The following is a 230686-nucleotide window of genomic DNA, read 5'->3' as shown; positions in this document are numbered from 1 at the left end:
TCTTTTGGCAGTATCGTCCATGCGGAGGGTGAGAAGAAAACGGTGATTCTCGGCACGAGTGCCGATTATGCACCTTATGAGTTCCATAAAACGATAGATGGCGTGGATACCATCGTCGGATTTGATATCGATATTGCGAAGGAAATCGCCAAGGATCTTGGTGCCGAGCTCATAATTAAGGACACCTCCTTTGATGCGCTCTTGCCGGAGCTGACGAGCGGCCGCGTGGATTTCGTTATATCGGGCATGAATCCGACGGAAGAGCGCCGAAAAAGCATTGATTTCTCCGAGCCATATTATGCTGCGGAACAATCGGTTGTCGTTCGTAAGGAAGATGCACTCAAGTTCAACACGCTTGAAAGCCTGGAGGGAGCCCGGATCGGGGTTCAGAAGAGCTCCATTCAGGAGTCCATTGCAAAGACCATCCCGAAAGCCAATGTAGTATCACTGGATAAAATCCCGGACTTGCTGCTGCAGCTGGAATCCGAGCGCGTGGATGTTGTTCTCGCCGAGTATCCGATCGCGAAGACCAATATGAATGAAGCGACCATGGTGATCACGGACGCCAAACCAACGGCTGAGAACGATGCCTATGCCATCGGGGTTCGCAAAGGGAACGAAGAGCTGCTCAAGAGCATTAATGCTACACTCGAGCGCTTGAAGGAAAATGACCAGATCCAGAAGTTTGTCGACGAGGCCAGTGACCTGGCTGCCGGTCGTAAGGCAGAGAATCTGAACACATTTGAATTTTTCTGGAAATATCGCGATTATTATGCGAAGGGAATCCAGTTTACGCTGCTTATTTCGGCCCTTGGTGTGTTTTTCGGCTTCATTCTCGGATTGATTATCGCTTTAATGCGGATGTCGGGTGTTAAAATCCTTAAGTTTTTGGCTACCGCTTATATTGAGATCATCCGTGGTACCCCGATGCTGGTCCAGTTGTTTATTATCCATTACAGCTTGGCGGCGTTTGATATTAAATTCTCACCGATCCAGTCGGGTATTTTGACGCTTTCTATCAACAGCGCTGCCTATCTGGCTGAAATATTCCGTGCCGGCATTCAAGGCGTGGACCGCGGTCAATTGGAGGCTGCACGCTCTCTCGGAATGACCAAAGGCAAAGCGATGCGCCACATTATTTTGCCGCAAGCGTTAAAAGGCGTTTTGCCTGCCATCGGCAATGAGTTTGTTGTCATCATCAAGGAATCCTCCATCGTCTCCTTCATCGGTGTGGTGGACATTATGTATCAAGCTCAGATTTTGCGCGGCATGACGTTTGCGGCATTGAATCCGCTGCTTGTGGCTGCCCTGATCTACTTTATACTGACATTCGTTCTTTCGAAGCTTCTGGGTGTCTGGGAAAGGAAGTTGAGTGCAAGTGATAACCGTTAAGGATCTTCATAAATCGTTTGGCAAGCTGGACATATTGAAAGGCATTAACATCGAGATTGCAAAAGGAGAAGTGGTGGTTGTCATCGGACCGAGCGGCTCCGGTAAAAGTACCTTCTTACGATGTCTCAATTTGCTTGAAGTGCCGACCAGCGGCGAAATTTCGTTCGAGGGTGAGCTGATCACCGCCAAGAATCACAATATCAATGCTACCCGTGAGAAAATGGGCATGGTATTTCAGCAGTTTAACCTGTTTCCTCACAAGAAGGTCATTGATAATATTACGCTCGCTCCCATTCAGGTGAAGGGCGTCTCGGCGAAGGAAGCCGAGGCGACTGCAGACGAGCTGCTGAAGTCAGTTGGCCTGCAGGACAAGAAGGAGGCGTATCCTTCCCAGCTGTCCGGAGGACAGAAGCAGAGAATTGCCATAGCGAGAGCGCTCGCGATGCAGCCGCATGTCATGCTGTTTGACGAACCGACCTCCGCACTGGACCCGGAGATGGTTGGTGAGGTATTGGAAGTGATGAAGAAGCTTGCCGAGGGCGGTATGACGATGGTCATCGTCACCCATGAGATGGGCTTTGCTCGGGAAGTGGGAGATCGGATCCTGTTCATGGATGGCGGTAAAATCGTTGAGGAAGGCAAGCCGGACCAGCTGTTTGGCCATCCGACTCATCCTCGTACGCAAGAGTTTTTAAGTAAGGTTTTGTAACTTTTATATCTGCATTGTAACAAACCAAAACAGCGCCATACCTGATTGTTTCAGGAATTGGCGCTGTTTTTGTCTGTTTATTGGTAACAATTGCTTGCAGTATAGGTTACAAAATTGTGATATATTCATGTTCGTTGACATACTACATCCGAATGACCAAGTTACATATAAGGAGGCATCTTTAGATGTTACAACAAATGAAATCATGGACTAAAAATCGTGGACTTAACCATAAGATCGCTGGAAAAACTGCAAAATGGTTTACCATTACAGCCGTTGCCCTTGGCTTGACTTTTGCCGGAGGGGGACTGCAGGCGCATGCAAGCGCAGTGCATGTGGCCAAGAACGGCGATACCTTTTATTTCTTGTCCAAACAGTACGGCGTTAACATGGACAAGCTGATGAAGGCTAATCCGACGATTAAAGCAACAAATATATACCAGGGTCTGAAAATCACCATCCCCGGTTCGGTATCGATGAACTCGACGGCGTCTGCTGCACCCATCGCTCCAGCCTCCGGGTTTACGCCTACCTTGAGTGTTTCCCCTGAGAAGAACGTGGTGGAGGCATGGGGCAAGACGTTTAATTACAGCAAAACATTGTCGGTCAAGGCGACTGCTTATTCTGCTGCCGCAAGTGAGAACGGGAAATGGGGCGCCGTTGATTACTTCGGAAATTCCCTTGAGCTCGGTACCATTGCGGTGGATCCCAAGATCATTCCGCTCGGCACCAAGGTGCTTGTAACAGGACATGAGCATCCAGGACTGCCGAAAAAGGCATTTGTAGCAGAAGCTCGTGATATCGGCGGGGCTATTAAAGGGAATCGGATTGATATCTTCATTCCGGGTTCACAATCGGCCGTGAAGCAATTCGGCATTCAGGACATCAAATTGTTCATTATCGAATAATTCAATTCATCCTCATGAAATAACAATTCTAATACGGAAGACGGCTAGTCTGGAGCAAAACTCCAGTCAGCCGTCTTTTTATGTCATGCAGATTTATCTCGACTCTGATACTCCTAACATCTCCGGGAGTGTCACGAAGCTATATCCCTTACTCCGCAATTCGGCAATAATATCCGGGAGCGCTTCGATCGTTCCGGTTAGGTCCGACCCCACGCCACCTCCGGCATGTTGGAGTACGATCGAGCCTGGCCCGACCGCTGATAAAATGTTGCGCTTTACCTCTTCCTTAGGCAGTCCTTTCCAATCGAGAGAGTCGACATTCCAATTCACGACTTTGTATCCGTTTTTGCGTGCCCACTGAAGCTGCTCTTCGTTAATATCGCCATAAGGCGGACGGATTAGCCGAGGATCCACTCCGGTTAGGGATTTCAAGATCGTGTTGGTACGTTCGATTTGGCTTTTGAATTTGTCCAGGCTCAGCTTGTTCAGCTGTGCGTGATTATAAGAGTGATTGCCAATGGCATGACCTTCTTCATGGATTCGTTTCGCGAGATCGGGGTGTTTTTTGGCGCGTTCCCCCACTGCAAAGAATGTGGCTTTTACCTGATACTCTTTGAGGACGTCCAGTACTTTTCCGGTAAAACGGGGATCCGGAACATCATCAAAGGTCAGAGCGATCTGTTTGATCCGGGGTCCGCTGGAGCGAAAGGTATCCGGGTATTTTCTCAGCAATTGGCTTAAAGACGGCGCATCGTCTGAATTTTGGGTCTTATTGCGGTTGGCATGATCCATGATTTGACCGGACTCCGACATGACGGAAGTGTCCTGGGGGTGAAGTGACAAACTATGTACAGCGGACGCGTTTGCCGGGATGTCCGGCACCATAAAAAAGAATAACATGATCCACAACAGGCAGCTTCCTGCGCAGTATCGTTTGAACATCTCGATCGGCCCCCTTCGCTTTTTAATATGGTATGCCCAGTTGATCGGGCGATTATCCTCAATATGGAATGCGATGTTTTTTAGTTTTCCCGCAGAAAGGTGTATAATAACCGGTATCAGATTTTATTACATCTTGATCATTTGGATATGGAAGGAGATAATCGCTTGGCAGACTTGTTTACACCTTACAATTTCAAGAATTTGACCCTCAAGAATCGCATTGTTATGCCACCGATGTGTCAATATTCCGTTCAAGCTGAGGACGGGATTCCGAATGATTGGCATTTTGTTCATTACGTCAGCCGTGCCGTAGGAGGTACTGGCTTAATTATTGTGGAAATGACAGGTGTCCATCCTGATGGACGCATTACGAATCAGGATACGGGGATCTGGGACGACAATCAGATTCCAGCCTATCGCCGTATTGTGGAGAACGTGCATTCTTATGGAACCAAGATCGGTATCCAGCTTGGGCATGCCGGAAGAAAAGCGCAGGATGCTGAACCGTCGGTAGCCCCTTCTGCGATTCCGTTCAGCTCTCATTACAAAATGCCAAAGGTGCTTTCCGGGGCGGAAGTGGAAGAGCTCATTCAAGCCTTTAAGGAAGGCGCGCGTCGAGCTGTTGAAGCCGGGTTTGATACCGTTGAGATTCATGGCGCGCATGGTTATCTCATTCATCAGTTTCACTCGCCGCTGACGAATCAGCGCAGTGATGAATATGGTCAAGACCTTCCTCTGTTCGGCGAGCGGGTTGTTCAAGCCGTTAAGGAAGTGCTGCCTGAAGGCATGCCGATCATGATGAGGGTATCTGCAAAAGAATATGTGGACGGCGGTTACGATGTGCAATATTGTGCGGAGATCTGCAAACGTTACCGGGATGCCGGTGTCGATATCTTTCATATCTCCTCGGGGGGAGAAGGCCAGGTCGGTGCCAATGGCGGCCCGGAAGCGAAGCCCGGTTATCAGGTGGATCTGGCAGCAGAGTTCAAGCAGCTGTTAAAGGTGCCTGTTATTGCGGTAGGATTGCTGGATGATTACAATGCCGCGCAAGAGGTGATTTTGTCAGGCAAAGCGGATCTGGTGGCGATTGGCCGGGGGATGCTCCGCGATCCCTACTGGGCTGTTCATGCAGCCAAGGCGCTTGATGGCGGACAGAAAGTTCCCAAGCAATATGAACGAGGGTATTAAAATGAACAACTTCTAAAAAAATTTTGAAACGTTTTGGGATCATGGAACGTAAACAATAATCATATACCAGTATTTAAAAGTGAAAGCGAGAGGAAGAGAACGATGTCCATATTTAAAAGATTGCGCGATTTGACCATGTCCAATATTAACGCCATTATCGACAAGGCGGAAGACCCGATTAAAATGACGGACCAGTACATTCGGGATATGACGGAAGATCTTGAGGATGCCGAGAAAGCGGTAGCTTCGCAAATTGCCATCGAGAAACGCTTTAAAGCACTTTATGAAGAGCAAGCTGCGCTTGTCGAAAAACGCACACAGCAGGCTCATACCGCAGCACAAGCTCAAAACGTTGATCTTGCCCGCCGCGCGCTGGAAGAGAAGAAGGCCGCCGAGGCCAAACGTGATGAGTACAAAGCAAGCTACGATCAGAACAAACTGGCAGCCGACAATCTGCGCGGCAAGCTGGAAGAAATGCGTAAGCAGCTTACAGCGATGAAGAACAAACGTGAAACTTTGGTCGCCCGTTATAATGCAGCTAAAGCGCAAACGGAGATTAACAAAGCGATGAACGGATTCGGGTCTGACACAGCGTCTGCCGGTTTGAAACGAATGGAAGAAAAGATGCTCGCTATGGAAGCTCGTGCGGAAGCAAGCAATGAAATGTCGACACGTGAAAAATCCCTTGATGATGAGTTTGAGAACCTTGGCAAGGACAAAGTCGTTGAGGATGAGCTGGCAGCTTTGATGAAACAATACGAGAACAAGTAAAAACGGATTCAACGGTCTAACAGGTATATAGTTTAGGGGGCGAGGGAGAAACAGCAGGGCTGAATGCAGCTGTGCTTCTCCTTCGCTTTTGTTTGATAGTAGATATACATGGGGAACATCCCTTTGGACGATTGTCTTTAATTGATGCAGTCCGGGGCTTAAGGAGTTTTTCGTATGTTGAATGTGGAGGCTTAGCGATGGATTTTGATATGATCTTGCGTGTATTGCTTTGGACAGCTGTCGGTGGACTGCTGTTGTTTGTTTTGATGTTTGTGGATTCCCTGTTCACGAAATATAACGATCTTGAAGAAGTGAAAGCGGGTAATATGGCGGTAACCACAAGACTGATACTGAAGCTGTTCGCACAAGGATATATTTTATCCGTGTCGATCGGAACATCATATCATCTGCTTGAGGCGATTGTGGTATCGATCATTTCGTTTATCATATTGTTGGTTCTCGAATCGTTGACAGAGCTCATGCTGCGTAATTTCGGCAAGCTGAACCTTGATAAAGGCACCCGCGAGGGTAAGACGGGATACGGCTTGTTTGCAGGATCGCTGCATGTGGTTGGAGCGTTAATTATTACCGCTTGCCTATAGAACGCATAATGGAGATAGGGGACAGGAAAGATGAGTATGTGGAAAAGAATCAGCAACTTATTTAGTAAGCCGGAGCCGCCCAAGGTAGAGAAAAGCATGCTGCAGCTGGCTCCCGGCGATATTTGCGAAGTGTCTCTGGTCACTTATGAAGTCACGGGTCGCGTGCACAATCGCGGTCGCAATGCAGTCGTCTTAACGCTGCAGGATGGCAGCACCATTGCTTATCTTCATATCGAAGAGCGCGAGACGGTTCAGTATGCCTTGTATTCGCCGATTGATGGACGGCTGGATTCTCCGGATGAGGTACCCTCCATCATCGATTTGGACGATCATGTATTTCATTTGGAAGAGGAATACGGGGGACATGTTTCGATTACCGGTCGCACTGCGTTTACTCAAAGTGGGGAGCAGCATGTATGGCAATACCAATCGGATGATTACAAACTGCTGCGAATTGAATGGCAGAACGGACGGTTTATGTTGTATGAAGGCGAGAAAGTGATACCGGGGGACGTTCGAGTTATCCGGGCGACTTAGGAGTGGTGGCATGAAGGAACGCTCTTTTATATCTATAAAAATCATATTGGTGCTGAGTTTGTTCGTATCATTATTGAGTGGATGCGGAGCGCCGAATATCAAAGATACCTATCCGCTGGAATCCGTCAATCGAGACGGAAATGCAACTTCTTATGTGTACCGGGCAGCTGATAAAAGCGTTCCCGATGTTGCAGGCGAGCTCATGGCGGCAAACACGCCGGATCAATCGTCTCCTGAGGATAGCGAGCGGATGTTTCTGGTGTATGGGGATGAGTATTACCATTTGCAGCAGGATCCCCAGAAGCCGACCGATACGCTGATTGAAATCGATTCCAAAGAGTACGTTCAGCGCAACTATGATTCAAGTTTCCTGCAAGGCTACTTAACGGCCGTTCTGATCGGGAACTTATTTGATTCGATGGGCGGCGGAGGTTACCGCGGTTATACAAGTAAAGATGTGTATAAACCGGCACAAGGTAACTATAAGAAGCCGACAAGCCAGGATAAGAAGATCGCTCCGCCGCTGACGGTGGACCGGAGCGGTAAAATTACCCGGCGCGGTCAGGATTCTGCCGGTACCGGCGGAAGCCTGTTCCGACGAAATCCGGATACAAGCGGAGACCGCGGCACGATCAAGCGCGGCGAAAGCGGCGGAGGTTTGTTCGATTCGCCGAAGAAATCGTACAAGAAGCCGAAGACCCGAATCGGCTCCGGCAAAATCTCCCGAAGGGGACGAAGGTAATGCAAGAAGTTTCAAGCGCATGGTCTGGTGACCATGCGTTTTTTTTGTCCAGATAAAAATTGTACACCCGATTGGTGTCTTCCTATATTGCTTATAGAGCCGGAGGCATTGAGGGGACCTGGTGCTCGGTTTGAAGATTGTTCAGAATGTAGTACAGTAAGAATGTCAGTTTTCTTTGAGTCAGAAAGTGAGGGATGCGTTGTGAAGGATAATCATTCGATATCGCCTAAGAAACAAAATCATAAATTTGATCGGCGCGCATTACAGGTAGCGGACGCGCAAGCGCTTGCCGCTTCTTATGCGGGGCTTGGTCAGGAGGAGCTCATTCGGCTGCAGGACAGTGATGGACGTGTGCTTGCTTCCGATGTCATCGCCCCCCACCCATTTCCGGCTTTTGCCCGTTCGGGCATGGACGGTTATGCCGTTCGATCAGCGGATTTGGCGGCATGCGATCTAGGGGAAAAGGTGTGGCTTGAGGTTGTCGACCAGATCCCGTGCGGATATGTATCTGCAATCCCGATCGAGCAAGGCAAGGCTTCCCGCATCATGACAGGCGCTCAAGTCCCTGAAGGGGCAGACGCTGTCGTTATGCTTGAAGCGACGGAGCTTCGAGTGGAAGATGATGGCCTGACCCATGTAGGCTTCAAGCGGTCCATCGAGAAGGGAAAGAATATCACTCCCCTCGGATTCGAGCTGCAGGAAGGTGATTTGATCCTCCGCTGGGGAACTCTCATCGGGCCTGGAGAAATTTCGGTTCTGGCTACCTTCGGCATACATCAGGTAGAAGTGTATCGACAGCCGGTAGTAGGGATTTTCTCAACGGGCACCGAACTATTGGACATCACCGAGCCGCTTGAACCCGGTAAAATCCGAAACAGCAATACCTATATGCTTGCATCGCAAATTCGGGAAGCCGGTGGTGTGCCGGTGATTATGGAGGCGATCCCGGACGATATCGAGCTTGCCCGCCAGAAGGTGGAGGAAGCGCTCCAGGTGTATGACATCGTGGTTACGACAGGCGGCGTTTCTGTAGGCGACTACGATATTATGGGCGAGCTGGTGACATCCGGCGGTCTGGACATGCTGTTTAATAAAGTCACAATGCGTCCCGGAAGTGTGACAACCGCGGCTGTGAAGGAGGGTAAGCTGCTCTTTGCGCTATCGGGTAATCCGGGGGCATGTTATGTGGGCTTTCTGTTGTTTGTCAGACCTGCGATCCGAAAGATGCTTGGCATGGAGCAGTTGTTTTTAACCGAATGGACGGCAGAGTTGGGTTCGGATTACTCGAAAGTGAATAACTTTACCCGTTTCGTCCGGGGGAGCCTTGAGGTATCAAATGGAAAGCTTATAGCGACACCTGCATCCCTTGATGAATCGAGCGTTATGATCACGATCAAAGACAGTGACTGCTTAATTGTAATTCCGCCAGAGCTTCGAGGTGCAGTTAAAGGCCAAACCGTACAAGTTCTCGTTCTGCCGGGAGCCTGGACATGAAGGTTTTCCAGATCTGCGGTTATAAGAACAGCGGCAAAACAACGTTGATTGCCAGCTTGATTCCACAGTTGAAACGGCACGGCATTCGGACAGCCGTCATCAAGCATGATGGCCACGGATTTGAAATGGACCACGAAGGGACCGACACGTACAAATTCCGTGAGGCGGGAGCCGAGGGGATCGCCATCGCTTCACCGGGGCGTACGGCGATGCTGATGGAAACGGAGCTGGAACTTGCGTCGTTGATCCATTTGTACAGCGATTTTGATCTGGTGCTTGTCGAAGGTTATAAGATGCAGCCTTATCCGAAGCTCGTACTGCTGCGGGGAACGGAGGACATTGGGCTGCTGGATCAAGTTGAGGAGATCAGGGGTATCGTGGTGCGTCCTGAAATGCTAAAGGAACCGACGGCCCTGCATGAGATACAGCAGCGGCTAGCGGTTCCCCTGTTTACTTGGAATGACACGGAGCGGGTCACGTCGCTGCTGCTGTCATTATAAACAAGCTGTGGTTAATCTTCAGAGCGGCGTTCAATCGCCTCGGACATGGTTTTGTCCGTTAAGTGGGCGTACACTTCGGTTGTCTCGGTAGAAGCGTGTCCCAGTTGTTCTTTGGTTTTGTAGATATCATTTTGAAGATAATAGTCGGTTGCAAACGAATGCCGCAGCTTATGCACGGTCAGGGATGGCTTGCCAAAACGCTTGGCGTATTTGATGATCATCGCCTGAATCGCCCGTTTGGTCATGCGCTGCCCTTCGTTCTGGCCGTTACGCAGTGCAACGAACAGAGCTTTTTCTTTTTTTGGCACCTTGTAGCGAGCCTGCCGAAGCTGCAGGTAATACTCAAGATCGTCTTTGGCTTGAGCACGGAAGTAGACCGGGGTTTTAAAGGTTTCGTCATTATTCCCTTTACGATAGACATGCAGCATTTTATTGTTCAGGTCGATGTCTGCAAGATTCAAATTGACCACTTCGGATACACGAAGACCGGAATTTAATATGAGGCTGGCGATACAGGCATCTCTGACTTTATTTTGTTCATGCGCATAGAGCGCCTGCTTGTTCTGCTCCACATCCAGCCCATAACCTTCGTGAATGTAAGTAATGAAATCCTGAAGCTCTTCTTCTTCCAATATTTTTCCTTTTAACTTGGCAGCCGTATCTTTGGGTTTATGAATTCGCTTAATTTCCACTTTAGCCATGATGTTACGCTTGAGAAGCGGATAAAAATCCTCATCCTCTGCAATCTGGCTTAAATAATGAAACAGGGAGCGCAGCGATGAGAGCTTGCGGGAAACCGTAATTCTGGAGTTGGTCCCTTCTCGGCGCGTAGTCAGATATAATCGATAACTGGTGATGCTGTCCATGCGCAGCGTCTCCAGCTCAAGCAGCGTCACCTCTCGGTTAGAGGTTGCTTGGGACAGCCCCTCCGACCGGAGCCAGTTAAAAAACGTTTCATAATCCCTTACATATTCGAGCAGGGTGGAGGGGGAGAGATCCGGGAGCTTGTAGTCGATAAATTGCTGTACGAACCAAGGCATGTCCGGCGATTTCTCATCGAGTCTTGCACGGTCGATATCTTTTTGTATATTCATGTTCCACCTCGAATGATTGTCTTTATAGCGATGACCTTTGTCATTAATTACTAGTGTAACATATGGAAAGTCTATCGTGCTTGAAGGTGTCAGATCACCGTGCTCACGGATCGATATTGCGCTTGTGTTTCACTATGAGCGGATACTATGATGAAGATATGAAGCATGAAAATGATAGATGATATGCCCAGGGAGGCGGCAGCATGATTTCAGAACGATCGGAACGCATGGGAATTGAGCTGGTTCCCAAGCGAAAACAAGCCGTTATCGTAAACTTGATGCAATTGTACTTATATGATTTTACCAAGTATCTGGATATTTCGGTGAATGATCAAGGGCTGTTTTTGCCCTATCCGGATCTGGATGAATTCTGGAAAAAAAGGGAACGGAAATACCCGTATCTGATTACGTTTGATCAACGGCCAGCCGGGTTTGCCTTGATCGAGCGGATGGATGACGCCGACGAAGCGGACTATTACATGACGGAATTTTTTGTTATGCAAAAATATCGGCGTACGGGATTGGGGACTTGGGCGGCAACGCGGCTGTTTGATCAGTTCCAGGGACGCTGGAAGGTGACGCAAGTCAGCAGCAATTTGCCAGCGCAGGCTTTTTGGCGAAAGGTCATTGAATCTTATACGGGCGGACGATATGAGGAATATATTGATCCGGTTCGTCATAATCCTTCGCAATATTTCAATTCCTAGCATGTTTACACGGATCGAATGAACGCTCAACATGGATTATTGAATCTGGTTACAAAAAGATGATTAGGAGGGATTCGGATGTACTTACCGAGCTTTAATCTGGAAGGAAAAAAAGCTTTTGTAACAGGGGCGGGACGTGGAATCGGACGCGCTATTGCCGTAGGTTTGGCAGAGGCCGGATGTGATGTCGGCTTGATGTCCCGAACGAGAAGCGATTTGGAGGAGACCGCAAATCTGATCCATGGCTTGAATCAGGGTCAAGCATTTGTGCTGCCGGGTGATCTGACCATAAGGGAAGAGATCGAGGGAGCGATTCGCGAATTTGTAGATCAGACAGGACGGATCGATATACTGGTGAATAACGCCGGCATGAACATTCGTACGCCTGCGCTGGAAGTGACGGATTCGGAATGGGACTTGATTGTACAAACCAACCTGAAGTCGGCTTTTGTAGCTTCTCAAGCAGCTGCTCGATTTATGAAAGATCAGGGAAATGGCAGAATTATCAATATCTCCTCCGTAGGCGGACATACGGCCCTTCGCACAGGCGTTGTCTATGGATCAACGAAGGCGGCTCTCATCCATATGACCAAGGTGCTTGCGATGGAGTGGGCGCAGTACGGAATTCAGGTCAACTCGGTCGGACCTTGGTATTTCCGGACTCCGCTGACGGAGAAGCTCCTTAGTGATGAAGCTTATATGCAGTCCATATTGGACCGTACACCGCTTAAGCGCGTGGGAAGTCTGGAAGAAGTGGTGGGACCTGTCGTTTTCCTGGCATCCGAGGCTGCCAATTACATGACCGGGCAAACGCTGCTGGTGGATGGCGGACTTAGCATATATGGATTTTAGCAGGGGAGTATTCTTTCAAACTTAAGAAAATCGTGAAATCGGAATGATATGAAAAAAAGGCTTTCAGGTTTATTCGGATCGGGTAATGATGAATGGGATTAACAGGGAGGAGAGTGAAGAAAAATGGAACGAAGAGCATTTGGACGTACGGACATGCAGGTTAGTGTGCTGGGATTTGGCGGCGCCGAAATCGGCCAGTCGGATCAGAAGACGGTGGACCGGCTGCTGCACAGCGCTATTGATGCGGGTCTTAACATGATTGATACCGCGGAATGTTATGGCCACAGCGAGGAATTGATCGGCAAGGCATTGTCAGGTCGAAGAGATGATTATTACCTGTTTACGAAATGCGGCCATGCTGCCGGTTTGGACTATCCGGATTGGGATCCCGTGATGCTTGCGCAGAGCATTGACCGCAGCTTGAAGCGACTGCAGGTGGATCACGTCGATGTCATCCATCTTCACAGCTGCTCTGAAGAGATCCTGCGGCGGGGCGAAGTGATCGAGGTGTTACGAAGAGCTAAGGAGCAGGGCAAAACGCGGTACATCGGCTATAGCGGCGATTCAACCGATGCGCTCTATGCCCTTCAAACCGGCGTATTCGACAGCTTTGAAACTTCGTTGAACATTGCCGACCAAGAGGCAATCGATCTCACGCTTCCGCTTGCCATGCAGCAGGAAATAGGGATTATTGCTAAACGTCCGGTAGCCAATGTTGCCTGGAAGAACGAATCGCTGAGCGAACAGGATTATGCTTACCCTTATTGGGTCCGGTTAGGCGAATTGAATTACGATTTTCTCGCGGATGTTCAGCAGGGCGTTGAAACGGCATTAAAATTCACGCTGAGCACGCCGGGTGTAGCAACTGCCATCGTTGGCACGGCAAATCCGGACCGGTGGGGACAAAATGCCGCAATGCTGGAAAAAGGGCTATTGCCGGAGGAGATTTACGAGTCGATCCGCAACCGCTGGCGAGAGGTTGCCGGTAAGGATTGGGTGGGCAAGGTATAGAAATGGTCTAAGGTGAGCTTGTCGAGATCTCTCGGCAGGCTCTTTTTCGCGGAACGGAGCGGGGTGTCGATATGTATTGGACCAGGTAAGATACAGCTCTAACGGAAGGGCAGTCCTTTGTATCTTTGATATGGACACGAACCACCAGTTCATATAAGGGATTCCTCAATAGCTGCATTCCGAAAAAGTCATCAGCGGAACAGGACAAGTCATGAACGTAACCTAACAACTTTGCGCAAGTGTCCCTATAATTTAGATCAACAACAAAAATGATACCGCTTACATCACGGGAAGCCATTTTTGTTCAAATCAAAGTAGGGACAGGAGGAATGAAGAAGAATGCGAAGACATTGGATTTCTGTCATGCTTGTATGTTTGCTTATGTTGGGAGGAATGGATCGTGTAGGTTTAACCGCCGCAGCGGATGGCGTACCGCCAAAAGAATGGAACTTTATCACGCGCAGCGGGGATCGATTGATGGATGGCGAGAAGGAGTTCCGGTTCATATCCCTGAACGGCTCAAATCTCACGTATATGCCAGCTCCCGTATGGCATCGCCCTGATCCATGGGAACAGGAGGATGTATTTAGATCCTTGCAGCAAATAGGTGGCACTGTAGTCAGACTTTATACGTTCACGATCAAAGGGGGAACCGCCAATGGGGATCAGCCAAGTCATGTAACCGGCTTAAGGCAGTATAATGAAGACTATTTTCGGGACCTGGACCATGTGCTGAGACTGGCAAATGAGTATCATATCCGCGTCATTATTCCTTTTATCGATACATGGGAGCATGTCGGAGGAATAAAACAGTTTGCAGGTTTTCGGGGGAAGACCGCCGAGGAGTTCTACACTGATCCCGAATTGAAGGAAGATTATAAACACCTGGTTAGCTATGTGCTGAACAGGACGAATACTTATACCGGCATCAAATATAAAGACGACAAAGCCATCCTTGCTTGGGAAACCGGCAATGAGTTATACCCGACGGATGCTTGGACACAGGAGATGAGTGCTTATATAAAAAGTATGGACTCTAATCACATCGTAATGGATGGACGGTACGGTATCAGTCAGGCTTCCCTTGAGGATCCCAATGTGGATATCGTATCCAATCATTATTATGAGAGCGGAGGAGCTGATTATGCGCTGCGTGCTGCTGCGGACCGAAACTTGAGTTTGGGTAAAAAGGCGTTTGTCATCGGGGAGTTTGGACAGTCGAACAGGACAAATCTGACCCGAACGGCTGATGAGGCGATCGCTAATGGTACATCCGGAGCCTTGTTATGGACGTTGAAGTCTCACAACAAGGACGGCGGCTTTTACAACAAGGAAGGTGATTTCCGTTGGCCAGGCTTTCCATCGGGTGAAACCTATGACGAAAAGGCGATTATGTTCATGATTCGCGAAAAAGCCCATGAAATCCGCGGACTGCCGGTCCCGCCGATGCCATTACCTGACGCACCTCAGGTTCTGCCGATCGAATCGGTGCTTGGCATCGCCTGGAGAGGATCTGCGGGGGCGGAATCCTATCAATTCGAAAGAGCAGAACACCTGGATGGGCCATGGACCATCATAGGCACTCAGGTACTGGATAGTGATATTCCTTTTCGGCCTTTCCAAGATACGACGGCTGCGGAAGGAATGAATTATTATTATCGGGTAAAAGGGATGAACGGAGCCGGAATCTCGGAGCCTTCGAATGTCGTTGGCCCAATTACCGCCTCTTCCGTCCCACCAGTACCGGATCAGCCGATGTGGATACCTTTTACCTCAGTTGCTTCCATGACCTGGTACCCGGTAGAATGGGCTGAATCGTATGATATCGAACGGGCTGAAGCGCCAAATGGACCTTGGTCGGTGGTTGGGGCGGATCTCGAGGAAGCAGATCAACCGTTCAAGGATGCGTCCGCAAGCAGCGGCATACCGTACTATTACCGAATTACGGCCAAAAACACGGGCGGTGCTTCGGAGCCGTCTGAAATATTCGGACCGATAACCGTTCGCAACATAGCCCAGCTCGCAGCTTTGACTGTGGATTCAACGAACGGATCTAACGTTAAGGAATATGCCGTTGATGGAAATCTATCCACCCGCTGGTTGTCTCAAGGGCAGGAAGAGAGCCATTTTATTGAAATGGAATGGACGGTTCCGCAAAAACTCAACTACTTAAAAATTTGGAGTGGAGCCGCGAGCGGTGAACAATGGCATATCCGTGATTTTAGCGTAGATTACTGGGACGGAACCGTATGGGTGCCGGTGGCATCCGTTGTCGATAATGACAAGGACGGCTTTTATGGCGAGTATAATGATATGCACTTCGAAGCACTTCAAACGACAGCCTTGCGCATAAATATTACGAAGCCTTCATGGCAAGGGATACCGGTGAATCCGAATGATAAAATCGCCAGGGTTATGGACATGGAGACAGGCTACAACGACGACACGGCACCGAAGGAAGTGAATGACGCGGCGGTAGTGGAAGAAGACGGCCAGCTGACCTTATACTGGACGGATCCGGAGGATGACGATTTCGCCCAAGTCGTCGTTTTGGAAGAAGGTGCAGCAAAAACCGAAGCTGAAGCGGTTCATGTAGGCAAAGGCGTACAAACCGTTACAATAAACGGGCTCGTGAATGGGACGGACTACGCGTATCGAATCCGAACGGTGGATGAGGCAGGGAATAAGTCTCCTGGCGTCACGGTTTCCGGTACGCCGGAAGTCGATCGTCCGGGTAACAGCTGCCCAGGCGGCGAGAAGCCTGATAGAGGCAAGCCGAGTAACCAACAAACTAACCACGGAAGCAAACTCAAGGATAAACCGTGCAAAGATAAACCCGGGAGCGTTCATTCATAAAAGGAAAATAAGGTTCTAACGAATTTGGATGAGTGTGTTCGTTAAAGAGCTGTTTTCGCAGGTTCCTGCCTGTGAATCAGCTCTTTTTATTTTAAGCCCATGAAAAGGTCATGATCCGAACAGTGAATGTCATCAGCGTGTGCTAATCATGACCGCCATGGGGATCTAAAATGTAGGTATACCCGAATGGATCGGGACATTTCGAGTTTACCAACTGGAGGGTCTAAACATGACAACGAAAAGAACATGGACGCTGCCGCCGGAAGAACTGCCTATTATGAACCAGGTTGATGTCGTCGTCGTCGGAGGAGGGCCGACCGGCATTGCCGCTGCCATCGCTGCCGCCAATAATGGAGCAAATACGTTGCTGATTGAGCAAAGGGGATTTCTAGGAGGTATGGGCACGACGGCACTGGTTCCTGCCTTTTGTCCTTTTACCGACCATGAGAAGCCTGTCATTCGCGGTATCGGGCTCGAGCTGATGGAGCGAATGAAAGCGAATTGTAAACCTTCTTATGTCACGGAATATAAAGAACAGCTGGATTGGGTTCCGATTGACGTTGAGGTATTGAAGTGGGTGTACGATGAAGCGCTGCTTGAGAGCGGAGCCAAGGTTCTGTTCCATACATTTGTTGGACAGCTGGTCATGAATTCTGGGGGGCATGGTGTGAACGGTCTGGTGCTTCTGAATAAGTCCGGAAGATCGATCGTCGAGGCCAAGTACGTCATAGATGCCACAGGTGACGCCGATATTGCGGCGCTGGCCGGCGCTCCGTTCCAGAAAGGCGGGGATGGCGGCGAACTGCAGCCGGGGACGATGTGCTACCTGTTAACCAACGTGAACCGGGAGCGCTTCAGGCAATATATGAGGGATAGCGGTGACACCGGACAAATTCCGCAAGCGGTTCAGTTAGCGCAGAGCAACGGCGATCTGCCTCCCGGCCGGAAAGAAGTCTCCGGCTTTGCCTGGGTGTCCGATTACTTGGTTGGGGTCAACTTCGGGCATGTGTTCGGCGTGGACGGAACGAAGGCGGAAGATCTCACGAAGGCTGCGGTAGAAGGCAGAAAGCTGGTCAAAATACAGGTCGAATTTCTGCGGAAGTATGTACCCGGATTTGAAGACGCCCATTTGGTCAGCACAGGCGAACAAATCGGTATACGTGAAACCCGCCGCATCGTCGGTGACTACATGCTGGTTCAGGATGACTTTATATCCATGCGAAGCTTTGAAGACGACATTGCAAGAAATGCTTATTTTATTGATATCCATATGGCAACCAGCAAAGAAAACATGGAAATTCGCCATCTTCCCCCCGGTCGGTCGCATGGGGTTCCATACCGTTCCCTTCTTCCTCAAGGTTTGGCAAATGTGTGGGTTGCGGGACGGGCCGCCTCCGCTGACCGAGTCGTACAGGGCTCGCTTCGGGTAATGCCGAACTGCTTTGCAATGGGGCAGGCAGCGGGAACAGCCGCGGCCATCTGTGCAAAGACGGGCGGTACATCCCGGGATGTCGATATCAAACAATTGCAGCGCCTTCTCATCGAGCAAGGGGCCTGGCTGGGCGAGCTTGCTGAAGTTTAGGCGGAAGCGAATCCATTCTTTTATCATAGCGACAAGACAACAAAAGAGAGGTGAATGCCGTGGCACAACATAAGGCTGTCACCGTGCCCAGACCGTCCGGCACCAGCACCGATACGGTCTTAAACAAAAAACGTTTCGCAAACCTCAGGCAATATTGGGATTTGTACTTGATCATGGTTCCTGGTATCGTGTATTTTCTCGTTTTTAAGTACCTTCCGATGTGGGGGATTGTGATCGCCTTTAAGGATTACAGCATATTTGCTGGATTTAATGCCAGCGAATGGGTAGGACTCGACCACTTTGTACGGCTGTTTCATGATCCCCAATTCTATCAGGTGTTCTGGAACACGGTCATTATCAGTTTATATAAGCTGTTCTGGGGTTTCCCGGGTCCCATCATCCTAGCACTTCTGCTCAATGAGATCCGCAGCATGTTTTACAAGCGGACGATCCAAACGCTTGCTTACTTGCCGCACTTTCTGTCTTGGATCATTTTAGGCGGTATATTGGTAAACGTCCTGTCTCCCGCAACGGGAGCTGTCAATGAAATCATGAAATGGCTTGGATTCGAACCCGTGTTTTTCTTAGCGGATCCGGCTTGGTTTCGATCGGTGCTGGTCATCAGCGATATTTGGAAGGAGGTCGGTTGGGGGGCCATCATCTATCTTGCTGCTCTCGCGGGCATCGACCAGCAGCAGTATGAGGCAGCCGTCATGGACGGTGCAGGGAAGTGGAAGCAGCTGTGGCATGTAACCCTTCCTTCCATTAAAGGAACGATCATCGTGCTGTTCCTGCTTAGACTTGGCAGCATCCTCGATGTGGGGTTTGAACAAATATTCGTTCTGTATAACTCGCTCGTATATGATGTTGCCGACGTCATTGAGACCTATGTGTACCGGATTGGTATCGGTCAGTCCGAGTTCAGTTATTCGACTGCGGTTGGATTGCTTAAATCCGTCATCAGTCTGGTGCTGGTCGTTATCGTCAACAAAGCCGTTAAAAGAACGGGTCAAGAAGGGATCTACTGATTATGAAAATGTCAAAGGGAGAAAAATGGTTCAGCGGCATCAATCACTTTGCGCTTGCCTGTTTTGGGCTTCTGGCTTTGGCGCCCTTCATTCACATTCTGGCCCAGTCGTTCAGCAGCTACCGTGCAATTGTATCCGGCGAAGTCTCCTTCCTGCCGGTAGAATGGACGACGGAAGCTTACGTGAAGGTGTTCAATGACCCCGGGTTCGTTCAATCTTTTCTCGTCAGCGTGCAGCGGACGGTTGTGGGAACCCTCATCAGCGTAGTCATGACCATGCTGCTTGCGTACCCTCTATCAAGATATTACATTAAAGGCCGCGGTCCTATCATGTTCCTCATTGTCTTTACCATGTTGTTCAGCGGCGGGATGATCCCGACATACCTGGTAATCAAGGAGCTGCATCTGATGAACATCTTCTGGACCTACGTCATTCCGGGTGCTGTTAACGCATTTCATGTGGTCATCATGAAAAATTTCTTTCAGTCCATCCCGAATGAACTGGAGGAATCCGCAAGAATCGACGGTTCGTCCAATCTCGGGATTTTATTTCGCATCGTAGTACCGCTGTCCATGCCGGTGATTGCCACAATCGCCTTGTTTAATGCGGTCGGACAATGGAATTCCTTCTTCGATGCGGTTATGTACGTTACCGATTCTTCTTTAAAGCCGCTGCAAATCTATTTGCGGGAGCTTGTGATGTCGGGGCAATCGAACATTAATACGACGGATAGCCTGGAACGTCAGCTCCTGGCGGTGGAGTCGCTGAAAGCCGCAGCATTGATAGCGAGTACATTGCCAATATTGCTCGTGTATCCGTTCCTTCAGAAATATTTTGTGAAGGGAATTATGATCGGCTCGGTCAAGGGGTAATAGGACATATTGTGCTTGTATCCGTTTACATTTCGTAATATTTTTATATAAAGGGGCTGAAAGTATGAAATTGCGAAACATGTTGTCAGGATTGGTGATCTCCGCTATAGCGGCCGGTTTGCTCAGTGGATGCGGAGGCGGGAAGGAGGCTTCTGGCAGTCCCGATTCAGGAGAAGTCGGCAAAAGGCAGACCATCAATATTGTGCAGCCTAACTTTGGTCGTAAATTTTTGGACGGTATGAACGAGAACAACAACCCCTATCAAAAATACGTCAATGATAGCGTCAATATCGACGTGCATGTGGTATACCCGCCCTCCGACGGCTATCAGGACAAGCTGAATGTGATGATGTCATCCGGCGACGATATCGACATGGTATTTACACAGGATGCTTCCTGGTTCATTAACATGGTAAACCAAAAGGCGCTGCAGCCGCTGAATGATGCTATCGAGGCGTCAGGTCCCGATCTGAAGAAGTCGGTTCCACAGGAAGCGTGGGACTCCGTTACGGTGGACGGTAACATCTACGCGGTGCCAGCGGTCAATTATATTCTAGGTAACGATTTGATGTATGTGCGTAAAGATTGGCTTGACAATCTGGGATTGCAGCCTCCGAAGACGCTGAATGAATATGTGAATGTGATGCGTCAATTTGCTCAGAATGATCCGGACGGTAACGGCAAGGATGACACGGTCGGCTTGTTGATGGGGGAAAATCTCATCCGATCGGCGCCATTCTTCGGCTCTTTCGGTGTACCGTTCAATGGTGCGTCTGCGGTCAATCAATGGGTGATGAGAGACGGCAAGCTGGTGAATGCCACCATTCTGCCAGAAACGAAGGAAGCTCTCCAGTTTCTGGCGGACCTCTATAAAGAACAGCTGATCGATCCGGAATGGGCACTGAACAAGAACAACAATATCGAAGAGAAAGTAGCCAGCGGCAAAGCCGGCCTGTTCTCGGCAACCTGGTTTGATACGCGGGGGCCGATCTTGACGAATAAGACAAACGATCCAAAGGCGGAATGGATCCCTCTTGAATATCCGGTGGGCCAGGAGGGAAAGTCAGGCGTCCTTGCCTCCAGCATGGTGATGGGCTACAGCATCGTGCCTGCAAAGAGCAAGAAGGCGAATGACGTCATCAAAATGTTCAATTTTGCCAATGGCGAAGGCCATGAGCCAATCAAACTCGGCTTGCCTGAGCACAACATATCGAAGAGGGAAAACGGCAAGCTGGTCATGGACTTTGAGGAGCACAACAAGCACGTCTACCGCAACAACATTTTGGACTATGCCGCTCCATGGGATCAGGAGCTTGACTATCAGCGGCTTGATGCGCTCGGTCCTGAATTCAAGCTAAAGGATAACGTGACACGGATCAGCAGCAACCTGATCCAGAACGAATACAATGGACCCCCGACGCCAAGCATGGGCAAGAACGGGGTGCAATTGACCAAGCTGATGCAGGAGACATTTACGAAGATCATCATGGGGACTGTGCCGGTCGAAGCATTCGATCAATACGTGCTGCAGTGGCAGAGCCAGGGCGGTGAATCCATCACCGCTGAGGTGAACGAGAATTATGCAAAGATGAACAAATAAGCTGAATAACAAAGTGAAGGGGCTTCCTCTAGAGGCACCTTCACTTTGATTTATGTAGACAAGGATGATGCTAAAATGATCAGAACATGGAAAAACCGTTTCAGGCAATCGATTCAGCTGCGGCTTACCGGTTATTTTATTCTGATCCTTATCCCCCTCGTTGTGATATCCACCTTTTCCAATCATCGCTCGCGCACGATTCTAAAAAATCAGATTGGCGATCGTACGCAAAGCGCCATGCAATCCGTTGTCCATTATGTGGACCTTACGATGCAGGGGGTGTATGAGCTGACAACGGTCCTTGCGAACAATTATGACATTAACCGCAGATTCGAATACGCCGGCAAAGTGCTCACGCCGCAGTCGATTTTGGATTTCCAGTGGATTGATCAGCAAATCGCCGCCATCTCCTCGGTTAACCGGATGGCTCCGAAGGCGTCCCTATTTCATTATGATTCCGGCATATTATTGTCAACCACCGGGTATCAAAAAGAACAGAATCCGGAGCAACTGGAATGGGTCAAGCAGGCCATCGAAGCCGATGGGAAAATCACGATATTCTTCCCGGAAGAGAACCGGTACAATGCGAACCATATGATAGACCCGATCTATAACGAGAACGTCATGGTGGTTATGAGGCGGATGAGTTTACTCAATCCTGAACGGAACAAAAATATCGTTATACTGCCGCTAAGCAAGGATTATTTTGTGAGCCAATTGAGGCGTTTGCTTCCAAGCAGTCGTGCAGAGGCTTTTCTGTTTACTCAGGATGGGAAATTAATTGCTACGACGACAAGCAGCACTGCGACTCCTCCCTCCTGGCCGGACGAAGGCAAGGATTTGATTGCAGCCCATCTCCCGGGTTACCCTGAGCGTATGCTTATGGTTCGGGTAACGTCACAGGACTCGGGCTGGAAACTCGTCATGGTACAGCCCGAGAAGGATATTTTGCAGGAATCGCATACGTTGCAAGGGTGGACGTACTTGATCATCGCCGTAAGCGTGTTGATATCGTTATGGATATCGTGGATCGTTTACAGCGGCATATCCAAACCGATGAAGAAGATGGTTGCCGCGATGAAGGAAATGAGGAGGGGGCAGCTCGATACCCAGATCATCCATCGAAGGGAGGATGAGTTCGGGTATGTCATGGATACGTTCAATCATCTGGCCAGTGCGCAGCGGCACCTGATCGAAGATGTGTATGAGAAGCAGATTTTGCTGACGAAGACGGAATTTAAATTGCTGCAGTCGCAGATCAATCCTCATTTTCTGTACAATACGCTGGATTCGATCTATTCGGCAGCGGTATTAAGCGACGCCGACGATGTGGGAGAGATGGTCATCAATTTGTCCAAGTTTTTGAGATACAGCCTGGGTAAGGGAAAGGAACACTACACGGTCTCGGAGACATTCAACCATCTGACCTATTATATTAAAGTGCAGCAGAGACGATTTGACTTTGAAGTCACTTATCGGATGGGAGAAGGTACGGAAGATATCCTGCTGCTTAAATTGCTGCTCCAGCCGTTAGTGGAGAATGCGATTTTGCATGGGCTTGAGCGCAAACATGGCGGCCGGGCACTCGAAATTTCTGCAGTGAACGACGGGGAATGGTTCGTTGCCGAAGTAAAGGATAATGGTGTTGGAATGGCGCCGGATCGTCTGCAGTATATTCAACAGCAACTGGATGGAATCTCCATGATGAATTTGGATCTCTCAGCGGGAAGGGACCGGATGGACGCGGAACTATACGGTTTGAGGAACGTGAAATCCAGGCTGAAACTGCACTACGGGGAAAAGGCAGATCTAGTGATTGATAGTGATGAACTGGAAGGAACGCGTATTCGATTGTATATACCGCGGGTTGAATGCGGAAGTATCCGGTACATGGAGGGGGACGGGGCATGAATTTAATGATCGTGGAAGATGAGATCGGTATCCGGGCAAGAATGGCGGGAACCATCCCCTGGGAAGAGAACGGCATCGACGTGGTTGCTCTTGCGGAGAATGGGAGTGAAGCGCTTCAAATGATGGAACGGACCCGCCCGGATATCATTGTGCTGGACATTCGGATGCCGGAAATGGATGGACTCACATTGGCGAAGCGGATTCACGAGTCCAACGAAATGGTGAAAATGATCATCCTCAGCGGTTATGAACATTTTGAATATGCGCGTTCTGCCATGGAGTCCGGCGTACTCAAATACCTGATTAAGCCTGCAAGCAATGAGGAGATCCTGCAGGCCGTTCTGGAAGCGGCAGCTATCCTGAAAAGCGAGTTGGAGAAGCGGCATAACTATGAGATGCTGTTCTCGAAATGGAGGAATCATCTGCCGAGACTGCAGGAAAATTTTTATAATCATTGCATTTCCGGTTCCTTTGCCGATTGGGAATATGAAAGCCGAAGCAAGGAATTGTTGATCCCGTTTGAAGCGGAACGACGATTATCCGTTGTTGTCTTGGAGCCGGATCCATTGATTGACGGGGGGAGATTTCGGGCAGAGGACACACCGCTGCTTCAATTTTCACTGCGAAGCATTGCGTTTGACGTGATATCAGGCATGGATTCCGAATTGTTTCAGGATGCGAAGGGCTCTACGGTCATTATTTTTCATAGCAGGCCGGAGGAGGTCCCAGGTGAATTCCAGCTTCGTGTCAGCTTTACCACAACCAAAGTGTTGTCCACGTTAAAAGAGTGTCTGAAAGTGACAGCTAGTGCGGGAATCAGCAGTATCGCGACTGGACTGCAGCATCTGCCCATGTTATATGCCCAGGCGCAGAATGCACTTCGGAAAAGGGTCGTATACGGACATGACCTTGCGATCCCTTATGCGGATGAACTCGGGGAAGATGGTTCGGCGAATTTAACGATTGCCTCTGATGAAAGAGCACTTGAAACAGGAATCGAGCTTGGAGATATTCAAATAGCGGAAGCGGCGCTTGATCGATTGTTGGAGAAGGTGTTCGGGCATGCTTCTGCGGTAGAGGAGGTACAGGAGAAGCTGCTTTATCTCATGCATGGTTTGCTTCGCGTCATTCGCGAACAACAGTGGAACCTGCGCCAGATGGTGGGGGAGGATGCCGTATATTTTTACAGTGTGCTGAACCTTCATTCAAGGGAACAAATTCAGCAAACCCTGCACCGGATCGTACGTAAGATTACGACCCATTCGCAAAAGCGCCCTCAGCCAAGCGGACATAAATTGATTCAGCGTCTGCTTGTCCTTGTCGACGAGGAAATCGGTCAGGATCTAAGCCTGAATTTGATCGCGGATCGGTTATATGTGAACAAGTCCTATTTAAGCCGATTATTCAAACATGAAGTTGGTGAGTCGTTCTCCCAATATGTGCTTAAACGCAAGATGACGCTGGCCAAGCAGTTCATCCAGGAGGGAGGACAGGTTGGACAGGCTGCGAGACAAGTTGGGTACATCAATAGCGGTTTCTTTTCGAAGGTATTTCAGAAGTATTGGGGGGTTCTGCCGAGTGAGATTAAGCAGGGTTAGAGATTAGATTCGCTCATCCGAGAATAGATGAATGAATATGAGGGGATTCAGGGGTAGGGCCAACCGTTTAGAAGGGGTTGGTCTTTTTTTGCTGTGCTTTGAAAGAAGTCAATATGGAAGTCATGAGATCATAATATTTCAATACATGAAAAATTCACAATAGAAAAAATCTATCACCAATCCTTATCTAACCACTCTTAGTTTTAGCCTAACTTCTCCGTACCTAGCGCATTTTCCTACTCTAAAAAGGGAGCTAGGAAGCGGATAAAAATCAATATGGAAAAATTTCCCCCTATCAAAGATGAATGTCCCCCTTTGAAACCAGTAGGGCTTGGAATAAAATTCTGGTAGACAGCAAGTATTTACATAAGGTTCTGAAAAAATACTTAGGGGGATTAGAAATGAAAAGGACTTCCATGTTACTCATGAGTGTGATGTTGTTGCTCTCCATGTTCCTCGCAGCATGCGGTAACAGCAGTGGCACCAACACTCCTGCTGCTGAAGGAGATACTCCGAAGACGGAAACGACTCCGCCGGCAGATGAGAAGAAGGATGAAGCCGCTCCGGTTTCACTCCGCGTGTTCTCGACTTTCGGAGGAACTGACGCGGCTCGCGAAGCCTTCCAGGCAGCGTTGGATGAATTCACGAAGGAGCATCCGAACGTGAAGATAGACAACGACACCATGTCAGCAAATGATGACGGTTTCAGAACGAAAGTGAACACCGACATGAACAGCGGCAACGAGCCTGACTTGCTGTTCTACTTCATCGGGGCTGATGCAGAAGGTTTCGTCAATGCCGGTAAGGTTGTCCCGCTGAACGAAATTCTCGACGCGGACGCTGAGTGGAAGAACGGCTTCATTCCTGATGCGCTTGAGCTTGCCAAGCAAAAAGACGGTAACATTTACGCTGCACCATTGACCGGTTTCTATGAAGGCTTGTTCGTTAACAAAAAAATCTTCGAAGAAAACGGTCTGGAGCTTCCAACAGACTGGGCGAAATTGACCACAGCTGTGAAAACGTTATCTGGCAAAGGCATCATTCCTTTGTCCGTACCATTTGACCAATCCCACTACCTGATCGAGCACACGATTTTGTCTGCGGCAGGTCCTGAAGGACAAAACAAAGGTCTGCTTGACGGCATCGATCCAAACTGGGAAAAAGCGTATGCGGCTATGAAAGAATTGTATGACCTTGGCGCATTCCCTAAAGATGCGGCAACGATCGACCTGAGCATGTCCGGCAACTATTACAGTGAAGGACTGGCTGCTATGACCATCGAAGGATCTTGGGCAGTTGGCGGCTGGAGCGATGATACTCGTGACAACTCTACAGTTCTGCCATTCCCTACGGTTCCTGGCGGCGTTGGCAGCGGTAACGATATCGTAGGCGGTTTCGGTTCCGGTTTCTACCTCTCCAAGGCCACTTATGATGACGCAGCCAAAAAAGAAGCGGCAATCGCTTTGCTGAAGCACCTGACTTCCCCGGCCTCCATTCAAAAAATCGCATCAGCTAACGGCGGTACACCTGCTGCTGACGTTGAAGTGACTGGATTGCCGCAAGTAGCTCTTGACGGTTTTGCTATGACAGCTAAAGCAGCTTCCATCAGCGCTCCGGTTGACAGCAAAGTTTCGCAAGAAACGTTTGGTAACCTTCGCGCTAGCGTTCAGCCTGTAGTGGAAGGCAAGAAAACTCCTACTCAAGCGATCGAAGAAGCGAAGAAAACCGAGGATGCCAACAAAAAATAGTTTTCATAAGAAACGGTAGAAATAAAAGTGACGTTACGCCGCCCCTCTGCTTCATTTGGGCGGCGTAGTCATTTGAGGCATGGACGATGAAGAAAAATAAACATCAAGGGTGATTAATATGAAGGGTGATCGCAAGTACATTGTGCTGTTTTTGTTACCCGCAGCGGCCATCATGACAATCTTTCTATATTATCCGTTCTTCAAGAGTTTGTATCTCAGCTTTTATCGCACAAGCGGCTTTTTTGACAAAAAGTTTGTGGGATGGGCTAACTATGAGAGACTTGTTACGGATAAACTGCTTGGCGCTGCAACATTGCACACACTGGAAATCATGCTGTATGTTATCGTGTTTCAGGTTGGGATTGCACTTGTGTTGGCCGTCCTGGTAGATAACATTTCCAAGCTCAAAGGGTTTTATCGGACTGTCTTTTTCTTCCCGGTAGTCATCTCCGGTACTGCCATTTCCTTATTATTTGTATTGTTCTACAATTACAATTTCGGTTTGCTGAACAATTTGCTGGCCAATTTCAACATTGAGAAGATTTTATGGCTGGATGCGAAGAATGCGCTTAAGGCGGTATCGATTCCAACGGTATGGCATTATGTGGGCTTTTATTTCGTTCTGTTCTTGACCGCCATGTCCAAAATCCCCGCGGATTATTATGAGGCTGCAAAGTTGGAAGGAATCACGGGGCTCAAGAAAACAACGATGCTTACCATTCCGCTCATCATGAGTGATATCAAGGTTGTTATCACCCTTGCCATTACAGGTACGTTGAAGGTGTTCGAATTCATCTGGGTCATTACAAGCGGCCAGAATGGAACGGAAGTGCTGGGAACGTACATGTACAAAAAGGCCATGGTTGATCAGAACTTTGGATACGGATCAGCGGTTGCGATATACATGGTGGTCTTTGGCGTACTACTTGCGTTAATTGCCAACCGTTTGTTGAAAAGAGACGAGATTACATACTAAGCATTATAGGGGTGTACTGTTATGGAGCCAACCATCGTCGTTGAACACAAAACTCAGCGCGTTAGGAAAAGTCGGTTTAGTTTAGGCACCACGTTGATGTACGTGATTTTGACAGCGTGGTCCTTAACAACCATCTATCCGTTATTCTGGATCGTGAACAACTCGTTTAAGGTTTCGCGCGATGTGATGAATAATTCCTTTGGTATCGCATGGGAACCGGTGTTTGTTAACTATCAGAACGCTTTTGACCGCATCAATATCGGAAGAAGTTATATCAATAGTTTGGTGATGTCCTTCAGCACCGTATTTTTGGTGTTACTGCTTGGGGGATTAGCCGCTTATGTGTTGTCGAGATTCAACTTCAGAGGTAAGCGCACCATTTATTCCATTCTGTATGCGACTTTGCTGATCCCGGCGTTTGCCACCGTCGTTCCGGTATACGAGCTGCTGATCAAAACCAGTCTGGTCAATACCTATTGGGGCTTGATCTTCCCTCAAACGGCAGGCAATCTGACGTTTGCGACCTTGGTTATTGCCGGTTATATGGCAACCATACCGAAGGAGCTTGAAGAAGCGGCTTTCATGGATGGATGTAACCGATGGCAGATGTTTGTTAAGATCTTCGTGCCGATCTCGCAGCCCGTATTTGCATCGGCAAGCATATTTGTATTTATGTGGGCTTACAATGACTTGTTCTCAGCGTTGATCTTCGTTAACAAAGAGAATGTCCGTCCGATCGTTGCGTTGCTCAATGAGATCAGCTCCCAATACGGAACAGACTTTGGTCTGATGGCTACGGCAGTATCGTTGACCGTTATTCCGGTGCTGATTGTATACCTGTTTATCTCGAAGTATATTCAGAAAGGTTTGACCGAAGGAGCTGTCAAAGGTTAAGGAGACAGCGAACTCAACGAATAGGCAAGTCAAGAGGGGACGCTTTCGTCACCTGTTTGACTTGCCTATTCGTTGTTATATTTCATCTAGACTTTTAATCAACAGAATAGTCGGATCCGTATTTTAAGCAGTTGGGCGATTAAATTCGACTAAGCGTGAGAAGCCATCTCCTCCATGACCGGCTTGGATCGCTCTTTGGGCAATAGCTTTTGCAGCGTTTAAGACACTGCTATCGATGCCGTGTTGTTCAGCCACGTGGATGATATGCTCCATACTTGTCATATTGGAGATGAGATTCGAGCCCTCACCAGGGTATACGCCTTGATCCACATCTTGTGCGATATAGGTCATGATATCCGGCATAATGTTAATGATATTGTGCGCATAGGGAGCGATGTCTTTTGCGGGAATATTCTCAGCGCGTGCTATAGCCAGAGCGTGCACATAGCCGCTCATGGCTGTCCAGAACACATCAAGTAATGCGACATCATATGCCGCGGCACGACCAGGATCCTCGCCTAGGAACGAAGCGGTCCCTCCCAGGCTGGAAAGGGTTTCTCGATGGTTGCGATACGCGTCTTCTTGCCCGCTGTACAGAACAACCGCCGAAGGCTGCCCTATGGTCGTTATCGGCGTCATGATCGCTCCATCAATATAGTCAATGCCGTTCTCGGTTGCCCAATCCGCCATGTCGCGTGCACGTTCAGGGGAGTCGGCTGTCAGGTTAATGAGGGTTTTCCCTTTCAACGCGCTAGTCGCAGGAGAGAGAATGGAGCGGACTGCATCATAATTGAGTACACAGATGATAATAAGCTGGCCGGTAAGTACGGCTTCCGTAACAGTCGGAGCAAGCACTGCACCTTGTGTTGTAAGTGGGTCGGCCTTTGCAGCCGTCCGGTTCCACACCGTTGTAGCGTGGCCGTTCTTGATAAAAGCTCCTGCAAGCGCTTGGCCCATAGGGCCGAGCCCGAGCACGGTCACATGCTCCTTGTTGGTGTTGTGCTGAGTTTCACGAACTTTAGGTTCGATCATTTGGCCTTGATTTTGTTTGGATGGTTCCATCTTTGTTTCCTCCTTAGGTGTTAGCTTCGAATATAGTGTAGACCTTGACACTAATGTCAAGGTCAATCGTTTTTTTTATCTTAAAAATAAGGTGAGTATTTCATTATATGAAAAATTCATAATAATGAAGAAAAGCGCTCCCTATCTCACAAGCAAGCTATATACGATTGCATCCGTACCTAATAACGACGAAAAGGATAAAATGAATCAACAAACTAACCAAAAGAAAGCTATTGACAAAATATTAGCAGCATGTTAATTTGTATATACAAATGAGAGGTGACTGGTTATGAACATCGATGATTCCATACTAAGCTCATGCTTGTTTTTTACTTCGAATCGCTTTGCTCGTTCGATGACCAAGATGGCGGAGGATGCTTTTGCCAAAGCGGGCTTATCGCCAACGTATTCCTATGTGCTGGTGGTAATCCATCAATATCCCGGCATTACGCAGAAGGAGCTAAGCGATAAGTTATCGATTGCTCCATCCACAAGCACCCGGTTCATTGATAAGCTGGAGAAGAAGCGGTTGGTACAGCGCAAATCCGAATGGAAAGAAACGCATATTTTCTTAACGGATGAAGGGAAGCTGTTGTATCAGGAGCTAAACCAATATTTTGAACAGCTGTATGGACAGTATGTTTCCCTCTTGGGGAAGGAACATAGCGAACAATTAACTAAACTTCTCCATGAATCCAGTGAAATATTGAAAAAGGGAATATAAAGCCTCTTTTTCCTCCCTCATTTGCATATACAATTGATAAAGGAGAGGTTCACAATGCAGATTGGTATTATCGGTGCAACAGGGAAAGCGGGAAGTCTGATTCTCAAGGAAGCACAAGCACGTGGTCATGAAGTAACGGCTATTGTACGTGATGCATCCAAGATCTCCGATTCCAGTGTTAACATTTTGGTGAAGAACGTGCTGGAATTGACGAATGCCGATCTTCAGGGCTTCGATGTCGTCGTGAATGCCTTTGCGGCGGCGCCCGGGCAGGAAACTCAATATGTGGAAGTAGGCCGGGTATTGATAGAAGCCCTGAAAGGGACGAGTACCAGACTGTTTGTGATGGGCGGTGCCGGAAGCTTGTTTGTAGATGAAGCCAAAACCTTGCGGCTCATGGAAACTCCTGATTTTCCTAAGGAATATTATCCGACGGCATTTCATGCTGGTGAGAACTTGAAAGACCTGGAGCAGGCTTCCGATGTGAAATGGACGTATCTTAGTCCGGCTGCATTCTTTAATCCGAAAGGTCAACGGACCGGCAGCTATCAAGAAGGCAAGGACCATGTTATTGTCAATTCGAGCGGCCAAAGCTATGTCAGCTACGCGGATTACGCGATCGCGGTATTGGATGAACTTGAACAGCCGAAGCATATCAATGAGCGTTATACGGTAGTATCCGAGGCTTAATAGGCCCGGCCACAACCTTCACATAGATCCTTGAATAAGCTGATTTCATCATGAAATCAGCTTATTTTAATGCGGAAAATTCGTATTCATAAATGAATAATGCATCATATGAAAAATTCACAACAAGAGAACCACTTCAATATATCTAGCTACTTTTATCTAATTCCACCCCAACCTCCTGTATAGACCCTAGCCTAATAGTGAAAATGGTGGGGAAAGGGCCAGATCATAAGAAACGAATATTGACATCATGAAATCGGCCAGTTGACATTTTTGGCATCTTAATTTGTAGTGTGGGCTGTTTGTAGGTCGCAATGCTTTGCGCAGGAAGAATGGGGACCGGTAAGATGATGGTCTGGCTTTGATCTTTGGGTAGACCATGGATTATGATCTGTGTTCGATTTAGCTTGATCCCTAAATTTTCCGGATGGACACGTTTGGGTACATAACATTTGACAACCAGAAAGTTATGCGTATCAAACGTTTCGTATCGAAGTGTGGAAGGGTTAGGCAGCATTTCATTTCCAGCGGTTGCTTGTCTTATCGTATCCTTCACATAATCCTCAATCACGGTTGGATCCAGCTGAAAATCCTCATTGAGGTCATTAAGATCTTTGAATGGAAAAGATTTGTTGTTGAAAAAAGAGTCCTTCGTTAACCAGTCGGGTCGTTTGGATCTTGAGTTCACTAGATATCCCTCCTTCGTTCTGTAATTTCATTATATGGGCGAAGGAATGTTATAGTGACATCTAGGCATCCAACCACATAGAATAAACCCAAGCGTATGATTTTGAATGAAGAGGTGGAATTGTGGTTTCGATTATCGGCAATATGAAAATTGTTAACGTGGGCCCCAGTTCTACGGTCTTGGTTGGAAATACAGGCGTCATTGATTTAAACAGCACCACAAAAGCGTATTCCGGCGCCAACTCGTTCACCACCGGTGACAGTATTGGCACAAATATAACAAACAACCAGGCCAACAGTACGAATACATTTGATCCGGACCTGATTGATTCGCCTAATGCTTAATTAAGGTTGTGATCCACTGTGAATCTAACAGTACATCAATGTATTAATATACAGCAGCTTCGGGTTGAAGCGGTAACAAACTCTTCGGTGCTGCAGATTGGAACCGCAGGAGAGATCCGGGCATTATCCAATATATATAACACAGGCGGTTTTACAGGTCCTGCGCCTGAGTTTGAGCCTCAGAATAATAACAATCCCTTGGTTCCATTGCCTGCGCCGACTGAAGGACTGTACCAACAAGAATGAGGTGAATTGACTGCGCATAGATTGTATAAGGAGCAGGGAGGCGGTTCCATGTACGATTCCTATTATATACAGCAATTGTTCTGTCTTCTTCGTACTCAGTCAGACCAGCTGAGTAGAATGGAACAAATGCTGAAGGAAATGCGCAGTGAAATAGATCGATTAAGACAGGGAAGCGAGAAAACGATAGATCGGGTGGAATATAATTTTGATTTATTGAAAATTGAAAAATTGGAAGGCACCTTAAATATTGGACTGATGCCTAAAGAGGGGCAGTCCCTGGACGATATTACCGTGAATGGTCAGCCGTTAGCACAGTCCTCGTCGGGATATGCCGACGGTGAGCAGTACTCGAACATATATCAGAATGTATCACGTTATCTAGAAGACATCGTACCCGAGCAGATCGAACGCGTGATTTCCGAAGCCAATCTTGTACCTGGTGATGAATATGCTGCGGTTATGATAGAAGATATTCGTAAACAACTCGGAGACCGTATTACGGTGTATCTGAAGCAATATCAAACGAACAGGGAAGGCATGAACCCGCTAGACGTAGAGCAATCGATCATCAAACAAGTGAAGAGTGAGATCGTTACGGCAGTTGAACAGCATCTTCTTAATTTGCAACGAGGGAAGTGGAATTCAAATGAAAATGACAGTCGTCAATAAAGAGCTCCAGGTTGGTTCGATTCGCATTACGGCGATCTCAAGTTCGTCCGTACTGTTGATTGGAGATACCCATGTCATTAATAGCTCCTCCATGTACGATACGCCTTCCGAATCACTGCAAATCAGCCCGCTTGTTCCGTTATCCCCGGGCTCGGCACCATGAAACGTCATTCACATGTTGATCATATGTATATTATCAATATATCAAATAGTTCAGCATGTATATGCGGTGAATCGGGACATATCGATGCCAATACGCGTGCATTGGCGGTTCAGCGGCAGGTCCCGGTGTTTTTTGAAGATGAGGGTAATTATGAGGATTACTCGATATTTTCCAGATCCATACCGACATGGCCGTCACAGTCAGACGTAGAGCTCAACATTATACAAGACCATAAGAAGATTCATGTGGGATGCCTCGAAATTATAGCGGCTGCATCTGCATCGGTTGTACAGGTGGGTCCGAACGATACCATGGATTTGGAATCCAGAGTGAAGGCGATTAGACACTTTATTACGGGTGCGCCCGAGTATTTAAAGGATTATAAGGGAGTCATTGTCAAAAAGAATTTCGTGGAGAAGGAATAATCTCAAGTAGGCGATATGTACAAAACAGGAGGAGCACATGATGCTCCTCCTGTTTTTATGTGATCTACGGATTATTCTCCTTGCTGATGGGCAGCTTCGTCTTTGATCTCTTCCCGGAAGCCGGAAATACTCTTTTCACGACGAGCATTGCGATCTTGAATCTGTTCTTTCTCGCTTGCCGGAATCTCATCCCCAAACTCCTCGAGATAATCTTCGGCTTCACGGTAGTTCTCAATCGTGTTCTGGACTGCCTGCTGCAAATGTTCTACATTGTCTTCGCGATTATCGGGTTTAGCCATGAGTGTTCACCTCCTTAAATTCAACTGCCTTGCTAAAATTACACACCCCAAAAGTCTTCCATAATAAAAACATCCTTATACATATGAGACTGACACTATCAAAAAAGCTACAGTATTGTAAATTTTGCAAGTCAGTTCTTTACATTTCCGTTGGACGTAATATGTTATAATGTCGAAAAAGCAGACTTGCAGCATGACATCGAAATAAGAGGAGGAAGAATTCTTGAGATCAAGTCGTTTTATATTCTGGCTCAGTATGCTAATGATAATGACATTGATGTTAGCAGCCTGTACCTCAGAACCGATAAAACAACAGCAAACTTCTACAGTAGAAGGCCCTCCTGAATCGGTTGAAGATGAAGAAGAAGGTCAGACCATTACACTAGTAACGCCGGATACGGCGATGAAAGCATCTGAGGAAAAAAGTAAATATCAGATACATACACGGTTGACGGATTTCCAGCTCTTAAATGAGTCAACGGGGATTGCATGGGGAATAACGAACACGGAACTGCGCCTTTACCAGACCCAAGATTATGGCGAAACGTGGGTTGATATCTCTCCTTCATCCAACGTTCAATTCGTTGACAAGCTGGAGTATGGGAAAGACATCGTGTTTACGGATAAGAAACATGGCTGGATTATACGTAACAAGCAGAGATCAGCCGAAACGATCCTGCTCAATACGACGGACGGGGGAGACACCTGGAAGCTTTCCTCGCTGCCGGAGACAGGCGTCGTCACGGCCATGTCCTTCGTTTCATCTCAGCAGGGATGGATTATGGCGAAAGGCGACCTTTCGCGGGGCTCCGAGGAGAAGTCGCTATTTCGAACCAACAACAATGGCGGATTATGGGAAGAGGTCATGCAGAATACGGAGTATCCTACATCCCGAGTTCCCGGCAGCGTGATTCCACGAACAGGGTCCATCATCGGCTTAACATTCACGGATTCGCTTGTCGGATTTGCAACCATTCGTGAAATGCAATCCTCCAAATTGTATATTACCCGTGATGGAGGTCAGAAATGGAAGTCCTCCGGTCAGATATTCAAGAGCAAGCTGCTGGATTCGTGCGGTTCGATCTTTGCCGGCACCCCCAAGTTTCTGGGCAGAGGCAGTAGCGGAAGCGAGGTTTATATACCGGTTACCTGCGTGAAGGATGATCAGGCGAGCTATTTGGGTTACTTTACTGCCGACAGTGGGAAATCATGGAATCTGGTGTCATTCCCCATGCCGGGTGATACCGGCAAGGGTTCCATTCAGCCTGTTTTCCGCCGCCTTCATGACGGGTGGAGAATGGTGAATGGTATTGTTTATCATACGAACGATATGGGCAAAACCTGGAAGCCATTTCCGAGGAGCAAGCTGTTGAACGATAATCTCGCCAAATATCCGAACGTGGTAAAACTGCAGTTTACATCTTCTGATGTCGGTTGGATGCTGATTGAAACAACGGACAAGAATCGATCGCGTCTGATGAAAAGCAGTGACGGCGGAGAAACCTGGCAGGGTCTATAATGTAGGGTGAGAATACCTGAATTGAATTCGCCAAGACCAGATCAAAAGCTTTATCGACTGTGACCAGCAGTTCTGATAAAGCTTTTTTTTAATATATATTGTGAAATAAATTACAAACATTAACCTTTATGTATGCTACGATAAAGGTGTAATCAGATACTCCAAATTGTTTGGAAGGGGACGATCCATATGCATACCGATCAAATGACGATAAATTTCCTCCGCCTTTGCTACCATTGTGATGATGCATGTTTATGCGACACCGAGGAGCAGTGTCTGGCTTGCTGGAATGAGCAGGAAATGACACCGCAGGAGCATGAAATGACAGGACAAGAAGAAACGATGAAATGGATGAGATTGGCTTACGATTGAATGGAAATGAAGACAATGAAGAGAAGGAATGGAACAGGACGTTCTAGTCCCACGAAGAAGCTGATGACTGGCAAAGTGCAGACATCGGCTTTTTTGGTGCTTCCAGAAAGGGACAAGTTCTTTAAAATTTCAATCAAACTTTCCATGAGGTATGAGTTAAATTGTCCGAAATAAAGCATATACATATTTCAAGACAAGGTGGAGGGGGGAGCCGTATGGGATCGGGGTCAGTTTGGATGTTCGATTTTTTCGGCAGCGTAATGCCCGTGTTTTTCATCGTCGTCATCGGGATCATTTTGCTGTCGGCCGGTAAGGGAATCTTGCAATGGAGTCAGAATAACCGACAGCCTTTGCTATCGGTCGATTCCAAGATTGTGAGCAAGCGAACGGAAGTGAAACATACGCAGCAGACAGATGATACGATGTCGAGCCGTACTCGTACCACCTATTATCTGACATTTGAAGTAGAGAGCGGGGACCGCATGGAGTTTGTTGTAAATGGGGAGGAATTCGGCATGTGCGCGGAAGGAGACGAGGGACTGCTGCGTTTTCAGGGAACCCGTTATTACGGGTTCGTTAGGCACCCGAGGGCGCATCTTAGCGTGGTCCGGGGTTATGACCAACCTAAATAAGTGTCGGATTTGATTTTTATATCCGCCTTCTCTTGTGGTATATAATGAAGGAGAAGGAGGGGCAGCATATGAAATTCCAGGATAAAACGGTCGTGATAACGGGCTCTGCCAATGGGATTGGCCGCGGGTTGGCTGAGGCTTATGCTCTAAGCGGAGCTCGAGTGATAATAAGCGATGTTCATGAAGAACAGGGCAACCTGGCAGCAAGCATCTTGAAGGAACAAGGATTGAACGCGGTTTTCGTCCCTTGCGATGTAAGGAAGGAAGAAGATATTAAACGTCTGATGAACCAAGCCGTTCAATATGCCGGCACCATCGATATTTTGATTAACAATGCCGGGGTCTCCCGGTGGAAATCACCATATGAGCTTACGGTTGAAGACTGGGACGATGTGATCAACACGAATGCCCGAAGCTGCTTTTTGGCTACGCGTGAAGCGGCGGTACATATGAAAAAGGCTGGGAATGGAGGGGCTGTCGTCAATATGTCCTCCACGCGTTCGATCATGTCCGAGCCGAATTCGGAGGCTTATGCAGCTTCCAAGGGAGCCATTGTCGCGTTGAGCCATGCCATGGCCGTTAGCCTGGGACCCGATGGGATTCGGGTGAATTGTATAAGTCCAGGCTGGATTGAAACCGGAAACTATGATGAGCTTCGTTCAGTGGACCATAAACAGCACCCTGCCGGACGGGTAGGGATCCCGGCCGATATCGCCAAAGCCTGCTTCTATTTTACCGATCCGGACAATGATTTCGTGACGGGGGCCCATCTGGTTGTGGATGGCGGCATGACCCGCAAAATGATATATGAGCCTTAGTTCATCTGAATAAGAAGAGCGTCTTCCCATGGAAGGCGCTCTTCTTCTTGATGGTCATGGGGTCGATCGTCTCGTATATGATACAAATTCGTGATGCATTAACATTTTTGAAGAAAACCTGTTCATGATAAATAAAAACAGTATGATGTAATTAATGTAAGTACGAAAAAGTCACATCTAAAGAATGGGAAGGAATGAGGGTATGGGGAAATTGACGACAACCAGCGCAAAAAATGAACGTTCCAATCGAGTGTCCGTGTTCGTTACACTGCTCATGTCCTATCTTGTGATACTGCTGATCCCGGTCATCGTGTTCTGGGGACTGTATACGCAAATCGAGCGGATTATGATCGAGAATGCCAACAACTCCAATATGGCACTGATCGAACAGGCGAAGCAGGTCGTGGATAGCCGACTGGATGAAATGCATCTGATTTCCCGGAACATCACTTCGCATCCGCGACTGGATGCGCTGCTAAAGGCAAGTTCCCCTCAAAATGGAACCGAGAACTACAATTACTACACTTTTATGCAGGAAATGCAGCGATACCGTAACAGCAGCAGTTTCATCACCGATTTTTATGTATATCTACGGGAGAGTGATACGGTTCTCAGCCCATCCTTAAAGACAACGTCCAGTGTCTTGTTTTCCGATATTTACGGATACGAAAAATTAACCTTTCAACAGTATCAAACAGATGTTCTTCACGGTGTCCACTTTAATCGGTATTTGCCCGTGACCGAAGTTGGCAAGGGGTTAAATCAGAAACGCATGCTCACATATATGCAAACGCTTCCATTTGGTGAGAAGGCTAATCCCAAAGGCGCGCTTGTTATGCTGATTGAGGAGAGGCAGATCGCGGGATTGCTTGAGGAGATTGTGAAAACAAACCACGGAACCATTTACATCAAGGATGCCAGCGGCCAAGTGATTCTGAGTGCTGGTGAATCCGAGGTTCGCATGGGTAAAACCACGGATCATCCGCGTGTGATGACAGTATCGACTAGATCTACGCGGAGTGGGTGGGAGTACGTATCGGCCGTGCCGGAAAAAGTGTTTATGGAAAAGGTCAATATGGTCAAACGAATGGCCGTTGGCGTTCTGGTCATCTGTCTTGTCGCCGGGATTGCCGCCTGTGCGTTCATGACCTACCGCGCGTATTTCCCTTTGCGCGACATTATCCGCTTCATCCGCCAATCCCATCCGGTTAAAGAGGGAAAGGTACGTAACGAATATGATTATATCAAATCGACCATGGCGGATTCCTTTGGCAAGCAAACGGAGATGAAAGAGCAATTGTCCAGGCAGACACCGGTGATCCGGTCGAACTTTTTGCAGCGTTTACTGAAGGGGAACGTGGATACGGCGGATATGTCCGATCATGCTCTGGATTTCATGGGGATCTCATTCCCGCATTCGAGTTTTGTTGTTGCCTTGATCGAGCTGAGGGATGCCAGCGGGTTCATACATAATGAGCGGGAAAGCGAATGGGCCCTGATCCGTTTTGTCACCGGGAAGGTGGCGGAAGAAATTCATCCCTTTACCGCATATTCCGTAGAGCTGGAGAAGAACGTGGTTGCCATTATTCTAAACATGCCAGAACCGCTGCATGACAAGGCAGCCCAGCTGTACGATTGGGCAGAGGAAGTGAAGCTGGTGATTGAACAGCGCTTTAAATCCGAGATAACAATCGGGATCAGCGACATCCGCACAGGTCTTGGATGTTTGGCGAGCGGTTACACCGAAAGCTTGAAGGCGTTGGAATATTCCATTTTTACTGCGTATAAACCGATTTTATTGTACGAAGAAATGAAGCAGAAAACGGGGGTGTATTATGATTTTCCCATTGAGACGGAAATCCAGCTCATTAACGCCATGAAAAGCGGGGATACGGGTAAGGCGCAGGATATCATCCAGTGTCTGTACCACAATAACTTCAATGGACAATCCATCTCACCTGAACTCGGCAGACTCATGTTCGCTAACCTGCTCAGCACCATGTTCAAGCTGCTGAATGCATTGAATTTGAAGTACGAGGATATATTCGGCGAGTCGGGGAAATCGCTTGAGGAAATTACGGAAGGAAGTACGGTAGAGGAGCTCTACCGGGAAGTGAAATGGATGCTCGGCAAGGTCTGTCTCTACGTAAGAGATCAAAGGGGAGATTCCTCTTCGCTGCTGCTTGAGAAGATCAAGAGCTACATTGCGGATCACCACGACGATGCCATGATCAGTCTGTCTTCCATTGCCGAGCAGTTCGATATTACGCCGCCCTATCTGTCGGCTTTCTTCAAGAAAAACAGCGGCACCAATCTCACGGATTACCTGGCCAAGATTCGGATCGAGCGCTCCAAGGAAATGATGCGGGATGCCAAAAATACAATATCGCACATTGCCCGTTCCGTCGGGTATACCAGTGACGTCGGTTTTATCCGGGTATTCAAGAAATACGAAGGCATCACCCCGGGAAAATACAAGGAAACCCTGCATTCCCTATCATCGACCTTAAGAAATGATCATCTCAATTCTTAATCCCTGTTTATGAATGTTGAAACTGTACGGTATACGTTGTAAGCGCTTCAGCATTAATATTTGTGGCAGGGCTGGTTGGAATAACTTGGGCCTAGTCTTATCAGATGATCATTCATTAGGAAAAAAGGGAGGCGTCGTGATTTGAAAACAAACCGGAAACGTGTTGCGAGACTTGCGATCTTTATGCTGATTGTGGCTATGATTGCCGGATGCAGCGGAAAAAGCTCGGGGGCCGAGGAGCCTGCCGGCGAAAAAGGTAAGGAAGGAACAGGCGTGGCCGCTGGAGGTGACCCGGGATATCCTGAACAGTTGACCTATTGGGTATCGCTGAATGCAAATGCATCAGCAACAATGCAGGATATGAACGGAATCGCTGCATATCAGGAATTGGAGAAAACGACAGGCACCAAAGTGAAGTTCCAGCATCCGCCGGCGGGCCAGGAGGCAGACGCCTTTAACATCATGGTTTCGTCAGGCAATTTGCCGGATGTTGTGGAGCATGGATGGGCCAACGTATCAGGAGGCCCGGATAAAGCCATTTCGGACGGGTCGATCATTCGCCTGAATGAGTTGATTGAAGAGCATGCGCCGAATTTATCGAAAGTGTTGAACGAGCATCCGGAATACAAAAAATTGATCACGACAGACGGAGGGAACATTTACGTATTTCCATTTATCCGCGGGGACGAATATTTGCTGACCTTTAACGGCCTTATCATTCGCAAGGACTGGCTTGACCAGCTTCAGCTGTCCGTTCCGGAAACGATCGATGAGTGGTATGAAGTATTGAAGGCGATCAAGACCAAGGATCCGAACGGAAATGGGCAAGCGGATGAAATCCCGCTCCTGCTTGATATGGATATGACGGGCATCAACCATGCCTTTGTCGGCGCGTGGGGAATTACGACCGGATTTTATCAGGTGGACGGGAAGGTGCAGTATGGACCCATCCAACCCGAATTCAAATCGTATTTGGAGACGATGAGCAAATGGTATGCCGAAGGCCTGATCGATCAGGATTATGCGGCAACGGACGGGACACTCAAAGATGCCAAAGTGACCAACAATCAAGTGGGTGCCTTCTCCGGTTACATGGGCAGCAGCCTCGGCCGCTATTCCGAGCTCATGCTAAAAAGCAATCCTGACGTCGAACTGGTGGGCGCTCCGAACGTTGTGCTGAAGAAGGGGGACACGCCGCTCCTTGGACAGAAGGATTCGCCGTTCAACGGATTTGGGGCGGCTGTTACAAAAGCGAACAAGTTCCCGGCGGAAACGGTGAAATGGCTCGATTACAAGTATGGGGAAGAAGGGCATATGCTGTTTAATTTCGGGGTCGAGGGAGTCAGCTACGAGATGAAGGACGGGTACCCGACCTATACCGACGAAGTAATGAAAAATCCAGATGGGCTGTCGATCACCCAGGCGTTGTCGAAATACAATCTGGCCAGTTATTCGGGACCTTTCGTCCAGGATCGCCGTTACATCGAGCAGTATTCCGCGCTTCCTCAGCAGAAAGCGGCCATTGAGACATGGATGAAGGCGGAGAATGACCGTTTGATGCCGATTATTTCGCCAACGGCTGAAGAAAGCACACGTTATGCCTCGATCATGAACGATATTAATACGTACTACGAAGAGATGGTTAACAAATTCATTATGGGCGTGGAGCCGATCAGCGGGTTTGATCAATTTGTCCAAACGGTTCAAGGTATGGGCATTGAGGAAGCGCTCCAGATTCAGCAAGCCGCGCTGGACCGGTTCAACAGCCGTTAAGTTGTAGGCGCATGAAGAGGGAGAATACCTCGGGATTCTCCCTCTAACTGTAAATGATCTTTTTGTCAGAGGAGGGCATACGGTGCAGCTTAAGAAAGAGACAAACCGCGTTACGATACAGAGCAAGCCAGAGAGCTTCAGCGCAAGAGCTGCGAAGGACTTTCGCCGGAACTCCACGATTTACCTGATGCTGCTGCCGGTTGTGGCTTTTTATGCCGTGTTTCACTATGGACCGTTATATGGCCTGCAGATTGCGTTCAAAAACTTCTCGGCAGGGCTCGGCATATGGAATAGCCCGTGGGTCGGATTTCAGCACTTCAGCGATTTCTTTAACGGATTTTTCTTTGAACGAGTGGTTACCAATACCATTATCCTGGGCGCGTACGATCTCATATTTGTTTTTCCCGCATCCATCGTGCTCGCGTTAATGCTGAATGAGGTACGACATCGCATATTTAAGCGGACGGTACAATCCATTACGTATATTCCCCATTTCATATCTGTAGTTGTGGTTGTCGGGATGCTGGTCGATTTTTTGTCGGTAGACGGGCTGATTAATCATATCATCACCTACTTCGGCGGCAAACCGATATCATTCATGCGGCTGCCGGAATGGTTCCGCACCATTTATACCTCATCCGCCATCTGGCAGGGAATCGGTTGGGGCTCCATTATATATCTCGCAGCTATTTCCAATATCGATCCGTCCCTTTATGAAGCGGCTAAAGTGGACGGTGCCGGCCGCTGGAAGCAGATGCTTCAAATTACGCTGCCCGGCATTCTGCCAACGGTCATCATTCTGCTCATCTTGCGGATTGGTTCCTTTATGGCGCTGCAGGATGAGAAGATCCTGATTATGTACAATCCGGTTACCTATGAGACGGCCGACGTGATCGGTACCTACGTCTACCGTAAGGGGATTCTGGAAGCAAGCTACAGCTTTAGTGCCGCCGTCGGCATGTTTAATTCCATGATTAACTTTATGCTGCTTATTGGAGCCAATTATCTCAGCAAGCGGTTTACGGATACGAAGCTGTGGTAGAAAGGGGGGCATCTATGCGTACTTCAAAATCTGTCAGTGAAGTCCTGTTTGATTCTGCGAATGTCATTCTCTTGTGCTTGCTATCGATTGTCACGTTATACCCGTTTCTCTACGTATTGTTTGCTTCAATCAGCACGCCGGCTGATTTCGTTCAGCACCGGGGAATCCTGCTGTGGCCCAAGGGCTTCTCGCTGGATTCCTATCGTATGGTATTTGAGAACCCCAATATTATCCGAAGCTACCTGAACACAATATTTTATGTGGTGGTCGGCACGACGCTGAACATTCTGATGACGGCTCTCGGAGCCTATGGCTTATCCAGGAAAAACGTGATGTGGAAGGGCACCATCATGATGCTGATCGTAATGACGATGTTTTTTGACGGCGGGCTCATCCCGAAATACCTGCTCGTGAAAAATATGGGTCTGCTTGATACGTACTGGGCATTGATTATTCCAAGCGCCATGACGACATGGAACTTGATTATTATGCGAACGGCATTCCAAGGGATACCGGATGCGCTTGAGGAATCCGCACGGATCGACGGAGCCAGCGACTGGACCATTCTGTTCCGGATCATCATCCCGCTATCGCTGCCGGTCATTGCCGTCATGGTACTCTTTTACGGGGTATGGCACTGGAATAAATGGTTTGATGCCCTCATCTATTTAAGGGATCGAAACTTGTTTCCGCTGCAGCTGATCCTGCGCGAAATTCTGATTCAAAACGATACCAGCAGCATGATGACCTCGGTAGGCGGGGGAGATCGGATGCCGGTTGGCGAAACGATTAAGTATGCAACGATTATGGTGGCTACGCTGCCGATTTTGTTTCTGTATCCATTTTTGCAGAAATATTTCGTGAAGGGCGTCATGATCGGAGCTATCAAAGAATAAGGAGGTAGTTGACTCATGTGGGAGCAAGCCATTAGGGATGCGGTAGAAAAAACAAAGCGGAATATCGGACAATTCCCGATGAAGTTTCCTCATATCACGGAAGAGAAGCGTTACGAGTGGGGAGAAAGCAATGACTGGATTGAAGGATTCTACACCGGGATGATCTGGCTGTGTTATGAATATACGAAGGACCCACTGTTTAAGGAAACGGCAATAGCCCAATTGGAGGATTACAAGCTGCGCCTGCAGGAAAAGCGGCATCTGGACCATCACGATATCGGATTTCTGTATTTGCCCTCTGCATTGGCCGCGTGGATCGTGGATGAACATGTCGAAGGCAAACAGCTCGCATTGAAAGCAGCGGATCATCTGATGCTGCGCTGGCGGGAAGAAGGTCAGTATATTCAGGCCTGGGGCCGGAAAGGCGACGAGAAGAACGGCGGCCGCATTATCATCGATTGCATGATGAACATTCCGCTGCTGTATTGGGCATATGATCAGACGGGTGATGAGCGATACAAGCGCGTGGCCGTAGCGCACGCGGACAAGAGCCGGCGTTACTTAATGCGCGGGGATGATTCGTCGTATCATACCTTTTACTTCAATCCGGAGGATGGAACCCCCATCCGAGGAGGAACGCATCAAGGATATCATGACGGCTCTACATGGACGCGCGGCCAGGCATGGGCCATCTACGGATTTGCGCTCTCCTACCGCTATACCCGTGATCCGAAATATTTGGATACGGCTTTACGTGCCGCCCGTTTCTTTATCGAATATCTGCCGGAGGATCATGTTGCGTATTGGGATTTTGACGTTCCGATTGAAGAGGGAACACCTCGCGACAGCTCCGCTTCCGCCATTGCGGCGTGCGGCATGCTGGAGATATTGGAGCATCTGGACGGAGAAGATGACAATAAAGGGCTATTGACAGAAGCCGTCGATAAGTCGATGATATCTCTCGTAAACCGATATTCTACCATCGGTGAGGCGGGTGAGGAAGGATTGATCAAGCATGGTTCCTATTACGTCAGAGGGGGCGTCGGACCGGATGATTATATGGTCTGGGGCGATTACTATTATCTCGAAGCCTTGCTGCGACTGACCAAAGGGATACCTGGCTATTGGTATGAGAGAGGTCAAGATAATTGAATCTATGAATCATTCCGGGGATGTCGCGTTCTATGCGGCATTCCCTTTTTTATGTAAAAAATCATAGGATCATTGTTCACAATATACACATTAGCATTGTCAGGATGTCTTTGTTATGATGAGGAAGATTCAAATTTAAGATAAATGGTTTGGAGGAGATATGCGTGTTGAAACATGTGAAAACTTCAGTCTTGCTGACCTTGGGTCTGCTGCTAATACTGGTGTTCCCGACAGCAACGTGGGCCCATTCCAAGCTGGAAACCAGTACGCCCGCGGCGGATGCCAAGCTGACGGAAAGCGTTCAGGAAGTAAGCCTGTCATTTAATGAAAATATCGATGAAAACTTGAGCACGCTCAAGGTTAAAAATGCGCAAGGCGAATCGGTTGAAGTAGCCGAGGTCAAGGTCAACCAGAATACCATGCTGGGAACGCTAGCAGCACCGCTTCCATCCGGCTCCTACACGGTCGAATGGAAAATCGTCGGCGGCGATGGACATCCCGTGGATGGGACATACGCTTTCGAGATAGATGCCCCGGAAGCGGAAGCTCCCCCCGAGACACCAGCCGATACCGAAGAAACGCCTGCGGATACAGGAAATACACAGGATGAAACAGCGCCTGCAGACGATACCTCCGCAGACAACGCGGATCAAACGGCTGGCCAGGATCAGCAAGCGGACAATTCAGCTCCCGAACAATCGGGAGGCAGCGGGTCAACCGTGTGGATCGTGGTCATCGTGATTGTCGCACTTGTTGCAGGTTACTTTGGAATTCGAGCATCACGGAAGAAAAAATAAATGTCTTACTATTGGTTAAGTGAGCCGTTTCTATATTTAGCCTACGCCATTCTGGCAGGCATCACGGTACTCTCCCTGGTACCGAAAGCATATAAACCGGACATTTCGGTTCCGGCCTGGCTTGGTCCGTTGGCGGCAGCGGCCATCCTCGTATTCGGATTTGTGCCGCTGCTGCAGATCATGATGTTCTTCAAGGATGATATCGGGTTTTGGAAGTCTTTTAACAGCATCATGTTCAAGTTCAGCGAGGGTGAGCGTTACGCCTGGATTCTGGTTCTTTCGATCCTATTGGGGATTCTGACCATGATCGTCCGCCGGAAACCGGGTTCCGCATTACGCTGGCTTATGCCCGTTGCCTTGCTGGGCATTGCGGTGGCGATGTCTTCGTTTAACCACGCCGCCTCCCTGTTTGAAAGCACAGGACAGCTTGCATTCTTCGGCCATTTCACAGCGATGGCGATCTGGACGGGAACATTGCTGATAACAGGATGGTTCACTACGGATCAGAGCCGCTGGAGTGCGTTTCTCGGATGGTTCCATCCATTAGCGATCGTCTGTGTCATCATGGTCATCGGATCGGGTCTGTTCCTGATGACAGCCGTGACGCCGGAGCCCATAAACAGCTGGACGTTGTCTTATGGACAGGCTCTGCTGGTTAAGCATATTCTCATTCTGCCGCTGTTGGCATTCGCGTTTGTAAACGGTCATCTCGTAAAGCGCAAGCTGCGCCGGGATTCCGGTTACCATCCGGTGGCATGGGCACGAAGTGAAGGAGTTCTGATCTGGTTGATTTATATCGTTACCGGATACATGAACCAGCAGCCGGCTCCGCATGAGGTGATGGATACATTGGCCTCATATGGTCCTGCTGCAACCTTTGTTTGGTTCCATCCCGGGTTTGCGATTGGTGAACTGGCATTTACGTGGAGTTGGATAGGCATTCTTAGTCTGTGTCTCGGGCTTGTTCTACTGTGGAATGTCGTGAATGTATTTCGCAGAAACCGGGCCGCAGCAGGCGCGCTGTTAAGCGCTTTAGGCGCAGTTGTGTTCATCTATTGCGGCCTGATGTTCTCGGTTACCGCAGTATAATATCATTTGAGTTTATAAGGTCCTTGCTGTTTACGCGGCAGGATCTTTTTTTTATGATAGGAGATGGAAGTTAAGGCTGGATAAAGATGGTATACTGGCGAGTAAAAGGACGCCTGCACCTACTCTTCAAATGGAGGATAATCACCAAGCCATCGGAGCATATGAGAAATCAGGTTATACGCGGGAGGATGAAGTGCTTCTGGAGAAAGAGCTGGGGTAATAGGTTGCGTGAGTGTATAATCTAACCCATAATATTTCACTTTTCGGAATGGGATGGAGGTGAGCCTGATGTTATGTGATAAAGACCAATACGTTGAAGAATTGCTCATTCTGAAGACGATTGCGGAAAATTTGAATCAGAGCAACGATATGAAGCAAATGCTGCAGACGACACTCGAAAAACTGTTGGATTTAACCCATCTTGAGACAGGGTGGCTTTTTCTGGTCGAGGATAAACCTGACTATACCAAGATGGCTGATTTCAACCTTCCTCCTGCTTTATCATGGGATAATCAAAAACCGATGCGATGCGGAGATTGCCTATGCCTTCGCATGTATTGGGAAGGAACTTTAAATGAACCGGTTACGATTATTGAATGTGAACGTCTGCATAATGCCAAAGAGCAGTCCTGGGGAGAAACTCGCAATCTGACCCATCATGCTACGATTCCGCTTACGGTTCAAGGTAAACGACTGGGGCTGCTGAATGTGGGTTCGCCGGGCAAAGCGCATTTTAGCGAGGGAGAACTTGCGTTGTTACAATCCGTTGCCTATCAAATTGGAACTGCGGTCGAGCGAACAAAACTGTCCGAGCAAAAGGAGAAACAGGCGGTGGACAGCATCGCCCGTTTTATCGTCGACTATTATGCCAAGGCAAGCAAAGTAACAAGATATCTATGGAAAATTAACGATATGAAGAGAATGCTTGTGGCGATCGTGGAGCAGCTTGCTTATTCATTTGACTGGCCGTGCGTGGCCATGATTACGTCTGACGATGACAACTTGTATCTTCGTACAGTCCATCAGAATGGGCAGACGCAGAGCGGCAAGGAGCTGGTGCGTAAGGATGCCAAAAAGTCCACGCGAAAGTCAGGAATCGTACAACGTGCATATGAGGAACAAAGCGTGGTGGTTCAGGAAGGCCTTCTCCGGGTGCTTCCCGGCATTCAGCCCCATTCGTATACGGCAGCGATACCATTAAAGCATCTTGAGCGCATTTTTCAAACCTATGAGACGATGGGGGTGCTCCTCATTGGACGGGAGAGTGGTCCCTTCAGTGAACTGGAGGTTGAAATCTTAGAGGTGCTGGCGGAGCATATTTCACTAGCGGTTGAAAAAATTTGTTTATATTACGAGTGGCAGGATTTATTGCTGGTGGAAGAGAGGAACCGTTTGGCACGGGATCTTCATGATTCCGTCAATCAAAAGCTGTTCTCTCTTTCATTGCTTGCTCAAGGCGTTCGCGAGACGACCTTACATGAGAACACGCATACGGCTGAGGCTATACATGACATTGGGCAGCTGGCTCAAGAAACGCTCACCGAAATGCGGACGTTAATTTGGCAGCTCAGACCTTCGGGAGAGGCCAAAGGGATACTGGCATCGCTGAAGGACTATGCCGAGAAACTTGGCATACAGCTGACGTTTCTCATGAAGGAAATCCCTGTTTTGACGAACCGGGTGGAAGAGACCCTTTATCGAATTGGGCAGGAGGCATTAAACAATATCAGCAAACACGCGGGAACGAATCGGGCATGGATCCGAATGGAAAAAGACGGCTCCTATCTCTATATGAAAATATCGGATCAAGGCCGAGGATTCAACCCCGGATCGCCCGAACTGTGTCCCCGCTCGTTTGGGCTTACCAGCATGAAGGAAAGGGCTTCTGAGCTACAAGGAACATTAAGCATTAGCAGTGAGGAAGGTACGGGGACGATGCTGACGATCATGATACCGTTGTGGACAAAGGAAGAGGTTATAGATCAATGAAGAAGATTAAAGTTCTCATCGTTGATGATCATCTTGTCGTATTAAGGGGGTTGCGTTATTTCCTGCAGACACAGCCCATGATAGAAATCGTAGATCAAGCCCTGAACGGGCTGGAGGCTCTGGAGAAGGTAGAAAAGCTGCTGCCTGATGTGATACTGATGGATCTGAAAATGCCGGAGATGGACGGAGTTGAAGCCACAAAGCGAATCACAAGCAAGTTTCCTCATATGAAAGTCATCATTCTCACCAGTTTTGCCGACCGGGATTCGGTTCTGCCGGCGATAAAAGCGGGAGCGATTGGATATCAACTGAAGGATATCGAGCCTAAAGTGCTGGTCGAAACCATCATTGCCGCTGTAAACGGAAACCGCATGCTTCATCCTCAGGTAACAAACCAATTAATTGCCCATGTGGCGACAGATCCCGAGGTTGTCAAAGGAATCGACATTCTGACGATCCGTGAGCAGCATGTTCTTGAACAGATTACATTGGGCAGGAGCAACAAAGAAATCGCCGCAGAACTACATATTGCCGAGAAAACGGTAAAGACGCATATCACGCATATTCTGGGAAAAATGGAGGTACAGGATCGTACCCAGGCAGCGCTGTACGCGATAAGGAACCATTGGTTCAACACATAAACATCAGACTATAGTCGTAGTGACAGGTCTTATCTTCGGATAAGGCCTTTTTTGTATGGCTGATGTAGACCAGAGCTGGACGTAACCGGTCTGGAATTACGTTTAAATGGAACTACAAGGAAGTACCGCTGCTGTAGGCTTGTTATTGAGATAAAGGAGGAATAAACCATGACAATACTAGTTACAGGTGCGACAGGCAAAGTAGGTCGTCATGTTGTGCATGAGCTGCTAAGGGCTGGACATAGCGTCAGGGCACTCAGCCGTTATCCTGCTTCTGCCAAATTACCTGCTGGCGTAGAAGTGGTTGCCGGTGATCTGAGTAACCCCGACACGCTGATTCCAGCATTAGAGGGTGTGACCGGGCTTCATTTAATCACGACTGGAGCAGGTTACGTCCCGCTTACGACAGGGGAGGAGATTATACGGATCGCCGAGGCTGCGGGAGTAAGGCGTGTAAGCATATTATGGGACGGAAAGAAAGGGACGGTGGAGGAAGCAGTAGAATCGAGTCATCTGGAATGGACACAGCTGCAGCCGGTCGATTACATGTCCAATGTTATGAATTGGAGAGAATCGATACGAACAGAGGGTGTAGTACGCGATCTGTTTGGTGCTTCGTTAAATGCTTCGATACATGAGCAGGATATCGGACGGGTGGCTGCAGCGGTCCTGTCGGAGGACGTCCATGCGGGCCAAATGTATACCTTAACCGGTCCCGAGGCGCTAACGGTTCCTGACAAGGTGCAGGTTCTTAGCCGCTTTATCGGTAAAGATATAAAGTTTATCCAGTTAACCGAAGAACAGGAGCGTAAACGAATGGCCGAACTTGGAGTCGATGAGGGTGTCATCGATTACGTCATCAACTGGTACAAGAATCCACCGATCGAAGCATATACCGTCAATCAAAAGGTTGAACAGATCACAGGACGTCCTGCAAGAACGTTTGCCGAGTGGGCGGAAGAGCACGCAAGATACTTCAAATAAGAAATGGAAAAGAAGGAGCATATTCCTAAGCATGATGACCTTGGATACCTTGAGGATCATCATGCTTTGTTTATTTGCAGGAGAGTCAGGTCGTTGATGAATGATGCTGAATATCGCTCCGGTATTGACCAGGCGTGAGCCCTGTATTTCGCTTAAACACCGAGTGGAAAGAATGCATGTCCTTATAACCGACCTTCTCGGCAATCGTACTGATTTTGTCTGTGGTGGTGCGCAGCAGCTCGCGGCTTATTCGAATCCGCACGGTCTGCAGATAATGATGCCAGCTCTGGCCTGTATACCGGCGGAACAATCGCTGCAAATGGCGCTCGCTGAATCCGCTGATTTGGGCAAGGTGTGTCAAAGTGAGCTCATGCATGTACTGCCCTTCCACGTATTGAAGGACATCCTGGAAGGAATGGTGCTGCGGCACCGAAGGTATAGTATGGGAATGCTCAATGACACGACAGAATTCAATGATCAGCTGTAACAGCAGCGTGTGCAGATAAACGGCAGAACCGCTGCCTGGCATGGCATTTTGTTCATAGAGGGAGCCGAAGAGCCTCTCGAAGCGATCATGTCGGTCCATAATCGCGTGGTATCCAAGGGACCCATCCTCCATGCGTTTCAAAAAGGCTGCAGTCTCCGAATCTGTTGCAAAAGCTATCAATTTGGGCAGCAGCTGTACAGAGAATATGCAATTGTTCACAATGAGCGGTTTCCCGTTTGCAGAAGTGGGCCGGAATACATGAGATATTCCGAGTGGTATATAGAACATTTGACCTTTGCGTACGCGCTGAACCGAGTTCTCCAGGTGATGAAAGCCCTCACCCTCCGCAATATAAGCAATCTCCAGAAAATCATGGTTATGATAAGAGCCTGTAAAATTCTCGGCGTTTCGATTCACATACATCAAGGTGTCATTCTGGAAAAAGGTATCTCCATAATAGGTTTCCATCGGTCGCTTCATCATCATACTCCTCATCGTTAATAGGGGAAGAATGTCCGTTATGCCTCATATTATTGTCCGATATCCCCATAATTCCACGTTCAGGTTCACTTATAATAATAGTTGAAATAGGCACGGTTAGGAAGCGAACATCCCGGATTGCGGCCTATAGAACTTGATTGTTGTGATAACTTTTTTTATGAAAGGGAACGGAGGAATGATCTATGTTCAGCGTAACGGATTTACGATGTGAGTATCAGCATAATCCGATAGGAATCGGGGAGAAACACCCGCGTTTAAGCTGGAAGTTGGTCTCGGACGAAAGAGCGGTTAGTCAAACGGCCTATGAGATTGAGGTTTCAAATGATAATAACTTTGCCAATCCCCTTTGGACCTCAGGGAAAGTGGCGTCATCACAATCCGTTCATGTGGAATTAAGCGAATGGCGTGCATCGTCTTGTAAGCGCTATACTTATCGAGTCCGCGTCTGGAATCAAGTCGGGGACGTATCGGAATGGTCGGATACAGCCTATTGGGAGACGGGTAAACTGCAAGGGGAGAAATGGGTGGGGAAATGGATATCGGCACCACATTCTTTGCTGCCTGCGGACTCTGCTCATCTACCGCTGCTTCGCAAGAGCTTCAGCTTGAAGTCGCCCATTTCGAAGGCAAGAATATACGCCTCGGCCTTAGGCCTTTATGAACTGGAACTGAACGGACATCGGGTGGGAGATTGTTATTTCACACCCGGTTGGACGAGTTACGAACATACGATACAGACGCAAAGTTATGACGTGACGGACATGCTGAACACTGGCCTAAACGCAATCGGAGCTTGGCTCGGAAATGGATGGTACAGGGGTCAATTGGGATGGGAGGAACGGAGTTCAATCTATGGGGATCGATTAGCCCTTTTGCTGGAGCTGCATATTACGTATGCAGACGGGAGCGAAGAAGTGATGGCAACCGATTCAAGCTGGCAGTCGGCCATAGGCCCGATCAGAATGTCGGAACTCTATCATGGTGAAACCTACGATGCCCGGTTGGAGCTGGAAGGCTTCAGTTCAGGAAATTATAACTCAAATGATTGGCAGGGTGTCGAATTGCTCGATCACGGGTTTGACATGTTGAAGCCTCAGATTAACGAGCCTGTAAGAGCCATCCAAACGGTGGAGCCCGTTGAATGGCTGACCACGCCTAAAGGTGAAACCGTCATCGACTTCGGACAGAATTTGGTGGGATGGGTCCGATTTAGCGTGTCCGGTGACAAGGGAACTATCTTGACGCTGCAGCATGCGGAGATACTGGATTCCAAGGGTAACTTTTATACGGAGAACCTTCGAACCGCTAAACAAACGATTCAGTACACGTTAAAAGGTGGCGGGAAAGAAACCTACGAACCCCATTTTACGTTCCAAGGCTTCCGGTATGTCCGCTTAGACGGTTTTACGGAGGAGCAGCTGGACCGGGGGGCTTTCGAAGCGGTTGTGCTTCATTCGGATTTTGAAGAGACCGGGACTTTCCAATGCTCGGAACCTATGGTGAATCAATTGCAGAGCAACATTCGATGGGGGCTTAAGGGAAATTTCCTGGATGTGCCCACGGATTGTCCGCAGCGTGACGAGCGGCTTGGCTGGACGGGAGATGCGCAGATGTTTATAGGTACAGCTGCTTATCTTGCCAACGTGGCTCCTTTCTTCACCAAGTGGTTATCCGATCTGGCTGCAGAGCAGCGCGATGACGGAGCCGTTCCGTTCGTTGTCCCTCATGTACTCGGAGATGGTCAATATGCTTCGGCCGCATGGGGAGATGCAGCGGTCATATGCCCGTGGACCCTATATGTCTGTTATGGCGACCGACGGATATTGGAGCGTCAATATAAGAGTATGAAGAACTGGGTTTCCTACATCCAAGCACAAGGGGAGAATGAATATTTGTGGAATACCGGCTTCCATTTCGGTGATTGGCTGGGGCTTGATGCGAAATCCGGTGACTATGTGGGTGCTACAGAGCGGGATTTTATCGCATCGGCGTTTTATGCTTATTCGGTAGAACTGCTTAGGAAGACGGCCGTGGTATTGGGACAAGAAAAAGATGCGGCAGCGTATGCCACGCTTAAGGAAAGGGTTGTCGCTGCATTTCGTAACGAATTCGTGACCCCGTCCGGAAGGCTCGCGGCTTCGACTCAGACCGCGCATGTGCTTGCGCTCATGTTTGGGTTGCTGGATGAAGAGGCCGAAAAACGGGCAGCGAAACGTCTCTGTTCACTGCTGGAGGAGAGCAGGCATCATCTTACGACAGGCTTTGTGGGCACACCTTATATTAACCATGTATTAAGTCAGCATGGGATGCATGACGCGGCGTATAAGCTGCTGCTGCAGCGGGACTATCCTTCATGGCTGTATCCGATTACGAAAGGCGCTACCACGATATGGGAGCATTGGGACGGAATAAAGGAGGACGGCAGCTTCTGGAGCCGCGATATGAATTCATTTAATCATTATGCATACGGAGCCATCGGGGAGTGGTTGTATCGTACGGTTGCCGGCATACAAACCGTGGAGGAGGCGCCGGGTTATAAGCATATCGTGATTGCGCCCGTGCCCGGCGAAGGATTGACATGGGCTGAAGGCAAGATCGATACGCTGTATGGAACCGTCCGGTCAAGCTGGAGAATGGAAAGTGGAGAGTTTCAACTGGAGGTAACCATCCCGCCAAATGCAACGGCGGAAATCCGTCTGCCAGGCGCTTTTGATGCATCCAGCGTTACAGAAGGAGAGGCGATACCTCTAGACCAAGCGAACGGGATCCAATCTGCATGTGATGGGGAAGCGGGCGTTGTGATTCAAGCGGGCTCAGGAGAGTATACGTTCAGATATGTTTATTCCGATCATGCTGTGAAGTGATGAATAGATGCAGGGAGCTAAAGTTCCTTACCGTGGTGAGTTGCGGTAAGGAACTTTTTTTCTCTTCACTTAGTCACATTTATGGGCGAATGCACATACAAATACAAAGTGATCTTAAGGAAGCGAGGGGAACTCTGTGGCAGTCATCAAAACGAATTCGAATGATGTGGATCTTCTGGCAAGATTGATCCGCGCAGAGGCAGAAGGTGAAGGCGAGCAGGGCATGCTCATGGTCGGGAATGTCGGCGTGAATCGGATACTGGGCAACTGCCTGGATTTTCAAAACGTCCGCAATATGAATGATATGGTGTTCCAGAGCCCAGGAGGGTTTGAAGCAACACAAAAGGGCTATTTTTATCAACGGGCCAGGGAGCGGGATCGTCAGCTTGCCCGAAGAGTGATCAATGGGGAACGTATATGGCCAGCGAGCAACGCGCTTTGGTTTTTCCGCCCGGCAGGGGATTGCCCGGCTACCTGGTACAATCAGCAGAACACAGGTCGTTTTAAATCACACTGCTTCTTCACCCCGACATATGCCGATTGCCCGACTGTTTTTTGATTCATGTTATACAACCGCTTAGGCGGGAGTTATAAATTAAAGGAGGAAATTACTTATGTACAATCAAGGTGTGCCACCTGTGAACTTCATGAATGGAGTCCGCTATCCGGGAGTGCCGAGCCGCGGGACGGCTGGTTATATGGCGAACGTTCCACCGCAGGTACCTAGCGGAAGCCCAATGACTCCAGGAGGCACCGTTGTTCCGGCCCCGCAATTCGAGCAATCTTACGTTGAGAATATTCTTCGACTGAATCTGGGTAAACAGGGAACCTTCTACATGACATATGAAAACAATTCACAATGGAATGCCAAGGTGTTCACAGGCGTGGTGGAAGCCGCTGGGCGCGATCATATCATAATTAGCGAACGGTCGACAGGACGCCGTATCATCCTGCTGATGGTAAATCTGGATTATGTCGTGTTCGACGAGCCGCTTCAATATCAATATCCAGGCGTTATCGGCAACCCGCCTCCGACAGGAAGATAACTTCTAGCAGCATCAGCATAATAACCTTCGTTTACTTAAGCGTAGACGGGGGTTATTTCATTATGTTTCAAATGGCAAATATTCAATGTCATGCGAATTTTTTCCGCCCGGATGTCTGAATACATAGTATTCTATTAACATTTTGAATGTTTATTCATAGAATATATCAATTCATCGAAAAACGAGTGCTAACGGCTGAGAATCAAATTAAAGCTTATAACAACGCTGATTAATGTCATAAGACAACGTTTGACTGTGTATCGTAGTACTATATAATTACTTATATAGCTTGCCTAAGTCGGAATAAGATAAGGAGATGAGACCATTGGGAAGTTGATGCGTAGTCCGAACACGTTGTTATGCTTGATGGCACCACACATTTTTAATAACCGAAGGAGGTGTTCCTATTCGTCATAGCATGCTGTATGGCGGGTAGGAGATCGATTGAGTGACCCCTTACCGAGTTTGATAAGTTTAACCTTGGTATTGATTCTCGTCCTGTTAAATGGATTTTTTGTATCGGCTGAATTAGCTTTCGTTAAAGTCAAAAGCAGCCGTATTGACGCTCTGGTCGAAGAAGGACATAGACGTGCAAAATTTGCGCAGAACATACTGCAAAATCTGGACGGATATATATCCGCATGCCAGTTTGGTATTACCATCGTGTCCATTGGACTCGGATGGATCGGCGAAAGAACGATATCCGCTATGATTACGCCTTGGTTTCATGGCATAGGCTGGAGTAATACAGCCGTTCATGCCGTGTCTTTGGTATTAGCCTTCATCCTGATTGCACTCATGCACATTGTATTTGGTGCATTGGCGCCCAAGACGGTGGCTGTTCGTAAAGCGGAACAAATTACGCTGCTGTCAGCAGGCCCACTGCGGGTATTTTACACCATCATGTTCCCGTTTATCTGGTTTGCGAATGGGCTCTCCAATAACGTTCTCCGCCTATTCCGGATGCAACCGGTGGTTGAACGGAATGTTCATACCGAGGAAGAACTGCGGGATATGATGAAAGAGAGCAGTGAGAGCGGCCTGATGGATAGCACGGATATGGTATTGGTAGACAACATTTTTGAATTTGCCGATACGACGGCAAGGGAGATCATGATCCCCCGAACAGAAATGATCTGTTTATACAACAATCTTTCATTGGAAGAAAATCTGAAGATCGCAAGCGAGGGGATGCGAACCCGTTATCCGATCTGTGACGAAGACAAGGATCATATCATTGGCTTTATTCACATTAAAGATCTGATGCGCGGATTCGTTCGTGACCAGCTTTCCTTGATTCGCCCGATCATTGCTGTTCCTGAGTCGATCAAGATCAGTGATTTGCTGCGAAGAATGCAGCGGAGCAAGACACAAATTGCCATTCTTATTGATGAATACGGCGGGACTTCAGGACTCGTAACCCTGGAAGACATTATGGAAGAAATCGTCGGTGAAATTCAAGATGAGTTTGACGAAGAGCGTCCGGGCATTGAAAAGGTGGGGGAGGATGAATACTCCATTGATGGATTGATGCTGATCGATGAAATTAATGACCAATTTGGTCTGAATGTGGATACAGAGGATTATGATACTATCGGTGGATGGCTGTCCTCACGTCTTGAGGTGCTGCTCCCGCACAAAGGTCAATCTGTCATGTATGAGGATTATCGCTTTGTGATTGAGGAAACCGAGAATAAACGGATCTCGCGGATTCGTCTGATCAGGCAGCAGCAGCAGCTGATTCAGGAAGAAGCAGGCGCGTAAACTGGATATTAGAAGAAGTAGCGACATATTATGCCGCTACTTCTTTTTGCTTGCAGAAAAGTTTCAAAAAATATATCAAACCATGAAGAATTAGATACTTTTGTTCTGTTACTGCGTGTTAAAATATGGATGTTCCTATTATATTGAAAGAAAGGTGATGTTATGTCGAAAGTACGCAGTCCTAAACGTATAGCTTCAGCACTTGCAGTCAGTGTTCTATTAAGTTTGTCTCTGGCAGGAGGGGCTTACGCGGATTCCGCACCAGACATTGCACCCGGCGCCTTAACGACACCGCCTCCGGTTGAAATGAATCTGAATTCTTCTCTCAACATTTTAGCCAATAAATATTTGATGAATTATTTTTCTTCGATAGGGAAAGTAAGCAGCACTCAAGTAGGGATAAACGGTACTACCAGTGCTTCCCAAGCTGTAGATTCTCTGGGAATCAATTATGTTATTCAACGCTGGACGGGCTCCGCTTGGGTTGATGCGGGAGCTGCATACGATAACGGAACGAATAAGACCTCTCTGAGCGGAAGCAAAACGTTCAACGTACAGGCAGGTTATTATTATCGGGCCAAGACAGTTCACTGGGTCAATGAGAGCGGTACATATGAAGAAGGGACTTATTACACGAGCTCGGTATTGGTGGAATTATAATACGAATATGGATTTATGAAGGGGGTGTCCCGAAAGATCGTAGATCTTGCGGGGCACTTCCTTTTTTTGCGCTGAAAGACGCTCCATGTAGGACGTGTCCCACCCATCGCTGGCCCGCTAACTGTTGATGTGGGCAACCATGGAGCAAAAAGGTCGAAGACCCAGCACTCAACTTGAGCCTGTCTTCGACCTTTTACGGTGCATGAATGAAAATCCGGTCTGTTCTTTTTAAGATCATCTCAAAATCATTGTATGCTGTTTGCAATTTTTATGAATTCTTCTTCTGTGAAGAATCCGCTGATGGATACAACCACTTGATCATTATCATATAAGAAGCGAAGATTATTCTCGGTTAGATAGGCTTTCGCTCCGGAATCAAGAACAACAGTCTTATTGATATCTCCATTGAGATTGATCATTTTGCCAAGTTGCATCCCGATAAGATCAATATGGAAAAACTTTTCGTCCGAATTTTTATAATGAAGATGGAGCTCGTCAAAAACGGCAGTTTCATCGGTTGTTAATGCGGTAGCCTCATGGAATTTGTAGTCCTCCGGAAGATAATTGACTTTTGGTATTTTAAATACGGCACGTTTTTGCGACTCTGTCAAAGATTCATCGGTATCTGTGAAAGGAATATATTCGGTGTCCACTAATTCAGCCGGCGGTACATACTCTTCTTCCGGCTCTACTGTTTGTTCCGGTGGGGGAGCAGTTAATGCCTTGCTCTTATCGACAGGCTCTCGCATGCCGAAAATTTGAGTCACCACACCATTTCCCCAATCCTTGATTTCCTGATAAACCGGTGTTACCGCTTGAGTTACAGAGGATGGAGAGAATATCAACGCACCAAAGAGCATGGAAGCTGCGATGACGCCGGCTAACTGAAATCTGCGTTTGCGCTGTTTCCGAGTGTTTATCTTCTCGACTTGCAGCTTGACCTGCTGCCAGGATTGACGTTTGGATTCGTTGTCAGTAGGGAGTGAGGAACGTGAGGCTGCACGATCAAAGGCTTCGTCAAAGGCCTCATCAAACCAATCATCGTATTTTTCGTTGCTCATCCAATTCACCCCACTCTCTATACAGCATTTTTTTTACGGATTCTCTGGCTCGGAACAAGCGCTGCTTCACGATCTCTTCGCGAGTATTCAGCAGCTCTGCGATTTCCCTGTACGTTAGACTATGCTTCCAACGGTACTCAATCAATAGCTTGTATTCAGGCTTCAATTGGTCGAGGTAATGCTCGATGGATTCCTCCAGCATATTCGACTCCACCTGATGTTCTACGTTCGTGGAAGAAACTACCACGTCCTCTTCATTAATAAAAACACTCTCGACATCCACTTGGTTACGGTATTTTTTATTTTTTCTTAAATAATTCATGGTTGAGTTTTTGGCAACGACACGGAGCCATCCCCGCATCTTGCTTTCGGTTTCAAAATTCGGCTTACTTGTAATCACTTTTATAAAGGACTCCTGAATGATATCCTCAACAGCAGCATGATCCCGTACGACATACAGTATCTGCCCATAAACGAGATCATAAAATTCATAATAGATTTCTTCCTGAATAGGTTCGCTCAGATCAGCGAAATCTGCTGCAAGGAGGAGCTGTAATCGGTTGGACACGCGATAATCCCCTCTCTGGTGTAACCATCCTATTTCTCTCATCATTTTACAACATATCGGGTGAAAAAGCCCTATTAATTCTAATAACAGCCGGCTCTGAAGACGGTTTGCGGGAAAAGGGTTTAACTGTAGGAAGTTATGTGTTTGAAGCGCTTTAGCTTATGAGTTAAAAAGGCAATTCTTAGACATGCGTCCATCTCTTCATCCTATGCTCGGCAATCTATTGGTATTAATCGAAAAAAAAACAGAGCAGCCTCTGATTAAAAGACTGCTCTGTTGTATAGTTTCGATCACATTGCGATGTGTTTGTCACGCACATAACGGAATGGCAGCGGTTTACGCCCAATTCCCGTTGATGAATACGGGTTCCTCCGTGCCATCATGCGTGATTCCGGTAATATTAAGCTCCTTGGAGCCCATCATGAAATCGACGTGGGTAATGCTGGTGTTCAGACCGCTTGCTTGAAGCTGTTCGGACGTCATGGTCTTGCCGCCTTCAAGGTTAAAAGCATACGCGCTGCCGATAGCCAGGTGACAGGAGGCATTTTCGTCAAACAGCGTGTTGTAATACAAGATGCCGCTTTCCGATATCGGGGAGCGATATGGCACAAGAGCAACCTCGCCCAGATAATGCGAGCCTTCATCCATGGAAATGAGGCGTGTTAAGGTATCTTCGCCTTGTTCCGCGGAGAAATCGACGATGCGGCCATTCTCGAACGTGATCGAGAAATTGTCGATGATGTTACCGCCGTAGCTTAAAGGCTTCGTGCTGCGTACCGTGCCGTTCACGCCGGTTTTGAGAGGAGCGGTGAATACTTCTTCCGTCGGAATGTTGGCAACGAAACGCTCGCCTTTCTCGTTGTGGCTGCCCGCCTGGGCCCAAATATGCCCCTCCGGAAGCTCGATCGTAAGATCCGTTCCCGGTGATGTGAAGCGGAGCTTATGATATTTCTTGGCATTGAGCTCATCCGATTTGTGCTGAAGGGTCGTAATATGCTCTTCCCATGCACCAATGGGATCTTCGAGATCCGCGCGAACCGCGTGAAAAATTGCGTCCCACATGTTGTTCACCTGCTGCTCGGCCGGAACGTCAGGGAACACCTTGGCAGCCCAATCAGGAGAAGGGTAGGCAATGCCGGTCCAGCTCATTTTATCGGCTTGCTGATATTGCCGGTATTTCGCCATGGCTGCGCCATATGTACGTTGATAATTGGATATACGCTCCGGATCAACGCCTTTAAGCAGGTCAGGGTTCGAGGAGAGAATCGTCAAGAAAGCAGCCCCTTGCTCGGCAAGCTCGGTTACTTCCTCCGCATAATATGTCGGCGGCTCCAGAAAAGCCTCATCTGGTGCCAGATCGTACCGAATCCGGTTCACAACCTCATCACTGTAGTTCACCTTAACTTGCTTGGCGCCCGTTTCATAAGCTTTCTTCACGATAAGACGTACCAACGGTGCAGCATCGATCATCGCGTTAACTACCAGCGTTTGTCCTGGCTGTACATTGGCACCCACCTTGACGGCAAGCTCCGCGTAGCGTTCCAATTTTTGCTCAAAGCTGGACATGACAGACCCTCCATTTCTTTTATGCTACCTTTAAGAGGTTGTTCAAAAAGTTGTCTTTTGATCACGAGGTAGATGATCAGGAAGCGAAGCATAAGCTTCGGTGCTGACAGCCGACTTTTTGAACATGCATTTTAAGTATCTTCGTTCGCTTTCTTGATTATCGCACCATTTTTCGGATTGTAAATCAACCTCAGGTCAATTAAAGGCCGGAAAAGTTCAAGAAAGCAGCTACTTCATAAGAAATAGCTGCTGATACTGTATCGTTTCTTAAAATGCCCAGTTTCCTTTCAGGAATACCGGTTCTTCCTGGCCATCTGCCGTTACTCCGTAAATATCCATTTCGCCGGAGCCGATCATGAAATCGACATGGGTTACACTCGTATTGAGGCCGTTCTGAATCAACTGCTCCTGATTCATTTCTTTTCCGCCTTCCAAGCAGAAAGCATAAGCGCTGCCAAGTGCAAGGTGGTTGGAAGCATTCTCGTCAAACAACGTATTGTAATACAGGATGTTTGACTCCGAGATCGGGGATTGGTGCGGCACCAGCGCCACCTCTCCAAGGTAACGGGCACCTTCGTCCATGTTCAGAAGACGCTCAAGTGTTTCATAGCCTTGCTCTGCCGTGAAGCTGACCACTTTACCTTCTTCAAAAGTAAGGGAGAAGTTGTTCACGATGTTTCCGGCATAACTCAAAGGCTTCGTACTGTGTACGGTTCCGTTGACTCCTGTTTTGAGAGGAGCGGTAAATACTTCTTCTGTCGGCATGTTCGCCACAAAGGCATGCCCGCGCTCGTTGATGCTGTCGCCTTGCGCCCAAATATGCCCTTCCGGCAGCTCGATGGTAAGATCGGTTCCCGGTGCGATATAGTGGAGTTTCTTGTATTTTTTTGCGTTCAGCACGGAGGATTTTGCTTCAAGCACTTCGAGGTGCTTGTTCCACGCTTCAACCGGGTTATCCTGATCCACACGTACGGTGTGGAAGATAGCATCCCACAATTTGCCGACTTGTTCGGATTCCGGCACATCCGGGAATACCTTGGCAGCCCAAGCTGCTGAAGGCACAGCGATCAGACACCAGCTAAACTTGTCGGATTGTTGATAGGCGCGATATGTCTTCAATGCTTCACCGCGCGCTTTGTAGAAGTTTCCGATACGCTCGGAATCAATGCCGCTGAGCAAATCGGGATTTTCGGCAAGCACGTGCAGAATGGCTGCGCCGTTCTCCACCAATTCCGTCATTTCGCCGGCATACCATTTCGGCGCTTCGGTAAAGACGTCATCCGCAGCTTTTTCGAATTGTAGTCTTGTTATCGTTTCGTCGGTCCACAGGATCTTAACCAGGCGGGCACCCGCTTCATATGCCTTTTTGGCAATCAAGCGAGTGAACTCGGCAGAATCGACAGGAGCATGAACCACTAAGGTTTGTCCTTCCTGTATGTTAACTCCAACCTTTACAGCCAACTCGGCATATTTGTCCAAGTATGTATGGAAATCGGACATTTGGTACCCTCCAATGCAATTTAATTTACCAACCCATATTATACTAGATCTTGCCGTATAAGAAAAACAATAATCAGCTGCCAAGAAAAGTGATATACTGAGTCTTGTGAGTGCTTTACAACGTAATGAAGGAGCGTGGAAACGTGTCAGAAGTCCGAATCGAGCGTGCGGATATGAAGCGGGATGATAGCGATCAGTTCGTAGGATATACCGTATTTTCTATAGATGGACATGCATCAGCCTACGAGATCACCTTCCTGAGCAAGAATGGCCGGGATTGGGACTACAGCCTGAACTTCGCCGGCGAGCCGGGAATCGAGGAGCAGTTTCTTCAGATTGACGAGCGGATTGAGGCCGACAACGAGTTGTTTGATGATTTGCTGGATGCAGCCATCGATGCGAGTGAGTTCGGGGAATAAGAGACCAATCCAAAATGTATTCCAATGAAAACAAACCGTGCACCTCCCGTGGAAGGGAAGCGTACGGTTTGTTTAAGATTGAAGCATGTATAAGTTTTCAGCGAAGGTGAACAAATTCGATAATCGCTGGAAAAACATCCTCTAAACGGGGTCTGTCCTCTGTGAAAGTGCGTCGATAGATGTTTTTCTTATATGTGCCGACATGGGAGAATAACAAGTTAACCAATCGTAATTCGACCTTCCGGATGGCGGTATAGTTCTTTATTATTCTTGCGGCTAAGCGCGTACGCAAGGGTTAGCGGACCCAACCGGCCAAGGAACATGAGCAGGGCAATGGTGACCTTGCCAACCCCGGACAGCTCGGTTGTAAGTCCCATCGATAGCCCGGCTGTACCAAACGCGGATACGGCTTCGAACAGAATTCTTAAGAATTCACCCGATTCCGTAACGGACAGAAACATGGAAGCTCCCACCAATAGCAGCAACGATAGTATCGTCAGCGTAATGGAACGATAAACCAGGGCTTGGGAAATTCGATTGCGATAGAGAACCACATCGCGTTTACCCTGGATCATCGTGACGACGGCACCAATGAGCACGGCGAAGGTGGTCACCTTAATGCCCCCTCCAGTCGATCCGGGCGCTGCCCCGATGAACATGAGGAGAATCATGAAAAACTGGGAGGATTGCTCCAGACTCGCGATGTCCAAGGTGCTGACGCCACCGGAACGCGGAGTGATCGATTGGAATAAGGACGCCATGATTTTTACCGGGTATGAGAGCGGGCCTAGTGTTTTGGGATTGCTGTGCTCCAGAATAAAGATCATGACAGCCCCGATTACGATTAACAGTGAAGTCACGGTTAATACAACCTTGGAGTGAAGCGACAGTTTCCTGCACTTCGGATATTCGATAAGATCAAAGATGACGATGAAGCCAATTCCCCCAAGGAAGATCAAAAACATGAGAATGATATTGACAACAGGATCCGCTACATAGGTTGCAAACCCTGAGAAAGGTCCGTGAATTTGACCAAAGAGGTCAAAGCCTGCATTGTTGAATATGGAGATGCTTTGGAATATGCCGAAGTAAGCTGCATCCGAAAGCGGCATAATCGCAGAGAACCTGAACGTCAGCAGCAAGGCCCCTGCGCCTTCGATGATCAGCGTGTAGACCAGCACTCTCCGGATGAGATCCACGATGCCTTGAATTTGGTATTGACCCATCGCTTCTTGAAGGATCATGCGCTCCCGAAGCGAGATTCTGCGATTGAACATCAATGCAATCCAGGTGGCTGAGGTCATAAAGCCCAACCCGCCAAGCTGAACGAGCATGAGCATGACAATTTGTCCAAATATGGACCAATGAGTCCCTGTGTCCACAACGGTTAAACCCGTTACACTGATGGCGGAAACCGCTGTGAAGAGAGCATCTACAATCGGGGTAGAAGTCCCGTCCGCAGTAGCGATGGGAAGTTTAAGCAGGAATGTCCCGATCAGTGTAATCGACGCAAAGCCGATCGCCAGAAATTTGGGAGGGGTCATTTGGTTTCGAAGGTCTTTCTTTTTCATGCCAATTATCCTTTTCCGAATGTTTTAATTTTGAAATCATTCTCTAATATAACACGAAAGGTGAATCATTTAACCATCATGAATTCGAACCGAGCACCGATTCCCGTATTTATTCCTCTATTTATCGGCATCATCGCTATTTCTTTTTCCTCGATTTTTGTAAAATGGTCCAGCAGCCCCGTTTCCATCCAGGCGATGTATAGACTGGTGATCACGTTCCTGATCATGCTGCCCTTCGCGGGTAAATATGTGCCGGCTATCAAATCGCTGAAGCGTTCTGAACTGCTGCTGCTCCTTCTATCCGGAGCGATGCTGGCCCTGCACTTTTTGTTATGGATGGGCTCCTTGAAATGGACAAGCGTAGCCAGCTCCACGATTATCCTTGCCCTTCAGCCGGTATTCGTGATGATGGGTGCTTACTTTTGGTTTAAGGAGAAAACATCGCTGGCAGCAATCGGAGGCATGGCCATCGCCTTTCTCGGCGTATTCCTTCTCATTGGAAGCAGTGGGCTCAGTGGGAGCAAAGGGCATTTGACCGGTGATATCATGTCTTTGATGGGAACGGCTGCGGTCGCCGTCCATATGCTGCTGGGTCAATTGCTGCTACGGCGTTTGCCGTCATTCCTGTACAGCTGGCTTGTCTTTGCGGTGGCAGCATCCGTATTGGCGGTGTACAACGTGGGAATGAACATTCCCATGACGGGGTATTCCGGACGTGAGTGGGGGATATTTGCCTTATTGGCTGTCGTGCCAACGGTATTCGGCCATCTGTTATTTAACTGGCTGATGAAGTATGCCACAGCCTCCACCGTATCGATGAGCGTTCTCGGAGAGCCGGTTGGAGCGAGTTTACTGGCCTTTCTCCTGTTGAATGAGTCGATGAATTCCCTGCAGGCGGCAGGGGGAGCGCTTGTGCTGTTAGGGCTGGTATTATTCTTGAAGGTCGGGAAACCGAGAAAGCAGCCTGTCGACATTCAACCCGAAGCGCTGGGGTGAATGTCGCTTTATTTTTTTGCCCTGCCGGAGTAGTTCTGATTGAAATGGCGTACACTGATCCTAAAAATACAAATCCTTACAAAAATGGATATTGATATGAAAAGGGGTTTCGTACGTGAAAGCAGTCACTTATCAAGGCAGACATCGGATCCAAGTGAAGGAAATGAAAGACGCCGTTCTTCGGCAAGCGACGATGTCCTGATTCGAGTCACCACCACGGCCATCTGCGGATCTGATCTGCATTTATATAACGGCGAGCTAAAGCCGCTTAACGATGATTACATTATCGGCCATGAGCCGATGGGAATCGTTGTGGATGCAGGTCCGGAAGTAAGCAGGGTCAAAGCGGGCGACCGTGTGATTATTCCTTTCATCGTTTCTTGCGGAACGTGCGTCTTCTGCCAGAATCAAATGGAGAGCCAATGCGATTATGCGAATGAAGGCAAGAATACCGGTGGTTTTTTTGGATACAGCGACGCGTACGGTGGCTTTCAAGGCGCGCAGGCGGAGCTGCTGCGGGTACCTTACGGTAATTACATGCCCTTTGTCATTCCTGAGGATGCCGAGATGGAAGATGAGAAGCTGCTCATGCTGTCCGATGCGCTGCCCACAGCCATATGGAGCGTGGAGAACGGAGGGGTTAAGCCCGGCGGTGTCGTGGTGGTCCTGGGGTGCGGTCCGATAGGATTGTTAACGCAGAAGTTTGCCTGGATGAAAGGCGCGAAGCGGGTGATTGCGATTGATCATGTGGATTACAGGCTGGCGCATGCGAAACGGACCAATCACGTGGAAACCTACAATTTCGAGAAGATACCCGAGATCGAGGATTATATTCGAGAGATTACCAAGGGCGGTGCCGATGTTGTCATCGATTGTGTGGGCCTGGATGCCAAACGGACCGGCATTGAGATGCTGGGAAGCATGCTAAAGCTTCAGGGGGGCTCCTTGGGTGCTTTCCGCATGGCTGTGAATATGGTTCGCAAATACGGGACCATCCAGTTAACCGGCGTATATGGGCTTGTTTATAATGCGTTCCCGCTAGGGGAGCTGTTCGAACGCAATATCACGTTAAAAATGGGGCTGGCACCCGTCATTCATTACATCCCGCATCTTTATCAAATGTTGAAAGAAGGGACTGTAGACCCTTCGGATATCATCACACACCGGCTCCCGATGGAGAAGGCTGCCCATGGCTACGACATCTTCAATGAGCGGAAGGATGGCTGTATCAAAGTCATCTTGAAGCCTTAAGCAGCCAAATAAACCGAATGAAGAAGCGTTCTTGGCGAATGAGCAGCATTCCCGGGACGCTTTTTTTGATGGGAAAATGGTGTAACAGCGTTGACAATCGTGCAGGAAGAATTCATAGTAATTAAAAATAGAATTGTAGAGTGAGAGAGGAATCAAATACAGATGAGCACCAAGTCAGAAAGGCTTCCCACTAGTCTTGAGGGGCCCAAGGGAAACTCCTATCTTCAAGGCTTCAAAGATTGTATTCCAACCCTGCTGGGTTACCTGAGCATCGGTTTTGCGGCAGGCGTCGTCGAGCGTACCGCAGGTTTCAGCCTGCTCGAAATCGCACTCATTTCGCTGCTGCTCTATGCGGGCTCCGGGCAATTCATAGCCGCAGGGATGGTAGCCGCTGCAAGCCCGGTCTTATCGATTATTGTTACGATATTTTTCGTGAATGCCAGGCATCTGCTGTTAAGCGCCGCGATTGCCCCGTACTTTAAAGGGCTGTCCTCGGGAAAAAGCTTCTTCATCGGCTCCCTGTTAACCGACGAGACGTTTGGCGTTGCGGCAGCTAAGGCCACCGAGCAAAAGAGACTCGGCTATAAATGGATGGTCGGTCTGAATATCACGGCATATCTGTTCTGGTGTGCAGCCAACATAGCGGGCGGATTAGTCGGGGAGTGGATTCCGGAGCCGGAGAAGTTTGGCCTTGATTTTGCTTTGCCGGGGATGTTTATCGGATTGCTGGCTCTGCAATGGATCAGCCGGAAGAAGTATAAACTCGACTTCATGGTGGTTATGATTGCCGCCGTTTCTGTGGTAGCTGTCAGTACGATTATGCCGGGAAGCGCGGCGGTGATTGTCGCGATTATGGCTGCGGCCACAGCAGGGATGGTGATCGAACGATGGAAATAAGATGGCCTATCGCCATACTGATTATCGGTTGTGCTGTCGTAACCCTCATTCCCAGGGTCCTGCCGCTTATGATCCTGAGCAAGCTCCGCATCCCGGAGATGATGATCCGGTGGCTCAATCATGTACCGATTGCTGTCATGGGAGCACTGCTAGCCCAAGAGCTGCTCCTATCGGATGGACGTATAGATCCAGGGGGGCATTCACTCGAATTGATTGCGGCCGTGCCTGCATTCCTAACCGCTTTTCTCACGAAAAGCCTGTTTGCCACCGTCATCGTCGGGATCCTGACTTTGGTGGGGCTCCGCTTGTTTTTCTAATTAAATGTCGCATGATGCATAAGCTGTTCTCCCAGCTGACAAGCGGGAGGACAGCTTGTTTTTGTTAGGGTTGACAGAAATGCCAGCATGCCTGAACCATGCACGTGCCTACAGGGAGCAGGGCGCACGATGTTACAAAAGCTGTTCCTATGGTTGTCCTTTTATATGCCTTCTGCCTGTTATTTGGTCATATGTCAGGGGACAGGGGTCCCTTTCGGAATGCGTAAGCACTGCATATGGTGTACTAACCCATGATATGTATTGAGATCATATATCAAGATAGGCAGAAGGAGGAGACAGGGGATGATGCCGACGGTTACGATAGTCATACCTTTCTATAACTGCCAGTATATACAGCAAGCATTGGAAAGTGCGGTACACCAAACGTACCCTGCCGTAGAAATCATTGTGGTAGATGATGGGTCAACCCAAAATTCCAATCTTATTACACCTTACATGAACAGAGTCTACTATATGGGCAAGAGTAATGGCGGAACGGCCAGCGCCTTGAATCATGGCATTCTGCATGCTTCCGGTGAATATATTGCCTGGCTCAGTTCGGACGATCGTTTTGTCCCTCAAAAGATTGAACGGCAGATGTCGTTTATGCTGAGCAGGGGACTCGATGTCACGTATACCGGTTTTTGTGTTATCGATGAGCACAACCGAATCACGAAACCTTATGGCGGGATTCCTATGGCAAGTACAGCAGATTTATGTCGTCAGTTTATCCATTTCAGCCCAATTAATGGTTGTACGGTGATTGCGAAGAAAGACTGGCTGCACCGGGTAGGTCTGTTTAATCAACAGCTTACTTATACCCATGATTACGATCTCTGGATTCGTTTGCTCTTGAACGGAGCCCAATTTGGATTTTTGCCGGATATACTGACCATGTACCGGGAGCATTCTCAAATGGGAACGATCCGCCACCAAGCAACCATTGTTCGGGAATATGAAATGGTCAAAAATAATTACCGCCATGTGCTTGAGCATTACGCACTTCAGCACGGCGGTTAATGGGGGATACCATGAAAATACTGCTAGCAACCCATTGGTTAATCCCTCACGTCGGCGGGGTTTGGCACTTCATGGAGCAGCTTAAAAATCATTTGGAGCGGCTTGGACATGAAGTGGATATGCTTGGAAACAGTCCCGATTACAAGAAAATCCATATTGTTAATCGAGGAAAGGAACTTTCAAAGGACGTATTGCTGCCCATGCTAGAAACCAAACTCACTAAGCAAACCGCACCGGGACTAAATCAACATTTTGCCTTACGCTCTTATGAGATGGACCGGTACTGCTTGGAGCTTGCAGCATCTTATTTCGGGCTGAATCAGTATGATATTATCCATACCCAGGATATATTCTCCACTCGTTCCTTAAGCAGAGTAAAACCAAAGCGTACCCCGCTTATTTCCCATGTCCATGGCTCCGTAGCTCGAGAAATGATGGACCACTTTCGCAAGAATCCCTCCGAAGGCGTAGACGAACGAAGTCCGGCATGGCGATACTTTCCTGCACTTGAATATCATGCTGCCATGTCTTCAGATATAACGATTGCTGCGAACCAGTGGTCCAAAAATATTCTGGTCGGGGAATTTGGCGTGCCTAGTTATCGAGTAGCCGTTTTCCAATATGGGCTGGATGCTGCCGGATTCCAAGCAAAGTTTAACCAAGGAAGTTCGGTGTTTCGGCCGTATGGAAAAAAAGTGATCATTTGTCCTGCCAGGCTGGTATATGTTAAGGGAATCCACGTGCTTCTGTCCGCATTAGCCATATTAAAGCAGATGCGCAGTGATTGGGTGTGCTGGATTGTAGGGGATGGGAGTATGCGGAGACAACTGGAGGAGCAGTGCATACATGCCTCATTGCAACAAGATGTGTTTTTTTTAGGCGAGCGAAGCAACGTTCCGGGGCTGCTCGCCCAGGCTGACATCTTTGTACACACCTGTATTCAGGATAATCAGCCGTTCTCCGTAATGGAGGCGCAAATGGCAGGATTGCCTTCTGTTGTGTCGACAGCAGGAGGTTTGCCTGAAATGGTCACGCATGGCTATACCGGGCTGCTTGTGCCAGTGGAAGATGCCCTGAGCACAGCTCAGCAATTAAACGCGCTTTTGGGAAATGATGAGTACCGTAAGTTCCTTGGTCAGAACGCAAAGGCGTTTGCCATCAATCACTGGTCCATGGACCTGATGATTGAACGACTTCTAGCCATATATAACAGCGCCATTTCGCAAAAATCTTCTTCTTAAAGGGGAGTGGAGATATGAACCAGCAGCAAGGATTTGCGGTTATGAGTGATTTATATAACCGACTATTTGTGAATCAGGTGTCAACTCCGGAGCTTGTTGTCGACTATGTAATATGGAACCGGATATTTCAATCGCTTCCTAAAGAATATAAGCTGCCAGACGAATCTGTCACGAATATTTAAGGATGAATGGCCGGTCAAGATGAGATTCTTGCCCGGCCATTTTGTTTTGATCATTGTTTTTTCATGAAGTGAAATATGTCAGGTTAGATCAGCCACATTCCATCAAAGATAAAAGACCAACGATGGCGGTTGCTATACCAAACGTCCTGATTCGGCATGTTGACTACGCATACATGCTTTAGCTTCCAGTCCTGCAATTCAAGCTCCGGAACCGGCAAATGGTTAACAACGAGGAGATGGAATGGACCTGTGACTAGCTGCTCCAGTGTTACAGCAAGCTCTTTGATATCTTCATAATTGGAATCGGTTCGGATAAAGAGAATACGTCCTCCGCTTTCTACTTTGTGCAAGAACCTTAAAATTCTTCGATCATATTTAGCTTTGACTTCCGGATAGGCTGCAAGGTGAGGCGGGAAGTTGCTGTGTATATAAAAATCATGGTTCATATATAGATCATATTCCCGATCCCACACGTTATAGAGCTCATCATTAGCCTTGTCAATTGTCGTTAGGTTAGGATAGGATAGCATCCCTTGAAATCGGTTGCGAAGCAATCTTGTAACATTAGGAAGTACTGGGGTACCCATCCAATCGAGAGGTCCAGCCATATTACGCAGTCCATGTGCCCTCAGTTCCATGGCGGGCAAACAGTTTATCCCCAAGCTGAAAATGGCAGAATAGGGTCCCTTCAGATCCTGCAGAGTCATCACGATGGTCACCAACCTTTCCAATCGAAATTATTCTTCATCATATTAAATGCGAATCGGAAAGAAGCGGCTTGGACCGGGGATCAAGTCACACGCATTTGGATGTTCGTCACTATGGATATGCCCTTACCGGCACAGCGGTAGTTACATATCCTGATATTAATGAAGCTGCCATAGCCAGGAGGGAATGAAATGTCCATCTTTCGTTTAGATGCAGTGGAATACGGTAACATTGACGCGCGGTATATCCAGTCCGTGGACCTCACCATTACGAATGCGGGGCCTGATGTATTTGATGTCCTCGTGCATGGATATCACCCCCAAGGAGTTTACCATGTCGGCCTAGTACATGTAGGGGTCGGTTCCACGGTGTTTGTGCCCAATATCATGAATCATAATATTGCGTTCAGCCTGCTGCTCGTGACCAATATTAATTACTCGTACTCCACATTGGTAACCGTGCATGCCAAGAACGAAGGACAGCTTGTGGCCGTCTACTCACATTCTGATTTTCAAGTTATCGAATAACGGGAGGTGTGCGACATGAAGGTGCTGTTCGTCTACTATGTGCCGAGCGGTGGGGTCGAAACATTAAACAGACAGCGATGCCGTGCACTGCGACTTGCCGGGATTGAGGCGCATTGTCTGTATTATAAGTGGGGGTCGGGCATGCAGAATGCTGCGGACTTCCCCATCTACGTAACCCGCAATGACATCGAGATCAAGCACATCTTGGATTCGAATAATTTTGACGTCATCGTCGTTACGACGGATCACGCCAGTTTTCCGCGGTTTCGAATGCTCGGTTTTAAAGGGAAATTCGTGCTGGAGATTCAAGGCTATGGACCAAAGAGTGTGGCTCATGCGCAGCTTACACAGGCAGCGCCGTATGTGAACCAGTATGCTGACGCGCTGCTGAATCCCAATACCCCTCATATTGCCGCTCTATTCCAGCAACTGTATCCTCATAAGCCTCAATTTCATTTCAACAATTGCTTTGACAGTCAGGAGTTCACATACAGTCATTATCCGAGTTCCCCAGACAGCCCGGTCATGGCATGGCTCGGGCGGATTGAGGATAACAAGAATTGGCGTGAATTTCTTCATATCGGTCATGCGCTTAAGGAGCATGTTCCTGATCTGCAAATGTGGATGTTCGAGGATATTGAGCTCAGCCAGCCGGCAGAAAGGGAACAGTTCCTCGCACTCATTCATGAGTTGGATCTGTTGGACCGGTTAACCCTTCGATCCAATGTGCCCAATGCAGAGATGCCTTACTACTATTCGGTTATCGGTGATTCCGGCGGGTTTCTGTGCTGCACCTCCAAGGTAGAGGGAGCGCCTTATGCCGTTCTGGAGGCGATGAGCTGCCGCTGCCCGGTGCTGACAACCGATTCGGATGGGGTATCTACCTCGGTGTACCACAATTCCACAGGCAAGTTCTACGTGCTCGGGAACGTACACCATGCCGTTAACGAAGCGCTTGAACTCATGAGGGATTCGGATCTGCGTGAACAAATTCGGAGCAAGGCGATGAGACATGTCGAGCACAATTTCAATCCACATATCTATGCGATGAATTTTGCCGGCCTGCTTCAATCGATAGGGTTGTAATCCCATGGTTTTAACATTCAGTACGTATAACAAAACAGCCTTATTCCTTGAGATGAACGAGGAACAAGGCTGTTTTCTGTTGTCACCTACCGTTCATTGGCTAACTAGGATGTGCGAAGCCAGTGGCGGTAGGTTTCTTCCACTCCTTCCTCCAGGCTAAATAATGGGCTCCACTTCAGGAATGCCCGGGTTCTCTCATTATTCAGACAGCTGTGCAGAATATCACCGTTCTTCGCAGGCAGATAGTTGACATCAATGCGGTCAGGATGCAGCCTGCTGATGAGATCGACGAGGGAATTGACGGTATGGCCGGTGCCGGTGCTAACATGAAGAACGCACTCATCCCCGTGTTGGATGGAGGCGAGGTTCGCTTCAACCACATCCTTGACATAAATGAAGTCCCGGGTTTGCTCGCCATCCCCGTATATATGAAACGGAGCCCCTTGACGCAGGCGGTCACCAAACACCGCCACAACACCGCCTTCTCCCTTCGCCGTCTGACCCGGACCGTAGACATTCCCATAACGAAGAATGGTGTACTGCAGGCCGAAGAAGCGGTGGTATAAACGGATATATTGCTCACCTGCCACCTTGGATAGTGCATAGAAGGAGATCGGATTAACCGGATCATCCTCCGTCAGCTGAGATTTCTCCAGATCTCCATATACGCCTGACGTCGAAGCAAACACAATCTTACGGACCCCTGCCTTACGGCAAGCTTCAAGTATATTGATGGTGCCCATCACATTCGCATCCGCATCAAGCCGAGGCTCCTGGATCGACCGCTGGACATCAGCCTGTGCGGCCAAGTGGAACACGACGTCCGGCTTCAGCGCGGAGATATACGACGTGGTCTGCTGACTGTTTACATCGGCTACATGTAAAATCGCCTCGCTGTGAAGGCGACCTGGATCTCCGGTTGTCAGGTTATCAATCACATGGACTTCATAGCCTTGATTAACAAGTCCATTCACCAGATGGGAGCCGATAAAGCCTGCTCCGCCGGTTACAACCATCTTCATGTCTTAAACCCTCCAGCCTTTTGATTGGGATGCTTTATCCTACGTGATACGGAAGGATCATGCATTGGACAATTGACAGGGGGCGCGAAGGAATGGGCAGATTAGATTGACGTTTACATTCCTGTTATAATGGAAGCTGCAATTTAACATTATTTTTACACAGAAGAGGGAATGGAAAATGGAACGCTACCTTGAACAAAGGTTGAAATTATGCATACTCGTTTTTTTGACGCTCTTATTGAAGTTGATCCTTCTAAGAGTGTTTCTGTTTAATGGGGTCGCATGGGGTAAGGTGCTTACCGATGCGCTATCTCTGATGGCCCTGATTAGCTTTCTGGAGCTGATCCTGCCGGTAAGAGGGAAAAAGATGGTCTATGTGATCCTAAATGTCGTATTATCTTTCATCATGTTTGCGTCCGCTGTTTATAACGTTCATTTTGGGTCCATACCGACGTATACCGCGCTTGCGGGTATCGGTCAAGTAAACCAGGTGAGAGCCAGCATTACGGCTTTGTTAGAGCCGGAGCACTTTCTTTTCTTCCTGGATGTGTTCGTTCTACTGGTCATATGGGCGATTCGAAAAATTCGTTCGCACTCCCAAAGAGGATTGCATTTCGGCGGAGTCCGTTCCAGCTATTCCGCATCCTATTCGCGCAGGCCTGGAATGAAGTGGCGTATATCCATGACGGTTGTACTGGTCATTGCGGGTGTTCTGTCCGGACTCATCATGCGCAAAGAATGGGGAATTGAGAATGAAATCGTGCGAGCGGAGCAAATGGGATTCATGAATTATCAGGTTTCCGCCGTGATCCGGAATTCGCAGGAGAATCGTGCGCTGGCCGAAGGGAGTCTGCAAGACACCATTCTGCGGTCCCAGCAGCTGCTGGCGACCTATCCTTACGTTAAGGAAGCTAAGGACAAGCCGGATTACTTCGGCGCTGCCACAGGCAAAAATCTGATCATCGTTCAGATGGAATCGCTGCAGAATTTTCCGGTTGGTCAATCCCTGAATGGCCAGGAGCTGACACCGGTGATGAACCAGCTTGCGGATGACGGTCTGTATTTCCCGCATGTCTTCCAACAGATTGGACAAGGCAACACGTCGGATGCTGAGTTTGCGGTCAATACATCGATTTATCCAACCGGAACGGTGGCGATGTCCACCGGGTTCGGACATAAAGAGCTGCCGGGTCTGCCGCGGCTCTTGAACAAGCACGGTTATGTTACGACGACATTCCACGTGAATGATGTGAAGTTCTGGGATCGGAGCAAGATGTACCCGGCCCTTGATTTTCAACATTATTACGACAAGCCGTACTTCACGAATGATAACTTCAATGAATTCGGACCTTCCGATGAAGAGCTGTTCCGTGTAGGCGTGGACAAGCTGCTGGAGAATCAACAGCAGAACAAGCCTACCTATGCCCACTACATCACGGTATCCAACCATTCTCCATACCATGTGAAGGATGAATTTGCAAAGATCACCCTGCCGGCTGAGCTGGAAGGGACCCATCTGGGGAATTACCTGAAGTCGGTGAATTATTCTGATTATGCACTCGGAACACTGGTTGACCGTCTGAAGCAGAACGGGTTGTGGGATGATACCGTACTGGTTGTGTACGGAGATCACTTCGGCATCAATCCGGCAGAAGCCGACGCCGATATGATCTCGTCCACGCTAGGTATTCCTTACCATGAGCGGGTCAGCCGATTTAACATCCCGCTTGTCATTCATGTACCCGGCATGAAGGAAGGAAAGGTCATCGAGCAGGTAGGGGGTCAGGTCGATATTCTGCCAACCGTCGCAAATCTTTTAGGCGTATCGCTTGACGATGAAGGCTTTAACGCATTTGGGCATGACCTGCTGAATGTGGACCGCAATGTAATCGGGATGAGATATTATTTGCCGACGGGTTCCTTCTTTAATAACGACATTCTGTTTGTGCCAGGGGACGGGTTTGAGGACGGCACGGCGGTTTCCTTAAAGACGCTCGAGCCCGTAACGGACATCACGCAGTATCGCAGCGATTATGACTATATATTGCAGCTGATGAAAATGTCCGATGAATACGTGAAAATGCTGCCCAAACGGGCGCCGTAAAGCCAATGAGTGGTTAACGAGGAAGAGGATTGTTTCATCAAGCCTGCCTGACGCAGGCATAGATGAAGCAGTCCTTTTTTTTCTTGTAAAGCTGCGATTGAGGATTGCCTCAGTTTCGTCATCTATGCTATTATTACCCATATTGTTAACTTGATTATTAATAAAAATGGTTGACAATAAAACGGAGAGGGTGAAGGAAGATATGACGACTCAAACCCATTATGATTGGGCGACGCTGGCTGATCATGTTGTGCAAGGGCATGATATTACGCCGATTGAGGCTATGGGAATTCTGAACAGCGAGGATCAAGAACTGCTGACGGTTATGCAGGCCGCCTATCGCATCCGCCGCGAGTATTACGGGAATAAGGTCAAGCTCAACATGATTGTAAACGCCAAATCCGGGCTGTGTCCTGAAGATTGCGGATACTGCTCCCAATCCATCGTGTCGGAAGCACCTATTGATAAATACGCATGGCTGACCAAAGACAAAATTCTGGAAGGCGCGCGTGAGTCGGTTCGCCGAAAGGCGGGAACCTATTGCATCGTTGCCTCCGGTCGTCGTCCTACCAATCGGGAGATTGATCATGTAGTCGCAGCGGTGAAGGAGATTACACAAACGACACAGCTGAAGGTGTGCTGTTGTCTGGGTTTTTTGAATGAGGACCATGCGCGTAAGCTCGCCGATGCCGGCGTGCACCGATATAACCATAATCTGAATACTTCCAAAGATAACTATGAGCAGATTACGACCACGCATACATACGATGACCGGTTAGATACCGTGAAGCAGGCAAGCTCTTCCGGAATGTCCCCATGTTCCGGAGCCATCTTCGGAATGGGCGAGAGCCTGGAAGAACGGGTGGAAATTGCGTTTGCTCTGAAATCGCTTGGAGCGGATTCGATTCCTTGCAATTTTCTGAATGCGATTGAGGGCACTCCGCTTGAAGGACGCAAGGAATTGACGCCGATGATGTGTTTGAAGATTCTTGCGATGATGCGGTTTGTTAACCCCACGAAGGAGATTCGGATTGCTGGCGGACGTGAAGTGAATCTGCGCTCCTTGCAGCCGCTGGGATTATATGCAGCCAACTCGATCTTCATCGGCGATTATTTAACCACAGAAGGCCAGGCCCATACCGCAGACTGGGGATTGATTGAAGATCTAGGGTTTGAAATTGAGGAATGCGCTCTGTCATGATGTATTGACATTTATGCATGAAGCACATACTATATACCCGTAGGGGTAGGAATGGGGACGGAATGTCCCATGCTCTTCCCACCAAGCATCAAGCTGATGCACTTGACAATGATGGGGGAATGCTTTGTGCTGATTGCATCTGCCGCTGTGATTATATTTATATTCAGTTTATATTACCGCAGGTATGTACCTATAACTGGTTTACGGTTCATGAAGTGCAGTGATCTTCGACAGGCTCGGAAGGAGTGTCCGAATCTGAAAATGCTCGATGTACGCGATGTATCCGAATATATGGCCTGTCCGCGGAAAGAAACGATTAACATCTCTCTCGGCAGATTGCCGTATGTGTGGGAGCAGGAGCTGAAACCTGATGACTCCGTGGTGATAGTAACGCCCAAGCGCTCGGATGGAATTCTCGCTGCGCGCAAGCTGAAGAAGGCCGGCTTTACTTCGCTTTTTTATCTGCAGGAGGATTGTACGGCTTGCCATTCCATGCAGCACGCATCACTGAATTAATGATGATCTGATCAGCAGGCTTTTGCTGGTCAGATTTTTTTAGTTTTCGGTTGAGGCATAGAATTTGACAATGATAATCGTTATCATTTAAAATGGATAAATATCGTTCATTTGTACGGTTATTTTCGCTAAGGGAGTGTTCGTTGAATATGTTGATCGAGACGAAAACGATTATTGTTAAAGCAGGCACATCCAATCTGGTTGTTGAGCGTTTCAGCAAGCCGGGACCTATTGAAGAAATTGAAGGTTTCATCGATCTGAGCGTCCTTGTTAAGAATGCAAAGCGTACCGACGAAACCGAAGAAGTCATCGTCATGATTCGCTGGGAATCCAAAGAAGCGTGGAAACGCTGGGAAACCAGTCCCGCGCATATTCAAGGACACCGTGATAACCGCGGCAAGCCGCAGCCGGAGCATGTGATCAGCTCCAGCCACGGCATGTATGAGGTTAAGGCATCCAAAGGACCGAGACCTGTCCAACAGGCATAATATTATATGATCCAAAAAGAAGCGGCTGCTAGAACCGCTTCTTTTTTTGTTCCATGGTAACCTCGGGTGGGGCCAACAAGGGTTAAAAGGGTTAAAACGACAGATTTTAGGGAACCGTAAAGGGATGAAAGACAGGATCAGCTAATCATTCCACCTACTGTTTGGAGGAAGTCACCTATGTATCATCTATATAGCCATAATGATCTGGATGGTGTCGGTTGCGGCATTATCGCCAAATGCGCTTTCGGTGAAGGAATTGATGTCCGTTACAACTCCATTCACGGTTTGAATCAACAAGTTGCAAGGTATTTGAACCGGACTTCCGTGCAGGAAAATCCGTATGATGTGTTGTTTATTACGGATTTGTCGGTCGCTCCGGATATGGAGAAGGAACTGAACGTGTTTGTTGAAGAGGGAGGGCAGGTGCAGCTGATCGATCACCACAAAACGGCTCTTCACTTGAATGAATATAGCTGGGGCCAAGTGGACATCACGCATCGGGACGGCCGATTGGCATCGGCAACCTCACTATTTTACGAATATTTAATTGAGCATGGACATCTGGGCAGAAGTGAAGCGCTGGACGAATTCGTAGAACTCGTCCGCCTCTATGATACGTGGGAATGGGAAGAGAACCAGAAGATTGAGGCTAAACGCCTGAATGATCTGTTCTTTATGTTGTCCCTTGACGAATTTGAGAGCAAGATGACGCAGCGTCTGCGGGAGCAAGGGGGCTTCTTCTTCGATGAGTTTGAAGAAAAAATATTGGACATGGAAGAGAATAAAATTGATCGTTATATCCGCCGCAAGCAGCGAGAACTCATTCAGACCTTCGTGGGTGAGCATTGCGTAGGCATCGTTTATGCCGAATCCTATCATTCTGAACTTGCCAGCGAGCTGGGAACGACATATCCCCACCTTGACTACATTGCCATCTTGAACATGGGGGGAAGGAAAATGAGCCTTCGCACGATTCATGATCACGTGGATGTGTCCGAAGTGGCGATGAGGTACGGAGGAGGCGGCCATCCCAAAGCAGCGGGGTGCACGATTACGGAGGAAGTGTATCAGTTATTTGCTGCTGATCCGTTCGAGCTGGAACCGATCCGGTTCGATGCTTCGAGGAATCAGTTCAACATGAAGGGGGCGGAGTCCGGCGTTCTGTACGAAAGCTGGGGCGAGGATCTGCTGTTTGTGTATGCCAACGCCGGAGAATGGATTGTCGAGTGGAATGGAGAACCCCTCCCATTCCGGTTCGGATCGTTCGAGGAGGCAGAGCGGCACATGAAGCGACAGTATGGCGTCTGGCTGTCCAGGGATGACGTGTTTGTGAAGATGCTGAAGGAACAATGGATGCGAAACCGATCCAATGACCGCCTGGGTCTGCCACTGGATATGGATGAGGAGAAGTTAATGGAAGATCTGTAGCTGTAACAGCATCAAGGGTGGAAGAGATCTATCCTAGAGACCTTTTTTGTGAGACAGGAGGAATTTACGGTGAAAAAAATGATCGCCGGCTGGGCTCTTGCCCTGTTAACGGCAGGCATTCTCGCATGGAGTCAAACGCAAAGTCATTCCGAGCCCTCCATTCCCTCGGCTGTTCACAGCAAAGAGCTGCTGAAGGATGTTCCTGTACCTTGGTCTGCTACGAAGAACACCATCCGATTGAATACATCCGATCCTGTAAGTGCGGCCGTACTGACCTCCAAGACGCTGTGGCAGTCCACGAATGAGCATAGTCGTCCGCAGACGGTGACCCTGGTGGATTCGGCTCATTGGTCCATAGCGGCTGTGAGCGTCGATCTGACGCAGCTTAACGAGGGACCTCTGCTGTTTGTGGAAGAAGAGGGGATTCCCAAGGAGACACTGGAAGAGCTGCGACGGTTGAAGCCAAGGGGATCGGAGCATAACAAGGGCATTGAGATTATCACCGTCGGCCCGATCTCGGACAGGGTGATGAAGGAGCTGAACGGGCTTGAATATAAGACCGATCACATTCCTGCCGGGGAACCTGAAGAAGCTGCAGCCGCTATCGATGAATACGCCGCTAAAGTATCCGGATCTGTACCCACCTCGGTTATTGTCGGATCGATGGATCGTCCGGACTATACGCTCCCTGCGGTGAGCTGGATTGCGCATATGCCGGAAACGATGCTGTATGTCCGCGAGAAGAATGTGCCTGAAGAGACGGTACAGGCGCTTCATAAGCGAAAAGGCAAAGCGAATATTTATATTATCGGCCCGGAAAAGGTGGTATCCCGGGCCGTAGAGGACGAGCTGCGGCAATATGGGAAGGTAACGCGAATATCCGGGGATGACCCATTCGAGAACGCCATTCATTTTGCACAGTTCCATGATCCCGCAACAGGCTTTGGTTGGGGCGTTCAATCGCCCGGATACAGTCTCTCGTTCTCGACACCTTATTCACCCGTATTGTCCATAGCAGCTGCTCCTTTGTCCCATATGGGTAAGCGAGCACCTTTATTGTTTACGGAACGCGACGGGGTGCCACGCTCCATTACGAAGTATGTAGAATCCATACGGCATCAGAGCGGCACGTCTCCGCTGGAAGCTCTTTATAATCACGCTTGGATCATTGGAGACGAACAGACCTTGACCACGAAGCTCCAGAGTGAGATTGATGAAATTTTGGATATGGATGCAGGGCGTGACTAATGTCGTCTTCCAAGTCCATTGCAGGTGAAGTTGGCCCATGGTGTATTGAATGTAAAGAAACCGTTCCTTTCGTAAATGGCGGGTAGCACTTCCATTTTACCAAGAAACGGTTTCTTTTCGTTTGTCTAAAGTATGTTTCCGCACCACGCAGCGGAGAAGATGAAACGATTCCGGACAAGCGAGAGCGGTTGCCTTTGTCCCCGAATTTCTTCCTTACTTCAAACCATTCCAAGAAATTTGGGGACAACAGCGATGGGAGGAACAATTCGTACACGCAGCGTCTCTTAGTAGAAAAAGAGGGCATCCCGCCAGATCTAAGATCTTTTGGAACACCCTCTTTGTTATTGGATGAAATTATCGGGATGCGGACGTTCATCGTTACGTTACAAGTTCACAAAGACTCGCGGGTCTTAAGCGTACCAGCCCCATATGAAGATGAACAGCGTTCCGAAGATCGTGACAAGGCCGACAAACAAAGCGAAGGCAATGTTGATGTAAACGGACTTTTTGTCATCACTTTCCCCGACGTGCATGAACAGCATAAGCTGAACGGCTGCCTGCAGGATCGCGGTAACCAGCAGAACAGCCAATTTCGAAGCTGCCGGCATATCCAGCAGAACGACGAGCGCAACCGCTGAAAGGACGAGAGACGATATATAACCCGCTACATGCTTAATTGGAAACAGCTGTTTTATCATGTCACATCAGTCCTTTCAGATACACAAAGCTGAAAATGAAGATCCACACAACGTCCAGGAAGTGCCAGTAGAGCGAGAAGATAAAGGACTTGTTGGCTGTGGAATGATCCAGCCCATGCTTTTTAAGTTGAATCAGAATGGCAGTTCCCCACAGGAGACCGAAGGTAACGTGAGCTCCGTGCGTGCCAAGCAATGTGAACAAGCTGGAGGAGAAGGCGCTCGTTGAGAGCGTTACTCCTTCATGTACATAGGTGAAGAATTCGAAGATCTCGATCCCAAGGAAGCCCGCACCCAGCAGCAGGGTGATGACCATAAAGATCATCGTCTGCTTTTTCAGTCCCAGACGCATCGCATGAACAGCCAAACCGATCGTGAAGCTGCTCGTTAAGAGCAGGAACGTCTCAAGCAGGACCGGTGTTATTTCAAAGATTTCCGCTCCGCTCGGACCGCTGGCAAAGCGGTTTACGAGAACGAAGTAGACGGTAAACAAGGTAGCAAAGAGCGCGATTTCAGCTCCGAGGAACAGCCAGAAGCCGAAGATACGATTACGGTTTTCCTCTGTTCCATATTCCAGCGGCTGAGTGGCATCTATTTTCATACCGTATCACCCCGCAGTTTCTGTTCGGTTTGAACAATCTCTTCAACCGGAATGTAGTACCCGTGATCACGGTCAAAGGACATGGTAGCCATAATGATCAATACCGCGATACCGGCAACGATGGATGGAATCCACCAGCTGAATACCAGGAAGAAGCCAAGGAAGAAGAAGGCGATACCCAGTATAAACGGCTTACCGGTGTTGCTTGGCATGTGAATTTTCGTAATTTTCTCATCTGAAAGCGGCTCGTTGTTTTTCTTCGAGAACCAGTAGGCGTCGCGGCCTTTGACTTTCGGCGTTACTGCAAAGTTGTATACCGGAACCGGACTTGGCGTAGACCATTCCAGTGCGCGTGCATCCCATGGATCTCCTGTTTTATCGCGCGGCTCGTAACGTGTACTCCAGTAGATGTTGTATACCAGAATGATGAATCCGATCGCCAGGCCGACGGCGCCGACCATCGACAGCATATTCAGCGGGCCAAAGCCGGTTTCAGCTGAATAGGTGTACGTACGACGGGTCATCCCCATAAGTCCCAGGAAGAACATCGGGAAGAACGTTACGTTAAATGAGATGGCAATGAACCAGAATGCGATTTTGCCAAGCTTTTCGTTCAGACGGAAGCCGAACACTTTAGGGAACCAGTAATGGAAACCGGCAATGACGGCGAATACGGCGCCTGGAATGAGCACATAGTGGAAGTGGGCAACCAGGAACATCGTATTGTGATATTGATAGTCCGCACTGGCCATCGCCAGCATGACGCCGGTTACGCCGCCGATCGTGAAGATCGGAATAAAGGCAAGGGAGTAGAGCATCGGCGTCGTAAAGCTGATTCGACCCTTCCGAAGCGTGAAGAGCCAGTTGAATATTTTGATCCCGGTCGGTACGGCGATCGCCATCGTTGTGATGGAGAAGAAGCCGTTGACCATGGCCCCTTGACCCATCGTGTAGAAATGGTGGGCCCATACCAGGAAGGACAAGCCGGAAATAATCGCCATACTCAATACCATAGAGCTGTAACCGTACAAGTTCTTTTTGGAAAAAGTTGAGATAATCTCACTGAAAATACCGAAAGCCGGTAGTATGACAATGTATACCTCAGGGTGTCCCCATACCCAGAACAGGTTGGCCCATAGCATATCCATGCCGCCGTTGGCCATCGTGAAGAATTGCGAACCGAAGATGCGGTCGAACATCATAAGCAGGAGCGCAATCGTAAGCACAGGGAAAGCAAAGATAATGATGACGCAAGTAATCAATACCGACCATGTGAACATCGGCATGCGCATCAGGGTCATGCCCGGCGCGCGCATCTTCAGGATCGTTACGATAAAGTTAAGGCCTGTCAGCAAGGTACCAATCCCTGAAATCTGTAGCGACAGAGAGTAGTAGTTGTTGCCGACCGTCGGACTGAATTCGATACTGGCCAGCGGGAAGTAAGCGGACCAGCCGGCATCCGGCGAACCTCCGATAACGAAGGAAATGTTGAACAGCATGGCTCCGGCGAAGAACAGCCAGAAGCTGATTGCGTTCAGTTTAGGGAAAGCTACGTCACGGGCACCGATCTGAAGCGGAATGATGACGTTCATCAGACCGAAGATAAACGGCATGGCCATAAAGAGGATCATGATGACCCCGTGAGTCGTGAATACTTCATTATAATGCTGACCGGTCAGAAACTTCATCTCCGGTGCGGCGGTCTGCGCGCGCATCATGATCGCGTCGACGCCCCCGCGGAACAGCATGATCAATGCACAGATGATGTACATGACCCCGATTCTTTTGTGATCCACGGTTGTCAGCCATTCCCGCCACATATATCCCCACTTCTTGTAATAGGTCAAACCGAAGAGGATTGCGAGCGAGACGAGCACGATACTCACCATGGCGCCGTATATTAGCGGATCACCGGTAACGAAAAATTCGTCCCATTTCATAAAGGCCTAGCTCCTTTCTGGATGTATGAAGTAGATCGGGCGAACCATGATTCACTCACCGATTTAATGTCCTTCATGTTGATGATTTGGGCTTTCTTCAGCCGGGAAGTTCGGCAGCGGTTCGTTTGGATCCACGTTCGTTTCGCTGTCAAATTCCGTTTCTTCCGTTGTTGCAGGATCCGGGTGGACGTCTTTATGGTCCTGATGCTCCTCATTGCCGTTGACATCACCGCCATGGTGATGGTCTTCGGATGGCGGCGGGCTGAATTCCAGATGCGTGTTGGAGAAGGTCATTCGTCCGACATGCGCGGTGTCCAGAAGCTTCTTGAACTCGTCTTCCTTCAGTTCAGGCGCGGTGTCCTTTACATCCTTAACCCACTCATCGTACTCGGCCGAGGTCATGGCAAGGGCTTCGAACTCCATATGGGCAAAGCCTTCGCCGTTGAAGTTCGCGTTACGGCCCATCATGGAACCCGGTACGTCGGCCACCATGTTCAGCTTCGTGATCATGTCGCTCATCGCGTATTTCTGCCCGTGAAGCTGAGGGATCCAGAAGCTCGTGATCGGACCGAATGAATACAGTCTGAACTCAATCGGACGATTGGTTGGAATGTTGACGTAATTGACGGTCTCAATTCCTTCTTCCGGATAGCTGAAATGCCATTTCCAGTTCGAAGAGGAAGCGTAAATGACCAAAGGCTCTTGGTTCTCATAACCTTCCGGTACGTTCTCGACGGCCACCGTCGTTTTGACGGTTACGACCGATAGCACGGCAACGATCAGGATTGGAATGGCAGTCCACAGAATCTCCAGCCATTTGTTACCCTCTTCATGAGGCGGTTCGTAACCTTCGTTGGATTTCTTGGCTCGGTATTTGGTGAGCATGTAGATATAGAGCGCGTAAACTACCGCTAGAATTCCGACCATCATGAGAATGGAGAATATGATTGTATCGGATAGGGTTCTGGCAGCCGGTCCTTTCGGATCTAATACCGTGAGCGAGCTGCATCCCGATAAGAGCAAGGTAAAGCCTAAAAACAATGCAAATAACGGCCCTCTTTTGTTCATGATGTACCCCTTTCCTTGAAACGTTCGTTCGATTCAATGTTACTGACACATCTATAGTAGAAAGTTCCGGTCGGCTTTGCAAAACACATAAACTTGTATAATTAACAGATAAATCCATATTCGTGTCAATGTATGTAATTTTATGTGTTCAAATTGTTACAAAAGGGGATGGTTGTGAGCGAAATCATTGTAGTGGCGCGGTTTTGAGGTAGTTCATACATTGTTCAAACTTTCACGAGAGTTACCAGTTTCGTCACAATTTTAGGCCTGTTTTTCGCTGTGATTGCCCTCTGAGCTTGTCGAATAAATCCCAGTATTGATAAGGGTTTAGGCCTGTATGTATATTTTTTCACAATAATCTCGAAGCGATTTTTTATTTCCAGTTTACTTATTTCCCCAAAAGTATCGAATAGGCTTGTGATATGATATAACTAAAATTTGGAACGATATTTTTTATTGTAAATTGTGAAACTCTTGATAGGAAAGAGAGGAGAGCATGTGCGGTCGTTCTGGATATGGTTTTTATTTCTTCTTTTAAGCTGGCTATGCGCCTTCATTCCAGTACTCCAGCATGTTAATCCGGATCAATTGCCTTGGAGATTGGGGAGCAGCGCCATTTTCTTCACTGGCTTTTTTTTATCGCCGTTATACCGCGCCAAGCCTGCAATGCTATTTATCACACTGCTCATTGCGTCATTATGTTCCGTGATCTCCTTATGGCCGACCACTACGAGTGCAACTGACCCGTATATTCTGCTGGTTTATTCCATTCTTGCGGGAAAAGCCGTGTATCGGCTCTCCGCCGTTCATGCCGCCTGCATAGGTTTAGTCCTGACCGCAGGTGCCATCGCACCCGGCTTGTTAGGATACTCCGGATTACCATGGCTGTTTCTCGCGCTTTACTCTGTTATTCTCACGATTGCTCTTACCCTGTTTCGCACCACCTGGTCCCGTTATGAAGAATCAGTTGTTCGAAATGAAACGCTGCTCAGTGAATACCGTAATATGAAACGTCGTCTTATAACGGACGAGCAGCATGCGAGGCAGGAGGAGCGGGCTCAGGTCGGGCGCGATATCCATGACTCCGTCGGGCATAAATTAACGGCGCTGCTCATGCAGCTGGAGATGCACCGGATGCAGGCAGACGGGGAAACCGCCGAGGTTCTGAAGGGGCTCAAAGCCCTTGCCAAGGAAAGTCTGGAGGAGACCAGGAATGCAGTGAAATCCATGAAGCAGCAGGAGACCAGCGGACTGCCCGCGATCATTGGACTTCTCCGGCGCTTGGAATCCGAGAGCTTTATGCGCGTAACGCTAACGGCGCGGCATGGAGCACTTACTGTGCCTTTAAACAATATCCAATCCATTGCGGTATACCGTGCGGTTCAGGAAGCCATGACCAATGCGATGAAGCATGGGAGCACTCGAGAAGTGCATATCTTGTTTGAAGCGCCTGGAGGCGGGATATTTCGTTTTGAGGTAAGCAATCCGTATCACCGGAGACGCGATACATACCGGGAGGGCTATGGTTTAAAAGCGATGCGAGAGCGAATGGAAGAGGCTGGGGGCGAGCTTCAAATCTCTCAGTACGACAACCAATTTATCGTTCGCGGAACGTTATTCATGTCCAAGTTCATAGAGGAGGGAGTCCGCTGATACGTATATTATTGGCAGAGGATCAGGCCATGGTTCGTCAAGGTCTGAAGATGATGATCGAAAGCGATTCGGATATGCTGGTTGCCGGTGAAGCTGGCAACGGCAAAGAGGCTGTAGCATTATGCGAAAACCATATCTTTGACGTCGTTGTGCTGGATATCCGAATGCCGGAGATGAACGGATTGGAGGCTGCTCGCATCATACGTTCACGATGGCCAAAGACGAAAGTGCTGATGCTGACGACGTTTAACGACGACCAGTATGCGGTCGAGGCGCTAAAGAGCGGGGCTAGCGGGTACATGCTGAAGGAGGCGGAGCCGGAGGCGTTGATTCGCTCGATTCGAAGCTGCTTGAGCGGCGGGTTGTCGCTCCAGGAGGATGTGGCGGCCAAGGTGATTCCTAAACTTCTGGAAGAGAAGAAAGCACCCGTCGTTGATGCTTCGATTACCCCGCGGGAGTTGTCCATCATACGTCTGGTAGGGGAAGGGCGCAGCAACCGCGAAATCGCAGACGAGCTGGGTTTGTCGATCGGAACGGTCAAGAATCACGTCAGCCAGATTATGGACAAACTTGATGTAAGAGACCGGACGCAGCTGGCGATTTATGCCATACGGCATAATGTGGTTTGATTCGCGAGAAAAGGAGATACCCTGTTAAATCCGAATCTAACATGACGGAAGTCATGGTTCGGAATCAAAGCAATGACCGAGGGCAGTGATGGCACTGCCTTTTTGCATATACACTTGTAGCTGTGGACGATATGAACGAAGGGCACCAAGGCAGCTTGGGTGTTCATATCGAGAACGGGGGGAGACATGATGCTGGAAACCGTAGAACTTCGAAAAGTGTTTAAGGGCAAGACTGCTGTGGAGGAAGTCAGCCTGTATCTGGACCGGGGGGAATCCGTCGGATTGATCGGTCCGAACGGCGCCGGGAAATCGACAACCATCTCCATGATATCATCCTTGCTGAAACCGACGGGCGGCGATGTACGCCTGAACGGCAAAAGCGTGCTTAAGCATCCGCAGGACATTCGCACCGTATTAGGCGTGGTGCCTCAGGAAATTGCCTTGTATGAGGAATTGACCTCGTATGAAAACCTTAAATTTTTCGGGCGCGTATATGGATTGAACGGAAAGGAATTGGAGATAAAAATTCAGGAGCTGCTTGAGACGGTCGGCCTTCGGGATCGCCAGAAGGAGTTAATTAGAACCTATTCCGGAGGCATGAAGAGGAGGATCAATATCGCAGCTGCTCTGCTGCATGATCCGCAAATCGTCATCATGGATGAACCGACCGTAGGCATTGATCCGCAGTCCCGCAATCATATTCTTGAAACCGTCCGGCGTTTAAACCGGGACAATGGGACAACGGTACTGTACACAAGCCATTACATGGAAGAGGTAGAGCAGCTGTGCAGCCGGATGTACATCATGGATCACGGGCGGATTATCGCTTCAGGCACGAAGGAGGAGCTGCAGCACATCTTGTCCGGTGAGGATACGCTGATCATCCAGCTGAATCGCCCAAATCCGGAGCTGGCCGAGGAGCTTCGATCCATTGAAAGCGTCAGGCAGGTTGAGGAGACGGAACATGGCCTGAAGCTCATTGTCATGAAGAACAGTTACATTCTGTCCGGGATCGTGCAGACTGCGGAACGCCTTGGGGTACAGATTCAGAATATTCATATCCAGTCGCCAAGTCTCGAGGATGTATTTCTTCATTTGACCGGCCGCAAGCTTCGGGATTGAGAGGAGGGACGGACGTTTGGGCGTATTTTTCAAAAAAGACTTTCTCGTCTATTGGAGAGACCGGAAAGAGATGCTGATTGCTTTGTTTATGCCATTAGCGCTAATCCTGGTTCTCGGATTTGCCTTGCCGAATTGGGTAGAGAATTCGAATGAATCCCTTGAGATGAGCGTCGCATTGGTCGTGAAGGATCGACATGAAGAGGGAGTCCATGCCTTTCAAGAAAGCCTAAAGAATATGTCGATCAGTACGGAAGAGAAGAACGAACTGAGTAAAGCAGCCGCGAATTTCCAACCGGAAGCCCTATTAATGAATATGTTCGGTGACGATGAGGTTGAAGAATTTCTTCAAGTTGCTGCATTGGATGACCAGACTGCCCAAGTACAGCTGAAGGAAGAGAAAGTGGAGGCCATCATAACCATTCCTGAGGCATATACGCTGGCTGCACTTAACAAGCTTCTCCTGCATGAGGGGGACGGTGCGGTTCTGACTTTAACGGCGCTAGAGAATTCGATGAAAGTGAATATTCTGCAAAATATGCTGGATGGATTTTTGGGTGCCGTTAATTATCAGGCTGCGCTGGACAGCGGAATGGAAGGACAGGAAAGCAAGGGGGAGGGCGAGTTTGCACTGGCGAACAGCCCTGTCGGCGGATTGGAACAAATCGAAGGTGTGGACATGATCACCTCGTTCCAATATTACGCACTGGCGGTCAGTATATTTTTTGCGCTGTCCGTCTTCACAACAACGGCGTCCAAATCGATCACGGAAAAGCGTGAGATGGTATTTATGCGTCTCCTTCTTGCCGGAACCCATCCATTTCGCTACTTGTCCGGCAAGGTTGGGTCGACCTTGTGCATGTCTTTGCTTCAATCTTGGGTACTGATCATGGTCTCACACTTTCTGTTTCAGCTTTTTCCGGGGAAATCCCTGATCTTCTGGATCGGTTTGACCCTCCTCATCTTCATGCTGTGCCTAACGGTCGCGGCGTTATCCGCGCTTTATACAGCGATGCTGTTCCGAATGAAGGACGCTGATGTGGCAACCGGCATTTCATTCATACTGCTTGTTGTGCTCGGCGTCATCGGAGGGAATCTGGTGCCGATCTATATTTTGCCGGATTGGCTCATGAACATCGGCAGCGTAACCCCCAACGGCTTGGCCTTAATGTCCATGATTCAGTGGATTCAGGGCAGTCCGTTTCAAGAGCTATGGCTGCCGATTCTGTACCAAGGGGTATTCTTCATCGTTATTCTAGCTGCGAGTTTATGGATCTTTCCAAGAAGGGGGCGGATCTGATGGCTCCCATCTTATTATCGCAATGGATGAAAGAAAAGCGAAATCCGTGGATGATCATCATGTTCATCGGTCTGAGCATATTAGCTACGCTTATGTTCGGAGGGAGCGTTGACAGCAAGATCAAGATTGACATCTTCACCGAAGACGGGGCGGTGGAAAAGTCTGAGGCCAAGTGGATCGAATTGCTGAATCAAAACGATACGTTCGAATTTCGAATTCAGGATGAACAGGCGGCAAGAAAAAAAGTGCGCGAGGGACGCGCAGATCTCGCCGTGAAGCTGGTCTCTGACGATTATCGCATCATAGCCGCAATGGATAACCCATACGTCCAGCTGGCTGATCAGCATCTCCGTACGGTATATGAACGAGAGCAGCAGCTTCGGGCCGCAGCGGCAAACGTGCGAGATGAAGCGAAATTCCGCGAGCACGTATATGCTTATATGGAGAAACCACCCTTGCGTCTCCAATCCGAGTCGCAGGGTGGGGGAGAACTCGTTCGTCATGATATGGGACTTCAGCTGCTGTTTGGATTTTCGTTATTCTTAGTCATGTTTACGGTTGGTTTCAAGGTGAACACGATTACGAAGGATAAAACCTCCGGCGTTTGGAATCGGCTGATTCTGTCTCCTGTCCGAAAAACGGAGATGTATATGGGTCACCTGCTATACAGCTCGTTGATCGGCGTCTTGCAGATCATCATCGTGCTGCTCATCTTTCGGTATGGTTTCGGCTTCGACCTTGGAGACCATTACGGCTTGCTGCTGCTGGTCATTGTGATCTATATACTGACTATCGTCGCGTTATCCATGCTCTTCGTCGGCCTATTGCAGTCGCCCGAGCAGTTTGGGACGCTGTTTCCGTCCATCATTCCGATCCTGCCGCTTATCAGCGGGGTATATATGCCGCCAGGCACGATCACCAATCCGATTCTGCTTGGCATCGCGGAAGTCATACCGCTGACTCATGCCATGAAAGCATTAACGGGAATAGCTGTGTACGGTTATGGCATCGCGGATCTCTGGATCCCGATTTCCAAATTGCTTCTCATTGGGGTATTGTGCATGGGCATAGGGATTAATCTGATGGAACGGCGTCATGTGTAGGTGACAGGTGTGGATTAACGATTATGGAGCGGGCACGCTGATAAAAGGAAAGGGCCTTCCCTGTGGATCAAAGTCCTCGGGAGAGCCCTTTTTTTCATGACAACGCATGGAGTCGGATAAGCTCCGCAAGCCGGATAAGCCCGCTCTCCAGCTGATCGTACGAGGCGTAAGCATAGGATAGGCGCAGATGCTGCTGGTCGTTACGATCATAAATATTTCCCGGATTAAGCAAAATGCTCTCCTTCAGCGCCTGCTCAAATAAAGGGCGAATGGAGAGGAGGTTCTTGATGCGAAGCCAAATATAGAATCCGCCTTGAGGGATATTCCAGTGTGCGATATCGTGGAAATATTGCTCCAATAACGCTAGGGTAAAGTCTCGGCGTCTCATCAGCTCTGCCCGGATATGATCGAGGTGATTCTCGTATAACCCGCTGGAGAGCCATTCGGCGACGGCATGCTGGGAAAGTGAGCTGGAGCCGTAATCGGTTTGCATTTTGATGTCGGACAGCCGGTCGATTACCGGCTCAGGCCCGACGATCCATCCGATGCGCAGCCCGGGACCCAGGGTTTTGGACATACTGCCCATATAGAGCACCAGGCCTTGTTGATCCGAAGCCTTCAGAGGGGGTGGTGAGGGGGAATCTAGCCATAAATCCCCATACACGTCATCCTCGATTAAGGGCAGCCTTTCCTGTGCGCAAATCCGAAGCAGCTCTGCCCGCCTGTCGGCAGACATCAGCGTTCCGGTAGGGTTATGAAAGGCAGGGATGGTATAAAGCAGGGCAGCTCTGTGTTGGCGCTTGAGTCTTCCGATGGCTTCCGTTCGGATTCCGTTCTCATCCATAGGGATGCCGTGCAAATGCATGCCGGCGGATTGAAACACATGGATCGAGTTCAGGTAAGAGGGATTCTCCACCAAAATGGAGGAGCCGTGATGCAGCAGCCCCAGCGAGATCAGCTGTAAGCCTTGCAGCCCGCCGGAGACGATGAGTATGGAAGCAGGGGAGGCGATAATCCCTTTCTTTTTCAGATGCTCACTGATGATCTCTCTTAAGTACAGGCTCCCTTTCGGTTCCGAGTAGCCCAAGGTGAAACGGCCGGACATCTTGCCGCTAAACGTCTCCCGCATGTGGTCAGTCGGAAGGAGATCAGGCGAGAGCTCGCCTGTTCCGAGACGGATCATGTCCGAATCGGTTTCCGCACGATTGATTTGCTGGATCATATGGATGTTGGGCTGATAGGAGCCGGATTTCACATATTGATTCCAATCAGGCGGAGGTGTCGCAGCGAGTAAACTCCAGGTATTGTTGATAATTACGGTCCCTTGTCCCACGCGGGATTCGATTAAACCGTCTGCGGCGAGCTCACCAAGCGCATACACAATGGTGCTGCGGTTAACTTGAAATTTGGCAGCCAGATCACGCTGCGTGGGAATCCGGGTTCCGACCGGCCATTCCCCGTTCATGATTCTGCGCTTGATATCATCATAAATTTGCTGATGAAGTGGCACATCGGAGTGCTTATTCAATTTCCAATCTTCAGCCATAGGTAGAGATAAACCCGCTTTCATGTAGGAATATGCCTCAGTATAACTCATTGGTTGGGTCAAACGCCAACCAATTGGTTGGAGACGCAAGCAAAAACCTCCATTACAATGGTGAAAATATTTGTTGGAGGTTTATTTGCATATGATAGGTGTCATTGTACATGGATTCATTCTAGCTTTAGGTCTTATTCTTCCTTTGGGCGTGCAGAACGTGTTTGTATTTAATCAGGGAGCGGTACAAGCCCGCTTCGTCAAGGCACTGCCCGCCATGATTACCGCATCGCTATGTGATACGCTGCTGATCTCATTAGCGGTTCTGGGAGTATCCGTTGTTGTTCTGGAATACGAGTGGATCCGAACGGTGTTGTTTTCATTGGGGATCTGTTTCCTGGTCTATATGGGGATCGTGACCTGGAAGAGTAAACCTTCGGGTCAAGCGCAAGAAGAGGCTCGTTCGTTTACCTCGAAGAAGCAGATTGTTTTTGCCATGTCCGTATCCTTGTTAAATCCGCATGCCGTCCTGGACACGATGGGGGTCATTGGCACAAGCTCGCTCCAATATGCCGGGATGGATAAAGTGGTCTTTGCCGTTGTATGCATCGCAGTTTCATGGTTGTGGTTCTTGGGCCTTGGAATAGCAGGCAGGGCAGCGGGAAGGATGGATCCATCAGGGACATGGTTGTCCACGTTGAACCGAATATCAGCGTTGATTATGTGGGGAACAGCTGTATACCTGGGGGTTCGTTTGATTCTATCTTAGCTTGGACACGATGCCTGATTTTTTATTATAGATGATAAATCCCTTTGCCCACTTTTCTTCCAACCTATATAATGAGCCTAATTCAAAAGGGTATAAGGAGGGGGAGTTATGGAATACAGATTAGTAAAGGCGGATCGCAAGGTGTTCTCGAAATATTTTGCTACCTATTATAAGAATAATTGGTTTAGACCGAGCTGGGGTGATTTAACCAAGGTTTTATCGGCTTCGGACGACGGTTACTGGGTTATCTCAGGTGACGATAAAGCGGCTGGGGTTTATTTGTCTGACAACTCCATCGGACTTGTATTTGGCATCCCCCCCTATTTAATTACCACCAAGATGATCGATGACATCAAGAGGCATCTCATCAAATCTTGGAATTTGACAGAGGATCTGCATGCATATAACGTTCTGGCTGAGCAGGAGATCGCTTTTCGTGAAACCGGTTTCGTTCGGGTTGAATCCAGGCAATGCATGATGCGGCCTACCGAAGAGCTGGACGCATCGATGAGTCTCAATTATTTGCATAGAAAACCGGCAATAGATGATGTGTCTAAGATTGCAGAGGTGTTTAAGGAAGCATATGCTAATGGCCCGGATGAGCGGGAAGTCGGGGTTTATGCTGATGATGCGGCACGATATTTTGACGTAGTGCCCTCCAAGCTGTTGGGAGCATCTTCCGTAGTATATGACCGAACAACGGAAGAAATCGTCGGCGTGTGTTTGATCTCTTTATGGGAGGGCTTGCCACTCGTCTATAGTATCGCAGTATTACCCCAACATCGAGGAATGGGGTTGGCGAGCGCGATGCTGGATAGGGCGTTAACCGTCTTGGAGCCTGATTATCCTGTGCTGCGTCTTTTTGTAACGACGGGAAATCTCGCGGAGCAGTTGTATAGGAAGAAAGGTTTTCACTCCGGCGGGGAATATCATCATCTAAAATACACCATCGAGTGAGATATGCTGCGTAGGGTGCTTGGAAGTATGGTAAACGGAAGCTAGTTCTTTCATCCATTCTCTGAGGAGGTATTCAGTTGAACATTTCGATTGGCGGTTATTCTTTTTATAATACGTTTCTGGAAGGCAAAATGGATGTGTTCGGTTATTTGGAGACGGTGAAGTACCGGTACCGCATGGATGCGGTTGATTTGTGGAACGGTTTTTTTATCGATCGCAGCGACAGCGTTTATAAGCTTGCTGATAAGAGCTACATCCGGAAAATCAGAGAGGCACTGGATGAGAAAGAGATGAGGGTGGCCAACTTTGCTGTGGACGGAGCGCATCTATGGGATCCTGACCCGGAGCTTCGACAGAGGCTGTATGAGAATGCGCTGGTTCATCTGGATGCCGCTGAAATCCTGGGCGCCGAAACCGTGCGGATCGACACCGGCGGCAGTTATAAGGAATCGGAGCCGATGACTTATGAACAGTTCGAGTACACCGTTAAGCGTTACCGGGAATACGCGGATCGTGCAGCGGATGGCGGTTATACCATTGGTCCGGAAAATCATATGGGTGCATCGCTGCTTCCGCGAGAAATGAAACGGCTTGCCGAGGAAGTCCATCATCCGGCTTTTGGTTTTCTGCTTCATCTTGGCAGATGGAAGGCAGATGAGGCTGAAGGTGATGTGATGGTTGCCCCATGGACGGTACATACTCATTTTGACGCGAAAACAGCGGTTCATCCCGATGCGGAGGAGAAGGTACGGAGCCTGCTCGCAGGCGGATACAAGGGTTACTGGGGCGTCGAATACAATGCGCCGCGCAACCAATATGTGGAGATGGAATGGATTATCGGGGCTGTAAAACGGATCGTGAGTAATGCCAGTCGGGTTGAGTTGGAATGATGAAATCGACGGGATGGTTGCCTTGCATTGCATTGAAATGCATTGCATTGCCGTGAATTGCATCGAATTTGTATTGCATTTGTATTGCATTTGTATTGCATTAGTTTTGCTAACGGACTGAGCTTCCGTTATTTAGTTAAAAAAGATGAATTTAACCAGTTTAGCGGACATAAGATACGTTATTCGCCGTAAAAGTGTGATTTTCGCCCTATGGTAACTAAAATAACGGATCTGGTGTCCGTTCGATTTGCGAAATAAGCTGTTTTGATGGAAATAACGGACCTGGTGTCCGCTCGATTTGTAGATTGAGCAGGTTTGATCGAAATGCTCGATTAGCGGATCGGGTTTTTTTGATGGAAATGAAGGCGCTAGTGTCTGCTCGATTAGCGGATCGGTTTTTTTTGATCGAAATGAAAGCCCTGGAGTCCGCTCGATTGGCGAATTCAGCGATTTTGATGGAAATGAAGGCGCTAGTGTCTGCTCGATTGGCGGATCAAGCTTTTATGATCGAAATGAAGGGGCCTAGTGTCTGTTTGATTCGCGAAAAGAGCTGGGGTGATCAAAATAGAGGTGTTTGGGTCCGGTCGTGCATAATGGTAAGAGTCTCATCCCCATTAGTCTTGGATTGGTACAGATGCTTTATCTTGGTCTGCATCTGCCCCCTTCAGTTATAAGGGGAAGGAAGTTGTGTGGTAGACTGCGCTTTTGTACGCAGATCATTTATCCTTATAGCAGAAAACAAGAGAGCCGGTTTCATGAACCGGCTCTCTTGTTTGTTGTCAGCAGCCTGTAAGCAAGGCCACTTCAACCGCTTAACTTAAACTGGCTGTTGTATAACTCGTAATAAAAGCCGCGTTTGGTCAGCAGCTCTTCGTGTGTGCCGCGCTCCGAGATACCGCCTTGATTCATGACGAGAATCTGGTCAGCCTCACGGATCGTGCTTAGACGATGAGCGATGACGAAGCTCGTTCGGCCCTGCATCAGGGTGCGCATGGCGGTCTGAATATGCATCTCCGTCCGCGTATCGATGCTACTGGTAGCTTCGTCCAGAATCAGAATGACCGGATCGGCAAGCACCGCGCGCGCGATCGTCAAGAGCTGCCGCTGACCCTGGCTCAGGTTGCCTCCACCCGAGAGAAGCTGCGTATCATAGCCTTCGGGCAGCTTCATAATGAAGTCATGCGCATTGGCAAGCTTGGCGGCAGTTTCGATCTCTTCGTCCGAGGCATCAAGCCGGCCGTAGCGGATGTTCTCCCGAATCGATGCCGAGAATACATAGGCATCCTGCAGCACGATTCCCAGCTTGCTCCGCAGATTGTCCTTATCAAGCAGTCGGATATCGACCCCATCAATGGTGATCACGCCAGAATCGATTTCATAGAAACGGGTGAGCAGATTGATGATGGTGGTTTTGCCGGCGCCTGTCGGACCGACGAGCGCAATGGTCTCACCCGGCCGAGCGGTAAGTGAAACATCCTTCAGGATCGGGACGCCCTCCTTATAACTGAAGCAGACTCGGTCAAATTGTACCTCCCCATACATGTCATCTGCTGTATTCTCGTCTTGATTGTCTTGGTACTCGGACTCGGTATCGATAATCTCAAAGACCCGTTCAGCACCCGCCACAGCAGATTGCACCAGGTTGAATTGATTCGCCAAATCGTTCAGCGGCCGTTGAAACTGCTTCGAGTAGTTCAGAAATGCAACGACAACCCCAACGGTAGTAAAATCCTTGAATGCCATGTACCCGCCAACCGCCGCTATTAAAGCAAAGCTGACGTTATTCAGCACGTTCATAACCGGACCGACGGTACCCGAGTAGATCTGAGCTTGAATGCTGGCATCGGTCAGCTTCTTGTTCATGACATCGAACTGCGCAGCGGCATGCCGCTCCCGGCGATATACCTGTACGACCTTCTGACCCGAGACGGTTTCCTCGATAAAGCCATTAAGCTCACCCAGCGTGCTTTGCTGCTTGGAGAAATGCTTCCTTGTCCGGCTTGCTACCGTCTTTGTGAACAGCATGACAAGCGGAATGGTCACCATACTGAGCAGCGTCAGCCATACATTGAGGTACAGCATGATGGCAAGCGATCCAACTAGGGACAGTACGCTTGAGATTAGCTGGGTTACGCTCTGATTCAATGTCCCGGAGACATTCTCGATATCGTTGGTTGTGCGGCTCATCAATTCGCCGTGCGTCTTGCTGTCAAAGAATCGCAGCGGAAGGACTTGAAGTCTTTCAAAAATATCCCTCCGCATAGCCTGAATAGACAGCTGGGAGACCTTAACCATGACATGCTGCTGCAGCCATGCCGTGAGTGCGGTACCTGCGTAAACCGCAAGAAGCACCGCACACAACCCCATGAGTCCCTTAAAATCTCCGGGAATGATGTAATGATCCACCGCATTTCCCAGCAGGTAAGGAGCAACCAGAGACAGAATCGTTGTGATAAGCGTGAACATGAAAACAGCGATCATACCGCCTTTAAATGGTTGAATGTAACTCCAGATCCGGCGTATCGTTCCCATCGTATTTTTGGGCTTGGCCTTGGCCATCGTCATTCCACGCATGGGGCTGCCGCCGCGCATGCTCAGATCCGGAGCGTCCGCATGGACATGCTTTGATCCCTGATCCGGTTTAGCCATGGGAAGACACCTCCTTGCCGAATTGCGATTGATAAATATCCTGGTATAACTCACAGGAAGCAAGCAGCTCGCTGTGCGTACCCTCCGCTACCAATTTCCCATCATCCAGCACCAATATAAGATCGGCATCGATTACAGAAGAGATCCGCTGGGCAATCATGAGGCAGGTGCGGCCGTTCATCAGCCGGGCCAACTCTTTCTGAAGCCTGGACTCCGTACCCATATCGATGGCGCTTGTACTGTCATCAAGAATAAGAATGGCGGGACGAAGCAATAATGCCCGTGCAATGGAGATCCGCTGCTTCTGGCCGCCGGAGAGGTTCACGCCTCTTTGTCCAAGGATCGTATCGTACCCATCCGGCATGGACGAAATGAATTCATGCGCCTGCGCAGCCTTGGCTGCTGCAATCACTTCTTCATCGGAAGCATCCGCTTTTCCGTAGCGGATATTGTCCCGGATCGTGCCTGTGAAGAGGATAGATTCTTGAAGTACGATGCCAATTCGTTCGCGTAACGCCGATAAATCGTATTGTCGCACATCGGTTCCATCGATGAATATCTGCCCGGAAGTTACATCATACAGGCGGGGGAGCAGGGATACCAGAGAGGTTTTTCCCGAACCGGTTGCCCCCATAATCGCGACGGTCTGCCCCGGTCGAACCTTGAAACTGACATGATGTAAAACGGGCTTCTGAATCTCCGGTTTATAGGAAAAAGTCACCTGGTCAAATACGATTTCTCCCTGCTTGTATGCGTTCACCGTTGGATGAACAACGTTCACGATCTCGGATTCTGTATGCATGACTTCCTGGATACGATCAGCGGAAACCTTGGCTGTAGAGATTCGAACCAGCATCATCGCCACGGAGGAAACGGAGAACAGCACCTGTGTCACATAGTTGATAAAGGCTACCAGGCTTCCCACCTCAAATGAGCCATCAATCGCGTTCTTCCCGCCGAGCCATAGGACAATCACGATACTGATGTTCAGTATCATGGTCAGGATAGGCATATTCAGCGCAACGATCCGTTGTGTTTTAACCGAAACTTGCGTGAAATCGGTATTCGCTTGATGGAATCGATCCTGCTCATACCCGGCTCGCACGAATGCTTTGGATACCCGGATGCCGGCGAAATTCTCCTTCAGGACCGTATTCACTTTATCGAGTTTCTTCTGAACGGTGGCGAATAAAGGGAGGGTGTGCCGGATCAGGAAGAACATCACAACGAACAATAACGGAACGGCAATGGCGAGAATGATGGCGAGCTTGGGACTAATGATCACCGCCATAATGATACTTCCAATCGCGAGAAATGGAGACCGGACGAAGATGCGCAGCAGCATCTGGATCATGGTCTGAAGCTGAACGATGTCGCTCGTAAGCCGAGTGATAAGTGAACCGGTTGAGATATCGTCCAAATTACGGAACGAGAGGGTTTGAACCTTGCGGAACAAATCCCCGCGCAGGTCGGCACCGAAACGCTGCGAGGCAATGGAAGAATAGATCGTACATCCGAGACCTCCTAGCAGCCCGATGGCAGCCGCACCCAGCATGATGAGACCTGTATGGAGAATGTGTGAAGTATCGTTCTGCATGACGCCTTGATCAATAATGCTGGCCATGAGAATGGGCTGGAGCAAATCCATGGCAACCTCCAGCAGCATAAGCAGCGGTGCAAGCAGGGCCGCAGCCCAGTGGGGACGTAAATAACGAAATAATTTGAGCAAGAATAATGGCACCTTCTTTATTCTTTTTAGTCTAAATACCAAGTTAAGCCATAGGCTTCAATCTTGTCAAAGGGAAAAGGGATAGCGCGATTCACCTCTCTTAAGAAAAACTTTAACTTTTTCCTACTTTTCCTTAAACTCTATTCATTAATCTGGATAGACCAAGCTAGAGGGAGTTGTTGAAGTTGAAAAAGGGTCTAATCATGCTCGTTATATTTCTGTTGGTCGGATGCGAGTCCATTCTGACGGAGACGCCGAACGTGAAGGATAGGGTGGACAGTAGAGATGGACAGGAAACAAAAGCGGATTCCGGCACGTCATCGAATCATCCATCAGCTAAGCAGACGATCCGTGTAACAAAAGAACAAGTGACACGTGGAAATTTGGTCCTGGTCAATAAGGATCATCCGCTTGATCCGGAAGCGGTGCCGAAGGATATCGTAACATTGTTTGAGCATAACGACTTAATGTATGGCTATGTGGTTCTGGACAACACGATCCGGTTATCGCGCAGTGTGGCGGAGAATTTCGGAGATATGATTGAAGCCGCCGGACAAGACGGAGTCAATCACTTTATGATCAGCAGCGGGTATCGGGATGAGAGCGAGCAAGAACAGCTATATCGTGAAAAAGGTTCCGATTACGCCTTGCCTCCAGGCTACAGCGAGCATAATCTCGGGCTCTCGATGGATATCGGATCGACGCAGCAATCGATTGACCGATCGCCCGAAGGGAAGTGGCTGAAGGAGCATGCATGGGCGCACGGCTTCATTCTTCGCTATCCTCAGGACAAAACAGAGATTACAGGCATTCAGTATGAACCGTGGCATTTTCGTTATGTTGGGCAGCCGCACAGCATGATCATGAAGGAATTGAATCTTACATTGGAGGAATATTTGGATTACCTGAAGGAACAATCCAGCTATAGAACAACCGTAGAGGGGAAGGAATACGAAATAAAGTATGTACCCGTGACGTCCAAAGATATGGAGATTGAGATACCGGCAGGAAGCGAGTATGAGATATCCGGAAACAATATCGACGGAATCATTGTGACGGTACGGCTAAACAAGGATGATGCGGAATGAAAATATCGTATAAATGGATGCTTGTATTACTATATGCGCTGTATCTCTATGTCTTACTCAAGGTGATTTTATTCAAGTTTGGTTCCGTAGATCTATCGGTTCTGTGGCAGCAGCTGCATCGAGCCACCGAGATCCCGGAATATATACAGAATCGATTGCAATTTGCCAATTTCACGCCCTTTGAATCCATTCGAATGAATATGAAGCACCTATCAAGCGGGCATGACGTGATCAATCTCTTCGGGAATATCGCCATATTTATGCCCAATGGCATATTCGTCGGTTTTATGCTTAGGAACAAGTTCTTCGGATTCATCGGCTCCTTCACGACATCCCTGGGGTTGAGCCTGGGACTGGAATGCTCCCAGCTCGTTTTTTCAATGGGAAGTTTTGATGTGGATGATTTAATCCTGAATACAGCCGGTGGGGTGCTCGGTTACGGCGTGTTTCTCATGCTAAAACTAACCTTAGCGGGAACAACTCTTCCTATTGACGAGAGAAGAGGAAGAACGGATAAGCCTTTAACTGGGAACGAATAAGTAGGGAATGGAAGTGGATTGGATAGAAGGGTATCTGAAAAATAAAGAAAGAACGCATGACCATTACCCAGTATTATACCGGGTAATGGTCGCAGCTTTAACATGTTCTTAACCTTCATATCGTTTGACGGGGTTATATCCTGAGCGTCTTTCATCTAGATCTTGGCTGAACCGGCCTGCGGGCCTGCTGACACGCTGCGAAGCCAGCTTCGCCGCCATTTCAGCTGCATTATGACCGTAAGCGCCAGCGAAGTCGCGGCAATGAAACTTAAGATGATGAAACCTGCGGTATATGAGCCTGTCGCTTGATACAACCGGCCAAGAATAAGCGGAAGAGCATAACCGCCCAGACCTCCGGCGGCCCCGACAATGCCGGTAACCAAACCGATCTCGCCACCAAACCGCTGAGGGACGAGCTGAAATACCGAACCGTTTCCCGCACCCAGGCACATCATGCCGATAAACAGCAGCGTGACAACCAGCCAAAGGGGAGGCAAGAAGGAGACGCCGATTAGCATGATGGACGCCCCGGCATAGAGAAACATCAGCATGCGCGAGCCTCCGATTCGATCAGCCAGAAAGCCGCCCACAGGGCGGAAGAAGCTCCCTGCTATGACGCAGATCGTGGTAATGTCCGCCGCCTGAACCGCTGAGAGACCATACTGGGTGTTGAAGAAGATCGTCAAATAGTTGGCGAGTCCCACAAAGCCGCCGAACGTTACGCAGTACAGGGCACAGAATACCCAGGCATCGCGCTGCTTAAGGACATTTCCATATTCGGATAATTTTTTGGGAGCCGGACGATTCGGACTATTGCGCGCAAACAGCGAGAAATAGATGAAGACCAACACAATGGGGATAATGGCGAGTCCGAACACCATCTCCCAGCTTCCGAAATGTTGGGCGAGCCGATTGGCAAAGAGGGTTGCGAGGACGGTGCCGCTGTTACCGGCCCCGGCAATCCCCATCGCCAAACCTTGATGTTCCTTGGGATACCACTGTCCTGCCAACGGCAGAGCTGCGGCGAACGAAGCTCCAGCAACCCCTAGCAGAACAGCAACGACATACAATTGATCCAGGGAATCGACCCACAGCCAGCCTAATAATAAAGGGAGCAGCGTAACGACCATTCCAATTTGGGCTGTTAGTTTGGGGCCGAGGCGATCCGCCAGGAAACCTAATACGAGTCGGAGTATGGAGCCGCCCAGAACGGGAAGCGCCACCAGATTTGCCTTCTGCACCGGGTCCATCGGATAATCCGCGGCGATGACCACCGCAAGGGGTCCAAGCATGCCCCATATCATAAAGCTGATATCAAAATACAGAAAAGCACCGAACAGCGAGGGCTTATGCCCGCTTTGCCAAAATCCTTTTCTCTCCATGGTTATCGCTCCTTATCCAAATGTGTACTTTCTCTAATCGTTGTCGACGCACAGCTGCAGGCATAAAAAGGCCGCAATTCGCCCTTTGCCAAGACGATTTGCGGCCTCATTGCCCAAGACTAAAGACACAGCATTGTGTCCCCGTCCGTAAAATAACATATGATTTTGATGATTCACATTATAGAGAAGAGGTTAAACGAATGTCAATATACTTTACATAATTTATCTAAAAATTTATTTATCCAGCAATAAAATTAATTCAGTGTTATATATATTGACATTTAATTGTTCATCAACTAATCTGAATGTATTATAATTATTGAAATCCGGCACAATGATGTGCCGAATTCGAGGCAATGACGCCCTCTCCCTGATCACGGGGGAAGGGCGTTTGTCATTTTCTCACATGAAAATGACATGGCGGGAATGGAGGGAATTCATGATGAGAAAGAAACTACTTGTCGTTGGCAATGGGATGGCGGGGATAAGATGTGTAGAGGAAATCCTCAAGCTGGACCCGGAGCTCTTCGATATTACGATATTCGGTGCGGAACCTCGTCCCAACTACAATCGGATCCTTTTATCCAAAGTTCTTCAAGGTGAACATTCTCTTCAGGATATCATTCTGAACGACTGGTCCTGGTATGAGGTGCATGGCATTCGGTTGTTGGCGGGGGAGACCGTTCGTCATATCGATATCAAATCCCGCTCTGTTGAGACAGCCTCCGGTATACGGGAAACGTATGATGCTTTAATTCTAGCAACAGGCTCATCCCCTTTCATTCCGCCGATCCCGGGAACGGATAAGGAAGGAGTTATTTCGTTTCGGACCGTGGACGACTGTACGCAAATGGCCGACATGTCCAAGATGTACGCTAAGGCGGCTGTCATTGGCGGAGGATTACTGGGATTGGAGGCTGCCCGCGGGCTTCTCCATCTCGGGATGGAAACCCAAGTGGTTCATAATGCTCCTTACATCATGAACCGACAGCTGGATCGAACGGCTTCGATGATGCTGCAGCGGGAACTTGAAGCTCAGGGGATGCGATTTAACTTATCAAAGGACACCACGCGAATTGTTGGCCGTACCCGGGCGCAAGGCCTTCGGTTTATGGACGGGACGCGGCTTGATGCGGATGTAGTCGTACTCGCTGTAGGGATCAAGCCTAATGTGGAGCTTGCCCAAAGAAGCGGCCTTCGAACGCAGCGGGCGATTCTGGTGGATGACTTCATGAGAACAAGCGAGCCGAACATTTATGCCGTGGGAGAGTGCGCGGAACACCGGGGCATTAGTTATGGTCTGGTCGCTCCTCTGTATGAGCAGGGGAAGGTGCTTGCCCGTGTCATCTGCGGCCGGGAGGCTGAACCTTATTGCGGGTCGATTCCCTACTCCCAGCTTAAAGTATCGGGCGTGGATGTATTTTCCGCCGGGTTGATATCAGGAGAAGATGCTGAAACGGCTATTCAGCAATACGATGCCGTACGCGGCACATACAAAAAAGTGACGATGCGCAAAGGCAGGGTTACGGGTGCTATTTTGTTCGGAAATACGATTGAGGGGTCCTCGCTTCTGTCATTGGTGCAGCAGGGTGCGGCTGTGTCGGAGCTTATTCCTTCTGAAAGCCGAGAAGCCACCACAGCCGAATCTGCTGCGGAGGCGCTCCCTGACAATGAAACGGTGTGCGCTTGCAACGGTGTCAGCAAAGCGGCGATCATGCGGGCTATTACCGAACATCATCTGGAAAGCTCGGATGAAGTGAAGGCGTTTACCAGGGCATCCGGTTCCTGCGGTGGCTGCCGGCCTATGGTGGATGCCCTTGTCAAATATACGCGAAGCGGCAAAAAGAAAGAGGGCACACATACGGCAGTCAGAACGCAAGTTGAGGTTCCTGTATGTGAATGCACGGTGCTTGGTCAATCTTCACTGAAGCAAGCGGTTGTTCATGCCGTGGATCAAGGCTGTTATTCCATTTCGGAATTCATGTTACATCAGGGCTGGAAGAAGCGGGACGGATGTGAGGTGTGCCGTCCAGCCTTAAGCTTTTATTTTGAAATGGAAATGACGGGTGTAGTTAACGATGATGAACGGGCGCTGGCAATTAAAGCCCTTGACGATGTTTCTTTTGGGGGCTCAGGTTCTTATCAAGGGGTCAGGGTATGGGTTGGAGACACAGAAGGCTCTAACCCGGAGGCGGCAGGCATTCTTCGAATCGGAGAATGGCTTCGCAGTGCCTGGCGAGAAGTGTCTCTGCCTTCCCCGGTTCGTGCAGGAGTGTCTGATGGCACGGCATCGTCCGTCAGCATCCTGGTCCAGGGGATCGGAATCTCTGCTTCCCCCGCGGGCTGGGAGGTTTATCTCGGCGGACATGCGGAGCATCCTGTCCGTGAAGGGCAGCTGATCGGTGTTGCGGAACGCGAGGACGATGTCGTTCAGCTCGTAGCTGCTTGTTTGCAGTGGTACCGTCAGAACAGCATGTATGAGGAACCGCTGTGGAGGTGGGTGGAACGTACAGGCGTGACGGCGATCCGGGAGAATGTTCTTGACGATGATCTGCGAAGAGAACTTGCAGAGAAGCTGTCTCGCCATGTATGGGAGGCCCAAGTCGGTTAAAACAGGTGAATAATAGGAAGAGGTGGTCTGGATATGCTTCAATCGGATCGTGCTGAAGCAACTGCTGAAGCGACAAGAACTGCTCCCGTAATCGAGACGCAATGTCCTTTCTGCAGTGTACAGTGCAAGATGACGGTTACCGAAGGTGAGAACGGCATTCCGGGTCAGCGCCGGGCTGAATATAAGGTGGAAGGAGTTCCGAACGCCGCTTCGGAGGGCAGGGTATGCGTCAAAGGCATGCATGCGCATCAGCATGCAGTCCAATCGCAGCGCCTGACGCATCCATTAATCCGTTCAAAAGGTGAGCTCGTTCCATGTTCATGGGATGAAGCCTTTGCCGTGGCCAGTCAACATATGCAGGGGATATTAGAGCAGTATGGACCTGATGCCAATGCCGTATACGGCGGTGGATCGCTGACCAATGAAACGGCATATTTGCTCGGGAAATTTGCCAGGGTGGCGCTGGGTACCCGCCATATCGATTATAACGGCCGCTTCTGTATGTCTGCCGCAGCCTCTGCCGGGAGCAAAACCTTCGGGATCGACCGGGGGTTGACGTTCCGATTGGCTGATATTCCTAAGGCCCGCTGCATCGTGCTGGCCGGCACCAACATAGCGGAATGCCAGCCTACGCTGCTGCCTTACTTCAACCAGGCTAAGGAGAATGGGGCGAGGATCATTGTCATCGATCCGCGGAAAACAGCCACCGCCACAATGGCCGATATGCATTTGCCGATCAGACCGGGAACGGATACCGTACTGGCGGATGCGATGCTTAAGATCATTATGGATGAAGGGCTCATCGATGAGACCTTCATTCAAGCAAGAACGAACGGTTACGATGAGCTTAGAGTTTATTTGAACAGCTTCGATCTCTCGGAGGCTGCAGGTATATGCGGATTGGAGCCGGGGCATATCCGGGAGGCGGCTTTAGCTTATGGTGAGTCGGATACAGGCATGGTGCTGACTGCGCGAGGGGTGGAGCAGCAGACGGATGGCCATCTGGCGGTTCGTCATTTTCTGAACCTGGTCTTGGCTACGGGGAAAATCGGGAGAGAAGGCTGCGGATACGGAGCCATCACCGGTCAGGGGAATGGACAAGGGGGAAGAGAGCATGGACAGAAGGCCGATCAGCTGCCGGGTTACAGGTCGATCGAGAATGAAAAGGATCGGGCTTATATTGCCTCCGTGTGGGGTGTGGATCCTTCAAGCCTGCCCGGGAAAGGCGTCTCGGCCTATGAGATGATGGAGCTGATTCATCAGGGAGTGATTAAATCGCTCTTTGTAATGGGCTCCAATCCTATCGTGTCGAATCCGAATGCCGGGCTTGTGGAGGAAGGCTTGAAGAAGCTTGATTTTCTAATAGTTGCCGACATGTTTATGTCCGAAACGGCTCATTTAGCTGATCTCGTTCTGCCGGTCACCTCCTACATGGAGAATGAAGGAACACTGACGAATCTGGAGGGACGGGTTCTTCTGCGAGAGGCAGGGCGCAAGGCGCCTGGTGAGGCGCGTCATGACTGGATGATTCTGTGCTCCATGGCAGACATGCTGGGGAAGGGGCATTATTTTCACTTTAACGAGCCTGAGGAGATCTTCAATGAACTGCGGCTTGCGAGCAAGGGTGGAATTGCGGACTACTACGGTATTACCTATGACCGATTGCGCCAGGAGAAGGGCGTATATTGGCCGTGCCCCTCACCAGAAGAGGCAGGGGTTGGTCTCCTGTTCCAACAATCGTTCGCCCATCCGGACGGGAAGGCCGTGTTCTCTGTAACGGAAGGGGATCCATGGAAAGGGGTATCTGAGACATATCCGCTCATTCTGACCAATGGTCGTGTTCTGTCCCACTATCTGACCGGCGTGCAGACCAGGAGGAGTCCTTCTTTGCTTGCACGCGAGCTGGAAAATTTCGTGGAGATCCATCCGATTACCGCTCAGCGTCACCGAATTCAGGACGGTGAGTGGGTAGAAATTCAGTCGGAGCATGGATGTTTTACCGTTCGAAGCAGAATCAAAGACCATATCCGAGAAGACACCTTGTTCGTCCCCATGCATTGGGGCGGCGTGCAGAATGTCAATTACGCGACCCGGCCGGAACTCGATCCGTTCTGTAAAATGCCCGGGTTCAAGACATCCGCTGTCCGGATAAGGCCTTTGAGGCAGGAGTAATGTCGAACTCTTAAGCTAACTCTTCATTGACAGGATGAATATGGAAATTTATAATAATAACAATTTTAATGATAAGGTAAACACGATAACTGGGAGTAGTAGGAGACGATCATGGTTCAGAGAGCTGCAGCGATGGTGAAATGCAGTCCATGAAAAATCCGAAGCTCGCCCATGAGTGGTGGGACAGAAAGCGAAGTATGTTCCGACGGTTGGCCTCCGTGATCTGGCCGTAAAAGCGGATCCGATGCATACCGGATCAAGTAGAGTGGTACCGCGAGGGCGTTAAGCCTGTCGTCTCTTCATGGAGATGGCAGGCTTTTTATATTTTATCGAAGGGAAGGGCTTTGTTATGGTTAACCCGTTTGAACAAGAGAGAGACTGTTTTATCTGTCGAAAGCATCGAGGAGAGATCGAAATTTCCGGTGGAGCGATTTATGAGGATGAGCTGCTCTACGTAGGCCATATTTCATCGGATTCTGGAGAGGCGTATCTCGGATATTTAATCGTGGATTTGAAGCGTCATGTACCCGGTTTGGCAGAGCTGCAAGACGATGAGTCGGCTGCCGTTGGACGGATGCTTACGCGGGTGAGCCGAGCATTAAAAGCCTGTGTAGGCGCAGAACATATTTACTCATTTGTATTAGGGGACCATGTTCCGCACCTGCATATTCATCTGATCCCCCGTTATCCGAATACGCCTTCGTCCTTCTGGGGATTCAAAATTAGCGGATGGCCTGATGCCCCTCGTGGTGATGCATCTCAGATCGAAGAGGTGTGTTCACGAATCAGGAAGTTTATGAGGGGAGATGAGGCTGCTGATAAAGCCCCGTAGATTCATGTGGTGGAAGCTCTAATATATACCTGGATTATGGGGAAGCGATGCCATCCGAACTCCAGGCTCACTTTACATAGCCCGCGAAGCAGTAAAAGCCGGAATCCTCAGCGATGGGAGGGAACGATTCGTACACGGTGCGTTTCTTCACAGAAAAAAGAGGGCATCCCGCCAGATCCTAAGATCTTTTGGGACGCTCTCTTCTTTTGACCTAAACAAGCTGATCTTGGAGGGCTTTCGCCCACTGTTCATGAAGCTTTTCTTCGGAAAGCTGGAAAATGTCATGATAACCATCCGGATTGCGGATGAGTTGATTTAATGGGCCTAACCCGTATTTTTTAATGATGAACTCAACGATCAGATAGGAGAACTGAAATCCCGTTTTGCCAAAATCCCAGGAATCATCATTGAGATCCTCGAAACTTGGAACTGCCCGATTGCTGATGGCCTCCGAAGTGGTGCTTCGAATGAAATCTTCGGACATTTGCTGCGCTTCGTACCCGCCGATGCCCTGACGGATCCATTTGGGGGCGAGGGGGTTGATGTCGCTGATCAACCACATGGTATACAAGTGCAGGGTGGACCGGAGGATCGATTGATACGTATGCTCGGGCCCCGGGTTTAAGGGTGAGACGATTTTTAACGTGTTGTTATCGAACGTGCCCATGAACCAATCCGGTGCATCCGATTCTCCAACGGCTTGATGGAATGTTGGCAGATCGGGATAGATTTCTATTACGATTTTACGTGAAGGCTGATGATTATATTTCGCTGCAATCTGTTCTACATTGTTCTTAAGTTCTTCAAACAGGTCCTGATGCACTTTGCTCTGACGATGACTAACTTCACTTTTGCTTTCAAAGGATATCAAATCCAGAATTGACATAATCGTGATGTCACCCCATTCTTTTAATTCTTTCTTTAGCTTCTCCAAGGACCGGTACAATCGATTTTTCACCGCACTCTCGCGCATGCCCACGATCCTGGATATTTCCGACAGCGTACAATCCACGAAAAATCGTAAGGATACAATCTGTTGATCAAGCTCATTCAGCTGCTTGAGTGCCGTGCTAATATCGATTCGAATATCAACATATCTGGCAAAATCAAGGGAGATGGACTGTGATTCATAACTTGTAAAGTCATAAGGCATCTCATGTTTACGTGATATACTTCGATATTCGTTTTTAACCGTGTTCTGGGCGATCTTGAAGATCCAGGTGAACAGACTGGAATTCCCGTTAAACTTATCGAGGTTCTCCATTGCCCTTAAGAACACTTGTTGTGTTAAGTCATCTGCAGCCATCGGATTCACTTTCAGTGCGAGATAATGGCGAATCCTCAGGCGGTATTCATCATACACCTCTTCAAATGTACGATGGGTTCCCTGGTTATCCGGATAAACAGGGAGATTGTCATGAGCTCTTGACATGAATAAGAACCTCCTCTTGACCTTACAGTTTATTAGACACCGGAGGGATGTAAAAAGCCACATTCGACGGAAATAATTTCTCCTCATTTTTCATATGCTGACTGGCCGGAAATCTAGGTTATTGACGCATTTATATCAATCATCCTATAAAGGCACAAGAATGAAAGACGGCTCTGCATATGATGTCTACATGATGAATAGGGAAGCGAGGTGATCCTAATATGTCTTCGAAACGCGCAAGGAAATCCAGAACCGCTTCAAAATCGAGACCTCCGCAGCATTGGGTAGGTCAACCGGTCGTGGTTGTTCTGAAGGACGGCAGCTACTATATCGGAGAACTGAATCAGATTCAAGGCCGGGAAGTGACGCTATCCGGACTTCGTGCTAACCAAAAAATGCCGGCTTCGATTGCTCGGAGCGGGGATAAAGCGCAGATTTCCGGATTTTTAAGCGATTTGTTTGGAGGTCCTCCAAGCACTCCGGCAGCCGAAGGGGCTGAGGAAGGAGAGGGAGTTGCGGCTGTAGGCGGTTTGGGCTTTTTGGGACAAATCGTGCCACACATTAAACTGGGCATGAATGTGATAAAAACCATTATGCCATTGATGGGAATGTTAAAAATATAACGTTGCTGCAACGTCTGGCAAATCACGAAACGAAGAAAAAGAAGCTTGAAGGCTTTTCAAGCTTCTTTTTTTATATGAGATATGCTTCCGCCATAACGATCGAACCATTACATGGCGATGGCACGCTGAATAATCGATTTGGCTTCCAGTGCAATGGCTTCATCTTTATCATCGATGGCCTGCATGAATATTAACATGGGGATATATACGGCGATCATCCGTGCCAGAATCTTAGTTTCGTCGTCCACTTCGCCATAGATGTCATAGAAATCCTCCCTGGAGGCCGGTGGCAGGAAGCTGTAAACGATACTCAGGTCACAGGCTGGATGGCCGATGTTGACGTCACCCCAATCAATAATGCCCGAAAGCTTGCCGGAATCGTCGACCAACATGTTTTTAAAATGGAGATCGCCGTGGATAAGAACGTGTCGATGCCTGGCCCGATCTAACTGGATGCTCCGCAAATAGTCCGCAATCTCATTTACTTCCTCTTGCGTAATATAGTGGGTAAGACTGGAGAGGAGATTCAGCATTTTGTCTTTGCGGCCGGCGATATCGGTCAGATTACGCTGGTCAGACAATACTCCCGCCTGCTGCGCTAACTCCACGGGAAAAGCATGGAGATTCTTCAGGAAGCAGGCGAGCGTTGACGCCGAAAGCATCCGCATTTCATCTGAAATTCCAATCGGAAATTTTCCTGGAAGATAGGTATACCCCAGAAAAGGTGCAGGAAAGTCTTCGCTTTCTTTTCCGAAGAAAAGGGGTTTCGCATAAGGTACGGTTATGTAGTGTTCAAGCTTGGGCAGGATTTTTGCTTCGGTATTAAGTAAAGATATGGCAATACCTCTTCGAGGAAAGCGAAATACATACGCATCGCCAACGCGATAAACGGTGTTGTCCCATCCGTTGCCAATTTCCTGGATCGGGAGAGCGGACAACTGGGGAAATTGACGGGTAAGCAGTAGACGCACTAACGACTCGGTTACTTCCCATTCGGCATCCCATAGATTTCGTCCCATGGTGACCTTCACCTCCATAATGGATTTCTCGTATGATGAATCGGATGTTATCAAGTCTAACGGAAGCGCTCCGTACAGGCAATCGTAAGTATAACTATAGTTGAAAATGACCAGCGAAAGTGTGTATCTGTATCATAGTGATTCCTTTCACAATAACAATATTGTATAGTAGAAGAGAGATAAAAGTCACTTGAGAACATCTATAAGACAATAATTCAACGAAATGAAGGGATCAGAGTGCCATATTTACGCTTTAAAGGATTTACCGAAGTTTTTCTTGAAGAAATCACGCCACAGGTCGTTGCCGAATTCGCGGGGATTGTTCAAATACCGCAGGAAATTGTGAAGATCGAACTGCTTCCTTATCAGATCATAACCAATACGCCGTTATCCGTGGAAATCCTCATGTTCCAGAGATCTCAGGAGATTCATGATGCTGTTGCAGCCCGCATTCACGACATCTTGTCGGAACACGGGTACCGGAACGTACATATTTTCTTCGTGATTCTTCAGCGGAGTCTTTATTATAAAGAAGGCAGGCCGTTAGAATAAAATAAGACATTGCAGGCGAGACAGGGATGCAGGAGATGCATCCTTGTTTTTTTATATGAGGTAAAACAGGCTCAATGTTTCTTAGCTGATATGAGCATCTTGTCATGAATGATGGACTTTATAACTTATCTGCACGATCGTTATGATAAAGTGAAAGGGAGCACCAAGATTTATAAGAAGGTTGATAGGAGGACCCATGGATCAATTACAAGGCATATTGAAGGAATATTACGGATTGGATCATACCGTCGTTGTACCACAGAAGGGTGGTTGGGCAGCGCTCGCTTATAAAGTGCAGATGGATGGACAGGCCTATTTCCTGAAGGTTTATGAGAAGAGCCGGGCTTCTACGCCCAAATGGACTGCGCTCATTGATGATTACGTTCCTGTCCTGTTGTGGCTTGAGGAGCATAGTCGTTTAAAGGGTAAGATTCCTGTTCCGATTCTCACACAAGACGGCTGCTATCAATGCGAGGATGACGAAGGAATTTATCTGTTGTATGAATATATCGTCGGGGATACAATCGCCGATACCGAGCTGACGAAGGATCAAGTGAGACAATTGGCAGAGATGATCGCAGAGCTCCATCGTTATGGTGAAGAGGTACCTCTGGTGACAAGTGCGATGAAAGAAAGCTTTACGGTGCCGTTTCTTGAACAGCTAAGGAGCACGTTGGACGGGGAGTTTCCGTATGACCTCGGGAAAGTGCTGCTTCATCATATCGATAGCTTGAAGAAATTAATGCTTAAAATTGAAGAGCTGTCCGAAGCGCTAAAGAATCGTGATCTGCGAATGGCATTATGCCATACCGACGTACATGGATGGAATCTGATGTCAGACGGACAACAACTGAAGCTGATTGATTGGGAGGGGCTGAAGCTGGCACCGGTCGAAGCCGATATGATGTCGTTTGTGGATGAGCCCTATTTTTCAGAATTCATGAGAATTTATGCGAATACGCAGAGTCAGTATGAGGTGAACATCGAGGCGCTGACATTTTATCAAGGGAGACGCAAATTGGAGGATGTCTGGGAGTTCATGGAGCAGCTGCTCTACGATAATCAGGCGGACGCGGATCGAAAAACGACCCTCAACCATTTGAAAAAAGAGCTGGAAGGGATTACGCCGTAAATCCAAAGCCTGGGTCTCAACATGTAAAAAAGCCAACCAGTAGAGTTCCGGACATCTACCAGGAGGCTTTTCCTTGCTTGTTTATCCCAATGTTTCACATCACATACATTGCAAGTACCCAACAGAGCAGAGCCATAAACCAGGAGACAAAACCGAAAATCATGACGATTTTGTTCTCGCTCCAGCCGTATTTGAGACTGAAGTGGAAATGGATCGGGGCCATTCGGAACAGACGCAGCTTCGTACGTTTGTAGTACCATACTTGCAGGATAACCGAGAGCTGCTCAGCCAAATAGATGATGAACAGCAGCGGAATCAGAATTTCGACCTTCTCGATCACCGCTAAGAATGATAGGGAGCCACCAATGGCGAGAGATCCCGTATCGCCCATGAAAGCCCGGGCCGGATAAATGTTGTAGATCAGCAAGCCGAGCAGACAACCGATCATAACCAGCGAGAACATTTGAACCTCCGGTTTGTCGGAGATTAAAAAGAAGAAAAAATAGGTAGGTATGGCTACATTGATTAACAGTCCGTCCAATCCGTCGGTAAAGTTAATGGCATTCGCCGAGCCCACAATGAACAGCAGCATGATGATGACGTACACACTAACCGGCAAATGGAGCTGGAACCCGTTGAAGAGTCGGATATCACTTGTCAGTGAAAAGGAATGGAACAGTACATACAGCAACGCGCCGGTAAACAGGAACTGAAATACAAGCTTCATCCGACCGGAGATTCCGGACGGGTCCTGCCACGCAGCTTTTTTGAAGTCATCCATAAACCCGATCGAGCTGAACAAGAGGAAGGTCGCGCATAAAAAAACGGTAAGCGGCGTAGGTTGAAATTGCAGTGAAATGGCAACGCCAATCATCAATATAAGACCTGCCATTAACGGCGTCCCGCGTTTGGCCTGATGATCAGGAGGCAGCTCGGTCCGGATCGGCTGCGTAAGCTTTAACGTACGCAATCCCCAGATAAGCAGCGGCGTGAACAGTATCACCAGCAAGAACGATAATCCGGATACACCCAGAATTCCATTCATCTCATACACATCTCTTTCTATCGATTTCGTGTTAGTACATTGTATTTCGATGAAATGGACAAATATTCCTTCTGATATGAAGTTAACAAAAAGAGTAATCCTTTTCTTGACTACTATGTCCTACTCTTTCTTCATGTTCTAGAATTGATAGGGGCCGTTAATGGACAATCGCAATGCCATGGCCGTCATTTCCTGTGGAGTGTAGGGATACCCCTTTAACATCCACCACAAGATGGTCTCGTGAAACGCTCCCGTCATAAAGTTGATCACCACTTCCGACGGAACACTGATCTCGGCGCGTGTCTCGATGGCAGCTTCAAGCCCGACCTTTACAAAATGGTATAGCGTGGCTTTGAAATAACGCGTAAATGGCGTGTCCGGATGGATTAAGATGAAGGCTTCGTAAAACTGCCGATTCTCCAGCACATGGTTGAATAACGCGACCATATTGGAGGGCAGTTCATCATAATCAACCTCTTGAAGGGATATTTTTTTCTCGATCACGATGCGGCGTTCCAAATCTTCCATTGTCTCCTTGGACATGACCTCCATTAACTCGGCAACACTGCTAAAATGCTTGTAAAAGGTAGGGCGTGTCACTTGTGCCTCGGTACATAGATCCGTAATGGATATGGGATCGGTTCGGGAAGCCATCATGTGTAGGAGAGCGTTTTTTATTTTTTGCAGGGTTCTGATTTCTCTCGGATCTAACTCCGGTTTCATGACGATAGTTCCACTCCTTCGCAGTTCCACAATAAGTATCTCTCTAATATACAAAACATCATTATGTACTGAATCCGGGCAGTAGCTGCAACTGTTGTTGCTGGATTCATAACGATTTAATTAACCTTATTTTTCAGTCTTTTGAGTAGTTTACGGCTCAGCCGGTACATTGACCCTGTATAGATTGAAGTAGTGCATACTCCACTATACAGCCTGTTTACATAACGCTGCTACAAGTCTAATAGTTTGCTTTCTTGGGACATTAGTCACCGATATTATATTTAATTCCACGAGTATTTACATCCAAGTATAATCTAAGAATCGCCACCAAACTCAGATGGTTATATATCTTAAGAGTCAAATGTTCCAGCTTATTGGATAGAAGTAAGGCGCGTTGACGGTACTGGTGCATTCGTAGCAAAAGATAATGTGAGTTACTCGGAAGAGGCGTGAAACATCAAGACCGATTCGCTACGCTACTCGTCATCATGTTACACACGAAGTGCAGTACGAAGATTTCGCTTGCACTACATTTTCGTGCTTGAAGTAAGGTGAGAAATGAAGTAGCCATGGCTGCCTTGATTATGGTTTAATCTATTTAATGGCTATAAGAATTTTAAACCCTAAGCGTAATATTACTGAATTGAATGCGGCTAGATTATAAAGGGTGATGGATAGCACCGAAAGTATCGGGAGCTTACAACGTCGATTGCGGCGATTGTGAGCTCTTTTTGCTTTCCAATAATTAGGTTGCTGCTATAATGAGAGGGTGGGAACGACGTGGGTATATGGGTGTCTCGAAATGATGAAGGTTCCTTATATGTTCGTTTTAAGTATGATGAACAAATGGTGATGAAGATTCGAGAAATTTCAGGAAGGAAATGGGTCCGTGATAAAAAGGTCTGGATGATTCCATTTACGCCCGAATCCATTCAACAGTTGTATACACTTTTTGAAGGAACGGAGATTCATGTTGATAGCATGTTGATGAAAGAGTGCAGCTTGTTTAACAATGAAGTTCACATACAGGATCACATTCCAATCTATTCATGGGATGAGTCGATAAAAAGGTCTTTCGTTCATGCACTGCAGCTTCGAGGTTATAGTAAAAAAACGATAAAAGCTTATTGTAGTCAAGTCCATCGATTTCATGCTTTTGTACAGCAGCAAAATAATGGGATGGACCACGAGAAAATGATTCAGAGTTATTCCTTACACTTACTCCATAGGAAATGTTCCCATTCCTATGTTAATCAAGCGCTCAGCGCGATCAAATTCTATGCTCAAAAAGTATTATTGCTTGAGGAAACAGTCTCTTATGTTCGCCCTAAGAAAGAAAAGAAGTTGCCGAATGTGTTATCGATGAACGAAGTGATGTTGATCTTAAAAGCACTCCAAAATTTGAAACATCGTGCGATCCTATACCTTACCTATTCTTCAGGATTACGGGTAGGGGAAGTGGTCCGGTTGAAAATTCAAGACATTGATTTCGAGCGAAAAACACTTCGAGTTTCTCAAGGCAAAGGTCGAAAGGATCGTCTTACGCTATTCTCCGATACAGCTATGGATATGGTTCGACCGTATTTACAACAAGAAAAGCCTGAGAAGTGGATGTTCCCAGGTCAACACCCAGAGCGCCATATGACTGAACGAACGGTTCAAAAAGTGTTCGAACAAGCACGTGCTGCTTCTGGAATCCAGAAAAAGGTTAGTATTCACGCTTTGCGCCATTCATTCGCTACACATCTATTGGAAGGTGGAATTGACATTCGCTTCATTCAAGAGTTGCTCGGTCATCAAAGTGTGCGCACCACCGAAAGGTACACACATGTGAGTGTGAAGGACATAAGAAGGATTAAAAGTCCGTTAGATCAATTGGAAGAGGAGTCGTAAACTTGGTTGTTGAAGGTGTGTTCACGAAGTTCGTAAACACCTCAAGAGATGATGTTTTTGAGAAGTTCGTGAAAAAGACGTTATAAGAAATTGGCGTAAAAGCGGATTTGTGAAGGCTAATACTTCGATGTAGTATAAAAAAAGCAATGTCTGGAGCATCCTTATATATTGGCGTATAATAAGAATGATTAAATAAAAGGGGGTACAGTTGATGAGTGTCCCGAATGATGAACTGGAAAACATATTAGAAAACTTAAATGATAAGAATAAGATTGTCGCAAAGAGCTTTTTATCATGGTTACTTGAGAAACAGCTTGATGAGGAAGATGACTGTTTGACTCCAGAAGATATTCAGGCGATAGAACAGGGACGCCTAGAGTTTCAAAATGGTCAGACTAAATCCTTGGAGGACCTAAAACGTGAACTTGAAATATAAAGCCACATTTTCAAGTGAAGCAGAAAAGAGCCTAGGGAAAATAGACCGAACCATCGCAAGAAGAATCTTTGTAGCCCTTGAGCAATTATGTAATGACCCATTTAACAACCCGAATACGAAGAAAATGAAGGGTAAAGAAGGCAACATCTATAGATTACGGGTGGGGAATTACCGAATAATCTATGAGGTTCTTAATAATGAATTAATCGTTTTTGTAGTTCGTATAGGACCTAGAGGAGACATATATAAATAACATCAGAGCCCTAGCAATAAAGTTAGGGCTATTTTTGTTTGAAAATGGTTATGTAAGATGTTCAAGAAGACGCCAACATCTTATAACAATACATTTCTGCTTCGTCGCTGACGCTCCTTGGTCGCCAAAAGTATGCCAGAGAAGTAGGATCGGGCGACACATCCAATCGGCTAAGTCTAACGACCCGGCACTTTGTGCCTTAAGCCGCTTGGACGTCAGAAATGCGGGAACGTTATCTGTAATAGCCTAAATACGAAGGTAGGAGATATAGAATGGATAAAAACGCTCAACTAAGAGATGTGAAGCAGAAAGTAGATAAAGCGATTACAAAACTTTTTGAACGTGATCTATATTTATTAATTAATGATTTAAATGAAAGAACAATCGCTCATAAATATGCTACATATCTTCAAGAACAATTCAGTGAATATGATGTTGATTGTGAATATAACAAAAACGCTGATGAAGAGAAAAAGAAGAAGATGATTTACATCGTAGAAAAAGAGTATTGGAAAATCAAAAGACTTAAAAGAACATTCTCTGCCGACATTATCCAAGACAATATAGAGTATATGGCACTATCAATTTTCCCAGATATTATAGTTCATAAAAGAGGAGAAAATTTAAGAAATCATTTGATTGTAGAAATAAAGAAATCGACAAATAACAATCTTCAAGAAAAAAATTTTGACCTGACAAAACTTAATTGTTATACGGATAAATCAAGGCATAATAGGCTTGCATATGAATTCGGAGTATTTATTGAATTTGAAACAGGAGTTCAAGATCCAGCAAAGCCTAAAACAACTTGGTTTTGAAGCCTATGAGTGATTATTCTAAGAAGCGGCTACAACAGATAACATAATATTCACGCTGCGGACATACGTCCTTGGTCCGGCATTCGCCGGACACCCAGCATATGCTGGGTCGTGAATACAGAAACGTTATGTGAAATCATCAACAAATATAAAGAGGTGCGAGATGACTAGCTTTATCTGGGAAAGAGATCCTCAAGAAGCATATCAAAATCCTTATGAGTATGAGGCTCAAGATCAGTTTTACAGAGAGGCGAGTAAATTACTGCAATTCTTATTTGATCATATGATGCAAAGATCAGGTACGTATACACGTGATGATCGGAGCGCCGAAAAAGCTATCTGGATGCTTTTTCTTGATTCCTTAGAATCTTTGAAGGACTGTTTAGAACTATTAAAGGATAAGAAACATAGAATTGCAGGTAGGTTGCTTCGAGATGCTGCAGAGACTATGGATACTGCTTCTTATTTTTGTTCTAATGATACAAAAAGGAATAAGTACTTAAATGATTGGTATAACGATAAGGTCGTACCTAATAGTGTTTATAGAGATTTTATAAAACAAAGTGATGAAGTAGAGTGGGAAAAACTAAAAAACTATTATAAACAATTGTCTAAGATAAATCATAGAACTTATAGATCTTTAGCGTATTCTTATGCTCTCGGAAGTAAAGAACGACTAGTTTATGAGGGCGCATACAGTAATTCATTTATGATTCTCCCGCATGCAATAGCAATGTACTATGCTCTGATTGGTAATCTTATTCGTCATTTTGTAACTAAAATAATTGATAGTAAGATTATTTCCTCTGCAGAAGTAAAAATGTTTTGGGATGAAGCATTAGAAAAAGAAGATGTAGAAAGAAGATTTATTTCTCCTAAAGAAGTACTTAAAAGATATCTCGAAGAAGCTGATGACATCACATAACAACATATCTACGCTGCGGGCTGTTCGGCCCTTGGTTCGCTAGAAGCGGTAAGCGAGAAGTGAATTCAACTCAAAACCCTGCGAGGCTAAGTCCGTTGGACCCGGTCACTGACGCTCCCTTAAGCCTCTCGGGTTCGTAGATACAGGAACGTTATCGGAAATCAGCGCAAAGAATTAAATGGTTTTAAGAACTATTTTTTTCTAAGCCATAACGGCACAAAGTAGGTATTTGTGGATGGTGTTTAATTATATAGTTTGGTCCATTATTTTTTTTAGAAGACTTACAATTGGGAGAACCACAATGAAGAAAATACTAAGTAAAACAGGCACATCAACAATGTGTGTCATCCTACTTATCACAATCATTACTACTATAGCGTGCTGGGATGAACTTGGGAGTTTGGTAAGGACAGGAAATTATGATAATACGGATAATATGGTGGAAATCATAATGGCCAAATCAGCGACTCCAGGGGTGGCTACGGTAGTATCAGAGCAGGGCAAGACAGAATATAAGAAATACGGATATGCAGATGCTAAAAATAAGAAGAGGGTAACTGAAGAATCATTGTTTGAATTGGGATCGACTACAAAGGCATTTACGGCTTTGGCCATTATTTTATTAGAAAATGAGGGCTACTTATCTCTTTCAGATTCTGTTACAGATTATATTCCATCGTTTGAGCCAACCATTAAGGGTGAGAAAGTTAATATTACGATTCATCAGTTGTTAGCTCATACAAGTGGAATTCCACCTTGGAGTATTCGGTTAATTCCTGAAGGTACCACGGAGGATATGCTTGAAAAAACGATACATAATGTGTCAGACATTGCATTAGATACGTATCCTGGGACAGCATATAATTATGCAACAGTTAATTATGATATTTTAGCGATGATTATTGAAAAAGTTACAGGCAAACGTTATCAGGATTACATGACTGAAAACATACTGGTTCCTTTAGGAATGACTGACAGTTATTTTTCAACAGGTCAGGAAAAGGAATCTGATAAACTTACCAAAGGATATCGTGTATTTTTTGGAAGGAGCTTAGAATATGATGCCCCTAGATATTATGGGAATATCGCTGCAGGATATTTGGTAACGAATTCAAAAGATTTAGAACACTGGATTAATGCACAAATGGGGATAGGCGATATACCAGATAATTTATTGAAAGCGATACAACAATCTCATCAAGTCGACATCAAAATGGCGGGATACGAAGGTGAAAATCAATACTATTCATTCGGATGGAGTATTGATACGAAAAATAGAGTTGTTAGTCATAATGGATCAAATCCTAATTACTCCTCACAGGTTCTTATTGATTTAGAAAAGCAGCAAGCCATTTTTGTTCTGGCTAATTTGAATTCAACTGTACCATCGCTAATTGCTAATAATATTTATGAGAATATGAATGAAAATCATATGAATAAATTTAATTATGATGACGTGTATCTATTAATTGATTTAGTATTTTCATTCTTAGTAATAATAGCCGTGGTTATCTTATGTGTCCAAGCAAATAAACTGGTTAGAGGAATACAACTAAATATTAAAGATGAAAAGACAAGGTTCAGAAAAATGACAGGAAGTAGTATCGCACTAATCTTAAGTATTATGCTTTTGGTATTGGTAATGATCTGGCCTTATATATTAGATTATAATTATTTAATGATAAGGGTGTGGATGTCGTATTCAATATTTATTTGGATGGGGGTTACTTCTATCAATTGTATTTTAACGATAATAATTAATATTAAAAAAATCGGAATTATTAGAAGCAGTTTATAAAAAAATAGAGGTAAAATGTGAAAATCATATTTTTTGTCTGATCTTGATTTCTCAGATCTTTAAAGAAGATTAGGGGTATTTCGAAGAAGGCGCTGACATCCGATAACAAAGCATTCCTACAGCGGGCATTCGCCCTTGATCGCTAAGAAGGATTCCCAAGGAGTTTATTCAAGCGATACATTCAACCAGCTAAGTCTGACGACACGTTTCCTACGGTCACTTAAGCTGTTTGAACGTCAGGAATGCCAAACGTTATGTGAAATCAGCCTAAATACAGAGGAGAATGTGAATGATAATTCGTGAAGCTGAAACAAATGACACCGAAGCTATTGAACGACTATATAAAGAGCTGCTTCCAAACAACACAAAAATAAAAGTGTTGGAAGATAGAATAGAAGAAATTAAACAAAATCCTAATAGTTTCTTGTTCATTTGCGAAGTAGACCAAGAGATCGTTGCAACTGCACATCTGCATCTATGTTTAGATTCGTTGATAGAGTCACAACCTTTTGGGGTTGTAGAACGTGTAATTGTATCTGGAAACAGACAAGGTCAAGGTTATGGATCGCTCATTATGAAGCATATTGAAGATCTGTGTATTTCAAGGGATTGTGTTAAGGTCTTTTTAACCAGCGGAGCTTCGAGGAAGCAAGCACACGAGTTCTATACAAAGTTAGGTTATGACGGTGATTCGAGTAAAGCCTTTAAGAAGTACTTATAAGTTTTGAAAGTTTTTCGAAGATGAGGCAGACATCACATAACACCATATTCCCGCAGTGGGGTGTTCGCCCCTTGGTCCGCCAAGAGCGAAGGGATTTCACTACGGAGCGAATTCAGAGGTACAGGGAAGCGTTGGCGGACAACCCTGCGAACCTAACCGCGCGGCGGCCGGCCCTTCGGGCCTTAAGGTTCTCGGGTTCGGGAATACATAAACGTTAGATGAAAGATACGCTAGACTGAAAATTTCTATATTCATATCACAGAAAGGCACCTACTATGATTACTCAAACTAGAAAAGAATCTCAACAAAATTTAAGAAAAAAACGAAGTGATATTGTATTTAGTAGAAATGTAAGATTTATATTTCGTCATGTTTGGAAGCTGTCAAAGTTTATTCTTCTGTCTGTTGTGTTGAGTTTTATTGTTAGTGTTGTAGCTTTTGATTACGTATCCACTGAATATGATACTTTGCAAGTAAAGTCAGAAGACTTAGAAAACAGTATTACTGCAACAGTTAAAGCTGTTAAAGGTGAGGGCGGAGAACAAATTCCATTTGGGTTATCTTTTTTTGATTCAAATATTGTGACATTAGGTAAATCTAAAACTGAGTTTGTCGATGTTAAGTTTAGAATTGAGCAAGACAGATTTCCAAGGGAAATCCTTCAAGCAGAACTAGATGGTGAAACATTCGAAAATATTGAAAAAATAAACTTTTTAATGCAAGTAAAACGAGAAAGTCCAACAACAAAGCACCTATCACTTTACATAAAAAGTACTCATGAACGTGTAGGTTATGCAGAGTTAGTGATTAATAAGAATTTTATTAGAAGTGTTCAAGCTAGAATTGAAGTTGAAGCAAAGTCAAAGTTTGCAAGATTCATACATAAAATAACAAATATAATAACGGAATAAAACAATATAAATCTTAGATAATTCGAAGAGGGCGTATCCATCATCTAACAGCATATTCGCGCGTCAGGCCATTCGGCCCTCGGTCCGGACAGAAGTTATTGGCAGGGAAGTAGGTGCAGCCAGGACACATTCCGACTACGTCGGACGTCGTGAACATACGAAACGTTAGACGAAATTCCTGAAGAGCTGATGCAATATATTTAAATAAAATTAATTGCTACTCATTCATACGCTTTGAAGGAGTCATTTATCAAATACAGAATTTGAAAATGAAGAATCGAATCATTAAGCTCTGACAGACGGATAGTATTGAAAGAAACTAAAGGAGAATGAAAATGAGAAAAGTAGTTGTATCTGAGTTTGTCTCGCTGGATGGCGTCATGGATAATCCGCAGTGGACGATCCAATTTCGTAGTGAGGAAACAAAGCAATTCAAGTTCAATGAACTGAAAGCAAGCGACGCTCTTCTGCTTGGACGTGAAACATATGTTGAATTTGCAGCGACTTGGCCTAATATGATTGAGCAAGAAGGGGAATATGGCCGGATGATGAACGGTTACCCCAAGCACGTGATTTCAACAACCCTGGAAAAAGTGGAATGGAACAATTCATCGCTGATCAAGGGCAATATCACGGAGGAAATATCCAAGCTGAAGCAGCAGCCTGGTAAGGATATCTTGGTATTTGGCAGTTGTGCGCTCGTTCAAACACTGATCAAGTTTGACCTCATCGACGAATAACGGCTCATGGTTTTCCCAGTTGTGCTTGGAAACGGAAAGCGTCTCTTTGGTGAAGGGATCGACAAGAAAGTGTTGAAACTGGCGGAAACAAAGACATTCGGTTCAGGCGTAGTTGTTCTGACTTATCTTCCGGATAGATAAGATTGATCAGGAAATCAACTACGAGGTTGCGGGAAAACTGTCTTTCGGCAACATTATGTGGTGCTGACGGTCTGAAGATTAATTCCAGTTACTTACTTGAACTGTATAGATATTCATATAAATAGGCGTCAGGAAAGTTCGCCTGATGGTCCTTTTGAGTTGGAGGATATCCGAAGTATTGTATTGTCATTCAAGAAGTCAGGTCTTCGTCTAACATCATATTAACGCTTCGGGCCATACGGCCCTCGGTCCGGCAGGAGTTAGAAGTGGATTCGGGGAAGGATTTTCAGTAGCGGGGAAGAAGATTCAGCCGGACACATCTACACCGACTAAGCATCGCGACCGGCTCCTGACGGAGCCTTAAGTCGGTGGGACGTCGTGAATACAATATCGTTAGCCGAAAGAAGTTCTTAGTTTAGGAGGAGTCTATATGATATTAAAAAAAGTTATAAATAGAATTGTAATACAAAGTGAATATAAGGATTTTGTTGATAAGTATATAGATAATATACTTACCGAATTTAAAGGTAAGATTCATAGCATTTATATGTGTGGCTCGATTCCAAAAGGAACTGCTAAACCATTTAAGTCAGATGCAGACTTTACTATTGTATGTGTAAATCCCAAAGATATTGATTACGAAAGATTATCAAATATTAAAGACAGGCTTTTGGAAGAGTATCCAGTAGTAACTAAGATTGATACGATAATTTGCTCGATTGACGATGTATTAAGTAAACCGAATGAGTGGGGTTTTTGGGTTAAGATAATTTGTGTTTGTATATATGGTCATGACGTTGGTGAAAAAGTACCACCGATAATTATTTCTCCAGAGTTCATTTTAGACTTAAATACAGAGACGAAGGAGGAAGTAGATCGTATACATAGTTTACTTACTAATGCTAGTGATAACACAATGAAAATTAGATATATTAAAGGTTACTCTAAGAGATTAATTCGTGCATTATACTCTTTGGTTTTAGAAGATACGGGCGTATGGCAAGATGACATTATTAAGATGAAGAATGCCATATTAAACTATTGTGAGATTGACTCCGCTTTAGTTGATTATCTGTATGCTTGTTACTTGGATAGTAATGTAATTGTTGAAGAGTTTTTGGGAATTGCAGATGAAGTATATAGCTATTTTGAGAACGCGTTAACTGCAATGGCTGCTTCCAGAACTTCCTTCGACTAACACCATATTGACGCTTCTGGTCACTCTGAGAAGCGAGTGACCACATCCAGCCCCCTAAGCCCGTCGGGACGTCACTGCATTAGGTGTTCGGCAAGCCTCACAACTATAAGCAGCGACTCTAAGGGGCCAGGACGTCGTCAATACAAAACGTTATATGAAAGATTGGCAAATAAATAATCAAATCAAAGAAAGACGGTAATTCTATGGCATTCTGTATCGAATTCAAATTACTTAAAATGAATGATACAAAAGCAATATATGTATATGGGGATTGTTCGGAAAATTTTGAGGGGATATTTGAACTAGATTTAGAAAAATTAATATCTGGCGAGATTCCAGGTGATACAAACATGAGCCAAGTAGTGAAAGTAATTAAACCATGCTTAAGTGATGGAGATTATCAGCATAAAGCAAACAGGGCATTTAGTAAGATCTACAAACACTATAAAGAGACAAGAACTTATTTATTAGATGGTGGCTATTATTCGTAGATTAAACCGACTAACAAAACGTATAAAAACATTAATTGTTGAAGTAAATCAAGAAGGCCGATCAATCATATAACAATGTGTTCTCGCATCGGCAGACGAGCTGCCTCGGTCCCGGATGATAAGTCGGAGAAGTCGTTGCCGGGACACATCTGCAACGACTAACCGCATCGCGGCCGCTCCCGATGATCGCTTAAGTCGGTGGGACGTAGTGGATACAGTAACGTTATGCGCCATTACCGGTAAATATTAAAGATAATATTTAAGGAGATAATTTATGAAAGGTAAGATACTCTTATTATTTTTTATTACGATAGTGTTTTCATCTTGTCAAACTATTAGTCAATCGACTACCTTGAACAGCGAAACTAAATCAATAATGAATTCTGAACTGCCTCCTGATGTAGTGAGTACAGGTAATGGAACAGAACCGAAAGAAATAACTGAAGGTCGATCAGATCCTTCTAACAATGAAGTGTTATCCATGAGCATTGGGAACTATGATTTGACTGGAGAATTTTATGATGAAATGCTTCGAAATCCTATAGATCATGATTATGAAGTGGAATTTAATGAATTTCAAAATTCCAAAGAGTTTTCAACATTTGGATGGGGGGCGTTGGAAAGCAAATATACAGAGATTTGGGATAAAGAGTTGAACCAAATATATAAAAAGCTTCTTTCGAAGTTGGATAGAGAACCAAGAGAAGCACTAATTGAATCGCAGAAAGAATGGTTACAGTATCACTTAAGGGAAACAAAATTTGTAGAGAAGACATTTATTAATAATGGTTACCTTGGATCACAAGGATCGGTAAGCCTAGCCACGGTTATAATGGAGAGAATAAGGGAAAGAACAATGCAATTATTTGAATATCGATATTTGCTAGATGGTGAAGTTGAGTTTTTATACCAAAGCAAATTAGAGTTGGAATCTTGATCAAAGGTATTCAGGTGATGCTTCGAAGACAGTAGCGGCGCAATAACAATGTATTCAAGGTGCGGGGCTACCACCCCTTGGTTGTCAGATGTATAATCATGGAAGAACACTCAGACAACAAACGACCCAGCCTAAGATAAGAGCTATCTAAGGCTGGGTCGTTTCGTGAATACAAGAACGTTATATGCAATGGCTGGAAACCCGAATTAAAGGAGAAATCAAATGACATTTGATAAATTTATTAATGATTATTTTCCTAATCTGATTGTGAGACCGCCGCTACTTTATAATTGGAATACTGGTATTCGATTTGAACTCGGTGATCCACATTTATATGATTTGGATGTAAGTCATTACATGGAACAGGTCTATAGTAGAACAACAGAATTATTTAGAGCACTGTTCATGAAAGATGATGATATTTTTATTGTTACCAATGCCATTTTCGCTTATAGATATAAATATCAGGTTAAGAAGTTGAAACTTTATAGTAGATACATTAGAAACAAACAGGTATTAAAGAATTTAAAACTGACTATAATTCCTGATATTTATGCTGAAGATGATGAAGAGCCTAACGAAGAAAATAATACGTACCGATATATTATAAATTGTAAAGTAAGCGATGTAGACAACTTAAGTTTACTCAAAGCTATCTGCAATCAAGATGTAGGAATAAAACCTTCAATACATCATGATGTTTTTTTCATCAATATTAACAAAGGTTTGATTTTTCATATTTATGATGATCGTGGATGTGATGTGATTTCAAGCTCAATTTTACAGTTAAAGGATATATACATTAAGTTCAATGAATGGATCCTAGACTATGATAGAGAAGAAATAAAGAAGATATTTGAAGGAAAACTCTAGAAGCCAGCCACAGCATATAACACAATGTTCACGCTTCGGGCCGTTCGGCCCTCGGTCCGGCAGAAGTTAGATGTGATTCGAAGAGGTATTTCAGTAACGGGGAAGCATACTCAACCGGACACTTCCGCACCGACTAAGCGCATCGCGCCCGCCCTTGTGGCTTAAGGTGGTGGGACGTCGTGAATACAACAACGTTATCTGAAAGGACAGCCAATGGTTATAAATCCATATTTAGAATCGAAAAACCAAACTCATAATAAGAACGCTTGTACGCAGATGTAAATAAAGGTAAAATATAACTACAATTGAATCTTGGGCGGTCATGGTTTCCCTTCGAAAGGAGGTGAAGCCATGAAAGTGAAAGATACACTAACGATATGTTCCTATTTGGATCATTCATTCTTGCACTTTTAACTTACATTAATAATAATAACAAGAGAAAGTAAAAACCCACCCTAAGGTTGACCGCCGAAGGTGGGTTTCCGATCGTAAATGACTAAGAAGGGATTACCCATCCAAGCCAATTGTATGGACCAAGTGTTAACGCACTTGGTCTTTATTAAATATATAATACCATACTTGAAAAGAATCAAAGAACTAATTGAGTTAGAAAACATTGTTGAAGAGGCATATAGACTGATATTGAAAGTTATTCGAAGATGGCATCCCCATCACATAATATCGTCTCTACGCTCCGGGCCGTTCGGCCCTTGGTTCGCGAGAAGTGGTAGGCAGAGAAGCTGAATCAGTTCACAACCCTGCGAGGCTAAGTCCGTTGGACCCGGCGCGGCGCGCCTTAAGCCTCTTGGATTCGTAGATACACAAGCGTCATAAGAAATCAGCACAAATACAAAAAAATTAAAATCGAAAGGAGATGAGGTTATTGCTTTATATATTTAGTGGACTGCCGGGTAGCGGTAAGACCACATTATCATCAGCTTTAGCACGAGAAATAAGTGCTACGTATCTTCGGGTCGATGTCGTGGAGCAGGCTATGCGGGATTCGGGAAAGAGAATCGAAGGACCTGAGGGCTACATTGTGTGTTATGCAATTGCATCGCAGAATCTCCAATTGGGCCTAGACGTGATTGCAGACACAGTTAACCCCATTCAGATTACGCGCCATGCTTGGCGCAACGTGGCGGATTCTCTTGGAACTCCTTATGTGGAAATAGAAGTGATTTGCTCTGACGATAATGAACATAGGCATCGAATTGAAACCCGTGCAGCCGATATTCCAGGCTTTGTTCTTCCGACATGGGAGCAGGTCAGAAATCGAGAGTATGATGTTTGGGACCAAGATCGCATAGTCATAGATACAGCCCATCAAACTGTGGAAGAAAGCTTAAATACATTATTTAAACAATTAGAAGATAGAGTGAAATCTTGAAAAAATTAAATGAAATATTGTTGGCATCTCAAAGAAGGCAAGTACATCTTATATTATTATATTCACGCGGCGGGCCGGCTGACGCCGTCCCTGGGTCCGCCCGAAGCATTTCGAGGAAGTGGATCAGACTGGACACCCCGAAAACCCATTCTTTAATGAAATAATCTTGAAGATAATCAGGTGAGAAATTTGTACACGAGGAGAAAAAACTATGGAAAATAATAAATTACTAAGAATGGACAATATCGGCATCGTTGTAGAATCCCTTGATGACGCAATTTCTTTCTTCGAGGAGATTGGCTTGAACCTCGAAGGGCGAACCACTGTCGAAGGTGAATGGGCTGGTCGCGTAACCGGACTAGGTTCTCAGTGTGTAGAGATTGCTATGATGGTAACCCCGGATGGCCACAGCCGACTTGAACTTTCGCGATTTCTCACTCCACCTACGATATCAGATCACCGGACGGCTCCTGTAAACTCCCTTGGTTATCTACGCGTCATGTTCACAGTTCAAAACATTGACGAGATGGTATCCAGACTTACTAAGCATGGTGCTCAGCTCGTTGGCGAAGTGGTTCAGTACGAAGATTCGTATCGGCTCTGCTACATTCGTGGAACCGAAGGACTTCTAATCGGTTTGGCGGAACAACTCGGTAACAAATAAGCAGCTGCAAATGACGTTTTATAATTATAAAAGCCTTTACTGAAATATACATGGCTGGAGTATAAATTGAAACAGATAAGCAGTGTGAAAGTAACTCGAAGAAGCCAATTACGTCATATAATACCCGATTCACGCTGCGAGGCTGTCGCCCCTTGGTCCTCCCGAGGGTTTTCGAAGAAGTGAATCAGGCGGACAACCCTGCACTGTCTAACGGGTTCGCGGCCGTTCCCTTCGGTCACTTAAGGCAGTGAGGGGGCGTAAATGCAAGAACGTTATATGAAAGGAATGCATATTTGGAGGTGTCACCTTGAAGCAATATCCTTTTGATTGCATTACTCAACTAGTATTTGTAAAAGAAGAAGAGCTTTTACCGGCAGATGTCATCCTTGTTCCCGGAGGAAGTCATACAAAGCCGATGAAGATTGCATGTGATTTATATAAATCTGGATTAGCACCATATATACTTCCATCCGGTGGTCATAATCCTAAGTTAGCAATCACTGAATGGGAATTTCAAAGAGACATTGGTTTGTCACTTGGAATTCCTAAAGAGGCAATTCTTAAAGAGGATCAAGCTAAGAACACATTCGATAATGCAAGAAACTCATGGCAAGTCTTAAAAGAACATAACATTAGTGTCACTCGAGCTATTATAGTTTGTAAATCATTTTTCTCAAGACGTGCATTAATGACTTATCAAACAGTATTCTCGTCAGATATCGTTTTCCAAGTAAAGCAAGATGATTTTAGAATAAGCAAGAATAACTGGTTTTTAAATGACCAAGGTATCAAGTATGTATTAACAGAAGCTGAGAAAATTACTAAATACTTTGGTCATCACATACCAAACTGGGTAAAGAAATTGTCTTAAACTCGAAGAAGGCATTCCCATCATAAAAGACTCATTCAAGCTGGGTGCCAGAAAGCTGCCCCATGGCGCCGAGAGGCATTTCGAGGAAGTGGAACCAGGCGACAACCTGCACCGACTAAGCGCATCGCGGCCGCTCCCGTTGGTCTCTTAAGTCGGTTGGACGTCGTGAATACTGAAAAGTTATCGGAAATTTCCCATGAAAGAGGTTTTTAGTTCGTGGAAACAAGAGTAGAAAAATATAAAAAAAGAAAAAAAGAATTGCAAAAGCAAATTTTAGGTATACCTAGAATGCTATTTTTCCTGATTATCAGCCTTTTTGCATATATGATTTCAATCTTATTATGGGCAAAGTCACTTAGTGGAACTGTTTATTACGATTTGCTGGATACTATTATTACAATAAATTTAATGGCTGTTGGTTTATTTATGGGTCTTTGTTATATGAATTTAAAGTTTTTTATTGTCTTAGTGAAGTCATTATTAAAGATAATGTTTACGGTTTGGATTGTAATAATTGTTCAATTTTCTTCAATGGAACAGCTCGAACAGAATGTCTGGATCATTCTTTCAGCATTCTTTTTTGTATACTTAGAGGTTCTAATAGATATTAATGATTGTTTATTTCAGGTGAAGGATGATTTTAAAGTGCCGAAGTTTAAATTTTTAACATCTACCTTTTTAAAAGATAATTCTATATCAATTTTGTTTCTAAGTATTATTAATGGAGTTTTGTCTTTCTTTATTATAGATGTATTAGATACGATAAAGGCATTTTAGGGTGATTCGAGGAAGCGGGAAACTCCCGATAACATTATATCCACGCTTCGGAGCCTGACGGCTCCTCGATCCGCCCGAAGGGGATTGGAAAGGAAGTGGATTCAGGCGGACACATCCGCACCGACTAACCGCATCGCATCCGAACCAGGCGGGTCCTTAAGTCGGTGGGACGTCGGTAATACAGTAACGTTATATGAATTTACCGTAAATCTAATAAACAACTAAAGGAATAAACCAAAAAAAGGGTGTAGTTTATAGTGATTTATCCGAATATTGAAACCGAAAGACTGTTCATGAGAGAACTAAATTTAGATGATGTTGAAGCAGTTTATAAACATTTTTCATTTCCAGAAGTAACAAGATTTATGGACATTGAGGTATGTAAAGATTTGCGAGAGGCAGAGGAGATTATTGCTTTCCATATACACGATTCAGGCTGTAGATATGGGTTATTTAATAAAGAGAATAATGAACGTATCGGGACATGCGGTTTTCATTGCTAGTCAACAGAGAATCAAGAAACGAAAGCTGGAATAATCAAAGCCCACTCAAAGAAAAATCCCACTGGTTAAGTGGGAAGGTAAATCAGAAGTAAGTATAACCGAAATCATGGCTTTCAGTTATCGTTTTGTTTTGTTTTATCGTTACTTCTTTAAGTTTATACTTCTGCAATTTCAGATGGTTCTCAAGGATTTCCATGGTTTCATGATCAAATATCTTACTAAATTGAGCATAATCATAACTATCGACTGTCATGTCGCTATTTGTGTTGTTGGAATAAATATATAAAAAATATTTACCAGCTGGTACATCGTCGATATTATAGTAACCATTGCCATCCACAACTGCTGTATGAATATTGTTGTTGTCTTCTTCAGTTTGTTTGTTGGTTAATGCAAAAAAAGGACTATTTATTTTGTTGTTCGTGGTTGTTGGGATAAGCGCCACTTTAGCACCGATATCCGGTTTTGTTCCAATGTACTGATTGTACTGCCAGGTGATTGAGCCCTTGATGTTACCAGTTTCCGTTGGAGAGTAGTTACCGAAACTAAAAATTTTATCTTCTTTGGACACTTTGAATTCCTTACCAGTTATTGCCGTGAAGAATTGCGTGGATACCATAGTCTTACCTTTACTTGAGAAAGCAGGGTAAGTAGTTTGTTTTTTCTTTCCATTTAGGGTGTATGTCTTATCATTCAATTTGAATTTAATAGTATTTTCATTTTTCTTAACCGTATAATTCTTTGCTTTTGCATCATATGAGTATGTAATTCCAGATGACTCTGCAAGAGCTTTGATATCTAAATAATTTACTTTGTTTTTTTCTATTACTTCTGCATTAACAAGTATTCCATCTAAAAATACTTGAAACTTAGATGCTGCATGTCCAGTTGCAGGGAAGACCAAGCAAAGCAATAATACGAAACTTAAAAAATGATACAACTTCTTCTTCATGTTTATAAACCCCCGTAGGTTAAATTTGACAATTACAATAGTAACATATTCACCCGACTGAGTATATAGTCTTATATGGCTTGACGTGTTGAGTAGGTATAATTGCACATATCGAATAATAGGGAATTAACTGATGGCTATTTTTTATACTGCAGATACATACTTCTGTCATAAAAATGTTTAGTTATTTGAGTTGAGGGCTATGACTCCAGATAACACTGTATCTACGCTGCGGTCTTTGCCCTTGGTTCTCAATATGTAGTGAGCATAGGAGAAGACTCAGCGAACAACCCTGCGAGGCTAAGTCCGTCGGACCCGGCGCTTTCGCCTTAAGCCTCTCGGGTTCGTAGATACAAAAACGTTAAGCGAAAATCAACGAAAGTTGTATTAAGAATCATATTGACGCTTATTTCAATCAGTAGGGTAAGCCTTCTTGATGTTGGTTCTGTTCAGAAGATAGTCCGTACTGGTTTGATGGAAATCGGCAAGTTTAATTAGTATTGCTGTAGGGATGTCAACTTCACCGCGTTCATAATTGCTGTAGATACGTTGACAACAGTTTAGATAAGCAGCAATTTGTGACTGCGTCAAGTCTTTATCTTCGCGTAGGCTTCGGATTCTTTGGTACATGCCTAACACCTCCATAACCAAGATAATCTAGCGAGTTATTCGCTAAAATATTCTGTGATTAACTTATTGGAGGGAGAGGTAGGGAATGAACAGTATATTGGAGCAATTATATTTTGGAGAAATTAAACCTGAAGAAATGATTGTGCCAAAGAATCTTGAGTACAGATCTATAAATAACGAAATTTCCAACTCGAAGAATCACCTTAAGATGAAGCTATCACAAAATGATATGGAACTTCTTGAAAAAACATTTGATTTACTTAACAGATCTGTCTCAATATATTCAACAGAGGTTTTCATCTATGGTTTTAAAATGGGTGCTCAAATGATTACTGAAGTGTTTGCTAATAGAGAATTGTCTAATTGATATTTATAAACATTTAAAGTTTGTATGAAGGGTATTTTTTAGTTCAAGGATATAGTTGTTCAAAGAGGTCGTTGATTTCAGTTAACAATCCATTCACGCTGCGGCACGCCCTTTGGTTGTCAGATGTATAATCAATCATGGAAGAAGCTCAGCAACACTCGACCCGGCCTAAGATAAGTGCTATCTAAGGCTGGGTCATTTCGTGAATACAGGAACGTTATAAGAAATCCTTAACAGGAGATGAATATGGGTACGAGTCGAATGGGACTCAGCATCTTAGTGGACCCGACCGAGTATGCAAAAATTTCATATAGGCTGCTACGTTATGCGAGCATCATAGCTTGGTTTTAACAGGCTATTTCTACGAGGATCTACTACTGGATGAATGATCTATTGTAGATGTAGACTGCGTGCAGATTGAAGACTAAGAGCAGCATGAATCGAACAAAAAAGTGGTGGTTGAATTGGGGTAACCGTTAAAGATTTACTGCAGCTGCCTTCATTTCGAGGAGCTCAGGTGGTCACTGGAACAAGCAGGCTTCATCAGACCGTTTCCTCTTTATCTGTGTTAGAGGTAGCGGATGTCAATTTCTTCTCGCAAATTATTCAAACCGTTCAAGAAGAGTGGTATGCTGAAGAATTGGTCATCAGCTCTTTTTATTCCATTAAGGACAGCGTGGAGCAGCAATGCAAAACGGTTCAATATTTGCATGACCTTGGTGAAGTGGGATTGATTTTGTATTATGTTGGCATTGTCATGCCAGATATAGACGATGAAGTGCTCGAGCTGGCCGAATCTCTGAATTTTATTATCATTTGCATGCCGAGAAGCGATTACTCTCTTAGGTATAATGAAGTCATTTATGAAGTCATGGAGGCGATCGTAAGCAATCAGAATGTGAATGAGCATTTCGTGAATGAATCACTGGAAAAGGTCTCGCTGCTGCCGGAACATTTGCGGAGCGTGGAAATTACCCTTAAACTGCTGTCGGACCGGATGAAAGCGAACATCGTTCTGACAAACAGCAACCTGGATATCATCAATCGTGTCATGTGGCCGCGTAATTCATCACTCGATGTTGCGAGTCTAATCCGGTCCATGGCGCCTTCCATTTTGAACGGTAGAGTGGGAGAAGGAGAAGAGCTGGATTCGTCCTGCTTTGTTGAATACAAACGTGTTCACCAAAAAAACGGGGAGGTCCTCTACCTGTTTCTCATTAAAGAGAATACGAAGCTGCCTCCGAAGACGATGGATCAAATCAGCGAGGTGGTGCAGGTGGCCATCAATTTGTGGGGAGACAAGCATAACGAGGTCAGCGAATACGCTTTGGTTAAAGCCATCGTCAATGATGAAAGCGAAAAAATGCGCAGATTGGCCAGTTTGCTTTATATTGACGTTTCCGCCATCCAAATGATGTGGCTCGTTTACATTCGGGATTTGTCGGAGGAAAGAAGGATAAGAGAAGACTTAAAAGCGCATCTCTCGCAATATTATAAAACCGCGGTCATTCAAACGATCGATCACTGCGTTGTCGTGTTGCTAGGGAATTGTTCATATAAATACAATGAGTTTGAAATTGCAGCGGAATATATCGAAACCACGAGTCTCATCGCTGAAATACCAAGCATCGTTTATTCTCCGAGGATGCGGAACACCCAGGACGTACGCCGAATGTACCAGCTCGTAAACGGAGTCTCTAAAGAGGTCCACCGCATCTATCATCACCGCAAACTATACACCGCGGCTGAAGTCCGTTCCATGAAACGAGCTATAGACCTCAGTAAACAAGGGGAAGAGATCACGGAAGAATGCTTGTCCGTCATCGAGCCGATTATGGACGACCCTGACGCATTGAAAACCCTGATGACTTTTCTTCTGGATGCGAAGGGGAATATGGATGACTGCAGCAAGCTGTTGTTCGTCCACAAAAATACGGTGAAATATCGCATTAAAAAAATTTGTGAGCTCATAGGATATGATGTGACCATAAACTCGGAATCGTACGATGTTTATACCGCCTGCATGGTCCACCGTCTCATCCATAACTAAAAAGTTCCGATGTTTTGTCCAATCAGACAAAAACATCGGATTTTTTTTTGTTTTCTGAAAAAGACGCTGACCACCTTCATCTTTTACAATAAGGAAAAAGTATTCGAATAATCAGCATCCCGAGTTTGTCGGTAGGGAATGTGCTTATTGCATGCATGGGGCTATCGAAGGCATTGCTTGTTACGTTAGCAGGTTGCTCCATGAGTGTGCTGCTCATGATTTTCCAGGGGTAATTAAAGCACGGAATAAGGAAGGACGACGGTGTGTGATCCTTGTTCCCAAGCTTGCCACAGGTACCGAATCAGTCGTTGATCGGGATTGTCATCTCTTTTGTCGTGTATTATACAGACTATCGTTTATCGGATCAGAAAACCGTTATATTGGAGGAATAATGAATGAGATATTTAGATAAAGCAGCTGTTGAAAACATCGCCGTCGGCGCAGCATTTCTAGGAACCGGCGGAGGGGGAGATCCTTACATCGGGAAATTGATGGCTCTCTCGGCCATTGAGAAGTTTGGACCTGTAAAACTATGCTCAGTCGATGAGATTCAGGATGAGGACTTTTTCATTCCAGCCGCGATGATGGGGGCGCCTTCTGTATTGGTGGAGAAATTCCCTAAAGGGGACGAGTTTGTTAAGGTTTTTCAAAAATTAGCGAATTACTTGGGAAAAGAACAAATCGCCGGCACGTTTCCGATGGAAGCGGGAGGCGTCAATTCCATGATTCCCATCGTCGTTGCGGCGCAGCTGGGATTGCCTCTGATCGACTGTGACGGTATGGGGAGGGCGTTCCCGGAGCTTCAAATGGTGACGTTTAACCTGGACGGCATTCCGACGACACCGATGGCGATTTCGGATGAAAAAGGAAACATCGGCATCTTTGAAACCATTGATAATAAATGGACGGAACGGCTCGCCAGAGCGGCCACGGTTGAAATGGGCGCCAGTGCTTTAGTAAGCCTGTACCCGGCAACGGGTGCTCAAATGAAGCAAAGCGGCGTTCATCATATTGTGACTCTCTCCGAACAGATTGGAGAAATCATTACATCGAAGAATCGGGACGCGGGCGATAAGCTTCAAGAGCTGCTGAGCCTTGTGTCCGGCTATGAACTTTTCCAAGGTAAAATCGTGGATGTCATCCGGGAAACCAAGGGAGGATTTAACCTCGGTCAAATGCATCTCGAAGGAATCGAGGCGTTTAAAGGCGGAGAGATGAAGGTTCATTTTCAAAATGAAAACCTGATTGCTGAAAAGAACGGTCAAGTGGTAGCGATGACCCCCGATTTGATCTGTCTGGTTGATTACGAAACCTTGTCGCCTGTAACCACGGAGAGCCTGAAATACGGTAAACGCGTACGTGTTATTGGACTGCCCGCTCATGAAAAGTGGAGAACGGAAAAAGGGATCCAGACGGCAGGACCAAGATACTTCGGATATGATTACGATTATGTTCCTATCGAGAATTTGGTGAAAAAGGCGGTGCCTGAGAATGTATAGAATCGGGATCGATGTAGGCGGCACCAACACGGACGCCATCATTATGGATGAGCATTATCATCTGATTCATGCGGTGAAATCACCAACAAGTCTAGATATTAAAACGGGTATTGAAACCTCGCTCCGGAATTTGCTGCAGGAATCGAATATGGATAAAACCCAAATCACGCATGCCATGTTAGGTACAACCCAGTGCACGAATGCCATTGTTGAACGCAAAAAGCTGGCCCAAGTCGGCGTCATTCGTCTGGGTTATCCGGCAACGGCTTCCGTTGCTCCGTACACGTCCTGGCCAGAGGATATGGTTCAGAAGCTGTCGGGAAAATATGCTCTCGTTCATGGCGGATATGAATATGACGGCCAAGTGCTTGGAGAAGTCGATGAAGCTGAAATTAGAGCTCTTTTAGAGGAATGGGGGAGCAGTGTCGAGTCCATCGCCGTCATTGGGGTGTTTTCATCCATTAAAAATGATCAGGAGCTCCAGATTCGCGATCTCATCCATCAAGTGTATGGACCGGGATTCCCTGTTTCCTGTTCTTCCCTGATCGGTTCGGTTGGTTTAATAGAGAGGGAAAATGCAACCATACTCAATGCAGCATTGTGCAAGGTTATTGAAACGACGACCCGAGGATTTGTGCAGGCGTTAGAAGAAGAAAGCATCACAGACGCAGCGGTGTTTTTATGCCAGAATGACGGTACCTTAATGTCGATCGATTACGCTAAACAATTTCCGATCTTAACCATTGCATGCGGGCCAACGAACAGCATACGCGGTGCCTCTTATTTGGCGAAGATCAAGGATACGATGGTTCTCGACGTGGGAGGGACGACATCGGACATCGGGGTTTTGCAGGACGGGTTCCCGAGAGAATCCTCGGTTGCGGTCGAGGTTGGCGATATCCGCACGAATTTCCGCATGCCGGATATTATCTCCGTTGGGCTGGGCGGCGGAAGCATCGTGCGCTCGGAGAACGGCAAAATTACGGTTGGCCCTGACAGCGTAGGATACAAGATTGGACAGGAAGCGCTGGTATTTGGCGGGCATACGCTGACTACAACAGACATTGCCGTTCGGCTGGGTCTCGCGGATGTCGGGGATATGAGCTTGGTAGCGCATCTGGATGAAGACTTCGCTAAAAAGGTGCAAACTGAAATTGCAAACATCCTTGAGCAGGCCATTGATAAAATGAAGACATCGTTGGGAGACGTTGAGCTTGTTTTGGTAGGTGGCGGCAGTGTCGTTATACCGGATACGATTCGCGGGGTATCCCATATGATTAAGCCTGAGAACGGGGGCGTAGCCAACGCCATTGGTGCGTGTATTGCTCAAATTAGTGGACAATATGAACAAATTTATATCTATTCTACAGAGCCCCGTGAGGATTCATTAAGAGATGCGCAAGAAAAAGCCGTGAAGCAGGCGGTGCTGGCTGGCGCTGATCCGGCTACGGTAGAACTCGTGGAAGTGGAAGAAACCCCGCTGGCTTATCATCCGGGAAATGCGACGAGACTGAGAGTGAAAGTCGTAGGAAACATGAGGTAGGAGAGAGGCTTCACATAAGTTTATACAACTTGTGTGAGGCTCTTTTTTGTTATCGGTGAGGTGCAGTGTGATGCATGGAAAAGAGATTTCACTCATTCTATATGAACGCTAATTTCGGGGAAGTAGAATCTGCCGGACACATCCGACCGTGTCGGACGCCATGAATACAAGAACGTTAAGTGAAATTATTGCAGACAGCATTACAGACCTTATATAAATAAAAATAAACAAACATAACCTATAAAAGTGTTATACATTGAGTTATACTGAGGTAAGAATAAGTAAGAAGCCGTTCGGGAACACGACTCCAAAGCACAATAACTGCATGAAGAACAGTCGGCCACAGGAGTTAGGTCGAGAAACAGACCGTTACCTTAGCGAGGGCGGTCTATTTCTTTTTCATGTAGGTAAGCAATGCCAAAATGCATGCCGAACATGAACATTAAGGAAAGTGCATCTTTGACCTCCATGGGCATCACCTCCCTTCTGGGAGATGATAAGATCATGAATTACTAATTGAGAAAATAAAAGATTGAATAACAAAAGTATGTATTTGTAGGAATCACAAGAAAGGCAGTAACATCACTTAACAATGCATCTACGCTGCAGGGCTTTCGCCCCTTGATTATTGGACGGTTTAACAAGAAGAATATTATAACAACACACGACCCGGCCTAGGATAAGACTATCTAAGGCCGGGTCGCGCACGTAGATGCGAGAACGTTATGCCATGTTAGGTCAAACAATATATGAAATCAATGCAAAAAGGAGATGGAAATCCTGGAGAGACTAAGGTGTTTTTTCAAAGTATCACGGATATTCATAATAATTTTTGTTTTGTCTATACTCGGATTAATCCTCTATTTCACTTACCCATTAAAGATTCAAAATGTATTACAACATACGGATAATATTGAGAGAATTCATGTTATGTATATTTCTAATGGTAACTCTACTGAATACTTGTTAGCCAAAGATCAGGGGATAAACTTTGATGAGGTAATTCAAATATTAGGTGCGATTACATACACTAGAAAATTTAATACATTTCGAGGTGGGTTTGGTGATGTAATTATCATGACAGTCGTGTATAGGGAAGAGGATGGAGTAAGTAATAACTATTCTGTTGATATTCGTGAATTAGGGATCATTATTAGTCATGAAAAGGAATATAGAATGAACGGGGATTCAAAAGAAGTAATAAATAAACTTGTTGATTGGATAACGCGTCAATGAAAGTAAACTCGGGGATGGCGCTGAATGACATAAATGAAAAGTATGGTATTCAAGAAGGATATATTTTTAGTCCAGCAGATAGCAAGGAAGAAGCAAATGAACTAATTAAGAAAGAACTAATGAAAGTTACTCAATCAAGTCGCATACTTTAGGTAACAATACATTCACGCTGTGGCTCGCGTGAGGGTTCGTGAATGCCTAAACATTAAGTGTGAAATCATCGCAAATCTTATTGAAAGTTGGTCAAGAAGTTGAAAATACGAATTATTGGCGGATGTGGAAGTGGAAAGACATTTATAGCTAAACAGCTATCTAAACAATATGGGATACCCCATTTCCAGACTGATAACTTAGTTTGGAATAGAACGAATAATAAAAAATATCCTGAAGAAACACGCGATTTAAGAGCCTTGGAGTGCAGATACTAAGGGAAGATATGGGCTATATAAGGGAGATCGATGTTGTGAATACGGAATGTTATCAGAAATCAGCGTAAAGATGGTGAATAAATGAAAAGAGGCATAAGTTTTGAAATCCCAAATTCATATGGAAGTTTTCTTGGAGAAATATTAAAACCAATCGATATAACTACCTTCAATTGGCTTATTGGTGGAGAAGAGTCATATTTTATTGTTGATAATAATATAGGAGAGAGTCTATTTCCTGACATGGTTATTGGAATGAATGGAGAAGACCTTAAAAAGATTATTGAAAATGACAAGTACTACTTAATATTTGCTAATTTAAAGGCTTATCCAAAAGGATCAAATATAAAAGATGTAATATCATATGACGAATATCTTTCGAGTGAGTGTCAGATTGTTCTTCTAGTGATTGATAGTGTATACATAACCGTTTATTGCAAAGACCTTGAGAAGCTTGAAGACTTATATAATCATATAAAGAAACAGGGGTTTGAATCTCTAGAATATATAACTGATGAAAATGATACAAGGACAGGACTTTCAGTCTGGTGATTAAAAATAAAGATTAATTGTGGCGTGTAGTTCAAGGAAGACGCGGACATCTGATAACAATATATTCACGCTTCGGGTCATTCATCCCTTGGTCCGGCCGAGGTTTTTCGAGGAAGCGGGAGCAGCTGGACACATCCATCCCCCTTAGATAAGAGCTATCAAAGGGGGATGGACGTCGTGAATTCGCGAACGTTATCGGAAATGCTGTAAAACAGTTCTTCAAACAAATCATGACAAAAGATACGAATTTCTTTTATGTGGTTAGAGACGGTGATCATGATATGGGGTATGTATGGTTGGAGAAAAGAGAACACCAAGAAAATGCTTTTTTGTAATTCATATGAATCCATATTTTTGCATCATCTTAATGTTCTAAGTGCATACAGGAGCACTGGGGTAGGAAAACGATTGATAGAAACAGTTTATGAAGTGGCAGAAAGTAGCGAAGTAAAGAAAATTGAATTAGATTACTGGGCGAATAATGAAGTTGCTAAGAGTTTCTATGAAGGATTTAAAAGATATAGAGAATTTCTTTATAAGGATTTATGATAAAAGCTTCAATTGAAGAATAAATCAATCCTAGAACATATAGCGGAGCAATAAGTAAAATGAATAAAGTGAAAGGTGCGGCCAACAGGAATGTGGCCGGACCTTTTTCATTGCTTATGTCACTTGGTAATGTTGGAGGCTTAACTCGGTTCAATATGAACATGTACGTCATAAACGCCGTGTGTTTCTTTTAGTTCATGCTCCACCTGGTCAGAAATATCATGGGCGACCCGGATATCCAGATTCGACCTGACCAGGATGACGATGTCGACAACCGTGTTGCTGCCATAATTCCTTGCCCGGATGTCTTTGACTCCCTTAACGCCAACCACTTGTTTTACGGTTTCTTTATAGTCTTTGACAATGTTCTCATCGAAGCCATCGGTTAAATGATGAGAGGCATCCCGGAATATATCCCAAGCGGTTTTACATATCAGGAAGCCTACCAATACGGCGGTAAGCGGATCGAGCCATGGCAGATGAAATTGGGCGCCGATGATACCGACGACCGTACCGATGCTGACCCAGGCATCCGACAGGTTGTCCTTGGCAGCCGCCATAACGGCCTGACTGTTTACTTTGGCGGCTAGGCGCTTATTGTAGCGGTAGACCAAGTACATCACAATGGCGCAGCCCATGCCGGTCCATGCGGATATAAGATCAGGCGATGCATGGTTTCCTTCAAACATGGAAGATACGGCCCCGAACAGGACCTGGATCCCGACGGCCATCATGATGAAGGAAGCAATCAAGGAGGATACCGTTTCCGCTTTCCAGTGACCGTATGGATGATCCCGGTCCGCAGGTTTTTGCGATAATCGCAGTCCGATCAATACAGCAATGGACGCCACGATGTCTGTGGCATTATTTAATCCGTCCGCCCGCAGGGCCTCGGAGTTGGCAGTGTAACCTATCCATAATTTGATTGCAGATAGACAGATATAAGCAATGATACTGATGATCGCACCTTTTTCACCCAATTTTAAATCCTGATAACGTTGTTGTTCCAAATCTGGCCGACTCCTTCCCGCACGCCCCCAAAAATAGTACCTGACTATATTACCAAGCAGAGCAGGGGTGGGTCTAGAGCAACGTTTTTTCCTATCACTTAATAAGTGACAAGGGGCAAAAAGAGTTGCACCAGACTAAGAAAGATAGATTCAAATAAAACACAAAAACCGCTGGCGGCAGGCCGGCGGTTTTTTGTAATTATATATCAAACGTCGATAAGCAGCCTCCAAATCGAGTTTCCACCTATCGTATGTTATCGATTATTTTTCCGGGATTTGCGCCGGATAATGCGTATCATCAGCATGATGGAGAGAATCCCGATTATGGCATGCATAGGCCTCTTGCCCCCTGAAGGTTCATGATGGATCATCGGCTACGCATTCATATTATTCACGATGGAAGGACAGTGCTTGGGTTGTTAGGCTCAGTAGGTCCACAGAATCGAGAGTGAACACGCATTGATGATGGATAGTCGACATGTTATGGCGTTCGGTTCGTTTCCCTCGCTTTTGCCGTTGATTGGCGGGGAACCAGAACCGTGGGCAGCTTGATCTGCTGGTATTCGCTGCTTTGATTCTCTATTTGCTTTATAATCAGCCTGCCGGCTTCACGACCGAGTTCGAGCTCCTGCTGGACGACGGCCGTAGGGGGAATGATGCAGAAGTCCGGATACTCCACATCATCGAAGAATACAACCGATAGATCCTCCGGCACGGAGATGCCGAGTTGTAAAGCAGCTTGAATGACATGCGGGCTGAAATTAGAGGACAAGAGAGCCGTCATCTGCGGATTCGCCTTTAAAAACTGCTGGATCATGGCGATAACCTCCTCGTCACTGCTGGTCATCGTCAGTTTTGTCATCTGCATGCCGCGATCGATGAGAATGTGGCGGTCCTCAAGGGCTTTTTCGTAGCCGTGTAACCGGTCTTCGATGCTTGAAGTTCCTTCAACAAGTGTAGAGATAAACCCAATTTGGCTATGACCGAGCTCATGCAGATGGTTGACGGCTTGTATGGCCGCCGCATAGTTATCCGAGCTGATCGAATTGGTGTCCACTCCCTTTAGTTCGCGGTCAAGCAGGACAAGGGGGAAGCGGTTCAGCGTAAGCGACAGGATTTCGTTGTTGTAGTGCTCTCCTTCCACGGGATAAATGATGAGACCTTTTACTCCGGCCTGCTTCATTTCTTGGATCCTCAGAATTTCATGTTCCTGGGAGTCATTGGTTTTCGCGAATAAGAGCTGGTATCCGTTAGCGGACAGGGTATCTTCGATTCCGCTCAGCAGATTGGCGGTGAACCGGTTGTCCAGACGGGGCAGGAGAAAACCGATTGTCGGCACTGTGTGAGTCGCTTTTTCGTCTGAAGAGATACTTGATATATCCTCCGGGTGGTGGTCGGACACAAAGGTGCCCTTGCCCTGCAGTCTGTAGACTACTCCTTTATCCACCAGTGTCGTCAGTGCATTCTTCACCGTAATTCGACTGACGCCGAATTGTTCTGCGAGTTCATTCTCGGAAGGAATGCGGCTGCGAGGTTTCCAATATTCGTTTTGAATCTGTTCAATGATAAACGTTTCGATTTTCTTGTACATGGGCGTGAATTTTTTTACCATGGCATTTATCTCCAATCGCTAATAGATCCGATTTAAATATATTATAAAAATACAACATATACAAGTGTTGTTTATTTATATCAAGTTATCATGAGGATGAAAATGAGAATCAATCTTTGTTTATGCCTGTTAAACCTGAGATGTCTTATTGTTAAAGAAAATGTCGGATGGATCCAGCTCCTAGGTTGTATTAAAAAATAAACATTTACATCAAAAAATATGTTGTTTATATTGTTATTAAAGTTATTGGATAAAACGTTTCCAATACGACGTATTCATCTCATATGAATGACAGGACGCATGAATGTTCCTTGAGATCAAAAGGAGGTGTAGCAGCTTTTATCCGGATATGGCTAGTCATAATGAGTTCGTAACTGAAGGACATTCAAAAATCGAAGATAAGGGTGGTTGCACAATGAAAGCCAGAGCAGGAATGATGATTACGCTGTTGACTGTTTTTTCTCTATTTGTAAGCGCTTGCGGTGGAGGCCAATCAAGCGGAACTGATTCGGGCACTAATAAAGAACTGACGATGTGGACCTGGAAGGTGGCTTATACGCCGGGAATCGAGGCTGCCGCGAAACTGTACGAGGAGAAAACAGGCGTCAAAGTAAAATTGGAGACGTTCACGCCGGACGATACGTACCGCCAGAAATTTCAGGCTGCCGCTAACTCCAAGAATCTGCCGGATATCGTGAATTGGTGGGCAACTGCCGGCGATTCCATCGAGAACTCTGTAATGGAGCTCTCGGGAGAGGTAGGTGACGATATCTTGAGCACCTACTACAGTGCAGCTATGGATCCGATCATCGTCACGCAGAGTCAGGTTGATTCCTGGCAGGAAGACAAGAACGCCACAACGATTCAAAAGTCGCTGAAGGCTGGCCAGTTCTACGGACTGCCCTTGGATATCGGCGGATTCTTTACCTTCTATGGTAACAAGAAGCTGATTGAAGAAGCGGGTCTGACGGCGGAAGCGCCAAAGACCTGGGAGGAATTCGTCACGATGATGGAGACGATCAAAGAGAAGACGGGAACGCCCGGATTGGTATTCGGAGCCAAGCTTCCTGATTTGTGGGAGAACTGGGCCGGATCGGCTTTGTCCATCATGCTGAATGAACCGCAAGGTTATATCGATCTGCTCGAACGCAAGTCCAAAATGAGCGATTCGGCTAATTTACCGGTGGTGAAAGCGGTTGAAACGTTAGCCAATAAAGATCTGTTAATGCCGGGCATTCTTTCGACGGATATCGATGGTGCCGATCAGGCATTTGCCGCAGGCAAAGCTGCTTTTGACCTGGGTGGTTCCTTCACGATGTCGACGCTGCTGGCCATGGGGATGAATCCGGAGGATATCATTACTTTCCCGGTGCCGCCGCTGGAAGGATCGAAAATTACGAGCTGGACGACGGATCCTTTTACTTTGACGATGCTGTCTGTGAACAAGGATTCCAAGAACAAGGATCAAGCGCTCGACTTCATTAAATTCCTGACCGCCGATCCGGATGCTGCCGTTGCGTTTGCTAATGCAGCGTATACCGTACCGGCACTGAATCTGGGTGACCGCGCGCAGGATCTGGACCCGAACCTGAAGTCGATATCGGATGCGTTCGCAGCGGAGCCTGGGCCGTACAGCCAAGCGTCCCCGGCGATCAATACGTATCGCGGCAAGCATAAAGAGTGGGAAGTATACGCCCAATCGATGCAATCCATGATCGAGAAGAAAATGACGGCCGAAGAAGTGGCCAAAACATTCGACGACACGATGGAAAGTCTGAAAGCCAGCGGCAACTAAGCCGCATACCGGAGCGATCGACCGGACCCACTACGGGTTCAGTCGATCGCTAAATTGAGAAGCCAAAGGTGATGGATCATGATAAAGAGTCGAAATAAGTGGGTGCCTTATCTTTTTTTGCTGCCCGGCGTACTTCTGTTTCTTGCCATCGGCATTTACTCGGTCGGATTCTCGATCATGCTCAGTTTTTATAACTGGTCAGGAATTGATTTTTCAACGGCGCGGTTTGAAGGTCTCGCGAATTTCCGTCAATTCCTGCTTGGCGATGATCCGATCGTAACCCGGAATTTCTATAACGCGGTGCTCCATAACTTGGTGATTGCCGTTTCCCAGGTCATAGTCGTCGTACCGATCGCGCTTGTCCTGGCCTTTGTGCTGCAAAACACGAAGGCGGCATCCTGGTACCGGACGATTTACTTCCTGCCGATGATTGCATCCGGCGTAGCGATTTTCTATGTATGGAAAGGACTGTTTGAACCAAGCGGAGCGTTCAACTCGCTGTTCCTCTGGCTGGGGCTGGATTTTCTGGCGGTGCCCGGGGGGATGCTCGGTAGTTCATCGACCTCCTTGCTCGGCATTATTCTGACATCCATATGGGGCGGATTGCCTGGAACGCTGATTCTGTATTACGCAGGTCTGACGTCCATCGATCCCACCCTTTACGAAGCGGCAAGCGTAGACGGCGCCAAAAAATCTACGATGATCATGAGAATCACGTGGCCGCTGCTGAAGCCGATTACGCTCATTGCGGTCATCCAGATGGTGAACGGTGCCTTCCAGGCCTTCGAGAATGTATTCATCATGACGGGCGGGGGACCGGCCGGAAGCTCGGAGGTTATCGGCACCCTGGTGTATCGAACAGCTTTCCTGAACAATGACTACGGTCTGGCCAGCGCGATTGGATGGGTATCTTTTCTGATTACCGGCGTTATCGCCATCTTCAGCATCCGTTCCTTCCAGGCGGACATCTAAAGGAGGATCACATGGTCAAACTTATTAAACACGTCGTTCTAATCCTGTACGGATTGACCTGCCTGTATCCTTTCGTCTGGATGATCGGCACCTCGCTGAAAACGTCGCAAGATGCGCTGGCCAATCCGCAAAGTCCTTTTCCGCAAGCCGCTCCGGCCTGGTCCACGTTCGGAGAGGTCTGGAACAAACTGAACTTCTATCAGTTTTTTGTCAACAGCGTGATCGTGAGTGCGGTCGTCATTGTCGGCGTCATCCTGATCTACACCATGATGGCATTTTCGTTTGCGAAGTTTATATTTAGAGGCAAAAAATTCATCTACTACATGTTCATTGCGCTGCTGCTTGTTCCGGGGGTAACTACACTGATCCCGCTTTATATCAACATGACAAATCTGGGGCTGCAAAATACGTACGTCGGCATGATCCTGCCCATGATCAACGGCGCTGCGCCGTTTGCCATTTTCCTGTTCACCAGCTATTTCCGCACGATTTCGCATGAGCTCTACGAGAGTGCCGTGCTGGACGGCTGCGACAACTTCAAAATCTACTACAGGATCTACCTGCCGCTTGCTTTGCCTGCAATCGGGACGATTGCCATCCTGAACTTCATCGGCAGCTGGAACAATATCCTGTGGCCGATGATCATCGTGGACAGCCGGGATATGTTCACCTTGCCTATGGGCCTGATGTACCTGGATTCTTCCTCATTCAAGAAATGGAATGAATTGATGGCGGGCGCTTTGATTACGGTCATTCCGATTCTGGTCGCGTTCCCGTTCATGCAGAAGATGTACGTCAAGGGGATGACGGTCGGCTCGGTCAAAATGTAATAATGCTTGGATTCGTAATCATCGACAAATGAATTAACCGGAACTAAACCTTACAAGATTGGGATGAACTGGATGACTACAAAAACAGCGCACGTTATCGCGCATTCGCATTGGGATAGAGAGTGGTATCTGCCATATGAGAAGCACCGGCTGAAGCTGGTTCGGCTGATGGAAGATTTAATCGAGACGTTTGAAAAGGACCCGGAATTTACAAGCTTTCACCTGGATGGCCAATATATCGTGCTGGAGGATTATTTGGAGATCATGCCGCACAGGGCGGATCAGGTCCGATCCTTAGTTGAACAGGGCAAGCTGATCGTGGGCCCTTGGTACATCCTCCAGGATGAATTCCTGGTCAGCAGCGAAGCCAACGCCCGCAACCTGCTGATCGGCATCATCGCTTCAAGGAAAATGGGCGGTTACCCGAGGATCGGTTATTTTCCGGATTCCTTCGGCAACATGGGGCAGGCGCCGCAGCTGATTCGTCAGGCGGGCATAGAAGTAGCCGTCTATGGACGCGGCGTGAAGCCCGTGGGATTCAATAATGAAATCCAGTCCGGCAGCGAGCATACCTCCAAATACTCGGAGATGCATTGGGAGTCTCCGGACGGTTCCAGGGTGCTGGCGATTCTGTTCGCCAATTGGTACAACAACGGGATGGAGATTCCGGCGGAGCCTGATGAGGCAAAAGCGTACTGGACTCAGAAGCTTGCCGAAGCCGAGGAATTCGCTTCAAGCCCGGAGCTGCTGTTCATGAACGGTTGCGACCATCAGCCGCTCCAGAAGGATCTGACGCTGGCGTTGCAAACGGCCGCCAACCTCGTGCCTGGCGTGACGTTCCGTCACTCCAGCTTTCCGGAGTATATCGCCGCCTTGCGGAGTGCGAGCCCGGAATCGCTGGACGTCATCCGCGGCGAGCTTCGAAGCCAATGGACCGACGGTTGGATTACGCTCGTGAATACGGCGTCCGCCCGTGTATATATCAAGCAGCAAAATGCGAAAACGCAAACGCTGCTGGAGAAAGTGGCCGAACCGCTGGGCGTCATGGCATCGCTGGCCGGTGCGGCGTATCCGCGGCATGAGCTGTTATATGCCTGGAAGACGCTGCTTCAGAATCATCCGCATGACAGCATCTGCGGCTGCAGCATCGACGAGGTGCACCGGGAGATGATGACGAGGTTTGCCAAATCCCAGCAGGTTGCCGAATCGGTTGCGGCGCAGAGTGCGGCTTGGATAGCCGAATCGGTAAATACCTCCGGTTTCGATCCGAGAGCGGCCCGCCCATTCGTAGTATTCAACACCTCGGGGCACAGCCGATCAGGAGTTGTTAGGGCAAAAGTGGATGTGGAGCGGCGGTATTTTGACCACCAGCCGCCACATTTGAAGTATCAGGAGTTCAAACAGCAATTTGAAACATTTGATCCGAAGGAGTGGATCGTAACAGACGGGAACGGGAAACAGGTGGAGGCCGTGATTATTTCAATAGGTCCGGTGTTTGGCTATGATCTGCCGGATGACCGATTCCGTCAGCCTTACTGGGCTTATCAAGTGGAAGTGGAGCTTTACGTTCAAGATATTCCAGGGATCGGATACCGCACGTTTGCCCTAGTCCGCAAGGATGTCAAAGGTGAGAAGGCGTGTAGAGCGCCCGTATCCTCTCAATTGGCCGCAGGCGATCAGGTCATGGAAAACCAGTTTCTCCGTATCGTGATTGCCAAAGACGGATCTTTTTCGTTATCGGATAAAATCAATGACCGCATGTATGAGGGACTTGGCATCTATGAGGATACCGGCGACATTGGAAATGAATATATGTACAGGCAGCCGGATGACGAAGTTCCACTGACCACTCAAGGGCTCCCAGCGAACATTAAGCTTATGCAACATACAGGGCTGAGGGTGGTATACCGGATCGAACACACCTGGAAGCTTCCGACCCGTGCGGATGACCTGCTGGATGAAGAGATTCGGTCCATGGTACCGTTCCGGTTCCGTCAATCCCGGCGGGTGAGCGAAATGGCGGAGGTCCGGCTTGTAACAGAGCTGACCCTTGAGAAGGATAGCCGTTCGGTCGGCATCAAGAGTTACATTGACAATACGGTGCGGGATCATCGCATCCGTATGCTGTTTCGAACTGGGCTTGAGGCAAAACATGCGACGGTTGACTCCATCTATGAGCTGGCAAAACGTCGAATTCAACCGGAGGCGGAATGGAGCAATCCGAGCAATACCCAGCATCAGAACTCGTTTGTCAGCATAAGCAGTGGCCATGAGGGACTGACGATTGCAAACAAGGGTCTAAACGAGTATGAAGTGCTTGCGGATCAGAACGTGCTCGCGATCACGCTGCTGCGCGGAGTGCGTGAGCTTGGGGATTGGGGAGTATTCGCGACGCCAGAAGCCCAGTGCCTGGGGCAGCACATCGCTGAGATGGAGCTGATTCCGCATGGTCTGGACGTGGTCAACTCCGGTGCCTATGTGCAGGCATATCAATTCTCGGTTCCATGGACGGTGCAGCAGACAGGAGTGCATGAAGGTCCATTGCCATCGTCACACGCGTTTTTACGATGGGAAGGGGAAGGTCTCGCGTTTAGTGCGTTAAAACGGGGTGAAGAGAGCGATGATATATTGTTCCGAGCCTTCAATGTGTCCTCGGAAGCAACTTGGATGAAGATAACTCCATCATTCAATGTCGATCAGGTATATGAAAGCACGATTATGGAAGATCAGGGAGGACCGATTAGTCGGGATGAAGCCGGTTACGTGCTGAAGGTAGGCCCGGCGAAAATCCAGACCATCGGCATTCAATCGGCTGCATGCAGATCCGATGGAATCTTTTAATGACGGAGGGAAGGGCATGGCTATCATTTCAGACATTCAATGTATTCGCACCCGGCATGACGGAAGCTGGGTCATCGTCAAAGTGCTGACTGACCAGGACGGCCTGTACGGGATCGGATCTGCCAGCGATATATACCAGCCCGGGGCGATTGTCAGCGTTATCGAAGAATTGCTGAAGCCGCTTCTGATCGGCCGGGACGCGAGCCAGATCGAGGACATCTGGCAAACCATGTATACCAGCGGGTATTGGCGCAACGGTTCTACGCTTCATACGGCGATGGGCGGGATTGATATGGCGCTGTGGGATATCAAGGGCAAGGAGGCGGGGCTGCCGGTATATCAGCTGCTCGGCGGCGCTGTCCGGACGGCGGTTCCTTGCTACGCGCATGCCAATGGTTCCTCCTATGAGGAGCTTGAGGAAGAGGTGCTGGCTTATCAAGAGCAAGGATATAACGTGATCCGCTGCCAGCTTGGTGGATACGGCGGCGGCGGTTTTGTATCCGGACGACAGCAGTCGTCCAGATTCCCTGCTGCCAACCGGTTTGATGAAGCCCGTTATATCACGGCCATTCCGGCCATGTTTGATAAATTACGTGTGCGGTTTGGCATGAATCTGTCATTTACGCATGACGTGCATGAGCATTTAACGCCTTCAGGTGCGGTTGCCCTATCCAAGCAGCTTGATCCATATCGCTTGTTCTTCTTGGAGGATCTGCTTCCGTCGGAGCACACGGACTGGTATCGCAGCGTGAAGTTGACCAGCACAACCCCGCAAGCCGTTGGCGAGCTGTTCGTACATCCTCTGGAATGGCTGCCCTTGGTCAAAGAGCGCTTGATTGACTTCGTAAGAATGCGTGTCTCCAAGGTCGGGGGGATTACCCCCTGCCGCAAAATCGCCGCCGTCTGCGAAGCGTTCGGCGTGCGGACCGCATGGCAGGAAGGCGGGGAGAATGATCCCGTGAATCAAGCGGCCGCAGCCCATTTGGACATGGCCATCATGAGTTTCGGCGTGCAGGAAAGCAATCATTTCCTTGCAGAGGAACAGGAAGTCTTTCCCGGACATGCGGTGCTGAAAAGCGGGCATCTGCAGGTTAACGACAAGCCGGGGCTCGGGATCGATATCGATGAGGCCAAAGCGACAGCGTTACTGCGTGATCCAAAACGCCTCACATCCTATCACCACCCATACAAGCTGGACCGCAAGCCGGACGGAACGCTACTTCGGCCGTAAGGCTAATGACAAGGAGGCATCATCATGAACAAAATCATCGTCACAGGCTCGGAAGGCAAACTCGGACATTACGTGGTGGAAGAGCTGAACCGGGCGGGTTACACGGTCATTGGCACGGATACCCGGCCGTCCAGCGGAAGGAACCGGTATGCCCGTTATGTTCAAGGGGATTTGAATCAACTCGGAGAGGTATATGGATTATTAGCCGAGGCGGATGCCGTGATTCATCTGGCGGCCATACCGAATCCTGTCAGTTATTCGCCTGAGCGGATATTCGCTAACAATGTCATGTCCACCTTTAACGTTATGGAGGCCGCATCAAAGCTGGGTATCCAGCGTGTCGTTTTCGGGTCCAGCGAGTCGGCTTACGGCTTTTGCTGGGCGAAGCATCCGTTTGCGCCTCACTATCTTCCCGTTGACGAAGGACATCCGCTACTGCCACAGGAGAGCTACGGACTATCCAAACAGACCAACGAGCTGATTGGCGACACATTTGCCAGGCAGGTGGACATGCAAGTATTCGCTATGCGGTTTTCTTTGGTTCTGACTCCGGAAGAGTATAGCCGCGAGATTGCTGCTTTCTCCGATACCTCCAGGCATCATCGCATTCTATGGAGTTACATCGATGCGAGAGATGCAGCCACTGCATGCCGTCTTGCGATAGAAACAGGACCTAATGAAGCGCTGGAGTCCTGCCGCCTGGATGTGACGTCCAGCGATATCCTCAGCGATATTGGTTTGGAAGAACTGGCACAGCAATATTATCCACAGGTACCTTTGTCAGGGACCTCTATTCAGGAATTGACCGCTTTCGTATCCAATCGGCGCGCGCGAGAGCGGCTGAACTGGAAGCCGGTGCATTCATGGAGGGAAGCGGTTGGACAGCAAGACATGCAATGAGGAATAACCAAGACCCGGACCATTTATATTGGAAAACTTAGAATCCTGTCGTCCATTCCATTGTGGAAGCAGACCTGCATGGGAACTGCTTCGCCTTTGCTGCCGATCGAGAGCGAATACAATCATGATCCCGCATCGAACAGGCTTGTTTTCGAGCAGCTTGATATCATGATCAAGCATGGGAGGTATAATCGTGAACAGTCGATTATGGTTAGAGGTAAGGAGCGCCATCGCGCGAATGGTGGTTATCGTTATGTTATGTTCGGGTGTCTTCGTTACACCTGTACCGGCATTTGCAGCCGCAGAGCTGCAAGAAGCCGGCAGAAGTGGAGACGTTATGCCAGATGGGATGCCCCCTATGGATTCGGAGGAATCCGTAAAGATAACCCTGGGTGAGACGCCCTTGGAGGAAGGTATTTCCGGGCGTCCTGGCGATGGCCCGCCGGAAGGGCTGCAGGTTGGAACGCTGGACGGCAAAGGGTATTGGCAAACCAATCAAAGTGTTAACCCGAACAACCCGGGCGACAACATATTATATTTCTATTTCGATGTTGCAGATGACTTTCTGTTCGAAAATACCGATCAGGATGTATTCGTATCGGTTGATTATTTCGATCGCGGAAGCGGTGCCATGGTGCTTCAGTATGATTCGAAGGAATCCAGCTTCAAGGATGCGGCGCTGTTCCGGTACGGGAACACCGAAACCTGGAACACGTATACCTTCAAGCTGAGCGACGCCAACTTCGGAAATCGGACCCATGGAGGAGATTTTCGGATCGGGGTAAGCGGCGCAGGAGCCCCGGAGCCGAATCCGGAACTTTATATCGCTAAGGTGACCGTTCAAAAACAACCGCGGCTTGGCGGCGGTGAGTCCGAAACCAAGGTCTACGATACTGAATACCCAACGTCAGATATCGTGATTGCGGACCGGAGCGTAACGGATTATGGAGCAAAGGGAGACGGAACCGCCGATGATACCCAAGCGTTCCGGGATGCCTTGGCGCAGGCAGGCAATCGCGGGGGCGGTGTGGTCTTCGTTCCTTCAGGAACGTACAAACTGACGGGTGAGCTCGTCATTCCTACCGGGGTTACCTTGCGCGGTGATTGGGGGAATCCGGACGAGCACGGAGGTTTGGTGAAAGGAACGATTATTGCCGTATATAGCGGCAAAGGACAAGAAAACGGAACCAGCTTCATGAAGCTTGAGCCCTCCAGCGGCGTTACGCATATGTCCATTTGGTATCCCGAGCAGGACGTTTCTGCACCGGTAGCTTACCCATGGACGATTGAGCAGCTTCCTGGCGACAGTGCCACCGTTAAGAATGTGACACTCGTCAACGCCTATCAAGGCATCAAAATCGGGCCGGAATGGAACGAACTCCATTATGTGAAGGACCTATACGGCACCACGCTGAAAACCGGTATTTTCCTAGATTTCACGACAGACATCGGGAGACTGGAACAGCTTCACCTGTCCCCGGACGTATGGGCCGATTCAGGTTTGGCAGGTTCACCCGAACGCACTCAACTGCGTGAATACATGACCCGGCAATCCGAGGGCATCGTGATGGGCCGTTCCGACTGGGAGTATATGTCGAGTATCCATATCTCTGGATATAAGATTGGAATGCGGATTACAACAAGAACGGGAAGCCTCGAAACAGCGAATGCCCAGCTGTATAAGATCCATATCGAAGATTGTCATGTCGCGCTCAAAATAGAAGGAGTCAATGATTATGGATTACTCGTGACTGACAGTCGATTCGAAGCAAGTGTTGGAGATGCCCCTGTTGCCATCTACGCATCGGAAGGCTTCCGCTCCATCGCACAGTTTAACAGCGTTACGGTGGGAGGCACTCCATCGAATGCGGTCGTGAATGAGGGAAGCGGGACATTGTCCTTTGAAAGCAGCACCTTCGAGAATTGGGGAGAAGGCAGCGGCGAATATGCCATCGCGGCTAAAAACGGCTCGCTAATATTAGGCGGTTCCAGCTTCGCTAAACCGGATCGGCATCTTTTGCTTGAGGGGAATGTGGAAACGATCCATGCCATCAATTCAGGTTATCAAGGGGAACTTACGGTGAACGATGATAGTGCCTCGGCCGAGCTGAACATCCATCAGGATGAAGGGTTTGCATTAGAGACTATTCCAGATGTTCCGTCTGTGGAGATCGCTAGACGGCCCAAACCTGGAACACACGAATTGTATAACGTGGTGAAAGAGCCCTATGCAGCGGACCTTACAGGGAATGCGGATTCATCGCAAGCCATTCAGCGCGCCTTAAGCGACGCAGGGGCGGCAGGGGGTGGCACGGTGTATATGCCTGCCGGCATTTACCGGGTCGAGCAGCCGTTGGTCGTGCCGTCCGGCGTGGAACTGCGTGGCAATTATGATGTGCCGCATCATACGATCGGAAACGGCACGGTGATTTTTACGAATTACGGGGAGAACGCTCCGGAAGCCGATGCCTTTATACAATTGGAAGCTGCAGCGGGACTTCGCGGATTGTCCGTCTATTACGATCAGCAGACCTGGACGGAAGCGAACCCGGTTAAACCATACGCCTGGACCGTGCAGGGATTGGGGGAAAGCGTGTATCTGATCGATACGACATTGGTCAATCCGTATAAGGCCGTTGACTTCGGGAGCCATGATACAAGCGGCCATTATATCGATTACGTCGCAGGCTCGCCGCTTATGGAAGGCATATACCTTGGCGGCGGGTCTGACGGCGGATATATGCGGAACGTCCAGTTCAACCCGCATTATTATGGACGCAGCAATTATCCCAACCACCCGTCGAACGACGCCGAGTTCAACATGATCTGGAACTATCAGAAGGAAAACCTGAATGCGTTCCGGATTGGGGACGTTACAAATCAGATCATATTCAACACGTTTGTTTATGGTTCGAAATTCGGAATTCATTTTGAAGAACAGAACGGCAATGGACCGGAAGCCGTCGTGATCGGCCATGGCACCGATGGCAGCAAGAAGGGAGCGGTGCTGCAAGGTGCTGGCTCGGCAGGCCTGTCGTTTATCAACACGGAGCTGGTATCCATGAGCACCACAGACAAGGTATACGTGGAGGTGTCGGACAGCTTTGCCTCCAAAGCGGTGTTTTTTAATACATCCATGTGGGGGGATACAACGCGTTCTTTTGATATTTACGGTGGAGATGTTCGCATTCAGCAAGCCAACTTCACGAATGTCGGCGAAATCGGCATCCATGCTATCGGTGGTGACATCCGGCTGTATAATTCATTCTTTCAGCAGCCGCGTACCGATCATGTATACGCAGGTCCGGGTATTGAGAAGCTGGCCATTTCCAACAACTTGTTCAAGGGAGGCTTTCAGATACGGAATGAAGCGCCTCCTGGAAAGGTAACGGGAACGAACCTGTTTCCGGTAGCGCTCAAGCTGATCCAGGAAGGATTTAATCCTGCTGATCCCGGTAATACCGGAACCAAACTGTCCTTAACGAATGTGGCGGGCACCATTTCGCTTAAAGGGCAGATCGAGTTGATTCAGCCGAGTGTGTATCATCAGAACTTTACTCCGATTCGTTTCGAGGGGCTGGGGATCGGTGAGAGTCTGGACATTCCGCTGCCCTATCTATCGAGTGACTTGCTCACGTTCCGAGTAACGCTCGAGAATGGGTACCATTATGAAAGTTCGGTCAAGCTTTCGCAATCCTTCGCAACCAGGCATGATGCGGCCGGCTCTGTTCCTTCTATTGAAGTGTCCGGCCCTGAACATTACAACAGCGTTGGCGGAAGCTGGGGAGGTACAGACGATCTCGGCATTCTCTCCGAAGTCAGCTGGGATGAGGAAAACCTGTATGTAAGGGTTGATGTTCAAGACGATGTTCACCATCAAACCTTAACGCAGGGCGATATTTGGCAGGGGGACAGCTTACAGCTCGGCATCGACTTGGCCAAACAGGACGGTGCGGCTAGCAAGCATGTCAATGAGCTTGGATTTGCGTTGAATCAAGCGGGTGCCATAACCAAGTGGAGATGGAGAGCGCCGGATGGGATTGCACCTGGATCGTTGCAGTCCACGCATGCCAACGTTACACGCGATGAAACCTCGAAAATAACGCGTTATGATCTTACGATTCCATTCGAAGCATTGCATGGCGACGGATACAGCTTCCGAATGGACCAACCGATCGGCTTTGCATTGCTCGTGAATGAAAATGATGGGGAAGGCCGCTCGGGCTTCATGGAGTTTAATCAGGGCATCGGCACAAGCAAGGATGCAAGATTGTACGGCAATCTGCACCTGCTCTCCGTGGATTATTCGAAATTGCTGGAATCATCTGCTTTAACCAGCGTCCAATCAGCCGAACATAAAAAAGACGTTACTTCAATCGATGCCGCGACCAACTTCGTCAATCTGCTTTTGGAGGGTTCATTGAAGTCCGGGTTGCAGTCACGACTAAAAGTGATAGCATCAGGGCCAAATCCGAATCCCGGGGGACCCGATCCAAATTCGGGCCCCGGCCCCGGTTCCGGATCAGGGACTGGCGGAGGCACGGGATCAAGCGACGGCAGCGTTCCAAGTGGTCCGGCATCTAAACCCGACCATGAATCGAATAGTCCGATGCGGCTGCTGCCCACACTGGATCCAGCCAACAAGTTGGCGACTGTCGAACTCGCCCGTAAAGACGCAGATCAGGCACTTGCGCGGATCAAGCCAGGCTCAGACGGTAAGAAGAAGTTGATTATCGATGTCAAAAGGGTGGACAGAGCCGAGGGATATGCACTTATACTTCCGGTTGAGCTTGTGAAGGAGCAGTCCGATGCTGGATGGCTGGAGATGAGAACCGTATGGGGCAGCTTGTTACTTCCGGGAAGTTTGCTTGCCAACACGCCGGAACTACCCGGGAAATCAATCACCCTGACTCTAAGCCAACCGGATCGAAGCAAGTGGAGCATGGAACAAAAAGCCGGGTTCGAAGAGAGACCCGCCATCTCGCTGTCTGTTACTTCGGGCGGCAAGCCCGTGGAATGGCAAGATGCGGAGGTTCCTATGACGGTTAGGATCCCTTATCAGCCGAATTCCAGCGAAATCCAAGACACGGAGCGGCTTTCCGTGCGTTTGCTCGGAGATCGGGGGCAATTCACTTCCATTCCAAGTGGCCGATATATCGAGTCTTCGAAACAAGTCGGGTTCCATGCGCAGCGGACGGGAACATACGCCATTACACACCATACGCAGACGTTCCGGGATATCGACCATCTGACATGGGCACGGCATGCCATCGAGGTGCTTGCCGCCAAGGGTCTCATTAACGGGATAACGGATAAAGAATATCAACCGCAAGCGCCGATCCGCAGAGCGGATTTTCTAATACTCCTAGTCGAAACCTTCGAGTTACACGTGGATGACGGTAGTGCTGGAACGTCTTTTGCCGACGTACCGGAGCACGTGTATTATGGTCGTGCTGCAGGAATTGCGAGAGCGCTCGGCATCGTTCAAGGCGATGGCAGTAATCGCTTCTTGCCTTCATCCCCGATTACACGGGAGGAAGCTGCCGTTATGATCCATCGCGCGATGCAAGTCATCGATATGCCTTCCAATGCCGAATCTGAATCCGCGCTACCAAAATTCAAGGATGCGGGAGCAATCCAAGCCTATGCGCGCGAAGCCGTCGATATCTTGATGCATGCACGAATGCTGCAGGGAGCAAACGGATATTTTCATCCGGAAAAAACGCTGACCCGGGCAGAGACGGCAGTGCTCCTGTACCGCTTGTATAATCTGTTGCCAAGCTACATGTAATCCTTATACCCAGCCTTAGCTGCCATCTGTGCGCGCTTAAGAGGCTTCATCAATAGAATCCGGAGGAGGATCTCACCTATGAAACAGATGTACATGCATTCATATGCAACGACACAGCATAAAACAAGTTCGATGAATCCCGTTATTACCAGCATCTATACGGCCGATCCCTCGGCACATGTGTGGAATGACGGCAAAATCTACGTGTACGCCTCGCATGATGTGGATCCACCCCGAGGCTGTGACCTGATGGACCGCTATCACGTATTCTCTTCGGAGGATATGGTGCATTGGCAAGATGAAGGTGAAATATTAAGCTCCGATGAAGTGAGCTGGGGTAGGCCGGAAGGCGGATTTATGTGGGCGCCAGACTGCGCTTATCGAAATGGAACCTATTACTTCTATTATCCTCACCCGAGCGGATCGGATTGGAACGACACCTGGAAGATTGGAGTCGCCACGAGCGACAAACCTGCCAGCGGGTTTATCGACCAAGGATACATCCAAGGTCTGGGAGGCTTTGCGATGATTGATCCTGCCGTATTTGTTGACGATGACAACCGGGCGTATATGTACTACGGCGGGGGCGGCGTGTGTGCCGGGGTCGAGTTGAACGATGACATGATGACGATTCATAGGGACGTTCAAGTTATGGAAGGGCTGGAGGATTTTCACGAAGCAGCCTGGGTATTCAAAAGACAGGGCCTATATTATCTGACTTACGCGGACAATCTGGAAGGAAATAACCGAATGCGTTATGCCATCAGTGACCATCCGCTTGGACCGTGGACATACCAGGGCATATTCCTGGAGCCGACCGGCTGTTCAACGTCCCATGGGTCCGTTGTCGAGTTCAAAGGAAGCTGGTATTTGTTCTATCATAATCAAGCGATATCAGGTGAGGGCACTCTCCGTAGCGTATGTATTGACGAGCTTCACTTCAATGAGGATGGCACGATCCAGACCGTGGGCCAAACGATCGAGGGGGTTAAGTCCGTTCCGGGACGGTCTTCGTCTTTTCCGAAGCTGGAGGTATATGACGCAGCGATATGCCTGGTGGGCGGCGGTGCCGAGCTTAGGCGGAACGAAGATGGTGTTACCGTTGCAACCAATCTGCAATCCGATACGGCATGCTGCCGTTTTGAAGATGTAAATGGCGGCTCGACAGGGGTAGGGCTGAAGTTGGTATCGTCTACGGTACAGCGGAACGTTTGGCTAAACTGAGATTGAGCATTAACGGTAAAGATTATTCATTTGTTAACGCATTGGATACGGGAGGTATCCACGAAAGAACAGGATACACGGGAATTACGGTTGTGCTGAATGCCGGGAATGAGAATACCGTCGAGTGGAGCGGGGGACATGGCGAGATGGTGATCGAGGCGTTAATTGTAAAGCATCTGGAAGATTGATTTCTCCATCATTCTTTATTTGCATCTGGGAACCTGAATGAGAAGGTACGGGGATGGGTTCGAGTTAGTCTGTGCATGCAATCGCTTATAGCGGGCATGCGCAGGCTATTTTGTGCGGGAAGTAGTAGAAGAAGAAAAATAGCGGGCGAGATCCTCTCTCGACACCGCTATCAATCTTTACATCCTATGCGGGTGGTCCGCCTACGCGAAATACGCTGAATTATATACCAACATTCAATTCCATCAGCCGCATTTCCACCTGGATTCTTACATAATCTTGTTCAAGTAAAGCATATATTCACCGCGGTTCAGCGGGTTGACTTGTCGCCGTTTATTCACAGGGAAAGGGGCCTGCGCCTTCACGTAGCCTCCTGGTTTAACGGAGAGCATGCCCTCACCGCTTGTCAGAGAATGGACTTCGGCTTTCAGCAAGTCGGTTGTCCGCACGGGGATGGTACCATGCACGTGTACAGCATTATTGTGGAATGTTGGTTCCTGATAGGTCCCTTCCAGTGCCGCCAACTTGGATAACACTTTGCTTAAACTGGTTTCCGGCAGAATGAATTGGATCACGTTCATGGGCTCATATACTTCCGTTCCGGCTTCGTTGAGCGCAGACATGAGGACGAGCGGAGTCAGGCTGCGAAAATCCTTTGCCGTCGAAACCGGGCTTGCGTAACCGGTATGCGTCAACGTGACAATCATATCGGTCACGGACCATCCATACAGCCCCTCCTGCAGCACCTCGAACACCGTGTCTTTAATTGCTTTTTGAAAGGATAGGGGGAGGGAGCCCAGCTCCACTTCCAGGCGGTACTGAAGTCCGGTTCCTGACTCGCCGGGTTCGACCCGTATGCCCACCGTTGCATAAAAAGGACACTCGCCCATATATTCAACAGCCTCTCCGGTCGCAACAGGCTTCTCGATACAAATGACCCGCGGAGCTGAAAATACAGCTTCGATGCCGTATTGCTGCTGGATCGTTTCCAGCAGAATTTCTTGCTGGACTTTGCCGAATACGTGGATGATATGTTCCTTGGTTATCGAATCGCGGATATATTGCAGGAACGGATCCTCTTCGGTGAGATCGCTTAGGGCATTATGAAGTTGATGCTCATACTCTGGATCCTTGGCCGAGACTTGGACTTGAATCGGCGGTTTCTGAAAGTGGACCCTCTTCATCCTGTCGGAAACAGTGCCGATAACGTCGCCCACCTTGAGTTCATCGGTCATGAGAATCGCAATGTCTCCGGCATCGATCTGATTCACCGGCATGGATTTGCCATGGTGCAGAGCATGTAGGTGTTTTACCTTGAACATGGTGGTGTTGCCGTTCTGCGTTATCACCGGAATCTCGTCTCGTGCTTGAATACTGCCGGCGAACAGCCGGAGGTATACGTTCCGTTCCCCATTCGGAAGTTTGATTACTTTGAACACTAGGCCGGATAACGCTTCATGCTGAAGCACCGAGGCGTCGTTAACGGGGAAAAACTCGCCGAGCGTTTGGCGCAGCGGCTCGATGCCGATCCCTTTGGCTGCCGATCCTGCAAATAGGGGGTACACTTTACCTTGCTGGGTTTGCCTGCGTAATGCCTCCTGCAGCCGCTCGCGAGTGATGGGAATATCTTGGGCATAGTCGTTCAGCAGATCGTCATTGGCCAATGCCAAAATTTCGATCCAGCCGACGCTATGGGGATCGGCCACGTCCACCCGAACGGCTGCGCTGCCTTCATGAGTTATAGAGCTCATCTCGCAAATATGTTCATCCAGCAGATGCCGTATCATGGTATAGACATTCTGGTAATTCGCGCCCATTCGATCGATTTTGTTCATGAATAGAAGGGTGGGAATCCCTTGTTCTTTCAGTGTTTGCATGAGCACCCGTGTCTGGGCCTGGACGCCCTCAACCGCGGAAATCACCAGAATGACGCCATCCAGCATACTTAGTGAATGCTCGACCTCCGAGATGAAATCGGCATGTCCCGGCGTATCGATCAGATTGATTTTTAGATCCCCCAACATGAAGGATACCGCAGCGGATTTGATCGTGATGCCTCGTCTGCGTTCAATGTCCAGCGAATCCGTGATGGTATTGCCTTGGTCAACGGAGCCCGCTTGATCAATAATGCCGGATCTGAACAGGATTTGCTCCGTTAGTGTGGTTTTACCGGCATCAACATGGGCCAAAACTCCAATATTCAATATTTTCTTCATATATCATAACCCTCATTCGTTTCATGGTTAGTTGTCCTTTCCGTTGGATGTTATCGTTCAATTGCCGCATCAATATCGCCTCCATAATAATAAAGTTACTTCTAGTTTATCCATTGAGAGATACTCGGAATATGTAAACAATGCTTATAATCATTCATTATCTTGCTCTATATCCGGCAGCGTGCAGCGTCTTATTTGAGTTTACATATTTAATACCGTGAAAAATGGTCGGCATTGGATTAGGATAAAGGCATACACCCTATATGAAGGAGTCTTGCATTTGATAACACTTCATGCCATAGATAAAGACAATTGGGAGGATTGCATCCGTCTTAAACCCACACCTGAACAGGAGAAGTGGATTGCCCCGAATCTATATTCGATAGCGGAAGCTCAATTCATGGAGGGCTTTGAAACGCGTGCGATCTACCATGATGAAGAGATGATTGGATTTGTAATGTATGGTCTGCACCCGCACGATGATAACTACTGGATATACCGGTTTATGATCGACGGTAAGTTTCAGGGACTGCATTATGCCAAACCCGCGATTCGTTTGGTTCTTGAGGAGATTCGGAGCTCGCCGGATACGACGGATGATGTTATGCTATGTTACAAACCCGAGAATGAGCGTGCGGAAAGACTCTACTCCCAAATCGGATTTAAAGAAGCCGGGATTGCCCCTTGGGGAGACGTGATGGCTAAATATAGTTTTATTGAATAGTGAAAAGCCGTGCGTTCAACCATTTCCTATGGCAGAACGCACGGCTTTTTTAGCTCGATCTTTATGGGTGCACGATGAATTGAGCCTCCTCTAACAATTCAATTACTTCATCGTTCGGGCTGTACACGAGTGCATTTTTCACCAGAAGCGGAGGTTCGCCCAGCGGGAGGGTGCTCAATTACTCACAAGGCGTTGCTCCGTATTCAAGTGATGTTGGTGTAAAGGAGAATATGCTATTATACCTAAATAGCAAAGTAACTCGGAGTGGATGTCCTTAAATTATAAGGTGACAAGGAGTAACATCGGTTGAAAAGCTTGCTGACTTTCAGGATTCGATTGCAGGCATGGGTCCGTCAAAATCATGAATCAGCCTGAAGAACCTGCTGGAGAACAGAGTGGTATTATGACTAGGGTAGGAGGGGACTACGATTCGAATATTAGCAATTAGCGACATTCATGGCTGCTACGATGAATTCAACCAGTTATTGTCTGACGTGCAGTACAATCCCGCTAAGGACCAGCTGATCTTGCTTGGGGATTATGTGGATCGCGGATTAAGAAGCAGGGAAGTCATTGAGCAAGTGATGGAATTGCGGAATGCAGGGGCTGTCACTCTTCGGGGAAATCATGATCAGATGATGCTGGATGCCATTATGCTTGATACGGATGAAGTGAACTCACGCTGGATTCGCAATGGAGCTCGACATACGATAGAAAGCTACTGCGGCGCCGATTTTTTTGAGGGTGAAATGGATCGTGCCAGATATAACGAAGGTAAAGCCTATATTAAAAAACAGTTTGGGCACCATCTATCCTTTCTCGATACGCTGGCCCTCTATTATGAAACAGACACCCATATATTCGTGCATGCAGGGATCAATCCGGGTGTGGATGACTGGAAGCTGCAGCCTCATCATGATTTCATCTGGATTCGCGATCTATTCTTTAATTATCCAACTGGACTTAACAAAACGGTAGTGTTCGGGCATACGCCGGCCATGAACTTGCATGATTCGGAGGGGATATGGTTTTGTGACGAAGGGGACAAAATCGGTATCGATGGAGCGTGCGTGTACGGTAAACAGCTTAACTGCTTGGAAATCACGGAAGAGCAGGAATACCGAACGCATTCTGTTCGCTTCATTCGCAATGATGTGAACGTAGAGGAAGAGAAATGAAATGAACGAATATCTACATGACTTTCGATAGGAGGATCTGTTCATGTTAGTTATGAATGAAAAGATAAAAGCACGCGAAGTAGAACTGACCGGCCTAAACGGCGAAGATCTGGGAGTCGTCTCCAGGGATGAGGCGCTTGCGCTGGCGAAAAGTCACAAAGCCGATTTGGTGTGTACCTCGTTATTCAGCAGTCCCCCGCCATGCAAGCTCGTAAGCCGGGGTCAGGCGAAGCAGGAGGCCGTAAAAGAGAAGAAGGGCCAATCAGCTACATCCGGTCCGATGAAAGTAAAGGAATTCCGTTTGTCCGTACATATTGAAGAGCATGATTATGACACCAAGCTGTCGCAAATGCATAAGCTGTTGGCAGCGGGCAAAGCTGTCCAGCCCGTTATTCGTATTCAAGGCAAGGAGGGCGAAGCCGCTCGCAAGCTGCTGGAGCGACTCGTTCAAGATTTGGCTGAGGCAGGCAAAAAGGAGACGGGTATTCAGGTCAGCGGCAAGCAGGCTACGGTGAAGCTGCTGCCGAACTAAGCTGACGGAACGCATGTTCAGGCGTTTCATTTTAGCAAAGTGCCATGGTTTACTTTTTTATATTTAGATGATACTATGGATCAAATTGTAAACGCCATGAAGAGAAGAGTAGATGAACAGGAATCCCCACAGAGAGCTCCGGTAAGCTGAAAAGGAGTTGGAAGCCATTCATTGAACCAAGCCTCTGAGCGGCGCATCGGAACTTATGGATAAGGGATGGTGCGACAGGAGCTCCTGTTACAGAGCTAGGGTATAAGCGATCGCGTGATGGCCGTACCTGATAAGGCGGGTATCGTGAGATATCGGCGAATAGGGGTGGCACCGCGAAACCAATCTCGTCCCCAAGACTTATGTCTTGGAGGCGGGATTTTTTTGTTTTTTACGGAGTTACGGCTGAAAAAACTACGTAAGGAGGAGTTAGGTATGAGCGACAATAAAAACAGGGGAGAAGAAACGGTGGATTTTTTGACCAGGATGGTTAAGGAGGATGTAGAGAACAACGTGTACCACAGGCCGGTGGCTACTCGGTTCCCACCGGAACCGAACGGTTATCTGCATATCGGCAGCGCCTATGCAATTTACATCAATCATTCCATTGCCAGCCGGTTTAACGGGACATTCAACCTTCGGTTCGACGATACGAATCCGTTGAAGGAAGATGTCAAATACGTGCATGCGATTCAGGAGGATATCGAGTGGCTTGGACTTAAGCCGAACGTTTATTTCGGGTCGGATTATGCGAATCAAATCGCTGAAGCCGCCAAGAAACTCATAGCCAAAGGAAAGGCTTACGTCTGTGATCTCACGCCTGAACAAATGACGGAATACCGGGGGACGCTGACCGAAGCCGGCATGAACAGCCCGTTTCGGGAGCGCAGCATCGAGGAGAATTTGGCGTTATTTGAGCAAATGATCGCAGGGGCATTCCAAACGTCGGAAAAAGTACTTCGAGCCAAAATCGATATGTCTTCCCCCAACATGAACCTGAGAGATCCCGTTCTGTATCGTATCCTTCATGCGAAGCATTACCGTACGGGAACAACGTGGTGTATATATCCGATGTACGATTTCGCCCATCCGATCCAAGACTGGATTGAAGGAATTACCCATTCGCTGTGCTCAGCCGAATTTAAAGATCATCGACCGTTATACGAGTGGGTGCTTACGGAGCTGGAAGTGACGGAGCCTCCCAAGCAGCGGGAATTCGGAAGGTTGAATATCTCGGGATACGTAACGAGCAAGCGATACCTGAGGGAACTGGTGGAGGGGGGCTTTGTCGACGGATGGGATGACCCCAGACTGCCAACGTTGAAAGGATTACGGCGGCGAGGCGTGACTCCTGAGGGCATCCGGCGTTTCCTGGGAGAACTCGGGGCGTCTCGCGGCAACAGCCTGGTGGACTCGGGCATGCTCGACCATTATATCCGTCAAGACTTGAAGGAACGGTGTTTTAATGCGATGGCCGTCATGAAGCCGCTGAAGGTGATTATCACCAATCTTTCAGAAGATTGCACCGAGATGCTTGCTATACCGAATCATGAAAAAGATGAAACGTTGGGTGAGCGGCAGGTTCCTTTTTCACGAGAGCTGTACATCGAACGAGCGGACTTTATGGAGGAGCCGGTTCCCGGATTTCATCGGTTATCCCCTGGCAAGGAAGTGCGCCTGAAAGGAGCCTACTTCATCAAATGCGAACATGTCGTGAAAGATCCAGCAACGGGAGACATCATGGAGATTCACTGCACGTATGATCCATTAACGAAGAGCGGAAGCGGATTTCATGAGCGGAAGGTGAAAGCAACGCTGCATTGGGTATCCGCGAAGCACGGGATCCCGGCGGAGCTTCACTTGTATGAAAAATTGCTGAAGGAATCAGCCGAGTTATCAGAATCGAATAACGTTTGGGAGGATCTGATGAACCCCGATTCATTGATTCGAATCGAAAACGCCATATTGGAGCCTGCTATGCTGAAAGCGACGATGAACCGAACGTACCAATTCATCAGACACGGCTATTTCTGCGTGGATTCCAAATATACGACCGAACACAAGCTGGTGTTCAACCGTATCGTTCCTTTGAAGGATTCATGGAAGAAGCGCGCTTAAAGTCGTTGAGTATAAGCGTTTGGCCAACATCAAAAATCCGACAGCCAGTCAGCTGCCGGATTTTTAGTGTTTATAGTAAATCATCATCTGTTCTTTCCTAATATATTGAGCGTTAACGCGTCCAATGTCCCGGTCGAGATAAGGAGGGGGGCAGCTTGGTGCTGGCGTCTCCTTTCGCTGCGTTAACCTGGAATTGCGTAAGGAAGAGGCTGGTTGCTAGATTGGCCCCCCTAAGGTCTGCGTCCCTGAAATCGGCACCGATCAGATCGGCAGCCCGCAGATCGGCTCCTCTGAGGTCCGCGGCAATGAGATAAGCTCCTCTCAGATTGGCGTATCTCAGGTCTGCTCCTTTAAGCTTAGCTCCCATCAAGTCAGCACCGCGGCCTCCGATCTTTTGACGCACAGGTGGCCCTTTATGCTTCTTTCGCGCATCCTCCCGCACAAGCTCACTGGTTCGTAGAAGCAGCTGATTCACTTCTGCCCGATGAGCTGCCACATCCAGCCGTAACAGGGATTCGGGAGGAAGCTGAGTCAACCGGAGCGTCACTTTTAGCGATAAACTCAGATCGGGTTGAATGTCTTGAGCCGGTTGCAAAGCCAGGGCTTCGTTCAGATACCATAACAGCTCGTGAAGCTGCCGCATGATCGGGAATACGTCAAACATTTCTTTTGCGGTCTCAGGGGCTTGCCGCCAGTCGCGACCGTTATAAGTACCCTGTGAAACCACTTGGCCTGCTCCGAAGCAGTCGTATACGGTGCAGCCTCTCATACCTCGCTGCCTCAAGCTGCTGTGCACGCCGCAGCGGAAGTCGGATTGCAGATGGTGACAAGGGGTTCCGCCGTCTTTGTCCATGGCAAAATCCGTGGAGGCGGCGAAGGGTAAAGCGACGCAGCATAATCCAAAGCAGCGTTCGCAATGCGCTTGTAATTGTAATCCGCCCTGTTCATCGGGGACTTGTTCTTGTTTGTCTAGCATAACGTTAGAGGAGCTCCTTCCAAGTCGGTGTTACGTCAATGAGTGACATCTAGTTCTATTTTAAAACAAAATGTTCATAGAGTCATAGATGCAATCTTGGTTTAAACTGTTTTATACCTCGGGAATGGGTTAAAATCAGAAACCCCAGATGCTGTAATGCACCATACTCATATTACCAAACGATTTTTTCTCGTTTCACCGAAGGGGATTATCCCATCACGGATCATCATCAGCCCTCCACGCTAACCGCATGTTACTGGTTCGGCTGCAAGCGGCATGGGCATCCTGAATATGTATAAGTCAAGTCATCGTGATAATCCCTTAAGCTGCCTAGGAAATTCCGGCAGCTTTTTGTATGTTACCTGCCACGCCGACCGATAGTATATAATGAAATTCGTGTCTGGGACATCGCTTTATTTGGAATTTACGTCATTTCAGGACATATGTCCTTTCCTGAGTTTAGGGTATTCACTTTTAATAGTATACAGACCTATAGAAGAAGGAGTATGTATCGTGAGAGGAATCTTATTTGCATTCATTGGCGGTGCCTGCATTACGCTGCAAGGGGTGGCCAATGCCCGAATTAGTCAGGATATGGGCACCTGGCAAGCTGCCGCGGTTACGCAGTTGACCGGATTTATTATGGCTTTCATTATTCTGCTGTTCGTTCGCGACGGAAGCAGACAAGGATTTGGACAAGTGAAGCCGCTCTATCTAATCGGAGGAGCCTTGGGGGCACCCATTATATTCAGCGAGGTGACAGCGATTCAGAACATCGGTGTTACATTAACGATATCCGCGTTATTGATCGCCCAGTTATTCTTAACGTTCCTGATCGACAGCAACGGATGGTTTGGCGTGGTGAAAAAGAGAATGAGCTTGCCACAATTCATCGGGATCGGAATGATGATCGCCGGTGTCGTGATTATCAAATTATGATATGGAAAATTCGGTTCATTAGATAGAGTGTTCGGGAAAGGAGTGAGGGACGTGAAGGAAATTCATAATGCGGAGCTCATGCAGCATTTGTTGATGAGCAATCAGATCGAGTCCGTATTTCACGATGATTTAATGCCTTATCTGGTGTTATATCACTTCGATCAGGGCGACATCGTCTGCACGCAAGGCGAGCCGGCCGAGATGCTGTATATCCTGGTTCAAGGGAAGATTAAAATCTTCACGACCTCAGCGGAAGGCAAAGCGCTTGTTCTATCTTTCAAAACACCGCTAGAGGTGATCGGAGATATTGAATACATTCAAGGCAATCCGTTGATTAATACGGTACAGGCCGTATCATCGGTCTATATGATCGGCGTGCATTATCGCTGGCTTCGCAAATACGGACAAGAGCATCCGCCGCTGCTTCAATTTTTGCTGCGGATCATTACCCGGAAATTTTATATTAAATCCAATTTTTTGAGTTTTAATTTGCTGCATCCGGTGGAGGTACGACTGGCTAGCTATTTATTGTCCGTTTCGGAGGAGGAGTCGGATACGTTGGCTACCCATAACCCGGCCGCGTTCAACCTGACCGATATCGCGAATCTGCTTGGAACCAGCTATCGGCATTTAAACCGGGTGATCCTGAAATTCAGTCAGGAAGGGCTGATCGAGCGTCATAAGGGGTACATTCTGATCAAAGACCGGGATGCGTTAACGCGTGTGGCGGGGGGCAATATTTACGAAGAATAACACACAGTGATGATGAATCATGAAGTAAGGAGATGGAACATGTTAGCAGGATTGGTATTGGCCCTCATCGCGGGTTCATTGGTTAGTTTGCAGAACATTTTCAATAATAGAGTGAATGAGAAGACAGGCTCCTGGTCTACAACGACGTTGGTGTTAGGCATGGGCTTCGTGGCTTCGTTCGGCATGAGTCTTGCTGTAGAAGGCAAAGGAACGTTCGCGTTTCAAAACATGGAGCCATGGTACTGGATTAGCGGGTTGATTGGGGTCGGCGTGGTGATTTGCCTGGTGCATGCGACAAGGCTGCTGGGTGCCACGTTCGCCATTTCAATTGTCATGACCTCGCAGCTCGGTTTCGCGCTGTTGTGGGACTCCTTGGGATGGTTAGGGTTAGAGAAGGTTTCGTTTACCATGAATCAGCTAATCGGTGTTCTTGTGATTGTCGGGGGGATACTCGTATTTAAATTAGGCGGGAAACGGGAACAACAAGAAACGGCTTAGCATGAAGTTTACATGATAAGGGGAGGAATCCATATGATAACGGAGATTGACAAAGTCGCCTGGATCCACATTGGGGATGGACGCATATTGGGCGCTCGTTCCAAAGGGAAGGATACGTACTACCTGCCGGGAGGAAAACGGGAACCGGGTGAATCCGATATCGATACACTGGTGCGGGAAATTAAGGAGGAGCTGTCCGTTCGTATCAAACCGGAGACCGCGGCGAATGCAGGCAGCTTCCGAGCGGGCGCTCACGGAAAATCGGAGGGCGTTCGAGTAACGATGTCCTGTTACACGGCGGAGTATGAAGGAGAGCTAAGTCCGGCTTCGGAAATCGAAGAATTGGCTTGGCTAACGTATAAGGATCGGGAGCGGGTCTCTGAGGTTTGCCAGATGATCTTCGATCATTTGCATGAATTGAAGAAACTGGCTGATTAAGCCCCATTGAGAAAAGCATCCTGCATCCAGGCTGCCAACCTGATGAGCGTATTCTATATCCAAACCGGTCCAACGGAAGGATACATCAACAGATCCATGCACCGAAAAAAGACGCTCCCGCGGGAGCGTCTTTTCTATATGGAACAAATGTTCGTTTTGTGGGTCATCTAAATTGAAATGGACAGTATTCGGCTTTCATATTATTAGTATAGCTCAGCGCTCATTATAAGTCTATATTTTGCCAGGGAAATGTTTTATAGTTTGTAATACCCGGCCGGGAAACGTGTTATATCGTAAGCTTATTAACTTGTGCTGTTCGGATGGAGAGAGGGAGTTTTGTGCAAATACGATTATGGGATAACAATTTAAAGGTTCGATTATTGGGTGAAGCGCTGTTTAATATGCTGTTTTGGATGTACTTTCCCTTCATAACGGTTTATTTCGGAGCGGCTTTAGGCAATCATATCGCGGGAATCCTCATGACGGTTCCTCCGATATTCAGCATCATCGGCAGCCTGCTCGGCGGTGCTTTAGCCGATCGGCTAGGACGTCGCCCCGTCATGCTGCTTGGCGCCTCGCTGCAGACGGTCATGTTTGCGCTGTTCGCGCTGTCGCCTTCGCACTGGATCGATTATGCCGCTTTTATCGGCATCGGATTCGGGGGAGCCATCTATAGACCCGCCAGCTCCGCGATGGTCGCCGATTTGGTTCCTGTTCAAGAACGACGGCAGGTATTCGCAACGTTCACGACAGCGAACAACTTGGGGGCCGTGCTTGGTCCGGCTCTTGGAGCCATTTTCTTTTTTCAGTATCGGCAAGAGCTTCTGTGGTCTTGTTCCTTCGTATTGCTGATCTATTTCATCGCGATTTACTTCATCGTTCATGAAACCCTGCCAGCGCCTGCGAAAAGCGTAGAGCCGACGGGTACGGGTTCGATTCTTCAGGTATTCAAGGAACAGTGGAAGGGATATGGCATCATTTTTCGGGATAAAGTGTTTCTGGTGTACATACTGGCAGGGATATTTGCCCTTGTGACCATCATGCAGCTGGACCTGTATTTGGCGGTATATGTCATCGATTATGTGCCCTCCCAGACGCTGTTCTCCTGGAACGGCCATTCGCTAATGTTATCGAGCACGGAGATTTTAGGGTGGGTGCTGGGCCTTAACGGGCTCCTGTTCGTTCTATTTATTCTTCCGGTAACCAAGTGGTTTCGGAACTGGAAGGAGCGTGACGTATTCGTACTGTCTTCCTTGTTATCCGGAGTAGGTACTTTTGCACTCGGGCTGAACACGAACATCTGGTTTTTGTTCTTCGTAACCATTATCTTCACTTTCGGAGAAATGGTTCGTTCACCGGTGACGCAGAGCTTTATCAGCCGTTATGCACCTGAGCATGCAAGAGGGCAGTATATGGGAGCTGACAGCTTGCAGTATACGATCGGAAGATTGCTGGCGCCGGTGACGGTATTTCTGTCTGCTTGGCTGCCGCCAATGGGTATATTCAGCATCATCTTGATATCGGCATTAATCAGCGTGGTATTGTATATCCTGCTATTTCGAATATATGTAGAAGAAAAAGGCGCTGCATAACAGGTCTATGATATGAGAGTAGAAAATGAGAGTTGGCCCGGTTGGAAAACAGCCGCAGGCTTGCTCTCTTTTTTGAATGAGATACTGAACGAGCCAGAAGCCTTCAAAGGAATAAATTTGAAATTCATATTTACAAACCGATGGTCGGTATATATAATGAGGTTACGAAATTCGGAAGGTTGGTGAGGTTGATGATTCCCTTTGTTGCCATGTTGGTTTCGTTTCTTTTGTTTCGGACGCTGGGTTTCGCAGGCTGGGAGTATGTAAATGACTGGGTCATTTCGCTCAGGTTGGCGGTTGCGGTCCTATTTCTGGTAACAGCTTCTGCCCACTGGGGAAAACGAAGACCCGATCTGATCGCCATGATCCCGCCGGGAATACCGAAAGCTGCGCTTATGGTTACCATCACCGGGGTGCTGGAGATTGCAGGCGCGATTCTCATCGTTATTCCGGCTACCACAGCTTTGGCATCTGCAGGTCTGGCCCTGATGCTGGCAGCCATGTTTCCTGCCAATGTATACGCAGCGAATCACCACTTGTCACTCGGCGGCAAGCCGGTCACTCCAATCGGGCCGAGAACGATGCTGCAAATCGTGTTCCTGGCAGCGGTTCTCATAGCGGGATGGCTTCCACCACAGGGGTAATCCATGATCATCAGGGAGGAGTTATGAGATGAAGCAGGAAGAAAGGCGAGAGCATACCAAGCGAATACTGCTTGAAGCCACGGAAGAATTGATAAGGGAGCAAGGCTGCAGCCAAACCACCCTTAATGACATTATGAAACGTTCCGGCTTGTCCAAAGGGGCCATATTTCATTATGTTTCAAGCAAGGATGAGCTGTTTGTGCACGTATTACGAGCGAAACTTGCCGAGCAGAACGAGCAGTTCATGAGCGAAGTGAATAAGCAGGGGGACATCAAGCAGTTTGACGGACCGATGAATACCATTACCAACAGCATGTCGAGACTGGAAAGTCGTGACGATGTCAGCAACCTGATCTTAATGTACCTTATTGGCAAAAGCGATCAGCCCGAGATCGCCGATATTGTGGCTGGCTTCTATAGGGAAGCGACTGCAACTTCGAAGAAATGGATTGTTACAGGCCAGGAAGCAGGGGTCATACCGGAATCCATCGATGCGGAACGGACGGCTGAGCTGTTTGAGCTGTTATCGTTCGGACTACGGATGCGGGGGCTTATCGGCGTAGATAGTCATGTATTCAGCACGAAGGATTATGCGGATTTCATCATCGACATTCTCCGTCCCAATCACCAAGAAGAGGGGAAGGATGGCTTATGACGTTATGGTTATTTCTGCACATCGCCGGATGTGTGTTATTCCTCGGCAATATCATTACGGCGGCTTTCTGGAAAGTAAGAGCTGATCTGAAAGGGGATCCGGCAGAAATCCATAACACGGTTAAGAATGTCATGTTAGCCGATATGGTATTTACCCTGCCAGGTTTGCTGCTGATCATCATTTCAGGCGTTGTGATGGCTGTTCAAGCCGGATATGGTATGGGCGGAATGAGCTGGCTGGTGGCTTCCTTGATCCTGTTTGGCATTACGGGGATCCTGTGGGCTGGTTTTTTGATTCCGCTGCAAAAAGGGATGATTCGGCATAGTAAACAATCCATAACGGATGGGGTCATTTCAGTCAATTATAAAAGAGCATCGGTATATTGGGCGGTAGGCGGGACGATAGCCACGCTGCTGCCGGTCGTTATATTGTATTTCATGGTCAGCAAGCCATTTTGAAGCGAAGAGAACGATCTGATTGCCTAAGGTGATCAGGTCGTTTTTTGGATTTGCCTGTCAACCGACAATGGAAACTTAGGGCGTCAGAAGTGCTTCCCCTCAACGCCTTCAGGTGCATATTTGACCATCGTCTGCATACGATTAGGCGAGAAAGCTCTGAACAAGGGAGGATGTCCAAATGTCTGTTAACGACCAGCAGCTGGCACAAATAGCTATGGCCTATCTGCCACAAGGTGCTGAACTTGTACGAATCGATAAGCCTATCGAACATCCCGCAGTTATCGCAGCCGACGTTACGGGAGATCACATACCAGAGATAACCGGTGTGTCCCGATTGGATCATGAGCTTTATTTATTTGTGCTGCTTTACCGCAATGGCGGATATGAGGTCGTTGCCAACGTCTTGGGACAGGGATATGGGGTTACTTCATTGACGGCGGCCCCTGTGTTGAACCCAGGTATGAATCAATTAATCGTAGGTTGGCAGCTCGGTTCCATCTGGTCAAAATTGTCGATATACGCCTGGACGCCAGAGGGCCTTCAAGATATCGCACCTGCTGATATATATTACAGTTATATCGATATTGCGGATATGCCGGGTACTTCAGGCCCGGATGGCCAGGCTGAAATCGCGCTTTGGATTCACGATACAGGCGAAGCTTATCGAGTCGAGGTCGTTAGATGGAGCCAGGGGGCGTTAGTGACTGCACCGGATGTATACCCCTATTATTTCCCTGTCGTTGTAAGGTACTACGAGAGACTGATGCAAGAACATCCGGATTATTCTTATTATTGGTATTACCTCGCGGATACACAATATCGGGCCAGGATGCCGGAGGCGGCCCTTGTGTCGGTCCGCAAAGCACTCACGTTTGCAGAACCCTATCCGGCGCGTGAAACGCTGCTTGAACTTGAGAGGCGGATCAAGGAGATGCTGGCAAGCAGAGGGCAGCCACAGCAGCTTGTCGGCATATTTCCGGCATCTGTGAAGACAACCGACGGAACGAAGTGGGGATACATGGATCGTAGTGGAATTTTGGTTATTCAACCTAAGTATGATGATGCGCAGGATTTTCAGAACAATGGTCTCGCGATTGTAGGCGTAAACGGTAAGTATGGTCTCATCGACAGGTCTGACCGTTTCGTAGTACAGCCTATATATCAGTCCATCAGCCCGTTCTCGGAGCATCGAGCGACCGTGATCGATGATCAAGGGTTTAAGATGATCAACGAACAAGGGGAAGTGCTGACACGACGAGGATATCCGTATATGTCAGAGCTTAAAGAAGGAAGGGCGGTTTACTATGTATCCGATAATGGCAGTGGAGATGGCGCAAACAGCCGCTACGGATACCTCGACTCCGCGGGCCAAGAGGTGATCCCGGCGCAATATGAGGAAGCGAATGATTTTGTCGATGGCAAAGCTGTTGTGAAAATAAAAGACCATCATTACGCGCTCATTGATCTCCATGGCCGCCGATTGGCTAACTATCCGTTCGCCTATGTCGGACCGCCAGGCGATGGCTTGCTTGCCTTTCAGAAGGATAGCACTGGCAAATACGGCTATATCAACGAGCAGGGGAACATAGTCATTCCGCCGACATATACTTCGGCATTTCCTTTTCATCATGGCAGAGCCATCGTCAACATGGCTGAAGATTACAAGTCGAAGTATGGCGTCATTAATAAGCAGGGCGAATGGGTAATCCAGCCGGAATATAATGATATTCGGGATTTGAATGAAGACCGGTTTGCGCTTGGACGTGCGATGGATCCTGCGCAGCCGTATATTGGCTCGATATACGCCATTGCAGATAGGGATGGGAAGAAGCTATCTGATTTTGTATATAAGGAAGTTTCTGAATACAGGCACGGATTGGCCTCGGTTTATGATGCGAAGCAGACGTATTTTATTGATCGAACCGGCAGACCGGCGCCAAGGTATCCCAGAGTGAACGGCAGCGGTTCGCTTACGCTGGAAGCAGGCGGATTGATTAAAGCCCTGGTCGATCAGCGTTTGTCTTACCTGAACCGGTCGGGCCAGGTCATATGGGAGCAGAATACAGTGATTCCGCTGCAACAACCATATAAGGTCATGGAAGAAAAGTATAAACCCAATCCGGATTACTTGGTCTATTATCCACAGATCGAAGGAATGAGGGATCAAGCATCTCAGCAAACGCTGAATACGAAGCTTAAGGAAATGTCACAGGTGAAATTCATTCCTGAGAATCAACAGCTTGATTATTCTTATTCAGGCGATTTTGACGTCATTTTCTATAAGCAGAACCTGCTCGAACTGGAGTTGAACGGTTATCAATATCCCTTCGGTGCCGCGCATGGCATGCCAACCAGAGTATATGCCATTATCAATCTGGAGAACGGCAGGATGTATGAATTGAAGGACTTGTTTAAGCCGGGCAGCGCTTATGTGAAGGAGCTCAGCCGGATCGTTGGCAAGCAGATACAAGAGGATCCTCAGTATTCGTACGTATTTCCGGACAGTTATACGGGTATCGCTGCCGATCAGACCTTCTATGTGACTGAGAACGCGCTTCATTTGGTGTTTGTACCCTATGAGATCGCCCCTTACGCAGCGGGTTTTCCGACGTTCACGATTCCTTTTGCTCAGATCAAGGATATGATCAATACCGAGGGTGAGTTCTGGAATGCGTTTCATGCCTAACCTTTCATCTTCTAGAATTAAAGCCGTGCCGAATCTTTCCATATGACCGAACAAGGTTTAGAATAGATGAAAACTCTCCTTACTTATGTTCATGATCATAGCGTAGAAAGGACTTTCATTTGTGGTAACATTTTTTCTTCTTATTATTTATTTGGCCTTTATTAGTTTAGGGCTTCCGGATTCCTTGCTCGGGGTCGCCTGGCCGGCCATGCAGCCGGATATCGGTGCTGCTTTCGAATCCGCAGGGTTGCTATCCATGGTCGTAACCGGAGGCACGATTGTGTCCAGCTTATTTAGTGGGAGCGTGATCGAACGCTTCGGGACGGGTATCGTTACGCTTGTCAGCTGTTTGTTAACGGCGAGTGCGCTGCTCGGTTTTTCGTATGCGCCATCGCTGTTCTGGCTCATTCTACTGGCGATTCCGCTTGGTTTAGGTGCAGGGGCGGTCGATACAGGGTTGAACCATTATGTGGCAAACCACTATAAGGCCCACCATATGAGCTGGCTGCACTGCTTCTGGGGTGTAGGCGCAACGTTAGGGCCGATTATCATGTCCTATTCCATAGGAACTAACGATGCATGGAGGGACGGATATTATACCGTATCGATGCTGCAGTTCGCTCTGGTCTTCATCCTGCTGCTCACGCTCCCACTCTGGAGGATCGTGGCGGGCAAGCATCAGCAGCCTCAAGGCAATCTTGAAGCCCAAACGGGGAATGAATCAACGGATAGCAATGAAGCCATGGTCCGGAAGCAAGGAAAGCCGCTTCACATCAGAGGAGTAAAGATAACCCTGTTGGCGTTTTTGTTCTATTGCGGAGTGGAAGCGACCGTCGGTTTATGGGGAGCGAGCTTTCTCGTAGGAACCCGAAATCTGCCTCCGGAAACAGCAGCAGTATGGGTATCCTTGTATTATGGAGGTATTACGCTCGGGCGATTCATTACAGGGTTCGTAACGCTGAGGTTTAACAATCGGACGCTCATCCGTGCAGGGCAAGTGACGGCCATTGCCGGTGCTATCCTGTTATTGCTGCCACTGCATCCCTATCTTTCTCTCATCGGACTCATTGTCATCGGACTTGGGCTTGCCCCCATTTTTCCTTGTTTGCTGCATGAAACGCCGGCCCGCTTCGGCAAAGCCCAATCGTCCAGAATCATGGGCTATCAGATGGCTGTTGCCTATACCGGCACCACGATATTGCCCCCACTGTTTGGTATCGTTGCGGCATATGTATCGATAGGTTTGTTTCCCGTCGTCATTTTGTTGTTTGCACTGATCATGCTGCTGAGCTCTGAGAAGGTGAACCGAATCCTTTATCAAAGCAGGAAGAGCCAGGTTTGATTAGAACCGGGCTCTTCTTTTGTAAAAAAACGTTTCCAAAAATGATATTGAAACGTTTCCAATTTGGTGTTATGATGATTTCCATAAAAGAGAGAATAAGTGGGGGGTTAGATGTCTAGTATTAAAGATGTTGCCAATTTAGCTGGCGTAGCTGTGGGAACTGTGTCCCGCGTTATTAACAATTCGGGCGCCGTTAAACCCGCAACTCGCAGAAAAGTCGAGCAGGCCATACAAGAGTTGAATTATATTCCTAATGAAATTGCCCGAAATTTTAAAATGCGGAAGTCCAAGATGGTAGCCTTGCTGCTGCCGAGTATCTGGCATCCCTTTTTCTCCGAGCTCGCTTATTATATTGAAGATGAGTTAGATCGGGAAGGTTTTAAGCTCATGCTTTGCAATAGCGGCGGCAAACCAGAAAAGGAATTGTATTACCTTGATATGCTTCGGCAAAACAAAGTGGCAGGTATTGTCGGCATTACTTACAACGATATCGAAAATGACGTGAGTAATGACATCCCGATTGTCAGTATCGACAGGCATTTCAACAAGAAAATTACATGCGTTACTTCGGATAATTATGAAGGAGGGCGTCTGGCATTAAGGGAGCTTGTCAAGGCGGGTGCCCGTAAACCGGCTTTTATGGGAAGCGTCACTTCCGTTTTCAGTGAAACTATGAACCGGAGAGAAGGTTTTATTCATGAAGCCAACGCCATGGGAGTCGACTATATTATTTACGAAAAGTCAGACCCGGTTGTAGACGATGATGCCTTTTATAACGAGTTTTTTAATGAGTATCGGGACGTGGACGGTATTTTTGCCATTACGGATATGTTTGCTGCCAAGTATATCGAAAGAGCAGGTAGGCTGGGCATTCGCGTTCCGGAGGATGTAAAGGTTATCGGGTATGACGGGATTCAGGATCATCCGTATTTCCATCCAATATTGTCAACGATCAGACAACCTGTTGAGGAGATGGCTCGTACAACGATACAACTTCTCTTCAAAAAGATTGATGGCGTAACATTGGACCGGGAAGTTTATCGTCTTCCGATCATGTTCAGGCAAGGTGAAACGACTTGATTGTTCAAGAGAATTAAAAGCTGTACCCTTTAATTTAGTATTGGAAAAACATCAACTGCCACGGCTGTTTTACAGGTGGATTAACCGGGTGGTGTTTTTCTCATGCAAAATTGGAAACGTTTCAATTAAATTGGAAACGTTTCAATAATATATAATCATTTTACGAAGAAGGGGAGTATGACGGTGATTTCACGAGATTCCGGGGGACAACAACCCCTCATCAGAGAAAATCGTAAAACTTGGAGTCGAGTCAAACGCAACTATGAGCTGTATCTGTTCCTGCTGCCAATTATTCTGGTTTATCTCCTGTTCAAGTACTATCCGATGTACGGAGTACAAATTGCATTTAAGGATTTTTCACCGAGCCAGGGGATTTGGGGCAGCGAATGGGTGGGTTTTCAGCATTTCATTGATTTTTTTAATTCATATAATTTTTGGACCATCATGAAAAATACGCTGACACTCAGTTTTCTATCGCTAGTGTTCAGCTTCCCGGCTCCGATTATTATCGCGATCATGCTGAATCAGATGCTGGGTAAGCGATACAAGAAATTTATCCAGACCGTCATTTATGCACCGCACTTTATTTCTACCGTTGTGCTCGTCGGTATGCTCCATGTTTTTTTATCGCCAAACAGCGGACTCGTGAACCTCATCATTACCTGGTTCGGTGGTGAACCCATTCTATTTATGGCTGACGAAGGATGGTTCCGTCCATTGTACATTTTGTCAGGCATATGGCAAGAGACCGGTTTTGCCACGATTATATACCTGGCTGCGCTCGCCGGGGTCAATCCCGAACTGCATGAAGCCGCGATTATGGATGGGGCAAGTAAATGGAAGCGTGTATGGTACGTAGACATTCCGTCCATCTTGCCAACCATTGTCATTCTGTTAATTCTCGCACTGGGGAACGTCATGAGCATCGGTTTCGAGAAAGCATTTCTTATGCAAAGTGATCTGAACTATGCGACTTCGAATATTATTCCGACTTATGTATATGAATTGGGGATTCAGAAGGCGCAGTACAGCTTTTCCACGGCCGTCGGGCTGTTTAACTCCGTCATCAATATCATTCTGATTGTCACCGTCAATCGGATCGCCAAAAAATTAACGGAAACCAGTCTTTGGTAGGGGGGATTCACTTTGAACCAGTTATTGAAGAGAAAAAGCAGAGGAGATGCATGGTTCGACGCCATCAACTATTTCTTCTTAACCGTAGTTATGCTGATCGTATTATTTCCGCTGTATTTTGTGCTGATTGCCTCATTCAGTGATCCCAATCTAATCTATTCGGGGGAAGTATGGTTATTTCCGAAGGGCTTCACGCTCGATGGCTATGAACGAATATTCAACGACTCCTCCATTTGGATCGGGTATGCCAACTCCCTGTTATACGCGGGTGCTGGAACCTTGATCGGAGTAGCGGTTACCGTGTTTGCTGCGTATCCGCTAGCCCGTAAGGATCTGGTTGGAAGACCTGTTATCATGTGGTTTTTATTGATCACCATGTTTTTTAGTGGTGGGTTGATCCCTACGTACTTGCTAATCAAGGATCTTCACATGCTGAACACGATCTGGGCCCTTGTGATCCCTGGTGCCGGCGGCATCATGAATGTCATTATCGTAAGGACCTTCTTCCAGTCATCCATTCCGGATGAAATGTGGGAAGCTGCTTCGATCGACGGTTGTTCCAACACCCGATTTTTCTGGAGTATTGTATTGCCTTTATCCAAGTCCATAATAGCCGTCATGGTGCTGTATCATGTCGTCGGTTTCTGGAACGGTTTCTTTGACGCTTTGATCTATTTAAATGACGAAAGTAAATATCCGTTGCAGCTCGTGCTGCGCAACATTCTCGTCCAAAATCAGGTGAACTCCGGCATGATGGTGGACGTGGAATCCTACGCGGCGAAGATGCGTGTAACGGAGCTGATTAAATACGGTGTCATCATCGTATCCAGTCTACCGCTGCTGATCCTCTATCCTTTCTTGCAGAAGTACTTTGTCAAAGGCGTAATGATCGGCTCGATCAAGGGATGATGTGGTCATGGTACTTGAAAGGGGGGATGTGCAGCAGAATCGATATATCTGCATCCAGACCACTCTAGAAGAACAAAGAAAGTTATTTAGTTTTGTGCCACGATCTAAAGGGAGGTTATGTACGATGAAATCTGTATTTAAAAAAGCGGGAATTCTTATGCTGGCCGGAGCGTTTGTGCTGAGTGGATGTTCAGGGGGCAGCAAAGACCAGTCAGAAAATTCCGATCAGGCTGCGAATTTCAACAAAACGGGTCTTCCGATTGTGAATGAACCGGTATCGTTAAAGATGGTATCCCCGAAAGCTGCATTGGCGCCGGAGTACTCACAGATGGAAATTTTCAAGCAATTGGAAGCGGAAACGAACGTTAAGATCGAGTGGGAGAACATTCCGGACACTGACTTTGCGGAGAAGAAAAATTTGCTGCTGGCCAGCGGCAACTTACCGGATGCTTTTTACGGAGCCGGATTTTCTGATTACGAGCTAGTTAATTACGGTACGGACGGCACGATCCTTCCACTTGAAGATCTAATTGATCAATATGCGCCTAATCTGAAAGCGCTCTTAGATCGCCGTCCTGACATCAAGTCCTCGATCACGGCACCGGACGGGCATATTTACGGACTGCCTTCGTGGGAAGAGAACAACCTTGGAACAAACCCTTTCTTTCACGTTATCAATAAAAAGTGGCTCGACAACCTGGGGCTGAAAATGCCGCAGACGCTGGATGAATATACGGAAGCACTAGTTGCCTTTAAAACGCAGGATCCAAACGGCAACGGCAAGGCCGACGAAATTCCGTTGAGCTTTATGCACATGCAGTGGTGTATGGATATTGCTGGCATATTCGGAGCTTTCGGACTTCCGGATAATATGGAACATCGAATCGTGCGCGACGGAAAAGTGATCTTTACCGCTACGCAGCCTGAATACAAGGAAGCGTTGAAATATTTCCATGAAAAATGGTATAAGCAGGGCTTGATTGATCCTGAATCTTTCACCCAGGATGCTGCTCAGTATCTGGCTAAAGGGAAAACAACAGTCGAAACGCTCGGCTCATATATCTGGTGGGAAGTCGATGAGGTGGTCGGACCGGAGCGAAGTGAGGATTATGCTTTGCTGTCTCCGCTCAAAGGACCGAATGGGGATCAATTGATCGGTCGCGGCAACGGTGGCGGCCCAGGACGCGGCGCTTTCGTGATTACAAAAGAGAACAAGAATCCGGAGATTACAATGCGTTGGATCGATCAGCAGTATGAGCCATATATGGCTGCTCAAATCCACTGGGGTCCGCTGGATATCGTATTTGAAAAGGACGAGAATGGGAAATTAGTGAACCTGCCGCTTCCTGAGGGTACTTCCGCAGGCGAATTCCGTCAAAAAGTGGCTCCGGGCGCAGGCGGACCTGGCGTCATTACGATCGAAGATTTGGGAAAAGTAGTTGATCTGGAACCTAGAGCCCAGCAGCGCATCAAAGACTTAGAGAAATATTATGATCCTTATATGGAAAAGGAAAACTATCCGAGTATCTTCTTTGAGCCGGAAGAACTGGACAAAATTAATAGAATTGAGCCCGAATTGATTAAGTATGTTAATACCCAACGAGGAAAATTCATTGTTGATGGCGGTGTGGATGAACAGTGGGACAGCTATGTGAAGACGCTGGAGAAAATGGGTTTGAACGAGTTGATGGAAATCTATCAAAATGGGCTGGATCGTTATAGTGCAAATCTAAATAGATAAATAATCAAACGACAGGTGGGGAGAAACTGTGCTTGATGTAATAGCCATTGGGGAACTATTGATAGACTTTACTCCGGCAGGGCGTTCAGACGGGGGCAACGAGCAGTTAGAATGCAATCCCGGAGGGGCTCCAGCTAACGTTGCAGCCGCATTAGCCCGTTTAGGAGCCAAATCTGCTTTAATCAGCAAGGTTGGTAAGGATCACTTCGGTTCGTTGCTGCAAGGCGCGTTGCTTAGCTGCGGGGTCGACGTTAGCGCTCTTTCGTTTACGGATGAAGCCAAAACAACGCTGGCATTTGTCCATTTGGATGACAGCGGAGACCGATCGTTCAGCTTCTACAGGCAGCCGGGAGCGGATACTTTGTTGCGCTCGGAGGATGTCCCGTTTGACAGGATTAGGAACTGCCAGGTGCTCCACTATGGTTCATTGTCGATGACCCATGAGCCGGCACGCACAGCAACAAGAGCGGCAGTCGTTAAGGCCCAAGAGGCTGGAGTTCTGCTATCATTCGATCCAAACATCCGCTTTGCGTTATGGGAGAGTAAGGAGGAAGCGAAGCAGAATATCCTGTGGGGTATAAAGCATGCAGACATTTTGAAAATATCAGAAGAAGAGCTTTGCTTTATTACGGGTATAACCGATGTTGAAAAGGGATCACTCATGTTACAGCAACAATTCGGTATCGCCTTCATTGTCGTTACGATAGGTGAACAAGGCTGCTATTACCGGTTGGCTGCTCATGAAGGTTATGTCCCGGGTTTCCAAGTGAATACCATCGATACGACGGGGGCCGGCGACGCTTTTCTAGGCTGTTTGCTATATAAAATACTGGAATGCGAAATTCTTTAAATAAACTAGAAAAACAGCAAATCATCAGCATGCTGACTTTTGCCAATGCTGGCGGTGCATTAGTGACAACACGGAAGGGGGCTCTTCAGTCTATGCCAACAACAGAAGAAATTCATAAGCTGCTCGAGACAAATATACGGAACGAGGATAAGTACAAACCGGGGGTTCATTTTTCGCCTCCGTCGCATTGGATGAATGACCCGAACGGTTTAGTTTATTACGAAGGCGAATATCACCTGTTCTATCAGTATCATCCCTATAGCAACAAGTGGGGGCCGATGCATTGGGGACATGCGGTAAGCCCGGATTTAGTCCATTGGGAGCACCGGCCGATCGCCTTATTCCCGGATGAGCATGGGGCTATTTTCTCCGGGTGCTGCGTGGTGGACTGGAATAACAGCAGCGGACTGTTCGAAGGTTCGCATGGTCTGGTCGCGATCTTCACCCATGCGGACACCTGCCCGAAGACGGGGCAACCTCGCCAGCGGCAAAGCTTGGCTTACAGCCGCGACAAAGGGCGAACCTGGCACAAATATGAGGGGAACCCGGTTCTCGCCGAGGAGGACCTGATCGACTTTCGGGATCCGAAAGTGTTCTGGCATCCGCAAAGCGAGCGGTGGGTGATGGTGCTTGTGGCGGGAGACCATGCCCGTTTTTATGGATCGAAAAACTTAATTGAATGGACGCTGACCGGCGAATTCGGTAAAGGGGAGGGATCGCATGACGGTGTGTGGGAATGCCCGGATCTCTTTGAACTGCCCGTGGGTGACAGCGGTCGATCCAAATGGGTGCTGATCATCAGCATTGGAGATAACCCTTCCATCCCGGAAGGATCACGCACGCAATATTTTATCGGAGAGTTTGACGGAAACACATTCATCAACGACAATTGGCCTGATCATATCATGTGGCTGGACTATGGTCGGGATAACTATGCGGGGGTCACCTGGTCGGATATACCCGAGCAAGACGGTCGGCGCGTGATCATCGGATGGATGAGCAATTGGAAATATGCCAACGAGACGCCTACCGGCGCTTGGAGAGGCGCAATGACTTTGCCGCGAGTCTTGTCGTTGACGAGCCGCGACGAGGATGTGGTACTGACGCAAATGCCGGTGCGGGAAGTCGAGCAACTCCGCAAAACCTCGGTGAGCCGGGATAACATCACGGTGATGGCGGAAACGCCGTTTACGCTGCAGACGAATGGCGATCTCCTGGAAATTGAAGCGGACATCGATCTCCGGTCCGGGAACGAAGTTCAGATCCGGTTGAAATCCTCCGGAGAGAGCGAAACGAGGATCGGTTACGATGCGGAGCGCGAGTGGCTATTCATGGACCGCTCGAACTCGGGTTTGACCGATTTCCATTCCTCGTTCGCTTGCGAGCATGGGGCCAGATTGGCACCGATCAATGGAAAAATTAAGCTTCAGATCTGGCTGGATCGCAATGCGGTTGAGATCTATGCGAATGAAGGGCTCGTTGTGCTGACAGATCAGATTTTCCCCGAGGCTCCGATCGAACGGTTGGAGGTTAGCGCAAATTCGGGGCAGGTTGTATTGAACTCATTCCATATTCATGCGCTTAAGTCCGTTCCTTTTCCTATAGGTGCCGATGAAGTGCCTTCAAGGGGGAATGACGCGTGAGCCAATGTACCGACAATCGGGGACTAATGATGTATTGGGCTTTCGACGAAGGAGGGGGGGACAGCGCTCTGGAGAGCCTGTCCCAATCCCGGGATAATATTCAATATGTATTGAAGCAAGCGGAGTTTGCCGAACCGCGCGATCCGCAATGGAGACAGGGCGTAATGGGCAGCGGGCTCCTGTTCGACGGTTACTCGACTTATGTTGCCCATTCGTTAAAGGAGGACCATTCCGACGGGGAGCCGGCATATCTTTCAGCGCTCAGCATTGGCGTATGGGTTGCGCCCCGTTCATATGAATGGGGGGAAGGAGGGAAGCTCGCCGCAATCGTAAACCGCTACAACAGGGAGAGCAAGCAAGGGTATCTGCTTGGCATGTTCCGTCACGGCTCCTGGTCCTTTCAACTTGGGCTCGAAAGCGGCGAATGGAAAGAGCTTTGGTCCCCTGACGGCTATGAATTGCCCAAAAATGAATGGTCTTACATAAGTGCGGTGTTCGATGGGAATCAGGGCGAGATGAAGCTTTATTTAAACGGCAACGAAATCGCTTCGGCTTCCTTGCCGCAAGGCTCCCGTCTGGTCGAGGCGTCGGGCACGGAGCTGCTCATCGGCAAAAACAATCATAGCAGCCGGTTGGCGCGAGCCTTCAGCCTGCATATGTTCAGCGGAATGATCGATGAGCTTAAGATCCATCATCGAGCCCTAAGCGCGGAGGAGGTAGCCGCCGCTTATCGGGAAGTGTTGGATTCAACCCACGGAGGCGCCCATCCGTCCTTAGAATACGATGAGATCAAGCTGGACCGAACGCCGCTGCTATCGGACCGACACCGGCCGCAATACCATGTCAGCCCGCCGGCCCATTGGATGAACGAACCCCATGCGCCCATCTATTTTGAGGGGAAATATCATTTGTTCTATCAGCATAACCCGCTGGGCCCTTTCTTTCATCATATCCACTGGGGACATTGGGTCAGCGAAGATCTGGTGCATTGGCGCGACCTTCCCGTAGCGCTTGCGCCGGAGAAGGATGGACTTGCGCCGGACGGAATCTGGTCGGGCAGTGCGACTTATGATGCGGACGGCCTGCCGGTCTTGTTCTTTACGGCGGGAAATGACAGCGCTTCGCCGAATCAGAGTGTGGCGCTTGCCCGCGGTACTTATACTCAAGACGGAGACTCGGATCTGGTTCATTGGGTGAAGCATCCGGAGCCTTTAATTGTGCAGAAGAAGGGCATGGGCGCCTTCGGCGATTTCCGGGATCCCTTTGTTTGGAAGGACGATGACGGCTGGTATGCCCTGGTCGGATCGGGAATCGAAGGCGGCGGGGCTGCCCTGGCGTTTGCCTCACAGGATATGCTGAATTGGACGTACAAAGGTCCCTTTTATCAAGCGGATCTTCAGAAGTTTCCTTATCTTGGCCCGATCTGGGAGCTTCCCGTCTTTCTTCCTCTTGGTGCCGACAAGCAAGGGGTGGACAAACATCTTCTGCTGGTCAGCCCGGTGGGAAAGGGGGCGGATGTGGAGGTGTTCTATTGGATCGGGCAGCTCGACAAGGAAAATCTGACTTTCCTTCCCGATCAGGATGAGCCGCAATTGATCGACGTCGGCGATTTCCACTTTACCGGACCGAGCGGAATGGCGGATCCGAAAACCGGCAGAAACATTATCTTTACGATCGCCCAAGGCGACCGGACGCCCGAGCTGGAATATCAATCGGGTTGGGCCCATAACGGCGGCTTGCCGCTCAGCGTATATTTGCGGGAGGACGGACGGCTGGGAATCGAGCCGATTCAGGAATTGCAATCGCTGCGCGGGGAGAAGCGGCTGTCGCTTCGGGACAAGCCGCTCGCTGAGGCGAATGTGCGGCTCCGGGAGATTCAAGGCGACATGCTCGAGATTCAATTGGAAATCGAGCCGGACAGCGCCCGGCAATTTGGAATCAAGCTCCGGCGCACCCAGGACGGAGAAGAAGAAACGTTGCTGTATTACGATGCGAAGCAATCGCTGTTCCTGGTCGACCGGACGAAAACGACGCTGCATCTCGGGGAAAGATGCGGAGGGATCCAGGGCGGCAAGCTGGAGCTGGCGGGCGAAAATTTGAAGCTTCATCTTTATCTGGACCGTTCCATGGTCGAAGCTTATGCCAACGGTCTGAAAAGCCTGACGACCCGGGTATACCCCAGCCGCAAGGATGCTTTGGGGCTGGAGATTTGGGGAGACGGCGGCCTGACTGTAACGTCGCTGGAAGTATGGGATATGAAGCCGATCTGGCAAGAAGGGAGCGCCTGACATGAATTCAACAGAACCACAATCTTATTCCTATCAAGACCTCGTGAAGCGATTATATGATCTCGAAGCGCTGGCGATGCCACCGCAGGCTGGCGAGAAATCGGGGTGTTTCTCAAGCTTTGACCGAAGCTCTGTCTATAATGCCGAGACAGGTCTGTACGAGAACTGGGGAGCTAATGATGACGGGGGAGGTTACCTTCGTAAAGAAGAAGACAGCATTGTCGCCATGGAACTTGACGGACCCGGGGTGATCTGGAGAGTTTGGTCGGCGCTTCCCGAGGAGGGGCATATTCGGATTTTTGTGGATCATGCCGACACCCCCGTGATCGATCAGCCTTTCCGGGATTATTTTGAAAAATTTAATCAAGAAGGGCCGCCGGCCAATTTTCCGAATCTGTCGCCTACGTTATCCCGCGGCAGAAACTGCTTTATACCGATCCCTTTTCAAAAACATTGCAAGGTGCTGCTTGATAAAGGCTGGGGGGCTTACTACCACATCACGTACACCGTCTTTCCTGCCGGGGTCAGGCTGCCTTCCTTTGACGGCAGCTTCAACAAGGAGTCTGCCATTGCGCTGGCCGAAGCAGACCGGGTTTTACAGCAAAGGGGAGCCCGTTCCTTTATGAAAGAGGAGGGACTAACCGACGAAACCGTTACGGTAACCGTACCGGCAGGCGGTAAAGCGGTGCTTTTTGATAAACAAGAGGCCGGTGCGATCTCCATGATCCGGATCAGAACGGATCTTGGACGAAAGAGCGAGGAACAACAGCGGATGTTGGCCAGACAATTAACCTTATCGATGAAATGGGACAATGAGACAACGCCTTCGGTATGGGCCCCATTGGGCGATTTTTTTGGCAGCGCACCGGGGATCAAGCCGTACCGTTCTCTGCCCCTGGGGATGAATGAGCATGAAATGTACAGTTACTGGTACATGCCGTTCTCAGAGGGCGCGAGGATTGAAATTGAAAATGAGGGACGGGAAGCATGCGAGCTTCAGGCGGATATCCGGTATTCACCGCTGCCTAAGTCTCATGCAGAAAACCTTCTGCGTTTTCATGCCAAATGGCACCGGGATCAACATCTGGATCTGGATGCGGAGCGCTTCAAGGAAGAAGGAGATCGCTGGCCGGATTGGCCTCTGCTGCTGACGAAAGGCCGGGGAAGATTTTGCGGCGTTCATCTGCATGTGTACAATACCTGGGAGACACCGAATGAGGAATCCGAAACCTGGTGGTACGGGCTTTGGGATCGAAAAACAATCGACTGGTGGTGGGGAGAAGGAGACGAGAAGTTTTTCGTGGATGGCGAAACCTTTCCATCGACGTTTGGAACGGGCAGCGAGGATTATATTGGCTATGCCTGGGCGGCTGAGCCGCCTTTTCCGATGTTTGACAGTGCCTTCGCCAGCCAGCCGTTCATAGAGCTGGATGCGAACGGACATACCTCAGTCAACCGCTTTCATATTTGCGACAATATTCCCTTCATGAACTCCTTCGAGGGATTTATTGAGAAATATAAGGGGGATCAGTGGGGCCTAAAGAATCGATGTTTGTTTGCCGCCACCGTTTACTGGTACCAGGAGCAGGGCACAAGTGATGCGTGCATGCCGGTTTCCTTGGATGAACGATTAAGCCACTTAAACCATCAGGAGGGATGAAGATGAAGGAATTTTTCTATCGACCGGAGAATGCCTGGGTAGGGGACGTTATTCCCTATTATGAAGATGGGGAGTTTAAGTTGTTCTATCTGCACGGCTGGCGGGAAAATTACCGGGAGGGCCTAGATCACGGCTGGTATCTTGTAGGAACGAAGGATTTCGTGAATTATCGTGAAGAAGGGGCCTGCAAGATCGAAGGCGGCACCGGTCACATTCTGAAAGTAGACGGCATCTATCATATGTTCTATTGCATATTTCCACCGGGCAAGCAGCTGGTCTGTCATGCGATCAGCAGAGACTTGAAGACCTGGGAGCCCATTCCCGAGGATACCTTTGCAGCTGACGACCGCATCTATGAGCTTTCCGATTGGCGCGATCCCTTCGTGTTCTGGAATGAAGAGGAAGGCCAATATTGGATGCTGCTTTCGGCGATGGCGAAAGGGCCGACCAATCGGAAAGGGTGCACCGCGCTGCTGTCATCCAAGGATCTGAAAGCCTGGGAGTACCGCGAACCCCTGTACGCGCCAAATCTGCACGTGGGGGCTCACGAATGCCCCGATTTGTTCCGGATCGGGGATTGGTGGTATTTGATCTACTCCTCTTATACGGGAAGATTTGCAACATTTTACCGAATGAGCCGTAGCCTGAATGGCCCTTGGATTACCCCGATGGAGGATACTTTTGACGGGAGGGCCTTCTATGCGGCCAAATCCGTGGCTGACGGACAGAAACGCTACCTGTTTGGTTGGAATCCGACAAAAAACGACGATTTATTCGGGTGGAATCCACCGAAGTCCCATGGCAAGGATTACGACACTTGGGATTGGGGTGGGAATCTGATCGTGCATGAGATCGTTCAGCGTCCGGATGGCACCCTCGGCGTCAAAGTGCCGGATACGGTTGATACTGCATTTAATGAACCGATGCCCGTGCGTTTTAATCGTGTTGAGGGAGCTTGGCTCGCTGCGGATCGCAATCTCTCCTGCGAGTCCCCGTACGGCTTTGCCGGATGCACTACTCGGGAGGAATTGCCTAATCAATGCAAGATTTCCGTCAGTGTCTCATTCACCGGGCAAACGCAAGGTGTAGGGGTGATGCTGCGCACGGAAGATAAGTTGGATGAAGCCTATTACGTTACCCTGGAACCGCAGCGGGATCGCCTTACTTTCCGAGGGGCGATTATGCAGTCGGAAGAAGGGGGAAAAACATTCCCTTATGAGGTAGAACTGGAACGTCCGATTGAACTTATTCCCGACCGTCCTTACGAAATCAAAATCTTGGTGGACGGATCAATTTGCGAAATTTACGTGGATGAGAACATAGCGATGAGTGCCAGAATGTACGATATCCCTCGGGGCAAGCTTGGCTTGTTTGTCAGTCAGGGCAGTGCTCAATTCAACGATGTTAAAATCGAGACCAGAGGATAATATAGAAAAAGTCGAGCAGATGACCTCATCGTTCCCTGCTCGACTTTTTGAATTAAATTGTCGGATTGCATTCCTAGAAAACAACTAGCTGGTTCGCCGGACCATCAGTTCTGTCGGAAATACTTCTTCGACAGGTTCGATGCGCTGACCGTCAGACTCGATCGATTTGATCATCAGTTTGGCAGTGGCTTCGGCCAATTTGTTGATAGGATGCCGTATAGTCGATAAGCCTAGCAGTTCGGAGACGGTTGGCATGTCGTCGACGCCTAACAAGGCGAGCTTATCTGGAATGGAAATGTTCAAATCGTTGCATGCCCTTAAGGCCCCGATGGCGGATATGTCATTCAAGCAAAACAACGCTTGAGGCAGCTGGTTGTTTTGGGCCAGGTTCACTACAGTATCGTATCCGAATGTTTCCGTCATATCTCCTGTGATAACCGTCGTTAGTTTGCCGTTCTGCTGCAAAGCCTCGCTGGCTCCGTTCAGCCGATCATCGAATCCGGGAACGTGACCGTGCGGATAAGTCAATATGACCAAATTTTGATAGCCGCGGGATAATAAGTGATTCACACCGGTCTGACCGCTTAGATAGTCGTCGACGCGTAGCATGTGAGCACCGTAAGATAAATTGTGGCGTCCTATTGTAATAACCGGTACGTTAAGGTTCATTAACCTAGGCATAAATTTTTCCGTATCCATGGTCGCTTTGACGATAATTCCATCGACCATTTGGATATTCATGAAGATTTCTTCAAAATCCAGCAAGATAATCTTATATCCCAATGCTTTTAATTGTTGTTTGATGACTTGTGCAAAATGCAGGAAGTATAAGTCTTCAAAATAACCGTCGTCCGTACTGTCTGATAAAACGAGTCCAATTGTGTGCATTCTGCCCGTGATGAGACTTTTGGCAACAGGGTTCACTTGGTAACCTAGCTTGGTTATCGAAAGATTGATTTTTTCTTTTGTCTCCGAGCCCATTTTCTGAAAATTTCCGTTCAGGAAATGGGAAACCGTTGCGGGAGAAACTCCTGCATCTTTTGCGACTTGAACTAAAGTAACCCTTTTGTTAGCCATTTCTATACCTCTACTTATATTATTGCGAATTTATCGTCGGTTAGCGCGGACGTCTTTCTAGAACACCTGGTAGTGCAGGAAACGTTTGATGCGGTTCGGTTTGATACCAATAGCAAACGGAACTCACGTCGTCACTTCTTTCAAATAAGGCCTTTCCGTCATGTCCGATCTGTTGGACAGTGACACGTAAATCCTCTTCAAACAAAATGGGGTCAAGAAAATGCCAACGATAGAAGCCGCGCATCGGGCAGGCAGCTCCATCGTATACATGGGATCTAGTATTGTCCGTTACCTGGAAGTGCGGGAAACCCATAAAGGGAGTGGAGTAGGTTTGTTCATGCACCGGGTTACCGTTATCGTATTTCACGAAACCCCATGCACCACCAAAGTAATCCTCCGCACCAGTCCCGCAGATGGTAGGCCATTGTTGGTCGCCGTCGAGATAAAATTTCACTTCCCCTTCACCATACCAGTAACGCGATAAGGAAGTCCAGGCCATGTAGGTGCCGATATACTTTCCTCTTCCTTTAATTCCATCAATAATTGTATAATCCTGCCCGAGCTGGGTTGGATTTTCTCTCCGGAATTGGGCATGGAAATATTCCGTATCCTCAGGAAGTTCGTCGACAAGCATATAATCAAACTGGTAGAAAAACGCCTCAATCTCTTGGGGATGTTCATTCGTTATAGTTACTCTGGCGGCTTTTTTGAAAGGCATCGCAAAGTAACTGTTCATGCCACCAACCGGATTCACGACAATCGGCAAAGAATTGACGATAGCTCTGGCGCCGAAGCCGTTGCAAAAGAAATCGCCCAGCGGGACTTCCACAGAGGGGCTTTCTTCATTATCCCAATACATCCGCAATACCAAGTCACGCAATACAAACCAACCAGTCTCGGTTTGGTCCGTCACGGTCATCCAGATGTGCTGAATGATACCAGTGCCTTCGATGTCGACGAGTGTGGCGGTTTCGCCTTGGGCTAACGAGATAAAAGCGTTGCCTTTTCGAGCAACCCCAAGCGGGCCGGCTGCTTTTCCTCCTTCACCTTTTAAGCCATGCGGATTTTCCGCTGTAATTGCTCTGCTTTTTCCTTTCATTCTACCAAAAAGTTGATTCATCGATTGCATGGTTTATCTCTCCTTATCCTTTATCCTTTAACCGCACCGTCGGAAACGCCAGCCATCACGTATTTATTCAATAACAAGTAGGTGACGATGATCGGGATGATACTGATGCAGATGGCCGCAAACGTCTGTCCCCAATCCGTTGCTCCGAATGCACCGATGAACTCTTGAAGACCGACGGCAATGGTTTTATATTGTTTGTCGTTCGTAAAAGTGTTTGAAAATATGAAATCGTTCCAAATGAAAATGAAATTGATGGAAGCGACCGTGATTGTAGTGTTGATGGTCAGTGGAGATATGACTTTATAGAAGACCTGATAAATGTTACATCCATCGATGACGGCAGCTTCAATCAATTCATTGGGGACATATCGGTAAAAGCTGGTGAAGATCAAAATCGATAGAGGCAAGGCAAATCCGACTTGGGGAAGGATCAGTGCCAGATATGAGTTCAGCAGCCCAGATTCTTTGTACATAATAAAAAGCGGGATTAGGGTAACTTGAATCGGAATCATAATTCCGATCGTAAAGAAGAGCAGCAGCTTTGAATTCAGCCTTGACTGCATTTTGACGAGAGCAAAGCCAGCAGTAGCACTTAAGAAGACGATGAGCAGCAGGCAACTGAACGTAACGATGGCCGTGTTTTTGATATAGAGCAGCAGGCTGCTATCTCGGAATACAGCGGCATAGTTGTCGAATGACCATAATGTCGGAAACGAAAACGGTTTTGTCGTTAATTCGATGCTCGATTTGAAGCTGGACAACATCAGCCAGACAACCGGGTAGATTTGGACGACAAGGATTGCGATAACGATAAAGTACAATAGGAAGGATAAAGCTTTTTTTCTGGATAGCATGTTATGCTTCTCCTTTCCTGGAATTGAATATAGCTCGAATAATGAGTACAGCCAGTAGACTTTCGATGACGATAAATACGGCGATCGCACTTCCGTAGCCATATTGAATACTAGTGAACGCTTTTTTGTACATATAAGTCGTAACCAACTCAGTTGTAGACCCTTGCACGCCGATGATATAAGGGATATCGAAACCTCTTAGCGCCCCGGTGGTGCACATGATGAGGGCCAAACTGAGCACGTGCTTGATACTCGGTAATTTGATATGCCGGATCAACTGCCATCCGTTTACGCCGTCGATTTTTGCGGCTTCCTCTACTTCTTTAGGGATCGCGATCAGGGCCGCGTAGAAAATGACCATGTACATCCCGGTAAAACGCCATCCTTCGGGAATGGAGACTGCGATCAATGCGGTGTGCGGATCCGATAACCACGCGCTTTGCAAATGTCCTAATCCGATCCATTCTAGAAACATGTTGAGTAGGCCTAGTGGCTGTAGTGAATAAAAGTTACGAAACATCTGAGCGATGGCAACCGTGACCACAACTGCCGGCAAGTAATACAAAGTTCTAAATAGGCTGGCTCCTTTTTTGACGTACGAGAGTAATAGAGCAAAAAACAGCCCGATAAATACCTGCATGAGTACGACGATCACAACATACACCAAGTTATTTTTAACGGCATTCCAGAAATAGGGATCTTGGAACATTTTAATATAGTTGCCTAATCCGATATAACTCGCGTCCTTGATTCCGTTCCAATCCTGAAAACCATAATTCAGTGATTGAATGATCGGAACAAATACAGTTACTAAATAAAACAGCAAAGCAGGCGTGATGAAAATTAACCATGCCTTCTTGTCCTTGAGCACATTCATGTGAATCTCCCCATTTGTTTTTATTGAGAGGTATCCACCCGAGACAATATTGGCCCGGGTGGATGACAGTATGTTTCGAGCAACGATTAGTTGCTAGCGTTTTGGGCAATGGCGTCGTCAATCTGTTTGGCAAAGTCTTCCGGCGAAATTGTCCCCATTGCCAGCTTGATGATCAAATCACTCATGACAGAGTTGGTATCGGCATCCAACAAGGTATCCCATGGTTTGGCGAACTCTGAACCGTAATTATCCATATCCTTTTTGATTCGTAGGAATAGTTCGGAGTACTTGGACTCATCTTCAATCGTGAATTTAAGCGGAGACATCTGCTGCTTGGCTACGTAGACATCGCTATAGTTGTTTAAGACGTAACTAAGGAAGTCCTTGGTTGTTTCGTCGAAATTGTTGGTCGTGGCGGCCAGTCCGATCCCGCTGTTTCCGAAAAATTCGTTATTCAGTGTTTTGGCATTGTTGATGGTCGGTAGATAGAAATAATCCACTTGGCCCTTGAGTTGCTCCGGTAAATTTTCGTCTACGAAGGCTGGTATTTCCCAAGTACCCATACAATACATGGCGGCTTCGCCGTTAAGGAACATATTCTTGGCTGTCGTATAATCTGTCGAGGCGAATCCTTTCTGGAAGTATTGCCCGATATCGGATACGAAATTCGCGGTTTGCATGCCGACGTCGTCGGCCATTTTGGCTTTACCTTGACTCAGATTTCGTGCAAATTCATTTCCTGTGGTACGGAAAGGGATCATAGCTGCGTAACGCAGTACAGGCCAGACGTCAACACCATCTACCGCAATCGGAGTAATGCCCTTGTCCTTCAGCGCCTTGCTGATGGTAAGCATGTCATCGATCGTTTTCGGAACCGTTAGATTATTTTCCTCAAATATTTTCTTGTTGTACCAAGTCATTTCCAGATGGTACTCCAAAGGGAGAAGGTACAGGCTACCATCGGGCAGCTCCTGGTATTTCAGTGCTGGTTCGTAGAACTGATCATACAAACCTTGCTCTTCCAGGAATTGCTTCATGTCAACGAGCATTCCGGCATCCGCCAGTTCCTGGGCGTACGGATCGGCGTCCGTATCGATAAAATCAGGAAGTTCTCCAGAAGCAACTAGCGTTCTTAATTTGGTTAGGTAGGAAGGTCTGTCAGCGGTCACTTGTATATCCAGTTTGAATTCGGGATGATCCTCCGAATAGCGATCCGCCAGTTCTCGAACCGTTTGTATGATTGCTCCGTTTTCCGGGCGGGCTGTTAACCATGTAATCGTTTTATCCCCGTTAGTTCCAGCACTATTGTTTTCCGAGCCGCCGCAACCTGCGAGAGCGGTTGCAACTAATGAAAAGATTGCGATAAGCGAGAGAACCGTTGTTATTTTTCTCTTTTTTGTCGTCATGTGAATACCCCTTCATTTTTTATTTTTTCAATTAAAGTCTCTTTTAAGGAAACTTTAATTGAAAGAAACAGGTTAACGCAGTGATGCTGTCTTGAGCTTGACCTTACTAACTTTAACGGAGCCCTCGTTAGCAAAAAAACCGAGGTGGCCAGTTTTGAAGTTATAGACACGCGTGGTCATCGCGATCTTGTCGTTTACATACAGACATAAGATATCATCTTCCAAAATCACTTTTACCGTGATCATGTTCTGTTCAGAGAAAGAGAACGGTCTTTCCAGTTCGATCATCTGAGGTTTGTCACCAGCGATTTGCCATTGAAAGAATCCGGGTTCGGTTCTTGGCCACATGTCAAAAGCGATACGGTTGTGAAATGGATCGAATTTAATGAAATAACCCTTATCAAGATCTTTGTCGGTTCGCAGCGCAATTCCGAAGTCTTTTATGTCTTTCCAGTCGGTAAACGCTGCTTCGACTAGAACCTGGGAAGGCACTTCATTAAATACACGGTAAGCCAATCCATCGGGAGACTCCAGTTCGAATCCGCTTTCATCGTTGTGGCGGCAATTTTTCTCTGATTCTGGAATGACGTCTGCTTCCGTATTAAAATGCTCATAAACCGATTGAGGCATCCGAACAAGTAGATCGCCGTCATTATTTTGATAAATCTCATGCACGACAAGTGTTCCAGCCCATTCCCAATCCCCAAAATCACTTGCTCCCTGCTTGGAAGGAACCCATCCGAAAGCATATCTTTGCTGGCCATCCGTGGCCGTCTTCGCGGCGTAAAAGCCTCTGCCGTCAAAGGTGTCAAGAATCGGTGAAGAGTATACGCCCTCGATAGTTTTGCTTTTTTTGTAATGTGTCACAAACTTTTCGCTAAACGTCGAGTAGACCAAGTAGTGCCAGTCTCCCATTTTGAAATAATCCGGGCATTCCATGGTGATGTATTTGTCCGGACTGTAAAATGGCTCCCGATAACGCCAGTTTTCAAGATCATCGGATGTAAGAAGGGCTACGCAGCCGCCTCTTCTTTCAGAGGTATTCATTTGTCTTGAGGTGACAAGCATCCAGTACTCTTGCCGTTCTTCGTTGAAAAACACAAACGGATCACGCCAATCGAATTGCTCATAGATGATTCCATCGCCATAAAGCTTGAAATCTTCATCTTTCGTCCAATGGATTCCATCGGTACCGGTAGCCTTCAATACGACTTGTAAAGGCTTTCCATCAACGCAAAATTCAGGGTTGGGATTATGACCGGTGTAGAAAAGATGATAGTTACCGTTTCGATCCTTGATCACTGAACCGGTATATGCGTTACGATCCGGCTCGGTTTCGCTACCGTTTGGCAAAGATACGCCATGATCTTCAAAATCCAAGCCGTTCTTGGTGGTGATCAGATTCCAGCTCGTATGATTCCCGTAATCTCCACCAACTCGTTGATCATGGAGATAGTAGAGCTTGTACTCTCCATTGTCATAGAATGGGATCACGTCGCCGACCCATCCGTCTTGCGGTTTGTAAAATACTTTTTTCATTTTGTCATCTCCATTTAGTAAAACGTTTTACAAACATATATTAACACGGATTTTATTGTTGTCAACGTTTACAAAACCTTTGTTTAATTATGATCATATAAAAATATTACCAATTATTAAAAATAGAATAGTAAAACGTTTGCCAAAGTTGTAGAATGATATTCGATAACATTTACAATTCAGGAGGAACAAACATGAGGGTTGGTGCGATTGAAGCAGGAGGCACAAAAATCATATGCGGGATTGGCAATGAGAAAGGTGAAGTTCTGGACCGGATCAATTTTCCAACGGATTTACCCGAACCGACACTTGAGCAGGCTGTGGCTTACTTTAGAGACAAAGACATTGAGGCAATTGGAGTCGGCTCCTTCGGACCGCTTGATCTGGATCGTTCCAGCGTCACATATGGGCAAGTTACCACGACGCCCAAGCCGGGATGGACGGGGTTTGACTTTGTAGGTTATTTGAAACAAAATTTCCCTGTTCCGATCGGTTTCGATACCGACGTGAATGCTGCGGTGTTCGGTGAGGTAAAGTGGGGAGCTGCCAATGGATTGGATAGCTGTGTTTACTATACGATTGGGACAGGTGTTGGTGTAGGTGTATACGCGGAAGGCAATCTGGTTCATGGTCTGGTCCATCCAGAAGGTGGACATGTATTGACCCGGCGGCATCCGAAGGACGATTTTAAAGGGACGTGTCTATTTCATGGCGACTGCCTGGAGGGCATGTCCAGCGGACCCGCGATCGAAAAACGCTGGGGAGTGAAAGGAAACGAATTGCCAGACGATCATGAAGCATGGGATATGGAAGCTTACTATCTGGCGCAGGCCCTTTCGGGGGTGATTGTGCTGTTATCGCCGAAAAAAGTGATTCTTGGCGGTGGGGTCATGCATCAGAAGCAGTTGTTCCCGCTGATCCGCAAGCAAGTCCTACAGAACTTGAACGGATACGTTGCATCCCCGGCGATTCTTGATGATATGGACAATTATATTGTACCACCGGGCCTTGGCGACAACGCCGGATTGTCCGGCGCGCTGGCGCTGGGAATCGAGGCTGCCAGCTTGGCGATATGAGTTCAAGGCATGGCAGGGTCCATGGAAGGGGAGGAAAATGATGTTCAATGTGCTTGTAGCTGATGACGAGCCGCGGCATCGCCGCGGCATTGCCGACATGATCAAGACGCTTCGGCCGGACTACCGTATCTTTATGGCCAAGGATGGGGAGGAGGCCTTGCGCATCGCTCTGGATAACCGGATTGATATGATATTTACGGATATTCGCATGCCTAATATGGACGGTCTGACGATGATCGAGCATTTAAAAACAAGAAGCGAGTCAATGAAAATTGTCATTTTGAGCGTGTACGGACATTTCGACTATGCCAGACAAGCCCTTAAGCTCGGCGCGTTCGATTACCTGCTCAAACCGCTGGAGCTCAAAGATATGGCGGAAATGCTGGACAAGCTGGACGCCGCCATCGAGCAAGAGAGGATGCTTCTTCAGGATAGAGTGAGCCTGAAGGAGCAGCTGAGCTCGGTCATCCCCGTCTACGAACAGCATCTGCTAAGCCGCTGGTTGCGGTCGATGGCGAATGAAGACGAGCTGCTGGAAATTGAACGATTGGTCCCGCAGGGACAAGTTGGATTTGTATGGATCTCCAGGTTTTCCAAATCCGAGGTCGAACAGATGTATTTTGCCGAGGAGTTCGCCGAAGTCAAAACCAGCTTCAAAAGCTGGATGCACCAGGTCACCGAGCCGATCGGCCCGACCATTTCATTTTACTTGGAAGGGGACGAGCATATGCTCGTTTCCGTTATCACTCCCATCCATTCCTTAGAATGGCTGATGAAAAAGGAAATTGAACGGTTAACTCAATTTATCGAGCAGCTTCGGATGGAATTCGGGCTTACCATATCCATTGGCGTAGGGGAAGGGGTTAACGATCTGCAACGCGAAGCTCCCCGTTCCTTCAAGCAAGCTTTGAATGCGCTGGACTTTACGTTTTATTGCGGGAACGGGAAACTTGTCGTTAGAAGTGAAATCGCTTACAATCCGCTAAAAACCTTTTTGCCCTGGGGGCCGGACGATTTCGGCATCGCGGCCGCGGTGGCGGGCGGGGATCGGGGCAAAGCGCTGGAGGCGTTGGAATTGTTGGTGCGCCGCCTTTTGGAAGGCGGCTATCCTTCTCCGGCCCAGTTCAAGCGCAGCATGTTGTATGTGCTGGTCAACCTGGTTAAGGCAAATGAAGCGTCATTGCGGAGGGAGGAAGCGGGCAATATCGTTTCCGAGATGGAATTTCGGATTCCGGCTTGTTCCACGCTGGATGAACTCCAGTCGAAAGCGGCCGATTATATGGGCCGGATCATCGACGGGATCGAGAACCGGAAAAACCATAAAAACGAGCGGATTATCGAGCTGTGCCGGACTTATCTGGCGGAACATTACATGGAGGATCTCTCGCTCGAAACGGTAGCGAGGCGGTTCTTTTTCAGTCCGGCCTATTTCAGCAGTCTCTTTAAATCGCACACGTCCATGACGTTTACCGAGTATTTGCTTCAGATCAGAATGGACAAAGCCAAGGAAATGCTGAAGGACGGGACCCGGAAAATTTCGGAGATCGCCCTCAGCGTGGGCTTCAAGGATGCAGGATACTTTACCCGGATCTTCAAGCGTGAAACCGGCTTATCACCGGAGGAATTCCGCAAGAAAGACCTGCTATAGGTGACGCCATGAGACTTAAAAATAAACTGATTGTATCCTACATCGTGCTGATCACGCTGCCCCTCGCCACGTTGGGAACAGGATCCTATTATGCAAGCAAAAATATGATGCTCAAGCTTGCCCGGGATAACGTGACGGAAATCGTGCAAAAAAACAACCAGATCATCGACGAACGGCTGAAAATCATCGAGGACGACAGTCTTTCCCTGATGGTGGAATGCGAATTGTTTCAAATTTTCAACCGCCCCGCCCCGGTCGAAAGTGAACTGCTAGCGACAAATAAACGGGTTACGGAAATTTTGAGCCGCTATTTTTCGCAATCCAGGGATCTGTATTCGATAGAGCTTGTGACCCGGGCTTTTGTTTACGGCAGCAAGGCGCGAAATACGTATCCGCCCGATCATTTTTACGATTCCGAGTTGTACAGGCGGGCGGCCGAGCAAAAAGGGAGGATCGTCTGGGTGCCGACCTACGAATACAGTCGAATGCACCAATTGCCGGATCTGGCCGGCGCCGACATCGAATACCGCTATTTATTTTCCGCCGTCCGGCAGATGAATCCATCCTGCGTTCGTAATGATGCGATCGTGCGGGCCGGGGAAGGGACGGAGAAGCCGATTCTCGTGATGAATTTTCGGGACGATGTCTATGCCGACATTTTCAGGGGCAGCGTTCCGATCGATGGCGCGGTATTTGTGGTGGCCAGCGACGACGGCACGATCATTTCTCATACGAAAACGGAACTCGTCGGACGCAAGCTGTCCATTCCCTGGCTGGCCGACCTGCAAAGCCGCGGCGCCGGGGCTTCCTACGTTACGGTGGACGGAAAACGTATGATCGCCTGTTACGCGGTATCCGGGATCACGGGATGGACCTCAGCCGTGCTGATTCCACCCAGTGCGCTAACGAAGGACATTGGACAAACGATCACCTTTTTCATTATAACGCTGGGCGCATCGCTACTGCTGTTATCGCTGTTGTTTGCCTATTTGATTTCCATGCGGATTTCCTCGCCGTTAAGCAAGCTGCTGCTTGCGATCAAACGGGTAGGGGGCGGCGACTTCAACGCCAAAATCAAGGTGGAAGGGAAAGACGAGCTGGGGCATGTGTTGATGAAGTTCAACAGCATGAACGAGAAAGTGAAGCAGCTGATCGAAGAAAATTATGTAGTCAAGCTAAGGGAGCGCGAAACGGAAATCATGGTGCTTAACATTCAACTTAACCCCCATTTTCTGTACAATACGCTGAATATTATCAACTGGACGGTCATTTACGGGGAGAAGGAACAGGTCAGCAAAATGCTGGTCAGTTTGTCGCGCATGCTGCATTACACAACGGACAACCGCAAGGATTCGATGCCGCTTTCTGCGGACATCGGCTGGCTGAGGGATTATATCGTCATCATGTCCAACCGTTACGAATACCGTTTCCGGGTTGACTTCGACATCGAGCCGGAGCTGATGGAAGCCAACGTACCGAAGCTGTTCCTGCAACCACTGGTGGAAAATGCGATCATACACGGATTCGGAGATATGGAGAGCGGCGGACTGATTACGATCTACGGGCGTCGGCAGGAGGAAGATATCGAGTTCTACGTGGAGGACAACGGCTGCGGGATCACGCCGGAGCGCCTCGAGGAGGTGCTGGCTGAAAACTCCTCCAACATCGGGATCAGAAACGTCGATAAGCGGGTCAAGCTGCTTTACGGCAGCCGTTACGGCATCAGCATTGAATCCGTTCCGGATCTGGGGACGCGGGTAAAGCTGGTTATCCCGTACCGAAAGCCTTAAAGAGGATGCTCAAAAAGTCGTCTTCCCATGACGAAGTAGTTTCAGGGAGCGGAATCGACGTCGAATCTTGAATTCAGCCGGGCCTTCCGGTGCTCACGTACCCAATACGTACGCTGCGCTCCTCAGTCCCTAGCTTCATCCAACCTTCTCGGTCCTGGAAACCCGACTTTTTGAACTTGCACTTAAAGAAAACGGATTGATCGAAAAATCGTACAGGAAACGAAAAAACGTCCTATAGGCTTCCGGGAGCGGCGATTCTACAATAAATACAAGCGACTGCAGCGCTTACATTTCTAGGCGGGGGGATCAGCATATGAGAGCACAATCCGGCAAATTAAAAGCGATGTTTATTTTCCTAACGATCATGGCGCTATTTGTAACCGCTTGCGGAACGGGGGGCGGAGGCTCGCAAACGAACGCGGGCCAAAATGGAGGAGATAACGCCGGGACGAACGGCGAAGAAAAAGTAACGCTAAAATTCACGTTCTGGGGCAGCCCGGAGGAAAAGAAAGCGGTCGAATCGGCCATCAAAGCCTTCGAGCAGAAAAATTCGAACATCACCATCAACCCGGTACACATTCCGGGCACGGATTTTCTGCAGAAGCTGAATGCCATGATCGCCGGCAACGAAGCGCCGGACATCAGCTATTCGGCCGCCTGGAAATTGAAAATGGGCGAGGAAGGGCTGATCCACAACTTCTTCGATTTAATGAAAGATGATCCGAGCATCAAGAAAGAGGATTACCTGGAGTATGCCTGGTGGAACTGGGACAAGGATAAAAGCGCGGGTCCGTATCAGGCCTCCGTTGTCCCATCCCTGATGTACAACGCGGATATGTTCAAGGAAGCGGGAGTGGAACTTCCGCCTACCAAAGCGGAAGAAGCGTGGACGTGGGATGAGTTTGTGGACGCTGCCAAGAAGCTGACGCTAGACCGGAATGGGAAGCATCCGGACGATCCAGGCTTCGATCCGAAGAACATCAAGCAATACGGCGTTAAACTGAGCCTCGGTTGGTCGTCTTATATGCCGATGGTTCTCTCAAACGGTGGGGATTATCTGACGGCGGACGGCAAGGAATTCGGGCTGTCCAAACCGGAAGCGACCGAAGCTCTGCAAAGAATAGCCGATTTGATTAACGTGCACCACGTCTCGCCATCACCGGTCCAGGCCAGCAGCATTCCCGCTCCGGCGACCGCGCTGCAGTCCAAAAAAGTGGCGATGATCATCGACGGCAGCTGGAACCACCTTGATTTGAGCAAAACCAACATGGACTGGGGCGTTGGCGTACTTCCGGTCATCAAGGACTACAAAACGTTTTTCCTCGGCGGTTCCCTGATCATTTTCAAAAGCTCGCAGCACCCGAAGGAAGCGTGGGAGTTCTCCAAATTCCTCACCGATCCTCAGAACGTGCTCGATTTGCACCAAGGTTTATGGATGCCGCAGCTCAATAAATGGTACGAGGATCCGGAATTGATCAACAAGTGGGCTAATGAGAAGCTCCCCGGAAGACCGGCCGGCTTCCAGGATGCCGTGATGCGCTCCACCTATGAACATGCGGAGCCGTCGCCGGAAAACAACGTCAAAAACTTCGTCGAAATCGACGCTGCGGTAGCCGCGGCTTTGGATCAGGTGTGGCTCGGCGAGAAAACGGCGGAAGCAGCCATGAAAGAAGTGGAAACCAAAGTGAAGCCGCTGGTACAGGGCACCTATTTGAAATAACGAGCGTATGTCCGAAGGCGGTGCCGCGTCCCCATGAAGCGGCGCCGTCCCTCGGCAGCGTTTCGATGGAGGGGGACTTGCTTATGGAAGCCATCTCTTCCCATACCGGGAACCGTATGCGAAAGAAACGCCGCACACAAAGAGAGCTTTACGGTTGGTTGTTTGCTCTGCCGGCAATTTTGGGCTTGCTGATCTTCACGCTCGGCCCGATGATGTACAGCCTGTACATGAGTTTTACCGACTATACCGGATCGAATTCACCGACCTTTACGGGTCTCGACAATTATAGACGATTGTTCAGCGGCGAGGACCAATATTTTTACAAGTCGCTGGCCGTTACTTTCTATTTCGTGATCCTTAGTGTGCCAACCGGCATCGTTTATTCCTTCCTGCTGGCGATTATCTTGAATCAGAATGTGAAAGGGAAGTCACTCTTCCGCACCATCTTCTATCTGCCGTCGATCGTACCGATCATCGCGATCTCGTTTATTTGGCTGTGGCTGCTCAATCCCGATCTCGGTCTTGCCAACGAGCTGCTTCGCTCCCTGGGCCTTCCGGGAAGCCAATGGATTTTCGGTGAGAAGTCGGTTGTGCCTTCCCTGGCTTTAATGAATCTGTGGACCACGGGCGGGACGATGATTATTTTTCTGGCGGGTCTGCAGGATATTCCCCGGTCGCTGTACGAAGCAATTGAGATGGACGGCGGATCAAGGCTCGCGAAACTGCGGCATATTACGATTCCGATGATGACGCCGACAATCTTCTTCAACCTGATCATGGGCATCATCAACGGCTTTCAGGTGTTCTCGCAAGCTTATGTCATGACGAATGGCGGACCCAATAACGCCAGCTTATTTTACGTGTTTTATTTGTACCGGGAAGCCTTCCAGTTTTCGCGGATGGGGAGCGCCAGCGCGATTGCCTGGGTGCTGTTCCTGATCATTATGGTGTTGACGTACGTCGTGTTCAGGACATCGAATAAATGGGTTTATTATGAGGGGGATGGTGCGCGATGAGAGCCAAGGCTTGGTTTGAAAAAGGCCTGATCTACCTGGTGCTTGCGGCCGGGGGGATTTTTAGCCTGCTGCCGCTGGTGTGGCTCGTCCGCAGTTCGCTGATGAATATGGGGCAAATTTTCGAGCTGCCGCCGGTGTGGATTCCTAACCCCGTTCAATTTTCCAATTATAGTGAGGCGCTGACCATCCTGCCTTTTGGCCGGTATTTCGTGAACACTGCGATCATCGTTGTCTTTTCGGTGCTGGGCGTCATCGTAACCAGCTCGATCAGCGCCTACAGCTTCGCGCGGATGAACTGGAGAGGCAGGAATCTGGTGTTCAGCCTTCTTCTGTCTAGTATGATGCTGCCGTACGCGGTGACCCTGATCCCGACGTTTATCGGCTGGAGCAAAGTGGGGTTAACCAATTCCTTCATCCCGCTGATCGCGCCGGCTTGGTTTGGCGGCGGCGCGTTCAACATTTTTCTGCTGCGTCAATTCTATCTCAGCATCCCTCGGGATCTGGATGAAGCGGCTTATGTGGACGGTGCCGGCCATTTCAAGATATTCCGCTCGATCATCCTGCCGCTCACCAAACCCGCGCTGATCGTCGTCGGTTTGTTTTCGTTCTTGGCCGCGTGGAACGATTTCCTCGGTCCGCTCGTTTATTTGAACGACGAAACAAAATATACGCTGGCCCTTGGACTGCAGCAGTTCAAAGGCATGTATTCGGCCGAGTGGCATTTGATGATGGCGGCGGCAACCGTGGTGCTGCTTCCGGCCATTATCGTATTTTTTATCGGACAGCGTTATTTTATCGAAGGCATTACGTTAACAGGGATTAAGGCTTGATTTGGAATTCGAGGGAGGAGCAGAGTTAGCATGGACCAGTTATATTTGCGTAAGGAAGGGACGTCCCGGCGGCAATCGAGCTGGGATACGACTGGAGGCAATCGGGATTTCATTGCGATTGGGGCCGGGCAAACGGCGGGGATTGCGGAAATCGCCGGCTCGGGCGTGATCCAGCATATCTGGATGACCATCGCGGCCAGGAACAAATACGCGTTCCGCAAAGTATTGATCCGCATGTTTTGGGATGACGAACGGGAACCCAGCGTGGACTCACCGGTCGGCGACTTTTTCGGCGTCGGGCATGGCGTAGCCAGCCACTATGTCTCCATGCCGCTCAACATGATTACGACCCAGGGCGTGATCGATGACAAGGCCGCCATGAACTGTTTTTTCGAAATGCCGTTCCGCCAAGGGGCCCGGATCGAAATCGTCAATGAATGCGAAGACGAAATCGTGTTGTACTATTACGTGGATTATGTGGAAAAAGCGGTGCCGGACGACAGCTTCTACTTCCACGCCTCATGGCGCAGGGAGAATCCGACGAAGGGGTTGGTGGACCTGTCCGCGCTGAAAGCGGAACATGATCAGCAGGAGAAGGCCAATTATGCCGACCAGAAAGTATATGAGCTGAAAAATCTGACCGGCGACGACAATTACGTGCTGCTCGATGCGGTGGGCGAAGGCCATTATGTGGGCTGCAACTTAAGCATCGACCACCTGAATCCGATGCCGGGCTTCAGTTGGCCGGGGGAGGGGGACGATATGTTCTTCATCGACGGTGAACCTTGGCCGCCTCGGCTGCACGGGACGGGGACGGAGGATTATTTCTGTGCCGCCTGGGGATATCCGGCGGGGAAATATGATGCGCCCTACCACGGCTTGTCGCTGTACGCCCCGATCCGGGAAAACGGCGATGCCTGGAAAGAGAGCAATACCATCTCGTTCAATGATTATTCCGGGAAAATGACGCAATACCGCTTTCATATCGTCGACCCCATCATTTTCCGCAACTCGCTGCGCTTCAGCATCGAGCACGGGCACGGAAACGCCCAATCGAACGACTATTCGTCGGTCGCCTACTGGTATCAGCGCGAGCCGCACAAGGCTTTTCCGCAGATGCTGCCCGTCTCGTTGCGCTTGCCGATTCCGGAGAAGGTAAGTGCACGGCTGTTCTACCGGACGTTCTAGTATAGATTTTTGCTCCTCCGTTCCGATTGCTTTCGCTAGGTTCCCAGATTGAGACGAAATTTCTGCGCTTGCTCCGCCAATGAGTGAAGCGTTGCAGGATTACGGCGTCAATACGGAGGGACTTCGGTTCTTCAAGGAGGTTCATACCACGCTCGCGTTTGTCCACCTGGCCGGGAACGGGGAGCGCTCCTTCAGCTTCTGCCGCAATCCCGGGGCGGATCTTTCTCTGGGTGAAGAAGAACTGAGCTACGGCCTCATCGAGCAGTCCCGGGTGTTTCATTTCGGTTCGCTATCCATGACGGCGGAACCGGCGAAAACCACCACGCTCAAAGCCTTGAAGCACGCCAAAAGCAACGGGTTGCTGATCACGTTCGATCCCAATCTCCGGGAATCGTTGTGGAATTCGCTGGCGGACGCCAAGGAGGCGATCAACGAGGGGCTGGCTTATGCGGATATTCTGAAGGTATCCCGGGAGGAGCTGGTGTTTCTGACCGGCAAGGAAGACCCTGGCGAAGGCACCCTGCAACTGATTCGGGCGTTCGATATTCCCTTGATCTTCGTGACGCTGGGGGAACGGGGATGTTTTACCGCTACATGCATGCGGTTGGCACGGTGCCAGCCTACTCGGTTCACATGGTCGATTCGACTGGAGCGGGCGATGCCTTTTTCGGCGCGGCAATCGGCAAAATCCTGGAAATCCCCGGCGGCTTTAAAGGGATGACCGTTGACGACGTCGCCGAATGCGCCCGGTTCGCCAACGCGGCAGGCGCGCTGGCCGCGACCCAAAAAGGAGGAATCCCTGCATTGCCGGATAGAGCCAGGATCGAACGCTTTTTTCGGGAATTAAAGTAATGGAATGCCTTGAGCAGAGCCTCTGCCATTCACTCTTAGCTCATATGAAGAAAAGCTCTTGCCTCTCCTATTAGGAGATCAAGAGCCTTTTCTGTTTCTGTCATATGAAATGTCGGGGACTTCATTTCATTAACGTCTATCCTTTTCCGACTCCTGTAATGGTATATTTTGATAAGGTAACGGGATACTAAGTGTAACTTGAAAAAGACAACTTTTTCATACCCTTACACCATGAAGGAAGTGGAATAGAGGTGTTGTTTCGCAGAAAGTTCAAGTCCAGAAAAAACAACAACAAAGCGTCCAAAACGCATAAAGCACAACAGACGGATGCACAGGACCCACAACCGCTTCACCCTGACTTGAACCAAAACCTGGACGTGCTGCAATTGCTGTATAAAGACTGCTCTGATGTGGTTTTTCGCTCTTTTTCAATTGCTGGTCATATACAGGCCCAATTAATTTACATAAAAGGTCTATCCAATGTTGAAGAGATGGATAGCCACGTGTTAACACCGCTTATGAAAAAAGCGGAACGGAAATCGGTTCATCCACAAACGTTGATTGAGCAGAGGCTGTCCGTGGCGGAGGTTACAAAGATTGCGACTTTTAATGCCTGTATCGAACAGTTATCGGTCGGGAATCCAATTTTGTTATTGGAGGGTCATGGGCAGGGGTTTGCCCTGGGATTGGCTAAATGGGAGAAGCGATCCATCGAAGAGCCTACAGGTGAACTGGTTGTCAGAGGGCCGCGTGAAGGGTTTACGGAAGCCATGGAGGTCAATACCTCTATGCTGCGAAGAAAGATTAGAAGCCCTCAATTAAAGATGAAATCGTTGAAATTGGGCCGTTACACGCAAACCGCGATTACCCTCGCTTATATTGAAGATCTGTCCGATGGAACGTTGGTTGAAGAAGTGACTAACCGCCTTAAACGAATAGATGTCGACGGGATTCTGGAATCCGGTTATATTGAAGAACTGATTCAAGACTACTCTTACTCCCCTTTTCCGGAAGTGCTTATTACGGAACGGCCTGATACGGCGGTTTCCAGTCTGCTTGAGGGACGAGTGGTTATCCTTGTAGATGGTACGCCTTTTGTGTTGGTTGCTCCGACAACATTCTTTTCTTTGTTTCAATCGGCAGAGGATTATTACCATCATTTTATGATAGCTACGGCAACCCGTTGGCTGCGCTATCTATTTCTTTTTATTTCTCTTTTGTTCCCGTCGCTATATGTTGCCATTATTACATACCATCAAGAGATGGTGCCTACGACATTGCTGCTTACGATGGTTGATTCCCGAGAAGTCGTTCCTTTCCCGGCGCTGGTGGAGGCTCTGCTTATGGAGATCACGTTTGAAGGGTTGCGGGAAGCAGGACTTAGACTTCCAAAACAGGTAGGGGCTGCCGTTAGCATTGTGGGAGCATTGGTGATCGGCCAAGCAGCTGTGGACGCCGGTTTAGTATCAGATCATATGGTTATGGTCGTTGCGATTACCGGTATCGCTTCCTTCACCATTCCGCGTTACAATCTTGCAATCCCTATCAGGCTGCTGCGTTTTCCGGTCATGCTGCTGGCTGGGACGTTTGGGCTTGTAGGGATCGTGACAGGAATCCTGGCCATCATGACACATCTGAGCATGCTGCGTTCCTTCGGCGTTCCTTATCTTTCTCCGGCCGCTCCCATGAAAGGAAGGGATATGAAAGATGCGCTCATGCGCGCCCCTTTATGGAAATTAAATACGCGTCCCCATCTTACAGGGGAATATAATAAATATCGGCAAAGTTCTAATCAGAAACCGACTTCCGATCGGGGAGGCGATGGAGAGCAAGGGTGAGGTGAGTTTCATGATGGAAAAGGGAAAAATATCTGCCTTGCAAATGGGAATATTGATGTACCAGGCTATTTTGGCAACGGGAATTCTTTTTATTCCGGCTTCCGTCTTTGAAGCGGCTAAGCAGGATTTATGGATCTCGCCGATTTTGGCTTCCCCGCTGGGGGTTTTAAGTATATATATCGCATACAGGTTGAACAAGCTTTATCCGGAAGCGACCATTATGCAATACAGCGAACATATTCTTGGAACCTTTCTCGGCAAAGTACTGGGGCTGGTTCTGCTAATATTGCTGGTGACTTCGTTAAGTGTGATGTTCTGGCAGTACGGAGAATTCGTGGTTAGTGAATTTCTGCCGCATACCCCGAAAGTGGTCATCATCGGCATGATGCTACTGTTATGCGCATTTGCATTACATGGGGGACTTGAAGTTATTAGCAGGCTTTCCGGAATGGTTTTTCCGGTTTTTTTCTTTCTTTTTCTAGTGATTATTATTCTGTTGCTGCCGGATGTCGATATGAAGCGGATGCTCCCCGTGATGGAAAATGGATGGATGCCCGCATTAAAGGGGTCATGGGTGTTATACACATGGTTCGCCCAATTCGGCATCGTTTATTTTTTTCTCCCCTTCCTAACCGATCGTCAAAAAGGGATGAAATTTGGGATGCTCTCCGTATTCGTTGTTACGCTAACGCTGGTGGTGACCAATCTGATCGTGATTTGGGTTTTCGGGGATGTGACAGCGAATTTTAATGCTCCACTCATGAGCGCTTCCAGGTATATTAGCATTGCTGAATTTTTGTCTCATCTCGAATCACTCGTTATGGCGCTTTGGATTGCGGGAACCTTCATCAAGCTCTGTGCTTTTTATTATATCGTGGTACTGGGAACTGCCCAGTGGCTTAACCTTTCCAGCTATCGATTGCTTATATTGCCAATGGGGTTTTTGGTTGGGGTATTTGCCATGCAGGCATTTCTTAATTCAGCGGAGGCGGCGGAGCATTTTGAAGTCGTCTCACGCGGGGTGATGGATACTTTAGTATATGGGGTAGCGATTCCCGTATTTCTTTTGTGTGCAGCATACATACGTACTACGTTTTTCAAGCGTAAAGGAGCGTCAAAGAAATGAGACGGGTCATCACCCTTTGTTTCGTTTGTGTAATTTTGTTGCTGCTTACGGGCTGTTGGGATCGACGGGAAACCAATGATCTTGCGATTGTTACCGGAGTGGCTCTGGATAAAACGGAAGAGGGAAATATCGAAATCACCGTTGAAGTACATTCCCCTGGCGGCAATAAAAGCGGCGGACAGGACGGGAGTCAGGGAGGAGGCAGCAGCACCATTCTTCGGACGGGATCAGGTGTATCAATACCTGATGCGATCGAGGATCTTGATGAGAAGATGTCCCGTGAAATTCTTTGGAGCCATGCGGAGGCGATCGTGATCAGCAAGGCGTTTGCCGAGACAGGAATTGTTAGCGAATTGGATTTCTTTGTCCGCCATCCTGAGCCGCGCTTGAGAAGCTATGTGTTCATTAGTAAAGGAAGTGCCAAAGAGATCGTTGCTTTAAGCCCTCCGTTGGAAAGAAGCTCATCTGAGGCACTGATCAAACTGGCTGAATCCGACGTGCTAATGAGAGCGACACTGTTAGACTTAATGGAGATGTTAAAGGGTGAGTCCGGGGATGCCATTCTTCCTATGATTGATATCTTGCCTCCGGAAGAAGGGCAGTCACCGAGAGAAACGATCGCGTATATCAATCGTTCCGCTATTTTAAGGCAAGGGAAAATGATCGGATCCATCGATGACAAGCTGACCAGAGGAGTAATGTGGTATAGAAATCAGATTAAAGAGACGATTGTCACAGTGAAGCCTGAGGGAGCAGATGGGTATGTATCGATGAATTTAATCAAGGGAAACGCCGATTTAATTCCGGAAATCGATGGACAACAATTAACAATGACAATAAGGATCGAGACCGTAGACGATATCATTCAGAATCAAACGGACTTGGACCTAAAGGAAGTGGAAAGCATTAGAAAGCTGGAAGATGCATTGGCTCAAAAGATTGAAGGGCGTCTATCGGCCACGCTTGAAATCGTGCAAAAAGAGATGAAAGCGGACGTGATCGGTTTTGCAGATGAATTCAGGCGCAAATACCCGGACGAGTGGCGGGAGCTAAAAGGTGAATGGGATGATAGATATCCTACAGTTGATGTGATTTTTGATATTACGGCACATGTTTTAAGAACAGGAAAAGGCGGGACGTCTTGAGCCTTCTCAAGCAAAGAGGTGAAAGCATGAAAGTGGTTTATATCGTCGGTATAACAGTCCTCGTCCTGTTGATGCTCTTCTATCAATTGCCGAGAATAAAATCAGCAGAGAGGAAAGAAAAAGCCGCCTTTGCAACCCTGACGGGCATGGGGTGGGTGATCGCATCCATGTACATTATTTTCCCGACAATGACCTCTCTGGCCAAAATCATTGATTTTCTATTGGTTCAGTTAAGAAATATCATTATGAGTCCTTTTTAGTCAAGGACGACCTGACTTTCTCTCGACCAGTGAAGAAAGTCTTTTTTTTTTAAAACAAAATAAATAAATGTTTGATTGTTTAATTCGGATCATTTGAATAACAAGCGGATGGAGCCGATTCATGTTGTGAACAAAGCATTTAAGGCGGTTGACCGAGATCGTGGCCGTACAATCGTTGGACGAGAGAATTATATCATGGCTCAACTGCCTCGTTTTCTTCCTCGGAGCATGGATGCCGGTATAACGGTTCCCATGCCTTTCTGTTTAAGGAGGGCGAATTCTCTGCTGCTTGGATGGATGACAGTCCCCGCTCATGCAAGCTCCCCTCTTTTCACAATTGAAGGCGAGGACGCTCAGCTCACTTCCGATCTCCAAGTAGTGACCGAAATTTACGGACAACCCAAGCCCGGCTTCTCCGGGAGCGGGTTTGTCTGGATGCAGCACCAAGAAATCTGCCATGATTCTATCTAACGCATTCGTAGTTGATGAATAAATCAAAGGTTTTACAAAGTTTTAATCCTCCCTTTACCATGCATGGATTGAATGACTGGGGGCAAGCCCGTATCCTTTTATACGTACATTTATATGTTATAAGGGAGGGAATAGAAAATTGAATAAAAGGATTGTGCTGACAAGCCGTGTACTTGCCCTCATCATGCTGCTGACCTCGCTGTTGTCGACAGGGTACAGCCCGATGTCGATCACGGGCGTTTCGGCAGCGGATTCGAACGTGTTTGCCGGTGCTGGGGTGAAGGCAACGGCGAACGGATACATATCAGAGGCATTTGCTCCGTCCAAAGCTATTGACGGCAGCAAGGATAGCGGGAAATGGAGTTATGCGGGGGACTCCAACTTGCTCGAAACAGACAGCCCGTATTGGATAAAAGTTGATGTAGGCGCCGAAGCTCTCGTGCGCCAATTTGTGCTGTCTCACGCAGGAGCGGCAGGTGAGCCGGTAAGCTACAATACCCGGGATTATACGATCGAGATCAGTAACGATGATATAAACTGGACGCCTGTCGTCACGGTCACCGGCAACACATATGACCAAACTACACATTCCTTGGACATACCGGTGGAGGCTAGATATTTTAAATTGAACATCACGCATCCAGGCGAACCGAATGGTGTAACTGGTTCATACACGGCCAATATTTACGAGTTTCAAGCCATAGGTTCGCCGGCTGGCGCCGCTATCACGCCTTCCGGAATCCGTATCGATAAGCCGGAGCTGGAATTGACGGAAGGGGAGACGGAAAAGCTTTCTGCCACGGTTTCACCGGAAGGGCAAGGCATACCACCAGCCCTGATCTGGACATCGGATGATCCGGGCGTCGCTTCCGTCAGCCCAGACGGGGTCGTTACGGGCCTGCGCGAAGGAACGGTAGAAATTAGGGTGGCAACGGAGGATGGGGCGCATCAGGACTCCGCCACCGTAACGGTTAGGGCAGCTGGCGCGGCGTCCATTGCTTCTTTATTGAATTTCATCGCGAAGGATAGCGAATGGATTTATCTCGATAACGGCTCGAATCAGGGTACAGCCTGGAGAGAGCCAAATTTCGATGACAGCAGCTGGAAGAAAGCGGCGGCTCCGCTCGGATATGCATCAAGCGGCAAAGGACAGGACCTGAATACGCGCATCGAGTACGGTCCCGATGCAGGCAACAAGTATCTGACAACGTATTTCCGCCATGACTTCCAGGTGACTAGCGCTGCCGACATCAAACAACTGGAAGCGTCACTGATTCGCGATGACGGGGCAGTCATCTACCTGAACGGACAGGAAGTGTACCGCACGAATATGCCGTCCGGGGCAATTACGTACACAACTACGGCATCCAGTGCCGTTGGAGACGAACGCGATGAGAATGCTTTCGAAATCGATCCGGCTTTGCTCGTGGACGGCAAGAACGTGATTGCGGCCGAAGTGCACCAGGACCGCGGAGCCAGCTCCGACCTTTTCTTTTCTTTGGAGCTGAAGGGCTCGGATACGCTGCCTCCGGTTATCGGCAAAAATCAGGGGCTGCTTGGAGAGTATTACACAGGCAGAAGCAATTTTGAATTTGGCGATTATAAAGGAACGGTTATCGACTCTCGGATTGAATTTGCGAACCTGGATCCGGTGCTGCAATCGCTGACCGGCCAGTCGGATAAAGCCAATGTCCGCTGGACCGGTCAGATCATGCCGCCTCAAACGGATGATTACACCTTTCACATGATCGGCGACAACGGCTTCCGGCTGTGGATCGATGATCAACTGATCGTCGATCATTGGGTGAATGATTGGGATAAGGAACAGACCAGCAATCCAGTTACACTGCAAGGAGGCGTGAAATATAGCTTCAAAGTGGAGTACTTCGAAGATTTTGGCGGCTCCAATCTGTATCTGCGCTGGTCTACACCGTCGCTGGCCAAAGAGATCGTTCCCGACCATGTCTTTTATTTGCCGGAGGACTATAACGGTCCCGCCCGGGCGACGGTTACGGCCGATGGCCTGAATGTTTCGCTTGACATGCTGTCGGAGTTGGACTCGCTGCCAGGTACGTTAAAGGATCACCTTGCGGTGACGGCCGACGGTCAGGCGTTTTCCATATTGGAAGTGAAGCAAGGCAGCGATCCGTCCGGTATATCACTGAAGGTCGCGGAACCGATAACGCCGGTTCAAACCGTGAACGTGACGTATGATGGGCAAGCCGGCCTGCAATTGATCGACGGCACGAATGTGAACAGCTTTGCTATTCATGCGGATAATCGGTCGGAAGTCGTTGATTATGCGCCATTTGATATTGCCATGTCTCTTCATGGTGATGCGGGAACCAGACGCAGTTTCGCCTGGTACACCCAGTACCCGAATCCCGATTCGGCACCGGCGGGCATCTTGAACAGCGAAGTTCAGATCGTGCCGGCTGGACAAGCATTTGATTCACCAGCGATGAAGTCCTTTCGCGGAACGAGCGAGGTGATCCATGTCCGCATTACCCGCTCCACAAGCGGTACGTATCTGTCGCATAAGGTGCTCGCCGAAGGCCTTGAACCGGGAGTAACGTACCAATACCGGGTTGGCAGCGGCGGATATTGGAGCAATACTGGACAAATCACGACCAAGGCCAAAGACGAGAAGGAGTTCTCGTTCCTGTACATGACCGATTCTCAGGGCGGCAACACCGAGGATTACAAAACATGGGCGGGTGCGCTCCGCTCAGGCCTTCAGCAATTTCCGAATTCGAAATTCTTGGTCATGCCCGGCGATATGGTGGACGTCGGCGATCTCGAGGAGCAGTGGCACGATTATTTCACACAGCCTCAGGATCTCCTGATGAATCTGCCGCTCATGGCGACCATCGGGAACCATGAAGGACCTAACCATAACAATTTTTATTATCATTTCAACATGCCGGACGAATCGTTTACCGATTCCAAACCGAAGGGGGCGGTTTATTCGTTCGATTACGGACCGGTGCATTTCATGGTATTGAACACCGGCGATATTCCGTGGGACAGCGCTCAACATGAATCATTCGAGAAACAGATCGAATGGCTGAGAAAAGAAGTCGCCGAGACCGACAAGAAATGGAAGGTTGTGGCCTTCCATAAGGCGATTTACTCGGTTGGCGGCCATGCGGTCGACCGCGATATTTTAGAGCTGAGAGAAAAACTGTATCCGATCATAGATGAGCTGGGGATTGATCTCGTTCTTCAAGGCCACGATCACACTTTCATGAGATCCTATCAAATGTATAATGACAAGCCGGTCCAGAACGTGGTTACGGACGCAAGCGGCAGCGTCATCGATCCGGACGGGACGCTCTATCTGATCAATAACGCGGCGGGGCGCAAATATTACGGCGTCAGAGACGATGTGGACAAATATTACGCAGCCAAGTACAGCCAGCCTTACAAGCCGGTGTACACAGGGATTCAGGTAACGGAGACTTCCTTGACGATGCAGTCTTTTATTGCAGGCGAATCGACGCCGATGGACACGTACACCATTGTAAGAAATGACGCACGACCGGAAGCCGTGGAAGGGTTGTCCGCAGGCAAATCGGGAGACGGAAAAACGGTGCTCTCCTGGAGCTCGCCGAAAGTTACGGACACGGAAGATGCCGTCCGGGGCTATAGAATTTATGAGGTGAACGGGAAGCTTGGTCCAAACTGGAGCGCCTACGTTCCGGCTGATGGAGACAAAACGAGTTATCAGTACTTGGTAGAAGGCACCGACCCGAACCAGACCTATGAATTCGCCGTTAAAGCGGTTGATAAGCGGGACAATTCGCCAGCTGCGACGGTCACCACCTCGGGCAACAAGCCGGCTGCACCTACGGCCCCGGTTGTGGACGACGGTCGTAATACGTTCGGTTGGACGAACGTACCGGGATATGGGCAGCCTTCCGATTACGAGTTCAGCACCGACGGCGGAGCAACCTGGAAACCCGTAACCGCGAATCCGCAGCCTGTCGGGGATGGCCAATATCCTGCCGGAACGGTTATGGTGCGCGTGAAGGCGGATGAAGCCGGCGGAAGACCAGCCGGTATACATCTGGCATCCGATAAGCCGTTTACGGAGAACCGCGTCCATGATACGTACCAATTATCCGGTCAGCTTACAAGAGAAGGCCAGCTCAAGGTAGATGTCGTCGTGGAACAGACGGCAGAATACAGCGGCGATGCTTATGTTGTGTTTGAGCTCATGGACGGCAACAAACCACTCTTGATCAACGCCATCCCGATTCAACGGGATCGGCTTGAGATCTCGCAATACTTTAACGTGAGCGGGGATCAATACAGCGTCAAAGTATTCGTATTCGATGAATTTAACAGCGATCCTGAGGTGCCGGTCCGTTTGGCGAAACCGGTCGAGCTTCGATGACGGACAGAAAGAGAGGATTGACGATGTTGAAAAAAAACGTGGCACTTATGCTGATATTGCTGTTCATACTCTCGCCGGCTTCGGTGTTCGCGGCGGAGGACTTCTCGCTGTCGCTGAGCGCATCGGAAGTGAAGCGGGGCGACGAAATCACGATCTCCGGCACCGTTCCGGTTGAGGCTGGGGATGTGGTGGTCAAGATGGTAACGCCTCGCCAAACGGTGCTGTATATCGATGTTATCGCAGCAGCGGCTGGCCGTTACTCAACGAAGGTAGGAATTCCGGCCGATGAAGACCTGGCGCCTTCCGGCGTCTATACGGTCACGGCAGGCACCGGCTCCTCCACGGATTCAAGGACGTTTAGAATTGCCGGAGCACCTGTAAATCCGCCGGGAGGCGGCGATGGCGGCGATGGTGGCGGGAATCCCGGTGGGGGTAGTCCGGGCTCCGGCGGCTCGAGCGGCGGTGGAGGCAGCGTAACGCCTCCGCCGAGCTCGTCCGGCGGCATTCCAGCCGGTGCCGGCTCCGCACCGGGCTCGATCATCCATCCGGAGCTAACCTCGGACGGGCGGTATATCGTCGGCGAAGACACGATGGCAGAGGCTGTTAACCAGGCCAAGGAATCGGTGACGATTGAATTGCCCGCGTCCGCAGGCGAATCCGGCTCCGCCCTGGAATTGGCGGCAGGATCGATACATGCTCTCGTGAAGCGGAATCTGGATCTGATCGTCACGTCAGGAAACCGGACGGTTCGGCTCCCTGCAGGCTCCATCGCTGTGCCGAATGACAAGTCAGCCCTGATCCGCATAGTGCTCAAGGCAGCTTATACGGAGGAAGCGCGGGCCCTGATTCAGCGGTCCTTATCATCCAAAACAGACTATTCCGCTACCGATGTCGTTCTCTCCGTGGTCATCCAGATCGTCTCGGGGAACAACGTGACGGAAGTCCATAATCTGACCAAACCGGCTGTGGTTAGCTTTAAATTGACGGAGGCACAGGAGAAACAAATCTCTTCCGATCTTGCCGGCGTGTATTACGTTGACGGCAGCGGTATTGAACATGTGCCTGGGACGCTAAAGAACGGTACCTTCATTTTTATGGCGGATCATTTTTCCTACTATGCCGTTTTGGAATATAACAAAAGCTTTATCGATATGGCTGGGCATTGGGCCGAAGACGCCGTGAAAGCTCTTGCGGCCAAGGGCTTGGTTACCGGTGTAGATGAACGACGTTATGAACCGAACCGCGGCATCACCCGTGCGGAATTCGTAACCCTGATCATGAGATCGATTCAACATGAAGGGAACAATTCAGCGGTAAACGGAGCGAATCCGTTCAAGGATGTACCAACCGGTCGCTATTACACGGAGTTTGTGACAAAGGCTGCAGCGCTTGGCATTGTGTCGGGATATGAAGGGGCGTTCAGACCAAACGACCCGATTACACGGGAAGAGGCGGTGGTCTCCCTTATCCGTGCGGCGGCATATCTCAACCTGGAGGAAACCACTCAGGGCGAGTCGGCCTTTGCCGACGCAGAGTCGATTTCCACATGGGCTATGGCGGCTGTGCATGAAGCCTGGACGCTCGGCTTGATTCAAGGGGACGGCATGAGCTTCAACCCGAAACGTTCGGTAACGCGGGCCGAAGTGGCCGTGATGATTCATCGGTTGATCGCAGATCGGTCTTGATAAGTTGAAAGCGAGGGGAACCAAGCATAATGGGAAAAAAGATCATTTCAATGCTCATGACAGTACTGCTGCTGTACGGTTTCATGGAGCCTGCGTTATCCGCAGGCTTCGCATGGGCAGCTTCCTCATCCACGGCGGTTGCGGGCGCAGAGACAAGGAACGTGGCACTGGGAGCCCAGGTGACCGCATCCGGACAGTGCAACAGCAATGAAGGTCCCGGATTTGCCGTTGACGGCAAAACGGACACCAAATGGTGCGACAATACCAACGCCAAAATCAAATGGCTTAAGCTTGATTTGGGCAAGGAATATACCATTAACCAATGGGTGGTTCAAAATGCCGCCATTCACGAAAAAAGCAACGCTCCGTTCTGGAACACCAGGGATTTCCGACTGCAAAAAAGCGATAACGGAACGAGCTGGAAGGATGTCGATGTTGTCAAAAACAACGCGCAAACGATTGTGGACCGGTATCTATCCGAGCCCGTAACGGCCCGCTACTTCAGATTTTACGTAAGCCAGGGGGCATACGACAGCAACACGGTCCGTCTGTATGAGCTTGAACTGCATGGCGTGGATGCCGGTCAAACCCCGGCTTACCCGCCAGTGAGTTTGGCTCCCGTCGATTACGTAGATCCGTTTATCAACACGCTGGGGGACAACGGACAGACGAACCCGGGGCCGACAACGCCTTTCGGATTGGTGTCCCTGGGCCCGGACAGCGATGGAGGGGCTTTCAGCGGTTACTACTACGAGGACAAGCATTTGAAAGGTTTCTCGCATCTGCGGTTCAGCGGCGTTGGCTGCAGCGGCGGGGGCGGGAACATTCTGATGATGCCGCAGACCAGTGCTTTTACCAAAAACAGCGGCGAGTACAAGCAAAAATATGACAAAAGCAGCGAGCAGGCATCCCCCGGCTATTATGCCGTGAACCTGGATTCCGGAGTCGGCGTGGAGCTATCCGCTTCGGACAATGTCGGCTTTCATCGGTACACGTTTCCGGATGCGGCCGGAACGGGCTCGGTGCTGGTGGATCTCTCCAACGCTTATGCAGGCATGGTGAATGCCAATCTAAAAGTAGAGAACAACCGTGAAATATCAGGCATGGTTCAGTCGAAGAACGTATGCGGCCATGGCTATTACACGATGTATTTCTCCATCACGTTTGATCATGATTTTGACTCTTACACTTCCTGGCAGGGCGATTCTGTGGGTACCGAGGCTGTACGCACGGGTGCCAACAGCGGAGTATGGGTCAATTTCAATACGGCTGCAAACAAAGTGGTCCAAGCCAAGGTCGGACTTTCTCCTGTGAGTATCGAACAAGCGAAATACGAGCGCGAGCATGATATCGCGGATTGGGATTTTGATGCGCAGCATGCCAAAGTGCGAAACCTTTGGAGCGAGCTGCTGGGCAAAATTGAAATTACCGACGGCGATGAGCGGAACAAGCGAATCTTTTACACGCAAATGTACCATATGTTCCTCCACCCGAATAAGGTAAGCAGCTCCTCGGGCACTTTCAAGGCGGGCAGAGACGAGAACTCGATCCGTCAAACTGCCGAGCTTGGCGATGATTTCGAGTATTACAACGGCTGGACCACATGGGATGATTTTCGAAAGTACGCGCTCTTCTCCGTGCTGGAGCCGCAAACCTATAACAACATGGTCAAATCTCTCGTTGATCTGTACGAAACCAGAGGCGCCTATACGCAGTGGGGAGAAGGCTACTGGCCGAGCCCTACCGTAAGAAACGAATTCAACGGTGCCGTCATTCTGGATGCTTATGCGAAGGGATTCAGAGACTTTGACGCCTACGCCGCTCTTCAGGGCATGGCGGTGGATGCGGACAACTTCTCTGTGAACGACGGCGAAATTTCCGGCAAGTTAGAGAAAGCCAGAAGCGGGTACTTCCCGATGAAGCTGGCCGAGATGCTCGGAGACCGCGACACTTACGATAAATATAAGCAAGTCGCGTTGTCCTACAAGGAGCTGTGGAATCCGGACCAGGTCGACGAAAATGGAGACAAATACGGCTTCTTCACTCCAAATGGTACGAGCGTCAGCAAAGCGGATATCACCACTGTGAACAAGTATGCTTATCAAGGCAATCTGTGGACTTACCGCTGGTCGGCTTCCCAGGATATAAAAGGGCTGGCTGAATTGATGGGCGGCAAAAGAGAAATGGCGAAGCAGCTTCAAGATTTCTTTAAAAGAAACGAATACGTGGCGATTAATGAACCCGATTTGGAAGCCCCGTACCTGTTTAATTACCTGGGCATGCCTTATTTGACCCAATATTATGCCAGACAGTACACAACGGAAGCGGTGACCCAGCGGTATCACAACCACGGTCTGTATGCATACCCGATCAAATCCCGGGTTTACCGGGACGATCCCGAAGGCTATCTTCCCTCCATGGATGATGATGCCGGCGGGATGTCCTCCTGGTTCGTATACAGCGCGATGGGCCTCTTCCCTGGCAATCCGGGCGACGCTAATTTCCTGATCGGATCGCCGATCTTCTCGGAGCTGAAGCTGCATCTGGACGGAGGCAAGACGTTTACGATCAAGGCAAACGGCGTTTCGAGCCAAAATCGTTTCATTCAATCGGCGGCGCTGAACGGACAAACCTTCGATCAAGCCTGGATCAGCTATGAGGATATAATGAAAGGCGGCGTGCTGGCATTTGATATGGGATCGGAGCCGAATACGGAGTGGGGTGCATCCCCGGAGGCGGCACCGCCGACGCACGATTACGGTACGGAGGTGGATAACAGCATGTCGCGTAAGCAGCTAATTGCCGAGGAAGAGGAATGGAAGTATTTCGACCAGGGACTTTACGCGGGCGATGACTGGACCGGTGTAGCATATGATGATGGTGCTTGGAGCTCAGGACAGGCGCCGCTTGGCTACGACAATACGGATTATGCCAAAACAGTGGTTAGCTACGGCCCGGATGCCAACCGTAAATACACCACAACATACTTCCGCAAAACGTTTGAGATGACGGATGTGAACGATATTCTGGAGCTTGAAGGCAGCCTGATCTGCGATGACGGAGCCGTCGTGTATTTGAACGGACACGAAATCATCCGGACCAACATGCCGCAGGGACCGGTATCCTATGACACATTCGCCAATGCGACTGTGAACAATGAACGCGACCCTAATGTCTATCGGATCGATCCGTCATATCTTGTTAAAGGCACAAACGTGCTGGCCGCCGAGGTCCATCAGGTGAATGCCACCAGCTCAGACCTCGCCTTCGAATTCAGTCTGAATGCGGTGAAGCGTTTGGAGAAGCCTGCTGCACCGACCGAACCGGTTGTGGACGACAAGGCGAATACCTTTGGCTGGACCTATGTGCCGGGATTTGAGAAAGCGACGGATTATCAATATAGCACCGATGGAGGCAAAAGCTGGAGATCCGTGACGGCGAACCCTCAGACCGTTGGGCCGGTTGCGTACGATGCGGGTCAAGTACAGGTCCGGGTAAAGGCGGATGAAAGCCTGGGCCTGGCCGCCGGGTATGCGCTGTTATCGGATCAAGTGTATACGTCGGACATCCAGTGGGATGTATTCGATCTGGACGCCGAGGTGAAGCGAACCGGCAACATGCGGGTCGAAGTGGCCGGAACATTAAAAGGAGACTATGTCGATTCGGCCCTTGCCGTCATTCAATTGATGGACGGCAGCGGCCAGCCGGTGGTTTCAAGCGGCATCCCGGTCGACACGGGAGACTTTAACATTTCCCAAACGTTTAACGTGAACGCTAGCAAGTTTCAGGTGAACATCTACTTGGTGGATGCCTATGACGGCAATATTTATAATTCGCTGTGGCTGGCGGAACCGATTGTATCGCAGCCTGAACCGGTTCCCGATCCGGAGCCTGAACAGCCCGAAGAGCCTGGAACGAAGCCTGATCCGCTACCGATCCCAGATCCGGAGACGGTGCTGCCGGATGATCCGGTGGAGCCGGAACCGCCTGTCGGCGACACCAGAACGATCCAGTTCGAGGACCGAAGCAGCTGGTCTTCGGCGGTCAATACGTTCAACGGCAATCCGCTCAAAACCGAAACCGGCAATGCCGGGACGGTGGTTGCCAATACATTTGACGGGGCATGGCTGTCGTTTGACGATATCGATTTCGGGGCGGAGGGAGGCAACCTTATTTCCGTGGAATACACGGCGCCTTCCAACAGAGCACCGGCTGACGCTGTGCTTGAATTCCGGCTCGGAGGCGTAGATGGCAAGCTTGTCGGAACGGCGGCCCTCAAGCAGACCGGCAGCGGATGGACCAATTACAAAACGGCGGATGCGCTCCTGAACCAGACGCTGACGGGCAAGCAGAACTTGTATATTGTAATGAAAGGCAGCACCACAGGCTCGCTGCCTTATATCGGAAATTTCGACTCGTTCACTTGGGGCTACCATAAGCTCCGCAGCGACTATGCCAAACTCGAGCTTGAAACCTATGATGAGTGGTCCTCCGACGTTAACCCGTCTAACCGTGGTCCGCTGAAGACGGAATCGGGAAAAAGCGGGTTGCAGGTTGCCAATACGTTTGACGGGGCATGGCTGGCTTACAAAGGAATGGACTTTGGCAGCGCGGGCGTGAATCAGCTGTCCATTGAGTATTCCAGCAACAGCACGAACTGTGCCCCGGAATCCGCTGTAGAGGTTCGGCTAGGCGGAGTGGACGGCATCTTGATCGGAACGATACCGGTGCCTCCAACGGCAAGCGGGTGGGGAACATACAAAACCGCCACCGGGCAACTGACCGAGGCGCTCAGCGGCGTTCATGATGTGTATTTTGTGTTGACCGGATCAACCAACTCCACCTATAAATATATCGGAAACTTTGACCGGGCAGAATTTACCCGGCAATAAAAAGCAAAAGCGTCCCACAAGTCTTTTATTTAAGGCTTGTGGACGCTTTTTTTCTCCTGTTCCAGTCACTACCGTTACTTACACTGAACGTCGAAGTGAGCATGTAAAAATGATATGGAGAACTTTAGCATAATGCTTAACGACTAACAACTAAAAATAAAAGTACCTTCCTTCATTGGATCAGCTTATGTATTATAGGCTCAACATGTTTGCTGGTAGTCAGGCGGGGCGCACTGATCACCAAGAGAGCTACAGTCGCCGCGGCGGCGACCTCCTGTTTGACCCGATCAACAACAATCTGCTCAACATGACCAACCAAAATGGCTACAGCTTAATGAGCACATGCACCTATGAGTATAAACGTATGAACTTTTACCCCGCCACCTGATGGATGCTGGCAAGCAGTAGATGTCTTTATTGGTGGGATCTTGATTAAATGCTGCGCAATGCTAATCCTTCTATTATTTAAGGGTTCGATCGTGTCACCGCTGGTTGGCATTGACGAATCCACAGCTGTGCCGATGGGAGCCATTTTGTTTGCTACGTCCGTGCTGGGTGCGGCATCGTTTTTCAAACTGACGAAACCACAGGGGAGAGCAGTGGAAAGCTGATATGGTGATTGGGGAGAGGGCGAAAGTCCTCTCTTTTTTGGATTTGCATGCATAAGAAAATATGCAAAATATCCCTCGAATGACATGTCCGCTTTAGTGACAAAATGTACTAAGGTGGTGAATGCGAAATGCGGATAAACAGGATGTTCATCGTAATGCTGTCCCTTGTGCTGATCACGGTAACGGGATGCCAGCATCAAAAACCTGCCGAACAGGATTTGCTGAGGGTTAAATCCGAACAAGGGAACACTCATAAGAAAGTCATATTTCTGATGGTCGACTCATTAATGGCACAGGCGATCGATAAGGGCATATCTCAAAAACAGCTGCCCACCTTTCAATATTTGATTGAACATGGACAATACTATAAGGATCTGGTCAGCTCTTTTCCTACGATGTCCGTCACGATTGACAGCACGATGTTGACGGGAAAATATCCGAATGGCCATAGCGTACCGGGGCTTTTATGGTATTCATCCGACGATAAAAAGATGATCAACTACGGAACAGGACCGATGGAAATCCTCAGGCAAGGCATCAATCCGGTCCTGACCGATGCTTTAATCCATTTGAACGGAAAACATCTAAATCCGAATTCACGTACAATCCACGAAGAATTAGCCCGGCTCGGCTTGAAATCAGGATCGATTAACGGCCTGATTTATCGTGGAACGACCGAGCATACGCTGACGATCCCGGATTGGATTCAAGGTCCGACTTCCCTGCAGAAAAAAATAAAAGTCAAAGGCCCGGATTTTTTAACCTTGGGAGCCTTGTCGAACCCCCTAGAAGGTAAAGAGAATCTGCCTGATGATCTCAACGATCGGATGGGGCTGAACAATAAGTATGCAATCGAAGCCGTTAGCTATCTGATTCAAGCCAACAAGCTTCCGGATTTTTTGTATGTTTATTTACCGGACCTGGACCAGAAGCTTCATAAAAAAGGTCCGTCAGAGCTCGAAGGCGTCAAAAAGGTGGATCAGCAGCTCCAATCCTTATTAAATGCCTTCGGATCCCCGGAAAAAGCGTTTAACGAAGCGATTTTCGTCATCGCTGGGGACAGCGGAATGACACAGCTTCTTCCGGCGGAACAACGTTCGGAGATTGATATGCCCGCTATGCTGAAAGGCATCTCCGTTCTAAAGCCGGGCGAAGAGGTGAAAGCGGAGACCGAGGTCGCCCTCGCAGTCAATGAAACGATGGCTTATGTATATAATTTCAAATCGAGTCGTTCTTTGAGAAGCTTAGCGGATATCCTAAGCAAGGACGACCGCATCGATTTTGTTGCTTGGAAAGAAAATGAATGGATTCATGCCATTCAGGGATCTACTTCGAAAGAACTCCGATATAAGGCGAAAGGTAACCTGGTCGATCGCTATAAACAGACATGGACCGTGAAGCAGGATGCCGAGGTGCTGGACCTTAAATTGAATGCCGATGATCGGACCTTGGATTACGGGCAGTATCCCGATGTGCTGGAGAGGCTGTCCGGGGCGCTGAACTCTCATAAAGGTGAATTTTTGGTCGTGACGGCTAAACCGGGATACGAATTGGCGGACCGCAGTTCACCAACGCATGAGGGGGGCGGGGGCCATGGCTCGATCCGACGTATGGAGTCGCTTGTCCCACTGATCATTGTCGGAACGAACGAAAAGCCGGCGAATTTACGAATGGTTGATCTAAAAGCATATCTACTTGATTTGTTGACAAATCACATTCAGAAGACTAAATAATTTGCAAAGGCTATACAGTCATGTTTTATGACGATGCCATTGTTGAAATTTGCAAGATAGTAGGCACTCTTTTTCGATTTTCATGGAAAAGGGTGCCTTTTTCGTAGGAATTTATTTGACGATTGACGTTATAATATGATGTAACTCTAGCCACAGTACTTCAAGTTATACAAGATCATCAGCCTCATACGAATCTTAATAAGGAGCTGGACAAACATGACAACCAACCCAATCATTCATTCCGTTATTTTTTCACTTAAACATGAGAAAGGATCGGCGGAGGAGCATCGTTTTTTGGAGGATGGACGATCTGCCCTCAGTACGATTCCAACGGTTCAAGCGTTTAAGGTATTTAAACAAATCAGTCCTAAAAATACATATGATTTCGGCTTCTCGATGGTATTTGATAACGAAGCCGATTATGAAGCCTATAATGTGCATCCGCAGCATGTTGATTTCGTCGAGAACCGCTGGAAGAAGGAAGTGGAACAGTTTTTGGAGATCGATTACAGCGAAGTGTAGAAGATGAATACACGGTAACGGAGGGAGAACACATTGAATCAAGCAGAGGAAGATAAAGAGTTGCAGGTAACGCCGCGGCAGGCATTAGGACGGTTGAAGCCTTACACGGCAGGAAAGCCCATCTGGGAAGTACAGCAGGAATACGGCTTGGATCGCGTCATCAAATTGGCTTCCAATGAAAATTCACTCGGTCCTTCGCCCAAAGCATTGCAAGCCATTCAGGAGCGGTTGTCTGATCTGCACCGTTATCCCGACGAACGCTCTTCGGGTCTCGCGCAAACGCTTGGCGAGCACTTGGGATTGGCGGCGAATCAATTCATTGTGACAAACGGCGGCGATGAACTGATCATGCTGATTTCTCGGGCATACCTTGAGCCTGGCGACGAGATCGTGGTTCCTGATCCAACATTCAGCGAATATGAGTTTGGTGCTTTTCTTATGTCCAGTACGGTCATTAGGGTACCGCTGCGCAAACAATTTGCCTTCTCTGCGGAAGATATACTGTCCGTGATTACGGAACGAACCAAAATCGTGTATCTGTGTACACCCAATAATCCAACAGGCACCTATATTCCCGAGCTTGAAATGAAAAAGCTTCTGGACCGTCTTCCTACTCGCGTACTGGTTGTGATCGATACGGCATATCGCCATTACGCGACAGCGCCTGATTACTCGGACGGGATCGATTTCATCAAGATGGGATATCCGGTCATCACCCTGAATACCTTCTCCAAAATCTACGGTCTTGCGGGTATTCGCGTCGGCTACGGAGCAGCTTCAGCAGGCATTATCCGCACATTGCTTCAGGTTAAAGAGCCGTTTAATGTCAATGCGTTGGCACAAGCAGCGGCATCGGCGGCACTTGGGGATGAGGAACACGTCCAGGCATCATGCCGGATGAATGAACAAGGCAGACAGCAAATCTATGAGGGGCTGAGTCGGTTATCGATTCCTTACGACGAGAGCATGAGCAATTTCATTCTGGCAGAGCTTGGAGAACATGCGGATGCCCTGTACCATAAGCTGCTGGAGCGGGGGATTATCGTCCGATACGCCAAAGGTTGGGGACTGCCTGGGCATATCCGGATTTCGGTAGGAACGGCGGAAGAAAATCAAGAGCTGCTGGATGCTTTGGGCGAAGTCTTAATGCATACAACGTAACCCATGGTAAGTATGAAGCGTTAAAGGGGATGCTGGTCATCCGGCAAAAAAGCCAGCAGCAAGAGCAGGTATGCGAAATATCAAAAGGACCGCAGGTGCGGTCCTTTTTTTGATGGATTGTTATGTGGTCCAATCCGTATCCTGGACTTACAAATCTTTAAGATTACCTCGATTCTCAATGACGGTCGTTACTCGCAGCTTGAAATCCAGATTAGGGTAGTAAGTCGTTCTCCAATCCCGCAGCTGTTCTCGGGTCAGATGATTTCTGAAAAATTGGCCCAAAGCCAAGATATCCGCTTGTTCATTTTGCGTCTCTTGAAACATCTGATTCAGCCGGAGGGTGAGCAGTTCTTCCAGCTTCTCGGTGATCTGCCCTTCCGTCGGATGCCCCCTAGAGTCCAGGATGGTAACCTTCAGTCTAAGATGGCTTCGAAGATAAGGTTTGCCATCCTGCATCCAGCTGTGATGGGTAAGCCTGTTGCTTATGATTTGTACGGTGGCGCTTTCCATGACCTCGACTTTGCCGAACGCGCTTTTTCCATAAAAGGCATTAGCCACAAGCGTTTCATCGGGGCCGATTCGGCCCGTCATCCTGCCATTCTTGATGATGGCCGAACCCATGCATTCGATGCTTGTGGATTTTCCTGAACGTATAATGGGGACGATGACATCATGCGTATAGGAATGAATGCTGCGAAACATTTGCCATACCCTCGTATCCGCTAATTGAGGGTTCCAGCCGGCGTTTTTTTCGAAAAAGTCATAAACGATATTACCGCTGTGTTCGGATTTCGCTGCCATATCCGAAAAGAATTGATCCAGCCCTTGATCGCTGATAGCAAAAAGCGTTTTGGAGGAGATATCTCTGGAACGATTAAATGCGGAAATGATATCTTCCATGCCGTTTCGGGCAAATTTTTTATCCACGATGACGATTTTCAAATGCAGCAGATCCACTTGAGTCTCCATGTTCATGCTTATATGATCGATGATTTCATTGATGGTATCGCCCGTATCCGAAACGATATTTACGGTGCTTGTATCATTCGTTGCCGGGATATCCAAAAACACCTTGTATTGATTCTCCTCGGTTAACGAAATGCCCATGATCACCGGAAGCGAGCGATGATTAATGTCTTTGATATCCCAGCAGCCGGTAAGCAAGGGAACCAGGGCGGCCAGCATGAGAAAGCACTTCAAGGCATGGCGGATGATGACCGGGTTGTCCATTTTATGTTACCTCCGTTGCACGGTTTGCTTTATGCTTGTGCCGCCATCCGATGATAAACGTGATCAGCGGAAGCACCAGGAAAATATACAGTCGCAGAGGAATAATCCACACTTGCAGCTTCTTAAGGAAATCCCAGTTGGGGATGGCGATGGATATGGCAAACAAACCGGCGGTCAGAGCAATCAGTAGATAGATATTGGGAATCATTGGGGCAGCCCGTTTGGTAAGCGTAACGAGAACCCATAATGTCACTCCCAAGTACAGCAGCGCAAACGCCATCAGGCTCAATAAGAAAAAAATCGTGACCCGATCGAACAACAGCCAAGTGATATTCACGGTGTCTATGGTCATCAGCATGGGAAATTGATATAACTCGGCGGTCGCTTGCCCAAAGGTCAGAAGCGGCAAATATACCGATAACAAGAACATGGGAAGCAGCAGAAGACAGCCCAGCATCATTTTCTTGATGCTAATATGTATGGATGGCGGTAACAGTCCCAGGAAAAAGAAGCCGCCAGCATAGACGAATAAACTGACTAGAAAATCGGGTTTCGCAAGAAATTGGAACGATTGTTCAGGGTCTATGATCGGCATCAAATAATACCAATCCAAATTTTGAAAGCTAAAGCAGAGAACAAAAATGATGGGGAATGTGAACAGAATGACCAGCAGGATGCTGGTTCGGGCCATGCTGGCCATGCCTTGCCAAGCCATGAGAAAAGCAATAGCAATCAATAACAACTGGATCGCCCACAGCGGCGTGGTTGATAAAAAGACCAGGTTCAACATCTCGGAATAGGCCCTAAGCGTGATGATAATAGCGATACCAAAGTAAAAGAAGGCAGGAAGCAAAAAGATCCACGCGAGATATTTACCGGCGCTCCGGAACACATCCACGATATTCACGACATTCCGCTGGGCGGCCCATTGCAGGCCTTTAATGTACATGAAGAGGGCGACTGCATGCAGCGCATAGCTTATGGAGATTCCGATCCAGTGCCCCATTTTCATGCCTGAAAACAAATCGGAGGGATAGAGAAAAAAGATAAGCCCCATATGACAAACCACGTACAGGATGGTTGCATGATAACCACTTTTATCCATTTCGCTCATCCTTCTGATTTAATGTAGGTAATGATAAGTAAGGAATCCCCATACTTTTCTGATGACCCATATAGGCGCAGACGACAACGATTCCAGCAAGCAGCCCTAACATGCCATAGATGGCGGATAAAATGATCAGCAGATATTTGAACACGCGAACAGATACAGAGTTCTGAAATCCCACTACCGTGGAAGAAGCAATGGTTGTACCCGCCAGCACGATAATTAGCAGGTTGCTGACCAGTTTGGCGGATACGGCAGCTTGGCCCAGTATAATACCGCCCACCATCGTAATGGTGGGTCCCACGCTTTTCGGAAGACGGACACTCGCTTCCAAGATGAGCTCCAGAACGATGAGGAGCAGCAGCGTCTCGACAAAGGCGGGATAAGGGACGTCCTGCCGGCTGTTCGCAATCGATAAGGCCAGCTGAAGCCTCAGAATTTCAGGATTAACGGACACCAAGGCCACATAAAGCCCGGGAATAATGGTCGCGATCAAGACGCCGACAACTCTCAGGAGTCGGATCAGGTACATGAACGGGAGAGGATAATTATGATCGTCCTTCATGCAGAACATATCCATGACAAGGCTGGGTAAAATAATTGCGAACGGATAACGGTCCAGCATGAACACAACCTTGCCTTGCTGAAGGGAGTGAGCCGCATTTTGCGGCAATTCCGTCATGGTGAAGTTGGTTACGAGCGACCACGTGTTTACGCCCAGCATATTCTCGAGATGCTGAATATGGTGAACTTCCTGATCCAGACCCGCCTTGATTTTCGCTTGAATGGATTGCAGTAACCGGGGGTCGATTCGGTCTTCCTGATAGATTAACAATAAGGATTTGGGATGACTCTTCCCGACGGTGTACGTTTCGACTTGCAAGGAGGATCCGGTGCAATGTTTTCGAAGAATGCCGATGTTCGTATTGATATCTTCCAGAAAAGCGCTGCTTGAGCCGTATAACGTATTTTCCGTTTCTGGCGATGAGACAGAGCGGGTGACACTTTTCGATATCGGAAGGACGGCGCTGCAAGTTCCAGACAAGGGTTCCAGGACGATCAGGTTGCCCTTCATGATGTCAGGAATAACCGCTTCCAGTTTGGGTTCGACAAGCTCGCCTAGATTTTTAAGAAGTGAAGCGGGCGACAGGGAATTTTCAATCATATTTGAGGTTTGGATTTGCAGTGAAGCGATACTCTGGGGAAGATCAACTAAAGAATCTAAACCGATCACTTGAACTTGATACTGAAGCAATTGAATTTCAACATTGAAAAAATCAGCATTCGCTTTGAAATACTCAGCCAGGCTTTCTTTGAGATCCATAACTTCACTCCCCCGACACATATATTAGATATCCTTTCCATCGCAGCCTTTGATTTATGCATAAAATCAGAATTGATGTCACACTTGGACCGCCTTGTTTGTCTACATTATGAAATAGTCGAAAAAGGAGAGATATAAGATGGAGAACATACTCATTATCAACGCACATCCGAGGGTGGAGTCAGCGACTTCGGTCAGCTTGCGGGTGCTTCAGCATTTTTTGGAGGCGTACACGAAATGCAACCCGGCAGGTGCTATAGAACAAATCGATTTATACCGTGATTCTATACCTGCCATAGACCATATGGTTTTAGAGCTTTGGAACAAACAGGGTAGAGGGGAGCCGCTTAACGAAGAGGAGCAGCAGATATCGGACCGCATGTCCGCCATTCTGCAGCAATTTAAGGCGGCACGGAAGTATGTCATCGTATTGCCGATGCACAATTTCAACGTTCCGTCCAAGCTTAAAGATTATATCGATAATATCCTCATTGCGCGTGAGACATTCCAATATACGAAGAACGGCTCGGAAGGTTTGCTAACCGATGGCCGCAGTCTGCTGGTCATTCAGGCAAGTGACGCCATTTACACAAATCATGACTGGTACGCCGAGGTGGAGTACTCGCATAAATACCTTAAGTCCATGTTTAACTTTATGGGAGTAATGGATTATCAGATCATTCGGGCACAGGGAAATGCGATTCTGGATCGGAACCAAGTTCTGGAACAGGCCTTTCTGGAAGCCGAAGAAGCTGCGAAACGGCTGGCGAGCACGGAGGCTGCGATAAAGATTAAATAGGAATGCGATGTATGGAGTACGGTGACGAAGCATAAAAAAGGCTGCCTGATGGCAGCCTTCACTGTTTGGATGGAAGCATAAAGAAATCTTGAAGATGTTATAAGCAGCCTTGATCCTTCAAATAAGCATGCAGCAGGGATATTCCGTCGCGGATTTCGCCTGCCTCCAGGTGACCGTAGCCGAACAATAACTTGTTTGCATGGATCCCTTTTTGAATACCATGATAGTCCAGTGGCGTGATGCGTATCCCATCCTGCCGGGTCCTCTGCCTGAAAGCCTCGTCAAAG

At 48.1% G+C, this 230686-nt stretch carries 197 protein-coding genes, 5 pseudogenes and 2 other annotated features (2 of these 204 running past the window's edge); of the genes and pseudogenes, 161 read left to right on the top strand and 41 right to left on the bottom strand.

The genetic code is table 11. The annotated features are described in order from the left end of the window. The 3 genes from ACETK5_RS15710 to ACETK5_RS15700 form a co-directional block, all read left to right on the top strand. Nucleotides 1-1392 carry the 3' portion of an ABC transporter substrate-binding protein/permease gene (locus tag ACETK5_RS15710; protein WP_098743311.1) on the top strand. 51 nt of this gene lie to the left of the window's left edge, so only the last 1392 of its 1443 coding nucleotides appear in the window; its start codon lies off the left edge, out of view; the stop codon is at nt 1390-1392. Next, complete coding sequence (locus ACETK5_RS15705; protein ID WP_165789607.1) at nt 1379-2101, top strand: amino acid ABC transporter ATP-binding protein; 723 nt, start codon at nt 1379-1381, stop codon at nt 2099-2101. The genes ACETK5_RS15710 and ACETK5_RS15705 overlap by 14 nt, the downstream gene beginning before the upstream one ends. Before the next feature lie 185 nt (nt 2102-2286). Next, complete coding sequence (locus tag ACETK5_RS15700) at nt 2287-3009, top strand: 3D domain-containing protein (RefSeq protein WP_100536506.1); 723 nt, start codon at nt 2287-2289, stop codon at nt 3007-3009. A gap of 93 nt (nt 3010-3102) precedes the next feature. Here ACETK5_RS15700 and ACETK5_RS15695 read toward each other — a convergent pair whose 3' ends face one another. Further along, a complete protein-coding gene (locus ACETK5_RS15695; RefSeq protein WP_100536507.1) occupies nt 3103-3951 on the bottom strand; it encodes a polysaccharide deacetylase family protein in 849 nt (282 codons plus the stop codon). Between the two features lie 165 nt (nt 3952-4116). Between ACETK5_RS15695 and ACETK5_RS15690 the strand changes: the two genes are divergently transcribed. The 7 genes from ACETK5_RS15690 (at nt 4117) to mobB (ending at nt 9785) form a co-directional block, all read left to right on the top strand. Further along, entirely contained in the window at nt 4117-5139 is a 1023-nt protein-coding gene (locus ACETK5_RS15690) for an NADH:flavin oxidoreductase/NADH oxidase (RefSeq protein ID WP_100536508.1), read from the top strand. A gap of 102 nt (nt 5140-5241) precedes the next feature. Next, complete coding sequence (locus ACETK5_RS15685; protein ID WP_100536509.1) at nt 5242-5910, top strand: PspA/IM30 family protein; 669 nt, start codon at nt 5242-5244, stop codon at nt 5908-5910. 197 nt (nt 5911-6107) lie between these two features. Next, nucleotides 6108-6512: a DUF350 domain-containing protein gene (locus ACETK5_RS15680; RefSeq protein ID WP_071218177.1), complete on the top strand. Its 405-nt coding sequence runs from the start codon at nt 6108-6110 to the stop codon at nt 6510-6512. 30 nt (nt 6513-6542) lie between these two features. Then, nucleotides 6543-7049 carry a DUF4178 domain-containing protein gene (locus ACETK5_RS15675; protein WP_127590806.1) on the top strand — a complete coding sequence of 169 codons (507 nt, stop codon included), beginning with the start codon at nt 6543-6545 and terminating at the stop codon, nt 7047-7049. Between the two features lie 10 nt (nt 7050-7059). After that, on the top strand, nt 7060-7791 hold the full coding sequence (locus ACETK5_RS15670; protein WP_100536511.1) for a DUF4247 domain-containing protein: 732 nt from the start codon (nt 7060-7062) through the stop codon (nt 7789-7791). Nucleotides 7792-7992: 201 nt separating this feature from the next. Continuing rightward, nucleotides 7993-9285, top strand: a complete 1293-nt coding sequence (locus tag ACETK5_RS15665; protein WP_394056649.1) for a molybdopterin molybdotransferase MoeA — start codon at nt 7993-7995, stop codon at nt 9283-9285. Continuing rightward, nucleotides 9282-9785 carry a molybdopterin-guanine dinucleotide biosynthesis protein B gene (gene mobB, locus ACETK5_RS15660; RefSeq protein WP_394056647.1) on the top strand — a complete coding sequence of 168 codons (504 nt, stop codon included), beginning with the start codon at nt 9282-9284 and terminating at the stop codon, nt 9783-9785. The genes ACETK5_RS15665 and mobB overlap by 4 nt, the downstream gene beginning before the upstream one ends. Nucleotides 9786-9796: 11 nt before the next feature. On the opposite strand, the gene xerS is transcribed toward mobB, so the two are convergent. After that, nucleotides 9797-10879: a tyrosine recombinase XerS gene (gene xerS, locus ACETK5_RS15655; RefSeq protein ID WP_100536514.1), complete on the bottom strand. Its 1083-nt coding sequence runs from the start codon at nt 10877-10879 to the stop codon at nt 9797-9799. Nucleotides 10880-11082: 203 nt separating this feature from the next. On the opposite strand from xerS, the gene ACETK5_RS15650 reads away from it, so the two are divergent. The 13 genes from ACETK5_RS15650 (at nt 11083) to ACETK5_RS15590 (ending at nt 28514) form a co-directional block, all read left to right on the top strand. Continuing rightward, a complete protein-coding gene (locus ACETK5_RS15650) occupies nt 11083-11586 on the top strand; it encodes a GNAT family N-acetyltransferase (protein WP_394056644.1) in 504 nt (167 codons plus the stop codon). Between the two features lie 78 nt (nt 11587-11664). Beyond that, nucleotides 11665-12438 (top strand): SDR family NAD(P)-dependent oxidoreductase, encoded by a 774-nt coding sequence (locus ACETK5_RS15645; RefSeq protein ID WP_394056642.1) that lies wholly within the window; start codon nt 11665-11667, stop codon nt 12436-12438. 123 nt (nt 12439-12561) lie between these two features. Continuing rightward, nucleotides 12562-13449 (top strand): aldo/keto reductase, encoded by an 888-nt coding sequence (locus ACETK5_RS15640; RefSeq protein ID WP_326118106.1) that lies wholly within the window; start codon nt 12562-12564, stop codon nt 13447-13449. A 339-nt stretch (nt 13450-13788) separates the two neighbouring features. Continuing rightward, on the top strand, nt 13789-16305 hold the full coding sequence (locus tag ACETK5_RS15635; RefSeq protein WP_394056640.1) for a cellulase family glycosylhydrolase: 2517 nt from the start codon (nt 13789-13791) through the stop codon (nt 16303-16305). A gap of 229 nt (nt 16306-16534) precedes the next feature. After that, on the top strand, nt 16535-17887 hold the full coding sequence (locus ACETK5_RS15630) for an FAD-dependent oxidoreductase (RefSeq protein WP_394056638.1): 1353 nt from the start codon (nt 16535-16537) through the stop codon (nt 17885-17887). Nucleotides 17888-17946: 59 nt separating this feature from the next. Continuing rightward, nucleotides 17947-18915, top strand: a complete 969-nt coding sequence (locus ACETK5_RS15625; RefSeq protein WP_100536520.1) for an ABC transporter permease — start codon at nt 17947-17949, stop codon at nt 18913-18915. A gap of 2 nt (nt 18916-18917) precedes the next feature. Continuing rightward, complete coding sequence (locus ACETK5_RS15620; RefSeq protein ID WP_394056636.1) at nt 18918-19787, top strand: carbohydrate ABC transporter permease; 870 nt, start codon at nt 18918-18920, stop codon at nt 19785-19787. Between the two features lie 64 nt (nt 19788-19851). Beyond that, nucleotides 19852-21387, top strand: a complete 1536-nt coding sequence (locus ACETK5_RS15615) for an extracellular solute-binding protein (RefSeq protein WP_394056634.1) — start codon at nt 19852-19854, stop codon at nt 21385-21387. Nucleotides 21388-21462: 75 nt separating this feature from the next. Beyond that, nucleotides 21463-23298 carry a sensor histidine kinase gene (locus tag ACETK5_RS15610; protein ID WP_394056632.1) on the top strand — a complete coding sequence of 612 codons (1836 nt, stop codon included), beginning with the start codon at nt 21463-21465 and terminating at the stop codon, nt 23296-23298. Beyond that, entirely contained in the window at nt 23295-24896 is a 1602-nt protein-coding gene (locus ACETK5_RS15605; RefSeq protein WP_100536524.1) for a response regulator, read from the top strand. The genes ACETK5_RS15610 and ACETK5_RS15605 overlap by 4 nt, the downstream gene beginning before the upstream one ends. Before the next feature lie 425 nt (nt 24897-25321). Then, complete coding sequence (locus ACETK5_RS15600) at nt 25322-26644, top strand: ABC transporter substrate-binding protein (protein ID WP_394056630.1); 1323 nt, start codon at nt 25322-25324, stop codon at nt 26642-26644. 118 nt (nt 26645-26762) lie between these two features. Next, a complete protein-coding gene (locus tag ACETK5_RS15595) occupies nt 26763-27620 on the top strand; it encodes a carbohydrate ABC transporter permease (protein ID WP_100536526.1) in 858 nt (285 codons plus the stop codon). Nucleotides 27621-27641: 21 nt separating this feature from the next. After that, nucleotides 27642-28514: a carbohydrate ABC transporter permease gene (locus tag ACETK5_RS15590; protein ID WP_100536527.1), complete on the top strand. Its 873-nt coding sequence runs from the start codon at nt 27642-27644 to the stop codon at nt 28512-28514. A 123-nt stretch (nt 28515-28637) separates the two neighbouring features. Here ACETK5_RS15590 and ACETK5_RS15585 read toward each other — a convergent pair whose 3' ends face one another. After that, the gene (locus tag ACETK5_RS15585; RefSeq protein WP_100536528.1) at nt 28638-29576 is read right to left on the bottom strand and encodes an NAD(P)-dependent oxidoreductase; all 939 of its coding nucleotides are present in this window, start codon (nt 29574-29576) and stop codon (nt 28638-28640) included. Nucleotides 29577-29865: 289 nt separating this feature from the next. Between ACETK5_RS15585 and ACETK5_RS15580 the strand changes: the two genes are divergently transcribed. Together ACETK5_RS15580 and ACETK5_RS15575 are read left to right on the top strand one after the other, a co-directional pair. Beyond that, nucleotides 29866-30300, top strand: a complete 435-nt coding sequence (locus tag ACETK5_RS15580) for a MarR family winged helix-turn-helix transcriptional regulator (RefSeq protein ID WP_100536529.1) — start codon at nt 29866-29868, stop codon at nt 30298-30300. 54 nt (nt 30301-30354) lie between these two features. After that, nucleotides 30355-30990, top strand: coding sequence for an NAD(P)-dependent oxidoreductase (locus ACETK5_RS15575; protein ID WP_100536530.1), 636 nt, complete (start codon nt 30355-30357; stop codon nt 30988-30990). A gap of 226 nt (nt 30991-31216) precedes the next feature. On the opposite strand, the gene ACETK5_RS15570 is transcribed toward ACETK5_RS15575, so the two are convergent. Continuing rightward, nucleotides 31217-31678, bottom strand: coding sequence for an Hsp20/alpha crystallin family protein (locus ACETK5_RS15570; protein ID WP_100536531.1), 462 nt, complete (start codon nt 31676-31678; stop codon nt 31217-31219). A 122-nt stretch (nt 31679-31800) separates the two neighbouring features. Between ACETK5_RS15570 and ACETK5_RS15565 the strand changes: the two genes are divergently transcribed. From ACETK5_RS15565 to ACETK5_RS15545, 5 genes are read left to right on the top strand one after another with little or no spacing between them, the layout of a single operon-like run. After that, the gene (locus tag ACETK5_RS15565) at nt 31801-32022 is read left to right on the top strand and encodes a spore germination protein (protein WP_009589476.1); all 222 of its coding nucleotides are present in this window, start codon (nt 31801-31803) and stop codon (nt 32020-32022) included. 18 nt (nt 32023-32040) lie between these two features. Further along, entirely contained in the window at nt 32041-32268 is a 228-nt protein-coding gene (locus ACETK5_RS15560; RefSeq protein WP_100536532.1) for a spore germination protein GerPB, read from the top strand. 48 nt (nt 32269-32316) lie between these two features. Continuing rightward, nucleotides 32317-32937, top strand: a complete 621-nt coding sequence (gerPC, locus tag ACETK5_RS15555; RefSeq protein ID WP_100536533.1) for a spore germination protein GerPC — start codon at nt 32317-32319, stop codon at nt 32935-32937. Next, a complete protein-coding gene (locus tag ACETK5_RS15550; protein WP_071218159.1) occupies nt 32915-33100 on the top strand; it encodes a spore gernimation protein GerPD in 186 nt (61 codons plus the stop codon). The genes gerPC and ACETK5_RS15550 overlap by 23 nt, the downstream gene beginning before the upstream one ends. Next, entirely contained in the window at nt 33097-33525 is a 429-nt protein-coding gene (locus tag ACETK5_RS15545; protein WP_100536534.1) for a spore germination protein GerPE, read from the top strand. The genes ACETK5_RS15550 and ACETK5_RS15545 overlap by 4 nt, the downstream gene beginning before the upstream one ends. A gap of 71 nt (nt 33526-33596) precedes the next feature. On the opposite strand, the gene tlp is transcribed toward ACETK5_RS15545, so the two are convergent. After that, on the bottom strand, nt 33597-33824 hold the full coding sequence (gene tlp / locus ACETK5_RS15540; RefSeq protein WP_071218157.1) for a small acid-soluble spore protein Tlp: 228 nt from the start codon (nt 33822-33824) through the stop codon (nt 33597-33599). Nucleotides 33825-34092: 268 nt separating this feature from the next. Here tlp and ACETK5_RS15535 point away from each other — a divergent pair, with 268 nt between their 5' ends. The 14 genes from ACETK5_RS15535 (at nt 34093) to ACETK5_RS15470 (ending at nt 50061) form a co-directional block, all read left to right on the top strand. Then, complete coding sequence (locus ACETK5_RS15535) at nt 34093-35343, top strand: WD40/YVTN/BNR-like repeat-containing protein (protein WP_394056623.1); 1251 nt, start codon at nt 34093-34095, stop codon at nt 35341-35343. Between the two features lie 189 nt (nt 35344-35532). Continuing rightward, nucleotides 35533-35715: a hypothetical protein gene (locus ACETK5_RS15530; protein WP_076321218.1), complete on the top strand. Its 183-nt coding sequence runs from the start codon at nt 35533-35535 to the stop codon at nt 35713-35715. Nucleotides 35716-35930: 215 nt separating this feature from the next. Then, on the top strand, nt 35931-36347 hold the full coding sequence (locus ACETK5_RS15525) for a DUF2500 domain-containing protein (RefSeq protein WP_100536536.1): 417 nt from the start codon (nt 35931-35933) through the stop codon (nt 36345-36347). Between the two features lie 68 nt (nt 36348-36415). Then, nucleotides 36416-37165 carry an SDR family NAD(P)-dependent oxidoreductase gene (locus ACETK5_RS15520; protein ID WP_100536537.1) on the top strand — a complete coding sequence of 250 codons (750 nt, stop codon included), beginning with the start codon at nt 36416-36418 and terminating at the stop codon, nt 37163-37165. Nucleotides 37166-37367: 202 nt separating this feature from the next. After that, nucleotides 37368-39698, top strand: coding sequence for an AraC family transcriptional regulator (locus tag ACETK5_RS15515; RefSeq protein ID WP_100536538.1), 2331 nt, complete (start codon nt 37368-37370; stop codon nt 39696-39698). A gap of 141 nt (nt 39699-39839) precedes the next feature. Next, nucleotides 39840-41471, top strand: a complete 1632-nt coding sequence (locus ACETK5_RS15510; RefSeq protein WP_100536539.1) for an extracellular solute-binding protein — start codon at nt 39840-39842, stop codon at nt 41469-41471. A gap of 82 nt (nt 41472-41553) precedes the next feature. Continuing rightward, entirely contained in the window at nt 41554-42513 is a 960-nt protein-coding gene (locus tag ACETK5_RS15505; RefSeq protein WP_100536540.1) for an ABC transporter permease, read from the top strand. Nucleotides 42514-42527: 14 nt separating this feature from the next. Beyond that, the gene (locus tag ACETK5_RS15500) at nt 42528-43409 is read left to right on the top strand and encodes a carbohydrate ABC transporter permease (RefSeq protein ID WP_100536541.1); all 882 of its coding nucleotides are present in this window, start codon (nt 42528-42530) and stop codon (nt 43407-43409) included. Between the two features lie 15 nt (nt 43410-43424). Beyond that, entirely contained in the window at nt 43425-44561 is a 1137-nt protein-coding gene (locus tag ACETK5_RS15495; protein ID WP_100536542.1) for a glycoside hydrolase family 88 protein, read from the top strand. A gap of 164 nt (nt 44562-44725) precedes the next feature. After that, nucleotides 44726-45358, top strand: a complete 633-nt coding sequence (locus ACETK5_RS15490; protein ID WP_100536543.1) for a copper resistance CopC family protein — start codon at nt 44726-44728, stop codon at nt 45356-45358. Continuing rightward, nucleotides 45359-46447: a copper resistance D family protein gene (locus ACETK5_RS15485; RefSeq protein ID WP_100536544.1), complete on the top strand. Its 1089-nt coding sequence runs from the start codon at nt 45359-45361 to the stop codon at nt 46445-46447. It abuts the gene before it with no gap. A 288-nt stretch (nt 46448-46735) separates the two neighbouring features. Then, the gene (locus ACETK5_RS15480) at nt 46736-48436 is read left to right on the top strand and encodes a GAF domain-containing sensor histidine kinase (protein WP_326112745.1); all 1701 of its coding nucleotides are present in this window, start codon (nt 46736-46738) and stop codon (nt 48434-48436) included. After that, complete coding sequence (locus ACETK5_RS15475) at nt 48433-49077, top strand: response regulator (RefSeq protein WP_100536545.1); 645 nt, start codon at nt 48433-48435, stop codon at nt 49075-49077. Before ACETK5_RS15480 ends, ACETK5_RS15475 begins: the two co-directional genes overlap by 4 nt. A 168-nt stretch (nt 49078-49245) precedes the next feature. Beyond that, entirely contained in the window at nt 49246-50061 is an 816-nt protein-coding gene (locus tag ACETK5_RS15470; protein ID WP_100536546.1) for an NmrA family NAD(P)-binding protein, read from the top strand. Nucleotides 50062-50146: 85 nt separating this feature from the next. Here ACETK5_RS15470 and ACETK5_RS15465 read toward each other — a convergent pair whose 3' ends face one another. Further along, complete coding sequence (locus ACETK5_RS15465) at nt 50147-51028, bottom strand: AraC family transcriptional regulator (RefSeq protein ID WP_100536547.1); 882 nt, start codon at nt 51026-51028, stop codon at nt 50147-50149. A gap of 203 nt (nt 51029-51231) precedes the next feature. Here ACETK5_RS15465 and ACETK5_RS15460 point away from each other — a divergent pair, with 203 nt between their 5' ends. From ACETK5_RS15460 to ACETK5_RS15440, 5 genes are all read left to right on the top strand, one after another. Next, nucleotides 51232-53913 (top strand): glycoside hydrolase family 78 protein, encoded by a 2682-nt coding sequence (locus tag ACETK5_RS15460; protein ID WP_100536548.1) that lies wholly within the window; start codon nt 51232-51234, stop codon nt 53911-53913. A 136-nt stretch (nt 53914-54049) separates the two neighbouring features. Beyond that, nucleotides 54050-54472 (top strand): cell wall hydrolase, encoded by a 423-nt coding sequence (locus tag ACETK5_RS15455; protein ID WP_100536549.1) that lies wholly within the window; start codon nt 54050-54052, stop codon nt 54470-54472. A gap of 88 nt (nt 54473-54560) precedes the next feature. Continuing rightward, a complete protein-coding gene (gene gerQ / locus ACETK5_RS15450) occupies nt 54561-54959 on the top strand; it encodes a spore coat protein GerQ (protein ID WP_243390847.1) in 399 nt (132 codons plus the stop codon). Between the two features lie 444 nt (nt 54960-55403). Continuing rightward, a complete protein-coding gene (locus ACETK5_RS15445; RefSeq protein WP_100536551.1) occupies nt 55404-56723 on the top strand; it encodes a hemolysin family protein in 1320 nt (439 codons plus the stop codon). 162 nt (nt 56724-56885) lie between these two features. Further along, on the top strand, nt 56886-57383 hold the full coding sequence (locus tag ACETK5_RS15440) for a hypothetical protein (RefSeq protein WP_100536552.1): 498 nt from the start codon (nt 56886-56888) through the stop codon (nt 57381-57383). A 245-nt stretch (nt 57384-57628) separates the two neighbouring features. Here the strand turns inward: ACETK5_RS15440 and ACETK5_RS15435 are convergent, their stop codons facing one another. The 4 genes from ACETK5_RS15435 to ACETK5_RS15420 all read right to left on the bottom strand — a co-directional run bounded on the left by ACETK5_RS15435 (nt 57629) and on the right by ACETK5_RS15420 (nt 62078). After that, the gene (locus ACETK5_RS15435; protein WP_100536553.1) at nt 57629-58444 is read right to left on the bottom strand and encodes a DUF4367 domain-containing protein; all 816 of its coding nucleotides are present in this window, start codon (nt 58442-58444) and stop codon (nt 57629-57631) included. Next, complete coding sequence (locus ACETK5_RS15430; RefSeq protein WP_100536554.1) at nt 58422-59012, bottom strand: RNA polymerase sigma factor; 591 nt, start codon at nt 59010-59012, stop codon at nt 58422-58424. The genes ACETK5_RS15435 and ACETK5_RS15430 overlap by 23 nt, the downstream gene beginning before the upstream one ends. Before the next feature lie 336 nt (nt 59013-59348). Further along, nucleotides 59349-60578: an aminopeptidase gene (locus tag ACETK5_RS15425; protein WP_100536555.1), complete on the bottom strand. Its 1230-nt coding sequence runs from the start codon at nt 60576-60578 to the stop codon at nt 59349-59351. A gap of 267 nt (nt 60579-60845) precedes the next feature. Continuing rightward, nucleotides 60846-62078, bottom strand: coding sequence for an aminopeptidase (locus ACETK5_RS15420; RefSeq protein WP_326112740.1), 1233 nt, complete (start codon nt 62076-62078; stop codon nt 60846-60848). Between the two features lie 143 nt (nt 62079-62221). Between ACETK5_RS15420 and ACETK5_RS15415 the strand changes: the two genes are divergently transcribed. Then, on the top strand, nt 62222-62497 hold the full coding sequence (locus tag ACETK5_RS15415) for a hypothetical protein (RefSeq protein ID WP_071224350.1): 276 nt from the start codon (nt 62222-62224) through the stop codon (nt 62495-62497). A 218-nt stretch (nt 62498-62715) separates the two neighbouring features. Here the strand turns inward: ACETK5_RS15415 and ACETK5_RS15410 are convergent, their stop codons facing one another. Then, entirely contained in the window at nt 62716-64068 is a 1353-nt protein-coding gene (locus ACETK5_RS15410) for a TrkH family potassium uptake protein (RefSeq protein ID WP_326112739.1), read from the bottom strand. A gap of 78 nt (nt 64069-64146) precedes the next feature. On the opposite strand from ACETK5_RS15410, the gene ACETK5_RS15405 reads away from it, so the two are divergent. The 7 genes and pseudogenes from ACETK5_RS15405 (at nt 64147) to ACETK5_RS15375 (ending at nt 69972) form a co-directional block, all read left to right on the top strand. Continuing rightward, nucleotides 64147-65064 carry a DMT family transporter gene (locus ACETK5_RS15405; RefSeq protein ID WP_100536558.1) on the top strand — a complete coding sequence of 306 codons (918 nt, stop codon included), beginning with the start codon at nt 64147-64149 and terminating at the stop codon, nt 65062-65064. Nucleotides 65065-65179: 115 nt separating this feature from the next. Beyond that, nucleotides 65180-66315: pseudogene (locus ACETK5_RS15400) on the top strand (alcohol dehydrogenase catalytic domain-containing protein). A 162-nt stretch (nt 66316-66477) separates the two neighbouring features. Further along, nucleotides 66478-67212, top strand: a complete 735-nt coding sequence (locus tag ACETK5_RS15395; protein ID WP_326112733.1) for an AzlC family ABC transporter permease — start codon at nt 66478-66480, stop codon at nt 67210-67212. Continuing rightward, nucleotides 67203-67529, top strand: a complete 327-nt coding sequence (locus ACETK5_RS15390; protein ID WP_100536561.1) for an AzlD domain-containing protein — start codon at nt 67203-67205, stop codon at nt 67527-67529. The genes ACETK5_RS15395 and ACETK5_RS15390 overlap by 10 nt, the downstream gene beginning before the upstream one ends. Before the next feature lie 303 nt (nt 67530-67832). After that, nucleotides 67833-68549 (top strand): glycosyltransferase family 2 protein, encoded by a 717-nt coding sequence (locus ACETK5_RS15385; protein WP_326112730.1) that lies wholly within the window; start codon nt 67833-67835, stop codon nt 68547-68549. A gap of 11 nt (nt 68550-68560) precedes the next feature. Further along, nucleotides 68561-69790, top strand: coding sequence for a glycosyltransferase family 4 protein (locus ACETK5_RS15380; protein ID WP_100536563.1), 1230 nt, complete (start codon nt 68561-68563; stop codon nt 69788-69790). Nucleotides 69791-69804: 14 nt separating this feature from the next. Next, nucleotides 69805-69972, top strand: coding sequence for a hypothetical protein (locus tag ACETK5_RS15375; RefSeq protein ID WP_165789609.1), 168 nt, complete (start codon nt 69805-69807; stop codon nt 69970-69972). A gap of 83 nt (nt 69973-70055) precedes the next feature. Here ACETK5_RS15375 and ACETK5_RS15370 read toward each other — a convergent pair whose 3' ends face one another. Beyond that, complete coding sequence (locus tag ACETK5_RS15370; protein WP_243390848.1) at nt 70056-70679, bottom strand: DUF1796 family putative cysteine peptidase; 624 nt, start codon at nt 70677-70679, stop codon at nt 70056-70058. 192 nt (nt 70680-70871) lie between these two features. Here ACETK5_RS15370 and ACETK5_RS15365 point away from each other — a divergent pair, with 192 nt between their 5' ends. Both ACETK5_RS15365 and ACETK5_RS15360 read left to right on the top strand, forming a co-directional pair. After that, nucleotides 70872-71207 (top strand): hypothetical protein, encoded by a 336-nt coding sequence (locus tag ACETK5_RS15365; protein ID WP_100536564.1) that lies wholly within the window; start codon nt 70872-70874, stop codon nt 71205-71207. A gap of 15 nt (nt 71208-71222) precedes the next feature. Next, nucleotides 71223-72293, top strand: coding sequence for a glycosyltransferase family 4 protein (locus tag ACETK5_RS15360; protein WP_100536565.1), 1071 nt, complete (start codon nt 71223-71225; stop codon nt 72291-72293). 104 nt (nt 72294-72397) lie between these two features. On the opposite strand, the gene ACETK5_RS15355 is transcribed toward ACETK5_RS15360, so the two are convergent. Then, on the bottom strand, nt 72398-73315 hold the full coding sequence (locus ACETK5_RS15355; protein ID WP_394056611.1) for an NAD-dependent epimerase/dehydratase family protein: 918 nt from the start codon (nt 73313-73315) through the stop codon (nt 72398-72400). Between the two features lie 178 nt (nt 73316-73493). Between ACETK5_RS15355 and ACETK5_RS15350 the strand changes: the two genes are divergently transcribed. From ACETK5_RS15350 to ACETK5_RS15325, 6 genes are all read left to right on the top strand, one after another. Next, nucleotides 73494-75419, top strand: a complete 1926-nt coding sequence (locus tag ACETK5_RS15350) for an LTA synthase family protein (RefSeq protein WP_394056609.1) — start codon at nt 73494-73496, stop codon at nt 75417-75419. A 202-nt stretch (nt 75420-75621) separates the two neighbouring features. After that, entirely contained in the window at nt 75622-76620 is a 999-nt protein-coding gene (gene bioB / locus ACETK5_RS15345; RefSeq protein WP_100536568.1) for a biotin synthase BioB, read from the top strand. 261 nt (nt 76621-76881) lie between these two features. Then, nucleotides 76882-77136, top strand: coding sequence for a rhodanese-like domain-containing protein (locus tag ACETK5_RS15340; RefSeq protein WP_243390629.1), 255 nt, complete (start codon nt 76882-76884; stop codon nt 77134-77136). 149 nt (nt 77137-77285) lie between these two features. Further along, entirely contained in the window at nt 77286-77624 is a 339-nt protein-coding gene (locus ACETK5_RS15335; protein ID WP_127591088.1) for an antibiotic biosynthesis monooxygenase, read from the top strand. A 177-nt stretch (nt 77625-77801) separates the two neighbouring features. Next, nucleotides 77802-79052 (top strand): DHH family phosphoesterase, encoded by a 1251-nt coding sequence (locus ACETK5_RS15330; RefSeq protein ID WP_100536570.1) that lies wholly within the window; start codon nt 77802-77804, stop codon nt 79050-79052. A gap of 78 nt (nt 79053-79130) precedes the next feature. Further along, nucleotides 79131-80300 carry a cell wall-binding repeat-containing protein gene (locus tag ACETK5_RS15325; protein ID WP_394057445.1) on the top strand — a complete coding sequence of 390 codons (1170 nt, stop codon included), beginning with the start codon at nt 79131-79133 and terminating at the stop codon, nt 80298-80300. A 410-nt stretch (nt 80301-80710) separates the two neighbouring features. On the opposite strand, the gene qoxD is transcribed toward ACETK5_RS15325, so the two are convergent. The 4 genes from qoxD to qoxA form a co-directional block, all read right to left on the bottom strand. Continuing rightward, on the bottom strand, nt 80711-80998 hold the full coding sequence (gene qoxD, locus ACETK5_RS15320; protein WP_100536572.1) for a cytochrome aa3 quinol oxidase subunit IV: 288 nt from the start codon (nt 80996-80998) through the stop codon (nt 80711-80713). A 1-nt stretch (nt 80999) separates the two neighbouring features. Next, nucleotides 81000-81596: a cytochrome aa3 quinol oxidase subunit III gene (gene qoxC, locus ACETK5_RS15315; RefSeq protein WP_100536573.1), complete on the bottom strand. Its 597-nt coding sequence runs from the start codon at nt 81594-81596 to the stop codon at nt 81000-81002. Continuing rightward, nucleotides 81593-83536: a cytochrome aa3 quinol oxidase subunit I gene (gene qoxB / locus ACETK5_RS15310; protein ID WP_100536574.1), complete on the bottom strand. Its 1944-nt coding sequence runs from the start codon at nt 83534-83536 to the stop codon at nt 81593-81595. Before qoxB ends, qoxC begins: the two co-directional genes overlap by 4 nt. Before the next feature lie 63 nt (nt 83537-83599). Further along, nucleotides 83600-84604 (bottom strand): cytochrome aa3 quinol oxidase subunit II, encoded by a 1005-nt coding sequence (qoxA, locus tag ACETK5_RS15305; protein ID WP_100536575.1) that lies wholly within the window; start codon nt 84602-84604, stop codon nt 83600-83602. A gap of 465 nt (nt 84605-85069) precedes the next feature. Here qoxA and ACETK5_RS15300 point away from each other — a divergent pair, with 465 nt between their 5' ends. The 5 genes from ACETK5_RS15300 to ACETK5_RS15280 all read left to right on the top strand — a co-directional run bounded on the left by ACETK5_RS15300 (nt 85070) and on the right by ACETK5_RS15280 (nt 90408). Next, complete coding sequence (locus tag ACETK5_RS15300) at nt 85070-86257, top strand: sensor histidine kinase (RefSeq protein WP_394056604.1); 1188 nt, start codon at nt 85070-85072, stop codon at nt 86255-86257. After that, nucleotides 86254-86886: a response regulator gene (locus ACETK5_RS15295; protein ID WP_100536577.1), complete on the top strand. Its 633-nt coding sequence runs from the start codon at nt 86254-86256 to the stop codon at nt 86884-86886. Before ACETK5_RS15300 ends, ACETK5_RS15295 begins: the two co-directional genes overlap by 4 nt. Nucleotides 86887-87075: 189 nt before the next feature. Beyond that, nucleotides 87076-88008: an ABC transporter ATP-binding protein gene (locus ACETK5_RS15290; RefSeq protein ID WP_394056602.1), complete on the top strand. Its 933-nt coding sequence runs from the start codon at nt 87076-87078 to the stop codon at nt 88006-88008. A 16-nt stretch (nt 88009-88024) separates the two neighbouring features. Next, on the top strand, nt 88025-89305 hold the full coding sequence (locus ACETK5_RS15285) for an ABC transporter permease (RefSeq protein ID WP_394056600.1): 1281 nt from the start codon (nt 88025-88027) through the stop codon (nt 89303-89305). A 26-nt stretch (nt 89306-89331) separates the two neighbouring features. After that, nucleotides 89332-90408, top strand: coding sequence for an ABC transporter permease (locus ACETK5_RS15280; RefSeq protein WP_394056598.1), 1077 nt, complete (start codon nt 89332-89334; stop codon nt 90406-90408). A gap of 94 nt (nt 90409-90502) precedes the next feature. On the opposite strand, the gene pdxR (ACETK5_RS15275) is transcribed toward ACETK5_RS15280, so the two are convergent. Continuing rightward, nucleotides 90503-91954 carry a MocR-like pyridoxine biosynthesis transcription factor PdxR gene (gene pdxR / locus ACETK5_RS15275; RefSeq protein WP_100536581.1) on the bottom strand — a complete coding sequence of 484 codons (1452 nt, stop codon included), beginning with the start codon at nt 91952-91954 and terminating at the stop codon, nt 90503-90505. Between the two features lie 142 nt (nt 91955-92096). Between pdxR (ACETK5_RS15275) and ACETK5_RS15270 the strand changes: the two genes are divergently transcribed. From ACETK5_RS15270 to ACETK5_RS15260, 3 genes are all read left to right on the top strand, one after another. Beyond that, complete coding sequence (locus ACETK5_RS15270) at nt 92097-92714, top strand: LysE/ArgO family amino acid transporter (protein WP_100536582.1); 618 nt, start codon at nt 92097-92099, stop codon at nt 92712-92714. Nucleotides 92715-92822: 108 nt separating this feature from the next. Beyond that, nucleotides 92823-93671, top strand: a complete 849-nt coding sequence (locus ACETK5_RS15265; protein ID WP_326112720.1) for a GNAT family N-acetyltransferase — start codon at nt 92823-92825, stop codon at nt 93669-93671. A 77-nt stretch (nt 93672-93748) separates the two neighbouring features. Further along, complete coding sequence (locus ACETK5_RS15260) at nt 93749-94561, top strand: sugar phosphate isomerase/epimerase family protein (RefSeq protein ID WP_394056595.1); 813 nt, start codon at nt 93749-93751, stop codon at nt 94559-94561. An 804-nt stretch (nt 94562-95365) separates the two neighbouring features. Here ACETK5_RS15260 and ACETK5_RS15255 read toward each other — a convergent pair. Beyond that, on the bottom strand, nt 95366-97210 hold the full coding sequence (locus ACETK5_RS15255; RefSeq protein ID WP_394056593.1) for an ABC transporter ATP-binding protein: 1845 nt from the start codon (nt 97208-97210) through the stop codon (nt 95366-95368). Beyond that, nucleotides 97203-98939: an ABC transporter ATP-binding protein gene (locus ACETK5_RS15250; RefSeq protein WP_394056591.1), complete on the bottom strand. Its 1737-nt coding sequence runs from the start codon at nt 98937-98939 to the stop codon at nt 97203-97205. Before ACETK5_RS15250 ends, ACETK5_RS15255 begins: the two co-directional genes overlap by 8 nt. Nucleotides 98940-99124: 185 nt before the next feature. Here ACETK5_RS15250 and ACETK5_RS15245 point away from each other — a divergent pair, with 185 nt between their 5' ends. Then, the gene (locus tag ACETK5_RS15245; protein ID WP_394056589.1) at nt 99125-100027 is read left to right on the top strand and encodes a M15 family metallopeptidase; all 903 of its coding nucleotides are present in this window, start codon (nt 99125-99127) and stop codon (nt 100025-100027) included. Then, entirely contained in the window at nt 100024-100566 is a 543-nt protein-coding gene (locus tag ACETK5_RS15240; protein ID WP_326118149.1) for a VanZ family protein, read from the top strand. The genes ACETK5_RS15245 and ACETK5_RS15240 overlap by 4 nt, the downstream gene beginning before the upstream one ends. A gap of 155 nt (nt 100567-100721) precedes the next feature. On the opposite strand, the gene ACETK5_RS15235 is transcribed toward ACETK5_RS15240, so the two are convergent. Further along, a complete protein-coding gene (locus tag ACETK5_RS15235; protein WP_100536589.1) occupies nt 100722-101948 on the bottom strand; it encodes a nitrate/nitrite transporter in 1227 nt (408 codons plus the stop codon). A gap of 442 nt (nt 101949-102390) precedes the next feature. Between ACETK5_RS15235 and nirB the strand changes: the two genes are divergently transcribed. The 3 genes from nirB to ACETK5_RS15220 all read left to right on the top strand — a co-directional run bounded on the left by nirB (nt 102391) and on the right by ACETK5_RS15220 (nt 107563). Then, on the top strand, nt 102391-104559 hold the full coding sequence (gene nirB / locus ACETK5_RS15230; RefSeq protein WP_394056586.1) for a nitrite reductase large subunit NirB: 2169 nt from the start codon (nt 102391-102393) through the stop codon (nt 104557-104559). 33 nt (nt 104560-104592) lie between these two features. Beyond that, nucleotides 104593-106731 carry an assimilatory nitrate reductase catalytic subunit NasC gene (gene nasC, locus ACETK5_RS15225; RefSeq protein ID WP_394056584.1) on the top strand — a complete coding sequence of 713 codons (2139 nt, stop codon included), beginning with the start codon at nt 104593-104595 and terminating at the stop codon, nt 106729-106731. A gap of 76 nt (nt 106732-106807) precedes the next feature. Further along, nucleotides 106808-107033: a binding site (T-box leader), on the top strand. Nucleotides 107034-107080: 47 nt separating this feature from the next. Continuing rightward, a complete protein-coding gene (locus tag ACETK5_RS15220; protein ID WP_100539328.1) occupies nt 107081-107563 on the top strand; it encodes an HIT family protein in 483 nt (160 codons plus the stop codon). A 211-nt stretch (nt 107564-107774) separates the two neighbouring features. Here the strand turns inward: ACETK5_RS15220 and ACETK5_RS15215 are convergent, their stop codons facing one another. Next, complete coding sequence (locus ACETK5_RS15215) at nt 107775-108995, bottom strand: RNA polymerase sigma factor (RefSeq protein ID WP_394056582.1); 1221 nt, start codon at nt 108993-108995, stop codon at nt 107775-107777. 221 nt (nt 108996-109216) lie between these two features. Between ACETK5_RS15215 and ACETK5_RS15210 the strand changes: the two genes are divergently transcribed. Continuing rightward, a complete protein-coding gene (locus tag ACETK5_RS15210) occupies nt 109217-109618 on the top strand; it encodes a hypothetical protein (protein WP_326112711.1) in 402 nt (133 codons plus the stop codon). A 107-nt stretch (nt 109619-109725) separates the two neighbouring features. Here the strand turns inward: ACETK5_RS15210 and ACETK5_RS15205 are convergent, their stop codons facing one another. After that, a complete protein-coding gene (locus ACETK5_RS15205; protein WP_394056580.1) occupies nt 109726-110637 on the bottom strand; it encodes an aminoglycoside phosphotransferase family protein in 912 nt (303 codons plus the stop codon). Between the two features lie 237 nt (nt 110638-110874). On the opposite strand from ACETK5_RS15205, the gene ACETK5_RS15200 reads away from it, so the two are divergent. Together ACETK5_RS15200 and ACETK5_RS15195 are read left to right on the top strand one after the other, a co-directional pair. Then, on the top strand, nt 110875-111189 hold the full coding sequence (locus ACETK5_RS15200; RefSeq protein WP_100536594.1) for a DUF1904 family protein: 315 nt from the start codon (nt 110875-110877) through the stop codon (nt 111187-111189). Nucleotides 111190-111385: 196 nt separating this feature from the next. Then, complete coding sequence (locus ACETK5_RS15195; RefSeq protein WP_394056578.1) at nt 111386-112321, top strand: aminoglycoside phosphotransferase family protein; 936 nt, start codon at nt 111386-111388, stop codon at nt 112319-112321. Nucleotides 112322-112415: 94 nt separating this feature from the next. On the opposite strand, the gene mraY is transcribed toward ACETK5_RS15195, so the two are convergent. Continuing rightward, on the bottom strand, nt 112416-113366 hold the full coding sequence (gene mraY, locus ACETK5_RS15190; protein ID WP_394056576.1) for a phospho-N-acetylmuramoyl-pentapeptide-transferase: 951 nt from the start codon (nt 113364-113366) through the stop codon (nt 112416-112418). A gap of 138 nt (nt 113367-113504) precedes the next feature. After that, a complete protein-coding gene (locus ACETK5_RS15185; RefSeq protein ID WP_394056574.1) occupies nt 113505-114089 on the bottom strand; it encodes a TetR/AcrR family transcriptional regulator in 585 nt (194 codons plus the stop codon). A gap of 780 nt (nt 114090-114869) precedes the next feature. Between ACETK5_RS15185 and xerA the strand changes: the two genes are divergently transcribed. From xerA to ACETK5_RS15090, 19 genes and pseudogenes are all read left to right on the top strand, one after another. Then, the gene (gene xerA / locus ACETK5_RS15180) at nt 114870-115982 is read left to right on the top strand and encodes a site-specific tyrosine recombinase/integron integrase (RefSeq protein WP_394056572.1); all 1113 of its coding nucleotides are present in this window, start codon (nt 114870-114872) and stop codon (nt 115980-115982) included. Nucleotides 115983-116193: 211 nt separating this feature from the next. Beyond that, complete coding sequence (locus ACETK5_RS15175; protein ID WP_394056570.1) at nt 116194-116418, top strand: hypothetical protein; 225 nt, start codon at nt 116194-116196, stop codon at nt 116416-116418. Further along, nucleotides 116402-116671, top strand: a complete 270-nt coding sequence (locus ACETK5_RS15170; RefSeq protein ID WP_394056568.1) for a type II toxin-antitoxin system RelE family toxin — start codon at nt 116402-116404, stop codon at nt 116669-116671. Before ACETK5_RS15175 ends, ACETK5_RS15170 begins: the two co-directional genes overlap by 17 nt. Nucleotides 116672-116943: 272 nt before the next feature. Beyond that, a complete protein-coding gene (locus tag ACETK5_RS15165; RefSeq protein ID WP_100536603.1) occupies nt 116944-117489 on the top strand; it encodes a hypothetical protein in 546 nt (181 codons plus the stop codon). Between the two features lie 163 nt (nt 117490-117652). After that, nucleotides 117653-118414 (top strand): hypothetical protein, encoded by a 762-nt coding sequence (locus ACETK5_RS15160; protein ID WP_394056566.1) that lies wholly within the window; start codon nt 117653-117655, stop codon nt 118412-118414. Nucleotides 118415-118715: 301 nt separating this feature from the next. Continuing rightward, complete coding sequence (locus ACETK5_RS15155) at nt 118716-120212, top strand: serine hydrolase domain-containing protein (protein ID WP_394056564.1); 1497 nt, start codon at nt 118716-118718, stop codon at nt 120210-120212. Nucleotides 120213-120501: 289 nt separating this feature from the next. After that, nucleotides 120502-120933 (top strand): GNAT family N-acetyltransferase, encoded by a 432-nt coding sequence (locus ACETK5_RS15150; RefSeq protein WP_394056562.1) that lies wholly within the window; start codon nt 120502-120504, stop codon nt 120931-120933. Between the two features lie 275 nt (nt 120934-121208). Continuing rightward, a complete protein-coding gene (locus ACETK5_RS15145) occupies nt 121209-121844 on the top strand; it encodes a hypothetical protein (protein WP_394056560.1) in 636 nt (211 codons plus the stop codon). Between the two features lie 335 nt (nt 121845-122179). Beyond that, nucleotides 122180-122584, top strand: a complete 405-nt coding sequence (locus ACETK5_RS15140) for a dihydrofolate reductase family protein (RefSeq protein ID WP_394056558.1) — start codon at nt 122180-122182, stop codon at nt 122582-122584. Nucleotides 122585-123155: 571 nt separating this feature from the next. Continuing rightward, nucleotides 123156-123923, top strand: a complete 768-nt coding sequence (locus tag ACETK5_RS15135; RefSeq protein ID WP_394056556.1) for a nucleotidyltransferase domain-containing protein — start codon at nt 123156-123158, stop codon at nt 123921-123923. A gap of 236 nt (nt 123924-124159) precedes the next feature. Further along, on the top strand, nt 124160-124414 hold the full coding sequence (locus tag ACETK5_RS15130) for a hypothetical protein (protein WP_243390632.1): 255 nt from the start codon (nt 124160-124162) through the stop codon (nt 124412-124414). A 274-nt stretch (nt 124415-124688) separates the two neighbouring features. Then, nucleotides 124689-125351 (top strand): lysozyme inhibitor LprI family protein, encoded by a 663-nt coding sequence (locus ACETK5_RS15125; protein WP_394056554.1) that lies wholly within the window; start codon nt 124689-124691, stop codon nt 125349-125351. Nucleotides 125352-125573: 222 nt separating this feature from the next. Further along, nucleotides 125574-126224 carry a DUF3885 domain-containing protein gene (locus ACETK5_RS15120; RefSeq protein ID WP_394056552.1) on the top strand — a complete coding sequence of 217 codons (651 nt, stop codon included), beginning with the start codon at nt 125574-125576 and terminating at the stop codon, nt 126222-126224. 351 nt (nt 126225-126575) lie between these two features. Further along, a pseudogene (locus tag ACETK5_RS15115) lies at nt 126576-126670 on the top strand (putative holin-like toxin). A 437-nt stretch (nt 126671-127107) separates the two neighbouring features. Next, complete coding sequence (locus ACETK5_RS15110; RefSeq protein WP_100536621.1) at nt 127108-127614, top strand: P-loop nucleotide/nucleoside kinase family protein; 507 nt, start codon at nt 127108-127110, stop codon at nt 127612-127614. A gap of 211 nt (nt 127615-127825) precedes the next feature. Beyond that, the gene (locus tag ACETK5_RS15105; RefSeq protein ID WP_100536622.1) at nt 127826-128278 is read left to right on the top strand and encodes a VOC family protein; all 453 of its coding nucleotides are present in this window, start codon (nt 127826-127828) and stop codon (nt 128276-128278) included. Between the two features lie 307 nt (nt 128279-128585). Beyond that, nucleotides 128586-129149 (top strand): YdcF family protein, encoded by a 564-nt coding sequence (locus ACETK5_RS15100; protein WP_100536623.1) that lies wholly within the window; start codon nt 128586-128588, stop codon nt 129147-129149. 216 nt (nt 129150-129365) lie between these two features. After that, nucleotides 129366-129926 carry a hypothetical protein gene (locus ACETK5_RS15095; RefSeq protein WP_394056549.1) on the top strand — a complete coding sequence of 187 codons (561 nt, stop codon included), beginning with the start codon at nt 129366-129368 and terminating at the stop codon, nt 129924-129926. 293 nt (nt 129927-130219) lie between these two features. After that, nucleotides 130220-130429: a GNAT family N-acetyltransferase gene (locus ACETK5_RS15090; protein WP_243390633.1), complete on the top strand. Its 210-nt coding sequence runs from the start codon at nt 130220-130222 to the stop codon at nt 130427-130429. 82 nt (nt 130430-130511) lie between these two features. On the opposite strand, the gene ACETK5_RS15085 is transcribed toward ACETK5_RS15090, so the two are convergent. Continuing rightward, nucleotides 130512-131381, bottom strand: a complete 870-nt coding sequence (locus ACETK5_RS15085) for a stalk domain-containing protein (protein WP_394056547.1) — start codon at nt 131379-131381, stop codon at nt 130512-130514. Between the two features lie 411 nt (nt 131382-131792). Continuing rightward, on the bottom strand, nt 131793-132011 hold the full coding sequence (locus ACETK5_RS15080) for a helix-turn-helix domain-containing protein (RefSeq protein WP_100536626.1): 219 nt from the start codon (nt 132009-132011) through the stop codon (nt 131793-131795). Between the two features lie 85 nt (nt 132012-132096). Here ACETK5_RS15080 and ACETK5_RS15075 point away from each other — a divergent pair, with 85 nt between their 5' ends. The 8 genes from ACETK5_RS15075 to ACETK5_RS15040 all read left to right on the top strand — a co-directional run bounded on the left by ACETK5_RS15075 (nt 132097) and on the right by ACETK5_RS15040 (nt 140232). After that, nucleotides 132097-132378 (top strand): DUF6809 family protein, encoded by a 282-nt coding sequence (locus tag ACETK5_RS15075; RefSeq protein WP_100536627.1) that lies wholly within the window; start codon nt 132097-132099, stop codon nt 132376-132378. Between the two features lie 463 nt (nt 132379-132841). Next, the gene (locus ACETK5_RS15070) at nt 132842-134428 is read left to right on the top strand and encodes a PucR family transcriptional regulator (RefSeq protein WP_394057443.1); all 1587 of its coding nucleotides are present in this window, start codon (nt 132842-132844) and stop codon (nt 134426-134428) included. A gap of 395 nt (nt 134429-134823) precedes the next feature. Continuing rightward, on the top strand, nt 134824-135927 hold the full coding sequence (locus tag ACETK5_RS15065; protein WP_394056545.1) for a DUF917 domain-containing protein: 1104 nt from the start codon (nt 134824-134826) through the stop codon (nt 135925-135927). Further along, nucleotides 135920-137470 carry a hydantoinase/oxoprolinase family protein gene (locus tag ACETK5_RS15060; RefSeq protein WP_394056543.1) on the top strand — a complete coding sequence of 517 codons (1551 nt, stop codon included), beginning with the start codon at nt 135920-135922 and terminating at the stop codon, nt 137468-137470. Before ACETK5_RS15065 ends, ACETK5_RS15060 begins: the two co-directional genes overlap by 8 nt. An 837-nt stretch (nt 137471-138307) precedes the next feature. After that, on the top strand, nt 138308-138706 hold the full coding sequence (locus tag ACETK5_RS15055) for a hypothetical protein (protein ID WP_394056541.1): 399 nt from the start codon (nt 138308-138310) through the stop codon (nt 138704-138706). A gap of 239 nt (nt 138707-138945) precedes the next feature. Next, complete coding sequence (locus ACETK5_RS15050; RefSeq protein ID WP_394056539.1) at nt 138946-139134, top strand: AAA family ATPase; 189 nt, start codon at nt 138946-138948, stop codon at nt 139132-139134. Nucleotides 139135-139215: 81 nt separating this feature from the next. Further along, the gene (locus ACETK5_RS15045; protein ID WP_394056537.1) at nt 139216-139683 is read left to right on the top strand and encodes a DUF2691 family protein; all 468 of its coding nucleotides are present in this window, start codon (nt 139216-139218) and stop codon (nt 139681-139683) included. A gap of 276 nt (nt 139684-139959) precedes the next feature. After that, complete coding sequence (locus ACETK5_RS15040; protein ID WP_394056535.1) at nt 139960-140232, top strand: GNAT family N-acetyltransferase; 273 nt, start codon at nt 139960-139962, stop codon at nt 140230-140232. Between the two features lie 140 nt (nt 140233-140372). On the opposite strand, the gene ACETK5_RS15035 is transcribed toward ACETK5_RS15040, so the two are convergent. Both ACETK5_RS15035 and ACETK5_RS15030 read right to left on the bottom strand, forming a co-directional pair. Next, on the bottom strand, nt 140373-141242 hold the full coding sequence (locus ACETK5_RS15035; RefSeq protein WP_394056533.1) for a cation diffusion facilitator family transporter: 870 nt from the start codon (nt 141240-141242) through the stop codon (nt 140373-140375). A 481-nt stretch (nt 141243-141723) separates the two neighbouring features. Continuing rightward, nucleotides 141724-142854 (bottom strand): GntR family transcriptional regulator, encoded by a 1131-nt coding sequence (locus ACETK5_RS15030; RefSeq protein ID WP_394056531.1) that lies wholly within the window; start codon nt 142852-142854, stop codon nt 141724-141726. A gap of 415 nt (nt 142855-143269) precedes the next feature. On the opposite strand from ACETK5_RS15030, the gene ACETK5_RS15025 reads away from it, so the two are divergent. From ACETK5_RS15025 to ACETK5_RS14985, 9 genes are all read left to right on the top strand, one after another. Continuing rightward, complete coding sequence (locus tag ACETK5_RS15025) at nt 143270-144649, top strand: ABC transporter substrate-binding protein (RefSeq protein ID WP_394056529.1); 1380 nt, start codon at nt 143270-143272, stop codon at nt 144647-144649. A 78-nt stretch (nt 144650-144727) separates the two neighbouring features. Then, a complete protein-coding gene (locus tag ACETK5_RS15020) occupies nt 144728-145621 on the top strand; it encodes a carbohydrate ABC transporter permease (RefSeq protein WP_394056528.1) in 894 nt (297 codons plus the stop codon). 11 nt (nt 145622-145632) lie between these two features. Next, complete coding sequence (locus ACETK5_RS15015; protein ID WP_394056526.1) at nt 145633-146451, top strand: carbohydrate ABC transporter permease; 819 nt, start codon at nt 145633-145635, stop codon at nt 146449-146451. A 72-nt stretch (nt 146452-146523) separates the two neighbouring features. Beyond that, a complete protein-coding gene (locus ACETK5_RS15010; RefSeq protein ID WP_394056524.1) occupies nt 146524-149292 on the top strand; it encodes an alpha-mannosidase in 2769 nt (922 codons plus the stop codon). Nucleotides 149293-149308: 16 nt separating this feature from the next. Further along, a complete protein-coding gene (locus ACETK5_RS15005; protein WP_394056522.1) occupies nt 149309-150523 on the top strand; it encodes an enolase C-terminal domain-like protein in 1215 nt (404 codons plus the stop codon). Nucleotides 150524-150547: 24 nt separating this feature from the next. Next, nucleotides 150548-151423, top strand: coding sequence for an NAD-dependent epimerase/dehydratase family protein (locus ACETK5_RS15000; protein WP_394056520.1), 876 nt, complete (start codon nt 150548-150550; stop codon nt 151421-151423). A 193-nt stretch (nt 151424-151616) separates the two neighbouring features. Next, nucleotides 151617-157214 (top strand): S-layer homology domain-containing protein, encoded by a 5598-nt coding sequence (locus ACETK5_RS14995; RefSeq protein WP_394056518.1) that lies wholly within the window; start codon nt 151617-151619, stop codon nt 157212-157214. Nucleotides 157215-157292: 78 nt separating this feature from the next. Next, complete coding sequence (locus tag ACETK5_RS14990; protein WP_394056516.1) at nt 157293-158438, top strand: family 43 glycosylhydrolase; 1146 nt, start codon at nt 157293-157295, stop codon at nt 158436-158438. Beyond that, entirely contained in the window at nt 158426-158626 is a 201-nt protein-coding gene (locus tag ACETK5_RS14985; RefSeq protein WP_394056514.1) for a hypothetical protein, read from the top strand. The genes ACETK5_RS14990 and ACETK5_RS14985 overlap by 13 nt, the downstream gene beginning before the upstream one ends. 267 nt (nt 158627-158893) lie before the next feature. Here the strand turns inward: ACETK5_RS14985 and ACETK5_RS14980 are convergent, their stop codons facing one another. Beyond that, complete coding sequence (locus ACETK5_RS14980; protein ID WP_394056513.1) at nt 158894-160840, bottom strand: GTP-binding protein; 1947 nt, start codon at nt 160838-160840, stop codon at nt 158894-158896. A 280-nt stretch (nt 160841-161120) separates the two neighbouring features. Between ACETK5_RS14980 and ACETK5_RS14975 the strand changes: the two genes are divergently transcribed. The 4 genes from ACETK5_RS14975 (at nt 161121) to ACETK5_RS14960 (ending at nt 165380) form a co-directional block, all read left to right on the top strand. Then, the gene (locus ACETK5_RS14975; RefSeq protein ID WP_100536633.1) at nt 161121-161564 is read left to right on the top strand and encodes a GNAT family N-acetyltransferase; all 444 of its coding nucleotides are present in this window, start codon (nt 161121-161123) and stop codon (nt 161562-161564) included. 428 nt (nt 161565-161992) lie between these two features. After that, the gene (locus tag ACETK5_RS14970) at nt 161993-162742 is read left to right on the top strand and encodes a metallophosphoesterase family protein (protein WP_394057442.1); all 750 of its coding nucleotides are present in this window, start codon (nt 161993-161995) and stop codon (nt 162740-162742) included. Nucleotides 162743-162785: 43 nt separating this feature from the next. After that, complete coding sequence (gene infC / locus ACETK5_RS14965; RefSeq protein ID WP_100536635.1) at nt 162786-163274, top strand: translation initiation factor IF-3; 489 nt, start codon at nt 162786-162788, stop codon at nt 163272-163274. An 87-nt stretch (nt 163275-163361) separates the two neighbouring features. Beyond that, nucleotides 163362-163620: a binding site (T-box leader), on the top strand. A gap of 77 nt (nt 163621-163697) precedes the next feature. After that, entirely contained in the window at nt 163698-165380 is a 1683-nt protein-coding gene (locus tag ACETK5_RS14960) for a glutamine--tRNA ligase/YqeY domain fusion protein (protein WP_394056510.1), read from the top strand. Nucleotides 165381-165492: 112 nt separating this feature from the next. On the opposite strand, the gene ACETK5_RS14955 is transcribed toward ACETK5_RS14960, so the two are convergent. Continuing rightward, on the bottom strand, nt 165493-166356 hold the full coding sequence (locus tag ACETK5_RS14955; RefSeq protein ID WP_394056508.1) for a pentapeptide repeat-containing protein: 864 nt from the start codon (nt 166354-166356) through the stop codon (nt 165493-165495). Nucleotides 166357-166869: 513 nt separating this feature from the next. Here ACETK5_RS14955 and ACETK5_RS14950 point away from each other — a divergent pair. The 19 genes from ACETK5_RS14950 (at nt 166870) to ACETK5_RS14860 (ending at nt 189093) form a co-directional block, all read left to right on the top strand. After that, entirely contained in the window at nt 166870-167295 is a 426-nt protein-coding gene (locus tag ACETK5_RS14950) for a DMT family transporter (protein ID WP_127590553.1), read from the top strand. 51 nt (nt 167296-167346) lie between these two features. Beyond that, nucleotides 167347-168048, top strand: coding sequence for a Crp/Fnr family transcriptional regulator (locus ACETK5_RS14945; RefSeq protein WP_394056505.1), 702 nt, complete (start codon nt 167347-167349; stop codon nt 168046-168048). A gap of 39 nt (nt 168049-168087) precedes the next feature. Continuing rightward, nucleotides 168088-168546 carry a DMT family transporter gene (locus ACETK5_RS14940; RefSeq protein WP_394056503.1) on the top strand — a complete coding sequence of 153 codons (459 nt, stop codon included), beginning with the start codon at nt 168088-168090 and terminating at the stop codon, nt 168544-168546. Between the two features lie 33 nt (nt 168547-168579). Further along, nucleotides 168580-168984, top strand: a complete 405-nt coding sequence (locus ACETK5_RS14935) for an NUDIX hydrolase (RefSeq protein ID WP_100536641.1) — start codon at nt 168580-168582, stop codon at nt 168982-168984. A gap of 338 nt (nt 168985-169322) precedes the next feature. Further along, nucleotides 169323-170576 carry an MDR family MFS transporter gene (locus ACETK5_RS14930; protein ID WP_326112660.1) on the top strand — a complete coding sequence of 418 codons (1254 nt, stop codon included), beginning with the start codon at nt 169323-169325 and terminating at the stop codon, nt 170574-170576. 191 nt (nt 170577-170767) lie between these two features. Further along, entirely contained in the window at nt 170768-171220 is a 453-nt protein-coding gene (locus ACETK5_RS14925; protein WP_326112913.1) for a DoxX family protein, read from the top strand. 28 nt (nt 171221-171248) lie between these two features. Beyond that, the gene (locus tag ACETK5_RS14920) at nt 171249-171875 is read left to right on the top strand and encodes a TetR/AcrR family transcriptional regulator (RefSeq protein ID WP_100536644.1); all 627 of its coding nucleotides are present in this window, start codon (nt 171249-171251) and stop codon (nt 171873-171875) included. After that, nucleotides 171872-172333 carry a DUF2269 family protein gene (locus ACETK5_RS14915; RefSeq protein WP_100536645.1) on the top strand — a complete coding sequence of 154 codons (462 nt, stop codon included), beginning with the start codon at nt 171872-171874 and terminating at the stop codon, nt 172331-172333. Before ACETK5_RS14920 ends, ACETK5_RS14915 begins: the two co-directional genes overlap by 4 nt. A gap of 178 nt (nt 172334-172511) precedes the next feature. Continuing rightward, complete coding sequence (locus ACETK5_RS14910) at nt 172512-175019, top strand: WG repeat-containing protein (protein WP_394056500.1); 2508 nt, start codon at nt 172512-172514, stop codon at nt 175017-175019. A 121-nt stretch (nt 175020-175140) separates the two neighbouring features. Then, entirely contained in the window at nt 175141-176361 is a 1221-nt protein-coding gene (locus ACETK5_RS14905; RefSeq protein ID WP_394056498.1) for an MFS transporter, read from the top strand. 111 nt (nt 176362-176472) lie between these two features. Next, the gene (locus tag ACETK5_RS14900) at nt 176473-177441 is read left to right on the top strand and encodes a LacI family DNA-binding transcriptional regulator (RefSeq protein ID WP_100536648.1); all 969 of its coding nucleotides are present in this window, start codon (nt 176473-176475) and stop codon (nt 177439-177441) included. 177 nt (nt 177442-177618) lie between these two features. Beyond that, complete coding sequence (locus ACETK5_RS14895) at nt 177619-178575, top strand: ABC transporter permease (RefSeq protein WP_394056496.1); 957 nt, start codon at nt 177619-177621, stop codon at nt 178573-178575. Between the two features lie 12 nt (nt 178576-178587). Continuing rightward, nucleotides 178588-179484 carry a carbohydrate ABC transporter permease gene (locus tag ACETK5_RS14890; RefSeq protein WP_394056494.1) on the top strand — a complete coding sequence of 299 codons (897 nt, stop codon included), beginning with the start codon at nt 178588-178590 and terminating at the stop codon, nt 179482-179484. A 124-nt stretch (nt 179485-179608) separates the two neighbouring features. Next, on the top strand, nt 179609-181225 hold the full coding sequence (locus ACETK5_RS14885; protein ID WP_394056492.1) for an ABC transporter substrate-binding protein: 1617 nt from the start codon (nt 179609-179611) through the stop codon (nt 181223-181225). A 28-nt stretch (nt 181226-181253) separates the two neighbouring features. Continuing rightward, nucleotides 181254-182075 (top strand): carbohydrate kinase family protein, encoded by an 822-nt coding sequence (locus ACETK5_RS14880; RefSeq protein WP_394056490.1) that lies wholly within the window; start codon nt 181254-181256, stop codon nt 182073-182075. Beyond that, complete coding sequence (locus ACETK5_RS14875) at nt 182060-183718, top strand: glycoside hydrolase family 32 protein (RefSeq protein WP_394056489.1); 1659 nt, start codon at nt 182060-182062, stop codon at nt 183716-183718. Before ACETK5_RS14880 ends, ACETK5_RS14875 begins: the two co-directional genes overlap by 16 nt. Continuing rightward, nucleotides 183715-186006, top strand: coding sequence for a GH32 C-terminal domain-containing protein (locus ACETK5_RS14870; protein WP_394056487.1), 2292 nt, complete (start codon nt 183715-183717; stop codon nt 186004-186006). The genes ACETK5_RS14875 and ACETK5_RS14870 overlap by 4 nt, the downstream gene beginning before the upstream one ends. Before the next feature lies 1 nt (nt 186007). Continuing rightward, a complete protein-coding gene (locus tag ACETK5_RS14865) occupies nt 186008-187666 on the top strand; it encodes a glycoside hydrolase family 172 protein (RefSeq protein ID WP_394056485.1) in 1659 nt (552 codons plus the stop codon). Between the two features lie 2 nt (nt 187667-187668). Then, entirely contained in the window at nt 187669-189093 is a 1425-nt protein-coding gene (locus ACETK5_RS14860) for a glycoside hydrolase family 32 protein (RefSeq protein WP_100536655.1), read from the top strand. 84 nt (nt 189094-189177) lie between these two features. On the opposite strand, the gene ACETK5_RS14855 is transcribed toward ACETK5_RS14860, so the two are convergent. The 6 genes from ACETK5_RS14855 to ACETK5_RS14830 all read right to left on the bottom strand — a co-directional run bounded on the left by ACETK5_RS14855 (nt 189178) and on the right by ACETK5_RS14830 (nt 195975). Continuing rightward, entirely contained in the window at nt 189178-190170 is a 993-nt protein-coding gene (locus ACETK5_RS14855; protein WP_100536656.1) for a LacI family DNA-binding transcriptional regulator, read from the bottom strand. 40 nt (nt 190171-190210) lie between these two features. Continuing rightward, a complete protein-coding gene (locus ACETK5_RS14850) occupies nt 190211-191299 on the bottom strand; it encodes a glycoside hydrolase family 172 protein (protein WP_100536657.1) in 1089 nt (362 codons plus the stop codon). A gap of 20 nt (nt 191300-191319) precedes the next feature. Next, a complete protein-coding gene (locus ACETK5_RS14845; RefSeq protein WP_394056483.1) occupies nt 191320-192153 on the bottom strand; it encodes a carbohydrate ABC transporter permease in 834 nt (277 codons plus the stop codon). A 1-nt stretch (nt 192154) separates the two neighbouring features. Continuing rightward, on the bottom strand, nt 192155-193030 hold the full coding sequence (locus ACETK5_RS14840; RefSeq protein ID WP_100536659.1) for a carbohydrate ABC transporter permease: 876 nt from the start codon (nt 193028-193030) through the stop codon (nt 192155-192157). A gap of 86 nt (nt 193031-193116) precedes the next feature. Continuing rightward, complete coding sequence (locus ACETK5_RS14835) at nt 193117-194436, bottom strand: ABC transporter substrate-binding protein (RefSeq protein WP_394056482.1); 1320 nt, start codon at nt 194434-194436, stop codon at nt 193117-193119. Between the two features lie 72 nt (nt 194437-194508). Further along, nucleotides 194509-195975 carry a GH32 C-terminal domain-containing protein gene (locus ACETK5_RS14830; protein ID WP_394056480.1) on the bottom strand — a complete coding sequence of 489 codons (1467 nt, stop codon included), beginning with the start codon at nt 195973-195975 and terminating at the stop codon, nt 194509-194511. Between the two features lie 194 nt (nt 195976-196169). Here ACETK5_RS14830 and ACETK5_RS14825 point away from each other — a divergent pair, with 194 nt between their 5' ends. The 20 genes and pseudogenes from ACETK5_RS14825 to hisC all read left to right on the top strand — a co-directional run bounded on the left by ACETK5_RS14825 (nt 196170) and on the right by hisC (nt 225938). Beyond that, complete coding sequence (locus ACETK5_RS14825; RefSeq protein ID WP_394056478.1) at nt 196170-197051, top strand: ROK family protein; 882 nt, start codon at nt 196170-196172, stop codon at nt 197049-197051. After that, complete coding sequence (locus ACETK5_RS14820) at nt 196951-198699, top strand: response regulator (RefSeq protein ID WP_394056476.1); 1749 nt, start codon at nt 196951-196953, stop codon at nt 198697-198699. The genes ACETK5_RS14825 and ACETK5_RS14820 overlap by 101 nt, the downstream gene beginning before the upstream one ends. An 8-nt stretch (nt 198700-198707) precedes the next feature. Beyond that, nucleotides 198708-200489 carry a cache domain-containing sensor histidine kinase gene (locus ACETK5_RS14815; RefSeq protein ID WP_394056474.1) on the top strand — a complete coding sequence of 594 codons (1782 nt, stop codon included), beginning with the start codon at nt 198708-198710 and terminating at the stop codon, nt 200487-200489. 313 nt (nt 200490-200802) lie between these two features. Continuing rightward, entirely contained in the window at nt 200803-202209 is a 1407-nt protein-coding gene (locus tag ACETK5_RS14810) for an ABC transporter substrate-binding protein (RefSeq protein WP_394056472.1), read from the top strand. An 83-nt stretch (nt 202210-202292) separates the two neighbouring features. Continuing rightward, complete coding sequence (locus ACETK5_RS14805; RefSeq protein WP_394057441.1) at nt 202293-203225, top strand: carbohydrate ABC transporter permease; 933 nt, start codon at nt 202293-202295, stop codon at nt 203223-203225. Further along, nucleotides 203222-204055 (top strand): carbohydrate ABC transporter permease, encoded by an 834-nt coding sequence (locus tag ACETK5_RS14800; RefSeq protein ID WP_394056470.1) that lies wholly within the window; start codon nt 203222-203224, stop codon nt 204053-204055. The genes ACETK5_RS14805 and ACETK5_RS14800 overlap by 4 nt, the downstream gene beginning before the upstream one ends. A gap of 30 nt (nt 204056-204085) precedes the next feature. Further along, complete coding sequence (locus ACETK5_RS14795; RefSeq protein ID WP_394056468.1) at nt 204086-205243, top strand: glycoside hydrolase family 172 protein; 1158 nt, start codon at nt 204086-204088, stop codon at nt 205241-205243. Nucleotides 205244-205322: 79 nt separating this feature from the next. After that, nucleotides 205323-206095: pseudogene (locus tag ACETK5_RS14790) on the top strand (carbohydrate kinase family protein). 251 nt (nt 206096-206346) lie between these two features. Continuing rightward, entirely contained in the window at nt 206347-207933 is a 1587-nt protein-coding gene (locus tag ACETK5_RS14785; protein WP_394056466.1) for a spore germination protein, read from the top strand. Then, nucleotides 207917-209059: a GerAB/ArcD/ProY family transporter gene (locus ACETK5_RS14780; protein WP_394056464.1), complete on the top strand. Its 1143-nt coding sequence runs from the start codon at nt 207917-207919 to the stop codon at nt 209057-209059. The genes ACETK5_RS14785 and ACETK5_RS14780 overlap by 17 nt, the downstream gene beginning before the upstream one ends. Then, on the top strand, nt 209056-210204 hold the full coding sequence (locus tag ACETK5_RS14775; RefSeq protein ID WP_394056463.1) for a Ger(x)C family spore germination protein: 1149 nt from the start codon (nt 209056-209058) through the stop codon (nt 210202-210204). Before ACETK5_RS14780 ends, ACETK5_RS14775 begins: the two co-directional genes overlap by 4 nt. A gap of 26 nt (nt 210205-210230) precedes the next feature. Further along, complete coding sequence (locus ACETK5_RS14770; protein WP_394056461.1) at nt 210231-210464, top strand: hypothetical protein; 234 nt, start codon at nt 210231-210233, stop codon at nt 210462-210464. A 252-nt stretch (nt 210465-210716) separates the two neighbouring features. Further along, nucleotides 210717-210908: pseudogene (locus ACETK5_RS14765) on the top strand (hypothetical protein); the annotation flags it as partial. Between the two features lie 166 nt (nt 210909-211074). Further along, nucleotides 211075-215334: a PA14 domain-containing protein gene (locus ACETK5_RS14760; RefSeq protein ID WP_394056459.1), complete on the top strand. Its 4260-nt coding sequence runs from the start codon at nt 211075-211077 to the stop codon at nt 215332-215334. A 23-nt stretch (nt 215335-215357) separates the two neighbouring features. Further along, nucleotides 215358-217019 (top strand): S-layer homology domain-containing protein, encoded by a 1662-nt coding sequence (locus tag ACETK5_RS14755; RefSeq protein WP_394056457.1) that lies wholly within the window; start codon nt 215358-215360, stop codon nt 217017-217019. Between the two features lie 50 nt (nt 217020-217069). Then, nucleotides 217070-221911: a GH92 family glycosyl hydrolase gene (locus ACETK5_RS14750; protein ID WP_394056455.1), complete on the top strand. Its 4842-nt coding sequence runs from the start codon at nt 217070-217072 to the stop codon at nt 221909-221911. A 446-nt stretch (nt 221912-222357) separates the two neighbouring features. Beyond that, a pseudogene (locus ACETK5_RS14745) lies at nt 222358-222522 on the top strand (hypothetical protein); the annotation flags it as partial. 128 nt (nt 222523-222650) lie between these two features. Then, a complete protein-coding gene (locus ACETK5_RS14740; RefSeq protein WP_394056453.1) occupies nt 222651-224255 on the top strand; it encodes an alkaline phosphatase family protein in 1605 nt (534 codons plus the stop codon). Between the two features lie 216 nt (nt 224256-224471). Beyond that, nucleotides 224472-224777: a Dabb family protein gene (locus ACETK5_RS14735; protein ID WP_100536678.1), complete on the top strand. Its 306-nt coding sequence runs from the start codon at nt 224472-224474 to the stop codon at nt 224775-224777. A gap of 33 nt (nt 224778-224810) precedes the next feature. Further along, on the top strand, nt 224811-225938 hold the full coding sequence (hisC, locus tag ACETK5_RS14730; protein WP_394056451.1) for a histidinol-phosphate transaminase: 1128 nt from the start codon (nt 224811-224813) through the stop codon (nt 225936-225938). Nucleotides 225939-226085: 147 nt separating this feature from the next. Here hisC and ACETK5_RS14725 read toward each other — a convergent pair whose 3' ends face one another. The 3 genes from ACETK5_RS14725 to ACETK5_RS14715 are packed head-to-tail and all read right to left on the bottom strand — an operon-like array spanning nt 226086 to nt 229600. Next, a complete protein-coding gene (locus ACETK5_RS14725) occupies nt 226086-227168 on the bottom strand; it encodes a Ger(x)C family spore germination protein (protein ID WP_394056449.1) in 1083 nt (360 codons plus the stop codon). A gap of 1 nt (nt 227169) precedes the next feature. Then, nucleotides 227170-228273, bottom strand: coding sequence for a GerAB/ArcD/ProY family transporter (locus ACETK5_RS14720; protein ID WP_394056447.1), 1104 nt, complete (start codon nt 228271-228273; stop codon nt 227170-227172). Then, a complete protein-coding gene (locus ACETK5_RS14715; protein WP_326112647.1) occupies nt 228266-229600 on the bottom strand; it encodes a spore germination protein in 1335 nt (444 codons plus the stop codon). The genes ACETK5_RS14720 and ACETK5_RS14715 overlap by 8 nt, the downstream gene beginning before the upstream one ends. Nucleotides 229601-229739: 139 nt before the next feature. Here ACETK5_RS14715 and ACETK5_RS14710 point away from each other — a divergent pair, with 139 nt between their 5' ends. Next, nucleotides 229740-230399 carry an FMN-dependent NADH-azoreductase gene (locus ACETK5_RS14710; RefSeq protein WP_326112646.1) on the top strand — a complete coding sequence of 220 codons (660 nt, stop codon included), beginning with the start codon at nt 229740-229742 and terminating at the stop codon, nt 230397-230399. Between the two features lie 97 nt (nt 230400-230496). On the opposite strand, the gene pdxR (ACETK5_RS14705) is transcribed toward ACETK5_RS14710, so the two are convergent. Then, nucleotides 230497-230686: the final stretch of a MocR-like pyridoxine biosynthesis transcription factor PdxR gene (gene pdxR / locus ACETK5_RS14705; protein WP_394056444.1), read on the bottom strand. 1205 nt of this gene lie beyond the right edge of the window; 190 of the gene's 1395 nt are visible here — the last part of the coding sequence; its start codon lies off the right edge, out of view; the stop codon is at nt 230497-230499.

The organism is Paenibacillus ilasis (assembly GCF_043195395.1).
Classification (GTDB): Bacteria; Bacillota; Bacilli; order Paenibacillales; family Paenibacillaceae; genus Paenibacillus_AQ; species Paenibacillus_AQ lautus.
Note: the sequence above shows the minus strand (reverse complement) of the source record. Positions and strands in the feature narration are given on the sequence as shown.

Excerpts from the sequence above, each read along its gene's own strand:
- ACETK5_RS15700 (WP_100536506.1), top strand. The coding sequence starts at position 2,287 with ATGTTACAACAAATGAAATCATGGACTAAAAATCGTGGACTTAACCAT.
- ACETK5_RS15695 (WP_100536507.1), bottom strand. The coding sequence starts at position 3,951 with ATGTTCAAACGATACTGCGCAGGAAGCTGCCTGTTGTGGATCATGTTA.
- ACETK5_RS15685 (WP_100536509.1), top strand. The coding sequence starts at position 5,242 with ATGTCCATATTTAAAAGATTGCGCGATTTGACCATGTCCAATATTAAC.
- ACETK5_RS15680 (WP_071218177.1), top strand. The coding sequence starts at position 6,108 with ATGGATTTTGATATGATCTTGCGTGTATTGCTTTGGACAGCTGTCGGT.
- ACETK5_RS15675 (WP_127590806.1), top strand. The coding sequence starts at position 6,543 with ATGAGTATGTGGAAAAGAATCAGCAACTTATTTAGTAAGCCGGAGCCG.
- ACETK5_RS15670 (WP_100536511.1), top strand. The coding sequence starts at position 7,060 with ATGAAGGAACGCTCTTTTATATCTATAAAAATCATATTGGTGCTGAGT.
- mobB (WP_394056647.1), top strand. The coding sequence starts at position 9,282 with ATGAAGGTTTTCCAGATCTGCGGTTATAAGAACAGCGGCAAAACAACG.
- xerS (WP_100536514.1), bottom strand. The coding sequence starts at position 10,879 with ATGAATATACAAAAAGATATCGACCGTGCAAGACTCGATGAGAAATCG.
- ACETK5_RS15650 (WP_394056644.1), top strand. The coding sequence starts at position 11,083 with ATGATTTCAGAACGATCGGAACGCATGGGAATTGAGCTGGTTCCCAAG.
- ACETK5_RS15645 (WP_394056642.1), top strand. The coding sequence starts at position 11,665 with ATGTACTTACCGAGCTTTAATCTGGAAGGAAAAAAAGCTTTTGTAACA.
- ACETK5_RS15640 (WP_326118106.1), top strand. The coding sequence starts at position 12,562 with ATGGAACGAAGAGCATTTGGACGTACGGACATGCAGGTTAGTGTGCTG.
- ACETK5_RS15635 (WP_394056640.1), top strand. The coding sequence starts at position 13,789 with ATGCGAAGACATTGGATTTCTGTCATGCTTGTATGTTTGCTTATGTTG.
- ACETK5_RS15630 (WP_394056638.1), top strand. The coding sequence starts at position 16,535 with ATGACAACGAAAAGAACATGGACGCTGCCGCCGGAAGAACTGCCTATT.
- ACETK5_RS15620 (WP_394056636.1), top strand. The coding sequence starts at position 18,918 with ATGAAAATGTCAAAGGGAGAAAAATGGTTCAGCGGCATCAATCACTTT.
- ACETK5_RS15615 (WP_394056634.1), top strand. The coding sequence starts at position 19,852 with ATGAAATTGCGAAACATGTTGTCAGGATTGGTGATCTCCGCTATAGCG.
- ACETK5_RS15610 (WP_394056632.1), top strand. The coding sequence starts at position 21,463 with ATGATCAGAACATGGAAAAACCGTTTCAGGCAATCGATTCAGCTGCGG.
- ACETK5_RS15605 (WP_100536524.1), top strand. The coding sequence starts at position 23,295 with ATGAATTTAATGATCGTGGAAGATGAGATCGGTATCCGGGCAAGAATG.
- ACETK5_RS15600 (WP_394056630.1), top strand. The coding sequence starts at position 25,322 with ATGAGTGTGATGTTGTTGCTCTCCATGTTCCTCGCAGCATGCGGTAAC.
- ACETK5_RS15595 (WP_100536526.1), top strand. The coding sequence starts at position 26,763 with ATGAAGGGTGATCGCAAGTACATTGTGCTGTTTTTGTTACCCGCAGCG.
- ACETK5_RS15590 (WP_100536527.1), top strand. The coding sequence starts at position 27,642 with ATGGAGCCAACCATCGTCGTTGAACACAAAACTCAGCGCGTTAGGAAA.
- ACETK5_RS15585 (WP_100536528.1), bottom strand. The coding sequence starts at position 29,576 with ATGGAACCATCCAAACAAAATCAAGGCCAAATGATCGAACCTAAAGTT.
- ACETK5_RS15580 (WP_100536529.1), top strand. The coding sequence starts at position 29,866 with ATGAACATCGATGATTCCATACTAAGCTCATGCTTGTTTTTTACTTCG.
- ACETK5_RS15575 (WP_100536530.1), top strand. The coding sequence starts at position 30,355 with ATGCAGATTGGTATTATCGGTGCAACAGGGAAAGCGGGAAGTCTGATT.
- gerPC (WP_100536533.1), top strand. The coding sequence starts at position 32,317 with ATGTACGATTCCTATTATATACAGCAATTGTTCTGTCTTCTTCGTACT.
- ACETK5_RS15550 (WP_071218159.1), top strand. The coding sequence starts at position 32,915 with ATGAAAATGACAGTCGTCAATAAAGAGCTCCAGGTTGGTTCGATTCGC.
- ACETK5_RS15545 (WP_100536534.1), top strand. The coding sequence starts at position 33,097 with ATGAAACGTCATTCACATGTTGATCATATGTATATTATCAATATATCA.
- tlp (WP_071218157.1), bottom strand. The coding sequence starts at position 33,824 with ATGGCTAAACCCGATAATCGCGAAGACAATGTAGAACATTTGCAGCAG.
- ACETK5_RS15535 (WP_394056623.1), top strand. The coding sequence starts at position 34,093 with ATGACATTGATGTTAGCAGCCTGTACCTCAGAACCGATAAAACAACAG.
- ACETK5_RS15530 (WP_076321218.1), top strand. The coding sequence starts at position 35,533 with ATGCATACCGATCAAATGACGATAAATTTCCTCCGCCTTTGCTACCAT.
- ACETK5_RS15525 (WP_100536536.1), top strand. The coding sequence starts at position 35,931 with ATGGGATCGGGGTCAGTTTGGATGTTCGATTTTTTCGGCAGCGTAATG.
- ACETK5_RS15520 (WP_100536537.1), top strand. The coding sequence starts at position 36,416 with ATGAAATTCCAGGATAAAACGGTCGTGATAACGGGCTCTGCCAATGGG.
- ACETK5_RS15515 (WP_100536538.1), top strand. The coding sequence starts at position 37,368 with ATGGGGAAATTGACGACAACCAGCGCAAAAAATGAACGTTCCAATCGA.
- ACETK5_RS15500 (WP_100536541.1), top strand. The coding sequence starts at position 42,528 with ATGCGTACTTCAAAATCTGTCAGTGAAGTCCTGTTTGATTCTGCGAAT.
- ACETK5_RS15495 (WP_100536542.1), top strand. The coding sequence starts at position 43,425 with ATGTGGGAGCAAGCCATTAGGGATGCGGTAGAAAAAACAAAGCGGAAT.
- ACETK5_RS15485 (WP_100536544.1), top strand. The coding sequence starts at position 45,359 with ATGTCTTACTATTGGTTAAGTGAGCCGTTTCTATATTTAGCCTACGCC.
- ACETK5_RS15480 (WP_326112745.1), top strand. The coding sequence starts at position 46,736 with ATGTTATGTGATAAAGACCAATACGTTGAAGAATTGCTCATTCTGAAG.
- ACETK5_RS15475 (WP_100536545.1), top strand. The coding sequence starts at position 48,433 with ATGAAGAAGATTAAAGTTCTCATCGTTGATGATCATCTTGTCGTATTA.
- ACETK5_RS15470 (WP_100536546.1), top strand. The coding sequence starts at position 49,246 with ATGACAATACTAGTTACAGGTGCGACAGGCAAAGTAGGTCGTCATGTT.
- ACETK5_RS15465 (WP_100536547.1), bottom strand. The coding sequence starts at position 51,028 with ATGAAGCGACCGATGGAAACCTATTATGGAGATACCTTTTTCCAGAAT.
- ACETK5_RS15460 (WP_100536548.1), top strand. The coding sequence starts at position 51,232 with ATGTTCAGCGTAACGGATTTACGATGTGAGTATCAGCATAATCCGATA.
- gerQ (WP_243390847.1), top strand. The coding sequence starts at position 54,561 with ATGAATGGAGTCCGCTATCCGGGAGTGCCGAGCCGCGGGACGGCTGGT.
- ACETK5_RS15440 (WP_100536552.1), top strand. The coding sequence starts at position 56,886 with ATGTCGAAAGTACGCAGTCCTAAACGTATAGCTTCAGCACTTGCAGTC.
- ACETK5_RS15435 (WP_100536553.1), bottom strand. The coding sequence starts at position 58,444 with ATGAGCAACGAAAAATACGATGATTGGTTTGATGAGGCCTTTGACGAA.
- ACETK5_RS15425 (WP_100536555.1), bottom strand. The coding sequence starts at position 60,578 with ATGTCCAGCTTTGAGCAAAAATTGGAACGCTACGCGGAGCTTGCCGTC.
- ACETK5_RS15420 (WP_326112740.1), bottom strand. The coding sequence starts at position 62,078 with ATGTCCGATTTCCATACATACTTGGACAAATATGCCGAGTTGGCTGTA.
- ACETK5_RS15410 (WP_326112739.1), bottom strand. The coding sequence starts at position 64,068 with ATGAAAAAGAAAGACCTTCGAAACCAAATGACCCCTCCCAAATTTCTG.
- ACETK5_RS15405 (WP_100536558.1), top strand. The coding sequence starts at position 64,147 with ATGAATTCGAACCGAGCACCGATTCCCGTATTTATTCCTCTATTTATC.
- ACETK5_RS15395 (WP_326112733.1), top strand. The coding sequence starts at position 66,478 with ATGAGCACCAAGTCAGAAAGGCTTCCCACTAGTCTTGAGGGGCCCAAG.
- ACETK5_RS15390 (WP_100536561.1), top strand. The coding sequence starts at position 67,203 with ATGGAAATAAGATGGCCTATCGCCATACTGATTATCGGTTGTGCTGTC.
- ACETK5_RS15385 (WP_326112730.1), top strand. The coding sequence starts at position 67,833 with ATGATGCCGACGGTTACGATAGTCATACCTTTCTATAACTGCCAGTAT.
- ACETK5_RS15380 (WP_100536563.1), top strand. The coding sequence starts at position 68,561 with ATGAAAATACTGCTAGCAACCCATTGGTTAATCCCTCACGTCGGCGGG.
- ACETK5_RS15375 (WP_165789609.1), top strand. The coding sequence starts at position 69,805 with ATGAACCAGCAGCAAGGATTTGCGGTTATGAGTGATTTATATAACCGA.
- ACETK5_RS15370 (WP_243390848.1), bottom strand. The coding sequence starts at position 70,679 with ATGACTCTGCAGGATCTGAAGGGACCCTATTCTGCCATTTTCAGCTTG.
- ACETK5_RS15365 (WP_100536564.1), top strand. The coding sequence starts at position 70,872 with ATGTCCATCTTTCGTTTAGATGCAGTGGAATACGGTAACATTGACGCG.
- ACETK5_RS15360 (WP_100536565.1), top strand. The coding sequence starts at position 71,223 with ATGAAGGTGCTGTTCGTCTACTATGTGCCGAGCGGTGGGGTCGAAACA.
- ACETK5_RS15355 (WP_394056611.1), bottom strand. The coding sequence starts at position 73,315 with ATGAAGATGGTTGTAACCGGCGGAGCAGGCTTTATCGGCTCCCATCTG.
- ACETK5_RS15350 (WP_394056609.1), top strand. The coding sequence starts at position 73,494 with ATGGAACGCTACCTTGAACAAAGGTTGAAATTATGCATACTCGTTTTT.
- bioB (WP_100536568.1), top strand. The coding sequence starts at position 75,622 with ATGACGACTCAAACCCATTATGATTGGGCGACGCTGGCTGATCATGTT.
- ACETK5_RS15340 (WP_243390629.1), top strand. The coding sequence starts at position 76,882 with ATGCTCGATGTACGCGATGTATCCGAATATATGGCCTGTCCGCGGAAA.
- ACETK5_RS15335 (WP_127591088.1), top strand. The coding sequence starts at position 77,286 with ATGTTGATCGAGACGAAAACGATTATTGTTAAAGCAGGCACATCCAAT.
- ACETK5_RS15330 (WP_100536570.1), top strand. The coding sequence starts at position 77,802 with ATGTATCATCTATATAGCCATAATGATCTGGATGGTGTCGGTTGCGGC.
- ACETK5_RS15325 (WP_394057445.1), top strand. The coding sequence starts at position 79,131 with ATGATCGCCGGCTGGGCTCTTGCCCTGTTAACGGCAGGCATTCTCGCA.
- qoxD (WP_100536572.1), bottom strand. The coding sequence starts at position 80,998 with ATGATAAAACAGCTGTTTCCAATTAAGCATGTAGCGGGTTATATATCG.
- qoxC (WP_100536573.1), bottom strand. The coding sequence starts at position 81,596 with ATGAAAATAGATGCCACTCAGCCGCTGGAATATGGAACAGAGGAAAAC.
- qoxB (WP_100536574.1), bottom strand. The coding sequence starts at position 83,536 with ATGAAATGGGACGAATTTTTCGTTACCGGTGATCCGCTAATATACGGC.
- qoxA (WP_100536575.1), bottom strand. The coding sequence starts at position 84,604 with ATGAACAAAAGAGGGCCGTTATTTGCATTGTTTTTAGGCTTTACCTTG.
- ACETK5_RS15290 (WP_394056602.1), top strand. The coding sequence starts at position 87,076 with ATGCTGGAAACCGTAGAACTTCGAAAAGTGTTTAAGGGCAAGACTGCT.
- ACETK5_RS15280 (WP_394056598.1), top strand. The coding sequence starts at position 89,332 with ATGAAAGAAAAGCGAAATCCGTGGATGATCATCATGTTCATCGGTCTG.
- pdxR (WP_100536581.1), bottom strand. The coding sequence starts at position 91,954 with ATGGCTGAAGATTGGAAATTGAATAAGCACTCCGATGTGCCACTTCAT.
- ACETK5_RS15270 (WP_100536582.1), top strand. The coding sequence starts at position 92,097 with ATGATAGGTGTCATTGTACATGGATTCATTCTAGCTTTAGGTCTTATT.
- ACETK5_RS15265 (WP_326112720.1), top strand. The coding sequence starts at position 92,823 with ATGGAATACAGATTAGTAAAGGCGGATCGCAAGGTGTTCTCGAAATAT.
- ACETK5_RS15255 (WP_394056593.1), bottom strand. The coding sequence starts at position 97,210 with ATGGCTAAACCGGATCAGGGATCAAAGCATGTCCATGCGGACGCTCCG.
- ACETK5_RS15240 (WP_326118149.1), top strand. The coding sequence starts at position 100,024 with ATGAAAATATCGTATAAATGGATGCTTGTATTACTATATGCGCTGTAT.
- ACETK5_RS15235 (WP_100536589.1), bottom strand. The coding sequence starts at position 101,948 with ATGGAGAGAAAAGGATTTTGGCAAAGCGGGCATAAGCCCTCGCTGTTC.
- nirB (WP_394056586.1), top strand. The coding sequence starts at position 102,391 with ATGAGAAAGAAACTACTTGTCGTTGGCAATGGGATGGCGGGGATAAGA.
- nasC (WP_394056584.1), top strand. The coding sequence starts at position 104,593 with ATGCTTCAATCGGATCGTGCTGAAGCAACTGCTGAAGCGACAAGAACT.
- ACETK5_RS15220 (WP_100539328.1), top strand. The coding sequence starts at position 107,081 with ATGGTTAACCCGTTTGAACAAGAGAGAGACTGTTTTATCTGTCGAAAG.
- ACETK5_RS15215 (WP_394056582.1), bottom strand. The coding sequence starts at position 108,995 with ATGTCAAGAGCTCATGACAATCTCCCTGTTTATCCGGATAACCAGGGA.
- ACETK5_RS15210 (WP_326112711.1), top strand. The coding sequence starts at position 109,217 with ATGTCTTCGAAACGCGCAAGGAAATCCAGAACCGCTTCAAAATCGAGA.
- ACETK5_RS15205 (WP_394056580.1), bottom strand. The coding sequence starts at position 110,637 with ATGGGACGAAATCTATGGGATGCCGAATGGGAAGTAACCGAGTCGTTA.
- ACETK5_RS15195 (WP_394056578.1), top strand. The coding sequence starts at position 111,386 with ATGGATCAATTACAAGGCATATTGAAGGAATATTACGGATTGGATCAT.
- mraY (WP_394056576.1), bottom strand. The coding sequence starts at position 113,366 with ATGAATGGAATTCTGGGTGTATCCGGATTATCGTTCTTGCTGGTGATA.
- ACETK5_RS15185 (WP_394056574.1), bottom strand. The coding sequence starts at position 114,089 with ATGAAACCGGAGTTAGATCCGAGAGAAATCAGAACCCTGCAAAAAATA.
- ACETK5_RS15175 (WP_394056570.1), top strand. The coding sequence starts at position 116,194 with ATGAGTGTCCCGAATGATGAACTGGAAAACATATTAGAAAACTTAAAT.
- ACETK5_RS15165 (WP_100536603.1), top strand. The coding sequence starts at position 116,944 with ATGGATAAAAACGCTCAACTAAGAGATGTGAAGCAGAAAGTAGATAAA.
- ACETK5_RS15160 (WP_394056566.1), top strand. The coding sequence starts at position 117,653 with ATGACTAGCTTTATCTGGGAAAGAGATCCTCAAGAAGCATATCAAAAT.
- ACETK5_RS15155 (WP_394056564.1), top strand. The coding sequence starts at position 118,716 with ATGAAGAAAATACTAAGTAAAACAGGCACATCAACAATGTGTGTCATC.
- ACETK5_RS15150 (WP_394056562.1), top strand. The coding sequence starts at position 120,502 with ATGATAATTCGTGAAGCTGAAACAAATGACACCGAAGCTATTGAACGA.
- ACETK5_RS15145 (WP_394056560.1), top strand. The coding sequence starts at position 121,209 with ATGATTACTCAAACTAGAAAAGAATCTCAACAAAATTTAAGAAAAAAA.
- ACETK5_RS15140 (WP_394056558.1), top strand. The coding sequence starts at position 122,180 with ATGAGAAAAGTAGTTGTATCTGAGTTTGTCTCGCTGGATGGCGTCATG.
- ACETK5_RS15135 (WP_394056556.1), top strand. The coding sequence starts at position 123,156 with ATGATATTAAAAAAAGTTATAAATAGAATTGTAATACAAAGTGAATAT.
- ACETK5_RS15130 (WP_243390632.1), top strand. The coding sequence starts at position 124,160 with ATGAATGATACAAAAGCAATATATGTATATGGGGATTGTTCGGAAAAT.
- ACETK5_RS15125 (WP_394056554.1), top strand. The coding sequence starts at position 124,689 with ATGAAAGGTAAGATACTCTTATTATTTTTTATTACGATAGTGTTTTCA.
- ACETK5_RS15120 (WP_394056552.1), top strand. The coding sequence starts at position 125,574 with ATGACATTTGATAAATTTATTAATGATTATTTTCCTAATCTGATTGTG.
- ACETK5_RS15105 (WP_100536622.1), top strand. The coding sequence starts at position 127,826 with ATGGAAAATAATAAATTACTAAGAATGGACAATATCGGCATCGTTGTA.
- ACETK5_RS15090 (WP_243390633.1), top strand. The coding sequence starts at position 130,220 with ATGAGAGAACTAAATTTAGATGATGTTGAAGCAGTTTATAAACATTTT.
- ACETK5_RS15085 (WP_394056547.1), bottom strand. The coding sequence starts at position 131,381 with ATGAAGAAGAAGTTGTATCATTTTTTAAGTTTCGTATTATTGCTTTGC.
- ACETK5_RS15080 (WP_100536626.1), bottom strand. The coding sequence starts at position 132,011 with ATGTACCAAAGAATCCGAAGCCTACGCGAAGATAAAGACTTGACGCAG.
- ACETK5_RS15075 (WP_100536627.1), top strand. The coding sequence starts at position 132,097 with ATGAACAGTATATTGGAGCAATTATATTTTGGAGAAATTAAACCTGAA.
- ACETK5_RS15065 (WP_394056545.1), top strand. The coding sequence starts at position 134,824 with ATGAGATATTTAGATAAAGCAGCTGTTGAAAACATCGCCGTCGGCGCA.
- ACETK5_RS15060 (WP_394056543.1), top strand. The coding sequence starts at position 135,920 with ATGTATAGAATCGGGATCGATGTAGGCGGCACCAACACGGACGCCATC.
- ACETK5_RS15045 (WP_394056537.1), top strand. The coding sequence starts at position 139,216 with ATGAAAAGAGGCATAAGTTTTGAAATCCCAAATTCATATGGAAGTTTT.
- ACETK5_RS15040 (WP_394056535.1), top strand. The coding sequence starts at position 139,960 with ATGATATGGGGTATGTATGGTTGGAGAAAAGAGAACACCAAGAAAATG.
- ACETK5_RS15030 (WP_394056531.1), bottom strand. The coding sequence starts at position 142,854 with ATGGTAAAAAAATTCACGCCCATGTACAAGAAAATCGAAACGTTTATC.
- ACETK5_RS15025 (WP_394056529.1), top strand. The coding sequence starts at position 143,270 with ATGAAAGCCAGAGCAGGAATGATGATTACGCTGTTGACTGTTTTTTCT.
- ACETK5_RS15020 (WP_394056528.1), top strand. The coding sequence starts at position 144,728 with ATGATAAAGAGTCGAAATAAGTGGGTGCCTTATCTTTTTTTGCTGCCC.
- ACETK5_RS15015 (WP_394056526.1), top strand. The coding sequence starts at position 145,633 with ATGGTCAAACTTATTAAACACGTCGTTCTAATCCTGTACGGATTGACC.
- ACETK5_RS15010 (WP_394056524.1), top strand. The coding sequence starts at position 146,524 with ATGACTACAAAAACAGCGCACGTTATCGCGCATTCGCATTGGGATAGA.
- ACETK5_RS15005 (WP_394056522.1), top strand. The coding sequence starts at position 149,309 with ATGGCTATCATTTCAGACATTCAATGTATTCGCACCCGGCATGACGGA.
- ACETK5_RS15000 (WP_394056520.1), top strand. The coding sequence starts at position 150,548 with ATGAACAAAATCATCGTCACAGGCTCGGAAGGCAAACTCGGACATTAC.
- ACETK5_RS14990 (WP_394056516.1), top strand. The coding sequence starts at position 157,293 with ATGAAACAGATGTACATGCATTCATATGCAACGACACAGCATAAAACA.
- ACETK5_RS14980 (WP_394056513.1), bottom strand. The coding sequence starts at position 160,840 with ATGAAGAAAATATTGAATATTGGAGTTTTGGCCCATGTTGATGCCGGT.
- infC (WP_100536635.1), top strand. The coding sequence starts at position 162,786 with ATGTTAGTTATGAATGAAAAGATAAAAGCACGCGAAGTAGAACTGACC.
- ACETK5_RS14960 (WP_394056510.1), top strand. The coding sequence starts at position 163,698 with ATGAGCGACAATAAAAACAGGGGAGAAGAAACGGTGGATTTTTTGACC.
- ACETK5_RS14955 (WP_394056508.1), bottom strand. The coding sequence starts at position 166,356 with ATGCTAGACAAACAAGAACAAGTCCCCGATGAACAGGGCGGATTACAA.
- ACETK5_RS14940 (WP_394056503.1), top strand. The coding sequence starts at position 168,088 with ATGTTAGCAGGATTGGTATTGGCCCTCATCGCGGGTTCATTGGTTAGT.
- ACETK5_RS14935 (WP_100536641.1), top strand. The coding sequence starts at position 168,580 with ATGATAACGGAGATTGACAAAGTCGCCTGGATCCACATTGGGGATGGA.
- ACETK5_RS14925 (WP_326112913.1), top strand. The coding sequence starts at position 170,768 with ATGATTCCCTTTGTTGCCATGTTGGTTTCGTTTCTTTTGTTTCGGACG.
- ACETK5_RS14920 (WP_100536644.1), top strand. The coding sequence starts at position 171,249 with ATGAAGCAGGAAGAAAGGCGAGAGCATACCAAGCGAATACTGCTTGAA.
- ACETK5_RS14915 (WP_100536645.1), top strand. The coding sequence starts at position 171,872 with ATGACGTTATGGTTATTTCTGCACATCGCCGGATGTGTGTTATTCCTC.
- ACETK5_RS14910 (WP_394056500.1), top strand. The coding sequence starts at position 172,512 with ATGTCTGTTAACGACCAGCAGCTGGCACAAATAGCTATGGCCTATCTG.
- ACETK5_RS14900 (WP_100536648.1), top strand. The coding sequence starts at position 176,473 with ATGTCTAGTATTAAAGATGTTGCCAATTTAGCTGGCGTAGCTGTGGGA.
- ACETK5_RS14895 (WP_394056496.1), top strand. The coding sequence starts at position 177,619 with ATGACGGTGATTTCACGAGATTCCGGGGGACAACAACCCCTCATCAGA.
- ACETK5_RS14885 (WP_394056492.1), top strand. The coding sequence starts at position 179,609 with ATGAAATCTGTATTTAAAAAAGCGGGAATTCTTATGCTGGCCGGAGCG.
- ACETK5_RS14875 (WP_394056489.1), top strand. The coding sequence starts at position 182,060 with ATGCGAAATTCTTTAAATAAACTAGAAAAACAGCAAATCATCAGCATG.
- ACETK5_RS14865 (WP_394056485.1), top strand. The coding sequence starts at position 186,008 with ATGAATTCAACAGAACCACAATCTTATTCCTATCAAGACCTCGTGAAG.
- ACETK5_RS14860 (WP_100536655.1), top strand. The coding sequence starts at position 187,669 with ATGAAGGAATTTTTCTATCGACCGGAGAATGCCTGGGTAGGGGACGTT.
- ACETK5_RS14855 (WP_100536656.1), bottom strand. The coding sequence starts at position 190,170 with ATGGCTAACAAAAGGGTTACTTTAGTTCAAGTCGCAAAAGATGCAGGA.
- ACETK5_RS14850 (WP_100536657.1), bottom strand. The coding sequence starts at position 191,299 with ATGCAATCGATGAATCAACTTTTTGGTAGAATGAAAGGAAAAAGCAGA.
- ACETK5_RS14845 (WP_394056483.1), bottom strand. The coding sequence starts at position 192,153 with ATGCTATCCAGAAAAAAAGCTTTATCCTTCCTATTGTACTTTATCGTT.
- ACETK5_RS14840 (WP_100536659.1), bottom strand. The coding sequence starts at position 193,030 with ATGAATGTGCTCAAGGACAAGAAGGCATGGTTAATTTTCATCACGCCT.
- ACETK5_RS14835 (WP_394056482.1), bottom strand. The coding sequence starts at position 194,436 with ATGACGACAAAAAAGAGAAAAATAACAACGGTTCTCTCGCTTATCGCA.
- ACETK5_RS14830 (WP_394056480.1), bottom strand. The coding sequence starts at position 195,975 with ATGAAAAAAGTATTTTACAAACCGCAAGACGGATGGGTCGGCGACGTG.
- ACETK5_RS14825 (WP_394056478.1), top strand. The coding sequence starts at position 196,170 with ATGAGGGTTGGTGCGATTGAAGCAGGAGGCACAAAAATCATATGCGGG.
- ACETK5_RS14820 (WP_394056476.1), top strand. The coding sequence starts at position 196,951 with ATGATATGGACAATTATATTGTACCACCGGGCCTTGGCGACAACGCCG.
- ACETK5_RS14815 (WP_394056474.1), top strand. The coding sequence starts at position 198,708 with ATGAGACTTAAAAATAAACTGATTGTATCCTACATCGTGCTGATCACG.
- ACETK5_RS14810 (WP_394056472.1), top strand. The coding sequence starts at position 200,803 with ATGAGAGCACAATCCGGCAAATTAAAAGCGATGTTTATTTTCCTAACG.
- ACETK5_RS14805 (WP_394057441.1), top strand. The coding sequence starts at position 202,293 with ATGGAAGCCATCTCTTCCCATACCGGGAACCGTATGCGAAAGAAACGC.
- ACETK5_RS14800 (WP_394056470.1), top strand. The coding sequence starts at position 203,222 with ATGAGAGCCAAGGCTTGGTTTGAAAAAGGCCTGATCTACCTGGTGCTT.
- ACETK5_RS14795 (WP_394056468.1), top strand. The coding sequence starts at position 204,086 with ATGGACCAGTTATATTTGCGTAAGGAAGGGACGTCCCGGCGGCAATCG.
- ACETK5_RS14780 (WP_394056464.1), top strand. The coding sequence starts at position 207,917 with ATGGAGAGCAAGGGTGAGGTGAGTTTCATGATGGAAAAGGGAAAAATA.
- ACETK5_RS14775 (WP_394056463.1), top strand. The coding sequence starts at position 209,056 with ATGAGACGGGTCATCACCCTTTGTTTCGTTTGTGTAATTTTGTTGCTG.
- ACETK5_RS14770 (WP_394056461.1), top strand. The coding sequence starts at position 210,231 with ATGAAAGTGGTTTATATCGTCGGTATAACAGTCCTCGTCCTGTTGATG.
- ACETK5_RS14755 (WP_394056457.1), top strand. The coding sequence starts at position 215,358 with ATGTTGAAAAAAAACGTGGCACTTATGCTGATATTGCTGTTCATACTC.
- ACETK5_RS14750 (WP_394056455.1), top strand. The coding sequence starts at position 217,070 with ATGCTCATGACAGTACTGCTGCTGTACGGTTTCATGGAGCCTGCGTTA.
- ACETK5_RS14740 (WP_394056453.1), top strand. The coding sequence starts at position 222,651 with ATGCGGATAAACAGGATGTTCATCGTAATGCTGTCCCTTGTGCTGATC.
- ACETK5_RS14735 (WP_100536678.1), top strand. The coding sequence starts at position 224,472 with ATGACAACCAACCCAATCATTCATTCCGTTATTTTTTCACTTAAACAT.
- ACETK5_RS14725 (WP_394056449.1), bottom strand. The coding sequence starts at position 227,168 with ATGGACAACCCGGTCATCATCCGCCATGCCTTGAAGTGCTTTCTCATG.
- ACETK5_RS14720 (WP_394056447.1), bottom strand. The coding sequence starts at position 228,273 with ATGGATAAAAGTGGTTATCATGCAACCATCCTGTACGTGGTTTGTCAT.
- ACETK5_RS14715 (WP_326112647.1), bottom strand. The coding sequence starts at position 229,600 with ATGGATCTCAAAGAAAGCCTGGCTGAGTATTTCAAAGCGAATGCTGAT.
- ACETK5_RS14710 (WP_326112646.1), top strand. The coding sequence starts at position 229,740 with ATGGAGAACATACTCATTATCAACGCACATCCGAGGGTGGAGTCAGCG.